Annotated in this window: 217 protein-coding genes, 1 tRNA gene and 2 pseudogenes (2 of these 220 cut by a window edge); 125 read left to right on the top strand and 95 right to left on the bottom strand. The window is 63.9% G+C overall.

Annotated elements, in window-relative coordinates; all coding sequences use genetic code 11:
• The 3 genes from rdgB to rph all read right to left on the bottom strand — a co-directional run.
• Positions 1–222: the 5' end (the start) of an RdgB/HAM1 family non-canonical purine NTP pyrophosphatase gene (rdgB, locus tag P3C39_RS11365; RefSeq protein ID WP_275953344.1), read on the bottom strand. 426 nt of this gene lie to the left of the window's left edge; only the first 222 of its 648 coding nucleotides appear in the window; its start codon is at positions 220–222; its stop codon lies off the left edge, out of view.
• Positions 222–632, bottom strand: coding sequence for a VOC family protein (locus P3C39_RS11360; protein WP_027161210.1), 411 nt, complete (start codon positions 630–632; stop codon positions 222–224). Before P3C39_RS11360 ends, rdgB begins: the two co-directional genes overlap by 1 nt.
• A gap of 184 nt (positions 633–816) precedes the next feature.
• On the bottom strand, positions 817–1,533 hold the full coding sequence (rph, locus tag P3C39_RS11355; RefSeq protein WP_013528632.1) for a ribonuclease PH: 717 nt from the start codon (positions 1,531–1,533) through the stop codon (positions 817–819).
• A gap of 158 nt (positions 1,534–1,691) precedes the next feature.
• Between rph and hrcA the strand changes: the two genes are divergently transcribed.
• From hrcA to P3C39_RS11325, 6 genes are all read left to right on the top strand, one after another.
• Positions 1,692–2,789 carry a heat-inducible transcriptional repressor HrcA gene (hrcA, locus tag P3C39_RS11350; RefSeq protein WP_027161211.1) on the top strand — a complete coding sequence of 366 codons (1,098 nt, stop codon included), beginning with the start codon at positions 1,692–1,694 and terminating at the stop codon, positions 2,787–2,789.
• A 24-nt stretch (positions 2,790–2,813) separates the two neighbouring features.
• The gene (locus P3C39_RS11345; protein WP_013528634.1) at positions 2,814–3,011 is read left to right on the top strand and encodes a hypothetical protein; all 198 of its coding nucleotides are present in this window, start codon (positions 2,814–2,816) and stop codon (positions 3,009–3,011) included.
• 98 nt (positions 3,012–3,109) lie between these two features.
• Positions 3,110–4,462 (top strand): sorbosone dehydrogenase family protein, encoded by a 1,353-nt coding sequence (locus P3C39_RS11340; RefSeq protein ID WP_082827514.1) that lies wholly within the window; start codon positions 3,110–3,112, stop codon positions 4,460–4,462.
• Positions 4,463–4,730: 268 nt separating this feature from the next.
• Positions 4,731–5,348 (top strand): LysE family translocator, encoded by a 618-nt coding sequence (locus P3C39_RS11335; protein ID WP_013528636.1) that lies wholly within the window; start codon positions 4,731–4,733, stop codon positions 5,346–5,348.
• 196 nt (positions 5,349–5,544) lie between these two features.
• Positions 5,545–6,522: a cysteine synthase A gene (cysK, locus tag P3C39_RS11330; protein ID WP_027161213.1), complete on the top strand. Its 978-nt coding sequence runs from the start codon at positions 5,545–5,547 to the stop codon at positions 6,520–6,522.
• A gap of 129 nt (positions 6,523–6,651) precedes the next feature.
• The gene (locus tag P3C39_RS11325) at positions 6,652–7,278 is read left to right on the top strand and encodes a glutathione S-transferase family protein (protein WP_024502187.1); all 627 of its coding nucleotides are present in this window, start codon (positions 6,652–6,654) and stop codon (positions 7,276–7,278) included.
• A gap of 3 nt (positions 7,279–7,281) precedes the next feature.
• Here the strand turns inward: P3C39_RS11325 and P3C39_RS11320 are convergent, their stop codons facing one another.
• Entirely contained in the window at positions 7,282–8,526 is a 1,245-nt protein-coding gene (locus tag P3C39_RS11320) for an RNA polymerase sigma factor (protein ID WP_224619101.1), read from the bottom strand.
• The gene (locus P3C39_RS11315) at positions 8,526–8,879 is read right to left on the bottom strand and encodes a YciI family protein (protein WP_013528640.1); all 354 of its coding nucleotides are present in this window, start codon (positions 8,877–8,879) and stop codon (positions 8,526–8,528) included. The genes P3C39_RS11320 and P3C39_RS11315 overlap by 1 nt, the downstream gene beginning before the upstream one ends.
• A 257-nt stretch (positions 8,880–9,136) precedes the next feature.
• Between P3C39_RS11315 and P3C39_RS11310 the strand changes: the two genes are divergently transcribed.
• The 3 genes from P3C39_RS11310 to P3C39_RS11300 are packed head-to-tail and all read left to right on the top strand — an operon-like array spanning position 9,137 to position 12,612.
• Positions 9,137–10,096: a TAXI family TRAP transporter solute-binding subunit gene (locus P3C39_RS11310; protein WP_024502189.1), complete on the top strand. Its 960-nt coding sequence runs from the start codon at positions 9,137–9,139 to the stop codon at positions 10,094–10,096.
• A 15-nt stretch (positions 10,097–10,111) separates the two neighbouring features.
• Positions 10,112–12,232: a TRAP transporter permease gene (locus tag P3C39_RS11305; protein WP_275953345.1), complete on the top strand. Its 2,121-nt coding sequence runs from the start codon at positions 10,112–10,114 to the stop codon at positions 12,230–12,232.
• On the top strand, positions 12,229–12,612 hold the full coding sequence (locus tag P3C39_RS11300; protein WP_064992712.1) for a DUF1850 domain-containing protein: 384 nt from the start codon (positions 12,229–12,231) through the stop codon (positions 12,610–12,612). Before P3C39_RS11305 ends, P3C39_RS11300 begins: the two co-directional genes overlap by 4 nt.
• A 15-nt stretch (positions 12,613–12,627) precedes the next feature.
• On the opposite strand, the gene P3C39_RS11295 is transcribed toward P3C39_RS11300, so the two are convergent.
• On the bottom strand, positions 12,628–13,014 hold the full coding sequence (locus P3C39_RS11295) for a DCC1-like thiol-disulfide oxidoreductase family protein (RefSeq protein WP_275953346.1): 387 nt from the start codon (positions 13,012–13,014) through the stop codon (positions 12,628–12,630).
• Between the two features lie 254 nt (positions 13,015–13,268).
• Positions 13,269–13,409, bottom strand: a complete 141-nt coding sequence (locus P3C39_RS11290; protein WP_013528645.1) for a hypothetical protein — start codon at positions 13,407–13,409, stop codon at positions 13,269–13,271.
• Positions 13,410–13,558: 149 nt separating this feature from the next.
• On the opposite strand from P3C39_RS11290, the gene P3C39_RS11285 reads away from it, so the two are divergent.
• Genes P3C39_RS11285 through ligD form a run of 3 tightly spaced genes read left to right on the top strand, consistent with a single transcriptional unit; the run spans position 13,559 to position 17,183 of the window.
• A complete protein-coding gene (locus tag P3C39_RS11285; protein WP_127218916.1) occupies positions 13,559–13,774 on the top strand; it encodes a hypothetical protein in 216 nt (71 codons plus the stop codon).
• 12 nt (positions 13,775–13,786) lie between these two features.
• Positions 13,787–14,656: a Ku protein gene (locus tag P3C39_RS11280; protein ID WP_064992710.1), complete on the top strand. Its 870-nt coding sequence runs from the start codon at positions 13,787–13,789 to the stop codon at positions 14,654–14,656.
• A gap of 13 nt (positions 14,657–14,669) precedes the next feature.
• Positions 14,670–17,183 carry a DNA ligase D gene (gene ligD / locus P3C39_RS11275; protein WP_275953347.1) on the top strand — a complete coding sequence of 838 codons (2,514 nt, stop codon included), beginning with the start codon at positions 14,670–14,672 and terminating at the stop codon, positions 17,181–17,183.
• 76 nt (positions 17,184–17,259) lie between these two features.
• Here the strand turns inward: ligD and P3C39_RS11270 are convergent, their stop codons facing one another.
• Positions 17,260–17,934: a winged helix-turn-helix domain-containing protein gene (locus P3C39_RS11270; RefSeq protein ID WP_013528648.1), complete on the bottom strand. Its 675-nt coding sequence runs from the start codon at positions 17,932–17,934 to the stop codon at positions 17,260–17,262.
• A 68-nt stretch (positions 17,935–18,002) separates the two neighbouring features.
• Here P3C39_RS11270 and P3C39_RS11265 point away from each other — a divergent pair, with 68 nt between their 5' ends.
• From P3C39_RS11265 to P3C39_RS11255, 3 genes are all read left to right on the top strand, one after another.
• Positions 18,003–18,218 carry a DUF1127 domain-containing protein gene (locus P3C39_RS11265; RefSeq protein WP_063169647.1) on the top strand — a complete coding sequence of 72 codons (216 nt, stop codon included), beginning with the start codon at positions 18,003–18,005 and terminating at the stop codon, positions 18,216–18,218.
• 64 nt (positions 18,219–18,282) lie between these two features.
• Positions 18,283–18,615: an NIPSNAP family protein gene (locus tag P3C39_RS11260; RefSeq protein WP_013528650.1), complete on the top strand. Its 333-nt coding sequence runs from the start codon at positions 18,283–18,285 to the stop codon at positions 18,613–18,615.
• Complete coding sequence (locus P3C39_RS11255; RefSeq protein ID WP_013528651.1) at positions 18,612–18,956, top strand: antibiotic biosynthesis monooxygenase; 345 nt, start codon at positions 18,612–18,614, stop codon at positions 18,954–18,956. The genes P3C39_RS11260 and P3C39_RS11255 overlap by 4 nt, the downstream gene beginning before the upstream one ends.
• Positions 18,957–18,966: 10 nt before the next feature.
• On the opposite strand, the gene mbfA is transcribed toward P3C39_RS11255, so the two are convergent.
• Positions 18,967–19,950, bottom strand: coding sequence for an iron exporter MbfA (gene mbfA / locus P3C39_RS11250; RefSeq protein WP_013528652.1), 984 nt, complete (start codon positions 19,948–19,950; stop codon positions 18,967–18,969).
• 175 nt (positions 19,951–20,125) lie between these two features.
• Here mbfA and P3C39_RS11245 point away from each other — a divergent pair, with 175 nt between their 5' ends.
• The 3 genes from P3C39_RS11245 to P3C39_RS11235 all read left to right on the top strand — a co-directional run bounded on the left by P3C39_RS11245 (position 20,126) and on the right by P3C39_RS11235 (position 22,419).
• On the top strand, positions 20,126–20,449 hold the full coding sequence (locus P3C39_RS11245) for a hypothetical protein (RefSeq protein WP_024502197.1): 324 nt from the start codon (positions 20,126–20,128) through the stop codon (positions 20,447–20,449).
• A 295-nt stretch (positions 20,450–20,744) separates the two neighbouring features.
• On the top strand, positions 20,745–21,728 hold the full coding sequence (locus tag P3C39_RS11240) for a threonine/serine dehydratase (RefSeq protein WP_027161221.1): 984 nt from the start codon (positions 20,745–20,747) through the stop codon (positions 21,726–21,728).
• 91 nt (positions 21,729–21,819) lie between these two features.
• Positions 21,820–22,419, top strand: a complete 600-nt coding sequence (locus P3C39_RS11235; RefSeq protein WP_275953348.1) for a DNA-3-methyladenine glycosylase — start codon at positions 21,820–21,822, stop codon at positions 22,417–22,419.
• A 43-nt stretch (positions 22,420–22,462) separates the two neighbouring features.
• On the opposite strand, the gene P3C39_RS11230 is transcribed toward P3C39_RS11235, so the two are convergent.
• The gene (locus tag P3C39_RS11230) at positions 22,463–23,065 is read right to left on the bottom strand and encodes an NAD(P)-binding domain-containing protein (RefSeq protein ID WP_027161223.1); all 603 of its coding nucleotides are present in this window, start codon (positions 23,063–23,065) and stop codon (positions 22,463–22,465) included.
• A 119-nt stretch (positions 23,066–23,184) separates the two neighbouring features.
• Between P3C39_RS11230 and P3C39_RS11225 the strand changes: the two genes are divergently transcribed.
• From P3C39_RS11225 to P3C39_RS11215, 3 genes are all read left to right on the top strand, one after another.
• The gene (locus P3C39_RS11225) at positions 23,185–24,114 is read left to right on the top strand and encodes a LysR family transcriptional regulator (RefSeq protein ID WP_027161224.1); all 930 of its coding nucleotides are present in this window, start codon (positions 23,185–23,187) and stop codon (positions 24,112–24,114) included.
• A gap of 139 nt (positions 24,115–24,253) precedes the next feature.
• Complete coding sequence (locus P3C39_RS11220; RefSeq protein WP_063173459.1) at positions 24,254–24,535, top strand: hypothetical protein; 282 nt, start codon at positions 24,254–24,256, stop codon at positions 24,533–24,535.
• A complete protein-coding gene (locus tag P3C39_RS11215; protein WP_063173458.1) occupies positions 24,525–24,896 on the top strand; it encodes a hypothetical protein in 372 nt (123 codons plus the stop codon). Before P3C39_RS11220 ends, P3C39_RS11215 begins: the two co-directional genes overlap by 11 nt.
• A gap of 620 nt (positions 24,897–25,516) precedes the next feature.
• On the opposite strand, the gene P3C39_RS11210 is transcribed toward P3C39_RS11215, so the two are convergent.
• The 4 genes from P3C39_RS11210 to P3C39_RS11195 are packed head-to-tail and all read right to left on the bottom strand — an operon-like array spanning position 25,517 to position 29,215.
• Entirely contained in the window at positions 25,517–26,653 is a 1,137-nt protein-coding gene (locus P3C39_RS11210; RefSeq protein WP_064992708.1) for an ABC transporter permease, read from the bottom strand.
• On the bottom strand, positions 26,650–27,570 hold the full coding sequence (locus tag P3C39_RS11205) for an ABC transporter ATP-binding protein (RefSeq protein ID WP_275953349.1): 921 nt from the start codon (positions 27,568–27,570) through the stop codon (positions 26,650–26,652). The genes P3C39_RS11210 and P3C39_RS11205 overlap by 4 nt, the downstream gene beginning before the upstream one ends.
• The gene (locus tag P3C39_RS11200) at positions 27,567–28,520 is read right to left on the bottom strand and encodes an HlyD family efflux transporter periplasmic adaptor subunit (protein ID WP_013528657.1); all 954 of its coding nucleotides are present in this window, start codon (positions 28,518–28,520) and stop codon (positions 27,567–27,569) included. Before P3C39_RS11200 ends, P3C39_RS11205 begins: the two co-directional genes overlap by 4 nt.
• A complete protein-coding gene (locus P3C39_RS11195) occupies positions 28,517–29,215 on the bottom strand; it encodes a CerR family C-terminal domain-containing protein (protein ID WP_275953350.1) in 699 nt (232 codons plus the stop codon). The genes P3C39_RS11200 and P3C39_RS11195 overlap by 4 nt, the downstream gene beginning before the upstream one ends.
• 90 nt (positions 29,216–29,305) lie before the next feature.
• Between P3C39_RS11195 and P3C39_RS11190 the strand changes: the two genes are divergently transcribed.
• The 3 genes from P3C39_RS11190 to P3C39_RS11180 all read left to right on the top strand — a co-directional run bounded on the left by P3C39_RS11190 (position 29,306) and on the right by P3C39_RS11180 (position 31,606).
• On the top strand, positions 29,306–29,779 hold the full coding sequence (locus P3C39_RS11190; protein WP_275953351.1) for a CYTH domain-containing protein: 474 nt from the start codon (positions 29,306–29,308) through the stop codon (positions 29,777–29,779).
• Positions 29,776–30,708, top strand: a complete 933-nt coding sequence (locus P3C39_RS11185) for a CHAD domain-containing protein (RefSeq protein WP_275953352.1) — start codon at positions 29,776–29,778, stop codon at positions 30,706–30,708. Before P3C39_RS11190 ends, P3C39_RS11185 begins: the two co-directional genes overlap by 4 nt.
• A 91-nt stretch (positions 30,709–30,799) precedes the next feature.
• Positions 30,800–31,606 carry a YiiX/YebB-like N1pC/P60 family cysteine hydrolase gene (locus tag P3C39_RS11180; protein ID WP_275953353.1) on the top strand — a complete coding sequence of 269 codons (807 nt, stop codon included), beginning with the start codon at positions 30,800–30,802 and terminating at the stop codon, positions 31,604–31,606.
• A gap of 54 nt (positions 31,607–31,660) precedes the next feature.
• Here the strand turns inward: P3C39_RS11180 and P3C39_RS11175 are convergent, their stop codons facing one another.
• Positions 31,661–32,632: an AraC family transcriptional regulator gene (locus P3C39_RS11175; protein WP_027161231.1), complete on the bottom strand. Its 972-nt coding sequence runs from the start codon at positions 32,630–32,632 to the stop codon at positions 31,661–31,663.
• Positions 32,633–32,811: 179 nt separating this feature from the next.
• Here P3C39_RS11175 and P3C39_RS11170 point away from each other — a divergent pair, with 179 nt between their 5' ends.
• From P3C39_RS11170 to P3C39_RS11155, 4 genes are read left to right on the top strand one after another with little or no spacing between them, the layout of a single operon-like run.
• Positions 32,812–32,955, top strand: coding sequence for a hypothetical protein (locus P3C39_RS11170; RefSeq protein ID WP_023813481.1), 144 nt, complete (start codon positions 32,812–32,814; stop codon positions 32,953–32,955).
• 11 nt (positions 32,956–32,966) lie between these two features.
• The gene (locus P3C39_RS11165; protein ID WP_027161232.1) at positions 32,967–33,311 is read left to right on the top strand and encodes a hypothetical protein; all 345 of its coding nucleotides are present in this window, start codon (positions 32,967–32,969) and stop codon (positions 33,309–33,311) included.
• Positions 33,304–33,822: a hypothetical protein gene (locus tag P3C39_RS11160; RefSeq protein ID WP_275953354.1), complete on the top strand. Its 519-nt coding sequence runs from the start codon at positions 33,304–33,306 to the stop codon at positions 33,820–33,822. The genes P3C39_RS11165 and P3C39_RS11160 overlap by 8 nt, the downstream gene beginning before the upstream one ends.
• A 1-nt stretch (position 33,823) precedes the next feature.
• Positions 33,824–34,285 (top strand): hypothetical protein, encoded by a 462-nt coding sequence (locus P3C39_RS11155; RefSeq protein ID WP_275953355.1) that lies wholly within the window; start codon positions 33,824–33,826, stop codon positions 34,283–34,285.
• 21 nt (positions 34,286–34,306) lie between these two features.
• On the opposite strand, the gene P3C39_RS11150 is transcribed toward P3C39_RS11155, so the two are convergent.
• Positions 34,307–35,107: a helix-turn-helix transcriptional regulator gene (locus P3C39_RS11150; protein ID WP_127366869.1), complete on the bottom strand. Its 801-nt coding sequence runs from the start codon at positions 35,105–35,107 to the stop codon at positions 34,307–34,309.
• 113 nt (positions 35,108–35,220) lie between these two features.
• On the opposite strand from P3C39_RS11150, the gene P3C39_RS11145 reads away from it, so the two are divergent.
• On the top strand, positions 35,221–36,081 hold the full coding sequence (locus tag P3C39_RS11145; RefSeq protein ID WP_275953356.1) for an ATP/GTP-binding protein: 861 nt from the start codon (positions 35,221–35,223) through the stop codon (positions 36,079–36,081).
• A gap of 701 nt (positions 36,082–36,782) precedes the next feature.
• Here P3C39_RS11145 and P3C39_RS11140 read toward each other — a convergent pair.
• From P3C39_RS11140 to P3C39_RS11125, 4 genes are all read right to left on the bottom strand, one after another.
• Entirely contained in the window at positions 36,783–38,528 is a 1,746-nt protein-coding gene (locus tag P3C39_RS11140) for a SulP family inorganic anion transporter (RefSeq protein WP_275953357.1), read from the bottom strand.
• Positions 38,529–38,597: 69 nt separating this feature from the next.
• On the bottom strand, positions 38,598–38,876 hold the full coding sequence (locus P3C39_RS11135; protein WP_013528670.1) for a helix-turn-helix transcriptional regulator: 279 nt from the start codon (positions 38,874–38,876) through the stop codon (positions 38,598–38,600).
• A 265-nt stretch (positions 38,877–39,141) separates the two neighbouring features.
• Positions 39,142–39,855 carry a phosphatase PAP2 family protein gene (locus P3C39_RS11130; protein WP_027161239.1) on the bottom strand — a complete coding sequence of 238 codons (714 nt, stop codon included), beginning with the start codon at positions 39,853–39,855 and terminating at the stop codon, positions 39,142–39,144.
• A gap of 14 nt (positions 39,856–39,869) precedes the next feature.
• Positions 39,870–40,211, bottom strand: a complete 342-nt coding sequence (locus tag P3C39_RS11125) for a hypothetical protein (RefSeq protein WP_013528672.1) — start codon at positions 40,209–40,211, stop codon at positions 39,870–39,872.
• Positions 40,212–40,380: 169 nt separating this feature from the next.
• Between P3C39_RS11125 and P3C39_RS11120 the strand changes: the two genes are divergently transcribed.
• A complete protein-coding gene (locus tag P3C39_RS11120) occupies positions 40,381–41,775 on the top strand; it encodes a sensor histidine kinase (protein WP_275953358.1) in 1,395 nt (464 codons plus the stop codon).
• Complete coding sequence (locus P3C39_RS11115) at positions 41,772–42,431, top strand: response regulator transcription factor (protein ID WP_013528674.1); 660 nt, start codon at positions 41,772–41,774, stop codon at positions 42,429–42,431. Before P3C39_RS11120 ends, P3C39_RS11115 begins: the two co-directional genes overlap by 4 nt.
• 291 nt (positions 42,432–42,722) lie before the next feature.
• Here the strand turns inward: P3C39_RS11115 and P3C39_RS11110 are convergent, their stop codons facing one another.
• Positions 42,723–43,220 carry a hypothetical protein gene (locus tag P3C39_RS11110; protein WP_064992700.1) on the bottom strand — a complete coding sequence of 166 codons (498 nt, stop codon included), beginning with the start codon at positions 43,218–43,220 and terminating at the stop codon, positions 42,723–42,725.
• A gap of 562 nt (positions 43,221–43,782) precedes the next feature.
• Here P3C39_RS11110 and P3C39_RS11105 point away from each other — a divergent pair.
• Together P3C39_RS11105 and P3C39_RS11100 are read left to right on the top strand one after the other, a co-directional pair.
• A complete protein-coding gene (locus tag P3C39_RS11105) occupies positions 43,783–45,786 on the top strand; it encodes a PhoX family phosphatase (protein WP_275953359.1) in 2,004 nt (667 codons plus the stop codon).
• 144 nt (positions 45,787–45,930) lie between these two features.
• A complete protein-coding gene (locus P3C39_RS11100; RefSeq protein WP_013528677.1) occupies positions 45,931–46,155 on the top strand; it encodes a hypothetical protein in 225 nt (74 codons plus the stop codon).
• Here P3C39_RS11100 and P3C39_RS11095 read toward each other — a convergent pair.
• Positions 46,147–47,337 (bottom strand): NAD(P)/FAD-dependent oxidoreductase, encoded by a 1,191-nt coding sequence (locus tag P3C39_RS11095; RefSeq protein WP_275953360.1) that lies wholly within the window; start codon positions 47,335–47,337, stop codon positions 46,147–46,149. The genes P3C39_RS11100 and P3C39_RS11095 overlap by 9 nt on opposite strands.
• 343 nt (positions 47,338–47,680) lie before the next feature.
• Between P3C39_RS11095 and P3C39_RS11090 the strand changes: the two genes are divergently transcribed.
• Entirely contained in the window at positions 47,681–48,718 is a 1,038-nt protein-coding gene (locus tag P3C39_RS11090) for a phosphatidylglycerol lysyltransferase domain-containing protein (RefSeq protein WP_275953361.1), read from the top strand.
• A gap of 155 nt (positions 48,719–48,873) precedes the next feature.
• On the opposite strand, the gene P3C39_RS11085 is transcribed toward P3C39_RS11090, so the two are convergent.
• Positions 48,874–49,635 carry an ABC transporter permease gene (locus P3C39_RS11085; protein ID WP_013528680.1) on the bottom strand — a complete coding sequence of 254 codons (762 nt, stop codon included), beginning with the start codon at positions 49,633–49,635 and terminating at the stop codon, positions 48,874–48,876.
• Complete coding sequence (locus tag P3C39_RS11080) at positions 49,632–50,558, bottom strand: ABC transporter ATP-binding protein (protein WP_063173835.1); 927 nt, start codon at positions 50,556–50,558, stop codon at positions 49,632–49,634. The genes P3C39_RS11085 and P3C39_RS11080 overlap by 4 nt, the downstream gene beginning before the upstream one ends.
• A 261-nt stretch (positions 50,559–50,819) precedes the next feature.
• Here P3C39_RS11080 and P3C39_RS11075 point away from each other — a divergent pair, with 261 nt between their 5' ends.
• Complete coding sequence (locus P3C39_RS11075; RefSeq protein WP_275953362.1) at positions 50,820–52,181, top strand: cytochrome ubiquinol oxidase subunit I; 1,362 nt, start codon at positions 50,820–50,822, stop codon at positions 52,179–52,181.
• Positions 52,182–52,190: 9 nt separating this feature from the next.
• A complete protein-coding gene (locus P3C39_RS11070; RefSeq protein ID WP_013528683.1) occupies positions 52,191–53,195 on the top strand; it encodes a cytochrome d ubiquinol oxidase subunit II in 1,005 nt (334 codons plus the stop codon).
• A 55-nt stretch (positions 53,196–53,250) separates the two neighbouring features.
• On the opposite strand, the gene P3C39_RS11065 is transcribed toward P3C39_RS11070, so the two are convergent.
• Positions 53,251–55,839 carry an AAA family ATPase gene (locus P3C39_RS11065; protein ID WP_275953363.1) on the bottom strand — a complete coding sequence of 863 codons (2,589 nt, stop codon included), beginning with the start codon at positions 55,837–55,839 and terminating at the stop codon, positions 53,251–53,253.
• 224 nt (positions 55,840–56,063) lie between these two features.
• Between P3C39_RS11065 and P3C39_RS11060 the strand changes: the two genes are divergently transcribed.
• The 3 genes from P3C39_RS11060 (at position 56,064) to P3C39_RS11050 (ending at position 57,174) form a co-directional block, all read left to right on the top strand.
• Entirely contained in the window at positions 56,064–56,336 is a 273-nt protein-coding gene (locus P3C39_RS11060) for a DUF4242 domain-containing protein (RefSeq protein ID WP_013528685.1), read from the top strand.
• Complete coding sequence (locus P3C39_RS11055) at positions 56,314–56,601, top strand: hypothetical protein (RefSeq protein WP_127366181.1); 288 nt, start codon at positions 56,314–56,316, stop codon at positions 56,599–56,601. Before P3C39_RS11060 ends, P3C39_RS11055 begins: the two co-directional genes overlap by 23 nt.
• A 72-nt stretch (positions 56,602–56,673) precedes the next feature.
• Entirely contained in the window at positions 56,674–57,174 is a 501-nt protein-coding gene (locus P3C39_RS11050; RefSeq protein WP_063173443.1) for a hypothetical protein, read from the top strand.
• Positions 57,175–57,235: 61 nt separating this feature from the next.
• Here the strand turns inward: P3C39_RS11050 and msrA are convergent, their stop codons facing one another.
• From msrA to P3C39_RS11025, 5 genes are all read right to left on the bottom strand, one after another.
• On the bottom strand, positions 57,236–57,973 hold the full coding sequence (gene msrA / locus P3C39_RS11045) for a peptide-methionine (S)-S-oxide reductase MsrA (protein WP_013528688.1): 738 nt from the start codon (positions 57,971–57,973) through the stop codon (positions 57,236–57,238).
• Between the two features lie 142 nt (positions 57,974–58,115).
• Positions 58,116–58,394 carry a hypothetical protein gene (locus P3C39_RS11040; RefSeq protein ID WP_063173834.1) on the bottom strand — a complete coding sequence of 93 codons (279 nt, stop codon included), beginning with the start codon at positions 58,392–58,394 and terminating at the stop codon, positions 58,116–58,118.
• 102 nt (positions 58,395–58,496) lie between these two features.
• Entirely contained in the window at positions 58,497–59,192 is a 696-nt protein-coding gene (locus P3C39_RS11035) for a DUF1223 domain-containing protein (protein ID WP_275953364.1), read from the bottom strand.
• 272 nt (positions 59,193–59,464) lie between these two features.
• A complete protein-coding gene (locus tag P3C39_RS11030; protein WP_063173440.1) occupies positions 59,465–59,836 on the bottom strand; it encodes an endonuclease domain-containing protein in 372 nt (123 codons plus the stop codon).
• A 108-nt stretch (positions 59,837–59,944) separates the two neighbouring features.
• Positions 59,945–61,024, bottom strand: a complete 1,080-nt coding sequence (locus P3C39_RS11025) for a TadE/TadG family type IV pilus assembly protein (protein WP_224619059.1) — start codon at positions 61,022–61,024, stop codon at positions 59,945–59,947.
• A 187-nt stretch (positions 61,025–61,211) separates the two neighbouring features.
• On the opposite strand from P3C39_RS11025, the gene lepA reads away from it, so the two are divergent.
• From lepA to P3C39_RS11000, 5 genes are all read left to right on the top strand, one after another.
• Complete coding sequence (lepA, locus tag P3C39_RS11020) at positions 61,212–63,017, top strand: translation elongation factor 4 (RefSeq protein ID WP_275953365.1); 1,806 nt, start codon at positions 61,212–61,214, stop codon at positions 63,015–63,017.
• Positions 63,018–63,490: 473 nt separating this feature from the next.
• Entirely contained in the window at positions 63,491–64,525 is a 1,035-nt protein-coding gene (locus P3C39_RS11015; RefSeq protein ID WP_275953366.1) for a ParA family protein, read from the top strand.
• A complete protein-coding gene (locus P3C39_RS11010) occupies positions 64,518–65,384 on the top strand; it encodes an SIR2 family protein (RefSeq protein WP_275953367.1) in 867 nt (288 codons plus the stop codon). Before P3C39_RS11015 ends, P3C39_RS11010 begins: the two co-directional genes overlap by 8 nt.
• A 211-nt stretch (positions 65,385–65,595) precedes the next feature.
• Positions 65,596–65,748, top strand: coding sequence for a hypothetical protein (locus P3C39_RS11005; RefSeq protein ID WP_013528695.1), 153 nt, complete (start codon positions 65,596–65,598; stop codon positions 65,746–65,748).
• A gap of 66 nt (positions 65,749–65,814) precedes the next feature.
• Positions 65,815–66,099: a hypothetical protein gene (locus P3C39_RS11000; RefSeq protein ID WP_013528696.1), complete on the top strand. Its 285-nt coding sequence runs from the start codon at positions 65,815–65,817 to the stop codon at positions 66,097–66,099.
• Between the two features lie 512 nt (positions 66,100–66,611).
• Here P3C39_RS11000 and P3C39_RS10995 read toward each other — a convergent pair.
• From P3C39_RS10995 to P3C39_RS10955, 9 genes are all read right to left on the bottom strand, one after another.
• Positions 66,612–68,252, bottom strand: a complete 1,641-nt coding sequence (locus tag P3C39_RS10995) for an ABC transporter substrate-binding protein (RefSeq protein ID WP_275953368.1) — start codon at positions 68,250–68,252, stop codon at positions 66,612–66,614.
• A 417-nt stretch (positions 68,253–68,669) separates the two neighbouring features.
• On the bottom strand, positions 68,670–69,617 hold the full coding sequence (locus P3C39_RS10990) for an alpha/beta hydrolase (RefSeq protein WP_275953369.1): 948 nt from the start codon (positions 69,615–69,617) through the stop codon (positions 68,670–68,672).
• Positions 69,614–70,294, bottom strand: coding sequence for an isochorismatase family protein (locus P3C39_RS10985; RefSeq protein ID WP_275953370.1), 681 nt, complete (start codon positions 70,292–70,294; stop codon positions 69,614–69,616). The genes P3C39_RS10990 and P3C39_RS10985 overlap by 4 nt, the downstream gene beginning before the upstream one ends.
• A 103-nt stretch (positions 70,295–70,397) precedes the next feature.
• On the bottom strand, positions 70,398–71,702 hold the full coding sequence (locus P3C39_RS10980; RefSeq protein WP_127385197.1) for a Xaa-Pro peptidase family protein: 1,305 nt from the start codon (positions 71,700–71,702) through the stop codon (positions 70,398–70,400).
• Between the two features lie 147 nt (positions 71,703–71,849).
• Positions 71,850–72,818, bottom strand: a complete 969-nt coding sequence (locus P3C39_RS10975) for a GlxA family transcriptional regulator (RefSeq protein ID WP_013528701.1) — start codon at positions 72,816–72,818, stop codon at positions 71,850–71,852.
• Between the two features lie 345 nt (positions 72,819–73,163).
• Positions 73,164–74,345 (bottom strand): PLP-dependent aspartate aminotransferase family protein, encoded by a 1,182-nt coding sequence (locus P3C39_RS10970; protein WP_275953371.1) that lies wholly within the window; start codon positions 74,343–74,345, stop codon positions 73,164–73,166.
• Positions 74,342–75,781, bottom strand: a complete 1,440-nt coding sequence (locus P3C39_RS10965) for a pyridoxal-phosphate dependent enzyme (RefSeq protein WP_275953372.1) — start codon at positions 75,779–75,781, stop codon at positions 74,342–74,344. The genes P3C39_RS10970 and P3C39_RS10965 overlap by 4 nt, the downstream gene beginning before the upstream one ends.
• Before the next feature lie 291 nt (positions 75,782–76,072).
• Positions 76,073–77,407, bottom strand: a complete 1,335-nt coding sequence (locus tag P3C39_RS10960) for an FAD/NAD(P)-binding protein (protein WP_013528704.1) — start codon at positions 77,405–77,407, stop codon at positions 76,073–76,075.
• A 31-nt stretch (positions 77,408–77,438) separates the two neighbouring features.
• Positions 77,439–77,909, bottom strand: coding sequence for an Rrf2 family transcriptional regulator (locus tag P3C39_RS10955; RefSeq protein ID WP_013528705.1), 471 nt, complete (start codon positions 77,907–77,909; stop codon positions 77,439–77,441).
• A 643-nt stretch (positions 77,910–78,552) separates the two neighbouring features.
• On the opposite strand from P3C39_RS10955, the gene tauA reads away from it, so the two are divergent.
• The 8 genes from tauA (at position 78,553) to P3C39_RS10915 (ending at position 85,617) form a co-directional block, all read left to right on the top strand.
• Complete coding sequence (gene tauA, locus P3C39_RS10950; protein ID WP_275953373.1) at positions 78,553–79,566, top strand: taurine ABC transporter substrate-binding protein; 1,014 nt, start codon at positions 78,553–78,555, stop codon at positions 79,564–79,566.
• A gap of 159 nt (positions 79,567–79,725) precedes the next feature.
• Positions 79,726–80,517: a taurine ABC transporter ATP-binding protein gene (locus P3C39_RS10945; RefSeq protein ID WP_013528707.1), complete on the top strand. Its 792-nt coding sequence runs from the start codon at positions 79,726–79,728 to the stop codon at positions 80,515–80,517.
• Complete coding sequence (locus P3C39_RS10940; RefSeq protein ID WP_275953374.1) at positions 80,514–81,374, top strand: ABC transporter permease subunit; 861 nt, start codon at positions 80,514–80,516, stop codon at positions 81,372–81,374. The genes P3C39_RS10945 and P3C39_RS10940 overlap by 4 nt, the downstream gene beginning before the upstream one ends.
• A gap of 31 nt (positions 81,375–81,405) precedes the next feature.
• Positions 81,406–81,591, top strand: coding sequence for a hypothetical protein (locus tag P3C39_RS10935; RefSeq protein WP_013528709.1), 186 nt, complete (start codon positions 81,406–81,408; stop codon positions 81,589–81,591).
• A gap of 242 nt (positions 81,592–81,833) precedes the next feature.
• Positions 81,834–82,787, top strand: a complete 954-nt coding sequence (locus P3C39_RS10930; RefSeq protein WP_157678448.1) for a sulfonate ABC transporter substrate-binding protein — start codon at positions 81,834–81,836, stop codon at positions 82,785–82,787.
• A 91-nt stretch (positions 82,788–82,878) separates the two neighbouring features.
• A complete protein-coding gene (gene ssuD, locus P3C39_RS10925; protein WP_275953527.1) occupies positions 82,879–84,042 on the top strand; it encodes an FMNH2-dependent alkanesulfonate monooxygenase in 1,164 nt (387 codons plus the stop codon).
• The gene (locus tag P3C39_RS10920; protein WP_275953375.1) at positions 84,039–84,815 is read left to right on the top strand and encodes an ABC transporter permease subunit; all 777 of its coding nucleotides are present in this window, start codon (positions 84,039–84,041) and stop codon (positions 84,813–84,815) included. Before ssuD ends, P3C39_RS10920 begins: the two co-directional genes overlap by 4 nt.
• A gap of 10 nt (positions 84,816–84,825) precedes the next feature.
• Positions 84,826–85,617, top strand: coding sequence for an ATP-binding cassette domain-containing protein (locus P3C39_RS10915; RefSeq protein ID WP_013528712.1), 792 nt, complete (start codon positions 84,826–84,828; stop codon positions 85,615–85,617).
• A gap of 187 nt (positions 85,618–85,804) precedes the next feature.
• Here P3C39_RS10915 and P3C39_RS10910 read toward each other — a convergent pair whose 3' ends face one another.
• Positions 85,805–85,990 carry a hypothetical protein gene (locus tag P3C39_RS10910; RefSeq protein WP_024502222.1) on the bottom strand — a complete coding sequence of 62 codons (186 nt, stop codon included), beginning with the start codon at positions 85,988–85,990 and terminating at the stop codon, positions 85,805–85,807.
• 309 nt (positions 85,991–86,299) lie between these two features.
• Between P3C39_RS10910 and P3C39_RS10905 the strand changes: the two genes are divergently transcribed.
• The 4 genes from P3C39_RS10905 to P3C39_RS10890 all read left to right on the top strand — a co-directional run bounded on the left by P3C39_RS10905 (position 86,300) and on the right by P3C39_RS10890 (position 89,603).
• A complete protein-coding gene (locus tag P3C39_RS10905; protein WP_013528714.1) occupies positions 86,300–86,659 on the top strand; it encodes a septal ring lytic transglycosylase RlpA family protein in 360 nt (119 codons plus the stop codon).
• 231 nt (positions 86,660–86,890) lie between these two features.
• Positions 86,891–88,168, top strand: coding sequence for a polyhydroxyalkanoate depolymerase (locus tag P3C39_RS10900; protein WP_013528715.1), 1,278 nt, complete (start codon positions 86,891–86,893; stop codon positions 88,166–88,168).
• Between the two features lie 234 nt (positions 88,169–88,402).
• Positions 88,403–89,020 carry a transglutaminase-like cysteine peptidase gene (locus P3C39_RS10895; RefSeq protein ID WP_013528717.1) on the top strand — a complete coding sequence of 206 codons (618 nt, stop codon included), beginning with the start codon at positions 88,403–88,405 and terminating at the stop codon, positions 89,018–89,020.
• 415 nt (positions 89,021–89,435) lie between these two features.
• Positions 89,436–89,603 (top strand): hypothetical protein, encoded by a 168-nt coding sequence (locus P3C39_RS10890; RefSeq protein ID WP_245265299.1) that lies wholly within the window; start codon positions 89,436–89,438, stop codon positions 89,601–89,603.
• Between the two features lie 84 nt (positions 89,604–89,687).
• Here the strand turns inward: P3C39_RS10890 and P3C39_RS10885 are convergent, their stop codons facing one another.
• Genes P3C39_RS10885 through P3C39_RS10870 form a run of 4 tightly spaced genes read right to left on the bottom strand, consistent with a single transcriptional unit; the run spans position 89,688 to position 92,438 of the window.
• Complete coding sequence (locus tag P3C39_RS10885) at positions 89,688–90,056, bottom strand: helix-turn-helix transcriptional regulator (protein ID WP_013528719.1); 369 nt, start codon at positions 90,054–90,056, stop codon at positions 89,688–89,690.
• A 10-nt stretch (positions 90,057–90,066) separates the two neighbouring features.
• Complete coding sequence (locus P3C39_RS10880; protein WP_275953376.1) at positions 90,067–90,597, bottom strand: Smr/MutS family protein; 531 nt, start codon at positions 90,595–90,597, stop codon at positions 90,067–90,069.
• Positions 90,594–91,709: a murein transglycosylase A gene (locus tag P3C39_RS10875; protein WP_275953377.1), complete on the bottom strand. Its 1,116-nt coding sequence runs from the start codon at positions 91,707–91,709 to the stop codon at positions 90,594–90,596. The genes P3C39_RS10880 and P3C39_RS10875 overlap by 4 nt, the downstream gene beginning before the upstream one ends.
• Positions 91,710–91,730: 21 nt before the next feature.
• Positions 91,731–92,438, bottom strand: coding sequence for a Tim44/TimA family putative adaptor protein (locus P3C39_RS10870; RefSeq protein ID WP_027161247.1), 708 nt, complete (start codon positions 92,436–92,438; stop codon positions 91,731–91,733).
• A 217-nt stretch (positions 92,439–92,655) separates the two neighbouring features.
• On the opposite strand from P3C39_RS10870, the gene P3C39_RS10865 reads away from it, so the two are divergent.
• Both P3C39_RS10865 and secB read left to right on the top strand, forming a co-directional pair.
• On the top strand, positions 92,656–93,156 hold the full coding sequence (locus P3C39_RS10865; RefSeq protein WP_024502218.1) for an FxsA family protein: 501 nt from the start codon (positions 92,656–92,658) through the stop codon (positions 93,154–93,156).
• Between the two features lie 130 nt (positions 93,157–93,286).
• Positions 93,287–93,787, top strand: a complete 501-nt coding sequence (gene secB / locus P3C39_RS10860; protein ID WP_013528724.1) for a protein-export chaperone SecB — start codon at positions 93,287–93,289, stop codon at positions 93,785–93,787.
• 119 nt (positions 93,788–93,906) lie between these two features.
• Here the strand turns inward: secB and dnaQ are convergent, their stop codons facing one another.
• The 5 genes from dnaQ to P3C39_RS10835 all read right to left on the bottom strand — a co-directional run bounded on the left by dnaQ (position 93,907) and on the right by P3C39_RS10835 (position 98,040).
• The gene (dnaQ, locus tag P3C39_RS10855; RefSeq protein WP_063173422.1) at positions 93,907–94,608 is read right to left on the bottom strand and encodes a DNA polymerase III subunit epsilon; all 702 of its coding nucleotides are present in this window, start codon (positions 94,606–94,608) and stop codon (positions 93,907–93,909) included.
• A 341-nt stretch (positions 94,609–94,949) separates the two neighbouring features.
• Positions 94,950–95,549 (bottom strand): dephospho-CoA kinase, encoded by a 600-nt coding sequence (gene coaE, locus P3C39_RS10850; protein ID WP_013528726.1) that lies wholly within the window; start codon positions 95,547–95,549, stop codon positions 94,950–94,952.
• Positions 95,546–96,388 (bottom strand): shikimate dehydrogenase, encoded by an 843-nt coding sequence (locus P3C39_RS10845; RefSeq protein WP_013528727.1) that lies wholly within the window; start codon positions 96,386–96,388, stop codon positions 95,546–95,548. The genes coaE and P3C39_RS10845 overlap by 4 nt, the downstream gene beginning before the upstream one ends.
• Positions 96,381–96,980: a Maf-like protein gene (locus tag P3C39_RS10840; RefSeq protein WP_275953378.1), complete on the bottom strand. Its 600-nt coding sequence runs from the start codon at positions 96,978–96,980 to the stop codon at positions 96,381–96,383. Before P3C39_RS10840 ends, P3C39_RS10845 begins: the two co-directional genes overlap by 8 nt.
• 238 nt (positions 96,981–97,218) lie before the next feature.
• Positions 97,219–98,040 (bottom strand): pyruvate, water dikinase regulatory protein, encoded by an 822-nt coding sequence (locus tag P3C39_RS10835; RefSeq protein WP_013528729.1) that lies wholly within the window; start codon positions 98,038–98,040, stop codon positions 97,219–97,221.
• 405 nt (positions 98,041–98,445) lie between these two features.
• On the opposite strand from P3C39_RS10835, the gene hemE reads away from it, so the two are divergent.
• From hemE to rho, 3 genes are all read left to right on the top strand, one after another.
• Complete coding sequence (gene hemE / locus P3C39_RS10830; protein WP_275953379.1) at positions 98,446–99,477, top strand: uroporphyrinogen decarboxylase; 1,032 nt, start codon at positions 98,446–98,448, stop codon at positions 99,475–99,477.
• Positions 99,477–100,013 carry a protoporphyrinogen oxidase HemJ gene (gene hemJ, locus P3C39_RS10825; RefSeq protein WP_063173417.1) on the top strand — a complete coding sequence of 179 codons (537 nt, stop codon included), beginning with the start codon at positions 99,477–99,479 and terminating at the stop codon, positions 100,011–100,013. Before hemE ends, hemJ begins: the two co-directional genes overlap by 1 nt.
• Before the next feature lie 230 nt (positions 100,014–100,243).
• Entirely contained in the window at positions 100,244–101,509 is a 1,266-nt protein-coding gene (rho, locus tag P3C39_RS10820) for a transcription termination factor Rho (RefSeq protein WP_013528732.1), read from the top strand.
• A gap of 199 nt (positions 101,510–101,708) precedes the next feature.
• Here rho and P3C39_RS10815 read toward each other — a convergent pair whose 3' ends face one another.
• Positions 101,709–103,727, bottom strand: a complete 2,019-nt coding sequence (locus P3C39_RS10815; protein ID WP_275953380.1) for a thioredoxin domain-containing protein — start codon at positions 103,725–103,727, stop codon at positions 101,709–101,711.
• Positions 103,728–103,791: 64 nt separating this feature from the next.
• Here P3C39_RS10815 and mnmE point away from each other — a divergent pair, with 64 nt between their 5' ends.
• The 7 genes from mnmE (at position 103,792) to P3C39_RS10780 (ending at position 111,704) form a co-directional block, all read left to right on the top strand.
• On the top strand, positions 103,792–105,123 hold the full coding sequence (mnmE, locus tag P3C39_RS10810; RefSeq protein WP_275953381.1) for a tRNA uridine-5-carboxymethylaminomethyl(34) synthesis GTPase MnmE: 1,332 nt from the start codon (positions 103,792–103,794) through the stop codon (positions 105,121–105,123).
• A 301-nt stretch (positions 105,124–105,424) separates the two neighbouring features.
• Complete coding sequence (gene mnmG, locus P3C39_RS10805; RefSeq protein ID WP_275953382.1) at positions 105,425–107,305, top strand: tRNA uridine-5-carboxymethylaminomethyl(34) synthesis enzyme MnmG; 1,881 nt, start codon at positions 105,425–105,427, stop codon at positions 107,303–107,305.
• Complete coding sequence (gene rsmG, locus P3C39_RS10800) at positions 107,302–107,934, top strand: 16S rRNA (guanine(527)-N(7))-methyltransferase RsmG (RefSeq protein ID WP_275953383.1); 633 nt, start codon at positions 107,302–107,304, stop codon at positions 107,932–107,934. The genes mnmG and rsmG overlap by 4 nt, the downstream gene beginning before the upstream one ends.
• A 52-nt stretch (positions 107,935–107,986) precedes the next feature.
• On the top strand, positions 107,987–108,787 hold the full coding sequence (locus tag P3C39_RS10795; RefSeq protein WP_275953384.1) for a ParA family protein: 801 nt from the start codon (positions 107,987–107,989) through the stop codon (positions 108,785–108,787).
• Positions 108,788–108,850: 63 nt separating this feature from the next.
• Positions 108,851–109,741, top strand: coding sequence for a ParB/RepB/Spo0J family partition protein (locus P3C39_RS10790; protein WP_013528737.1), 891 nt, complete (start codon positions 108,851–108,853; stop codon positions 109,739–109,741).
• Between the two features lie 514 nt (positions 109,742–110,255).
• Complete coding sequence (locus P3C39_RS10785; protein ID WP_127366385.1) at positions 110,256–110,882, top strand: DUF1326 domain-containing protein; 627 nt, start codon at positions 110,256–110,258, stop codon at positions 110,880–110,882.
• Positions 110,883–110,915: 33 nt separating this feature from the next.
• Complete coding sequence (locus P3C39_RS10780) at positions 110,916–111,704, top strand: DUF2182 domain-containing protein (protein WP_275953385.1); 789 nt, start codon at positions 110,916–110,918, stop codon at positions 111,702–111,704.
• Between the two features lie 45 nt (positions 111,705–111,749).
• Here the strand turns inward: P3C39_RS10780 and holA are convergent, their stop codons facing one another.
• Positions 111,750–112,793, bottom strand: coding sequence for a DNA polymerase III subunit delta (gene holA / locus P3C39_RS10775; RefSeq protein WP_013528740.1), 1,044 nt, complete (start codon positions 112,791–112,793; stop codon positions 111,750–111,752).
• Between the two features lie 350 nt (positions 112,794–113,143).
• Here holA and P3C39_RS10770 point away from each other — a divergent pair, with 350 nt between their 5' ends.
• The 5 genes from P3C39_RS10770 to P3C39_RS10750 all read left to right on the top strand — a co-directional run bounded on the left by P3C39_RS10770 (position 113,144) and on the right by P3C39_RS10750 (position 119,360).
• Positions 113,144–114,376, top strand: a complete 1,233-nt coding sequence (locus tag P3C39_RS10770; RefSeq protein ID WP_013528741.1) for a 3-methyl-2-oxobutanoate dehydrogenase (2-methylpropanoyl-transferring) subunit alpha — start codon at positions 113,144–113,146, stop codon at positions 114,374–114,376.
• A gap of 4 nt (positions 114,377–114,380) precedes the next feature.
• Positions 114,381–115,394, top strand: a complete 1,014-nt coding sequence (locus P3C39_RS10765) for an alpha-ketoacid dehydrogenase subunit beta (RefSeq protein WP_013528742.1) — start codon at positions 114,381–114,383, stop codon at positions 115,392–115,394.
• Between the two features lies 1 nt (position 115,395).
• On the top strand, positions 115,396–116,712 hold the full coding sequence (locus P3C39_RS10760; RefSeq protein ID WP_275953386.1) for a dihydrolipoamide acetyltransferase family protein: 1,317 nt from the start codon (positions 115,396–115,398) through the stop codon (positions 116,710–116,712).
• A gap of 201 nt (positions 116,713–116,913) precedes the next feature.
• Entirely contained in the window at positions 116,914–118,311 is a 1,398-nt protein-coding gene (gene lpdA, locus P3C39_RS10755) for a dihydrolipoyl dehydrogenase (RefSeq protein WP_063169593.1), read from the top strand.
• 173 nt (positions 118,312–118,484) lie between these two features.
• The gene (locus P3C39_RS10750; protein WP_275953387.1) at positions 118,485–119,360 is read left to right on the top strand and encodes a glycosyltransferase; all 876 of its coding nucleotides are present in this window, start codon (positions 118,485–118,487) and stop codon (positions 119,358–119,360) included.
• 41 nt (positions 119,361–119,401) lie between these two features.
• On the opposite strand, the gene P3C39_RS10745 is transcribed toward P3C39_RS10750, so the two are convergent.
• Positions 119,402–120,505 (bottom strand): saccharopine dehydrogenase family protein, encoded by a 1,104-nt coding sequence (locus P3C39_RS10745; protein WP_127365716.1) that lies wholly within the window; start codon positions 120,503–120,505, stop codon positions 119,402–119,404.
• A 115-nt stretch (positions 120,506–120,620) separates the two neighbouring features.
• Here P3C39_RS10745 and P3C39_RS10740 point away from each other — a divergent pair, with 115 nt between their 5' ends.
• A complete protein-coding gene (locus tag P3C39_RS10740) occupies positions 120,621–121,049 on the top strand; it encodes an Lrp/AsnC family transcriptional regulator (RefSeq protein WP_013528746.1) in 429 nt (142 codons plus the stop codon).
• 51 nt (positions 121,050–121,100) lie between these two features.
• Here P3C39_RS10740 and P3C39_RS10735 read toward each other — a convergent pair whose 3' ends face one another.
• The 3 genes from P3C39_RS10735 to P3C39_RS10725 all read right to left on the bottom strand — a co-directional run bounded on the left by P3C39_RS10735 (position 121,101) and on the right by P3C39_RS10725 (position 124,100).
• Complete coding sequence (locus tag P3C39_RS10735) at positions 121,101–122,471, bottom strand: HAMP domain-containing sensor histidine kinase (protein ID WP_024504077.1); 1,371 nt, start codon at positions 122,469–122,471, stop codon at positions 121,101–121,103.
• Positions 122,468–123,142, bottom strand: coding sequence for a winged helix-turn-helix domain-containing protein (locus tag P3C39_RS10730; RefSeq protein WP_013528748.1), 675 nt, complete (start codon positions 123,140–123,142; stop codon positions 122,468–122,470). The genes P3C39_RS10735 and P3C39_RS10730 overlap by 4 nt, the downstream gene beginning before the upstream one ends.
• 160 nt (positions 123,143–123,302) lie before the next feature.
• On the bottom strand, positions 123,303–124,100 hold the full coding sequence (locus tag P3C39_RS10725) for a hypothetical protein (RefSeq protein ID WP_275953528.1): 798 nt from the start codon (positions 124,098–124,100) through the stop codon (positions 123,303–123,305).
• A gap of 232 nt (positions 124,101–124,332) precedes the next feature.
• Here P3C39_RS10725 and P3C39_RS10720 point away from each other — a divergent pair, with 232 nt between their 5' ends.
• Complete coding sequence (locus tag P3C39_RS10720) at positions 124,333–124,968, top strand: isoprenylcysteine carboxylmethyltransferase family protein (protein WP_275953388.1); 636 nt, start codon at positions 124,333–124,335, stop codon at positions 124,966–124,968.
• A gap of 10 nt (positions 124,969–124,978) precedes the next feature.
• Here P3C39_RS10720 and P3C39_RS10715 read toward each other — a convergent pair whose 3' ends face one another.
• Positions 124,979–125,464 carry a hypothetical protein gene (locus tag P3C39_RS10715; protein ID WP_024504073.1) on the bottom strand — a complete coding sequence of 162 codons (486 nt, stop codon included), beginning with the start codon at positions 125,462–125,464 and terminating at the stop codon, positions 124,979–124,981.
• A 220-nt stretch (positions 125,465–125,684) separates the two neighbouring features.
• On the opposite strand from P3C39_RS10715, the gene P3C39_RS10710 reads away from it, so the two are divergent.
• The gene (locus P3C39_RS10710; protein ID WP_013528752.1) at positions 125,685–126,050 is read left to right on the top strand and encodes a RidA family protein; all 366 of its coding nucleotides are present in this window, start codon (positions 125,685–125,687) and stop codon (positions 126,048–126,050) included.
• 26 nt (positions 126,051–126,076) lie between these two features.
• The gene (locus tag P3C39_RS10705) at positions 126,077–127,312 is read left to right on the top strand and encodes an amidohydrolase/deacetylase family metallohydrolase (protein WP_275953389.1); all 1,236 of its coding nucleotides are present in this window, start codon (positions 126,077–126,079) and stop codon (positions 127,310–127,312) included.
• Between the two features lie 232 nt (positions 127,313–127,544).
• On the opposite strand, the gene P3C39_RS10700 is transcribed toward P3C39_RS10705, so the two are convergent.
• Positions 127,545–129,332, bottom strand: a complete 1,788-nt coding sequence (locus tag P3C39_RS10700; RefSeq protein WP_275953390.1) for an NAD(P)/FAD-dependent oxidoreductase — start codon at positions 129,330–129,332, stop codon at positions 127,545–127,547.
• Between the two features lie 113 nt (positions 129,333–129,445).
• Positions 129,446–130,390 carry a MurR/RpiR family transcriptional regulator gene (locus P3C39_RS10695; protein ID WP_024504069.1) on the bottom strand — a complete coding sequence of 315 codons (945 nt, stop codon included), beginning with the start codon at positions 130,388–130,390 and terminating at the stop codon, positions 129,446–129,448.
• Positions 130,391–130,727: 337 nt separating this feature from the next.
• On the opposite strand from P3C39_RS10695, the gene P3C39_RS10690 reads away from it, so the two are divergent.
• The 5 genes from P3C39_RS10690 (at position 130,728) to P3C39_RS10670 (ending at position 136,744) form a co-directional block, all read left to right on the top strand.
• Complete coding sequence (locus tag P3C39_RS10690; protein ID WP_024504068.1) at positions 130,728–131,555, top strand: ABC transporter ATP-binding protein; 828 nt, start codon at positions 130,728–130,730, stop codon at positions 131,553–131,555.
• Positions 131,552–132,412 (top strand): ABC transporter permease, encoded by an 861-nt coding sequence (locus P3C39_RS10685; protein WP_013528757.1) that lies wholly within the window; start codon positions 131,552–131,554, stop codon positions 132,410–132,412. The genes P3C39_RS10690 and P3C39_RS10685 overlap by 4 nt, the downstream gene beginning before the upstream one ends.
• A gap of 70 nt (positions 132,413–132,482) precedes the next feature.
• A complete protein-coding gene (locus P3C39_RS10680) occupies positions 132,483–133,646 on the top strand; it encodes an ABC transporter substrate-binding protein (RefSeq protein WP_013528758.1) in 1,164 nt (387 codons plus the stop codon).
• 359 nt (positions 133,647–134,005) lie between these two features.
• Positions 134,006–135,097, top strand: a complete 1,092-nt coding sequence (locus P3C39_RS10675) for a Gfo/Idh/MocA family oxidoreductase (RefSeq protein WP_063173405.1) — start codon at positions 134,006–134,008, stop codon at positions 135,095–135,097.
• A gap of 204 nt (positions 135,098–135,301) precedes the next feature.
• Positions 135,302–136,744 carry an amidase gene (locus P3C39_RS10670; RefSeq protein ID WP_275953391.1) on the top strand — a complete coding sequence of 481 codons (1,443 nt, stop codon included), beginning with the start codon at positions 135,302–135,304 and terminating at the stop codon, positions 136,742–136,744.
• Between the two features lie 217 nt (positions 136,745–136,961).
• Here the strand turns inward: P3C39_RS10670 and P3C39_RS10665 are convergent, their stop codons facing one another.
• Entirely contained in the window at positions 136,962–138,200 is a 1,239-nt protein-coding gene (locus P3C39_RS10665; protein ID WP_275953392.1) for a Xaa-Pro peptidase family protein, read from the bottom strand.
• A gap of 68 nt (positions 138,201–138,268) precedes the next feature.
• On the bottom strand, positions 138,269–138,799 hold the full coding sequence (locus P3C39_RS10660) for an invasion associated locus B family protein (protein ID WP_275953393.1): 531 nt from the start codon (positions 138,797–138,799) through the stop codon (positions 138,269–138,271).
• A 329-nt stretch (positions 138,800–139,128) separates the two neighbouring features.
• On the opposite strand from P3C39_RS10660, the gene P3C39_RS10655 reads away from it, so the two are divergent.
• The 6 genes from P3C39_RS10655 (at position 139,129) to P3C39_RS10630 (ending at position 154,817) form a co-directional block, all read left to right on the top strand.
• Positions 139,129–151,125 (top strand): hypothetical protein, encoded by an 11,997-nt coding sequence (locus tag P3C39_RS10655; protein ID WP_275953394.1) that lies wholly within the window; start codon positions 139,129–139,131, stop codon positions 151,123–151,125.
• A gap of 257 nt (positions 151,126–151,382) precedes the next feature.
• Positions 151,383–151,880 (top strand): tail fiber protein, encoded by a 498-nt coding sequence (locus P3C39_RS10650; protein WP_064992654.1) that lies wholly within the window; start codon positions 151,383–151,385, stop codon positions 151,878–151,880.
• 12 nt (positions 151,881–151,892) lie between these two features.
• Positions 151,893–152,396, top strand: a complete 504-nt coding sequence (locus P3C39_RS10645; RefSeq protein WP_224618988.1) for a tail fiber protein — start codon at positions 151,893–151,895, stop codon at positions 152,394–152,396.
• Positions 152,397–152,405: 9 nt separating this feature from the next.
• A complete protein-coding gene (locus P3C39_RS10640) occupies positions 152,406–152,927 on the top strand; it encodes a tail fiber protein (protein WP_064992652.1) in 522 nt (173 codons plus the stop codon).
• 27 nt (positions 152,928–152,954) lie between these two features.
• Positions 152,955–154,268 (top strand): hypothetical protein, encoded by a 1,314-nt coding sequence (locus tag P3C39_RS10635; protein WP_275953396.1) that lies wholly within the window; start codon positions 152,955–152,957, stop codon positions 154,266–154,268.
• A gap of 3 nt (positions 154,269–154,271) precedes the next feature.
• Positions 154,272–154,817 (top strand): GNAT family N-acetyltransferase, encoded by a 546-nt coding sequence (locus tag P3C39_RS10630; protein WP_275953397.1) that lies wholly within the window; start codon positions 154,272–154,274, stop codon positions 154,815–154,817.
• 72 nt (positions 154,818–154,889) lie between these two features.
• Here P3C39_RS10630 and P3C39_RS10625 read toward each other — a convergent pair whose 3' ends face one another.
• Entirely contained in the window at positions 154,890–155,285 is a 396-nt protein-coding gene (locus P3C39_RS10625; protein ID WP_275953398.1) for a hypothetical protein, read from the bottom strand.
• A gap of 237 nt (positions 155,286–155,522) precedes the next feature.
• Between P3C39_RS10625 and P3C39_RS10620 the strand changes: the two genes are divergently transcribed.
• Positions 155,523–156,311 (top strand): SapC family protein, encoded by a 789-nt coding sequence (locus P3C39_RS10620; RefSeq protein WP_275953399.1) that lies wholly within the window; start codon positions 155,523–155,525, stop codon positions 156,309–156,311.
• Positions 156,312–156,353: 42 nt separating this feature from the next.
• Here P3C39_RS10620 and P3C39_RS10615 read toward each other — a convergent pair whose 3' ends face one another.
• Positions 156,354–156,917, bottom strand: coding sequence for a type 1 glutamine amidotransferase domain-containing protein (locus tag P3C39_RS10615; protein WP_275953400.1), 564 nt, complete (start codon positions 156,915–156,917; stop codon positions 156,354–156,356).
• Between the two features lie 195 nt (positions 156,918–157,112).
• A tRNA-Gly gene (locus P3C39_RS10610) sits at positions 157,113–157,187 on the bottom strand.
• A gap of 255 nt (positions 157,188–157,442) precedes the next feature.
• Here P3C39_RS10610 and P3C39_RS10605 point away from each other — a divergent pair.
• From P3C39_RS10605 to P3C39_RS10590, 4 genes are all read left to right on the top strand, one after another.
• Positions 157,443–157,940 (top strand): prolyl-tRNA synthetase associated domain-containing protein, encoded by a 498-nt coding sequence (locus tag P3C39_RS10605; RefSeq protein ID WP_275953401.1) that lies wholly within the window; start codon positions 157,443–157,445, stop codon positions 157,938–157,940.
• A gap of 84 nt (positions 157,941–158,024) precedes the next feature.
• Positions 158,025–159,026 (top strand): thioredoxin, encoded by a 1,002-nt coding sequence (gene trxA / locus P3C39_RS10600; RefSeq protein WP_013528773.1) that lies wholly within the window; start codon positions 158,025–158,027, stop codon positions 159,024–159,026.
• Between the two features lie 106 nt (positions 159,027–159,132).
• Positions 159,133–159,804 (top strand): LON peptidase substrate-binding domain-containing protein, encoded by a 672-nt coding sequence (locus P3C39_RS10595; RefSeq protein ID WP_024504054.1) that lies wholly within the window; start codon positions 159,133–159,135, stop codon positions 159,802–159,804.
• A gap of 9 nt (positions 159,805–159,813) precedes the next feature.
• A complete protein-coding gene (locus tag P3C39_RS10590; protein WP_013528775.1) occupies positions 159,814–160,053 on the top strand; it encodes a Trm112 family protein in 240 nt (79 codons plus the stop codon).
• A 95-nt stretch (positions 160,054–160,148) separates the two neighbouring features.
• Here P3C39_RS10590 and P3C39_RS10585 read toward each other — a convergent pair whose 3' ends face one another.
• The 3 genes from P3C39_RS10585 to P3C39_RS10575 are packed head-to-tail and all read right to left on the bottom strand — an operon-like array spanning position 160,149 to position 165,950.
• The gene (locus P3C39_RS10585) at positions 160,149–163,496 is read right to left on the bottom strand and encodes an error-prone DNA polymerase (RefSeq protein ID WP_275953402.1); all 3,348 of its coding nucleotides are present in this window, start codon (positions 163,494–163,496) and stop codon (positions 160,149–160,151) included.
• The gene (locus P3C39_RS10580) at positions 163,493–164,971 is read right to left on the bottom strand and encodes a DUF6504 family protein (protein ID WP_027162864.1); all 1,479 of its coding nucleotides are present in this window, start codon (positions 164,969–164,971) and stop codon (positions 163,493–163,495) included. The genes P3C39_RS10585 and P3C39_RS10580 overlap by 4 nt, the downstream gene beginning before the upstream one ends.
• A complete protein-coding gene (locus tag P3C39_RS10575) occupies positions 164,913–165,950 on the bottom strand; it encodes a hypothetical protein (RefSeq protein ID WP_275953403.1) in 1,038 nt (345 codons plus the stop codon). The genes P3C39_RS10580 and P3C39_RS10575 overlap by 59 nt, the downstream gene beginning before the upstream one ends.
• A 182-nt stretch (positions 165,951–166,132) precedes the next feature.
• On the opposite strand from P3C39_RS10575, the gene P3C39_RS10570 reads away from it, so the two are divergent.
• Complete coding sequence (locus tag P3C39_RS10570; protein ID WP_013528779.1) at positions 166,133–166,555, top strand: metallopeptidase family protein; 423 nt, start codon at positions 166,133–166,135, stop codon at positions 166,553–166,555.
• Between the two features lie 187 nt (positions 166,556–166,742).
• Here the strand turns inward: P3C39_RS10570 and P3C39_RS10565 are convergent, their stop codons facing one another.
• Together P3C39_RS10565 and P3C39_RS10560 are read right to left on the bottom strand one after the other, a co-directional pair.
• Positions 166,743–166,949, bottom strand: a complete 207-nt coding sequence (locus P3C39_RS10565; protein ID WP_013528780.1) for a DUF1737 domain-containing protein — start codon at positions 166,947–166,949, stop codon at positions 166,743–166,745.
• Between the two features lie 51 nt (positions 166,950–167,000).
• Positions 167,001–167,876 (bottom strand): CoA ester lyase, encoded by an 876-nt coding sequence (locus P3C39_RS10560; protein WP_275953404.1) that lies wholly within the window; start codon positions 167,874–167,876, stop codon positions 167,001–167,003.
• 340 nt (positions 167,877–168,216) lie between these two features.
• Between P3C39_RS10560 and P3C39_RS10555 the strand changes: the two genes are divergently transcribed.
• Genes P3C39_RS10555 through P3C39_RS10540 form a run of 4 tightly spaced genes read left to right on the top strand, consistent with a single transcriptional unit; the run spans position 168,217 to position 173,230 of the window.
• Positions 168,217–169,746: a DUF4173 domain-containing protein gene (locus tag P3C39_RS10555; RefSeq protein ID WP_275953405.1), complete on the top strand. Its 1,530-nt coding sequence runs from the start codon at positions 168,217–168,219 to the stop codon at positions 169,744–169,746.
• Between the two features lie 3 nt (positions 169,747–169,749).
• Positions 169,750–170,442: a response regulator transcription factor gene (locus tag P3C39_RS10550; RefSeq protein WP_275953406.1), complete on the top strand. Its 693-nt coding sequence runs from the start codon at positions 169,750–169,752 to the stop codon at positions 170,440–170,442.
• Positions 170,433–172,034: an ATP-binding protein gene (locus tag P3C39_RS10545; RefSeq protein WP_275953407.1), complete on the top strand. Its 1,602-nt coding sequence runs from the start codon at positions 170,433–170,435 to the stop codon at positions 172,032–172,034. The genes P3C39_RS10550 and P3C39_RS10545 overlap by 10 nt, the downstream gene beginning before the upstream one ends.
• 29 nt (positions 172,035–172,063) lie before the next feature.
• The gene (locus P3C39_RS10540) at positions 172,064–173,230 is read left to right on the top strand and encodes an FAD-binding oxidoreductase (protein WP_013528785.1); all 1,167 of its coding nucleotides are present in this window, start codon (positions 172,064–172,066) and stop codon (positions 173,228–173,230) included.
• Between the two features lie 76 nt (positions 173,231–173,306).
• Here the strand turns inward: P3C39_RS10540 and P3C39_RS10535 are convergent, their stop codons facing one another.
• A complete protein-coding gene (locus P3C39_RS10535) occupies positions 173,307–173,732 on the bottom strand; it encodes a GNAT family N-acetyltransferase (protein WP_275953408.1) in 426 nt (141 codons plus the stop codon).
• A gap of 128 nt (positions 173,733–173,860) precedes the next feature.
• Here P3C39_RS10535 and leuD point away from each other — a divergent pair, with 128 nt between their 5' ends.
• From leuD to P3C39_RS10505, 6 genes and pseudogenes are all read left to right on the top strand, one after another.
• On the top strand, positions 173,861–174,466 hold the full coding sequence (leuD, locus tag P3C39_RS10530) for a 3-isopropylmalate dehydratase small subunit (RefSeq protein WP_013528787.1): 606 nt from the start codon (positions 173,861–173,863) through the stop codon (positions 174,464–174,466).
• Positions 174,467–174,535: 69 nt separating this feature from the next.
• Positions 174,536–175,465 (top strand): hypothetical protein, encoded by a 930-nt coding sequence (locus P3C39_RS10525; RefSeq protein WP_063173391.1) that lies wholly within the window; start codon positions 174,536–174,538, stop codon positions 175,463–175,465.
• A gap of 221 nt (positions 175,466–175,686) precedes the next feature.
• Positions 175,687–176,070, top strand: coding sequence for a RidA family protein (locus P3C39_RS10520; RefSeq protein ID WP_063173828.1), 384 nt, complete (start codon positions 175,687–175,689; stop codon positions 176,068–176,070).
• Positions 176,071–176,083: 13 nt separating this feature from the next.
• Positions 176,084–176,435: pseudogene (locus P3C39_RS10515) on the top strand (VOC family protein).
• A gap of 173 nt (positions 176,436–176,608) precedes the next feature.
• A complete protein-coding gene (leuB, locus tag P3C39_RS10510; RefSeq protein ID WP_013528791.1) occupies positions 176,609–177,712 on the top strand; it encodes a 3-isopropylmalate dehydrogenase in 1,104 nt (367 codons plus the stop codon).
• A 69-nt stretch (positions 177,713–177,781) separates the two neighbouring features.
• Positions 177,782–178,204 (top strand): GNAT family N-acetyltransferase, encoded by a 423-nt coding sequence (locus tag P3C39_RS10505; RefSeq protein ID WP_275953409.1) that lies wholly within the window; start codon positions 177,782–177,784, stop codon positions 178,202–178,204.
• Here P3C39_RS10505 and P3C39_RS10500 read toward each other — a convergent pair.
• Both P3C39_RS10500 and P3C39_RS10495 read right to left on the bottom strand, forming a co-directional pair.
• Positions 178,194–178,904: a DUF805 domain-containing protein gene (locus tag P3C39_RS10500; protein ID WP_275953410.1), complete on the bottom strand. Its 711-nt coding sequence runs from the start codon at positions 178,902–178,904 to the stop codon at positions 178,194–178,196. The two genes, P3C39_RS10505 and P3C39_RS10500, sit on opposite strands and share 11 nt — an antisense overlap.
• A 117-nt stretch (positions 178,905–179,021) precedes the next feature.
• Positions 179,022–180,896 (bottom strand): DEAD/DEAH box helicase, encoded by a 1,875-nt coding sequence (locus P3C39_RS10495; RefSeq protein WP_063169562.1) that lies wholly within the window; start codon positions 180,894–180,896, stop codon positions 179,022–179,024.
• A gap of 198 nt (positions 180,897–181,094) precedes the next feature.
• On the opposite strand from P3C39_RS10495, the gene P3C39_RS10490 reads away from it, so the two are divergent.
• Positions 181,095–181,244 carry a hypothetical protein gene (locus P3C39_RS10490; RefSeq protein WP_167355191.1) on the top strand — a complete coding sequence of 50 codons (150 nt, stop codon included), beginning with the start codon at positions 181,095–181,097 and terminating at the stop codon, positions 181,242–181,244.
• 107 nt (positions 181,245–181,351) lie between these two features.
• The gene (locus tag P3C39_RS10485; RefSeq protein ID WP_013528795.1) at positions 181,352–182,386 is read left to right on the top strand and encodes an aspartate-semialdehyde dehydrogenase; all 1,035 of its coding nucleotides are present in this window, start codon (positions 181,352–181,354) and stop codon (positions 182,384–182,386) included.
• Positions 182,387–182,542: 156 nt separating this feature from the next.
• Here the strand turns inward: P3C39_RS10485 and P3C39_RS10480 are convergent, their stop codons facing one another.
• Entirely contained in the window at positions 182,543–182,950 is a 408-nt protein-coding gene (locus tag P3C39_RS10480; protein WP_275953411.1) for an ACT domain-containing protein, read from the bottom strand.
• A 189-nt stretch (positions 182,951–183,139) separates the two neighbouring features.
• On the opposite strand from P3C39_RS10480, the gene P3C39_RS10475 reads away from it, so the two are divergent.
• The 3 genes from P3C39_RS10475 (at position 183,140) to P3C39_RS10465 (ending at position 184,975) form a co-directional block, all read left to right on the top strand.
• Complete coding sequence (locus tag P3C39_RS10475) at positions 183,140–184,045, top strand: bestrophin family ion channel (RefSeq protein WP_027162876.1); 906 nt, start codon at positions 183,140–183,142, stop codon at positions 184,043–184,045.
• Positions 184,046–184,166: 121 nt separating this feature from the next.
• Positions 184,167–184,577 carry a DoxX family protein gene (locus P3C39_RS10470; RefSeq protein ID WP_013528798.1) on the top strand — a complete coding sequence of 137 codons (411 nt, stop codon included), beginning with the start codon at positions 184,167–184,169 and terminating at the stop codon, positions 184,575–184,577.
• A gap of 134 nt (positions 184,578–184,711) precedes the next feature.
• A complete protein-coding gene (locus P3C39_RS10465; protein WP_013528799.1) occupies positions 184,712–184,975 on the top strand; it encodes a glycine zipper domain-containing protein in 264 nt (87 codons plus the stop codon).
• An 85-nt stretch (positions 184,976–185,060) separates the two neighbouring features.
• On the opposite strand, the gene rpsP is transcribed toward P3C39_RS10465, so the two are convergent.
• The 7 genes from rpsP to P3C39_RS10430 all read right to left on the bottom strand — a co-directional run bounded on the left by rpsP (position 185,061) and on the right by P3C39_RS10430 (position 191,955).
• The gene (rpsP, locus tag P3C39_RS10460; RefSeq protein WP_013528800.1) at positions 185,061–185,462 is read right to left on the bottom strand and encodes a 30S ribosomal protein S16; all 402 of its coding nucleotides are present in this window, start codon (positions 185,460–185,462) and stop codon (positions 185,061–185,063) included.
• Positions 185,463–185,499: 37 nt separating this feature from the next.
• Positions 185,500–185,826 (bottom strand): chorismate mutase, encoded by a 327-nt coding sequence (locus tag P3C39_RS10455; RefSeq protein WP_013528801.1) that lies wholly within the window; start codon positions 185,824–185,826, stop codon positions 185,500–185,502.
• 7 nt (positions 185,827–185,833) lie between these two features.
• Positions 185,834–187,444 (bottom strand): signal recognition particle protein, encoded by a 1,611-nt coding sequence (gene ffh / locus P3C39_RS10450; RefSeq protein ID WP_024504031.1) that lies wholly within the window; start codon positions 187,442–187,444, stop codon positions 185,834–185,836.
• Positions 187,445–187,734: 290 nt separating this feature from the next.
• Positions 187,735–188,685, bottom strand: coding sequence for a CPBP family intramembrane glutamic endopeptidase (locus tag P3C39_RS10445; protein WP_013528803.1), 951 nt, complete (start codon positions 188,683–188,685; stop codon positions 187,735–187,737).
• A gap of 170 nt (positions 188,686–188,855) precedes the next feature.
• Entirely contained in the window at positions 188,856–189,455 is a 600-nt protein-coding gene (locus tag P3C39_RS10440) for a DUF1236 domain-containing protein (RefSeq protein WP_063169558.1), read from the bottom strand.
• Between the two features lie 63 nt (positions 189,456–189,518).
• Entirely contained in the window at positions 189,519–190,616 is a 1,098-nt protein-coding gene (locus P3C39_RS10435; protein ID WP_013528805.1) for a putative zinc-binding metallopeptidase, read from the bottom strand.
• 91 nt (positions 190,617–190,707) lie between these two features.
• Positions 190,708–191,955: an NAD(P)/FAD-dependent oxidoreductase gene (locus tag P3C39_RS10430; protein ID WP_275953412.1), complete on the bottom strand. Its 1,248-nt coding sequence runs from the start codon at positions 191,953–191,955 to the stop codon at positions 190,708–190,710.
• A 141-nt stretch (positions 191,956–192,096) separates the two neighbouring features.
• Between P3C39_RS10430 and P3C39_RS10425 the strand changes: the two genes are divergently transcribed.
• The gene (locus P3C39_RS10425) at positions 192,097–192,894 is read left to right on the top strand and encodes a lytic transglycosylase domain-containing protein (RefSeq protein ID WP_275953413.1); all 798 of its coding nucleotides are present in this window, start codon (positions 192,097–192,099) and stop codon (positions 192,892–192,894) included.
• 72 nt (positions 192,895–192,966) lie between these two features.
• Here the strand turns inward: P3C39_RS10425 and P3C39_RS10420 are convergent, their stop codons facing one another.
• Both P3C39_RS10420 and P3C39_RS10415 read right to left on the bottom strand, forming a co-directional pair.
• Complete coding sequence (locus P3C39_RS10420; RefSeq protein ID WP_027162880.1) at positions 192,967–193,488, bottom strand: hypothetical protein; 522 nt, start codon at positions 193,486–193,488, stop codon at positions 192,967–192,969.
• A gap of 5 nt (positions 193,489–193,493) precedes the next feature.
• Positions 193,494–194,717, bottom strand: coding sequence for an argininosuccinate synthase (locus tag P3C39_RS10415; protein WP_013528809.1), 1,224 nt, complete (start codon positions 194,715–194,717; stop codon positions 193,494–193,496).
• Between the two features lie 301 nt (positions 194,718–195,018).
• On the opposite strand from P3C39_RS10415, the gene P3C39_RS10410 reads away from it, so the two are divergent.
• Together P3C39_RS10410 and P3C39_RS10405 are read left to right on the top strand one after the other, a co-directional pair.
• Positions 195,019–197,094 (top strand): bifunctional diguanylate cyclase/phosphodiesterase, encoded by a 2,076-nt coding sequence (locus tag P3C39_RS10410; protein WP_275953414.1) that lies wholly within the window; start codon positions 195,019–195,021, stop codon positions 197,092–197,094.
• A gap of 125 nt (positions 197,095–197,219) precedes the next feature.
• Positions 197,220–197,861: a LysE family translocator gene (locus tag P3C39_RS10405; RefSeq protein ID WP_013528810.1), complete on the top strand. Its 642-nt coding sequence runs from the start codon at positions 197,220–197,222 to the stop codon at positions 197,859–197,861.
• A gap of 6 nt (positions 197,862–197,867) precedes the next feature.
• Here the strand turns inward: P3C39_RS10405 and P3C39_RS10400 are convergent.
• The 3 genes and pseudogenes from P3C39_RS10400 to rlmN all read right to left on the bottom strand — a co-directional run bounded on the left by P3C39_RS10400 (position 197,868) and on the right by rlmN (position 200,029).
• Positions 197,868–198,348: pseudogene (locus P3C39_RS10400) on the bottom strand (hypothetical protein).
• Positions 198,348–198,758 carry a hypothetical protein gene (locus tag P3C39_RS10395; protein ID WP_263499194.1) on the bottom strand — a complete coding sequence of 137 codons (411 nt, stop codon included), beginning with the start codon at positions 198,756–198,758 and terminating at the stop codon, positions 198,348–198,350. Before P3C39_RS10395 ends, P3C39_RS10400 begins: the two are co-directional and overlap by 1 nt.
• A 35-nt stretch (positions 198,759–198,793) precedes the next feature.
• Complete coding sequence (gene rlmN / locus P3C39_RS10390; protein WP_275953415.1) at positions 198,794–200,029, bottom strand: 23S rRNA (adenine(2503)-C(2))-methyltransferase RlmN; 1,236 nt, start codon at positions 200,027–200,029, stop codon at positions 198,794–198,796.
• Between the two features lie 379 nt (positions 200,030–200,408).
• Here rlmN and P3C39_RS10385 point away from each other — a divergent pair, with 379 nt between their 5' ends.
• The gene (locus tag P3C39_RS10385; protein WP_024504018.1) at positions 200,409–201,758 is read left to right on the top strand and encodes a chloride channel protein; all 1,350 of its coding nucleotides are present in this window, start codon (positions 200,409–200,411) and stop codon (positions 201,756–201,758) included.
• A gap of 56 nt (positions 201,759–201,814) precedes the next feature.
• On the opposite strand, the gene P3C39_RS10380 is transcribed toward P3C39_RS10385, so the two are convergent.
• The 3 genes from P3C39_RS10380 to P3C39_RS10370 form a co-directional block, all read right to left on the bottom strand.
• Positions 201,815–202,318 carry an invasion associated locus B family protein gene (locus P3C39_RS10380; RefSeq protein WP_013528815.1) on the bottom strand — a complete coding sequence of 168 codons (504 nt, stop codon included), beginning with the start codon at positions 202,316–202,318 and terminating at the stop codon, positions 201,815–201,817.
• Between the two features lie 270 nt (positions 202,319–202,588).
• Positions 202,589–202,951: a YkvA family protein gene (locus P3C39_RS10375; protein ID WP_127368612.1), complete on the bottom strand. Its 363-nt coding sequence runs from the start codon at positions 202,949–202,951 to the stop codon at positions 202,589–202,591.
• A gap of 122 nt (positions 202,952–203,073) precedes the next feature.
• Positions 203,074–203,370, bottom strand: coding sequence for a 4a-hydroxytetrahydrobiopterin dehydratase (locus P3C39_RS10370; protein WP_013528817.1), 297 nt, complete (start codon positions 203,368–203,370; stop codon positions 203,074–203,076).
• 50 nt (positions 203,371–203,420) lie between these two features.
• Between P3C39_RS10370 and P3C39_RS10365 the strand changes: the two genes are divergently transcribed.
• Entirely contained in the window at positions 203,421–203,939 is a 519-nt protein-coding gene (locus P3C39_RS10365) for a low molecular weight protein-tyrosine-phosphatase (RefSeq protein ID WP_013528818.1), read from the top strand.
• Here P3C39_RS10365 and thpR read toward each other — a convergent pair.
• Together thpR and P3C39_RS10355 are read right to left on the bottom strand one after the other, a co-directional pair.
• Positions 203,843–204,439 (bottom strand): RNA 2',3'-cyclic phosphodiesterase, encoded by a 597-nt coding sequence (gene thpR, locus P3C39_RS10360; RefSeq protein ID WP_013528819.1) that lies wholly within the window; start codon positions 204,437–204,439, stop codon positions 203,843–203,845. The two genes, P3C39_RS10365 and thpR, sit on opposite strands and share 97 nt — an antisense overlap.
• Before the next feature lie 125 nt (positions 204,440–204,564).
• The gene (locus tag P3C39_RS10355) at positions 204,565–205,209 is read right to left on the bottom strand and encodes an arylesterase (protein WP_275953416.1); all 645 of its coding nucleotides are present in this window, start codon (positions 205,207–205,209) and stop codon (positions 204,565–204,567) included.
• An 88-nt stretch (positions 205,210–205,297) separates the two neighbouring features.
• On the opposite strand from P3C39_RS10355, the gene P3C39_RS10350 reads away from it, so the two are divergent.
• From P3C39_RS10350 to P3C39_RS10335, 4 genes are all read left to right on the top strand, one after another.
• Positions 205,298–205,993 carry an ABC transporter ATP-binding protein gene (locus P3C39_RS10350; RefSeq protein ID WP_013528821.1) on the top strand — a complete coding sequence of 232 codons (696 nt, stop codon included), beginning with the start codon at positions 205,298–205,300 and terminating at the stop codon, positions 205,991–205,993.
• Entirely contained in the window at positions 205,993–208,542 is a 2,550-nt protein-coding gene (locus P3C39_RS10345) for an ABC transporter permease (protein WP_275953417.1), read from the top strand. The genes P3C39_RS10350 and P3C39_RS10345 overlap by 1 nt, the downstream gene beginning before the upstream one ends.
• Positions 208,543–208,769: 227 nt before the next feature.
• Positions 208,770–209,549: a Bax inhibitor-1/YccA family protein gene (locus P3C39_RS10340; protein WP_013528823.1), complete on the top strand. Its 780-nt coding sequence runs from the start codon at positions 208,770–208,772 to the stop codon at positions 209,547–209,549.
• 108 nt (positions 209,550–209,657) lie between these two features.
• Positions 209,658–210,230 (top strand): GNAT family N-acetyltransferase, encoded by a 573-nt coding sequence (locus tag P3C39_RS10335; RefSeq protein ID WP_275953418.1) that lies wholly within the window; start codon positions 209,658–209,660, stop codon positions 210,228–210,230.
• Between the two features lie 131 nt (positions 210,231–210,361).
• Here the strand turns inward: P3C39_RS10335 and P3C39_RS10330 are convergent, their stop codons facing one another.
• Both P3C39_RS10330 and P3C39_RS10325 read right to left on the bottom strand, forming a co-directional pair.
• Positions 210,362–210,745, bottom strand: a complete 384-nt coding sequence (locus P3C39_RS10330; protein WP_013528825.1) for a DUF2794 domain-containing protein — start codon at positions 210,743–210,745, stop codon at positions 210,362–210,364.
• 424 nt (positions 210,746–211,169) lie between these two features.
• On the bottom strand, positions 211,170–211,955 hold the full coding sequence (locus P3C39_RS10325) for a thioredoxin family protein (RefSeq protein ID WP_275953419.1): 786 nt from the start codon (positions 211,953–211,955) through the stop codon (positions 211,170–211,172).
• Positions 211,956–212,127: 172 nt separating this feature from the next.
• Here P3C39_RS10325 and P3C39_RS10320 point away from each other — a divergent pair, with 172 nt between their 5' ends.
• On the top strand, positions 212,128–212,799 hold the full coding sequence (locus tag P3C39_RS10320; RefSeq protein WP_275953420.1) for a ceramidase domain-containing protein: 672 nt from the start codon (positions 212,128–212,130) through the stop codon (positions 212,797–212,799).
• A gap of 111 nt (positions 212,800–212,910) precedes the next feature.
• Here the strand turns inward: P3C39_RS10320 and acnA are convergent, their stop codons facing one another.
• The gene (acnA, locus tag P3C39_RS10315) at positions 212,911–215,601 is read right to left on the bottom strand and encodes an aconitate hydratase AcnA (protein WP_013528828.1); all 2,691 of its coding nucleotides are present in this window, start codon (positions 215,599–215,601) and stop codon (positions 212,911–212,913) included.
• Positions 215,602–215,881: 280 nt separating this feature from the next.
• Between acnA and ccmA the strand changes: the two genes are divergently transcribed.
• The 4 genes from ccmA to P3C39_RS10295 all read left to right on the top strand — a co-directional run bounded on the left by ccmA (position 215,882) and on the right by P3C39_RS10295 (position 218,062).
• Entirely contained in the window at positions 215,882–216,505 is a 624-nt protein-coding gene (ccmA, locus tag P3C39_RS10310) for a heme ABC exporter ATP-binding protein CcmA (RefSeq protein WP_063169544.1), read from the top strand.
• A 28-nt stretch (positions 216,506–216,533) separates the two neighbouring features.
• Positions 216,534–217,199 carry a heme exporter protein CcmB gene (ccmB, locus tag P3C39_RS10305; protein ID WP_024504965.1) on the top strand — a complete coding sequence of 222 codons (666 nt, stop codon included), beginning with the start codon at positions 216,534–216,536 and terminating at the stop codon, positions 217,197–217,199.
• 123 nt (positions 217,200–217,322) lie between these two features.
• The gene (gene ccmD, locus P3C39_RS10300) at positions 217,323–217,490 is read left to right on the top strand and encodes a heme exporter protein CcmD (protein ID WP_013528831.1); all 168 of its coding nucleotides are present in this window, start codon (positions 217,323–217,325) and stop codon (positions 217,488–217,490) included.
• Positions 217,487–218,062 carry a DsbE family thiol:disulfide interchange protein gene (locus tag P3C39_RS10295; RefSeq protein ID WP_063169543.1) on the top strand — a complete coding sequence of 192 codons (576 nt, stop codon included), beginning with the start codon at positions 217,487–217,489 and terminating at the stop codon, positions 218,060–218,062. Before ccmD ends, P3C39_RS10295 begins: the two co-directional genes overlap by 4 nt.
• A gap of 158 nt (positions 218,063–218,220) precedes the next feature.
• Here P3C39_RS10295 and P3C39_RS10290 read toward each other — a convergent pair whose 3' ends face one another.
• Positions 218,221–218,388 (bottom strand): hypothetical protein, encoded by a 168-nt coding sequence (locus P3C39_RS10290; protein WP_013528833.1) that lies wholly within the window; start codon positions 218,386–218,388, stop codon positions 218,221–218,223.
• Positions 218,389–218,647: 259 nt separating this feature from the next.
• On the opposite strand from P3C39_RS10290, the gene P3C39_RS10285 reads away from it, so the two are divergent.
• On the top strand, positions 218,648–219,568 hold the full coding sequence (locus tag P3C39_RS10285; RefSeq protein ID WP_013528834.1) for an SMP-30/gluconolactonase/LRE family protein: 921 nt from the start codon (positions 218,648–218,650) through the stop codon (positions 219,566–219,568).
• A gap of 76 nt (positions 219,569–219,644) precedes the next feature.
• Positions 219,645–219,851: a 4-oxalocrotonate tautomerase family protein gene (locus P3C39_RS10280; RefSeq protein WP_013528835.1), complete on the top strand. Its 207-nt coding sequence runs from the start codon at positions 219,645–219,647 to the stop codon at positions 219,849–219,851.
• 205 nt (positions 219,852–220,056) lie between these two features.
• On the opposite strand, the gene P3C39_RS10275 is transcribed toward P3C39_RS10280, so the two are convergent.
• Positions 220,057–220,587, bottom strand: coding sequence for an NADPH-dependent FMN reductase (locus P3C39_RS10275; RefSeq protein ID WP_024504967.1), 531 nt, complete (start codon positions 220,585–220,587; stop codon positions 220,057–220,059).
• A 40-nt stretch (positions 220,588–220,627) separates the two neighbouring features.
• Positions 220,628–220,889: the final stretch of a pyridoxamine 5'-phosphate oxidase family protein gene (locus tag P3C39_RS10270; protein ID WP_275953421.1), read on the bottom strand. 359 nt of this gene lie beyond the right edge of the window; only the last 262 of its 621 coding nucleotides appear in the window; its start codon lies beyond the right edge, outside the window; its stop codon occupies positions 220,628–220,630.

Below are 220,889 nucleotides of genomic sequence, written 5' to 3'. Positions count from 1 at the left end.
ATCGTCCGACAGCGCCGGCAGGCCGGTCGCCTTGGCGGCGGCGAGCGCCTTGATGTAGGCGTTCTCCTCGAAGGTGGTGCCGGTCTCGTCCGGCTCCGGCAGGCCATACTCCCTGGCCGACTTCGCTTCGAAGCCGAACGGTCCCATCAGGTCGGCGAATTCGCGCAGCTTGCCCTCATTATGGCTGGCGACGACGATCTTCTTGCCATCGAGAGAATGCATCAAAGGCCCCAGATTCTTGGCTCGGCAAATTCGATCGAATTGCCCGAGGGGTCGCGTATATAGATCGAACGGCCGCCCTGCGGCCACTCGAATTCGCTCTCGATGGCGATCTTCTTTGCCTCCAGATGGGCTTTCCAGCCGGCGATTTCATCGGCGGTCGCCGTAAAGCAGAGATGACCTTGGCCGACCGCGCCGTGCGGTGGCACCGGCAGCCTCGCGCCGGGCGCCGGCGGGATTTTGGTTGCCTCGGCGTTGAAGACGAGCAGCACGCCGGGGCCGCAGCGGAAGAACAGGTGCCTGCCGTCGACCTTGCCGAGGAGATTGAGGCCGAGGATGTCGGTGTAGAAGGTTTCGGCGGCGGGCAGGTCTGTGACGTAGAGGGCCGATTCCAGGATGGCGGAGGGTGTCACGAGGCGCCCCCCTCTGGCCTGCCGGCCATCTCCCCCTCAGGTGGGGAGATTGGCAGCTTCTGCATTGTCGCGCACCCTACAACGCCGGAGATTGGCGAAGCCCTAGACGACATCCGATCTCCCCACTTGTGGGGGAGATGGCCGGCAGGCCAGAGGGGGGCGCTCAGGCTCGACATCTAAAAAACTAAGCCACTGCCATCTGCTGCAAACTCACCAGGCGCTGGATGCCTTTCTTGGCCAGGCCCATCAGGTCCGCGAACTGCTCCTCGGAGAAAGGCTCGCCCTCGGCGGTGCCCTGGATCTCGACGATGCCACCCTTGCCTGTCATGACGAAATTGGCGTCGGTGCCGGCCGCGGAATCCTCGATATAGTCGAGGTCGATGACCGGCTGGCCGTCATGGATGCCGCAGGAGATCGCAGCGACATGATCCTTCAGCACCTTGGCGACGCTGGCCATCTGGCGCGCTTCCATCCAGCGCAGGCAGTCATACAGCGCCACCCAGCCGCCGGTGATCGAGGCGGTGCGGGTGCCGCCATCGGCCTGGATGACGTCGCAGTCGACGGTGATCTGCTGTTCGCCCAGCGCCTGCAAATCGACCACGGCGCGCAAGGAGCGGCCGATCAGCCGCTGGATTTCCAGCGTGCGGCCGCCCTGCTTGCCGGCCGAAGCCTCACGGCGCATGCGCTCGCCGGTCGAGCGCGGCAGCATGCCGTATTCCGCCGTCACCCAGCCCTTGCCGGAGTTGCGCATCCAACCCGGCACTTTTTCCTCGAGGCTGGCCGTGCACAGGACATGCGTGTCGCCGAACTTCACCAGGCATGAGCCTTCGGCATGCTTGGAGACGCCACGCTCGAAGGAGATGGCACGCATTTCGTCGAATTGGCGTTTGGAAGGGCGCATTCAGGGCTGCTTTCTTGTCATTTTTTCGGAATCTTGGCCGGCTTGTAACCGCATGGGACGCGTGGCGCAAAGGAAAATGGCCTGACGATCGGACACAGACACCGGGTTGCGCGGGTGCGGTGTAAGTCTGTATCCTTGGGCCGGAGGTTTTTGGCCGTATGACCAAGGCAGTCGATCCGAGTTCGCAGTCGCCCGCGCTTCAGTCGCCAGTATTCCAGGCGCTCGACATGCGTTCCCGCGACATCTTCCGGCGCATCGTCGATTCCTATCTCAGGGACGGTGAACCGGTGGGATCGCGCAGCCTGTCGCGTATCCTGCCGTCTTCACTGTCGCCGGCGACCATCCGCAACGTGATGAGCGACCTCGAGCATCTCGGCCTGATCTACGCGCCGCACATTTCGGCCGGCCGGCTGCCGACGCAGGCCGGCCTGCGTTTCTTCGTCGATGCCTTCATGGAGCTTGGCGACCTTTCCGACGAGGAGCGCCGCGCCATCGAGGCACAGGTGCGGGCGTCCGGTTCCGGTGCGACGCTGGAGCACATGCTGACCGAGGCCAGCCAGATGCTGTCGGGCATGTCGCGCGGCGCCGGCCTGGTGCTGGCCGCCAAGAACGAGGTGGCGCTGAAGCACATCGAATTCATCCAGCTCGAACCGACCAAGGCGCTGGCGGTGCTGGTGTCGCAGAATGGCGACGTCGAGAACCGCGTCGTCGACCTGCCCGCCGGCATCACCGTCTCGCAACTGCACGAGGCCTCGAATTTCCTCAACGCCCATATACGCGGCCGCACGCTTGCCGAGGCGCGGATCGAGATCGCTCGCATCAAGGAAGAAACCAGGGCCGCGCTCGACACGCTGTCGCAGGACCTGGTGGAGAAGGGGCTGGCGGTGTGGGCCGGTGCCGACAGCGGCCTGCCGGCACGGCTCATCGTGCGCGGGCGTGCCAATCTGCTTGAAAACGTCACCGCCCAGGCCGACATCGAGCTGCTGCGCCATCTGTTCGAGGACATGGAGACGCAGGACGGGCTTATCCAGCTGCTTGACCTCGCCGAGCAGGGCTCGGGTGTGCGCATCTTCATCGGCTCGGAAAACAAGCTGTTTTCGCTGTCGGGCTCGTCGCTGGTCGTCGCCCCCTATCGCGACAAGGATGCCCGCGTCGTCGGCGCGCTCGGCGTCATCGGCCCGACCCGGCTGAATTACGCGCGCATCGTCCCAATGGTCGACTATACGGCGCAGCTGATTTCACGCATGCTGCGCTGAGCTGATCCAACCGAGGAGACGACGATGGCGCTCGAAGAATTCAAGGCCCGGATCAGCCTGCTGCTGGAGGAGATGGTCAACCAGCCGGAAGACCAGCACGAGATCCAGGAGCAGCTGCGCGAAAAGCTACGGGAAATGCGCGCCATGGGCCTGCCGCTGCCGGCTGACCTCGTCGAGTTGGAAAAACGCCTCGACGACGATTTCTACGCCGCCGGGACCTGAACCGGAAAACCGCAAGCTTCCTTCACCTCATCGTGTGCCGTGGAACGATCGACGAAACCGGTCGTTCCTGTTTTCACGCCCGAACATTGGAGGACCGAATGATGCGTTTTGCCGGCCCCGCACTTTCCGCCGCACTGTTTGTCTCGACCGCTTCATTCGCCCAGCAGGCGGACGAGCCGGTGCTGAAAGGCGCGGCCGCCTTCGGCGACTGGCGAGCGGACAAGCCGGGCACACGCCGCCTGATCAGACCGGATGATCTGCCCAAGCCCAATGCCACCCGGTCGACCTCGAACAGCGCCGGCATCGCGGACATGCCGGCAGACGCGAAGCTGCAACTGCCGCCGGGTTTCTCGGCCGAGCTGGTTGCATCGGGCATCGACAATCCACGCGTCGTGCGCGTCGCACCGAATGGCGACCTGTTCGTCGCCGACAGCAAAGCCAACCAGGTCCGCATCTATCGCCTCGCCGAAGGCAGTGCGAAGCCGGCGCAGGACGGCATCTTTGCCGGCAATCTCAACCGGCCCTATGGCATTGCCTTCTATCCGCCGGGCGCTGACCCGCAATGGGTCTATGTCGCCAACAGCGACAGCATCGTGCGCTTTGCCTACCGCAATGGCGACCTGAAGGCCTCCGGCGACCCGGAAACCATCGTCGGCAACATCCCCGCCAGTCATCACTGGACCCGCGATATCGCCTTCTCGCCGGACGGCAAGACGCTTTACCTTTCGGTCGGCTCGGGATCGAATGTCGCCGAGGACATGGGCCGGGAGCCGAAAGGCGGACTCGATGCCTGGGCGAAATCGCAGCCGCTGGGTGCAGCCTGGGGTTCTGAAGACGGCCGCGCCGACGTGCTGGCCTTCGATCCCGATGGCAAGAACGGCCGCATCTTTGCCGCCGGCTTGCGCAACTGCTCGGGTATGACTGTGCAGCCGGCGACCGGCGCGCTGTGGTGCGTCGTCAACGAACGCGATGCGCTTGGCGACAATGTGCCGCCCGAATACGCGACCGTGGTCAAGGAGGGTGCTTTCTATGGCTGGCCCTGGTACTATATCGGCAACAATGAGGATCCGCGCCACAAGGGTGAGCGCCCCGATCTTGCCGGCAAAACGACCGTTCCCGATGTGCTGATGCAGGCGCATTCGGCGCCGCTCACCATCGCCTTCTACGAGGGGAAGAGCTTTCCAGCTGAATACAAGGGCGATGCTTTCGTCGCTCTGCACGGGTCATGGAACCGCGGCAACCGGACCGGCTACAAGGTGGTGCGGTTGCTGTTCAAGGACGGCAAGCCGACCGGCGCGTATGAGGATTTCATCACCGGCTTCGTCGTTTCCAACGGTGAGGTCTGGGGCCGGCCGGTCGGCGTGGCGATTGCGAGCGACGGTGCGCTGATCGTCAGCGAGGACGGCAACGGCACGATCTGGCGTGTCACCCATGGCGACGGTCCGTCCTGATCTGCTCAGGTAACGCAGGCCCCCTCACCCGGATTGCCAACCGAATTGCGAAGAGCAATTCGGGACAATCCGACCTCTCCCCGAGGAGGAGTCGGCAGACGCTGGCGCCCGTCTCTTCTCCCCTCGGGGAGAAGGTGGCCGCGAAGCGGCCGGATGAGGGGGCTTCGTAAGGCGAGCCCTCGATATCTGGTGCAATAGAATCCGGCCCCAGGGAATTCAATCTTGGCCTGTCCCATGCAATAAAACGCTCTGATCCGAGACCAGTGCCATGACCCTTACCGGATTCCTCGCCTATAGTGCGGCCCTCGGCATCGCCGCCGCGATTCCTGGTCCCGGCATCACCGCGCTGGTCGCCCGTGCGCTCGGCTCAGGCTTCCGATCGTCGCTGGCGATGTCGTTTGGCCTGATGGTTGGCGACATCACCTATCTGACCGCCGTGGTGCTTGGCCTCGCCTTCGTCGCACAATCCTTCGGCATGGTTTTCCTGGCCATCAAATGGCTCGGCGTCGCCTATCTCGCCTTTCTCGGCTGGCGCTTCTGGAACAGCGGCATCACGCCCGAGACCGTCGAGGCCGGAAAAGGCAAGGGCGGCTTGCTGTCGAGCTTTGCCGCCGGCCTGACCGTTACCCTCGGCAATCCGAAGACGATGATCTTCTATCTCGCGATCACGCCGACCATCGTCGACCTGAAAACCATCACGCTGGCGGATTACGGCATCCTCGTCGCGCTGACCGTTGTCGTGCTGTTGGTGGTGCTGGTGCCGTATCTGGCGCTGGCGGCCAAGGCGCGCTGGTTTCTGAAATCGCCCCGCGCGCTCAAGGCGCTGAACCGCACGGCGGCCGGCTTCATGGTCGGTGCTGCTGCAGCGATTGCCGCTCGGCAATAGAGAGCTTTCGGCCAAAGCATTTCGCAAACAGGCCTTTGCGAGAAATGCTTTTCCGGGACGGCACGGTTTTAGACACAGGTCCCACTCGGATATTTTCAGCCGACAGTCTATCTTGCGCGACCGAAGGCCCTATCTTGCCGGCTGCAATTCCACTGCCTGAAATCCTTACTCGCCTGAAATTCTGGGAGCGAAACCAATGAACAAGCCCGTCACAGCCCGTGTGCCCGGTCGCGGCCGCGTCTACAATTCGATCACCGATACGATCGGCGACACGCCCCTGGTGCGGCTCGACAAGTTCGCCAGGGAAAAGGGCATCGTCGCCAATCTCATCGCCAAGCTCGAATTCTTCAATCCGATCGCCTCGGTCAAGGACCGCATTGGCGTGGCGATGATCGAGGCGCTTGAGGCATCAGGCAAGATTTCTCCCGGCAAGACAACGCTGATCGAACCGACGTCGGGCAACACCGGCATCGCGCTTGCCTTCGCCGCCGCGGCCAAGGGCTACAAGCTGATCCTGACGATGCCCGAAACAATGTCGGTCGAGCGCCGGAAAATGCTGGCGCTGCTCGGCGCCGAGTTGGTGCTGACCGAGGGTCCGAAAGGTATGAAGGGCGCCATCGCCAAGGCCGACGAACTGGCAGCGACGATCCCCAATGCGATCATCCCGCAGCAGTTCGAGAACCCGGCCAATCCGGAAATCCACCGCACGACGACGGCCGAGGAAATCTGGAACGATACGCATGGCGAGGTCGATATCTTCGTCGCCGGCATCGGCACCGGCGGCACAATCACCGGCGTCGGCCAGGTGCTGAAGAAGCGCAAGCCCTCCGTGCATGTCGTCGCCGTCGAGCCCGACTCCTCGCCGGTTCTGTCGGGCGGCCAGCCCGGCCCGCACAAGATCCAGGGCATCGGCGCCGGTTTTGCGCCCAAGATCCTCGACACGACGATCTATGACGAGATCGTCAAGGTGTCGAACGAGGATTCGGTGGCCAATGCCCGCCTCGTCGCCCGCCTCGAAGGCGTGCCGGTCGGCATCTCTTCGGGCGCCGCCCTGCAGGCGGCCATCGTCGTCGGCTCGCGGCCGGAGAACAAGGGCAAAAATCTTGTGGTGGTCATCCCGTCCTTCGCCGAGCGCTATCTGTCGACAATCCTGTTCGAGGGGCTGGGATCGTAGTCCGACGCTCCTTCGCGTCCAAGCTGGCCCGCTGAAAAAACGCGCGTGGCCGCCATCGGCGGCTTGAGCGCGGCACCGCTTCCGGTTCATATCGCCCCGGCCTGCTTTGCGCGGCCGGGGGAGAATTTCATGTACAAGCTTTACACCCGTCCTGGCAGCGGCGGCTTCGTCGTCGAGGCAGCGCTGGCGTTGGCGAATGCACAGTTCGAGCAGATCGACGTGCCGAAGACCGACCGGCCCGACCCCGCCTTCCTCGACATCAGTCCGTTGAACCAGGTGCCGGTGCTGACCTTGCCGGACGGAAGCTCGATGACGGAATCGGCGGCGATCTGCATCCTGCTTGCCGAGCGTCATCCCGATGCCAATTTGGCGCCGGCAGCAGACGCGCCTGCCCGCGCCGATTTCCTGCGCTGGATGGCCTTCATGTCGTCGGTGCTCTATCCGGCGGTGCTGCGTTTCTACTACGCATACCGCTACACTGCCGATCCCGAAGGCACCAAGGCGGTCAAGCAGGCAGCCGTGGCCGAGATGGACCGTGGCTTTGCCGTTCTGGATGCCGCGCTTGAAGGCCGTGACTGGCTGGTCGGCGACCGGATGTCGCTGGCCGACATCTATCTGGTCATGCTGGTGGCCTGGCATCCCGACATCGACAGCGCGCGGACGGCATGGCCGAACATTGAACGCCTGTGGGCGCGGCTGCGCGACCATCCGCTGATGAAGACGCTCAACACCTCGCACGAGATGTGGCCGGGCTGAAGCTCAATTTCTGAGCACTGCCCGCTTTTCCTGCAGGAAGCGGCGCACCGCCGGGTCGCGCTCGAGGCCGATCGCCCGGTCATAGGCTTCGCAGGCTTGCGGTTCCTGACCAAGCCTGGCCAGGAGACCGGCGCGTGCGGCCCAATAGGGCTGATAGTCATCAAGCCGTTTGTCGTCGCCCAGCACGTAGAGGGCCGCCAATCCCGCCACTGCGCCCTCGGCCTCGGCGATCGCCACCGCGCGGTTTATCGCCACCACCGGCGATCCTGCGATCGAAAGCAACGCATCGTAGAGCTCGCGGATCGCCGCCCAGTCGGTGCGGCCGGTCAGCCGTCGTGCCGCATGCGCGGACTGCACGGCCGCCTCAAGCTGGTAGCGGCCGATGATGCCCTTGGCCGCGGCGTTGGAAAGCAGCGCCTCCGCCTCATCGATCAGGGCGCGGTCCCATAGAAGGCAATCCTGTTCCGCCAGCGGCACGAAGTCGCCGGCGGCGCTGCGCCGTGCGGCGCGGCGCGACTCAGCAAACAGCATCAGCGACAGGAGGCCCAGCGCCTCCGGCTCCTCCGGCAACAGCGATGCCACCAGCCGGCCGAGCCAAATGCCTTCGGTCGCCAGATTGCGCCTTCGCGTCTCGGTGCCCGCCGGGTCGGACCAGCCTTCGGCGAAGGCGGCGTAGATCGCTTCCAGCACCGCATCCAGCCGTTCGCCGAGTTCGGCCTGCTCCGGCACGCGGAACGGAATACCGGTTTCACGGATGCGGGACTTGGCTCGCACCAGGCGCTGGCCCATCGTTGCCGGCGAGACCAGGAAGGCGGAAGCGATCGTCGCGGCGTCGAACCCCAGCACCGTCTGCAGGATGAGCGGCGAACGCACGCTCGATTCGATCGCCGGATGGGCGCAGGCGAACATCAGCCGCAGCCGCTCGTCGGGCAGGTCTTCGTCGGTCATGCGCGCCTCCGCTTCCTCGGCAATCAGCTTGAGATGCTCGCGGCCGGCCTCGCTGGTCAGCCGGCGCCGCACCGCATCGACGCGGCGCCGCCTTGCCACCGCCAGCAGCCAGGCTTCCGGCTTCTTGGGTACGCCGGTTCTTGGCCAGCGTTCGAGGGCGGCGGCAAAGGCATCGGCCAGCGCGTCCTCGGCTGCGGCCACGTCGCGCGTGCGGGCCGCGAGCCAGGCGACAAGCTTGCCGTAGCTTTGCCGGGCGGCGGTTTCCGCTGCCGCCCGCGCGATCTCCAGGCCACTTTCCATCACATGGTCTGTTCCCAGATCGGCCGCAGCTCGACCGTGCCGGCGCTGGCCGCGGGGCAGCGCGCCGCCCAGGCGATAGCGGCATCGGCATCCTCGGCCTCGATCATGTAGAAGCCCGCAAGCTGCTCCTTGGTGTCGGCATAGGGGCCATCGAGCACGTTGGTCTTGCCATTGACCATCCGCACCGAAGTGGCGGCCTGGGTCGGCTTCAGCCGGTCGCCGGCCAGCCAGGCGCCGGACTTCTTCAACGCATCGGTATACGCGCCATAGGCAGCGCTGATCTCGTAGGTCTTATCGGTCGGCGCGGCCGCCATCGCGGCTTCATTGACGTAGATCAAAAGCATGTATCGCATGGTCTTCTCCCGTTGTTTCGAAGGCTGCTTCGTTTGCGAGCCGGACGTATGTCGCGCGGCCCTGGCCGATTTCGACAGGCATTGGAAAAATCTTTCGGCTCCGAAGACATTTCACGCAAGCGGCCATCTGTGCATCCCGCACTCAACCATTCGTCTAACGCATGGGATTGCGGGTTGGCATTTCCATCTCGCTGTCTAAACTCGCTTCTGTTCGCGTCAGGGAGGTGATGCGGCTGCTATTTCAGGGAGGAAATCAGATGTTCCATTTCAGGACGAAACTTGTTGCGGCCGGCGCCGTGGCGCTGTCGCTTGGCCTAGGCGCTGTTTCCGCCAAGGCGCAGGAATTCATCAACGTGCTCACCGGCGGCACATCTGGCGTCTATTATCCGCTCGGCGTGGCACTGTCGGAAATCTACGGCAAGGGCATCGAAGGTGCCCGCACCCAGGTGCAGGCAACAAAGGCTTCGGTCGAAAACCTCAATCTGTTGCAGCAGGGCAAGGGCGAGATCGCGTTTGCGCTGGGCGATTCCGTGAAGCTGGCCGCCGAAGGCAATGCCGAGGCCGGTTTCCCCGGCAAGCTCGATAAGTTGCGCGGCATCGCAGCCATCTATCCCAACTACATCCAGATCGTCGCCAGCCGGGAGTCCGGCATCAAGACGCTGGCCGACCTCAAGGGCAAGAGCCTGTCGGTCGGCGCGCCGGCCTCCGGCACCGAGCTCAATGCCCGCGCCATCTTCGCCGCCGCCGGGTTGAAGTATGAGGATCTCGGCCGGGTCGAGTATCTGCCCTTCGCCGAATCGGTCGAGCTGATCAAGAACCGGCAGCTCGACGCCACGCTGCAATCGGCCGGGCTCGGCGTCGCCTCGATCCGCGACCTCGCCACCTCCGTGCCGATCAATGTCGTGGCGGTGCCGGCCGAGGACGTCGCCAAGATCGGCGCGCCCTATCTGTCGGTGGTCATTCCCAAGGGCACGTATGAAGGCCAAAGCGAGGATGTCGCCACCGCCGCCGTCGGCAATTTCCTCATCACCCGCGCCGATGTCTCCGACGAGACCGCCTACCAGATGACCAAGCTGATGTTCGACCATCTCGACCAACTGGCTGCGGCACATGCCGCCGCCAAGGCGATCGACCCGGCCAAGGCGCTCGACGGCATGCCGGTGCCGCTGCACCCCGGTGCCGAGCGGTACTACAAGGAGAAGGGCTTGTTGAAGTAGGGGCGGGTCCGTCGGATGACCGAAGCAACGTCTGGAACATCAACCGACGGCAAATCCGCCACCTTCCATCTGCCTGCCGTCGAAGAACAGGTCGAAGGGCTGCCGCCGGGCTTCGGCGACGGCCTTGCGGGCAAGGCCGCCTTTCTCATCGCCGTCGCCTTTTCCGTGTTCCAGATCTATGTCGCCGCCTATGGCAGCATTCCGAGCCAGGTGGTGAGGGCCATGCATGTCGGCTTCCTGCTGCTGCTCGGCTTTGGCTTGATCGCCAATCTGCGCGCCAAGAGCATGCCGGCGAAAGCCGCGTTCTGGACGCTCGGGGCGCTCGGCTTCGGCACCGGCCTCTACAATTGGCTGTTCTACACTGATCTGATCCGCCGCTCCGGCTTCCTGACCACGCCGGACCTCGTCGTCGGCGCGGTGCTGGTGGTGCTGGTCTTCGAGGCAGCGCGGCGGCTGATGGGCCTGCCGCTGGCGGTCATCGCTTTCATCTTTCTCGCCTACTGCTTTTTCGGCAACCATTTGCCGCCGCCGCTCATCCATCGCGGCTATGATTTCGCCCAGATCGTCGACACCTTCGCCTACGGCACCGAAGGCATCTACGGCACGCCGATCTATGTCTCGGCCGCCTACATCTTCATCTTCGTCGTCTTTGCCGCCTTTCTAGAACGCGCCGGCATGATCGCGCTGTTCAACGATTTCGCGCTTGGCCTGGTCGGCTCGTGGCGCGGCGGCCCGGCGCAGGTCTGCGTGCTGTCCTCGGCGCTCATGGGCACCATTTCCGGCTCGGGCGTCGCCAATGTGGTGGCCAGCGGCCAGTTCACCATCCCGCTGATGAAGCGCTTCGGCTTCCGCTCGGCTTTTGCCGGCGCCGTCGAGGCGACCTCCTCGATGGGCGGCCAGATCATGCCGCCGGTAATGGGTGCGGTCGCCTTCATCATGGCCGAGACGCTGAACGTGCCTTATGCCGAAGTGGTCAAGGCGGCGATCATCCCGGCGCTGCTCTATTTCGGCGCCTGCTTCTGGCAGGTGCATCTGGAAGCCGGCAAGGCGGGCCTGCACGGCATGGCCAAGGCCGAGCTGCCCAATCCGTGGGACGCGGTGCGGCAACACTGGCCGCTGGTGCTGCCGCTGGCAGCGCTCATCTACCTGCTGTTTGCCGGCTATACGCCGATCTTCGCCGGCACGATGGGCCTGGCGCTGACCATCGTGCTCATCCTCGGCACGCCGTTGGCGGCAGCGATCGGGCCGCTGGCCTTCCGCATCGTCTTCTGGATCGCGCTCGGGATTGCCGCCGCTTCGTTCATGAAGTTCGGCGTCAACCTCCTCGGCCTGGTGATCGCCGCACTGGTCGTCGCCTGCTTCACGTTCAAGGGCGGCCGCGAGACGTTGCAAATCTGTGTCGACTCGCTCGCCGAAGGCGCCAAGAACGCGCTGCCGGTCGGCATTGCCTGCGCCATTGTCGGCATCGTCATCGGCACGCTGACGCTGACCGGCATCGCCTCGACCTTCATCGGCTGGATCATCTCGATCGGCGAGGACAATTTGTTCCTGTCGCTGGTGCTGACCATGGTCACCTGCCTGGTGCTGGGCATGGGCATTCCGACCATTCCCAACTACATCATCACCTCGTCGCTGGCCGGGCCGGCGCTGCTCGAGCTTGGCGTGCCGCTGCTGGTCAGCCACATGTTCGTGTTCTATTTCGGCATCATGGCCGATTTGACGCCCCCGGTGGCGCTGGCGGCGTTCGCCGCCGCACCGATGGCCAGGGAAAGCGGCCTGAAAATCGGCATCCAGGCGACCAAGCTGGCCATTGCCGGCTTCGTCGTGCCGTTCCTGGCTGTCTACACGCCGGCGCTGATGCTGCAGGACGCAGGTCCGATCGCCGCCCAGTTCGGCTATCCCGTCGAGGTCGGCTACATCGTCGCCAAGGCGTGCATGGGCATCGTGCTGTGGGGTGCCGCCGCCGTCGGTTTTCTGGTCACCCGCATGGCGTGGTGGGAGCGGCTCGTCGCCTTCGCGGCCGGCGTGCTGCTGGTCGCCGCGGTGCCGCTCACCGACGAGGCCGGCTGGGTGCTGGCGCTGGCCTGGATCGGCTGGCACTGTTTTCGCGCGCGGCAGGCTTCAGTCAGAACATGAGCCTGTGCATCCTGGCCGCGGGCAAGACGGTAACGCTCTCCGTCGCCGCCTTCACGCTGTCCTGGACGCATTCGGTGGAACGGACGCGCTGGCAAGAAGACTGGAAGGTCACGTTCTCCGGCCTGCAGGTGGTCGAAGCCCGGATCGAGGGCTCGGGCGCCGGCATGGAGCCACCGGAAGGCGCTGTGCTGAAGGAGGGTTGGTGGAGCTATGCGCCTGATGTCGGCCCGCAGCGGCGCGTCGTGCTCGCCGCTTCAGGTGCAACCAGCGACGGCTGGACACTGTGCACGGTTCAGGGCTGCCGGGAATTGGGGAGGACGGCAGGCGGACCGATCGTGCTCGAGCCGTGCCGGCCGGATGGCACGAGCCAGCCGCGGTAGCGCATAGCCACACCCTCAGCCAAGGAACCGCTCGCGCAGCTCCGGAGAAGGAATGTCGCAAGCGTCCTTCCTGCCGAACAGGGCGTAGCGGTTCCTGGCGATGCGATCATAGAGCCAACCACGCAGCGGGCGCGGCAACAGCAACAGTGCCTTGGCCGCCCGCCAAGGCCAGCCGAGTTCCGCCATGACGGCGACAAAACTGTCCAGCCGCGTGAAGGCGACGCCGTCGATCAGGACGAGATTGGTTTCGTAAGAGTCGGTGCGCAGTCCATGCTTCCGGAACAGCGCTTCACCGAAGGGCGACTGCGCGGTGGCGAAGCGGAAACGGCCTTGGCGGTCGAGCCTGACCACCATGCGCACGAAACCGGAGCAGAGCACGCAGACGCCATCGAAAACGATCAATGGATGGCGTGAGTCGAGAACTGTTTCGAAAGGACGAGTTGACTGGGGTCGAACTGGTTGAGGATGGTCCGTCACGCTGGCCTCGGCTGCTCGTGTCCTATGACACTAAGCCGGCCAGCGATGGTATCAAAGCCGTGGCGATGTCGCACGGCGCCTGTCGGCGAGAGCGGGACGCTCGGCGCGATAGGTGGTGGCGCGGGTGGAGGCGGCCGGCCTGCAGATCCGGCTGTTGTGGCGATTTTCGAAAGCCATGATCAGTGCGCGCCCAGCGAGTTGCCGCGACGGGCGCAGGCCGGGCCGGGGCCGCGCATGTAATAGCGTTCGGGCCGGTAGGTCGGCGCGACGAATTCGCGGATGGCGGCGGCATAGCCGATGAGGTGCGCGAGGAAGTTCATTACCTTGTCCCTGTCCCGATTTTCGGATGTCCCTTCCGAATTGCGGTCATCATAGCGTCGAGGCGTGAATAGTCGGTGAACGTGATGTTAATATCTGGTCGAAAATGCCTTGCTTCGTGGCTGGAATGCGGCTGATTCGGGGTCTTTCCGTGCAGTTGGTTGGCATTCCGGCCAATGTGACTTTTGCATCACATATGTTTCGTTTGAATGTCGCCTGCGCGCGGTTCTGTTTCAACTTTTGCCGAGCCCGCGAAATTTCCGTGCTGGCGGCCAGAACCAACCAGGCGGCCCCTTGGCATCCAGATCGGCGCGGGAGCGCGGAACTGGAGCGCGATCTGTCCGTTCTCACCTTCATCTGGTTCTGAAGGGAAGATATCATGGCGCCGCGTCCGGCCTGGAGAGGCTATCTGAAGCTTTCGCTGGTCACCTGTGCCGTCGAACTGACCAATGTCGTCACCCATACGGAGCGGGTCTCGTTTCGCATTCTCAACCGCAAGACCGGCAACACGGTGAAGCGCCTCTATGTCGATGCCGAAACCGGCAAGCCGTTGGAGGAGGATGACGAGATCAAGGGTTATGAACTCGACGATGGCAATTTCATCCATATCGAGGAAGACGAGATCGAGGCGGTGCAGATCGAATCCTCGCACACGATGGCGCTCGACGGTTTCGTCGACAAAGCTTCGATCCAGCAGATCTATCTCGACACGCCCTACTATGTGGCGCCCGCCGACAAGGTGTCGGAAGAGGCGTTCGCCGTCATTCGCGATGCGATGGCGGGCAAGAAGATGGCCGGGCTGGCGCGTATCGTGCTCTACCGACGCGAACGGCCGGTGGTGATCGAACCGCTCGGCAAGGGCATGGTGCTGACGACGCTGCGCTACGACAACACGGTACGTCAACCGGACACCGTCTTCGGCGACATCGAGCCCGTGAAGACCGATCAGGAGATGACCGATCTGGCCGAGTTGATCATCGACAAGAAGAAGACGAAGTTCGATCCCTCGAAATTCGACGACAAATACGAGGACGCGCTGCTGGAGCTGATCCGCGCCAAGAAGGCCGGCCACAAGGCGCCGAAGGCTAAGGCGGCGCCCAAACCTTCCAATGTCGTCAATCTGTTCGACGCGCTGAAGAAGAGCCTGTCGGACTCCGGGTCATCGAAAACATCTTCGTCGGCGAAGGCCAAGCCAGCGGCCAAACGCGCCAAGTCGAAAGCCAGCGCGCCCAAACGCAAATCGGCGTGAGGAACCCCAACGAATGGCCAGCCTCGAACAATATCATTCCAAGCGCGATTTCAAGAAAACCGCCGAACCGGCCGGCAAGGTCGCCCGGACCAAGCAGGGCGGCGCGGGCGGCATCTTCGTCATCCACAAGCATGCCGCGACGCGGTTGCATTACGACTTGCGGCTCGAGCATGATGGCGTGCTGTGGAGTTGGGCGGTGACGCGCGGCCCGAGCCTCGACCCGCATGAGAAGCGACTGGCTGTCCATGTCGAGGATCACCCGATCGACTATGCGCCGTTCGAAGGCACCATTCCCAAGGGCGAATATGGCGGCGGTTCGGTTATCGTTTGGGACGAGGGCACCTGGATTCCCGAGATCGACCCGGCCAAGGCGATGAAAAAGGGCCATATCAGCTTCGAGCTCAGGGGACACAAGCTGCATGGGGCATGGCATCTGGTGCGGCTGAAGCCGCGTGCGGGTGAAAAGCGCGACAACTGGCTGCTGATCAAGTCGGACGATGCCGCAGCGCGTCCCGGCGAGGACATCCTCAAGGAAGCGCCTGAATCGGTGAAATCGGGCCTGACCATCGAAGAGGTCGGCGAGGGCAAGACCGCGAAGGGCGAGAAGCCGAAAGTCTGGCATTCCAACAAGCCGGCCGCCGCCAAGACGAAACCCGGCAAACGACTCGACTTCATCGAGCCGCAGCTGGCCACGCTCGAGCGCGATGCGCCGCCGGGCAAGGACTGGCTGCATGAAGTGAAGTTCGACGGCTATCGCATGCAGGCGCAGATCGCCGGCACCGATGTGCGGCTGCTGACCCGCACCGGCCTCGACTGGACGAAGAAATTCGGCGGCGAGATCGTCGCGGAGTTGGCCGGGCTGAAGTGCAGCGACGCCATCCTCGATGGCGAGGTGGTGGTGTTGGCCGACAGCGGTGTTTCGTCATTCGCGCTGCTGCAGCAGGATCTGTCGGCGAAGCGGACCAATCGCTTCATCTATTACGTGTTCGACCTGATGCGGCTCGATGGGCAGGATCTTCGGCGCGAGCCGCTGGTCGAGCGTAAGCAGGCCTTGCAGGAACTGCTCGGCGAACAGTCCGACAATGCGGCGGTCCGCTTCAGCGACCATTTCGCCGAACCCGGCAAGATCATGCTGGAGCATGCCTGCCGCATGGGCCTGGAAGGCGTCGTCTCCAAGCGTGCCGATGCACCCTACCGCAGCGGCCGCGGCCCGACCTGGGTCAAATCGAAATGCACGGCGCGGCAGGAATTCGTCATCGGCGGCTACCTGCCGTCGGACAAGACCGGGCGCGGACTGCGCTCGATCCTGGTCGGCTTCCACGAGGGCGGCAAGCTGCATTATGCCGGCCGCGTCGGCACTGGTTTTTCGGGCAAGGGCGCCAATGAGCTGAAGGCAAAACTCGATGCGTTGACGGCAAAATCATCGCCCTTCTCCACCGCCGTGCCGAAGGGCAAGGGCCTGGTCTGGGTCAAGCCTGAACTTGTCGGCGAAGTGGAGTTTCGCAGCTGGACCTCGGACCGTATAATACGCCACGCCTCGTTCCAGGGGTTGCGCGAGGACAAGCCGGCGGAGGAAGTCGTGCAGGAAAAGCCCAAAGCGGCGACAGGCAAGCCATCGACAGGCAAGAGCACGGCCAAGCCGGCATCAGGCGGCAAAGCCGCCGGGTCGATGACGACCACGGTCAAACTCTCGCATCCCGACAAGCTGCTGTGGCCGGACGAAAACATATCCAAGCAGGGCCTGCTCGACCATTACGCACAGGTTTGGCCGCGCATGGAACAGTTCGTGGTCAACCGGCCGCTCAGCCTGGTGCGGGCGCCGGACGGTGTCGGCGGCCAGCGTTTCTTCCAGAAGCATGCCTCGGCTGGCATGAGCGACAAGATCGCGCGCATGAAGGACCCGACCGACGGCGAGGAAATCCTGTTCATCCGGGATTTCGATGGTGTTGCCGCACTGGTCCAGTATGGCGTGGTCGAGATCCACATCTGGGGGTGCACGATCGATGAGATCGAGAAGCCCGACCAGATCATCTTCGATCTCGATCCGGATGAAGGTGTCGATGTGAAGGCGGTCCGCGAGGCGGCACTCGATATCCGGGGCAAGCTCGACGAGCTGTCGCTGCCGAATTTCGTCAAGACCTCGGGCGGCAAGGGCTATCACGTGCTGGTGCCGCTGAAACCGGCGGCGGATTGGGATGCGGTGAAGGGCTTCGCCCATGACTTTGCCCGCGCGTTGGAGCAGGGTGCCCCCGATCGCTACACGGCGACGCTGTCGAAAAAAGCGCGCACGGGAAAGATCTTCGTCGACTATCTGCGCAACGGCAGGGGCTCGACGACGGTCGCGCCCTATTCCTCGCGCGCCAAGAAAGGCGCCACCGTGTCGATGCCGGTGACCTGGCCAGAGATCGAGGCCGGCTTGCCGCCGAACGCTTTCCCGATCGGCGACAAGACGACGCTGAAGCAGCTGGCGAAAGCCGATCCGTGGAGGGAATTTTTCAAGCAGGGGAAGGCGTTGAAGCGGGGGTAGTTCGCGCAATTTGCCAGCGCAGCGATCCTTCGCGCCCCCTCTGGCCTGCCAGCGTGACGAAATCAGCGTCGGCTCCTCAGCTCAGAAACACCTTCTCGAAAGCCTGCTTGCCCGGCAGCGAGAAAATCACCGCGCGGCTGTCCTTCTCGCGGCGCGCCCATTTCTCGGCAAGGATCTTGTCGAGGATGGCGGCGCCCAGCGTGCCGGCGAGGTGCGAACGGCGCACGCTCCAGTCGAGGCAGGCGCGGCATACCGGCCGGCGCGGCTTGGTGTAGACGTCGATGCCGATCGCGGCGAAATGCGAAGCCGCCGATGGCCCGAGCCTGATCTCTTGTTCGTCGCGGACCAGTACGTTCTTGGCGACGAGCCGGTCGAGCATCGCCACTGCCTGCTCGCCGGCGAGGTGATCGTAGCAGACGCGCGCCACGCGCATCGCTGCATCGCGCGGACCCGGCCGCACACGCTTTGGACCGACGGCTTCCGCGACGCCTGTGATGGCTTCGATCATGCCCGCCACCTGCGGTCCGGCGAGGCCGTAATAGCGATGCCGGCCCTGGCTCGCCACCGTGAGCAGCCCACCTTCCATCAGTTTGCCCAGGTGCGAGCTGGCGGTCGGCAGCGAGACGCCGGCCTCGAGCGCCAGCTCGCTTGCCGTCAGCGCCGTGCCGCCCATCAGGGCATTTAGCATGTTTGCCCGTGCCGGGTCGCCGACCAGGCTGGCGATGCGGGCGATGTCGGGTCCTTCGCGCATAGTTCGTTCCTCATCGAAGCGTTCTTGTCAGATAATCACTATTCTCCGGTGAGATCAAGGAGACGACGATGGCCGCACGAACCGCTTTCCCCTCAGCCCCGCTCCACAGCCGTCGGTTCTTCCCGTTCGTCAGCTGGTTGCGTTCGCGGCTGCTGGCCCGCTGGTATGACCGCCATCTGCAGCGTCTCGACCTTGCCGAGATCGACGACCATCAGCTGCGCGACCTTGGCCTGACGCGGCAAGACGTGCGCCGCGAATGCGCGAAGTCCTTCTGGCAGCCCTAGCAGACCAGTCGGCACGACGTTTCGATGTCGTTCAAACTATCGACGCAGCCCCGAGGAGACCACAATGACCATCACCTGCTTCATCCGCTACGAGATCGACCCGTTCGGCAAGGCGGCCTTCGAGGAGTATGCGCGCAACTGGGGCCAGGCCATTCCGCGCTGCGGCGCCGATCTGATCGGCTATTACGCGCCGCATGAGGGCTCGGCGACGACCGCCTATGCGGCCTATAACATCGAAAGCCTGGCCGCCTACGAAGCCTATCGCGCCCGGCTTGCCGCCGATCCCGCCGGCAAGGCAAACTACGAGTTCGCCAAACGCGAGAGATTCATCCTGAAGGAGGATCGCATGTTCCTGAAACTGGCCTCAGGCCCGCACGCGAAACTGGTGCTGCCGTGATTGCCGTCATCTTCGAGGTCGAACCGGCGGAGGGCCGGCGCGATGCCTATCTGAGCATCGCCGCGGACCTGCGTCCGCTGCTCGACGGCATTGACGGCTTTCTCTCCATCGAGCGTTTTCAGAGCCTGGCCGATCCGAACCGCATCCTGTCGCTGTCGTTCTGGCGAGATGAGGAAGCCGTGAAGGACTGGCGCAACACCGAGGAACACCGGCAGGCGCAGAAGGCCGGTCGCGGCGGCATCTTTGCCGGCTACCGATTGCGCATCGCCCATGTCGTGAGGGACTATGGGCTGACGGAAAGGGACGAGGCGCCGGCCGACAGTCGGGCGGTGAATGGGTGAGTGAGGCTACTCACGCATTCCCGATCAGCACGCCGGCCGCGAACACCAGGGCGCCGCCCAGCACCACCTGGAAGGCGGCGCGCAGGAAGGGCGTCTGCATGTAGCGGTTCTGGACAAAAGCGATCGCCCACAATTCGAAGAACACCACCACCGCGGCAACCCCGGTCGCCGTCCAGAAATGCGGAATGAGATAGGGGAGTGCATGCCCGAGACCGCCTAGCGTCGTCATGATGCCGACGGTCAGACCGCGCTTGAGCGGCGAGCCGCGGCCCGACAGCTTGCCGTCGTCTGAAGCGACTTCGGTGAAGCCCATCGAAATGCCGGCGCCGATCGAGGCGGCAAGCCCGACCAGCAGCGTCTGCCAGGTGTCATGCGTGGCAAAGGCGGCAGCAAAGATCGGCGCCAGTGTGGACACCGATCCGTCCATCAGCCCGGCCAGCCCTGGTTGCACATAGGTGAGGATGAACTGGCGCTGCTCGGCGGCGGTCTCTTCGTCCTTCACTTCGCCCGGCACATGTTTCTGCTCCAGCCGCTGCGCCAGTGTCTCATGGCCCAGTTCGGCCACCGCCAGATCGTCGAGCAGTTTTCGCGTCGAGGCATCCGCCGTGCGCTTGGCAGCCTCGACATAGAAAAGGTAGGCTTGCCGCTCCATCGCCTCGGCCTGGCTGCGCACGTGCTCGATGCCGAGCGGCCGGACCAGCCAGTCGGGCTTGCGCTCGTAATAGCCCTTCACATGTTCGCGCCGGATCAGCGGAATGCGCTCGCCGAAACGCTTGCGGAAAAGCTCGATCAGCGAATCGCGATGGCCATCCTCTTCCTCGGCCATCTCCTCGAACACTTTTGCCGATTGCGGGAAGTTTTCCGTCAGGCCGTCGGCATAGGCCCGATAGATGCGACCGTCATCCTCCTCGGACGAAATGGCCAGCGCCAGGATCTCCTGTTCGGAAAGCGATTCGAAGGGGCGGCGGCCGAAGCCGAAAACACGGGAAAGCATGAGGAATTCACCCTAGTTTAGAATAGTTCTAAACTAGGGCTCAAGGTGCCTCCGGTCAATTGCGCGCTTGGGTCGCGGTCAAGAATTGTTGAAGCTCGCATGCCGGGCCGACCCCTTCATTATCAGTGAATGTTCACCTATATAATTCAACCCAGCCAGAACAAGGAACCCGCAGATGACGGCAAAACAGCCTCCGCATCCCTATGACCCAAAGCCCGTTCTCGATCTCATCGCCAGCATCGAGGCCGATCTGCAGCGCCTGAAAGGCCTGGTCGAGCAGCAGGTCGAGAAATTCGACCCCGCCAATCCGCACAACAAGGCGCCGGACGGCAAACTGACCGAGGAAGGCGTCGAGTGCTGCTACCGCATGTTCGACGAGGGCAAGTCGCGCTATTCGGTCGCCCAGCAGATGAAGATATCCTTTGCCGCCGCCAGCCACCGCTTCAACAACTGGCGCAAGCTGGGCGGGAGCAAGAGGCAGAGGACGCTGTTGGGGTGAACTCGTGGGACGGCGGCGGGACGGCGCCCCCCTCTGTCCTACCGGACATCTCCCCCACGAGGGGGAGATTGGCAGCTTCATTAGGTGTGCCCCTTCTTCAACGTTGGAAATTGGCGAAAGCGGATACTCAGCCGATCTCCTCACCCATGGGGAGATGTCCGGCAGGCCAGAGGGGGGCGTGCAGCCGAGGCGTTGGCGACCGCCTCGCTAAACCTTGTAACGGTCACATTTTTCCCATGGTGCGCCGCCTCCCTTTGCGGGCATCATGGAAAGACCCCTGTCCACTGGACCTCACATGACCGCCACCACCCCTCCCGGCATCGCCGACATCCACGCCGCCGCCGCGCGTCTCGCCGGCCTGATCGTCGAAACCCCGTTGATCGAATCGCAGGAGCTGAACAAGCGCTTCGGCGGCCGCATCCTGTTCAAGCCGGAGACGCTGCAGCGTACCGGCTCGTTCAAGTTCCGTGGTGCCTACAACAAGCTGTCGTCGCTGAGCGACGAAGAACGCAGCCAGGGCGTCGTCGCCTTCTCGTCGGGCAATCATGCGCAGGGTGTCGCCGCTTCGGCCGCGATGTTCGGCGTCAAGGCGGTCATCGCCATGCCTTCAGACGCGCCGGCGATGAAGATCGCTAACGTCCGCAAGATGGGGGCGGAGGTGGTGCCGTTCGACCGCTTTCGCGACGACCGCATGAGCGTGGTTCGCCCTTACGTGGAAAGAGGCATGGTGCTGGTGCCACCCTTCGACGACCCGGCCATCATTGCGGGCCAAGGCACGATCGGCCTCGAATTGATGCGCCAGGCAAAAGCGCTTGGCGTCGACCTCGACGCGGTCGTCATTCCCTGCGGCGGCGGCGGCCTGACCAGCGGCATTTCGGTTGCCGTCAAGGACGCCTCGCCCAACACTGCGGTCTGGGCGGTGGAGCCCGAGCATTTCGACGACACCCGCCGGTCGCTGGCCGCCGGCGCCAGGGTGTCGAACGAACCCGGCCACGCGTCGATCTGCGACGCGATCCTGACCGCGGAGCCCGGCCTGATCACCTTCGAGATCAACCGCAGGAACCTGGCAGGCGGCATCGCCGTTTCCGACAAGGCGACGGCACAGGCGATGCGCGACGCCATGGCCTATCTCAAGCTGGTGGTCGAGCCCGGCGGCTGCGTGGCGTTGGCGGCGCTGTCGTCGGGCGAGATCGAACTGTCCGGCAAATGCGTTGCCGTGGTGCTGTCCGGCGGCAATGTCGATTTCGGCACTTATGCCGGGATCATGGCGGCGGCTTGAGACGGGATGTCCAAAGGGTCCGACATGGATCTGAGGCAGGTTTCGCCTTGGATCACTCCTCGCCCGCCTCCAAGTCGTCGCCGGGCTGAACATGGTCATCTACCGCCCGCTCACGCGTTCTGAGCTGCCCGACGATACGGCATCCCTTGCCCGCACTCTCATCGGCAAGATCGTGGTGCGCGAACTGCCCGAAGGCATCGCCAGCGGCCGCATCGTCGAGACCGAGGCCTATGTGACCGGCGATGCCGCCGGGCACGGCTACCGGGGCCAGACGCCGCGCAACCGTTCGTTGTTTCTCGAGGCTGGGCACGCTTATGTCTATCTCGCCTACGGCATCTCCTACATGCTCAACGTCTCGAGCGAGATGCCGGGGGTCGGAACCGGCGTGCTCATCAGGGCACTCGAACCGCTCGAAGGCATCGCGCTCATGCGGCTCAATCGCGGCATCGAGCGCTTGCGCGACCTTGCGCGAGAACCGGGAAGGCTGGCCCAGGCGTTGCGGATCGATCGTTCGCTCGACGGGCTCGATCTCTGCCGCAAAGGCCCGCTATGGCTGGCACGCGATGATCATGAACCCGACGAAATAGGGGAAAGCGTCAGGATCGGTATTTCGAAAGATGCGGACCGCCTGCTGCGATTCCATGTCAGAAAGAGCCCGTTCGTCAGCGGCCCAGCTTCGCTGAACGGCTAGACGACGGGCTGGTCGCCAGCAAGAGGACGCCAGCCTGGGTGCATTATTCGAAGCGAACGAGATTGAGGACCGGCAACGGACCGCCCGGAAATTGGACGAGGCGAGCGCCGAGCGCCAGGGGTCCGAGATCTATGCCATGGAAGCCAAGCCTGCCGATCAGCGCGCCGATTTCAGCCTTGGCCTGCGCGTCGTCACCCGAATAGAACAGCACGCGCTTGCCGCCTTCCGCCGCCGGGTCGTCGGCCAACAGCTGTGCCAGCAAATGGTTGAACGCCTTCACCACCCTGGCGCCAGGCACGAGATCGGTAAACACCTCACTTGAGAAACGGCCGCCGAGATCGACCGGCCTGAACAGCGGCGCCTCGATCGAGTTGTTGGCGTCGATGACGATGCGCCCGTTCCAGTCGGGCAGGCCGGCAAGTGCTCCCGGAAGCTTCGACCAGTTGACCGCGACAAGCACAATGTCCTTGGCCGCCGCCTCTTGCAGCGTGCCGGCCTTGATCGAGGGGCCGATTGACGTAACGAGTTCCGCCAGTGTCTCCGGGCCGCGGCTGTTGGCGATGGTGGCCTCGATGCCGTTCCTGGCCAGCGTTCGGGCGAATGCCTGGCCGATATTGCCGGCGCCGATGATGCCGATGCTGTTCATGATCTTCACTCCGTTGATTCGTGTGGAGTGGATATCGCCCTTTTATTGGCCTAGGATTAGCCGGTATTTGCTTGTCTTATTCTCAAACATCAGTTGAAGATTGTTCGTTACGGAGAACGATGGAGACGCTCGCCAACCTCGAATCCTTCGTTCGCAGTGCGGAAGCCGGCGGCTTTTCCGCCGCCGCGCGGCTGCTCGGGCTGACACCTGCCGCCGTCAGCCGCAACGTTGCCATGCTGGAGCGCAATCTCGGCCTGCGCCTGTTCCATCGCTCGACGCGCAAACTCGCGCTGACCGAAGCCGGCGAGCGTTTTCTGCACGACATTGGCGGCAATCTCGAAGCGCTGCAGGACGCCATTGCGGCAACGTCCAGTGGCGGCAGCGAACCAGCCGGCGTGCTCAAGCTCAGCCTGTCGCCGACGTTTGGCATCGCCTATTGCCTGCCTCTGCTGCCGGCATTTCTCATGCGCTATCCGCTCATCCGCCCGGAATGGCATTTCGAGAACCGACCGGTGGACCTCGTGGCCGAGGGCTATGATGCGGCAATCGGCGGTGGCTTCGACCTCTCGCCGGGCGTCGTATCGCGGTCGCTGGCGCCGGTCCACGTCATCGCCGTCGCCTCGCCCGCCTATATGGCAGCGCAGACGCCTCCGACCGATCCTTCCGGCCTTGCCGCCTTCGATGGCATTCTCATGCGCTCGCTCAGTACCGGCCGCATCCGTCACTGGACGATGCGGGATGCCGCAGGCAATGAGATGGCGGGCTCACCGCGCGAGACCATTGTCGTCAACGATCCGGCCGCCATGCGGCAAGCCGCCCTGCTGGGGCTTGGTGTCACCATGATCGCGGTGCCGGACGCACTGCAGCATCTTGAAAATGGTAACCTCGTCCGGGTGCTGCCCCGCTGGTATGCCGATGCCGGCGCGCTCTCGATCTACTTCGCCAGCCGCAGGCTGCTGCCCGGGAAAACCCGCGTCTTCATCGATTTCGTCGTCGACGCTTTCCGACGCGAACACTTTGCCGAGCGCTTCGCCGGCAGCCTCGGGTGAGGCTCGAGGGAAGCCAGCGGACACCCGCTTCGCCTTGGGACGACGACGCCACGAGGGGATTAGATAGTTGACAGACCCTAGGCTAGGCCGGAGGCCGGTGATGTGAGTCGCGCACAGATTTCATTGTGTAAGGAAGCATATGCCGGATACCGAAGGAAAGATGTCGCCAGAAGAGCAAAAGAAGGCGATAGACTGGCTAAACAGAAAAGCTCCGAACATGGTGTGCCCGGCATGCAAGCATTCTTCGTTTGCCATTGTCGAGCATATTTTGACCCCTCAGATTCACTATGGCGGGAGCATCATCATGGGCGGTCCGAATTATCCGCAATTCATGGTCGTCTGCAACAATTGCAGTCACATGCTCACCTTCAGTGCCATCGCGTCCGGTGTCATACCAAAGGACCCGTCCGATGGAAAATGAGGTGCAAATTACTCAGACGACAACTTACACAGAAAGACCCGCAGAGCCGATCCGGCTTGTCATGGGGTCTCGCGAAATGAGGTGCTACACCGTCACCGATAGCGAACTGAAGCAGCTAGGGCTTGCGAACCTGGCTATCTCCGGAACGTTTGGGATTGGATCGGCGTTTTTCGCCTTTGGTCTCGATGTCTACAAAGACACGGAGATGGCGGCGCAAATCCCAGCGGCAGCCCAAGCTATGGTCGGCGTAGTGCAGCCCATTTGCCTCTATATCGGTATCGCTCTTTGGATAGCCTCCGGAGCGCTGCTTTATTGGCGGCACGGAATGCTCGACATCATAAAAAAGGAATCGAAGTCCTAGGCGCTACCCAGCCAGCCGTAGGGGGATTGGCCCGCTAAAGCACGCGCATGTGTTTCCTTAGCCCCGTTTGTGCCGTGTTTGCCTGTGAAAACCGGGTACGGCGACGCCTTAGGGTCGTCGGGCACCTACGAATCACCTAATGTTTGGTTTGGCCTACTCCAGACCGGCCACAGGACCCGCCCTGATAACCGGCGGGGCGCGATCCTGCGTACCTGGTCAACCGGGGGTTATCCCGGCGGAGGACAAGAACATGGTAGCATGTTCATGGCCGAAGGCTGTACACGTCGTATTTTACTGGCGTGTACGGTTCGGACGATTGGAATTCGTCCGAGAGCATTGTCGGTCCTACCCGACGGTGTAATTAGTAAGAGACTTCAACTCCAAGCCCCGCTTCGGCGGGGTCTTTTTTTAACAAGCGAATCTTGGCCGTATTCGACCGCTTTTGCAATCGTTTCGTCACCGTTCCGGTGCAATTATTTTGATGGGCTTGGACCTCTTTTCAGGCACGGGAGGCGCCTTGACCGCCTTCTTAGTTGCTGCGTTCAAGGGCTCTTCGGAATCGGTGGTCTCAATCTTGCGCGCCAGTTCACATATATAATCGCCCTCCACGAGCGCGGCGTCTAATCCAGCGTCCGCCGGAATCGCACCAATGCTACGCCGGCAAACAAAGCCACGAACACCACCAGCCAACCGATCTCGCCGGCCACCGCCGGCAGTTCGGCGCCCTTCAGCATCACCGCGCGGGTGATGCGCAGGAAATGCGTCAGCGGGAAGATCTCGCCGAAGATTTGTGCCCAGTCCGGCATGCCGCGATACGGGAACATGAAGCCGGACAGCATGATCGACGGCAGGAAGAAGAAGAAGGTGAGTTGGAGCGCCTGCATCTGCGTGCGGGCGATGGTCGAAATCGTGTAGCCGAGCAGCACCAGCGCCAGCACGAAGATCAGCACGGCGGTCAGGAGCAGCGACATCGATCCGGTGAAGGGGATGGCGAACAGAAGTTTCGCCGCCGCCAGCACCACCACCACCTGCACGCCGCCGACCGCCAGATAGGGCAGCACCTTGCCCATCATGATCTCGAGCGGGCTGGACGGCATCGCCAGCAGGTTCTCCATCGTTCCGCGCTCGGTCTCGCGTGTCAGCGCGATCGAGGTCATCATCACCATGGTCATCTGCAGGATGACGCCCAGCAGGCCGGGCACGATGTTGTATTGCGAGATGCCTTCGGGATTGTAGCGCCGGTGTACGACGACATCGAGCTGACCCTTGGCGGCCTCGGCGGCGGCTTCCTGCGTGCCTTGCGCCCTCAGCAGCGCCTGGCTGGCGACTGTGCCGAGCGTCGAGATGGCGCCGCTTGCCACCGCCGGGTCGGTGGCGTCGGCCTCGATGAGTATCTGCGGGCTGTTGCCGCTCTCCACCCTCCTGGCGAAATCGGCCGGGATGGTGACGACGAAGGCAACGTCGCCGCGCGATATCAGGAACTCGGCCTCGGCGGCACTTTGCGCGACATGGTCGAAACGATAGTAACCGGTGGTCTGCAGCGCCGCGACAATGGCGCGCGTATAGGGATCGTTGCTCGTCGCCACGAGTGCTGCCGGCAGGCTTTTCGGGTCGTTGTTGATGGCGTAGCCGAAAAGCACCAATTGTATCAGCGGCACGCCGAGCATCATGGCGAAGGTGATGCGGTCGCGCCGCATCTGGATGAATTCCTTGATCAGCAAGGCGCCAAGCCGGGCGAAGGAAAAGACGCTGTTCATGCCATGTTGTCCTTCGAGCCGGACATGAACTGGATGAAGACGTCCTCGAGGCTGGTTTCGCCGGGCGAAACTTTCACGCCCTTGTGCTCTCTCTCGACATCGGCAAGCGCGGCTTCGAGCTTCTTCTTGTCGGAGCCGACGACATGCAGCGTCGCGCCGAACGGCGCCACCTGATCGACGCCGGGGCGGCCCTGAAGCGCTTCGGCGACCTGATCGAGGCGCGGACCCTGCAGGACGAAGGTGGTCAGCCCGGCATTTTTCACCACTTCGGCGACAGTGCCGGTGGCCAGCATCTTGCCATAGGAGATGTAGCTGATGCGGTGGCAGCGCTCGGCTTCGTCCATATAGTGGGTGGAGACCAGCACGGTCAGCCCGCCGCTGGCGAGGCGATGGATCTCGTCCCAGAACTCGCGCCTCGCCTTCGGGTCGACACCGGCCGTAGGCTCGTCGAGCAGCAGCAATTTCGGCTTGTGCATGATGCAGGCGGCCAGCGCCAGCCGCTGCTTCCAGCCGCCCGACAAGGTGCCGGCCAGCTGGTTGCGGCGCGACGTCAGGCCGAGGTCCTCCAACGTGCTCGCGACATGCTCCTCGACCGGCTTCAGCCGGTAGAGCCGCGCGACGAATTCGAGATTCTCGCCGATCGTCAGATCCTCGTAGAACGAGAATTTCTGCGTCATGTAGCCGACTTCGCGCTTGATGCGCAGGCTGTCGGTGCGGATGTTGAAGCCGAGCACCGTGCCTTCGCCCTCGTCCGGGGTCAGCAGGCCGCACATGATGCGGATGGTGGTCGTCTTGCCCGAACCGTTGGGGCCGAGAAAGCCGACGATCTCGCCGTCGGCAACCGACATCGTCACATGGTCGACGACGGTCTTGTCGCCAAAGCGCTTGACCAGGCCGTGGACGTCGATGGCGTTCATCTTGCGCTGTCCGCCAGATCGACATCGACGATCTGGCCGGGCTGCAGCGGGCCGGCATCGCCCTCCGGCCGCGCCTCGACCAGGTAGACCAGCTTCTGCCGGTTCTCGAGCGAATAGATCACCGGCGGGGTGAACTCGGGATCTGGCGAGACGTAGCTGACGCGCGCCTTCACATCCGGGCCGCAGCCGTCGCAATGGACGCCGAGCAAGGTGCCGACCTTGACCGAGGAGAAGGCGCTCTCCGGGATATAGACGCTGAGCTTGACCGCGCCGTCGGGCAGGATCGAAATCACAGGCGCGGTCGGACCTGATGTATCGCCCGGATTGCGGATGACGTCGTTGACGCGGCCGGGCGAAGGGGCGGCCAGCACCCGTTTCGACAGCCGCCACTGCGCCTGCTCCAACGCGGCCTGCGCCTGCTTGACCTGATTGTCGGCGGCCTTGATCGTCTCGGGGCGCGCCGGCAGGCCGCCGACGGCGAGATTGGATTTGGCCTGGCCGACCTGCGCATTGGCCGTTTCGAGCGTGGCCGACGCGGTGTCGAAATCCGCTTGCGTGCCGGCGCCGCGCTTGAACAGATCGGCGGCGCGGTCGTATTTGCGCTTGGCGTCGGCGGCCTGGGCGCTGGCCATATCGACCTCGGCCTTCAGCACGGCGATCTCTTCCGGCCGCTTGCCGATCTGCAGGTCGGCGAGTTGTGCCTGCGCCTGTGCAAGGCTTGCCTGCGCCTGCGCCACAGCGATCTTTGCATCGGCGCTTTCCAGCGTCACAACGGTGGTGCCGGGCATGACACGGTCGCCGCGCTTGACCGTGACGGTCTCTACCTGCGCCACCTCGATCGGCGCCAGCAGCACGTAGTCGCCTTCGACATAGCCGACGGCCAGCGGTGCTGCCGGGGCACAGGCCGAGAAGAGCTGCGCGGCGAGCGGCAGCGAACACAGAAAGCTCATGGTCTTTGCCCCTTTGTCTTTGCCCCTTTTCTGGCGGCCAATATGGCCTTGAGATTGCCCGATGTGACCGCCACCACCTTGGCGGCCTCCGCGGCGCCGATATCGGGCCAGCCCATGCGGCGCATCACCGCCTCACGGCCGATGCGGAAATAGATGACCTGGCCGATTAGCGTGAACACGGTGAGCCTTGTGGCCTCGCTTTCGGCGGGCTCGCCAGTTGCCTGTTCCCACAGCTGGCACAGCCGGCGATGGCTCGGCTCGAAGACACCGTCATAGATACGATCGAGGGCTGCCGTTGGATGGGAAAGTTCGCGCAGGATGAACTGCACGATCTCACCGGCCTGCGGACTGGCCACGACAAAGCCGACCATTCGCTCCAGCGCCGCGAAGAGCTGCGCCTGCGCTGCCTTCGGACCGACCGGCGCGGGCGCCTGCGCATTGCCGAGCGCCGGGCCGGCGACCGTCTGGATGGTCTCGACGATAAAGTCGGCGGCGGCCGTGCGAAGACCCTCCTTGCCGCCGAAATGATAGGCGATCGAGCCTATATTGGCTCGCGCCTCGGCGGCGATCTCGCGCGTCGAGGTGCCGTCGAAGCCCTGCCGTCCGAACAGCTTCAGTGCCGCCTGGACAAGCGCCGCGCGCGTCATCTCGGCGGGCTCGCGACGAAGAACTTTGGGCTCAGGTAGTTTGATCATAAGTGCACTTTAATCAATCGATTGATTAAAGTCAACTTCTGTTCGTCATTGTCTTGCCATCGACGGCGGCAAACGCTTTAGTGCGCGGCCATGGGCAAGGAAGTCGAACGAAAATTCCTGGTCACCAGCACCGCATGGCGGGAGTTGGCCGAGGCCAATATCCGCATTCTCCAGTTCTATCTCGCTGCCGGCCCCGGGCGCACAGTGCGCATCCGCATCAGCGACGGCACTTCCGCCAGGCTGACGCTCAAATTCGGCAGCAAAGCGCGCGAGCGCGACGAATTCGAATACCCGATCCCGCTGTCGGAGGCGGTGGAGATGCTGGACTTCGCCATCGGACGTGTCATCGAGAAGACACGTCACCATGTTAGGCACCGTGGCTATCTCTATGAAGTCGATGTCTTTGGCGGACCGCTTGCGGGACTTGTGGTCGCCGAACTTGAGACGCCGGAGGACGTGCCGGACGAAATGCTGCCCGACTGGCTCGGCCGTGAAGTCACCGGCGAGCAGAAATTCTACAACGCGTCGCTCGCCCTTGGTGGGATTCCGGAGATCGCCGCATGAGCTTTCGCATCGATCCGCGCCTGCCGCTGACCGGCGAGGTCAGGAGAATCCTTGCCGAGGAGATCGGCAAGGCGCTGCATCATCTTGACGCCGCACGGAGCCGGCCGGAACAGGCGCTGCACAAATGCCGCAAGCGGCTGAAGAGCGCTCGCGCCTTGCTGCGGCTTGTTCGTTCCGGTGACGAAACATTCTGTGAGACAGAAAACCAGTGCTACCGCAACGTGGCGGCCCTGCTTGCCGGCCCGCGCGAGGCGACAGCGCTGATCGAGACCATCGACCGCCTGGCGGCAAGCTTTCCCAAGGAGAGCGCCGACGATGGGCTGGGCGCGGTTCGCGACAGGCTGATCGCGCGCCAGCATGAATTGCATGAAGGTACAGGGCTCGAAGCGGCGATCGGTGCTGCGACCGCCGCCTGCGAGGAGGGCCTGCACCGCATCGGCACGCTGGCCTTGCCCGACCAGCCGGAACAGGCGGCCGACGTGCTTGCCGAAGGCGCCCGCGTCACGCTGCGCCGCGCCAGGAAGGCGCTCGACAAGGCCGGATCGCGGGGAGCGGCCGATGATTTCCACGATCTGCGCAAGGCGGCCAAGACCCACGGCATGCATCTGTCGCTGCTCGGCAGGCTGTGGCCGACACCGATCAAGGCAAGGCGCAAGGCGGTCGACGAACTGGGCGAGCGGCTGGGCGACCTGCACGATGTGCTGGTGATGCGCGCCCTGCTCGAGGCCGACGACCGGCTGCTCGGGCCGCCCGAGGACACGAAACTTCTGGCCAAGCTTTTGAAGCGGTCGGAAAAGCAGCTGAAGAAGAGCTGCCTTGCCTCGGCGGCCGAGCTGTTCGGCGACAGTCCCAAACGCTCGACACGCAAACTGGCCCGCAAGGCGCGCGACGATCTGGCTGCGCCGCCGGAAGAGGCCGCGGCATCGTAGGATGACTTGGCGCTTTTCCTCTCGGTCCTGACGGGGGGAAGAAAGGCGTGCGCTAGCCCTCATTACCCGCCCATGCTAATCGCCATGGAGTATGACCGAGCCCGGCGACACGCTTCTGGATCGACTTGGCCGCTGGCTTGCCGGCCGGCTGCAGGAAGAATCGTCCGGATACGAGCCCTACACCCCCTCCGATGCCGAAACGCTGCGTCGCACGCTTGAGCCCGGCGACATCCTGCTGATCGAGGGCAACCAGAAGATCTCGGCGGCGATCAAGTACCTGACCCAGTCGACCTGGTCGCATGCGGCCTTCTATATCGGCGATGCCTTGCCCGCGCCGGCGGACGGCTCGGAGCGGCCGCGCCTGATCGAGGTCACGATCGGCGAAGGCTGCGTCGCCATTCCATTGTCGCGCTACCGCACCTACAACACCCGTATCTGCCGGGCGAGTGGGCTGGCGCCGGAGGATCGCGACAAGGTCGTCGCCTTCATGATCGGCAAGCTCGGCCTGAAATACGACCTCAAGAACATTTTCGACATGCTGCGTTTTTTCTTCCCGACACCGCCGGTGCCGGTGCGCTGGCGCCGCCGCATGCTGGCCTTCGGTTCCGGCGATCCGACACGGGCGATCTGCTCGACGCTGATTGCCGAGGCCTATGGCCAGATCCGCTATCCGATCCTGCCCGAGATCACCCGTGCGCCCGGCCGCGCCTCGGCGCAGTCGAACTATTCGCGCAAGGAAATCCTGCACATCCGCCACCATTCGCTCTACACGCCGCGCGATTTCGACCTGTCGCCCTATTTCCGCATCGTCAAGCCGACGCTGGAATATGGTTTCGACTACCGGGCGGTGACCTGGGACGACAAGCTTGCCGATTCCGGGGCCAAGGCCGCCGAATAAACGCGATCAAATGAGTCCAGCCGCTGCACAGGACCGCTGGCCGGCAGCCGGGCGTCAGTGCTTGCAAGCCGCGGCCCGCACGTCCGAGGGTGTGGCGTCATAGCGGCGACGGAACGCCCGGTTGAAATAGGAAAGGTCGTTGAAGCCGGCCTCGTAGGCGATCGCGGTGATGCTGCGTCCGGCATGGCGCGGATCGCCGAGCATGCGATGGGCGCGCGCCAGCCGTTGGGTCATCATGAAATCAATCAAGGATGTGCCATCGCTCTCGAACAGCTTGCGGACGTAGCGGGCCGACAGTCCGTGGCGGGCGGCGACGTCCTGCGCCGACAGGTCGACATGGCCACCATGCGCGACGATATCGGCCTTGATGGCGCGCAAGCGGGCAACGCTGACGCCGCGGCCGCGTGCGATCTGGGCCGCATCCCTGGTCGCGCCCATGGCGAGTGCGGCAAGGTCGAAGACATGCGCCGCCACAAGGTGGCAGGCCTCCGCAGTCAACTCGTCTCCGACCTCCTGGATCGAGCTGATATAGTCGAGCAACAGCCGCATCGCCCCGCTTTGGGTCGGCAAGGGCCGCATAAGAACCGCGGCCGGATCGCCGATCAGAGGCGAAAGCTGCTTGCGCGAAAAACTCAGATTGACGAAGCGAAACCCGCCGGCGCCGATCAGGTTGAGGCCAACCTCTTCACCGCTCATCATCAGCGCCTGGCCGTTGCCGACCGCCTCCTCGCGGCCGCGATGCTTCATCACACTGCCCCCGTCGAGGGCCGCCAGAAGAACGAAGTCGTCATTGTCGATCAGCGACGACGTGCGATGCACCCGGAATTCCGATGAGCTGCCGGTGGCGATGCCGAGGCCTGGCAACGCGCGCACCCGCATGTCGATCTGCGCCGGCGCCAGCGGATCGAGGTCCACCCTCAGAACCGTGCGGCCGTAAACCTCACGCGTGATCTCGACGCGATCCCGCTCCGGAAACATCTCCGTCGACAGCCTGAATGAGGCTGACGTCCCCATCGTCGCAGTCATCGACACCCCCCATGCCCAAGAGCGCGGTCATATGCGCCGGAGCCTGCAAAACGTCAATCCCGGGCCGTTTTGGCCGCTTTCAGTGCCGTTCTGTCCAAGCTGCCCCCCTTTTATGCCCCTAGTTTGCGGCGCGATTCCGGAACCGGAACCGCATTGGCGGCAATCCAAAGGGGGGCACGATGTTTCATTTGCAACTGTTCAAGACGCTGTCGGCACTGGCTGCGGCAGGGTTCAATCCGCGTGTCTATCTGCTGTCGATCGCCTTGGGCAACGCAGTGACCGATCATCGCGAGGCCAAGCTGCCGCCGCGCGCTGCCCGATGATGAGCAGCACCATGAAAAAGAGCATTTTCCTGGCCCTGACCATTGCCCTGGCGGGCTGCCAAACGGGCCAGGTCGACGACAAGCCGGCATCGATCGCGAGCGCGGCCGGCAGCAAGAAGGCCCGGAACGAACCGACGACGGAAACGGCCTGCGCCGATGCGGCCAAGAAGGCGGCGAAGGCGCAGACCAATGCGGCTCTGCTCGGCGGTGTGCTGTCGATGGCGGGGGGTCTTGGCGGTCTGGCTGGCAATGGTGGGGTCATTGCCGGCCAGGCCGCCTCGATCGGCGGCTCGGTTCTGCAGTCCCAGGCAACGAGCAGTGCCCGGGCCGGCATTGCGGAGGATTGTTATGGCTGAGCGGCGTTTCGCAGCCATGCGCCGGCGGGCCGGCGCGCTCGCACTTGCCGGCATGATCTTCGACAGCCCGCAGGCCTTGGCCCTGACAGCGCGGGATGCGTCGGCGGTCGTCGGCCTGATCGAGGTCTTGCAGCCCGAATTCGGTCAGTTCGCCTATGACGAGGAGATCGCCGCCGACTGGTACGAGCGCGATGCCGCGGACAAGGGCTTGATCGGCACAGCCGGTTTCACCGCCGACAGCTGGAAGGTCGCGCTTGGCGAGACCATGCGCGGGTTCCTGGCGACGATGCCGGTCGCGGAACTCGATGCCATTTTCGCCAAGCTCAGAAATGCCATATCCGGCATGAGGGAGCTGACCGAGGCACAGAAGACGGAGACCATCGACGCCATCGACGAAGAGGTCGAAGGCTTGATGATTTTGCGGACTGAGGGCGATCCCTTCGCCGACGTCGTCAGGCCGCTGACGCCAAAAATCCGCAGCCTCATCCTCGGCCCGGCGGTGGGGCAATAGGATGTTGGACAACAGGAAACGGGTGGCGGGAAAAGCAACTCCTAGCGGGAGCCTCGAGGCCGAATATCGTGGCATTTTTCCAGCCACGGCACGTGCCGGGCGAGGCAGCCCGATCGCGATGCTGATCTGCCTGCTGGCCTCCGGCTGCAGCCAGACGGCCGCCAGCCCGCCGATCACGCCAGACCAGCATGCGCAATTGGCGGAGTTGGCGGCCGGCCCGGACTCGCCGGCAGGCCTTGGCGAGGCCCTGGCTGCAGTCGAGGCGACCAGGAAAATGCAGGACTGCCGGGAGCGTATGAACGAGACGGTCGGGCAGATGAAGACGATGGGCGCCGTCAATGGCGCAGTCGGCGTCGCCGGTCGCGTGGCGGGTCCGGGGGGCAAGACAGCGGCAAAAATGGTGGCGGTCGGCACTGCCAGGGTCGTGCGCGGCAAGCTCAGCCACCAGATGCAATCGTGCTGAGACGATTGACGCGGTGCCTGGTCAGGCCGGCAGCGGCCGCCGTCCTTTCGCGGCGGCGGGCGTATCAGGCCTCGCCCCGGCATCTCGCGCGTGCGGCCCGATCGGCATGATTGCCGGAAATGGCGTCGCGCCAAAGGCAAACGTCCATTTGTAGCCGATCAGGCCATCCTCCGGCGTCGTGTGCTGGTCGTGATGGGCGAGCAGCTTGGCGCGGTCGGCGAGATCCTCCGCCTCGCGCCGCACCATTTCAGCCGTCTCCGGCCGCATCCGCCTGGAGAAGCTGACGAAGGTCGCTTCCTTGTCGATATGGGTGATGGCCCAGCCGATGAAATTCTTGTTGGTCATCTCGAACAGCGGCCTGAGCGGCCCTTCGAAGTTCCACTGGATCGGCGTCTCGACCAGCAGTCTCGCCGAAAGACCCCGTCCGAGCGCGATCAGGCCGAGTTCCTCGAGATCGCGCAGATAGAGGAACATCGAAGCCTCGCTCAGGCCTTGCGAGCGCATGATGCCTTCGGGCGTGAACTTTTCTGACAGCATGACGAAGATGAACAGCAGCGCCGGCCGGCCGGCGAGCTTGCGCTCGATCTCCGGCGCGATGTGGTTGACCGGCCCAGGCCCCCGGTTCATCGAGCCGAGCACGTTTTCCAGTTCGACACCGGCCGCAGCGCAAATCTCCATCAGCCGGTCGAGCTTGCAATTGCGCTCATGGAAGATACGCTTCACCGTCGGTTCGGAAACGCCCATGCGTTCGGCAAGCGCGCGATAGGTGACGCCCTTCGCCTTCAACGTCCGCTTCAGCGCCTGGAAGATCAGACCGTTCATCGGATGCACCTCTTGCCGCTAGTTTCGTATCGATATTCGATACTAGCGGTGTCAGGCCTTTCCGGAAAGTATCGAAAGCCATAGCTCTGCCTCGTCATCTCAGGAGAGCAGTCATGAACACCCTCATCACCTCAACCTTTATCGCCGTCATCGGCATTGCCGCGGTGCCCGCCGCGGAGGCCGGCGAACTCTGGCGCGCCACCGGGCTCGAACAGCCGGAATCGGCCCTGTTCGACGCCGCTGACAATCGCATCATCGTTTCCAACATATCAGGCAATCCCGGCGAGGCCGACGGCAACGGTTATCTCTCCGTGCTGTCGCTGGACGGCAAGACGGTCACCCAGCACTGGACCGACGGCATGGACGCACCCAAGGGTATGGCGATCTCGGGCGGCAAGCTCTATGTCGCCGACATCACGAAAGTCCGCGTCGTCGACCTCGCCAGCGGCAAGCTGGTCGCCAGCATCTCGGTGCCGAACGCGGTCTTCCTCAACGACATGACATCGGACCAATCCGGCAAGGTCTATGTCACCGACATGCTGGCCGACGCCATCTACCGCATCGATGGCGACCGGCCGGAGCTGTTCGTCAAGGAGGGGGGATTGGCTTCGCCCAACGGCGTCTTTGCCGATGGCGGCCGATTGATCGTCGCCTCCTGGGGCAAGGGCATCAAGCCCGACTTCAGCACGACGGAGCTTGGCGGCCTGCTGTCGGTCGACATCGCCAGCAAGGTGGTTTCGCCCTTGCCGGGTGCCCAGAAATTCGCCGATCTCGACGGCGTCTTAGCCATCGGCGACACCATCTACGCCACCGCCTACATGACCGGCACGCTCTACCGCTATCATGCGGGCGGCGCGCCGGAGGTGGTGGCGCAGTTCAAGCCGGGCAGCGCCGACATCGGCACCGATGGCAAGTCGATCCTTTATGTGCCGTTGATGAACGAAGGCGAGGTTGTGGCGCTGAAGCTCGATTGAGAGCCATGATCGGCGCCTCGGGGCAGAGCTGCGAGACGTTCGCAGCCGTGAGGGGAAAGCTCGTTCGTCGGCGATGATCACCAACTCGAACTCGCAGTGCGGCTAATTAACGACGTCTGGCCCGTTGCGGTCGTCTGTCATGCGACGACCCAAAGGATGTTCTTCACCGAAACTAAACCTCGACGTGACCACCGGTTTGGGTCGACCGATGTTTCAGCATCACGTCAGATAGGGTGTCGCGTGCTGCTACCATTCGCTGATGCCAGTCGTTCTCCTTGTCGAGGACGATTGCACATTCACCCGCCTTTTTCCCTAGCAGGACCGAGTTGCTAAGCCGCGAAAAATACCATGTAGTAGCCGCAGCGTAGAAGATCGTGTGAGGCGAGTGCACTGAGGCTAGTTCGAAAATGGCGGGTGCGAACACCTCTTCTTGACCGAGCTTTCCGGACAAGATCGTCAGTGCAGCGGCTATATAGGACAGGTGTGAAGATTGCGAGAGTATCTCGTATTCTTTCCGACGCCCATTTCGTCACCGCATCAATTTCGAAGGCGCGGGCGATGGTATCGGACAAACCGCGAGGAGCGGCGCAAAGCGGTGTTCACGTCGGGCCGTGCGTGAGTCAGCTCAACGTCAAGAAGTTGGCATTCAACAGGTGGACACCTTGTCCTGACAATGGCCACCGGCCGGCAAATCCCGGCCCCTACCCCGCCTCGATCTTCCCTTTCAGCTGCGCCCGCGCATCCTTGATCGAGGCGGCGTAGGTCACCAGCGGGCGCTTGACGCCGTGGGTGATCAGCATGCGTCGGATCTGCGGCGCGGCACCCGATATGATGAAGCGGACACCGGCGCGTTTCGCCTTGTGGGCGGCGCCTTCGATGACGTTGGCCGCCGTCGAATCGAAGAACGGTACGGCCGAGCAGTCGAGGATGAAGTTCCTGCGATGGTCGGCTATGCGGTCGAGCACGGTGCCGACGGTCGATGCGGCGCCGAAGAAGAAGGCGCCCGAAATGCGATAGACGACGGTGTCGGCGTCGGTCGCCTCGCTGGCATCGTAGGCGTTGGTGCTGTCGGCGACATCCTCCTGCACCAGCGGCTGATCGGCCTCGACCGCAATCGACTTGGCCATGCGGTCGATGAACAGGATCGACCCCAGCACGAAGCCGACGACGATGCCTTCGGTGAGATCGCGGAAGATGACGAGCAGAAAGGTCGCCATCAGCACCAGCGCATCGCCGCGCGAGGCACGCAGCAAGGTGGCGAAGGCCTGTTTCTCGAACATATTCCAGCACACAACCGCCAGCACGCCGGCCAGGGCGGCGAGCGGGATATAGCTGGCGAGCGGCGCCGCCACCAGCATCAAGGCGAGCAGGATGGCGGCGTGGACGATGCCCGAAACCGGTCCGTGGGCGCCGGCCCGCACATTGGTCGCCGTGCGGGCGATGGTGCCGGTGGCGCAGATGCCGCCGAACAGGGCGGATGCGATGTTGGCGAAGCCTTGCGCCACCAGTTCGCAGTTGGAACGATGCCGGCGGCCCGTCATCCCGTCGGCGACCACCGCCGAAAGCAGCGATTCGATGGCGCCCAGCAAGGCGAAGGCAATCGCATCCGGCAGCACGTCAATCATCCTGTCCAGGCTGATCGGCGGCAAAGCGGGCATTTGCAGGCTGCGCGGTATACCGCCAAAGCGGGTGCCGATCGTCTCCGCCGGCAGCGCGAGAAGCGCCACGACCAGCGATGCCAGCCCGATGGCGATGAGCATTGCGGGCCATGTCGGTCGCCAGCGCTTCAGGCCGGCGATGGTGGCGACGGTCAACACCGCCACGAAGATCGCCGCCGGGTTGATGGTGCCGGCCGCCTCGCCGACCGCGATCAGCTTCGGCACCAGCGGTCCGGGCTCCTTGCCGGCAAGCTTCAGCCCGAACAGTTCGACGATCTGTCCGGAAAAGATGATGACGGCGATGCCGGCGGTGAAGCCGACCGTCACCGGATAGGGAATGAACTTGATGTAGGTGCCGAGACGGAGATAGCCGATGGCGAGCAGGAAGACCCCTGCCATCATCGTTGCCAGCAGCAGCCCGTCAATACCGACCCGGGCAACCGTCGCGGCCACCAGCACGATGAAGGCGCCGGCCGGGCCGCCGATCTGGAAGCGGCTGCCGCCGAGCGCCGAAATGATGAAGCCGCCGACGATCGAGGTGTAGAGGCCGCGCTCGGGCGTGACTCCCGAGGCGATCGCGATGGCCATCGACAAGGGCAGCGCGACAATGGCCACCGTCAGCCCGGCAATGGCGTCCGCCTTGAAGTCGGCGAACGTGTAGCCCTCGCGCCAGACCGTCACGAGCTTTGGCATGAACAATTCGGAAAATGTCGGCTTTGCCGACTGGTGGGCCGACCTTTGGGCCGATCTGTAGGCCGGTTCATGCACTGCCCGCTGCGTCTGATCCATGGACTGCCTTTCGCACCCTGAAAGGCGGCGGGATCGTCGGCAGGGCTGTCGGCGGTCGCCGTCGCGACTTTATGCCGGCTCAGCCTTGGGATCAGGCGGCACGGCAGGCTTGAGGCGCACGCCCCGGCCGCCGCGCTCGCTGGCCTGATTCTCGCCGATCAGCTCCACCCCGGCCTCGTCGAGGGCCTGGATGACCTTCATCAGCGTGTCGACCACGCCCCTGACCACGCCATCGCTCGCCTCCATGCGCTGGATAGTCGGAAGCGAAACGCCGGCGCGCTCGGCGAGCGTCTTCTGATCGATGCCGGCCAGCGCCCTTGCGGCGCGCATCTGCGCGGCAGTGATCATCGGCCGGAATCCCCGTCTGAGTCTGCAGGAGTAAGGTGTAATATCATTATTCTGATGTTTCAAGCATTAGGATGAATGTTTGAGACGTAAGGGCGGCGCCTGACTGACCATTTTTAGATACTTTCCCGGGATTGCGCGCTAAGGTTTCCATCTGGCAGGGAGTAACGCGGTTGAATATCTTCAAGACTTTCATGACATCGGCAGCCTTGCTGTCGGCGGTTTTCCTGTTGGCCGGCTGCGGGCACGGGCTGATCAACCGGCTGATCTAGTCTCCAGTCTCGCCGTCCGGGTGCTGCCCACGCCATCGCTGCCACGTCCGGGCAGCGAGCCAGCACAGCATCGCCCAGACGAAGCCGGCGCACCAGCCGGCCAGCACATCCGAAGGCCAGTGGACGCCGAGATAGACGCGGCTGATGCCGACCAGCAGCGTCGTCAGCACCGCCAGCGACAGCACATAGATCTTCGTCGTTCGACCGGGCAGGAAGCGTGCCGCCAGCGCGCCGAGCGTCAGATAGGTCACCGCCGACAGCATGGCGTGGCCGCTGGGAAAAGACAGCGTCGTTTCGTTGACGAGATGCGACACGAGTTCGGGGCGCGGCCGGTCGATTCCGGCTTTCAGCAGGCTCGACAGCACCTGACCGCCGGCCACCGCCACGAAGATGAAAAGGGCGGTCGCCGGCCTGCGGATAAGCAGGAGATAGACGATTACCGCCGTCACGATCAGCACCAGCACGCTGCCGCTGCCAAGGCTTGTGATGTCGCGCATCGCCCCTTGCAGCCACAGCGGGCCGATCGGGCTGTCAGGCCGCCCCGCCTGGCGGAAGGCGAGCAGGATTTCGGTGTCGAAGGCGTGCGGGGTGGTGGCGCGCGCCATCTCCATCAGCTCCTCGAATCCCCAAAGGCCGGCCGCGATGACCAGGCCGGCCAGCAGCACCGGGAATTCGACCCGGTTGAGCAAAGCGTTCGCGGCATTCTTCATCGGCAATCCGCCCGTTACAGCCGGCCTTGCAGATAGGGTCCGAGCGTGATCAGCGCCACTGCGGCGATCGCCAGCATGATGCCGGTCGCCTGCAGCGCGTTGACGCGCTCGCCGAAGAAGACCAGTGCCACGACGTTCACCGATACCAGCTGGATGACGGCAGACAGGCTGAACGACACCGACATGCCGAATTCGCGGATCAGCCGCAGCATGATCAGATTGCCCAGCGAATAGAGCGCCAGCGTCAGCGCGATCTTGCCGAGGCTCGGCGCCAGGCCCCATTGCTTGGCGGCTGTCGCCGCCAGCAGGAAAATGACCGTTGAAAAGCCGAGCTGCAGCAGTCCCGAAAAACTCAACGTTCCGTCCCCTCTCGAAGCGGCTCCCGCCGCATGTATCGCGGACGTTGTTTCCGAAGCGCGCCGGGACGTCAAGCGCTCGACCAAACGAAGCTCTTGGCAATGGCAAGACGGAGGCTCAATGTACCGACAACGTCCAGCCAGTCGATTGAAGGGCGGTCAGGGGTTCATGATTCGTATTCTGCAGAACTTGACGCGACGCTGGAGCGAACTCTCTCTTGCCTTGCAATTCGTCGTTGCCGGCGGTTTTGGCCTGCTGGCCGTCATGCTGGTGGTGGGCGCCTGGGTGACGGCGCAGATCAGAGAGGGCGTCATCCGCAATTCGGCCGCCACGACGGCGCTCTATGTCGACAGCGTGATTGCGCCGCTGCTTCCCGACTTGCGCAAGGAGCAGGAGCTCAGCGATTCCGTCAAGCAGGCGCTGGACGAGACGCTTGGCCAGGGCGCGCTCGGCAAGCGCCTCGAATCGTTCATGCTCTGGCGCCGCGACGGGACGGTCCTCTATGCCAAGGAGACGGCCCTGATCGGCCGCCGCTTCGCTCCGAGCGACAATCTGCGTTCCGCTTTCGAAGGCAATGTCGTCGCTGAATTCAATACTTTCGATGAGGATGAGAGCGAGGAGAAGGCGACCGGCTTGCCATTGCTGGAGATCTACAATCCCGTGCGCGAGCCCTGGTCGGGCGAGGTGGTGGCGGTTACCGAGTTCTATGAGATCGCCGACGATTTCCAGGCCACCCTGGCTTCCGCTCTGTGGTCGAGCTGGCTGATCGTGGCCGGCGCGACCCTGGCGGCATTCCTGCTCCTGTCGGGCATCGTCCTGCGCGGCAGCCGCACCATCGACGACCAGCGTGGGGCGCTGCGCCGCCAGGTGTCGGAACTGCAGGGTCTGGTGGCGCAAAACAGTGCCTTGCGACTGCGCGTGCAACAGGCCTCGCGCCGCGCCACCGCGCTCAACGAAAGATATCTGCGCCGCATCGGCGCCGACCTGCATGACGGCCCGGCCCAACTCGTGGCCCTGGCGGCGCTGCGCATGGACAGCCCGATATTTTCCAGCGATGGCCATTCAGGCGCAAGCCGCTCGACCGAGGTCACGATGATTCGCAAGACGCTGGAGGATGCGATGCGCGAAATACGCGGCATCTGCACCGGCCTTGCCCTGCCGCAGATCGAGACGGCTGCCGCAACCGACATTCTGCGGCTGGCCGTCAAGGAACACGAACAGAGGACGGGAACGTCGGTGACGCTGACGCTGGCCGGACAGTTGCCTGAACCCGGCGCCTCCGAGAAGATCAGCATCTATCGTTTCGTCCAGGAAGGGCTGAACAATGCCTATCACCACGGGCTAGGCAAGGATCAGGCGGTGAGTGCCGGGATGAAAGGTGGCAGGCTTTTTGTCGAAGTGTCGGACCGCGGGCCGGGTTTCGATCCGACGGCACGGGTCGAGGGCCTCGGGCTCGCCGGCCTCAGGGAACGGGTCGAAAGCATTGGCGGACAGTTCGAAACCTTGACCGGGCCGCAAGGTACGCGTTTGGTGATCCGTCTGTCGGTCGAGGAGCAAGCATGACTGGGACCATTCGCATCGCCATTGTCGACGATCATCCCCTCTTTCGCGAAGGTGTGACGCGCAGCCTGTCGGAGATCGGAGGCTTCGAGATGGTTGGCGAGGGCGCCACGGCGCAGGATGCCGAACGCCTCGCCGCGACGATGCGGCCCGACATCTTGCTGCTCGACATCTCGATGCCGGGCGGCGGGCTGAGCGCGGTCGCAAGCATCCTCGCCAACCATCCCGCCCAGAAGATCGTCATGCTGACCGTCTCGGAGGCCAATGCCGATGTGACCAAGGCGCTGAACGCAGGGGTGAATGGCTATGTCCTCAAAGGCGTCGGATCGCGCGGCCTCGCCGACATCCTGCGCAATGTCGCAGCCGGCGAAAGCTATCTCTCGCCGACACTATCGGCCCGGCTGCTTTCGGATCTCCAGTCCCAGCAGCCGACCGACGGCTTGGCGGAACGGCTGCGGCAGCTCACCGATCGGCAAACGGAAATCCTGCGGCTGGTGGCGGAGGGGTTGAGCAACAAGGAAGTCGCCTTGCGGCTTGAGTTGCAGGAGAAGACCGTCAAACATCACATGACCGGAGTGCTGTCGAAGCTCAATGTGCGAAATCGCACCGAAGCGGCCTTGATGATGCGTGAGTGGCGCGACCGCGACAGGCCTTCCTAAAGCATTTCACCGTTTCACGGAAACGGCGAGCTGCTCTAACTCTGTGACGCAATTCCCAAGGGAAAAGCGCTACGGGAAAACCGCTTCACACTTTTTCTAGAATTGCTCTGGGCAGGTCCGAAGAAATGCGCAGCGGTTTCCGGTCCCGGATTGCGCAAAAGCGCGTCGCGCCTCGGGACCGCAGCCATTGCGGTGCCGAAAACCGGGACGACGCCGGCCGGAAACGAGGTCACCTCCGCCGGGGGGCGGCGGAGGTGACGTGCAAAGCTGACCGTTGCCTGTTGGCCAGCTTCACAAAGCCTTGAGACGATTGGCATCGGCCGGCGTGGCCTGGCGGTCGATGATCGTGCGACCGAGAGCGTCTTTCATGCTGAAACGACCGTTCTCGAGCTTTTCCGTTATGCCGTCGGGATGCCTGACTGTGATCTTGTTGCCGGTCACGTCGACCTTGTCACCGGTCTTTGCATTGACATGGCTCCCGCTCTTACCCTGACTGGATCCTGATTTGCCGTTGTTGCCACTGTTGCCGCTGTTGCCGTTATTCCCATTGCCGTTGCCGCTGTTCCCGCTATTGCTTCCGCCGGAATTGCCGCCGTTGCCGCCCCCACTGTTGCCTCCGCCCCCACCGCCACCGTTGCCGCCGCCACCCTTGCCGGCGTATGCGCTGGCGGTGTGGATGCCGGAAACGGAGCCGTCCAGGACAATTTGATAGGGCGCAATCGTCAACACCAGCGCCGCTGCCGATTTGAGCGCCAGCCGGCAACAACGGGTCGTGACCGATCTGTGCATTCTGATCTCCGACGACTGAGCCCGGCGCGCCCCACCCCAACGTTGCAGTGCAACCAACATTGCCGAAAGACGCGGCGCCCGGAAGCGACCTCCGACCGTTGCGGTTGTCAACCAGGACCATTGCAAGCGCAAGGTTGGACTAAAGTCCCAAGTATATGCTAAATTAGCTTCGCATGAACGGCGCCGTGACCGCCATCGCTAAACGGGAGACTGGCTTTCCCGATGCCTGACGACGGCAGACGCCGAACATCAAGTCACCTCCGCCGGGGGCGGCGGAGGTGACTTGTCGAGGGTGCAGTTGCCCGTTGATCTGTTTTTTGCAAACGACTGATGTCGTCCGCCGTCGCGGGATGCGCGGCCAAGATGCCGCCTAAGGTCTCCTTTCATCTCGAACCGGCGATTCTGGAGCAGTTCACGGTCTGCGGGAATGCTTAGCCAGCGCTGCGCGCAATGCTTGTCGCGTCTGAAAGGTCTCCCGATGTCACGAAAATGTGATCCGGCGATTATAAGGGGGTCAAACAGGTACCCACGCTCCAGCCAATCCAACAGCCAGAGGCAAGCCATGACTGACCTTCGCTCCCCCGACACCCGATTCCGCACCAGCCTGCTCGAGGAAAACGACGGCCCGGCCATCAACGCTTCCGACAACCGCACCATGGGCGAGATCATCGCCGCGCGGTTCTCGCGCCGCGGCTTCCTCAAGGGTTCGCTGGCTGTCTCGGCCATCGCCGCCACCGTCAGCCCGCTGGCGCTGATCAGCGCCGACGAGGCCCGGGCCGCTGAAGGCTCGGCCTTCACGTTCGACGAACTCGAGGCCGGCATCGACGACAAGCACCACGTCGCGCCGGGTTACGATGCCGATGTACTGCTGCGCTGGGGCGATCCGCTGTTTGCCGATTCGCCCGACTTCGACCCGACGAAACAGTCGGCCGAGGCCCAGGCGAAACAGTTCGGCTACAACAACGATTATGTCGGCTACATCCCCATCGACGGCTCGGCCGAACATGGCCTGCTGGTGGTCAACCACGAATACACCAATCCGCATCTGATGTTCCCGGGCATCGTGAAGATCGTCCAGAAGGACGGCAAGAAGTCGGCCGAAGTCGCACCCCTCTCGAAGGAGCAGGTCGATGTCGAGATGGCAGCTCACGGCGGCACCATCGTCGAGATCCGCAAGACATCAGGCAAATGGCAGGTGGTGCGCGACGGCAAGCTCAATCGCCGCATCACCTCCAACACCGAAATGGCGCTGTCCGGTCCGGTTGCCGGCCATGACCGCGTCAAGACCAATGCCGATCCGTCCGGCACCAAGGTGTTCGGCACGTTCAACAATTGCGCCGGCGGCGTCACGCCCTGGGGCACCTATGTGATGGCCGAGGAGAACATCCATGGCTATTTCTCCGGCGAGTTGCCGGAAGGCCACAAGGAAGCCGCGAACTACAAGCGTCTCGGCATTCCCGAAGGCGCCTATGAATGGGCGGCGCATTACGAGCGTTTCGACCTCGCCAAGGAGCCCAATGAGGCCAACCGCTTCGGCTGGATCGTCGAGGTCGATGTCAACGACCCGACCTCGACGCCGAGGAAGCGCACCGCCATGGGCCGCTTCAAGCATGAGGGCGCCGAATCGATTGTCGCCAGGGACGGCCGCGTCGTCTTCTATCTCGGTGACGACGAGCGCTTCGACTATGTCTACAAGTTCGTGACCAAGGCCGCGTTCGATCCGAACGATCATGCCGCCAACAAGGACCTGCTCGATGATGGCACGCTGCATGTCGCCAGGTTCGCCGAAGATGGCACGGTCGAATGGCTGCCGATCGTCTTCGGCCAGGGACCGCTGACGGCTGAAAACGGTTTCACTGGCCAGGCCGACGTGCTGATCGAGACGCGCCGCGCCGCCGACCTGCTCGGTGCCACCAAGATGGACCGCCCCGAAGACATCCAGCCCAATGCCGTCAATGGCAAGGTCTATGTCATGCTGACCAACAATTCGAAGCGCAAGGCCGACCAGGTAGACGCCGCCAACCCGCGCGCCGAAAACGCCTTCGGCCACATCATCGAGATCGCCGAGGACGGCGGTGATTTCACCGCCGCCAAGGGCAAGTGGGAAGTGCTGCTGAAATGCGGTGATCCGGCGGTTGCCGATGTCGGCGCCACCTTCTCGACGGCAACGACGGCCAATGGCTGGTTCGGCATGCCCGACAATTGCGCGGTCGATTCGGCCGGGCGTCTCTGGGTCGCGACCGACGGCCAGGGCCCGAAAGCCACCGGCCGCACGGATGGTCTGTGGGCGGTGGACACGGAGGGGGCGGCGCGGGCAACCTCGAAACTGTTCTTCCGCGTGCCGATCGGCGCCGAAATGTGCGGTCCGCTGTTTGCGCCCGACGACCAGACCGCCTTCGTCGCCGTCCAGCATCCGGGCGATGGCGGCGAGGACTGGGAAGCGTTCGGCCGCCCGTCCTACTATGAGGATCTGTCGACGCGCTGGCCCGACTTCAAGCCCGACATGCCGGTGCGGCCGTCGGTGGTCGCCATCACCAGACAGGGCGGCGGCAAGATCGCGGTCTGATCGCCCTCCAGCATGGGGCGCAGCAGCGGAGCAGATTGCACCGCTGCCGCCCTTTGAAGTCGCGGCATGGGGTGAAGTCGGTCAAGCCTCGGGAAAGATTGGTAATTTAAACATGGCGCCCTAGGTCTTTATCAGGAGATCGCCATGTCGAAGTCCGTCTATGACCGTGGCTTGCTCAAGCCAGCCGATATCGCCAAGCTGCAGCGCGTGTTCGACGAGGCCTGCCGGCGGCGCGAGGCACATCCCGATTCCGCCGACGCGCGGGAAATCGCGCTTAACCTGCTCGCCCTGCACAATGCCGGCATGGTGGAAGAGGACATGCTGATGGAGGCCGTCGGTTTCCGGCGGCTGGAACCCAAATCAGCGTGATGCGCCGGGTTGGTGCGAGGCCGACCCTGCAATCCGTTTGGCGATCGCCTTGGCCAGGATACCGGCATTGGCGAAGCAGCCGCGAATGCTCGGCCGCATGCCGGTGAACCACAGACCGGGCAATTTCGGATCGGCTTGCCCGCCGTTGAAGAGCGGAACGCCCTTGGCGTCGAGCACGCCGAGCTTGCCGACCATCGGCTCCAGCCCGGTGCGGTAGCCTGTCGCGGCAATGACGATGTCAGGATAGATCAGGCTGCCATCGGCCAGGATCACGCCGTCACGGGTGAATTCCCTTATGCCGGGTACGACGGTGATCTTGCCGGCCTTTATGGCGCTGACGGCGCCGTCGTCGGCGGCGATCGCGGTGTAATCCGAGGTCAGGCGGCTGGCGCCGCCCGCAGGCGCGGGCGGCAGGCCGAATTTGGTCAGGTCGCCGAAAGCCAGGCGCTGCGTCGCCGACATCACCGCGTCGGCGACCCGCAACGGCAAGCGAGCCATGAACGGCGAAAGCCGGTGCACGGCGATCTTGCCGATGCGCTTGGGCAGCAGGGCGGGACCGCTGCGGGCCGACAGCCAGATGGCGGCCGTGTCTATGCCGGCCAGATGATTGAGCGCATCGAAACCCGAATTGCCAGCGCCGACGACCAGCACTTTCTGGCCCGCATAGGCCTGTGCGTCACCGAAATCCGCCGAATGGATGATGCGCCCGACGAAATCCTTCATGCCTTTCCATTCGGGAATGAACGGCTGCCTATCGCGGCCGGTGGCGACGACGACATTGCGGGCCAGCCGCAGGCCAGCGCTGGTCCGTACCGCCCAGTGATCGCCCTTGAAGGCAATCTCTTCGACAGCGACGCCAAACTGCACCGGCAGCCGGTTTTCCTCCCTGAAATCATTCATGTGGCGGATGACGACCGTCCGGTGCGGAAAGGCGGGGGTGCCGGGGGGATAGGGGAGACCAGGCAGCGAAGAAAGATCGCGGTGGGTGTTGAGATGCAATTGCTTGTGCCGCCGGTACCATGGCTCAGCCAACCGGCTTTCCTTTTCCAGGATCGCCGTCGGCACGCCGGCGTTCATCAAGGCGTGCGCGACGGCCAGCCCGGCAGCACCGGCGCCGACGACGATTGCCGGCTCGACCTTGGCCGGCAGATCCACAACCGATCTGATTGTCGTATCAGTCATTCACTCGAATCCCGTTCGACGCTAGGCTGGCAGGACGCTGTAACCGTTTGATCCCGCGCAGGATCCCTGCAGCAAACCGCGGCCGAAATTTCGAGCGATGCGAATTAGCTCCGTACGCCGGGCCGCGGTTGCGCTCTATATGGCATATGCGCGATATCAACGGTAATCAGGTCGCGGCAATGTGATTGATTCGAGGCTCGGGGTGGCTGGCGGGTCTCGGTTATCCCCACGCGCATGCCCGAAATCGACTCCGATTTTCGAGTCATGCGCAGAATCAAAGTGTTACAGCACCTTGGCGCGTCCTGGACGGCCGGCGCTGTAGGCGGCACGCGGAATCTCGACCATGCCCTCCTTGCGGTTCTATTTCGACAAGATCCTTGAGGCCGCCGCGCCCGAGGTCGAGCGGCAGGCGCTGACCCATGTCGAACGCCTGGCACTGGTGCGCCGCTATGGCGACTTCTCGCTCGCCTATTCCACCGCCGTGCAAGGCAAGCTCTCCTATTTCGGCGACGCCGACGGCTACATCGCCTTCGGTACCAAGATGAAGCACCATTTCGCGCTCGGCGACCCGGTGGCGGCTCCGGCGCGTCGGGCCGATTACATCAAGCGCTTCGTCGAGACCGCCGGCAGCCCGTGGTTCGTGCAGGTCGGCGAGGAAACCGCACGCGTGCTGGCCGGCCTTGGCTACAAGGTCAATCGCCTCGGCGTCGACACCCGCCTCACCCTGCCCGAGCATGATTTTTCCGGGAAGCGCAACGAGACCGTGCGCTACTCCGAGCGCTGGCTGCTGAAGAAAGGCTTTTCGTTCGACGAGGACAAGCGCACGATTTTTCTGGATGAAATTGCCCGGCTTTCGGAAAACTGGCGCGGCGACCGCATCGTCAAGCGCTGGGAGATGGGCTTTCTCAACCGCAACTTTGCCGACCATCTCGGCACCGACATGCGCCGTTTCGTCCTGCACGGTCCCGACGGCGGACTGGTCGCTCTGCTCGACTTCGACCCGCTGTGCCGCAACGGAAAGGTCATCGGCTACACGACGGCCTTCAAGCGCAAGCATATCGACGCTTCGCCGCATGCCGAGGTCGGCCTGACCAAATTCGCCGTCGATCGTTTTCGCGAAGAGGGCATCTCGGTGGTCACGCTCGGCCTGTCGCCGATGCTCGATATCGGGCCAAGCGGCTTTGCCGAAAGCGATTTCTGGCGCAATGCCTTCCAGCGCGCCTACGATTCGCCCTGGGTCAATCGCCGCAGGTTCAACCTGCAGGGCCAGGCGGCCTTCAAGCGCCGCTTCCACGGTGTCGAGGAGCCGGTCTACATCGCCTTCCGCAAGGGGACGTATGTCGAGATGCTGGGGTTGCTGCGGCTGGTCAAGGCGATCTAGATCTATCGATATTCAGGTGAGGCCGGCCTGCAAATGGCGGCTTCCTGCGCTTCCGGTGCTCACGTACGAAAAGTACGCTCCGCTCCGGTTCTCGGAATCCGCCATTTTCGACTCGGCCTGACCTGAATCTCAACAGACCTGGCGGCGTTCTGCCGTCAATTCCTCAACCGATACCCTGTCCTGAAGATCCAGGCGACGATCGTTATACAGATCAGCAGGAAGACGACCGTCATGCCGAGGCTGACGCCGACCGAGACGTCGGACTTGCCGTAGAAGCTCCAGCGGAAACCGCTGATCAGATAGACGACCGGGTTGAACAGCGTGATCGTGCGCCAGACCTCGGGCAGCATGTTGATCGAATAGAAGCTGCCACCGAGGAAGGTCAGCGGCGTGATGATCAGCAGCGGAACCAGTTGCAGCTGCTCGAAACTCTTCGCCCAGATGCCGATGATGAAGCCGAACAGGCTGAAGGTCACCGCCGTCAGCACCAGGAAGGCGAGCATCCAGAACGGATGCAGGATGGTGAGCGGCACGAACAGCGAGGCGGTGGCCAGGATGATCAGGCCGAGGATGATCGACTTGGTCGCGGCACCGCCGACATAGGCGATGACGATCTCCAGATAGGAGACCGGCGCCGACAGAAGCTCGTAGATCGAGCCGACGAATTTCGGGAAATAGATGGCAAAGGAGGCGTTGGAGATCGACTGCGTCAACAGCGACAGCATGATCAGACCCGGCACGATGAAGGCGCCATAGCTGATGCCGTCGATCTCGGTGATGCGCGAGCCGATGGCCGAGCCGAAGACGACGAAATACAGCGACGTCGAGATGACCGGCGAGACGATGCTCTGCAGCACGGTGCGGAAAGCACGTGCCATTTCCATCCGGTAGATCGCCCATACTGCGCGAAGGTTCATGGCTCCCTCCTCACCAGATTGACGAAGATCTCCTCGAGCGAAGAGTTTTGCGTGTCGATATCGCGGAACTGGATGCCGCCGGCCTCGAGATCGCGCATCAACGAGGCGACGCCGGGCCGCTCGGCCTGGTTGTCATAGGTGTAGGTCAGCTGCCCGCCATCGGGCGACAATTCCAGCGCATAGCGCGAGAGCGCCTCGGGAATGGCCGTCAGCGGATTGCGCAGTTCCAGTACCAGCCGCTTGCGGCCGAGCTTGCGCATCAGTTCGGCCTTGTTCTCGACCAGGATGATCTCGCCGCGGTTGATGACGCCGACGCGGTCGGCCATCGCTTCGGCTTCCTCGATATAGTGCGTGGTGAGGATGATGGTGACGCCGTCCTCGCGCAGCCGGCGCACCATCGCCCACATGTCCTGGCGCAGCTCGACATCGACGCCGGCGGTCGGCTCGTCGAGGAACAGGATGCGCGGCTCATGCGACAGCGCCTTGGCGATCATCAGCCGGCGCTTCATGCCGCCCGACAGGGTGATCGCCTTGGCGTCCTTCTTTTCCCACAGTGAGAGATCGCGCAGCACCTTCTCGACAAAGCCGTGGTTGGCCGGCTTGCCGAACAGGCCACGGCTGTAATTGACCGTCGCCCAGACGCTCTCGAAGGCATCGATGGTCAGTTCCTGCGGCACAAGCCCGATCAGACCGCGCGCGGCGCGATAATCCTTGTTGATGTCGTGGCCGTCGACGGTGACGGTGCCCGACGAGCGGTTGACGATGCCGCAGACGATCGAGATCAGCGTCGTCTTGCCGGCGCCATTGGGCCCAAGCAGCGCGAAGATTTCGCCGCGCTGAATGTCGAGATTGACTTCCTTGAGCGCGGTAAAACCGGTGGCGTAGGTCTTGGAGACCCCGGAAATGGACAGGATGGAAGGCATGGATGAAAACGGCTGCTTGAAAGAGGTCCCCTGATATAGGCCGAATGTCGGTGCTTGCAACCGCAAGTCAATGCCCTGCTGACAGTTCTCGACAATCGTTGCCGGCCGGCCATTGCAGGTGCGGCGCACAGGCCCGGAGTTGCGCGGCATGCAACCGGGAAAATTGTCCTGTGGCGTTCAGCCTCGCGGCAGGACGCCGCTTTGACCTGAACTCGCTTCGGGCCTATTCTTCGCGAGTATTTGCAGCAGCCGGAGCCCATCATGGACCCGCTCATACTTTCGCGTATCCAGTTCGGCGCGAATATTTCATTCCACATTCTATTTCCGACGATCACCATTGCGCTGGGTTGGGTGCTGCTGTTCTTCAAGCTGCGCTACAACGCGACCAACGATTCCGCCTGGATGCGCGCCTATTTCACCTGGGTGAAGGTGTTCGCGCTGTCCTTTGCCATGGGCGTGGTTTCGGGCGTCACCATGAGCTTCCAGTTCGGCACCAACTGGCCGGGCTACATGGAAAAGGTCGGCAACATCGCCGGGCCGCTGCTGGCCTACGAGATCCTCACCGCCTTCTTCCTCGAAGCGGCCTTCCTCGGCATCATGCTGTTCGGCTTCCGCCGCGTTTCCAACCGCATCCACACGCTGGCGACGGTGCTTGTCGCCGGCGGCACCACCGTCTCGGCGTTCTGGATCATCGCGCTCAATTCCTGGATGCAGACGCCGGCCGGCTTCGAGATGCGCGACGGCGTGGCGCACGCGGTCGACTGGTGGGCAATCATCTTCAACCCGTCGATGCCCTACAGGCTGACCCACATGCTGCTGGCGTCCGGGCTGACGGTGTCGTTCCTGATCGCTGGCCTGTCGGCGCTGCGCTATCTCACCGGCGACCGTTCGGAATCGATGTGGAAGGCGCTGCGCACCGGCGTCTTCACGGCCGCGATCCTGATCCCGATCCAGATCTTCGCCGGCGACCAGCATGGGCTGAACACGCTGGAGCACCAGCCGCAGAAGATCGCCGCCATGGAAGCCAACTGGAACACCGGCCCCAACGTGCCGCTGGTGCTTTTTGCGCTTCCCGACGAGGCCGCGAAGGAAAACAAATTCGAGATCGCCATTCCCGACGGCGCCAGCCTGGTGCTGCGGCACTCGACCAGCGGTGTCGTGCCGGGACTGAACGATTATCCCGGCAACCATCCGCCGGTCTTTCCGGTGTTCTGGGGTTTCCGCGTGATGGTCGGCACAGGCATATTGATGCTGCTCGTCTCGTGGTCGGCCGCCTTCTTCCTCAAGCGCCGGCACAGCCTGCCGAAGCCGCTCGCCATGCTGATGGTACCGATGGCGCTGTCGGGCTGGCTGGCAACGCTGGCCGGCTGGTACACCACCGAAATCGGCCGCCAGCCCTGGCTGGTGACGGGCGTGCTGAAAACGGCAGACGCGGTCGGCCCGGTGGCGGGCAGCCATGTCGCGCTGACGCTGGCGATCTACCTCGTTCTCTATGTGCTTTTGCTGATCGCCTATCTCGGCGTGCTGGTGCACCTGGCGCTGAAGGCGGCGAAGGACGGCGATTCATCGCCGCTGCCGGGCGTCATGAACGCCGCCATGTCACAGCCGGCGGCTGGCGAGTAGGAGAAGAAGATGAGCTTCGACTGGCCAACCGCGCTTCCCCTCATCTTCGCCGGCCTGATGGGCCTCGCCATCCTGATCTACGTCATTCTCGACGGTTTCGATCTCGGCATCGGCATCCTGTTCGCCGCCGCCGAAGACGCCGAACAGGATACGATGATCGCCGCGATCGGCCCGTTCTGGGACGCCAACGAAACCTGGCTCGTGCTGGCCGTCGGCCTGCTGCTGGTCGCCTTCCCGCTGGCGCATGGCGTCATCCTGACGGCGCTCTACATTCCGGTCTTCGTGCTTTTGCTCGGGCTGATCCTGCGCGGCGTTGCCTTCGATTTCCGCGCCAAGGTGCCAGCTGGCCGGAAGCATCGCTGGAACCGTATTTTCTTCCTGGGTTCGCTCATCGCCTCGCTGGCGCAGGGCTACATGCTGGGTGTCTATGTGCTCGGCCTCGATGTCGGCCTCGGCGGCATGGCGTTCGGCGTGCTGGTGGCGTTCTGCCTTGCCGCCGCCTACGCGGCGATGGGCGCCGCCTGGGTGATCTACAAGACTGAAGGCGAATTGCAGAAGAAGGCGGTGCGCTGGCTGCGCACGACGCTGGTGCTGACCGCGCTCGGCATGGCGGCAGTGTCGCTGGCGACGCCCTTCGCCAGCCCGCGCATCTTCGACAAATGGTTCGTCTGGCCGGAGATGCTCTATCTGTCGCCGCTGCCGATCCTGTCGGCGCTGCTGTTTCTGTGGCTGTGGCGGCAGACCTTCCATCTGCCGAAGCCCGACGACCGCCATTCACTGACGCCGTTCCTGACGCTGGCGGCCATCTTCGCGCTTGGCTTTGCCGGCCTCGCCTGGTCGTTCTACCCGTTCGTGGTGCCGGATCGCCTGACCATCTGGCAGGCAGCCTCGGCACCGGAAAGCCTGGCCATCATCCTGGCCGGCACCGTGGTGGTGCTGCCGATCATCATCTTCTATTCCTTCTATGCCTACCGGGTGTTCGGCGGCAAGGCGACCGACCTGACCTACGATTGATCCGCTCCATCTCTTTGACGCAAAGCGCCATGGGCTTTCTCAGGAAGGGCTGCTTTCAGATCAGCCCGGAATCGCGCGCGGCAGCTGTGGCCTCGCCACGCGAGATGGCATCCAGCTTACCCAGAACCGCGGAGACATGGTGATCGACGGTTTTTGGTGAAATGGTCAGATGCTCTGCGATCCGCTTGTTGGAGAAGCCGCGCTCGATCAGTTGCAGCACTTCCATCTGGCGTTGGGTCAGGCCGGCGCTGTTGGCGCGCGTGGTCTGGCGCGGCCCCCGGGCGATGCGAATGACGCCGTTGCGCCGCATGATTTCGCGCACATGGCTCGCAACCGGCTTGGCTCCAAGGGTCTCGAATATCTCGAGTGCCGCACGCTGCGCCGGCTCATCGCCCTGGGCGAGCGCGAGCGCACGTTCATAAGGTGCGTTGAGATCCGCCCAGACCGCGGCCGCCCCTTGCCAGTCGCCAGCCAGGAGCATTCGGTACGGCGCGGCCATGCCGGCCGTATCCCCCGCGTCGCTACCGGCGGAGAGGATCTGGCGCCAGCTGGCCAGTTCGGCAAACATGGCCCGCGTCGGCGACAGGGTCTCGGCAAGGTCGATCAGCCGCAGCGCCTCGGCGATTTCCGCCTCGCCGAGCCATGCCTGCTCGGCGACGATGGCGGCGTACGGCAACAGCCGCTGCAATTCGGCTCCCCTTTCCAGGAACCGATTCATTTCCGCCAGCAGCGGCTCGGCCGAAGGATCTCCGCGCCGAAGACGCAGTTTCACCAGGGCCACCAAAGCGGGATAGCGGACCAGCGCCGTCGCCGGGTCATTGCTTATGACATCCAGAGCCTCGGCGGCAGCTTCGTTCCAGTATCCCTGACGCAACAACAACTGTGCCCGAACCCCACGCATATAGTCACGCCAAGTCGCCAGATCGTTGTCGACGCAATAGTCGATGCCGCGATCGAGGAAGGATTGAGCCTGGCTGTAGCCCAATTGGTTGATCTCGCCACAGGCGCAATTGGTGAAGGCACGCGCGGCGTGCTCCTGAAAATTCTGCTCCAGCGCGATTTCGAGGCTGCGGGCGAGATGCAGCCGGCTGCTGGCCAGATCCAGCCACTGCTCGGCGGCGCCGACATTGTTGAGCGCGTGACAAACGACATCCTGCCGGTCCAGCTGCTCGGCAAGCTCGATCGCCCTGCCGCCCAGCGACAGGGTCTCGTCGAGCCTTTCGGCCAGCATCGCCAGCTGCGAAAGGTTCGAATAGGCCATGGCAAGTTCGGCACTGGCGGGAACTGCCTCCAGCAACGCGACCGCCTGGGCGCCGAACAGGTCGGCTGCCGGGCGGTCGCCCAACAGATAGGCGAAGCGCGATAGCCACCTGAGGCTGTCGCCTTCCTTCAGCGTGTTGCCAAGCGCCTTTTGCAACGCGCGGGCTTGTTCCTGCGCCTTGATGGCCTCGTCAATGCGGGCGATCAAGTGACACTCGAAGGCATACTGCTCGTAAAGTCCGGCGCGTTCTTCCACGGGCAAGGTGTCGGCCTGCCGCAAGGCGACCTCATAGTAGCCGGCGGCGTCGCGATGGGCGCCGACACGCGAAGCCTCGCGCGCGGCGATCGGCGCGAATTCGCGCACCGCCTCGAAATTGTGCGCTTCCACGGCGTGATGGACCAGGCGTGCGGTGGCGACGCCGCCGTTTTCAAGCAGCGCCGACAGCGCGCGCTGGTTGAACAGTCTCCTGTAACTTGTCGTCAGCATCATCTCGATGGCGCGGCGTGCGATTTCATGGCGGAAGGCATAGCCATCGCCCAGATCGTCGAGCAGCCCATTCGACACACATTCCGCCAGCTGTCCGGCGCTGGCGACGCCGCACAGGCCCTGCAGAGCCCAAGCATCGGCCCGCCTGGGAAACACCGACACCGCGTCGAGCATCGAGCGGGCACCGGCGGACAGCCGTTCGGCCCGCGCCACAACGGCGTCCCTCACGCTGGCCGGTGGCGTCATCTCATTGTCGGCGCACAGGAGCTCGGTGACGAAGAAGGCATTGCCGGCGGTGACCCGGTAGATGGCGTCGCCATCGCGGCCGGCAGCGCTGGCGAGCGACAGGACGGCCGCCTCGCTCAACAGCGGCACGTCGATACGGGCAACGTTGCCCGACGGAATTTCACCCAGCGCCCGGCGCACACGCGCCTGTCCTTCGCTGCGGTCGGTGCGCGCCGTCAACAGGACCAGGATGTGGGTGTTGGCGATGCGCCGGCCAAGAAAGCGGACGAAATCGAGCGTCGCGTCGTCCGCCCAATGCAGATCCTCGATTACCAGAAGCGTCGGCTGGGTCCTTGTCTCGAACACGTCGAGGGCACCGGAGAACAGTGGCAGCCGCTGACCCTGCCTGGCGTCGATCGCCTGCGGCATCGCCCATTGCGCCTCGCGGGCGAGGTCATAGAGCGGTCCGAGCGGATCGGGGATCGACAGGTCCTCGCAGGCGCTGCGCAAGATGCGCGTAGCCTTGGCCGCGCCGGCGACGAAGGCCTCGACCAGTGCGGTCTTGCCGGCGCCGGCCTCGCCCGACAACGCCACCACGCTGCCGCGACCACGCGCGGCTTCGGCGAGAAGTCCGTCAAGCTGCTCCAGCTGTGTCTGCCGTTCCAGAAGCATGATCGTCCGCTTTTCGTGATCCGGGTCGCTGCCGCACCCCGCTTTCGTCAGGCAGGATAGCGCGGCCCGGTATCGGCTTTGTGGCTCCAGCAGTGAACGCCGTTAACATGGGGAATCGTCCCACGAAACATAGGGAAAGGTTCCGATGCGCGCCCCTGGCGAGCGTGATCAATGTCCTCCGCGCGCTCAAAACCGGGCGTGAAACAGTAAAAAAGGAACCTGATATGCCTCGCTATGTGGTTGAACGTACATTTCCCAACGGCCTCAGCGTGCCGGTGAACGATGCCGGCGCCGATGCGCTGGGCGGCGTCATCATGCGCAACGCGGAGAAAGGCGTGACTTGGGTGCAGTCCTTCGTCTCGCCCGACAAGAAGCAGAGCTTCTGCATCTATGACGCGCCTTCGCCGGAAGCGATCCGCAGCACGGCCCAGAAAAACGCGCTGCCTGTCGACAAGATCACGGAGGTGCGGGTTCTTGACCCTTACTTTTACCGTTGACCCGATCGATGAGCATCAAACTGCCCTTCGCGGCGACGGCAGCGTGCCTGACGAATCGTTCAGCGGGCCGTCGGCGGCGTCGAGATCCGTCGGACGAGACCCGTTACCGGGCCGGGCTTTCTGGCGGCTGGCCTCGCTGCTGTTCGCGCCATTGCGCAAGAGTCGGCGTCGATTGCCTCCGCAGGACGATTATCTGAGACGCGACATCGGCCTGCCGGAGCTCGAGGGGCTGCCGCACTACTGGGACTTCACCCGGTACCAATGATGCGTGCAGCCGAGATCCGACGTCGCAGCGGGAGCGGCTGCTCCCGCGCGCCATCAACAAGGAGGAGAGAACATGAACATCCATCTGTGGACCAAACACCTCATCAACCTGTCGATTCTGTCGATCGCGGCCACGGCGGCCAATGCTCACAACGCTGGCGCGCTGGACGAGAAGGTGCGGGCAGCCAACAGCCGCTTCGAGAACGTGGCGATGGCGACGGCCGAGGGCTATGCGCCGATCCCTTGCGCCAGCGGCATCACCGGCGGCGCCATGGGCATCCACTATGTCAATGCCGGTTATCTGAAGGACGATGCGGTCGAACTCGCCAAGCCCGAGGCGGTGATGTACGAGCCGATGGCAAACGGCAAGCTGAGGCTGGTGGCCGTCGAGTACATCACCTCGAAAGGTCCGGCTTCGCTGGAAGGGCAGCTGTTCAATTTCGACAGCGCGCCCAACCGCTACGGTCTAGGCCCGTTCTATGAACTGCATGTCTGGGCCTGGAAGAAGAACCCGGCCGGCACCTTCGCCGACATGAACCCGACTGTGTCGTGTGACGCGATGAAGGCCATGTAGCCGGCAGAGGCGGGGCGGCTGAGTGCGCAATCTCCCCCCGCGAGGGGGAGATTGCGCGTTCTCAGTTGCTTGCCGCCAGCACCAGCACCGGCTTCTCGCTATAGAGCGCCGGGAACAGGGCCTTCAGGTTCGCCACCTTGGGCAGGTCGTTGTAGACGATGTAGGGATAGGTCGGGTTCAGCGTCAGGAAATCCTGATGATAGTTCTCGGCCGGATAGAAGGTCTTGCCGGTTTCCAGCGTGGTGACGATCGGCTCCGGGAACACCTTGGCCTGGTCGAGCTGGGCGATGTAGCTTTGCGCGATCTTCTTTTGGGCATCGTTTTCGGCGAAGATCGTCGAGCGGTACTGCGTGCCGGAGTCCGGACCCTGGAAATTCAGCTGGGTCGGGTTGTGGGCGACCGAGAAATAGACCTGCAGCAGCTGGCCGTAGGTCACCTTCGACGGATCGTAGGTGATCTCGACGGATTCGGCATGCCCGGTACGGCCTGAGCCGACCGTCTCGTAGACGGCGGTGTCCTTGTCGCCGCCGGTGTAGCCGGAGACGGCTCTGGTGACGCCCTTGACGTGCTGGAACACGCCCTGCACGCCCCAGAAACAACCGCCGGCGAAGACTGCCTTTTCAGTGCCGGTGGCCGCCTTCTCGTCGAGTGCCGGCGGCGGGATCTTCACCGCGTCCTCGGCCGAAACCGCCGGCGTCAGCCAGAAGGCGGCGCCCGCGGCGGCCAGCGCAAGAGCGGCGAGCGCGCTGCGGAAGACGTTCGACGATTGTCTGATGACTGGTTTTTGAATGTCGGTCATGGCTTGAGCTCCTGTGACGTCCATCATGTGGAGTCTATTGGATAAGATACGATCATGCGACGGGCGAGTTGCGGCCGAAGCCTCACTTTCACGTGCATCCGGCTTCGGACCCGCGGGACCGAAGCCGGAAACAGCACCGCCTTTACTTGGCCGGAGCCATCGCATCCGTTGCCGGCTTCATCGCATCGGCGGCCGGCTTCATGGAATTGGTGGCCATCGGGTCGGCAGGCTTCATCGCCTCCGTTGCAGGTTTCATGGCGTCTGCGGCCGGCTTCATCGCATCCGCGGCCGGTTTCATGGCATTTGCAGCCGGTTTCATCGCATTGGTCGCGTCGTCGGCACGGGCGATGCCGCCGGCAAACAGCGCCGTCGAGCACAGAGCGAGAGCGAGCGCCGGCAGCGTCAGGCGGGAAGTGGTCATGATGATCTCCTTGGGGTTGGCGTTGAAGGCGCGCCCTCTAGGCGGCCGTGCTATGCGGCGCCGCTCCATGCGGCGTTGCGCAATCTCTTGTCGAAGCGCGATCTAGTCGGTCGCGGCGGCCAGGATCGGTCCGCCACCGGGCGACTGCACGAGCACGGCGGTGCTCAGGCCGCCGGATGCGGCGGGCAGCGGATACGTCGCGGCCGCGCCGGTCCAGCTGCCGAGTTTTTCGAGCGCATGCACGACATTGGCGTGCGGCAAGGTGCGGCCGGTATTTTCGCCGCGCGAAACCGGCACCTCGACCACGCCCTTGGCATAGCGCACCAGCCAGACATCGGCGCGGCCGCCAGGTGCGGCGCCGGCGCCGATGCTGATCTTGCCGCCATCGAGCGACAATGCCGGGCCGCTTGTCCGGCCGCTCGCCGCAATCAGCTTTTCGATTTCGCCGGGTGCGGCACCGACGACATCGGCATGGCCGTTGACCACCACTTGCGGCGTGAACGGCCCGTCATGGCCGAGCGCCGGCTCGTAGCTGACCTGGCGCTGGGTGAATTCCTGTTTTCCGAAGATATCCTTCCAGCCGAGATAGTCCCAGTAGGTGACGTTGAACGACAGCGCCAGCACGCCGGGCTGGTCCTTGACCTTGATCAGATTGGCATTGGCCGGCGGGCAGGACGAGCAGCCCTGGCTGGTGAACAGCTCGACCACGCTGAGCGGCTGGGCGGCGGCCGCACCGAGCGACGCTGCCAGCGCAATAGCCGAGAGGCTGGCGACTGTAACGAACTTGGACCCTGACATCGGCTTGCTCCGTGGGCGGCGGCGCCTGGAAGCACCGCAGATATCCCCACTTCGCCGCTGTCGGCGCCTTCGTTACAGCGCTCACCGGTTTGTGATCGGGCCGCAGGCGTTCTTCCCTTCTCCCCCTGTGGGAGAAGGTGTCGCCGCAGGCGACGGATGAGGGGTGTTCCAGGGAAAGCCAACGTCTCACTCCGCTGGAACACCCCTCATCCGTCTCGGCGCTACGCGCCGATCCACCTTCTCCCACAGGGGGAGAAGGGAAGAACGCGCCCCTACCGCCAAGGCTGTAGGCTGGTATCCCGTACATAGGCGATGATGGTATCGCAAACGGCGTTCATGTCTTTCAGAACGTCATCGTTCCAAAAGCGCAAAATGCGAAAGCCTTTCTCTTCCAGGTGAGTTTTGCGGACGCTGTCAGACTCCAACTCCGCATGCTGGCTGCCATCGATCTCGACGACCAAGCGTGCTTCGAAGCAGACGAAATCAGCAATGTACTTTCCAATGGGAACCTGGCGCCGAAATTTTATCCGGTCGAGCCTGCGGTCGCGCAGTTCATGCCACAGCCGGTCTTCCGCTTCCGTCATTACACACCGGAGCGAACGGGCGAAGCTTCGTTTGGCTGGCGGGACAGGTTGATGCGGCATGGCTTAGATTAGCCGGCTATTGCGCTCCGTCCAGCACCCCTCATCCGTCTCGGCGCTACGCGCCGATCCACCTTCTCCCGCAAGGGGAGAAGGCAAGAGGAGCAGCATCTACTGCGTCAGCCGCGTGTTGTTGGGCCGCTTGTTGAAGTCGCATTTGCCGGTCACGTTGTAGAAGAAGTCGGCGTTGCTGACGGGCGCCGGGACCTTGTTGCCGCCGTCTTCCCAGGCCTGGTAGGCTGTCGCGCCGCAAGGCACGAGGCCGAAGATATCAACGATCTGGCCGGTCGCCATCTCGTTGTAGTCGATAGCGCCCGTCTGGTCCGATTTGAGGCCGCTGTAGAGCCTGTTGGACGTGGTCGGATCGTTCGACATGAGCTTGCTTGGGTTGCCCGATGGCACATCCATCTGCAGATAGAGGCCGGCCATCTGGCTGACATTGATCTGCGCGCCGGCGCCATCGGCGGGATACATCGTATCGACGCAGTAATATTTCGTCTGGAACCCATCGGTCAGGATCACCGCGCCAGCGGGCGTGCTGGAATCGACGAGCTTGCAGACCTGCTTCTGGGCCACCGTGGTGACCGTCTTGCCGGCTGAATCGGTGGTGAGAACGCTGACGGTCGTGGTGCCGTAGCCTTTCGGATCGCCAGTCTTGCCATAGGCATAGTCGATCGTCATCAGCGGCTTGCCCGCTGCGGCGCCGAACATCGTGCCGTAGAGCGTCATTTTCTTGTTCCAGTAGCCCGACACGCCGGTGACCTTGAAGGTGGCCTCCACCAAAGCCGGCGCCTTGTTCACCGCCGACGTAACGCCGACTGCCACCGAAGGAATCCTGGCGATCTGCATGAACACGGTCGGCATGGCGAAACTTGCCGAGGCCTGCGCGGTGGCGGTGCCGTTGGCGCTGACGTCGAAGCTGTTCAGGGTCGCTGCGCCCCGTCCGCCGTTTTCTCTGTAGGTATCCTGGAGCACCACCTGGCGCTGCGGCTTCGTCGAGGCCGTATCCATCGTGGTGATCGACAGGATCGCGGCGTCGAGTGCCGCCTGCTCGGTCGACCTGGTCTGGACAGCGGAGGTGTAGTCGACGGAAAAGCCGATCGCGGTGATCAACGGTATCATGGCAAGAATGAGTATCGGTGCGAACGAGCCGCTCCGCGACTCGATAAAACTGCCTGCAAGCCCCCGCATGCCTTCGTCCTTACATCAGATATTTCCCTCCGCTAACATCCCGTTCGCAAATTATGCTCTAACGGGCTTGGTTAAAATTTATAGATTTTTCGCGAAAAGCGCGAAAAAAGCGACAGGTGCCCGTGCTGCCTGCTCCGGCAAAGGCGCACAGCTTGCTCGGGCAAGCCACCCCTGCTAAACGCGCGCCATGAGCACGCCCCTCGACCACATCCGCAATTTCTCCATCGTCGCCCATATCGACCATGGCAAATCCACGCTTGCCGACAGGCTGATCCAGCTGACCGGCGGGCTGGAGCTGCGCGACATGAAGGAGCAGGTGCTGGACTCGATGGACATCGAGCGCGAGCGTGGCATCACCATCAAGGCGCAGACGGTGCGGCTGAAGTACCACGCCAACAATGGCGAGGACTATATCCTCAACCTGATCGACACGCCCGGCCATGTCGACTTCGCCTATGAAGTGTCGCGGTCGCTGGCCGCCTGCGAGGGTTCGCTGCTGGTCGTCGACGCCTCCCAGGGCGTCGAGGCACAGACGCTGGCCAATGTCTACCAGGCGATCGACAACAACCACGAGATCGTCGTGGTGCTGAACAAGGTCGACCTGCCGGCCGCCGAGCCCGAGCGCATCCGCGAGCAGGTCGAGGAGGTGATCGGCATCGACGCCTCCAACGCCGTGCTGATCTCGGCCAAGACCGGCCTTGGCATTCCGGACGTCCTGGAGGCCATCGTCCACCGATTGCCGCCGCCGCGCGAAGGCGACGCCACGGCGCCCCTGAAGGCGATGCTGGTCGACAGCTGGTACGACGCCTATCTCGGCGTCATCGTGCTGGTGCGCGTCATCGACGGCGTGCTGAAAAAGGGCCAGACCATCCGCATGATGGGCACCGGCGCCAAATATCTGGTCGAGCGCACCGGCGTGTTCACGCCGGCGCGCATCAATGTCGACGAGCTCGGCCCCGGCGAATTCGGCTTCTTCACCGGCTCGATCAAGGAAGTGGCCGACACCCGCGTCGGCGACACCATCACCGAGGACAAGCGCGCCACCGCCAAGGCGCTGCCCGGCTTCAAGCCGGCGCAGCCTGTGGTGTTCTGCGGCCTGTTCCCGGTCGACGCCGCCGATTTCGAGGATCTGCGCGCCGCAGTCGGCAAATTGCGCCTCAACGACGCCAGCTTCTCCTTTGAGATGGAGACCAGCGCCGCGCTCGGCTTCGGCTATCGCTGCGGCTTCCTTGGCCTCTTACATCTCGAAATCATCCAGGAGCGGCTGGAGCGCGAGTTCAACCTCGACCTGATCGCCACGGCACCCAGCGTCGTCTACCGGCTGGCTCTGACCGACGGCTCGATGAAGGAACTGCACAACCCGGCCGACATGCCCGACGTGGTGAAGATCTCGGCGATCGAGGAGCCGTGGATCCGCGCCACCATATTGACGCCCGACGACTATCTCGGCGGTATCCTGAAGCTCTGCCAGGACCGGCGCGGCATCCAGGCCGACCTGTCCTATGTCGGCAAGCGCGCCATGCTGATCTACGATCTGCCGCTCAACGAAGTCGTCTTCGATTTCTACGACCGGCTGAAGTCGATCTCCAAGGGCTATGCCTCCTTCGACTATCACCTGACCGACTACAGGGAAGGCGACCTGGTGAAGATGTCGATCCTGGTCAATGAGGAGCCGGTAGATGCGCTGTCCATGCTGGTGCACCGCACGGCGGCGGAAAAGCGCGGCCGGCAGATGTGCGAGAAGCTGAAGGAGCTGATCCCGAACCATCTGTTCAAGATCCCGATCCAGGCGGCGATCGGCGGCAAGGTCATCGCCCGGGAAACCATCTCGGCGCTGCGCAAGGACGTCACCGCCAAATGCTACGGCGGCGACGTCTCGCGCAAACGCAAGCTGCTGGACAAGCAGAAAGAAGGCAAGAAGCGGATGCGCCAGTTCGGCAAGGTGGATATTCCGCAGGAGGCGTTTATCCAGGCGCTGAAGATGGGGGATTGAGCGGTCGGCCTCCGGCCGCAAGTCCGGCGGTCCCGCCCCAGTCAGGACGCCCGAGTCTGGTGTTACCGGGTTCAAGGTATCAAATTGGAGCGCGTGACGACTGGGACGAGTAGCTCAACCAAGATCCTCACAGTCACCGACATTGCAACGCTCGCGGGGTCTTTTTTGAGGGTCGGGCTAAATCAGCACCTATGTGGCGCGCAGGTCAATCCGCCTACGCGCAGTGCGTTGCCGAGACATTGATACGGCGGATCGAGGTCAGACTTCCAAAGCGGGAGCAGGCACTCGTCTCGGGGCTTGCCGCCAGCTATCCAACAATTTAGCTTGTCTGGATTCTCTGTAGGCCCGCAGGGGCGTGGGCAACAGCGCGGTTATTGTGGCCTATTCCGGCATTTCGCCGCCAGCCGGTCTGATCATACCGCAGGATTAGCATCAGGCTGGACTCGCGTTGTACACACTAGGATAATAGCGACATGAAAGTAATTTCCTTTTTCAACAATAAAGGCGGCGTTGGAAAAACAACACTTACCGGCAATATATGCGCGTATCTTGCGATAGAGATGAAGAAACGCATACTAGTCATTGATGCTGATCCGCAATGCAATGTTACCCAGTTCATACTTGGTGATGAAAAGACGATAAATATGTATTGGCCGGAGTCAGAGCCAAAACTAAATCTGAAAACCAATACGATTTTGGACGTAGTTCAACCCATACTTGATGGCGATGCTTCCGTAAATCAAAATGTAAGATTTCTGAGTTCCCGTACCAACCGGTTTGGCGTTTCTCTTCTTCCGGGACATCCCAGATTCTCTCTGCTAGAAGACGCTCTTTCCGCAGCCTGGACCGAATTACCAAGCGGCAAACCGGGAGGGTTTCGCATATCGAATTGGCTTAGGACTTTTTTAAGGAAATTTGAGAATGACTTTGATTTTGTTTTCGTAGACGTAAGTCCTTCTTTAGGTGCTCTCAATAGGTCGATATTACTTTCTTGTAACCATTTCATTTCACCATTGGGAGCCGACGCATTCAGCATTTTGGGGTTGCGCAATATTGCAAGCTGGATGACGGGTTGGATAAAATATTATGAGGTCGGGCTAGAACAGTCGGAACGACTTAACCCTGGAAGCCTCGAAAAGTACGAAGTGCCCAGAGAAATACCTGTACGAGAGGGCTACGTTGGGTACACGTTGCAGCAATATATCGCAAAAGCTAAGGAGGGTGTGCGGCGGCCAACAAAGGCTTATGAACGGATACTAGAGGACCTCCCCGAAGAAGTTAGAAAGTACATGATCGACTTCAGCGTGGAGAAAGACTTGTCCAAGCTGCATCTAGGCGATGTCCCAAATTTATATAGCCTGATACCGTTGGCTCAGTCATCAAATGCGCCCATTATTGCGCTTCGTTCGAAGGACGGTTTAGTAGGAAGTCAATTCCTTCAGGCATCTGAGTATACGGCCATTATTAGCCGGCTGGCAAAAAAGATACTTGAGGGTATCGATGGCTAGTAGCTGGCCTGAAGCCTTGGTGAGGGAGTTCGCAGAGCGGCGGGCGGTCCTTTTTTTGGGCGCTGGTTTCTCTATCGCTACCGCAGCGGCCGACGGGAAGACTTTTCCCAGTTGGACCGGCCTTTTGCTATCGCTGTCTGAAAGGCTCCCCAAGGCGGTCGAAAGGAAAGCGGTTAAGGATCTTATACGAGAAAAGGATTATTTGGATGCCGCTCAGATCATTTGGGACGGGGTACCCATTGCGGACCTGAGACTACAGATAATTGCGACTTTCGGATTAAAGCTGGACTCGGAGCAAGACCTATATAGAAACATAATTGATATTGACCCTCAGATAATTTTGACCATAAACTACGACAAGCTTCTGGAAAGCGCCTTAACGTCTCTGTCTAAATCGAACGACGCTTATAATGTTTGCTTGTACAACCAGAACCATGCGCTGGACGATATTAGATCTCCGCAACGATCGATACTGAAGGTCCATGGGTGCGTTACCCAGCCAAACGATATAATATTAACACGATTGCAATACTTTGAAGCGAAGAGAAGTTTTCCTGCTTATTTCCAAACAGTGTCTTCGGTGCTGACGATAAACACGACACTGTTTATCGGGTATTCGCTCTCTGATCCAGACATACAATTGATTCTTGAATTCAATAACCTGTCGGCCCCCTCTCGAAATCCGCACTATGCCTTGGTCCAGAAGCTTCCGCACGTCTCAGTGAAGAACGCTTTGTCGCGGACCTACAACATTCATTTTATTGAATACCCGATCGGTGATCATGGAAGGATGTCGACGATGTTTTCAGAGCTAGCTTCTGATGTGGCGGATGTCAGGCGCTCGAGAGGCATACCATAGCAGGCCTCCTTAGATGGTCGTCGCGACTTGAAGTGCCTAACTCGCCATCTACGCTTCTCAAACGCTATTCGCACATTTCCGCTTCACCCCCCATGTCCGCACCGCTCGAAGTCCGCGATAGCCCGTCGGAATAGTCTGCCCATCATCGGCTGAGTGCGTCTTGGGAACGCCTCGCCTCAGATATCGTCGCGATGCCTTGGGGAAACACCACATGCGCACGCTTTCAGACACCATCGCCTTTCTCGGCCTCGCCATCGGCGGCGCCTTCGGCCTGGCAGGTACCTTCGTGGGCAGCGCCCCACTTCGTGAAACCCTCTGGACGATCGACCGCACAGCGCTCATGGTCGCCGCCGCACTGTCGTGAAATACCAGCGGCAATGACTGCATAGCCGCGGGCTTCCTGACCTTCCTGGCCGGAGAGACCCTGCTGATGGCGGGCAATGCGGCGGGGCTGGAGGCCAGCGTGCCCTCCTATGTCGGCGGCATCTCGCTTTGGGCGGCGGCACTGGTCATGGTCAGCGCACCGAAAACCTTTGCGCTCTGGACGCGGCTCACCGCGCTGGTGGCCGCCGGGCTGTTTATCGTGTCGGTCTGCATGATCATCTGGGGTGCGCCCCTGCTGCCGACCTCGGCGCCGCTGCCTGCCGCCGGTTATCCGTTCCTGGTGCTGACCTTTGTCGGCTGGATCTGGACGCTGCTGGAGCCGGCCCGGTGAGGCTTTGTCCGCTTCCGTACCAAGCGTCCGGCCTGGTTGATCGGGCATCGGCGGGGCGGTAAAAAATCCGGGCGGCGGACCCAGGTTCGCCAGTGGCCGGCGCGGGCTCAGGCAACTGCCTCACCGGCATTCGCGCCGGCCATTTTCAACCCGCAGATGATCGCAGCGATCCACCGGCTAGCCCTGCACTTGAAGGGGCGCCGACGCTTCTTGCCTTCCCCCCCTTGTGGGGGAAGGTGGATCGGTGCGCAGCGCCGAGACGGATGAGGGGTGCGTGACGGAGTGAGGCGGTGAAGGTTCTGCTCTGGTTCAGGGCGTTTACTGTTGGCGTATCGCCAAGCTGGAACACCCCTCATCCGTCTTGCCGCTGCGCGGCAATCCACCTTCTCCCACAAGGGGAGAAGGTTAGAAATGCCGGCGCATCACCGTCGCCCGGCCCTTCGCAGGCTCAGAGCGTTCGAGGCTCGTAAAGCCAAGCAATTGGCTTTACGTCCGCTAGCGCGGACCGCCTCTCAACTCTCAATCCACACCTTCTCAAAGTGCTGCTCCAGCGCCTGGTGCTGTTCGCAGCCTTCGACGCCTTTGCGATAGGTCCGGTAGACCGAGCGCCAGTAGGGTTGGATGATGATGCCTGAGTCGCGCAAATTCTGCTCGATCTTGCCCATGATCTCCTTGCGCGCCTTGGCGTCGGGTGTCGCCAGTGCCTTGTCGAGCAGCGTGTCGAACTCGGGATTGGCATAGGCGCTTTCGTTCCAGGCGGCGCCGGATTTATACGCCAGCGCCAGCACCTGGACGCCGAGCGGGCGGCCGAGCCATTCGGTGCAGGAGAAGGGGTATTTGCTCCAGTCGTTCCAGAAGGTGGCGGCCGGCAGCACGGTGCGCTTGATCTTCAGGCCGGCCTCGCGCATCTGCGCGCCGATGGCGTCGCCGGTGCTCTTTTGCCATTCGACATCGACGGAGATGAGCTCGAACTCGTGGTCTGATTTGCCGGCCTCGGCCAACAGCTTCTTCGACTGCTCGACGTCACGCTTCGCCGGGCCGATATCGGCATATTCGGGGTGCATGGGGCCGACATGGTGATTTTCGGCGGGCTTGCCGCGGCCGCCGAGACCGAGCGCCAGCACGGCGGCATTGTCGACGGCGAGCTGGGCGGCGCGGCGCACCTTGACGTCGTCATAGGGCGCGTTGGCGACATTGAAGCGGGCGACGATGGTCGAGCCGGTGGCGATCTCGGAATTCATCAGCCCCATCGTCTCGGTCTGCGAGACGGCATCGGAGGCGGTCTCGTGGTCGGTGTCGATCTCGCCGGATTCGAACGCCGACAGCATGGCGTTGGGGTCGGAGCCGTAGTCGACCCATTTGATGCCGTCCAAGTAGAATTCGCCCTTCCACCAGGACTTGTCCTTGCGCTTCACCTCGGCACCCGTCTCGGCATCCCAGCTTACCAGCTCGCAGGGACCGGTGGTGATGGCGAGCGCCTTCAGGGGATCGCCGTCGCCCTCATAGGAGCGGTGCATGATCAGTGCCGGATAGTCGGCCATGCCGGCGATCAGCGAGATGTCGGGCTTGGGCAGGTTCAGCTTGATGGCGAAGTCGTCGACCTTTTCGATGCCGCCATCGACGACCTTCTTGGTGTCGGCATTGACCAGCGCGCCCATGCGCGCGGCGACCGAATTGCCCGGCACGGAAGCGTCGCACCAGCGGGTGAGGTTGTGGATGACATCGTCGGCGTTGAAGGCATCGCCGTTCGACCAGGAGATGCCCTTGCGCACATGCAGGGTCAGCGTCCTGGCGTCGTCGCTCGCCTCCCAGCTTTCGAGCAGCCAGGGCTCGAAGGAGAAGTCGGTGTTCCAGCGCACCAGATATTCGTTGCAGTGGCGGGCGACATTCGACATCTCCACGCCGTCGAAGGTGCGCGGGTCCTTGAAACCCTTGACGTTCATGGCGACGCGCAGGACGCCGCCCTTCTTGGGTTCCGCCGCGCGAGCAGGGATGGTGCCAAGTCCGCCCAGCGCCAGCGCCCCGGCGGCGCTGACGCCGAGCCCGGCCATCAGCGCCAGATATTCGCGGCGGTTGATGCCGCCGGCCTTGAAATCGTCGGCCACGGGTTTGGCTTGCGGGTGGAGTTTGCGGTCGGTCAGCATGAATTTCATCGTCGTTCCCCTGTTGTTGATGCATGCCGCCCAAAAGTGCCCAGCGGTTTTGGGACAATGGCATGCACAGAAAAATCGCCCCGGCCGATCGACAGGCGCGGGGGCGGACGCGACCGCCGGGGCGCCGTTGCCTGAGGGGGAATGATAGAGCGGGGTGACGCCGCGGAGTGTTCGCTTTTCCGCAGTGATTGTGCGGGGTTCCGCGGGGGAGGCTTGGGTTCCTCGCCCCACGAAAGTGGGAGAGGTGGCTCGGCGAAGCCGAGACGGAGAGGGGACCGCTCTACGAAGCCCCCTCACCCAGCCTCCGCTTCGCTCGGCTGACCTCTCCCCGAGGGGAGAGGAGACTTGCAGCGCCGGCGCTTCTCTCTTCTCCCCAGCGGGGAGAAGGTGGCCGCGAAGCGGCCGCCTTCGCCACGTTCAATACGGCCACTCGCCCTTACCCAGCGCGCCAACCGCGCCGACAATCCGCGCAAACGCTTCCGCCGCCGCCGGCACCGTCGTCCTTGCGCGCAGGAAGCTGTGCACCAGCCTCGGCTCTTCGTGCCACCACGCCTTGCCGCCGGCGGCCACAACGCGGTCGCGATAGGTCTCGCCATCCGACGACAGCGGGTCGCATTCGGCGGTGACGATCACCGTCGGCGGCAGGCCGGTGAAATCCTTGTCGCGCAGCGGCGCAAAAGTCGGATCGTCCAGCGATTGGCGCCTGGCCGAGCGGACGTCGCGGTAGAAGGCGACGTCGGTCACCGACAGCAGCGGCGCGTCGGCGTGTTCGATGTAGGAGCCGGCACGCTCGTCGCCGCCGAGCTCGGGGTAGATCAGCACCTGGCCAGTGGCAGCGCTGGCGTGCCGGCGCGTCGCCTGCGCCACCGCCGCGGCCAGGTTGCCGCCGGCGCTTTCGCCGCACAGCACCAGCGGCAGGCCTGATCTCGCCGCTGCCCATTCGAAGGCGGCCACCGCATCGTCGAAGGCGGCGGGGTGCAGATGCTCCGGCGCCAGCCGGTAATCGACCGACAGCACGTCGAAACCTGTGCCGGCGCAGAGCTCGGCGCAGATGTCGTCATGGCTTTCGAGCCCGCCGAGGATGAAGCCGCCGCCGTGGTAGTAGATCACCATCGCCTGGGCGGCGTTGCCCTCGAGCCGGTAGCGCCGGACCGGGATGTCGCGGCCGGCGGCGGCGATCAGCCCGTCGCTGGCCTTGACGCCGGCCGGGCGGCCCTGGTGGAAGGCCCGGCTCATCCGGTCATAGACGGCGCGCTGCTTGTCGATCGGCAGGCCGATGATTTCGGGCGGATACCAGGCATTGACGGCGTCGATATAGGCCCAAAGGGCCGGGTCGAGCCGTGTTTCGTAGGGGCCGCGCGTCATAGATCGGCGTAGAGCGCGGCCGCGTTGTCGAAGCTGAAACGCAGCGGCACCGAGCCCTCGACCTGCCAGGCGGTGACGGTCTCGCCCGCCAGCAGCCGGCAGGCGCCGTCGGTGTCGGTGACGGCGCCGCCATAGAGCCGGTTGGCGAGGTTGAGGATACCGGTCTGGTGCATGGCCGCGCTGCCGCTGCCGCAGGCATCCTTGACCAGCAGCACGCGAAAGCCTTTGGCCACCGCATCCTTGACCGTCGCGTCGATGCAGGCCTCGGTCCAGACGCCCGATACAACCAGCCATTCGATGCCTGAAGACTTGATGTCGCGCGCCGCCGGCCCCGAACGAAAGGCACTGGCCTCGGCCTTGATCAGCAGCGCCTCGCCGTTGATTGGCGCCACCTCATGGCAGATTTCGGTCAGCGGATCGCTCTTGTCGGAAAAGGCCGACTTGCCGTCCTCGCCGAGCGGATGAAACGGGCGGTCCTGGCTGTCGAGATCGACGATGTAGGCCCAGTGGTAGAGCGGCACATGGTTCTGCCGCGCCGCCGCCTGCAGGCGCTGGACGTTGGCGAGGATGCTGCTGAAGCCTTCAACCAGATAACGCGGGTCCTGCCGGTGCTCTTCCTGCAGGTCGATGAAGATCGCGGCCACGGTGCCGGGTTTGAGGGAGATGGGAGTTTTCATGCGGCGCCTGTGTGATGCATGGGCGAGGCAGTCAAAGACCCTTCCGTATGCCGGCGGGACAGAGGGGGGCGCCAGGCAACGAGGCGCTCATTGGTTGCCCGTATCAAACCTGCGTCTCCAGAAACTCGTCCTCATAAGGAAAGCGCGACAGCAACTCCGTGCCCGTCTCGGTGATCAGGATCTCGTCCTCCAGCTTGACGCCCTCGCGGCCGCCCTTTTCGCCGATGTAGCTTTCGACGCTCACCACCATGCCTGGCACGATATGGCCGTCGCGGCCATAGGTCTCGTAATCCATGGCATGCGCGATGAACGGCGTTTCGCCATGCATGCCGACGCCGTGCATGACCGAGGTGTAGCGCTGGTCGACGAAACGGTCGGGGATCTTCCACGCCTGCTCGGCGATCTCGCGGAAGGCCATGCCGGGCTTGACGATCGAAATGTTGTGCTGAACCTGGTCATGCGCCATGCGGTAGAGCGACTTCTGGTAGGGCGTCGGCTTGCCCGGCCCGCAGCGGAAGGTGCGCGAGAAATCCGAATAATAGCCGTAGCAGCCGATGGTGTCGGTATCGAGCGCCAAGAGTTCGCCGGGGCGGATCTTGCGGCCGCTGGCCTCGTTGAACCACGGGTTGGTGCGCTGGCCTGATGTCAGCAGCCGCGTCTCGATGAACTCGCCGCCCTGGCGGATGACCTCGCCATACATGATGGCGAACAGGTCGTTTTCGGAAACGCCAGGCTTGATCGCCTCACGCACCGCATAGACGGCAGCCTCGGCGCCGGCCATCGACACCTGCAGGCATTTCACTTCCTCCGGCGTCTTCACCGCGCGCACCGCCAGGATTTCGCCCTGGCAATCCCTGACCTCACAGCCGCGCTTTTCCAGCGCCAGCGCCTGCAGATGGCTGCAGCGGTCGAGGCCGAGCTTCATCGAGCCGCCGCCATGCTTTTTCAAAAGCTCGGCGATCTCGTCGGCGAACGGACCTGCGGTCTCGTCGTCGCGGCCCGAGACCGACGACCAGACCAGCTTGGAAGGCCGCGCCTCGTCGATCGTGTCGAGCACCATGGAGACATGATAGCTCTGCGGATATTCGAACAGCACGATCGGCCCGTCGGTCGGGATAAAGAAATAGCGGGTCGAGTTGCGCAGGAAATAGCCGAACATGTTGCGCGAGCCGGTGGCGTAGCGCTGGTTGTACGGATCGAACAGCACCACGCCGCCATAGCCGGCCTCGCGCATCCAGCCGCGCAGCTTGGCCAGCCGGCCCTTGCGCAGGGCGTCGGCATCGATGAAGGACGGCTCGGTGTCCGACAGCCACATGCCGCCGGCCGGATCGGCCGCCGCGGGATGGCGCATGCGGTCCTTGAAGTCCACGTCCTCGGTGCTGTCGGGGTCGAATACGACGATGCTCATAGGGGCTCGGCCTTGGCTGGGTTGCGAGGTCGCAGCATGGCGCAGGCGGGGCGGAGGGATTGTGCGGGAAACCGCAGCTGTTGTGCGGGATGCCGCTGGCCTAACAAGAGATGCGCCAACATCTCATCGCGTCAGCGAGCGCCAAGCCTAATGCCGCCGCGCCAGTTTCGGCGGATGGCCATGCTCCTCGCGAAACGCCCGGGCAAAACTCGACATCGAGGCAAACCCACACGCCAGCGCCACGTCGCGCACGGCGAGCGTCGAATGCGCCAGCAGGTCGGCGGCACGTTTCAGCCTGAGCCGGCGGTAATAGCCGTTCGGCGAGATGGCGAGTTCGGAGCGGAAGGAGCGCTCGAGCTTGTCGGATGAGACGCCGAGCTTCGCGGTCAGCTCGGCCATGCCGAGCCGTTCCTCGACCGCATCCTCCATGATGGCGATGGCCGACAGCACCAGCTCGTTCTGGACCCCGGTGCGCAGGCGCAGCGGCATCATCTTGCGGTCGATGCTGGAGCGCAGCTGGCTGTGCACGAACCATTCGGCGACGCCGGCGGCAAGCTCGGCGCCGTAGTCGCGGGTGATGATCTCCAGCATCATGTCGAGGCTGCCGACGCCGCCGGCCGAGGTGAAGCGCTTGCGGTCGATGACATAGAGGTCGCGCCTGAGCTCGATGTTGGGGAAGGCTTCGGTGAAGGCGGCCTGGCTGGTCCAGTGCAAGGTGCAGGCATGGCCGTCGAGCAGGCCGGCGCGCGCCAGGAAGAACGCGGCATCCGCCACCGCACCGATATGGGCGCCATTGCGCAGGCTCTTGCGGATCCAGTGTGCCGCGTCCTCGGCGACGAGGTGATCGGCATCGCCGCCCGAGCAGACGACGATGCGGTCGACCTTCGGGGCATCCTCGGCGTAAAAGCCCGGCTGGATGACGACGCCGTTCGACGCCTCGACCGCACCCTTCGTGCCGCCGACGATGATCCAGCGATAGCATTCTCTTTTCGCCAGGACATTGGCGGCGCGCAGCGGCTCGATGACCGAGCTGAACGCCATCATCGGAAAACCTGGGAACACCAGCACGGCGAAAGTGAGGGGTTCAGTGGGCTTGGGTGGTTCGCGCGTGGCCATGGGGCGCTACATTTCGGGCAGATAGGGTTCGGGGTCAATTGGGACGATGACGGTTCCATCATCATGAGACGTCGTCCGCGCCGCCCTTTGCCCTTCCTCTCCCCCGTCGATCGGGGGAGAGGTGTCGAGCGAAGCTCGACGGAGTGGGGGTCGACCCTCGCCGCGCGCCCTGAGGTCTCTTGCTCGTCAGATTGTGCCTGTCTTGCGGCGACTGCGCGTCTGCGAACGCCTTCCCCCACTCCGTCTCGGCTTCGCCGAGCCACCTCTCCCCCCTTCCGGAGGGAAAGAAAGGAGCCAAGGCAGGGCGATGAGGGGCAACGCTGAAGTTGCAAGTTGATTGAGCTTCTAGCCCGCCAGCGCCTGCTCCAGATCCGCAATCAGATCATCGCCGTCCTCGATCCCCGCCGACAACCTTACCAGCGAATCCGATATGCCGATCTCGGCCCGTTTCTCCGCCGGTATGGAGCCATGCGTCATCAGCGCCGGGTGCTCGATCAGGCTCTCCACACCGCCGAGGCTTTCGGCGAGCGTGAACAATTGCGTGCGTTCGAGGAACTTTTTGGTGCCGGCTAGGTCGCGGTCGAGCACGGCTGTGATCATGCCGCCGAAGGCATGCATCTGCTGGACGGCGACGGCGTGCTGCGGGTGGCTGGCGAGGCCGGGATAGATGACGCGGCGGACGTCGCGGCGCGCTTCCAGCCATTGCGCGATCTTCAGGCCGTTGGCGGAATGGCGCTCCATGCGCAGCGCCAGCGTTTTCAGCCCGCGCAGTGCCAGAAAACTGTCGAACGGGCCCGAAATGGCGCCGATGGCGTTCTGCAGGAATTTCAGCTGGGCGGCCAGATCCTTGTTGTCGCCGACGACGGCCACGCCGCCGACCATATCGGAATGGCCGTTGAGATATTTGGTCGTCGAATGCACGACGATATCGATGCCGAGCTCCAGCGGCCGCTGGATATAGGGGCTGCAGAAGGTGTTGTCGGCGACCGTGAGAATCCCCTTGCGCCTGGCAAGTGCGGCGACGCCTTCGAGGTCGACGATGCGCAGCAGCGGGTTGGTGGGGGTTTCGACCCACAGCATTTTCGTCTCGGGCCGGATCGCGGCCTCCACGGCGGCAAGGTCGGTGAAGTCGACGAACGAGACCTGCAGATTGGCCGAGCGTTTGCGCACCCGCTCCATCAGCCGGAAGGAACCGCCATAGATGTCGTCGGTGGCGACGATATGCGCACCGGAATCGAGCAGCTCCAGCACGGTGGCGATCGCCGCCAGCCCGGACGCGAAGGCGAAGGCGGCCGAGCCGCTTTCGAGGTCGGCCACGGCGCGCTCGAACGCAAAGCGCGTCGGGTTCTGGCTGCGGGCATATTCAAAGCCCTTGTGCACGCCGGGCGATTGCTGGCCATAGGTCGAGGTGGCGTAGATCGGCACCATTACCGCGCCGGTCAGCGGGTCGTGGCTCTGGCCGCCATGGATGGTGCGCGTCGAAAAAGCCAGTCGGTTCTTGCCGGCTGGCGGGGTGCTGCTGGTCATCGTGCGCGCCTCAGATGGTTGATCAGATCGATGCGGGTAATCAGGCCGACGAAATCGTCGCCGTCGAAGATGATGGCGACCTCGTTGCGGTCGAACACCGGCAGCAGCGCGTCCAGCGTCTGGCTGGCCTGCAGCGTGTGCAGGTTGGAGGTCATGGCCGTGCGCACCGGGCCGTTGAAGCGCTCCCAGCGGCCGTCATAAGGGCCGTCGACCTTGGCCAGTATGTCGCTTTCGTCAACGATGCCGACGAGCTTGCCGTTGTCGAGCACCGGCAGCTGCGAGACATCGGAGCGGCGCATGCGGCCATAGGCATTGAGCAGGCTTTCGTCCGGGCCGACATAGACGGTGTCGCCGGTGCGGTGCGAGCGCATCACCAGGTCGCGCAGATCGCCATGCTGCTCGTGCTCGGCCAGCCCCTGCTCGGCCAGCCAGAAATCGTCGAACACCTTCGACAGGTACTTGTTGCCACTGTCGCAGACGAAGGTGACGACGCGTTTGGGCACCGTCTGCTCGCGGCAATAGCGCAGCGCCGCCGACAGCAGCGTGCCCGAGGATGAGCCGGCAAGGATACCTTCCTTGGACAAGAGGTCGCGCACCGCCAGCATGCTCTGCTTGTCGGGGATCGAATAGGCCTTCTTGACCAGCGACAGATCGGCATTGGGCGGCACGAAATCCTCGCCGATGCCTTCCACGGTCCAGCTGCCGGCCTCTTCCATCTTGCCGGTCTTGATCAGCGGCGCCAGCACCGAGCCGACCGGATCGGCCAGCACCATTTCGGTCTTCGGCGACACTTTTGCGAAGTAGCGGCCAAGCCCGGTCAGCGTGCCCCCCGAGCCGACGCCGACCACCACGGCATCCACGTTACCGTCGAGCTGCGAAAAGATCTCCGGGCCGGTGGTGGATTCATGCGCCAGCGGATTGGCCGGGTTGGCGAACTGGTTGGCATAGAAGGCGCCGGGCGTTTCCGCCGCGATCTTCTCGGCCATGTCCTGGTAATATTCGGCATGGCCCTTGCCGACATCGGAGCGCGTCATGCGCACTTCGGCGCCGAGCGCGCGCAGGTGCTGGATCTTTTCGCGCGACATCTTGTCGGGCACCACCAGCACGATGCGATAGCCCTTGGGGATGCCGACCTGGGCAAGGCCAAGCCCGGTGTTGCCGGCCGTCGCCTCGACGATGGTGCCGCCGCGCTTGAGCTTGCCCTGCTTTTCAGCCGCGGCGATCATCGACAGCGCGATGCGGTCCTTGATCGAGCCGCCGGGATTCTGGCTTTCGAGCTTGACGAACAGCCGGCATTTGCCGGTGTCGAACTTGGTCAGCTCGACCACCGGCGTCTGGCCGATCAGGTCGAGCACCGACTTGTAGGGCGGACGCAGGCGGGACAATTCGGCTTCCGAGGGGGCACTGTCCAGTGCGGCGATCTCATGCTCGCTCATATCGATGCTCCATGACCAAGCGACCGCCTCTGGGCAGGGCGGCAGCGTAGCCTCTTTTCCAGCCCTTTGCAGTCGGAAAGAAGATAGATCGTGCCAATCAACCGGCCAGATGCGGAATGAAATTCCGGTTTGTGCCTCAAGGGCTTGGAGGGTGTGTCGAGATTCAGGTCAGGCCGAGCCGAAAATGGCAGATTCCGAGAACCGGAGCAGAGCGTACTTTTGGGTACGTGAGCACCGGAAGCCACAGGAAGCCGCATTTGCAGGCCGGCATCACCTGAATATCGACACAGCCTAGCCCAGCAGCTGCTTGCTCAGCCTTGCACACTGCACGCGGATATCGGGGATGGCGTCGATCTCGAAGAAGGTGCCGCGCGTCAGCGGGCCGACGGCGAGGATCTTGGCCGAAACGGTTCCGTCGCCGGCGATGATCTCGCATTTGGTCGATACGTCGAGGCCGATGCGCAGCGGATCCGGCCTTGCCAGGCCGCGGTCGACCAGCGAGCGCACGACGCTGTTCGACGAGGTCGAGATGTCCCTGACGATGCCAGAGCAATCGTAGATGCGGGCGACCTCGAAGGTCTCGAGACGCTGCGTGTGACGCGACTGGACCTGGACGGTGAATTCGCCGTTGCGCGCAATGTCGACGACGCGGCCGGCGACCAGGCGGATGCGGCCGGATTGCACGGCCTCGGTGACACGGGCGTAGACCTCGGGCGCCATGCGATGGCGGTGGATGTCCCACCAGGCCTTGGTGTGCTCGACGAAGCGGCGTTTGGCGGAAGCCGGCCAGTTCTGCCAGATCTTCTGGTTGAACGGCCGCAGCCCGTCGACGACGTCACGCCAGTCGATGCCGGCCTTCTGGTTTTCCTTGATCAGGTCGCGGAACCAGCCGACGAAATAGGAGAGCTGCGTGCCGAGCGGAATGTCGGCGACGTCGAGCTTGATCGGATTGCCCTTGCGATGCGGCGAGGGCAGCAGGCCGCGCCTGGACACAGCTATGATGTCGCCGCGATGGCCGCGTTGCTCCAGCGCCAGGAAAGCATCGACCATGCTGAGGCCGGTGCCCAGCACCATGACGCCGGCGCCGGGCGGAAGTGCTGTGTCGGCTTCCGATCCCATCCTGATGGCATGGCCTTGCGCCGGCTCCTCGTCGTGGCCGGTGGCCAGCACGGCGAGATGCGCAACGACGCTGGTGCCGTTGGCCAGCGCCACTTCGACGCCGGAGGCGGTGGGCGTGATCGAGAGGCTTTCCTCGCGGATCAGCCGAAGCCGACCGCTCTGCTTTTCCCGCGCTTCCAGATCGACCAGCAACTCGCCGAGATAGCGGGCATAGATGCTGCGTGGCGCATAGAAGGGCGCCTCCTCAGCCGTTGCCAGGCCGCGTTCCTGAAGCCAGCGCCAGAAATTGCCGGGATCGTCGGCATAGGCGCTCATGCCGGCGGCGCTGACATTCAGTACATGCGCCGACAGCAGCGTCGAATAGGCGATGCCCTGGCCGAAATGCGGGCGCCTTTCGATCAGCGTGACGCGCAGGTCGGGATTGGGCGACTTCAGGAGATGCGCGGCCAGCACGACGCCGCTGGCGCCGCCACCGACAATGATGATGGAGTTGGCGCGCCCGGTCATAGGCATGCCTTCGCTCTGCGCAGCGCCAGTGTCAGGCCTGGACCTTCACCGCGACCGGCAGATCGCCGATGCCGACCGACAGGTCGTCGAGAGAGATATCGCGCATTTCGGCGAGGCTGCGCTGATCGAGCACCTCGGCGATCGCCTGCCGGACCTCGAGCATCAGATGTCGGACTTGGCATGTCGCCTCGTTGCAATCTTCACAGCGCTGGTACTGGGTGCGGCTGGCACAGGGGATCGGCGCCAGCGGACCGTCGAGGACGCGCACGACATGGCCGACCTTGATCTCGTCGGCGGGCCGCGCCAGGCGATAGCCGCCATCCTTGCCCTTGCGGCTCTGGACGAAGCCGGCATTGCGCAACTCGCCCAGGATGGCGTCGAGAAATTTCTTCGGGATGTTATTGCCGGTGGCGACGTCGTTGACGAAGGCGAGCTGCCCGGCCGGCAATCGCGCGAGGTGGACAAGCGCCTTGAGGCCGTACTTACCTTTTTTGGTGAGCATGAGATCAAATTTTCTCTGGCATGCGACGGCATGGAACCATCGGTTGCAAAACGCCTGGCGTGCGTTGCCGCCGCGTCCAAGCCCGCATGACACATAAATTCTAGTGACATGATGTACAAGCCGAGAACTGCTGATTTTGCTTCGTTTTCAAGCCGCGCGGGCCATTTTGACCAGCCTTTGTGCCCACAGGGACACAAAAGCGCACGAGTTTGGGGGCGCGATCATCGCGATATGGTGACTGCTCATCGTCGCCTCCAGTCTCAATGTCGATAAGATTACTATACTTACCCTCGAACACGCGGAATGGGTTGTCAAATCGGCGGTTGTTTGAGGCATGAATTTGCCTGGAAGAGGCCGGAAGCGGGAATTCTACTTCGCGGTGGGCGTAGGCGGAGCCATCACCGCAGTTCAGGAGGTTAAAGGTCGGTGGGACAGAGGGGAGCGCTCGCCCGCCGGCGTCGAAAGGCCTGCCCTGTGGCGACACTCTGCCCCACCGCAACCACCCTATCCGCCTCACCACCTCACCATCGACAGCTTTTTTCTAACAAGCCTGCCTTGGTTGGAAGGATTTAACTCTACAAGAACCATAGAATTAGCTGACTATTATGAAGCATTCCGGTTTTTCTCTTTTCAGGAGCCCTTCATGTCCACCATTTCGCGACGCATTCTTCTGCTCTCGTCGGCGGCACTTGCCGGTGCGGCCTTCCTCGGCCCGGCCCTGGCCAACGACCTCAAGATCACCATCGGCTACCAGACGGTGGTCGAACCCTCGAAAGTGCCGCAGGCCGACGGCGCCTATGAAAAGGCGACGAAGGCCACCATTGATTGGCGCAAATTCGATTCCGGCGCCGATGTCATCGCCGCGGTCGCTTCCGGTTCGGTCGATATCGGCTATGTCGGCTCGAGCCCGCTGGCGGCGGCGGCGAGCCGCGAATTGCCGATCCAGACCATCTTCATCGTCGGCTTGATCGGCGAATCCGAGGCGCTGGTGGCACACAACGGCGCCGGCATCGAGAAAATCGCCGATCTCGCCGGCAAGAAGGTCGCCGTGCCGTTCGTCTCGACGACGCATTACAGCCTGCTCGCAGCACTGAAGCATGAGGGCGTCGATCCGAAGTCGGTCGAGATCCTCAATCTCCGGCCTCCGGAAATCGCCGCCGCCTTCTCGCGCGGCGACATCGACGCCGCTTATGTCTGGGATCCGGCGCTCGGCCAGATCAAGACGACGGGCAAGGTGGTGGTGGATTCCTCGCAGGTCGCCGCCTGGGGCACGCCGACCTTCGACGCCTGGATCGTGCGCACCGACTTCGCCGAAAAGAACCCGGAAGCGGTGCGCGACTTCGTCAAGGTGACGGGCGCGGCATATGCCGAGTTCCTCGCCAAGCCCGAAGCCTGGTCGGTATCGTCGCCGCAGGCGGCCGCGATCGCCAAACTCACCGGCGCCAAGCTGGAAGAAGTGCCGCAGCTGCTCAAGGGCTATGTCTTCCCGACGCTGGAAGAGCAGGCCTCCGACAAATTCCTCGGCGGCGGCACGGTCAAGGCGGTCGAAGCGACATCCACCTTCCTCAAGGAGCAAGGCAAGATCGACGCCGTGCTTCCCGACTATTCGAAATACGTATCGTCGAAATACGTCACCGAGGCGCTCGCCTCGAACTAGTACTCGCTTAACGCAATTCCGGACGGAAAACCGCTTCACACTTTTCCTGGAATTGCTCTGAACGCGCGCGGATCTTTTTCCCTAACGCCGCGTGCTGACTGCCCCGGAACCGCTGACGAGGGCCGGGGCAGTCGGATTTCAACGAACCGCGAGGCATCCATGCCGCATCTCGTGCTCGACCCGCATCTCGTACTGGACAAGGTCTCGATCCACTATGACGGCCAGGCAGCGCCTGCCGTCGAGCGGGTGTCGATCGATGTCGCCAAGGGCGATTTCGTCGTGCTGGTGGGCCGTTCCGGCTGCGGCAAGACCTCGCTGCTCAACGTCGCCGCCGGCCTTGTCGCGCCGGCGCGCGGTACGGCTTCAATCAACGGCAAGCCGATCACAGCACCTGGCTCGGACCGGGCGGTGGTGTTCCAGAACGATGCTTTGTTCCCATGGCTGACGGCGCGCGAAAACGTTGCCTTCGCGCTCAGGCTGCGCGGTGTCGCTCCGGCCGAGCGGGCGCGGCGCGCCGATGAGCTGCTGGCGCTGGTGAAGCTCGCCGACGCCGGCGACAAGTGCATCTGGGAGCTTTCCGGCGGTATGCGCCAGCGTGTCGGCCTGGCCCGGGCGCTCGCCGCCGAACCCGAATTCCTGCTGCTCGACGAACCGCTCGGCGCGCTCGATGCGCTGACGCGCGAGCGCATGCAGACGACGCTGCTCGATCTGTGGACGGCAAGCGATGTCGGCGTGCTGATGGTGACGCATGGCATCGAGGAGGCGCTGGTGCTGGCCACCCGCATCGTCGTGCTGGCGCCTGGCCCGGGCCGCGTGGTGCAAACTTTCGAACCCGGCTTCTCCAGGCGCTACGCATCGGGCGAGGCCATCCGCACCATCAAGGCCGACCCGGCCTTCGCCGCGGCGCGCGGCGAACTAACCGACGCGATCTTCGAAGGAGAGGCGGCATGACCGTTACCTCCTACACCGAGCGGCCGGGACACAAGGTCGACGAGACCGACGGCCTGTCGGTGCCGTGGTCGCGGTCCAGCCCGAAACGCAAAGGCGTTTCCGCGCGCGCGGTCAGCGTGATGACCATCCTGGTGGTGCTGGCGCTGTGGGCGCTGTCGGCCCGCCTGCAACTGGTGTCGCCAGTGTTCCTGCCCTCGCCGGTTGCGGTGTGGAACAAGTTCATCACCGTCGCCCGCGACGGCTTCGTCGATGCGACGCTGCTGCAGCATGCCGTCGCCAGCCTGGGCCGGGTTTTCGCCGCGCTGGTCGCCGCCATCCTCGTCGGCGTGCCGGTTGGGCTCGCCATCGGCATCAGCACGATCGGGCGCGGCATCTTCGATCCGCTGCTGGAGTTCCTGCGGCCGATCCCGCCGCTCGCCTACCTGCCGCTGGTCATCATCTGGTTCGGCATCGGCGAACCGTCGAAGATCCTGGTGATCACTATTTCCATGCTGGCGCCGGTGGCATTGTCGACCGCGTCCGGCGTTCGCGGCGTTTCGCAGGAACGCATCAATGCGGCGCGCTCACTGGGCGCTACTCAGCGCCAAGTGGTCCGCCATGTCATCCTGCCCAGCGCGCTGCCGTCGATCCTGACCGGCCTGCGCATCGCGCTCGGCGCCGGCTGGTCGACGCTGGTCGCCGCCGAACTGGTGGCGGCGACGCGCGGGCTTGGTTTCATGATCCAATCGGCCGCCCAGTTCCTCGTCACCGACGTGGTGGTGATGGGCATATTGGTGATCGCGGCCATTGCCTTCGTGCTGGAATTCACCCTCCGCAGGATCGAGCGCGTGCTCGTCCCGTGGGCGGGACGCGAATGATTGGGAATCAGAAGAGCAGGAGAGAATGACGATGACCCATTCCACCGCCGTGCTGTTCGCCCAAGCCGGCAATTGGCTTCTCGCCTGGACCAGGGAAAGCCAGCCGCTTGAACAGCAACCGAAATCGCCAACGCCGGTCCGCTGGGACGCCGAGCGCGACCGCCTGCCGCCACGCGACGAGAGTTTTTACTGGGCCTGGCAGTACTGGTCGCAGTGAGGGGATTGGCGATTGGCACTAGCCCCCGCGTCTTCGTCATCCTAGGGCGGAGCAAGGAGCGAAGCGACGCAGCGCAGACCCCAGGATGACGAATTCCAGGTAGCCAAAGAAGATAATTCCCATTCTCCCCTCTAACTCGCAAAATCATTCCTCTACTAAATTTATAGAATTACCTAACCTCATCCATCTTCCAACCGGCGAGGCCATTTCCGGCGCCGATCCGCAGCGAAGGAGAGGGATCAATGTTCAATCTAACGAGACGTGTTTTCGGCATCGGCCTGCTGGCGGCGACGGTTGCCGTGTCGTTCGGCGCCACGGCGCAGGAGCTGAAGCAGTTCAGCATCGGCTATCAGAAGACCGGCCTGCCGGTGATCGCCAGGCAGCAGCAGGTGATCGAGAAGGCACTTGAAGACAAGGGCGTGACGGTCAAATGGGTCGAGTTCACCGCCGGTCCGCCGCTGGTCGAGGCGCTCAATGTCGGCGCCATCGATGTCGGCTGGACCGGCGACGCGCCGCCGATCTTCGGCCAGTCGGCCGGTGCCAACATCGTCTATGCCGCAGCGCTGCCGTCGAATGGCGAGGGCGAGGCGATCTTCGTCAAGCCGGCGTCGCCGATCCAGTCGGTCGCCGATCTCAAGGGCAAGCGCGTCGGTGTCGGCAAGGGCACCAGCGCGCACAATCTGCTTGTCGCCGCGCTGGAGAAGGCCGGCATCCCGTTCGACCAGATCACGCCGGTCTATCTCAGCCCGGCGGATGCGGCCGCAGCCTTTGCCAGCGACCAGATCGATGCCTGGACCGTCTGGGATCCGTTCTTCGCCATCGCCGAAACCCGCTACCAGCCGCGTGTGCTGGCCCGCTCCAGCGAGGTGCTGAAGGTCAACACCTATTTCCTCGCCAACAAGGATTTCGCCAAGGCGCATCCCGAAACCGTCACCACGACGATATCAGCCTTGGGCGAGGCGGCGAAATGGGCTGACCAGAACCGCGACAAGGTGGCCGCGGCGCTGCATGAGGTGACCGGCGTGCCGCTCGACGCGCAGATCATCGCCGCCAACCGCACCAAATTCGGCGTCTTCCCGATCACCGACGAGATCATCGCCGGCCAGCAGGCGACTGCAGACCGCTTCTTCAAGCTCGGGCTGATCCCGAACGCGGTCCGCATCTCCGACGCGGTGTGGACGGCACCCGGCAACTGACTTGTCCCCTGACGGCGCCGGATGAGAACGCCCGGCGCCATTTGCGTTCGCACCCATATCTCCAGGAGATCCGCCCGTGACTGTGCCAGACATGACCGCGCCTGCCAGCACCGCATCGCTCGATTTCTTCTGGTTCATCCCGACGCATGGCGACGGCTCCTATCTCGGTTCCGAGGAGCAGCAGCGGCCGCCCGAATTCGGCTACTTCAAGGAGATCGCGCAGGCGGTCGACCGGCTCGGCTTTCCCGGCGTGCTGTTGCCGACCGGCCAGAATTGCGAGGATTCCTGGATCACCGCGACGGGCCTCGCGACACTCACCGAAAAACTGAAGTTCCTGGTCGCGCTGCGGCCGGGCGTGACGCTGCCGACTTTCGCCGCACGCCAGACCGCCGCCCTCGATCGCTTGAGCAATGGCCGCCTGCTGCTCAATGTCGTGGTCGGCGGCAACCCGACCGAGCTCGCCGGCGACGGCGTCTTCCTGCCGCATGACGAGCGCTATGCCCAGGCGCATGAATTCCTGACCATCTGGCGCGGCCTGGTGTCCGGCGAGCGGGTCAATTTCAACGGCAAATATTACCGCGTCGAAAATGGCCGCCTCGACCTTCTGCCGCACCAGGAACGGCCGCCGCTCTATTTCGGCGGATCGTCGGATGCGGGCCAGGACCTCGCCGCGGACCTCGTCGACATGTATCTGACCTGGGGCGAACCGCCGGCGCAGGTCGCCGAGAAGCTGGCCGCGGCGCGCGCAAAGGCGGCGCTGCGCGGCAGAAAACTGCGCTTCGGCATCCGGCTGCATTTCATCGTGCGCGAGACCGAGGACGAAGCCTGGCGCGCCGCCGACCGGCTGATCAGCCATGTCACCGACGCCCAGATCGAAAACGCGCAGGCGCGCTTCCTCAACCAGATGGATTCGGTCGGCCAGCGCCGCATGGCGGAGCTGCATGGCGGCCGCCGTGACAGGCTGGTGGTGTCGCCCAATCTGTGGGCCGGCGTCGGGCTGGTGCGCGGCGGCGCCGGCACGGCGCTGGTCGGCACGCCGGAACAGATCGCCGGGCGCATCCGCGAATACCAGGCGATCGGCATCGATACCATCATCGGCTCGGGCTATCCGCATCTCGAGGAGGCCTACCGCGTCGCCGAGCTTCTGTTTCCGAAGCTCGGGCTCGGCACCAGGCGGCAGCGGGCGCATGAGAACATCGCCAACGAATTCTCGGTCGGCTTCCATGGCGCCAACCGCCTGCAGGCTTCGTCATGAGCTTTTCCACGCGCCTGCATAGCAACGCCATCGGCTGGCTGCTGCCGGCGCTGATCATTGCCGGCTGGGAGATTGCCAGCCGCGCCTGCGTCATGCCGGCCAACGTGCTGCCGGCGCCCAGCGCGGTCGCCGAGGCCTTCTGGCGGCTGACGCTGTCGGGCGAACTGATCCGCAACATCGGCGTCTCGACCGCGCGCGCCCTTGCCGGCTTTGCCGTCGGTGGCTCCATCGGTTTTGCGCTCGGCCTTGCCAACGGGCTGTCGACGCTCAGCCGCGGCCTGACCGACACGACGCTGCAGATGATCCGCAACATTCCGCATCTGGCGCTGATCCCGCTGGTCATCCTGTGGTTCGGCATCGACGAGGAAGCCAAGCTGTTCCTGGTGGCGCTCGGCGTGTTCTTTCCGATCTACGTCAACACGCTGCTCGGCATCCAGAGCGTCGACCCACAGCTCGTCGAGATGGGCCGCGTCTACGGCATGGACCGTCGCGCCCTGTTCTTCCGCGTCATCCTGCCCGGCGCGCTGCCGTCGATCTTCGTCGGCCTGCGCTATGCCCTGGGCATCATGTGGCTGACGCTGATCGTCGCCGAAACCATCTCGGCCAGTTCGGGCCTCGGCTACATGGCCATGCAGGCGCGCGAATTCCTGCTGATCGACGTCGTCGTGCTGTCGATCCTGATCTACGCGTTGCTCGGCAAGCTCGCCGACAGCCTCGCCCGCCTGCTCGAGCGGCTGTCGCTCGGCTGGCATCCGGCCTTCCAGAACGGATGAGAGATTGCCCATGACCGCCGCCAGCCTGACCGCAGCCCGTTCCTTCGTCGCCACGCCGGTGCGGCCGATCGGCTCCGTCGAAGGACAGCGGGCCTTTGCCTTCAGGCATGCCGGCAAGCGCTTCGGCGACAAGACCGTGCTCGACGGCATCGACCTGGACGTGCCGGCCGGGCAGTTCCTTGCCGTCATCGGCAAGAGCGGCTGCGGCAAGAGCACGCTGTTGCGGCTTCTGGCCGGGCTCGACCGGCCGACATCGGGATCGCTGTCCTTCGGCGTCGAAGAGGAAGGACACAGCCGCACGCGCTTCATGTTCCAGGAACCACGGCTCCTGCCCTGGGCCAGCGTGGTGGAAAACGTCGAGGTCGGGCTGACCGGCATCGCCACCGGTAGCGAAGCGAGGCACCGCGCGCTCGACATCCTCGGCGAGGTCGGGCTTGCCGACCGGGCCGACGAATGGCCTTCGGTGCTGTCCGGAGGTCAGAAGCAGCGCGTGGCGCTGGCCCGCGCGCTGGTCGGCCACCCGCAGATCCTGGCTCTCGACGAGCCGCTCGGCGCACTCGACGCCCTGACCCGCATCGAGATGCAGCAGCTTCTGGAACGCATCTGGATCGCGCAGAAGTTCACGGCCGTGCTGGTCACGCATGATGTCGCCGAAGCGGTCGCGCTCGCCGACCGGGTCGTGGTGATCAGCGAAGGCCGGATCGCGCTCGATCTGGATGTGCCCGTGGAACGGCCGCGCCGTCGCGGTTCGGTGGAGTTGGCCCGGCTGGAGGGCAAGATTCTGGATCGGCTGTTCGGGTAGGGCCGGGGGGCCGGGCCCTCGAGGACCGCCTTCCCCCACTCCGTCGCTGCTTCGCAGCGCCACCTCTCCCCCCTCCGGAGGGAGAGGAAAGGAGCCAAGGTCGGCGAGCTCGCGCTTTTCCTCTCCCCCGTCGATCGGGGGAGAGGTGGCCCGAAGGGCCGGAGTGGGGGTCGACCTTTCATCAAGCTCACCCGCTTGACCGGTTCGCCCACACCAACCCGATCAGCCCGACCAGCATGGTGACGACGCCGATATAGAGCCATTGCGACTGGCCGGTCATGAAGCTGCCGCCGACAACGCCGATGCCTTGCAGCGACCACAGCGCGCCGACGGCAAGCACAATCAACGCCAGCAGATTTTTGGTCAGCCTCATTGCCGGATCTCCTTTTTGAAGTCGATTGGTTGCAGCATCGGGACCGCGATAAAAGAGCCAAAGGAAGTGGCCCGGCCGCGCCGAGCTCTACTTGGATATTAATGTTCGATCTTGTCAAACGGATGCCCGATAGCAACACAAAGATCATCGTTGATTGATCATCGCGTGCCGGAAAATCCCTGACAGACTGTTACCCAGCGACTCCAAACGTGTGCCATTGCCACGGAACCGCCAGATCACTGCCGCATTTCCCGCCTTATTTGGCACCTAACGGCTGGGGTCTGTCAAAAACGGAGCCATCCCCCAAATATGAAGAACCCAAAACAGACCGCGATTGTCGCGGTAACGATCGCTGCTGGCCTGATGGTCGGCGCTTCTTCGGCGACCGCCGCCGCCCAGTGCGGCCGCGCCTCGTGGTACGCCCTGCACTCCAGAACCGCCTCGGGCGAGCGCATGAACCCGTCGGCGATGACCGCCGCGCATCGCACCTTGCCTTTCGGCACCAAGCTCAGGGTGACCAACAAGAACAACGGCCGCAGCGTCGTCGTGCGCATCAACGATCGCGGTCCGTTCATCAAGGGACGCGTGCTCGACCTGTCGAAGGGCGCGGCCGGCCAGCTCGGCTTCATCGGCTCCGGCCACACTTCCGTGTGCATGGCGCGCGTCTAGAGCTTCCTGTGTCCGGCAAGGGCCGGACACACTACCTACACATTTCGCAGCCGCACACTGAGCCGGCTGGCGCCGTTCGGCCCCGATTTCCATGGTCTTGAACCAAAGAAGCATTGGTCACGCAGCGTGACGTATTGCATCGCAGCAATTAGTTGTTAACTTCCCCGCGAGACATTTAGGCTCGGCGCTGCTCGTCGTCCCTTCGGTCGCAGGCAGCAGCGGGGTTTCTCGATGTTCTACCAGCTCTATGAGATGAACCACGCCGCCCTGCAGCCGGCGCGCCTCTATGCCGACGCGGTGCGGATGTTCTACTCCAATCCGCTCAATCCGTTTTCCCACACGCAATGGGGCCGTTCGATCGCGGCGACGGCCGAACTGTTCGAGCGCACCACGCGCCGCTACGGCAAGCCGGCCTTCGGCCTGAGCAAGACCGTGGTCGACTGGAAGAGCGTCGAGGTCGCCGAGAAGACCGTCTGGTCGAAGCCGTTCTGCAATCTCGTGCGCTTCGAGCGCGCTGTCCCCGCCGGGCGCAAGCCCGATCCGAAGCTTCTGATCGTGGCGCCGATGTCGGGCCATTATGCGACGCTGCTGCGCGGCACGGTGGAAGCCATGCTGCCCTATGCCGACGTGCACATCACCGATTGGGTCGATGCCCGCATGGTGCCGCTTGCCGACGGCCAATTCGATCTCGACGACTACATCGACTATGTCATCGACATGCTGCACACGCTCGGGCCGGACACGCATGTGATGGCGGTGTGCCAGCCTTCCGTGCCGGTGCTGGCCGCCGTGGCGCTGATGGAATCCAAGGGCGACCCGTTCGTGCCCTCGACGATGACCTTGATGGGCGGGCCTATCGACACGCGCAGCAACCCGACCGCGGTCAATCTGCTGGCGCAGGAAAAAGGCATCGACTGGTTCCGCGACAATGTCGTGATGCATGCGCCGTGGCCGGTGCCAGGCTTCGGCCGCGAGGTCTATCCAGGCTTCCTGCAGCTGTCCGGCTTCATGAGCATGAACCTCGATCGCCACATCATCGCCCACAAGGACTTCTTCATGCATCTGGTGAAGCATGATGGCGACAATGCCGAGAAGCACCGCGATTTCTACGACGAGTATCTGGCGGTCATGGACCTGACGGCCGAATTCTACCTGCAGACCGTCGACACCGTCTTCGTGCGGCAGGCCTTGCCAAAGGGCGAGATGACGCATCGCGGCACCAGGATCGATCCGTCGGCGATCCGCAACGTCGCGCTGTTCACGGTCGAAGGCGAGAACGACGACATATCAGGCCTTGGCCAGACCAAGGCGGCGCATGATCTTTGCCCCAATATCCCGGCTGAGCGGCACGCCCACTACATGCAGCCGGCGGTCGGCCATTACGGCGTGTTCAACGGTTCTCGCTTCCGCTCCGAAATCGTCCCGCGCATCGTCGACTTCATCACCAGCTACGGCCGCCAGGAGCGTGTCGCGGTGAAGCCGAAGCTGGTCCGCGCCGCCAAGAGATAATGCACGTCGTCCAAAATTGCGGGTTTTGGGACGATGACCTGCATAAAACCAAGCTTAACGGCGACAAACCGTGCGATTGACCGGTAAAAGCCGGCCGGCTGGCTGATTCTGTTGCACAAGTGCCGCTGTCCAGCCCCTCGGGTAACCATGCCGACAATCCGACCGTCGTCGTAATTGACACGGACTGTAAATCCCCCTTAACCTTTCGTTAATAACAAAGGGTGAGCGGGGACAATGATTTCCTCATCGATGGCGCGACGGCTGCGCGTGTATGTGGCGGCCGGGCTGGCAATGACGGCGGGCTGGGTGGCACCGGCCTTGGCGGGTGGAGCGATGGCGACCGGGGGGCTCACCTCGCAGCCGATCGGCCACTATGATTTCTGCAAGCTGCATCCGGGCGAGTGCTCGATCCGCCCGGCCAATCTGGCGCCGGCTCCGATGACCGACGCGCTGATGCGCAAGCTTCTCAATGTCACCGCCAGGGTCAACGCCGCCGTCAAGCCGATGAGCGACATGGACATCTACGGCAAGGACGAGGTCTGGGCTTATCCCGACAAGGGCGTCGGCGATTGCGAGGACTATGTGCTGGAAAAGCGGCGCCAGCTTTCGCGCATGAGCATCTCGCTTGCCGATCTTCTGATCACCGTCGTGCGCAAGCCCGACGGCGAGGGCCACGCCGTGCTGACGGTGCGCACCGACGAGGGCGACTATGTGCTCGACAATCTGACCGACAAGGTCAAGCCATGGGACGCGACCGGCTACCGCTTCCTCAAGCGGCAGGCGATCGACAACACCGGCCGCTGGGTCTCGATCCGCGGTGGCCAGCAAGTTCTGGTCGGCGCGGTTCAGTAGGCACCAGCAACGGCGGCTTCCCTAGGGGCGGCATCCAACGCTTCGTCATCACAGGGCTGAGCAGGAGCGAAGCTCCGTCGCGAAGACCCGGGATCCATGCCGTGATGCCGATGAAGAACGCTGCGGCGCAGGAACAGGCGCCTGCAATCGTCATACCGTCATCACCAGATCTTTTGCCCCGTCGCGACGCTCGCAACTCGCGGCATGGATCCTCGGGTCTGCGCGCCCGCTTCGCCCGTGGATGACGAAATCGATGGGCCCTCCGCCAGAATTCGCATTTCTCCGTGAACCATTTCGCTCCGGCCAGCGACACACAGCCGTGAACCGAAACCAACCATGGAGACTTCAGATGACTGCTTTTTTGCGAAACACCCTTCTTGCCGCTATCGCGGTGTCGAGCATGGCCGGATCCGCCATGGCCGATCAGACCACCAGCTGTGCCAAAACCAACCTCAACGACCTCTGGGCCGGCCGCTGTTGCGGTGATGCCGGGGCGTCGGACTGCCTGGGCGGCGGAAACAATGGCCACGACCACGGCGATCATGGCCGGGGTGGAAATGGCGGCACCGCCGGCAAGAAATGATCTCACCACTTTGCCCGCCGGCGGGCCGCCGGCGGGCAGTGTCCTCGTGAGGCAGGCGAACTTGTACCGGCGCGGACCGTCAGGCTACGGCCGCTGGTTCAACGCCGCGCGGATCGATGCGGTGATGCGGCGAAGCTCGGTTTCGTCGAGTTTCTCGATGTTTTCCGCCAGCAGATTGGCGAGCTCGGTGGCGGCGGGGGAAAGACCCGACGTGTCGAGTTTTACACGCGGGTGCGAGGCCTCGGCCAGCCGCGCCAGTTCCTCGGCATCGTCCCAGATGATGTTGAAATAGCCGATGATCTTCTGGATCAGCGTCCAGGTCGGGGCGCCTCGCCTGCCATGTTCGAGCGCCGACAGATAGGCGGCGCTGACGCCGATCGCCGCCGCCATGTCCTTCTGGCGGACACCGCGTTCGCTTCTCAGCGTCCGCAGCTTCTCGCCGAACGGAGTCATGCCCCCGTCCTCATGAACGGACCCGCCGCAGGCGGATATAGAGCGCACCCGAACCGCCATGATTGCGGGCGGCATGGTCGTGGCTGGAGACGAGCGGCCGGAAGGCAGGCGTCGACAGCCAGGCCGGCACGGCGCGCCGCAACACGCCATCGCCGCCGGAGGACGAGCCCTTGCCGGTGATGACCAGGACATAGCGGACGCCGCCGGCATGCGCCCGGTGCAGGAACGAGAACAGCAGCGAGTAGGCCTCGTCCTGCGTCATGCCGTGCAGATCGACGCGGCCCTCGATCGGCAGCCGGCCCTTCGACAATTTGTCCAGCGTCGGTTCGTCGAGGCGGTGCGTGACATGCTGCGCCTTCGGCTTCGCGGTCCCTGCGACATTGGCGACGGGCTGGGCGGGCTGCGACTGGCTTGGCTTGGCCTCGGCAGGAATTTCGGGGATGTCGACGGCAAATTTCCCCTTCAGCGGCTTGGCCGTGCGCGCCACCAGGTTCCACAGAATCCGGTCGTCCTCGCTGAGCTTGTCCGGGCGCCGGGTCATCGGACCGCACCCGCAATGAGCGCGTGCGGCACCAGTGCATAAAAATCCGCGGCATTGCGGACCACGCCGGCGATCTCGCCCGCGGCATCGCCCGAACCGGCGAACAGGTCGCCCCGCGCCGGCCCGGTGATGGCGGAGCCAGTGTCCTGCGCGATCATCAGGCGCCGGAATGGTTTTGCGTCGAAGGCGGCGAGCGTCGGCGCGTCGATGTAAAAGGGCGTGCCGAATGTGTGCAGCAGGCGGTCGACGGCGATCGAGCGGCCCGGCGTCAGCGGCACCTTGGCGGCGGCGATAGGACCAAGGGCAACGTCCTCGACATCGGCGTGGCGGAAGAAGATGTAGGAGCGGTTCTGCCACAGGATCTCGTCGACGCGGTCCGGATGCGCCTTGAACCAGGCGCGGATCGACTGCATCGTCACTTCCGCCAGCGGGATCTCGCCAATCTCGCTCAGGACCTTGCCTGGTCCGGTGAAGCGCTGGCCGGATTTGGCGGCATAGGTGACGCGGGCAAGCCGGCCGTCGGTCATGGCGAGGCGTGCGGCACCTTGCACGTGAATGAAGAAGGCATCGACCTTGTCGGCCAACCAGGCGATTTCCAGGCCCTTGCCATCAAGCGCGCCGCGCTCGATCTCGCCACGGTCATGATATTCGACCGTCCCGTTCGGCGTCTGGCGCGCGAAAGCGAGATAGGGGTCCAGGCCCGGCGGCCGGTTTGCGTCATCGATATCGACGAGATCGGCCGGGCGCGACAGCAGCGGCACCGAAAACCGGTCCGTGCGCACCGGTGACGCCTCGACCTGCGGTTCATAGAAACCGGTGACGAGCCCATTTTCGGCAGGGATAAGCGCCGGCACAAAATGGCGCTCGAAGAAGGCGCGGGCGTTCCCGCGGGTCAAAACCGGCGACCGATTCGCCGGCGAAACGGTCCGGGCCTCGGCGTAGGCATCCGCAAAGGCGTCGAAGTCGACGCCGAGCGCGCCGCTGCGATAGGGTTTGGTCAGGACATGGAAGGCCGAGCGGCGAAAGGCGGCGAAGGCCGCCGAATGGTCGTCATCGTTCCAGCCGGGCAGATCGCCGAAGGCTTTCTCGACAAAAAGAGGCGACAGCGACACCGGAGCCTCGCCGCGTATTCCCTAGTCTTCTTCCTCGGTGGCGACGAGCTTCCAGTTCGGATCGCGCGAGCGCGTGTCGCGGGCGAAGGTCCAGACATCCTTGACCTCGGCGACGGTTTCCGGGTCGCCGTCGATGACGGCGCCGGCCTTATCGCGGGTCGCCGAAATCAGCTCGCTGATGATGCGCAGCGTGACATGCGCCTCGCCGCCCTTCATCTCGGCCGAGACGATATCGGCCTTGTCGATGCCGACGAAGGAGGACTGGATCTTTTCCGCCTTGGCCTCGCGCTCGCCGATAGCGGCGACAAAACCGTCATAGACCTCGCGCGACAACAGGTTCTTCAGCGTTTTGCGATCGCCGTCGGCATAGGCCATGACGATCATCTCGTAAGCCATCTTGGCGCCGTCGACGAAACCCTTCGGCTCGAAGGACGGATCATTGTCCTTGATCGTGCGCAGGCCCTTGTTGAGGTCGGTATCGGGCTTGGCGAAAGCGTCGATCGCGGCATAGGCGTCGGGAGCCGGCTCGCCTGGCGGACGCTTGCGCGGCAGCGAGACGACGTTTTCGGATTTCTGGGCGGCATCCTTGTCGCTGGTGCGAGCCGCCGAATAGGGATCGAAGGGCGGCCGTTCGCTGCCGGTGCGGCGGCCCAGCACATTGCGCAGCTGGAAAAAGATGACCACCGCCGCAATCAGGAAGAAAATCGTGCCGAAGTCGAAGAATCCCATATCTTCCGCCAATCAATCCCTGCCCTGTGGCCGGACCGTCAGGCCCAACGGCCGCGGTCGCATAGCGTTCAACATTCAAAGCATATAGAACGCAAGGCGCAATCATTCAAATCAAAGGCAGGCATACCTATCTAACAGCCTCAGTGCCAGCGGCGATTGCCAGCTGGCGGCCAAAACAATCAAAACGGTCATAACGATCGAAAAAGGTTGGCAAGACTTGCGCATTTCGCTGCTTCCCTTCTTTCTCCTTGCACTGCCGCTGCTGGAAATTGCCGGTTTCGTCATCGTCGGCCGCGAGGTCGGCGCGTTGGCGACGGTCGGCCTCGTGCTGGCCTCGAGCATCGCCGGCGTGCTTTTGCTCCGATACCAGGGTTTTGGTGTCATGGCCCGCATCCGCACCGAGATGGCCGCCGGCCAGAACCCCAGCCGCCACCTTGCGCACGGCGCCATGATCGTGGTTGCGGCGATCCTCCTGATCATCCCCGGCTTCATCACCGACATCATCGGCCTGCTGCTGTTTCTGCCGCCGTTGCGCGACTTTGCCTGGAGCCGGTTCAAGGGCCGCATTGTCGTCGCCACCGATTTCTCGACCGGCGGTTTTCGTGGCCGCCAGCGCGACAGGGTCATCGACCTCGAAGACGGCGACTATTCGCGCGAGGACGATCTGAAGCGCGGCCCGGATCACAACTCGCCGTGGCGTCGCCTGAAGGACGATTAGCGCCCCGCCCCATCTCCATCCCGCAGCCGGGAAGCAAGGCGGCAAACCTTGTCTTGTCATCCCCGCCATGGTAGCGAACGCCCGATTTCAATTCGGTCAGCGACGCTGCCCAGGCAAGAGGACAAGGCTTATGGCCAGCAAAGATGACGCGCCGGTCGGCGCAGCCAACGGAAACGGCAATGCGGCGCAGCCGTCGCTCAACGTTCTGGCGCAATATGTGAAGGACCTGTCCTTCGAAAGCCCCGGCGCGCCGAATTCGCTGCGCGGCCGCGACAAGGCGCCGGGCATCGCCATCAATGTCAACGTCAACGCCAACCCGCTCTCCGACAAGCAGTTCGACGTCAATCTGACGCTCAACGCCAAGGCGTCCTTCGACCAGGAAGTGCTGTTCAATGTCGAGCTGGTCTATGGCGGCGTGTTCGCCATCGCAGGCTTTCCGCAGGAACACATGCTGCCGATCCTGTTCATCGAATGCCCGCGTCTTTTGTTCCCGTTCGCCCGCCAGATCATCGCCGAGGCAACCCGCAATGGCGGCTTCCCGCCGCTGATGCTCGACCCGATCGACTTCGCGCAGATGTTCCAGCAGAAGCTGGCGGAGGACCAGGCGTCGTCGAAGGTCCAGGTGAGCTGAGGGCTGCCTGCCACGGATTGTGAAAAGCCCGGCCTTGCGCCGGGTTTTTTGTTTTGGGCGGGACGATTGAGGCGCCGGCAGGGCAGAGGGGGGCGCCAAGGATCGCCAACGGGACGATTTTAGTTCCCGAGAACCTTCAGCCACAGCGCCTTTTCACCCAATGTCCCGACCATGCCGGCATGTGCGGCACGTTCGGCTTCTGTCACGCGCGGCGGCAGTGGCGCCGGGCGCGGGGCGACGACGATTTCGATCTGGCGGACATTCTCGCCCTGGGCCGGCGCGGTGGCGCTGTCGAGGATGAGGGCCGCCTGCTTGCCGCCGATCAGCTCGATATAGACCTCGGCCAGCAATTCGGAATCGAGCAGGGCGCCGTGCTTGGTGCGCTTGGTGTTGTCGATGCCGTAGCGCCGGCAGAGCGCATCGAGCGAATTAGGACCCATCGGGTGCTTGCGGCGCGCCAGCGCCAGCGTGTCGACGACGACGCCGTTGTCGATGACAGGGTGACCCAGCCGGCCGAATTCGACGTTGAGGAAGCCGACATCGAAAGTGGCGTTGTGGGCGACCAGCTTGGCGCCGTCGGTGAAGTCCAGCCACTCCTGTACGATCTCGGCGAAGGTCGGCTTGCCCGCGAGGTCCGCCGCGCTGATGCCGTGCACCGCCTGTGCCTCGACATGGATCGCGCGGCCTTGCGGGTTGATGTAGTGGTGGAAGGTCCTGCCGGTCGGGAAACGGTTGACCAGTTCGACGCCGCCCAGCTCGATCACGCGGTCGTCGCGCGAATCGAGGCCGGTGGTTTCCGTGTCGAAGATGATCTCACGCATCGAATCAGTCGCTCCAAAGGAGCAGAATCATGAGAGCGGAACAAAATGGCAATGAGAAACTATGATGGCCAGGGCAATCGCACAGGTTTGCGCCGCCCCTCATCGCCCTGCACCTTTCCTCTCCCCCGTCGATCGGGGGAGAGGTGTCGAGCGAAGCTCGACGGAGTGGGGGTCGACCTTTGCCGCTTGCCTAGGTTTTCTTGCTTGCCAGATTGTGCCTGGGTTGCGGCTACTGCGCGTTTGGCGAATGCCGTCCCCAACTCCGGAGGGAGAGGAAAGGAGCAAAGCCGGCAGGCAGATAAGCGGCTCTCACATCGACAGCTGGCGGTCGAGCGGTGGGCTCAACCACCTGGCTTGCCAACCCCTATCAGCTGGCTGATGATTGCAGCGACCTCCGCCCGCGCGGCGTCCATCCCCTGTCCGGTGTCGACGATGAAATCGGCCTGACGGCGCTTTTCCGCGTCCGGCACCTGCTTGGCCAGGATCGACGCCAGCTTCTCTTCCGTCATGCCGGGCCGTGCCAGCACGCGTTCGCGCTGGGTCTCGGCCGGGGCGGTGACGACGACGACCTTGTCGACGCGGTTGCGGCCGCCGGTTTCGAACAGCAGGGGGATATCGAGGACGGCGATCGGCGCGCCTGATCCACGATGCCTGGCCAGAAAGGCATCGGCATCGGCGCGCACCAGCGGGTGGATGATGGTCTCCAGCCGCTTCAGCGCCGCGGCATCGCCGAGCACGCGCGCGCCAAGTTTGGCACGATCGACCACGCCGGCGGATGTGGTGCCGGGAAAGGCGGCCTCGACCAGGGGGGCTGCCTTGCCCGCGTAGAGGCGATGCACCGTCTCGTCGGAATCATGGACCGGCACGCCGGCCTCGGCAAACATTTTTGCCGTGGTCGACTTGCCCATGCCGATCGAGCCGGTGAGGCCGAGCACGATCATGGCTTCGGCACCAGATCGGCGACGATCAGGGCCCGGAGTTCGGCCGTCACCCGCGGCCTGATGCCGAACCAGCGCTCGAAGCCAGGCACGGCCTGATGCAGCAGCATGCCAAGACCGTCGACCGTCTTCAGATTTCGCGCGCGGGCGGCCGCGAGCAGCGGCGTCTCCAGCGGCACATAGACGATGTCGGTGACGATGGCATGGTCGGGCAGCCGGGCGGGATCCGCCGACAGGCCTTCATTGCCATGCATGCCGAGCGCGGTGGTGTTGACCAGCAGGCCGGCATCGCCGAGCAGTTCGTTGGTCGCCGCCATGCCATGCGCCGAGACACCGGTGCCGAAACGATCGCGCAATTCCTGCGCTCGGGCCAGAGTGCGGTTGACGATGCGGATGTCGGCAACGCCGCGCTCCTTCAGCGCATGGATGACGGCGCGCGACGCGCCGCCGGCGCCGAGTACCACCGCCGGACCCTTGCTTGCCCAGCCCGGTGCATGATCGTCGAGGTTGGCGGCAAAGCCGTGACCGTCAGTGTTGCCGCCCCACAGGACGCCGTCCTCGAACCACAGCGTGTTGACGGCGCCGATTTCTTGCGCCGCCTGGTCGCGGCGTTCGGCCAATGCGAAGGCCGCTTCCTTGTGCGGGATGGTGATGTTGCCACCGCGGTAATTGTTTGCCTGCAATGTTTCCACGAACACGGCAAAGTCTTGCGGCGCGACATCGATGGCCTGGTAGCTTCCGTCGATGCCATGTTTGGCCAGCCAGTGGCCATGGATCTTCGGCGAGCGCGAATGCTTGACCGGATGGCCCGACACGAAGGCTTTTTTCGACGCCTCAGCCATCGATCGCCCCCAGGTCTCGCAGTTCGGCCAGCAGCGGCAACAGCGGCAGACCGACAATGGTGAAATGATCGCCCTCGATTTTCTCGAACAATTGAATGCCTTCGCCTTCGATCTGATAGGCGCCGACGCTTCCCAGCGCCTTGGCGCCGACGCGGGCGAGGTGGCGGCCGATGAAGGCGGGGTCGAGCTTGCGCATGGTCATCGAAGCGATGCCGACATGGCGCCACAGAACCTTGCCGTCGCGAACCAGCACCGCGGCGCTGTTGAGCTGATGGGTCCTCCCCGACAGCGCCAGCAAATGACGGCGGGCACCCTCCATGTCAGCCGGCTTGTGGAACACCTCGTCGCCGAGCGACAGCGTCTGGTCGCAGCCCAGCACCAGGGTGCCCGGCCTGCGCTCGCTGACTTCGGTCGCCTTAGCCTCGGCCAGCACCAGGGCGACGTCCTCGGGCGAGACGCCGCTATCCTGCAAAGGCGACTCGAGCGCGCGCTCGTCGACATCGGCCGGCACCGCCTCGACATCGACGCCGGCATTGACCAGCATCGCCTTGCGGAACGGACTGCCGGAAGCGAGGATGAGTTTTTCGGTCATGCTGATTCACCCATGTTGGCGCTCCGTCACGCACCCCTCATCCGACCGAGCTTCGCTCGGCCACCTTCTCCCACAAGGGGAGAAGGGAAGTCCCGCGCGTACGCCGCTGCAAATCGCCAACTGGCGGTATCTTGCGGAGACGACGGTGCCACGTTCTTCCTTCTCCCCTTGTGGGAGAAGGTGGCCTCGCGAAGCGAGGTCGGATGAGGGGTGCTGGTGCTCACTTATCTTACCTGCCCTATCTATTCTTCCCCCGCAGGGCAACGATGGCCGCCGCCGTTTCCTCGATCGAGCGGCGGCTGACGTCGATCATCGGCCAGCCATGCCGCGTGCAGATCTTGCGGGCGTAGGCGAGCTCTTCGCTGATCGCCGCGCGATCGACATAGTCTGATGCCTCATACGAGCTGCTGTTGCCGAGGATGCGGTTTTGCCGGACGTGCGAGATGCGCTCGGCGGTGGCGATCAGCCCGACGATGAGCGGCTTGCTGGCGGCAACCAGGCTTTCCGGCACCGGCACGCCGAGCACGATCGGGATGTTGGCGGTCTTGATGCCGCGGTTGGCGAGATAGATGCTGGTCGGCGTCTTCGACGTGCGAGAAATGCCGATCAGCACGACATCGGCATCGTCCATGTTGAGCGGCAGCTGGCCGTCATCATGGTCCATGGTGAAATTGAGCGCATCGATGCGGCGGAAATATTCGGCGTCGAGAACATGCTGGGCGCCGACGCGGCGGCCGGCGGGGGTGCCGAGATAGGACTGGAACACGGTCAGCACTGGCTCCAGCACCGACACACAGGGCAGGCCCATGGCCGCGCAGCGCTCGTCGATGCCGCGCGCCAGCTTCTGGTCCACGACCGTATAGAGGATGATGCCCGGCTCTTCCTCTATGTCCTCGAACACCTTCGCCACCTGCTTTTCGGTGCGGATAAGCGGATAGATATGCTCGATGGCGCGCGCATCCTTGTATTGTGCCGAAGCCGCCCGGCCGGCGGCGAGCAGCGTTTCGCCGGTCGCGTCGGAAATCAGGTGCAGGTGGAAGAAGCTCTGGGGTTTGTTCACAGGGGGTCACCTGGGGCTGTGGGCTTCTGTGGATAAAGCGGGATGAAAAGAGGGGTCGGTCGGAGGCGACTGTATCAGATGGCAGTTTGTCCACAATTCGATGCGCTGTCAGCTTCGTCGGGCGACTGGGGACAAGTTTGGGGACGGCTTTTTTCGCCTACAGTCCGTCCACAGGACCTGCCTTTCACCGCTCCGCCTAACGCTTTGACTCGATTGATCGATTCCGACCTATCCCCAGAACCCTACATCTGGGAAAAAGAAGCACGCGACAATATGTTGGCTGGTGTTTTCCGGGGCAAAGCGGGACAGGTGGCAATCACCAGAACCAACAGACTCTTAGAATCAGAAGAATCTTAGATATAAGAATCTTTGATTATAGAAGAGGCCGGGAGAAGCGAGCGCTCGATGCCCCAGAACCGGATCATGCTGGATGTCCTGAAGGGCAAGGCTCATTTTCCGCCTCCGCTCTGGATGATGCGTCAGGCAGGGCGTTATCTGCCGGAGTATCGGGAGACACGCAGGCGAGCAGGCTCGTTCCTCGATCTCTGCTATGATCCAGACCTTGCCGTCGAAGTGACCTTGCAACCGATCGAGCGCTTCGGCTTCGATGCTTCGATCCTATTTTCCGATATCCTTGTCGTTCCGCATGCGCTTGGCCGTGACGTCCGCTTCGAAGAGGGCAGAGGGCCGCTGCTGACGCCGATCACCGCGCCGGAGATTCTGGCTCTGGAGGGCAAGGTGTTTCACGTGAATCTCGAACCGGTCTACGAGACGGTTCGCCGGTTGCGGGCCAAATTGCCCGACGAGACAACCCTGATCGGCTTCTGCGGCGCGCCGTGGACGGTGGCGACCTACATGATTGCCGGCCATGGCACGCCCGACCAGGCGCCGGCGCGGCTTTTTGCCTATCGCGAGCCGGTGGCCTTTCAACGATTGCTGAAGGTGCTTGCCGAACATTCGGCCGCCTATCTCATCCGCCAGATCGAGGCGGGCGCGGATGTGGTGCAGATTTTCGATTCCTGGTCCGGCGTGCTGGACGATGAAACTTTCGATTTGTTCTGCGTTCAGCCGATGGCCGAGATCGTTGGCCGGGTGCGGGCGGTTTATCCCGATGTCCCGATCATCGGTTTTCCCAAGGGCGCCGGTGCGCGCTACCGGACCTATCGACAGAAGACCGGCGTAACGGCGCTGGGCATCGACTGGACGGTGCCCCTGATTGCGGCGAAAGAATTGCAGCGCTCGGGTGCGGTTCAGGGCAATCTCGATCCCTTGCGGCTCGTGGCTGGCGGCAAGGCGCTGTCGGATGGCGTCGACGCGATCCTGAGAGCGCTGGGAGACGGGCCGCTGATCTTCAACCTCGGTCACGGCATCACGCCGGAGACGCCGATCGCCCATGTCGAGGCGATGGTGAAACAGGTGCGGAGCGCGACACGCTGATGGCTCAGATGAACAACACGAACAGCACCGGCCAGGCGATGATGCGCATGATATCAGGTATCGCCGTGCTGATCGTTTTCACCGCGCTTTTGTATTTCGCGGCACCCGACAGTTTCTACCCCTGGGCCAAGGCGATCCATATCCTCGCCGTCATCTCGTGGATGGCGGGCATGCTCTATCTGCCGCGGCTGCTGGTCTATCACGCCGATGCCGAGAAGGGCTCGGTGCAGTCGGAAACCTTCAAGGTGATGGAGCGGCGCCTGCTGCGCGGCATCATAAACCCGGCGATGATCGTCACCTGGGTGTTCGGCCTGTGGCTTGCCTGGAAAGGCTTTGGTTTCCAGGGCGGCTGGCTTCACGCCAAGATCGGAGCGGTGCTTTTGCTGTCGGCCATGCATGGCTATCTGGCCGGTGCGGTGCGTAAATTCGCCGAGGACCGCAATGAAAAACCGGCCAGGCACTGGCGGATGGTCAACGAGATCCCCACATTGCTGATGATCGCAATAGTCATCCTGGTGGTGGTCAAGCCGTTCTGATGCATGCCGCCCAAAAACGGCCAGGAGACTGCGACAGGCATTGATGCGTTTTAGGCCTTCATAGGCCATGCAAAACGCAGCTTGCTCTTTCACCCGACCGACGATAAAAGACGGGTCTTCCTTCCCGTCATGCGCCGCCCCTCGTTGTTTTCGGCCGCGCCCGGCATTTGTCGCATCCCGCCGATATTTTCCCAAAGCCTACCCAGACTCCATCTATTCAAGGTCCGTCTATGCAAGAAATGAAACTCGCCGAGTTCAAGAACAAGAAACCGCCAGAGCTGATCGCTTATGCCGAATCGCTGGAGGTCGAAAACGCCAGCGTCATGCGCAAGCAGGAGCTGATGTTTGCGATCCTGAAGAAGCTGGCCGCCCAGGAGATCGAGATCATCGGTGATGGCGTGGTCGAGGTGCTGCAGGACGGTTTCGGCTTCCTGCGCTCCGCCAACGCCAATTACCTGCCAGGTCCCGACGACATCTATATTTCACCGTCGCAGATCCGGCGCTTTTCGCTGAAGACCGGCGATACGGTCGAAGGGCCGATCCGCAGCCCGAAAGAGGGCGAGCGCTATTTCGCGCTGCTCAAGGTCAACACCATCAATTTCGACGATCCCGAGAAGATCCGGCACAAGATCCACTTCGACAATCTGACGCCGCTCTATCCGACCAAGCGGCTGAAGATGGAGATCGAGAATGTCACCACCAAGGACATCTCGGCCCGCGTGATCGACCTGGTGGCGCCGATCGGCAAGGGACAGCGCGCTTTGATCAACGCGCAGCCGCGTACCGGCAAGACGGTTCTGATGCAGAACATCGCCCACTCGATCACCGCCAACCACCCGGAATGCTATCTGATCGTGCTGCTGATCGACGAGCGGCCGGAAGAAGTGACCGACATGCAGCGCTCGGTGAAGGGAGAGGTGATCTCCTCGACCTTCGACGAGCCGGCGGTGCGCCACGTGCAGGTCGCCGAAATGGTCATCGAGAAGGCCAAGCGCCTGGTCGAACATGGCCGCGACGTCGTCATCCTGCTCGATTCGATCACCCGTCTCGGCCGCGCCTACAACACCGTCGTGCCGTCATCCGGCAAGGTGCTGACCGGTGGTGTCGACGCCAACGCGCTGCAGCGGCCGAAGCGCTTCTTCGGCGCCGCCCGCAACATCGAGGAGGGCGGTTCGCTGACCATCATCGCCACCGCGCTGATCGATACCGGCAGCCGCATGGACGAAGTCATCTTCGAAGAGTTCAAGGGCACCGGCAACTGCGAAATCCAGCTCGACCGCAAGGTCGCCGACAAGCGCATCTATCCGGCCATGGACATCCTGAAGTCCGGCACCCGCAAGGAAGACCTGCTGGTTTCCAAGCAGGACCTGCAGAAGATCTTCGTGCTACGCCGCATCCTGGCGCCGATGGGAACCACCGACGCGATCGAGTTCCTGATCGACAAGCTGAAGCAGACCAAGACCAATGCGGATTTCTTCGATTCGATGAACACGTAAGGGGATGGGGTAGCGATCCTTCGCGCCCCCCTCTGCCCTGCCGGGCATCTCCCCCTCTAGGGGGAGATTACGCCCTTGGTCGCTTTCGGCAATTATCAACGCCGTAAGGTGAACGGAACAGGGAAGCTGCCGATCTCCCCACTTGAGGGGAGATGGCCGGTAGGCCAGAGGGGGCGTCTCTCGCCGGCGGTTAGCAAAACTATCGCCGTCGCAACAATCGCTCCAGCTCTTCAGCATCCGTCGCCGCCGGCAAACAAACCTGCCCCGTGCACAACCATGCACCTGCCTTGTCGGTCGGCGGCAGGATTCCACCGGGCAGCAAGGGTCGATTCGCTGCCGTACCGATCGGCACGACGATGTCGATGCGGCGCGGGTCCGGGTTTCGATTCGCAACCGGAACGAGCTTTGGATCTGTGAGCTCATCCACCAACACCAGCTTGAGTGGCTCGATTGCCAGGGCGCAGGCATTGACGATGCCGGCCTGGCCATAGGCCTGGTGCGCCGCGCGGCCGGCGGCATGCTCGGCGACGTGCCAGGCTCTTTCCTGCAGCTCGAGATTGCCGGTGACGGAGGCGAGCCTGACCAGCGCCTCGATGATCTGGCCGGTGGCGGACGGAATGGCTTCGTCGACATCGCCGCGGATGCGGATCGGCACGTCGGTGCTGTCGGAAGCAGTCAGGTAGTAACCTGTCTTCTCGGCGTCGGCATGCCAATGCTCGAGCTGCCCGACAAACTGGCCGGCCTGGTCGACATAGCTCCAATCCCCGGTGGCCTCGAACAGCGAGATCGCGGCGTTGGTCATAGCGGCATAGTCGCTGGACAAAGCCGGGAACAGTTTTCTGGCGCCGAGCATCGAATGCGGCAGACGGCCGTCGCGGCTGCCAGAGCTGATATAGGCAAAGGCCTTTGCCGCCGCATCGATCCAGTCAGGCCGCGCCAGCGCCCGGCCGGCCTCGGCAAGCGCTGCGATCATCTGGCCGTTCCAGTCGATGAGGGTCTTTGCGTCAAGGCCGGGCCTGACCCGCTCTTCCCGGACAGCAAGGAGTTTCGCCTTGAGCGCGCTGATCTCTTCGCGGTGGATCACATATTGCAATTGCTGAGACAGCGTTTGGTGGACGACCGGCTTGCCTTCCCAGCCATGCGGGTTGGAGAGCGTGAAGTGCTTGAAAAACAATGCGGAATCGTCTCCAAGGGCGGCTTCGATCTCGTCGCGGCTCCAGGTGTAGAACAGACCTTCCTCGCCGTCGCTGTCGGCATCGAGACTGGCGGCAAAGGCACCGCCGTCGACGCGCATTTCGCGCAGCAGCCAGCCGATCGTCTCTTCGATTCGCACCCGGAACAATTCATTGCCGCTTGCGGCATAGGCCCAGTTGCAGAAGCGGAGGAGCTGGGCATTGTCGTAGAGCATCTTTTCGAAATGCGGCACCAGCCATTCGGCGTCGGTGGAGTAACGGCTGAGCCCGCCGCCGATGTGGTCGTAGATGCCGCCGCGCAGCATCTGCTCGAGGCTGTTGAGGACGTCGTCGCGATGGGCGGCATTGCCGTCGCGAAGCCAGGACAGCCACAGCGTTTGCATGAACGGCGCGTTGGGAAATTTAGGCGCGCCGCGCAATCCGCCGAGATCACGGTCGATCATGCCGTCGATGCCCTTGGCCAATTCCGCCAGCGTGGCGCGGTCGAGCACGGTTCTGGCATGCGAACCGGCGAGCCGTGCCTCGACATGCGTCGTCAGGCCGTCGGCGCTCTGGTTGAGGCTCGCCCGCTTCTCCCGCCAGGCCTTGTCCACCGCCTCCATCACCTGGACAAAACCCGGGCGGCCGTAGCGCGGCTCGCGTGGAAAATAGGTGCCGCCCCAGAACGGCTTGCCGTCCGGAGTCAGGAACATGGTCAGCGGCCAGCCGCCCTGCTCGCCCATCGAGGACAGCGCCGCCATATAGATCTGGTCGATGTCCGGGCGCTCCTCGCGGTCGACCTTGATATTGACGAACAGACGGTTCATGACGGCGGCGACGCCATCGTTTTCGAAGCTTTCATGCGCCATGACATGGCACCAATGGCAGGCGGCATAGCCGACCGAGAGCAGGATCGGCCTATCCAGCGCTTTTGCCTCTTGGAGCGAAGCCGGCGACCAGGCCCGCCAGTGGACGGGATTGCCGCTATGCTGCTGCAGATAGGGGCTGGCTTCTTCGGCAAGCAGGTTTTGCGCGGGCAGCGTCACTGGGCAAACTCGGGTGCGATTGGCTGATAGGCGTGAAGCTAGGGCGGTTCAGTAGAGCGGGCAAATGATTTCAGGCGATTCCATCGTAGCGCTGTCGAGCGGCCGGCTGCCTGCCGGCGTCGCCGTCATCCGAATTTCCGGCCCGCAGACTCGATTCGTGATCGAAACGATTTCTGGGACTATGGTTAAGGACCGCGCGGCGGCTCTGCGCCGACTCAGGGCGTCTGACGGGACATTGCTCGATACCGGCCTGGTTGTGTTTTTTCCCGGTCCGGCCAGTTTCACCGGCGAGGATGTCGCGGAATTCCACGTTCATGGCGGCCGTGCCGTTGTGGCAAAAATGCTGGAGACGATGACCGGTTTTGACGGCGTCAGGCACGCGGAACCGGGTGAATTCACGCGTCGCGCCTTTCTGAACGGCAAGGTCGACCTGGTCGAGACCGAGGCGCTGGCGGATCTCGTCAATGCCGAGACGGAGGCGCAGCGGCGCTTCGCGGTCCAAAATGCCGGAGGCGCCCAAAGCGAACTCTATCTCGGCTGGCGCCGCAGGCTGATCCATGCCCGCGCCATGATCGAGGCCGAGATCGATTTCGCCGACGAGGAAGACGTCCCCGGTTCCGTTTCGGATACGGTCTGGTCTGATGTCAGAACGATGATCGACGAGATCGACCGGCACATCGCCGGATTTCGCGCCGCCGAGATCATTCGCGACGGCTTTGAGGTCGTCATCCTCGGTGCGCCCAACGCCGGTAAGTCGAGTCTGTTCAACGCCCTGGCGCGGCGCGATGCCGCTATAGTAACGGATGAGCCAGGCACGACCCGCGACCTGCTTGAAGTGACACTTGATCTTCAGGGGCTGCGTGTCCGGCTTACGGATACGGCCGGGTTGCGCGATGCGCCGGGGAAGGTCGAGGCGATCGGCATCGAGAAGGCGAGGGCCAAGGCGCATGGCGCCGATCTCTTGCTGTTGCTTAGGGATGTCGCCGATCCCAGGGAGATTGGACTGCTGCCGACCGAAGCGCCGATCTTACGTGTCGGCACCAAGCTCGATCTGCTGGAAAGCCGCGCGGCGAGCGACGCGACGGAGGATTACGACCTTGTCATTTCAGTGAAGAACGGGACGGGCGTGGAGGAACTGCTGGCGGAGATCGGCCAGCGGGCGGCGGAGGCAGCCGGCAGCGTCGGCGATGTCCTGCCGTCGCGCCTTCGCCACGTCGAATTGCTTGGCGAGACCAACCGTCATCTGCTTCGCGCCACCGATGGCCGTTCTGTCGGGCAGGAGTTGCGCGCGGAGGAGCTGCGGCTTGCCGCCGACCGCTTGGGCCGAATCGTCGGCGCCATCGACGTCGAGGACATGCTGGACGTGATCTTCTCGCAGTTCTGCATCGGGAAATGACTCACGTGAAACATTGGGTCGCTGCGGCGTGAGCTCCCTTTAGATCGTATGTTGCTTTGCTGCATGGCTTCGTGATTTCGACGAACCCCGAAGGCGGGGAGGCTCCATCTGGGCCACCACCGCGCTGCGCCGCCTGCATGACTCACGTAAAACGTGGCAGGCGGCCCCGATGACTCACGTGAAACACTGAGCTAACTGGCGGCTCGGCTGTTTCACGTGAAACTTGTCGCGGAGTTTTCTTGACAGCGTCGCTCCGCAGGGACATGTGTCCCTCATTCTTCTGAGTCCAGGACGTTTGGAAATGACCAATCGCTATGATGTGGTTGTGGTGGGCGGCGGCCACGCGGGTTGCGAGGCGGCTAGTGCTGCCGCGCGCGCCGGTGCCAGGACCGCGCTGGTGACGCTGCGTTTCGACACGATCGGGGTGATGTCGTGCAACCCAGCGATCGGCGGGCTCGGCAAGGGCCATCTGGTGCGCGAGATCGATGCCATGGACGGTTTGATGGGGCGCGTGGCGGATGCGGCAGGCATCCAGTTCCGCCTGCTCAACCGCCGCAAAGGCCCCGCGGTGCGCGGACCTCGCACGCAGGCCGACAGAAAGCTCTATCGCCTTGCCATGCAGGAAGCGATTCGGCAGCAGAACGATCTCGACGTGGTCGAAGGCGAGGTTCTGGACTTCGAAATCTCCGATGGGCAGATCAGGGCTGTTCTCCTGGCTGATGGGCGGCGCCTGGCTTGCGGCGCGGTCGTTCTGACGACCGGAACTTTTCTGCGCGGGCTTATCCATATCGGCGAGAAGAAGATCGTCGCCGGCCGCATGAACGAGCAGGCGAGCCTCGGCCTGTCGGCAACGATGGACCGCGCCGGCTTCAAGCTTGGACGGCTGAAGACCGGGACGCCGCCGCGGCTCGATGGCCGGACCATCGACTGGGCGTCGCTGGAAAGCCAGGCGGCGGATGCGGATCCGGTGCCGTTCTCGCTGATGACCGACCGTATCGAGACGCCGCAGATCGAGTGCGGCATCACCCGCACAACGACCGCCACGCATGAGCTGATCCGCGCCAATCTTGGCCGCTCGGCCATGTATTCCGGCTCGATCGAAGGCGTTGGGCCGCGCTATTGCCCGTCGATCGAGGACAAGATCGTCAAGTTCGGGGACAGGGACGGGCACCAGATTTTTCTGGAGCCGGAAGGCCTGGACGACGACACCGTCTATCCCAATGGCATTTCGACCTCGCTGCCCGAAGATGTGCAGCTCGACATCTTGAAAACCATTCCGGGGCTGGAGCGGGCCGTCATGCTGCAGCCCGGTTATGCCATCGAATATGATCATGTCGATCCGCGCGAGCTGCATCAGACGCTGGAGACGAAGCGCATCAGCGGCCTGTTCCTCGCCGGGCAGATCAACGGCACGACCGGCTATGAGGAAGCGGCCGGGCAAGGCTTGCTTGCCGGCCTCAATGCGGCGCGGCGGGCGGCGGGCAGCGCGCAGATCGTGCTCAGCCGCACCGAGGCCTATATCGGCGTCATGGTCGACGATTTGACCAGCCGGGGCATTGCGGAGCCCTACCGGATGTTCACCTCGCGGGCCGAATTCAGGCTGTCGTTGCGTGCCGACAATGCCGATGAGCGGCTGACGCCCGTGGCTGCGAAGCTTGGCATCGCCTCGGCGCAGCGGATGCAGCGCTACGGGGATGTCATGCAAAGTCTGGATGAGGCTCGGGAGCTGGCGAAATCGCTCACAATGACGCCCAACGAGGCGGCGCGACACGGGCTGGAGATCAACCGGGACGGCGTGCGCCGGTCCGGTTACGAATTACTATCCTATCCCGACGTCGACGTGGCCTGGTTGGGACGCATCGATTCGCGATTCGCGGCAATCGACGGCAAGGCGGCGGAGCGACTCGAAACAGAGGCCAAATATTCGGTCTATCTCGATCGCCAGAAGACGGATGTGGCGCAGATCCGGCATGAAGAGAGCCGGCTGATCCCCGAGACGGTCGATTTCGCTGGCGTGCCGGGTCTGTCGAACGAGTTGAAGCAGAAGATGCAGGCGCGGCGGCCGCGCTCCATCGCCGATGCCCAGCGCATGGAAGGCATGACGCCAGCGGCGCTGGCGATCATTGTCGCGCATGTCCGTCACGCGGAGAGCGCCCAGCGCCTACAAAAGGATGTTGCGTGAGTTCTATGACCCTAGCGAGCCTGCAGGACACGGCAGGCCCGGTTTCACGTGAAACATTCGATCGGCTGGTGGCGTTCGAGCAGATGTTCCAGAAGTGGAATCGCAGCATCAATCTGGTGGCGCAATCGACCTCGGGCGACGTCTGGCAGCGTCATATATTGGACAGCGCGCAGCTCGCGCGCATAGAGCCGGCCGCCACACGCTGGGTGGATATCGGCTCAGGCGGCGGATTTCCGGGCCTTGTCATGGCTTTCCTGCTGGCCGAGCGCGACGGCGCCAGCGTCGATCTGGTTGAAAGCAATCGCAAAAAAGCATCCTTCCTGCAGACCGTCATTGGGCAGTTCAGCCTGCCGGCGCGGGTGGTGGCGCGCCGCATCGACGACAGTCATGCGCTTGTTTCGACGCCGCAGATCGTCACGGCGCGGGCGCTGGCTCCGCTTTCGACCTTGCTGGACCTGTCGGCGCCCTGGCTGATTTCAGGCGCGCGCGGTCTGTTCCACAAAGGCCGGGATTACCGCACCGAAGTGCAAGAAAGCGTTCACCGATGGTCCTTCGATCTGGTAGAACATCCCAGTGTGACCGACGCTGGCGGCGTCATCCTGGAATTGTCCAACCTGCGACCTGTCTGATCCGTCACTGACAGGCGATTTGGCGCCCAAAATGAATTTCTGGCATAAACCCATGATGAAGAATGGCCCCCGAATCATCACCGTAGCCAACCAGAAAGGCGGCGTCGGCAAGACAACCACCGCCATCAATCTGGCGACCGCGCTGGCCGCGATCGGCGAAAAGGTGCTGATCGTCGATCTTGATCCGCAGGGAAATGCCAGCACCGGTCTCGGCATCGACCGCAAGGACCGGACGGTGTCCTCCTATGACGTGTTGACCGGCGAGTTGGAGCTGGAGGCCGCGGCCATCCCGACGGCGGTGCCCGGCCTGTCGATCGTGCCGTCGACGCTCGACCTGCTCGGCATTGAAATGGAGATCGCCTCCGCGTCCGACCGGGTGCTCAAGTTGCGTAATGCGCTGCGCGCCGCGACCGAGCGCGGCGCACCCTTTGGCTATGTGCTGATCGATTGCCCGCCATCGCTCAACCTTTTGACCTTGAATTCAATGGCTGCGGCCGATTCTGTTCTTGTGCCGCTGCAATGCGAGTTCTTCGCGCTCGAAGGTCTCAGCCAGTTGCTGGAGACGGTCGAGCAGGTGCGCCGCTCGATCAATCCGGATCTGACCATCCAGGGCATCGTGCTGACCATGTATGACGGCCGCAACAATCTCGCCAACCAGGTGGTGCAGGATGTGCGGGCGCATATGGGCGACAAGGTCTACGAGACCGTCATCCCGCGCAATGTGCGGGTGTCCGAGGCGCCGTCCTACGGCAAGCCGGCGATCCTTTACGATCTGAAATGCTCGGGCAGCCAGGCCTATCTGCAACTGGCGTCGGAAGTGATCCGCCGCGAGCGCAAGTTACGCGCCGCTTGATTAGACTCCCTGCAATCTAAAGAGCCGATTCGATACCGAAACGATCCGGAACCTGGAATAAAGATGAGCGAAGACCTTTCGAGAAAGAGACTGGGGCGTGGGCTGGCGGCGCTGATCGGCGAGATCGATCGCCCAGCTGCGCCTGAAAAACCAGGCATGAGCGCCGACGGCAAGGTGCCGATCGAGTTCCTGACCCCCAATCCGAAGAATCCGCGGCGGCATTTCGGCGACGCCGAGCTGACCGACCTTGCCCAGTCGATCCGCGAACACGGCGTCGTCCAGCCGGTGGTGGCGCGTCCTTCGCCGGCACAGGCCGGCCGTTACGAGATCATCGCCGGCGAGCGGCGCTGGCGCGCGGCGCAGCGCGCCGGGCTGTCCGAGATCCCGGTCATCATCCGCGAGGTCAACGACCGCACCGCGCTCGAGCTGGCGATCATCGAAAACGTCCAGCGCACCGACCTCAATGCGGTCGAGGAAGCGCTTGGCTATCAGCAGCTGATCGATGAGCACGGCTACACCCAGGCCGATCTCGGCCAGGTGATCGGCAAGAGCCGCAGCCATGTCGCCAACACGCTCAGGCTCCTGAAGCTGCCGGACGTGATCCGCGACATGCTGGTCGACGGCGCGCTGTCGGCGGGCCATGCCCGCACGCTGGTGACGGCGGAAGATCCGGCCGGCCTTGCCAAGCGTATCGTCGAAGAGGGCCTTTCGGTACGCCAGGCCGAAGCGCTGGCCCAGATACCGGCCGGCACCAGCAGCACCAAGGAAGCCAAGCCGGCGCCAAGTCCGGAGCAAAAGGACGCCGATACGCTGGCGCTGGAAAAGCTGTTGACCGATACGATCGGCATGATTGTGTCAGTGGATCACAAGGGCAAGGGCGGCACTTTGCGGGTTTCATACCGGTCGCTGGAGCAGCTTGATGAGCTGTGCAGAAGGCTGAAGCAGGAGCGTTAGTTAGCCGGCGAAGTATATTGAGACCGGAGATTGCGCATGTGGAAAGGGGCTGGCCGTTTGGCCGGCCTTTTCCTTTTGGGGCGCTGGTGATTGGCGAAATCGGTGACGCCGCGAATCTCCCTCCTTGAGGGGAGATGGCCGGCAGGCCAGAGGGGGTCGCCCCACATCAAGCGCCGGGCCCCTGCGGGAACGAAGAAGAGGTCAGCGCCCCACGCGCGGCGGCCCCCTCTGTCGCCTTCGGCGACATCTCCCCCCTCGAGGGGGAGATCAGGCTCGCTCCCCAGCCTCGCGCTCTCAACCGCGATCCCAAGCAGCGCCTGCCGCCAGCCCTGCCGCTCGCGGCTTGACAGTGCCAGGCAACGGCGTAACCTATATTAGATATGGCTTAAATTATGTGCCCTAGCGTGCCGGTCAGTCGAGGCGGGCGCTATTTGCCGTTCCTACAACAATCGTGAAATGGCACTGCCCCGCCAATGCGATATGCCGACGCGCCTGACGCAAGTGGGAGGTGCAAATGGCAGTCCGTTGGCAATTGTCCGGAAGTTACTTCGAAAATTGTAGCTGCGATGTCGTATGTCCTTGTCTGCTGTCCACCAACGCGCAGCTGACATCGAAGCCGACGAAAGGTGTTTGCGACGTCGGTTTGGTCTTTCACATTGATACGGGCAACTACGGCGACGTTCGATTGGATGGGCTCAGTGTCGCGATGGTCGCTCACACGCCGGGTCCTATGGCAAACGGCAATTGGACGGCCGCCGCCTATATCGACGAACGGGCCGATGACAGGCAAACAGAGGCGCTAGGTGCCATCTTCACCGGCGCTGCGGGCGGCCCTATGGCGGTGCTGGCACCCATGATTGGCACGAATCTTGGCGCCAAGAAGGTGCCGATAAGCTACCGGATAGACGGCAAGAAGCGGTCGGCGGAGATTGCGGGCGTCATGCAGATGGCGGTCGAGCCGCTGCCGACAATGCGCGAGGACGGGCAGATGTGGGCGGCCACCGGCCATCCTGTCAATCCCGATTGGCTCGCCCTGGCGATGGGGGCGGAAGGCAGTACATTCAGCGATCATGGCATGAGCTGGGACAATTCCCGCCGAAACGGACATTACGCCCCGATCAATTGGTCTGGGCAGCAGTAGCCGTTGGCAGCGTAGCACGGAACGACCTCGTCCATGGCCCCGACGTTGCAGCGATACATCATTCTCGCGCTGCTGATCGCTATCGCTGCGGCGGCGTGGACCCTGCTTGTCTGGCAGCAGATGGGCATGGACGCGGACATGCGCATGGAAATGTACGCACTCACCATGGGTATGAAGGCGCCGCTGTTTCTTGCCATCTGGATGATCATGATGATTGCCATGATGTTTCCGACGGCCGCGCCCATGATCCTGACGTTTCACCAGGTCCAGGCCGGCAAACAGAGCCGGGGCGAGACCTTTGTCTCGAGCTGGGTGTTCGTGGCCGGGTATATGCTGGTTTGGGGCGTGATCGGCGTTATCGCCTTTGCCGGTGCGGCGGGTGCGGAGATGCTTGCCGGGCATGTGGGATTGTCCGCTGCGACGGCCGCGCGTATCGGCGGCGCGCTGCTGATGATTGGGGGCGCCTATCAACTCTCCCCACTGAAAGATCTGTGTCTGGCCAAATGCCGCACGCCGATTGGCTTCATCCTGACCTCATGGCGCGATGGTTATTGGGGTGCGGTTCGCATGGGCCTGGAGCATGGACTTTTTTGCCTGGGCTGCTGCTGGCTTTTGTTTCTCGCCCTCTTTCCTCTCGGGATCATGAACGTCGCCGCAATGGCCGTGGTCACCTTGCTGATCTTTGCGGAAAAGACCCTCCCGTCAGGAGGTGGGATCGCAAAGGTGTCGGGCATCGCTCTGCTTCTTTACGGCGCGGCGGTGCTGGTGTTTCCACAGGCGCTGCCAACCTTCCAGCAGGTGGGCGCTATGACAATGAATTGACCGATGGAGGCAGCGCTCGGTGCCGAGAAGAGGAGGATCGCTCTCCTACCTCTGCGCCAACCTGCTGCTCTCCACCGCAATGCCAAGCAGCGCCTGTCTTGCCAGCGCCACGGAAAGATCCGGCCGCCGTCTGGTCTGCAGCACCGCCGTCTGCAGCCGGGTCAGTGCGCGGCCGAGCGCTTCGGTGCTCCAGCGTTCCAGCGCTTTCTCCACCAGCTTGCGCCGCGAGAAAAATACCGGCGGGCGGGCGGCGGCAACGACCGAGGCGGCGTTGCGGTTGCCGGACTCCATCTGGCCGCGCATGATTTGGATCTGCTGCAACTGCCGCATTGCCGAGGACAGCACCAGGAAGGGCTGGCCGCCGGACTGGCAATGGCGGGTGAAGGCGGTGTCGAAGTCGCCGATCTTGCCTTCGAGAAGCGCGTCAACCGCGTCGTCGAAAGACGCGCCGGAGACATCACCTGACATCGCTTTGACCTCCTCCAGGCCGATCTCGGTCTGGCCATGGGCGTAGAGCACAAGCTTCTCGATCTCACCGCGCGAGGCCAGCCGGTCGCCGCCGAGATTGCGGCGCAGCGCCTGTCTCGCTTCCATGGTCATCGACATGCCGGCCCTGCCCAGTTCGCCGTCGATGACGGTGTCGATGTCGCGGGCTTCATCGGCATAGCAAGGCAGGGCCATGGCGTTGTCGGCCGCCTCGACGATGGCGCGCAGGCCGACACCTTTCTTGAGGTCGCCGGCCTCGATGAGAATGATCGCATCGCGCGCGGGCTCGGCCGTCAGCGCCTTGACGTCGTCGGCCAATGCCTTCTGGCCGCTGGCATTGCGCACCCACAGCAGGCGCCGGTCGGAAAACATCGGCACGGTGCGGGCCTCGTCGAGCAGCCGGCCCTCGTCGCGGTCGACCTCCGACCCCTCCAGCCTGACCACCGAGAAGGGATCGTCGAGCGGCAGGCCGGTCTTGCCGGCAAAGGCCTTTGCTCGCTCGGAGACGAGGCCGCGATCGGGGCCGTAAAGCAGGACGATGGAGATCCGCTGGTCCGGCTTCGCGAGCCAGCCATCGACCTCATATGCTTTCTTCTGTGCCATGGCGGGCTGGTTAGCATGATGTGGGGGCGGCATCCAGCTTGGGCGAACGGTCGACCCCCACTCCGTCGAGCTTCGCTCGACACCTCTCCCCCGATCGACGGGGGAGAGGAAAGGCGCGAGTTCGTCGACCAATCACCTTATCTGCCGGCAAACCTCGCCCAACCTTCTCTCTAATTGCGCGCCACCGCCCAAATCGACAAGAAATTTCGCGGACATATCTTCATCTTGGGTGCGGGAGGCTGGATCGGCCGGCGCGGCCGGGACCGACGTCCGCAGGCCACCCGACAAATTCGCACTGGCGGCGCAGATATGCAAATATCTGTTCCAGGCAACATTGGAGGACAAAGGTCATGGCCGATGCTGGGATGTTGCGGTTTCATGTTCCGGAACCGGAAGTGCGGCCGGGCGGAACGCCTGACTTTTCCAATGTGCCGATCCCCAAGGCCGGCTCGGTGCCGCGCCCGGAGATCGATGTCGATCCGCGCACCATCCGCGATCATGCCTTCTCGATCATCCGCGTGCTGAACCGCACGGGCGAGGCCGTCGGCCCGTGGGCCGGCCTGCTGTCCAGCGACGAGCTTCTCACCGGCCTGCGCCACATGATGACGCTGCGGACCTTCGATGCGCGCATGCAGATGGCGCAGCGGCAGGGCAAAACCTCGTTCTACATGCAGCATCTGGGCGAAGAGGCTGTGGCTTGCGCCTTCCGCAAGGCACTGGCGCCGGGCGACATGAACTTTCCGACCTATCGCCAGGCCGGGCTGCTGATTGCCGATGGCTACCCGATGGTCACGATGATGAACCAGATCTATTCCAACGAAGCCGACCCGCTGAAGGGCCGGCAATTGCCGGTCATGTATTCGTCAAAGGAGCACGGCTTCTTCTCGATCTCCGGCAATCTGGCGACGCAGTACATCCAGGCGGTCGGCTGGGCGATGGCCTCGGCGATATCGAACGATTCGCGCATCGCAGCCGCGTGGATCGGCGACGGCTCGACGGCCGAGTCCGATTTCCACTCGGCGCTGGTGTTCGCCTCCACCTACAAGGCGCCGGTCGTGCTCAATGTCGTCAACAACCAGTGGGCAATCTCGACCTTTCAAGGCATCGCGCGCGGCGGCTCGGGCACGTTCGCGGCGAGGGGCCTCGGCTTCGGCATCCCGTCGCTGCGCGTCGACGGCAACGACTATCTCGCGGTGCATGCGGTCGCCAAATGGGCGGCGGAGCGGGCGCGCAGCAATCTCGGGCCGACGCTGGTCGAATATGTCACCTACCGTGCCGGCGCACATTCGAGCTCGGACGACCCGTCCGCCTACCGGCCGAAAACCGAATCCGACGCCTGGCCGCTCGGCGACCCGATCGTGCGGCTGAAGAACCATCTCATCGCGCTCGGTGTCTGGTCGGACGAGCGTCACGCGCAGGCCGAGGCGGAAATCCTCGACACGGTTATCGCGGCGCAGAAGGAAGCCGAAGGCCACGGCACGCTGCATGCCGGCGGCAAGCCGTCGACGCGCGACATGTTCGAAGGGCTCTACGCCGAAATGCCGCCGCATCTCAGACGCCAGCGCCAGCAGGCGGGAGTCTGAAGCCATGCCGAGACGGACCATGATCGAAGCCATTCGCGATGCCATGGATGTGTCGATGGGGCGCGACGAGAAAGTCGTCGTGTTCGGCGAGGACGTCGGCTTCTTCGGTGGCGTCTTCCGCTGCACGCAGGGCTTGCAGGCCAAATACGGCAAGAGCCGCTGCTTCGATGCGCCGATCAACGAATCCGGCATTGTCGGCTCGGCCATCGGCATGGCCGCCTACGGGTTGAAGCCGTGCGTGGAAATTCAGTTTGCCGACTACATGTACCCGGCCTACGACCAGCTGACCCAGGAAGCAGCCAGGCTGCGCTACCGCTCCAACGGCGATTTCACCTGCCCGATCGTGGTGCGCATGCCGACCGGCGGCGGCATTTTTGGCGGCCAGACGCACAGCCAGAGCCCTGAGGCGCTGTTCACCCATGTGTCGGGGCTGAAGACGGTGGTACCGTCCAACCCGCACGACGCCAAGGGGCTTTTGATCGCGGCGATCGAGGATCCGGATCCGGTGATCTTCCTCGAGCCGAAGCGGCTCTACAACGGTCCGTTCGATGGTCATCACGACCGGCCGGTGACGCCCTGGTCGAAGCATGAGCTGGGCGAGGTGGCCGACGGCCACTACACGGTGCCGCTCGGCAAGGCGGCGATCCGCAGGGCAGGCTCGGCCCTCACCGTGCTCGCCTACGGCACCATGGTCTATGTCGCGCAGGCGGCTGTCGAAGAAACCGGCATCGATGCCGAGATCATCGACCTCAGGACCCTGCTGCCGCTCGATCTCGATACGATCGTCGCCTCGGTGAAAAAGACCGGGCGCTGCGTCATCGTGCATGAGGCGACGCTGACCTCGGGCTTCGGCGCCGAGCTGTCGGCGCTGGTGCAGGAAAACTGTTTCTATCACCTCGAAGCGCCGGTTGCTCGCGTTGCCGGCTGGGACACGCCCTATCCGCATGCGCAGGAGTGGGATTATTTTCCCGGTCCCGCCCGCGTTGGCCGTGCCTTGCTTGAAACCATGGGAGCCTGAGATGGGCGAACACATCATCAAGCTGCCCGATGTCGGCGAAGGCGTCGCCGAGGCTGAGCTGGTCGAATGGCACGTCAAGGTCGGCGATATCGTCCGCGAGGACACTGTGCTCGCCGCCGTCATGACCGACAAGGCGACGGTTGAAATCCCCTCGCCGGTCGATGGCGAGATCCTGTGGCTGGGCGCCGAGATCGGCGACACGGTGGCCATCGGTTCTCCCATCGTGCGGCTGAAGGTGGCGGGCGAGGGCAACGCCAAGCCGCAAGGCGCCGAAGAGGAAGCGGTGTCCGCTGAGCCTCCGGCAAAACTTCCGACGCCGAAGCCCGAGGCTGCTGCGCCGGTCGTGAAGACATCCCCAAAGAGCGACGAGCCCAAGGCGAAACCGGCAGCCTCACAGAAAAGCACGGCGCAGCCTTCCGTCTCCGGCGCGCCGCGGCTTCAAGGCGAAAGACCGCTGGCGTCGCCGGCCGTTCGTCTGCGGGCAAAAGAAGCCGGCATCGATCTCAGGCAGGTTGCCGGATCCGGTCCGGCCGGTCGCATCGGCCATGAGGACATCGAAGCGTTCCTGGCCCGCGGGCCGCAGGTCGCAAAGGCATCCGGCCTCGCCCGCAACGACGCTGTGCAGGATATCAAGGTGGTCGGCTTGCGGCGCAAGATCGCCGAGAAGATGTCGCTGTCCAAATCGCGCATTCCGCACATCACCTATGTCGAGGAGATCGACGTCACCGCACTGGAGGAATTGCGCGCGGCGCTCAACAAGGAGAAGCGTCCTGGCGTGGAGCGGCCGAAACTGACGCTGCTGCCGTTCCTGATGCGGGCGATGGTCAAGGCGATCGCGGACCAGCCCAATCTCAATTCCCTGTTCGACGACGAGGCCGGCATCGTCCATCAGCATGGCGGCATCCATATCGGCATCGCCGCACAGACGCCGTCGGGGCTGGTGGTTCCGGTGGTCAAGCACGCCGAGGCGCGCGACATCTGGGATTGCGGCGCCGAGGTCATCAGGCTGGCCGAGGCGGCCAAGTCCGGCACGGCAACACGCGACGAGCTGTCCGGCTCGACCATCACCATCACCTCGCTCGGCGCCATGGGCGGCGTGGCGACGACGCCGGTCATCAACCATCCGGAAGTGGCGATCGTCGGCGTCAACAAGATGATGGTGCGGCCGGTGTGGGACGGCACCCAGTTCATGCCGCGCAAGATGATGAACCTGTCGTCGAGCTTCGACCATCGGGTGATCGATGGATGGGATGCGGCGGTGTTCATCCAGCGGATCAAGACGCTGCTGGAAACGCCGGCGCTGATTTTCGTGGATTGAGGGGATGAGAACGGTCGCAAGGGCCCCCTCACCCGGATTGCCAAAACCGAATTGCGAAGGGCAATTCGGGGCAATCCGACCTCTCCCCGAGGGGAGAGGAGGTCGCCGGCGTCTGTGCTCGCCTCTTCTCCCCACCGGGGAGAAGGTGGCCGCGAAGCGGCCGGATGAGGGGGCCTTCGCCACCAGAAAGAGCGTGCCATCATGAAAGAAATCTCCTGCAAGCTGCTCGTCATCGGCGCCGGGCCGGGCGGCTATGTCTGCGCCATCCGGGCCGGACAGCTCGGCGTCGATACGGTGATCGTCGAGGCCGGCAAGCCGGGCGGCACCTGCCTCAATGTCGGCTGCATCCCGTCCAAGGCGCTGATCCATGCGGCGGAGGAGTTCGAGAAGGTGTCGCACATGGCGGGCGGCAAGAGCCCGCTCGGCATTTCGGTCACCGCGCCGACGCTCGATCTTGCCCGGACCGTCGCCTGGAAGGACGGCATCGTCAGCCGGCTCAACAGTGGCGTCGCCGGCCTGCTCAAGAAGGCAGGCGTGAAAACCGTGCATGGCTGGGCGAGCTTTCGCGACGGCAAGACGGTCGCGGTCGAGACCGAGACGGGCGTGCAGGTGATCCGGGCCGAAACGATCGTCATCGCCTCCGGCTCGGCGCCGGTGGAGCTGCCGTTCCTGCCGTTTGGCGGTCGGGTGATTTCGTCAACCGAGGCACTGGCACTCAGCGACGTGCCGAAAAATCTCGCGGTCGTCGGTGGCGGCTATATTGGGCTGGAACTGGGCATGGCATTTGCCAAGATGGGCGCTGAGGTGACCGTGATCGAGGCCTTGCCGCGCGTGCTGGCGCAGTATGATGCCGAGCTGACCCGGCCGGTGGTCAAGCGGCTCACCGCGCTCGGCGTCGAGGTGATGCTGGGCGCCAAGGCCAAGGGGCTTTCAACCAAGGGTGACGCGTTGCTGGTCGAGACCTCGGACGGCAAGAGCGCCAAGGTCGCCGCCGAAAAAATCCTGGTCACGGTCGGGCGCAAGCCGGTGACCGAAGGCTGGGGGCTCGAGCAGATCGACCTCGACATGGCCGGCAAATTCATCCGCATCGACGACCAGTGCCGCACCTCGATGCGCGGCATCTTCGCCATTGGCGACGTCACCGGCGAGCCGATGCTGGCGCACCGGGCGATGGCGCAGGGCGAGATGGTCGCCGAGATCGTTGCCGGCCACAAACGCAGCTGGGACAAGCGTTCGATACCCGCCGTTTGCTTCACCGATCCCGAACTGGTGACCGCTGGTCTTTCGCCGGAAGAAGCCAAGGCGCTCGGCGGCGAGATCAAGATCGGCATGTTCCCGTTCGCGGCCAACGGCCGGGCGATGACGAAGCTGGGCGAGGACGGCTTTGTCCGCGTCTTGGCCCGCGCCGACAACCATCTGGTGCTCGGCATCCAGGCGGTCGGGCAGGGTGTGTCGGAACTGGCGGCGGCGTTCGGGCTGGCGCTGGAGATGGGCGCGCGGCTGGAGGACATCGCCGGCACCATCCATGCCCATCCGACGCAGGGCGAAGGGTTCCAGGAAGCAGCGCTGAAAGCGCTGGGACACGCGCTGCATATTTAGAGGAAAGGGGCGAACCTGTTCGAGCCAGCTCTCTTCCTTCCCTCGCCAGCCCATCGATCAACTCGCCAGCCGCTCATCTAGGCGCGACCAAAGCGATTGGCGGGAAAGTGCCGCGTACCATGTTTTCCGAGAACCGGATTCCACCCTTCGGGATCATGCTCTAGTCTCCTCCCATGAGCACCGACCTGAAGAAATACGTGGCGATTCGCTACAACACCGCCACCGGCTTCATGCCGAGCCAATGGAATGGACACGGCAGAGCCAATCTCGACCCGGTGTGGCTGGTCGAGCGGCTGGCGCTGTTCGACACCTATTGCGCGCCGTCGCTCGAGCGCCAGTCGCAGAAGGACTTTACGGTCCTGATTGCGTTCGATTCCGAAACACATGAGAACTACATCCGGATCGTCTGCGCCTGCGCGGCCGGGATTGATGTCAGGCCGGTTCTCATCAAGGCCGGCGAGAACTACAATGTCGCCTTCAATGCGTTTGTCCAAAGCGACACGGATGCCGAATTTGTTTCGCTGACTCGGCTCGACAGCGATGACGCGCTGGCGCCGACCTTCATGGAGCGTGTCGATTTCTACGCGCGCCGGGAAATCGCCAAGGGCGAGGTGAACCAGCAACCGCTCTATATCGCCTTTCCGCACGGCCAGAATTTCGATGCGGCAACCAACCACTACACGCAGCACGAATATCCAACGTCGGCCTTCGGCACTCTGGTCGAGAAGCGATCACCGTCCATGAACGGGGTCTATTGCGACGAGCACACGAAGATGGCGACGCGTTTCAACACTGTCGGGGCGGCCTCGAAGGAGGCTCAATGGTGCATCGTCATTCATGACAACAATGCAGCCAATGTCTTGCGCGGCAAGCCGGTCGCGGAGCCGGCTTTCACCGTGGGCCGGCCCGGTGCCGAGACAAAAGCGCGCGCGCCGGCTCGAAAAGAGACTACGCAAAAGCAGATGCCGCAGACTTCGGCCAAGGCCTCGCGCAACGCCGGCAATTTTGTCCGGTTTCTGCTTGGGCGGCCGATGGTCTTGCGGAAGTAGTTCGATCGCTAATCTCCCCTCAAGCGGGGAGATTATGCGCTTCACCCCGCCAGCCGACTCACCATTTCGTGCTGGGCATAGGCGCGGCCAAAACGGTTGGCTAGAAACGCGTCCAGCGCGATGTCTTCCTGCTTGATGAAGCCGGTCGCCGGCAGGCTGCCGTCGGCCAGCATGTCGAGCACGGCGCAGATGCCGGACGCCGTGGTGATCTGGATGGCGCTGCGCACCACCTGGCCGATACGCTGGGAATAGACCTTGTTGGCGTAGGTCTCCTGCAGCAGGCGGCCGTTCTTGCGGCCGGAGACGGTGACGAAGACGATGACGACGTCCTGCAATGTCGCCGGCAGGGCGCTTTCAAAAATGTCCTTCAGCACGTCGCGGCGATGGCGCAGGCCGAGGTCGTTGAGCAGCGCCTTCATGATCGCGGCGTGGCCGGGGTAGCGGATGGTGCGGTAGTTGAGCGTGCGCACCTTGCCCTTCAGCGTCTCGGCCAGCGTGCCGAGCCCGCCGGAGGTGTTGAATGCCTCGTAAGTGACGCCGTCGAGCGAGAACTCCTCGCGCTCCTCCAGTGGCGGCACCTCGACCAGCTCGCCCTCGACGATCGCCTCGCAGGGCTCGCAATATTCGTTGATGACGCCGTCGGTGCTCCAGGTCAGATTGTAGTTCAGCGCATTGGAGGGATATTGCGGCAAAGCGCCGACGCGCATGCGCACGCTTTCCAGAGAATCGAAGCGGCTGGCGAGATCGTTGGCGACGATCGAGATGAAGCCCGGCGCCAGGCCGCATTGCGGAATGAAGGCGCTTCTGCCCGAACGCGCCAGTTCCTTGACGCGGCGGGTCGAGACGACGTCCTCGGTCAGGTCGAGATAGTGCACGCCGGCACTGGCGGCCGCCTCGGCGATGCGGGTGGTCAGATGGAAGGGAGCGGCGCTGAGCACCGCGAATTTGCCGGCGAGTGCGGCTTCAAGCGTGCCGGACGCTTCGATGTCGAGCTCCAGCGTCGCAACCGTGGCCGGGACTTCGGCAGCAGTGAGCTGTGCTGCCGAGCGGTCGACGAGCGTGACCTGATAATCTCCCGTGGCGGCGAGCATCTCGGCAATGGTCGAGCCGATCTTGCCGGCGCCGACAACGACAATTTTCTTCATGACAAATCCCTCACTGGTTGTGAGCACAGATTCGCAGCTTGCCCGTCGAAAGGAAGCGTGGTTCTGTACGAAACGAACCCATTGATTGGTCAGTCCGCCGAGAAGAATCGTCGAAATGCTCAGCGATGCCGAACAGACCCTGCTTTCGCTGCTGCGCGAGAATGCGCGCGCCTCGACCGCCGAGCTGGCGCGGCGGCTTGGCGTCTCGCGGACAACCGTGCAGAGCCGGATCGAACGGCTGGAGCAGCGCGGCATCATATCAGGCTACGGCGTGCGGCTGGCGCCGGATTATGAGCAGGGGCTGGTGCGGGCGCATGTGCTGCTCACCGTGACGCCCAAGCTTGCCGACAAGGTGGTGCGCGGCCTGCGCGGTTTGGCGACGGTCCGGACGCTGCATTCGGTCAGCGGCAATTTCGACATGATCGTCATCGTCGACGCCCCATCGATCCGCGACCTCGACATGCTGCTCGACCAGATCGGCGCCATGGATGGAGTCGAGCGGACGCTGTCGTCGATCATCCTGTCGACGCGGATAGATAGGTGAGGGGACCTCTCAACCCAAGCTGGGCTTGAACAGCACCAGCCGTTTCGCCGGCTAATCCGTCGCCAGCGGAAAACGCACCACCACCGCAAGTCCCGGTCGGCAATCCTCGAGCGTGATCGATGCGCCGTGCAGATCGGCGATGGCCCGGACAAGGCTGAGCCCGAGGCCGCTGCCTGATGTCGAGCGGCTGTGGTCCAGCCGGTAGAGCCGCTGGAACACTTTCTCGCGCTCTGCCGCCGGAATGCCGGGACCGTTGTCGGCGACGCCTGCAACGACGCGTTCGTCCTGGCGCGCCACCGACAGCTTTATCGTCGTGCCCGATGGACAATGGCGCAACGCGTTCTCGACCAGATTGGCGAACATCTGCGTCAGCAGCTCGCGATCGCCATGGATCCGGTCCGTCGTTTCCTGTGGTTGCGCCAACGACAGCGACTTTCCGTCGTCCTCGGCAACATCGGCATAGATCTCGGCGATGGTTTGCAGCACCTCGCCCAGATCGACATCGGTGAACCGCGCCCGGCGGGCGCCGGCCTCGATCTGCGCGATGCGCAGCAGGGCATCGAAGGTCTCGTTGATCTGCAGGCTCTCGGCATGCGCCTCCGCCAGTTCAGCGGCGATTTTCCGGCCCGACAGGTTCTTTTCCGACGCGGTGTCGAGGATCATCTGCAACCGGTTGAGCGGCGTCTTCAGATCGTGGGCGATGTTGGCGCTGACCTGTTTCATGCCTTCGACCAGCGCCGACAGGCGGTCGAGCGCGGCATTGACCTGGCTGGAGACGATGTCGATGTCGTCGCCCTTGCCGGTCAGCGGAATGCGGGTGTCCAGCCGTCCATGCGAGACATCCACCATGGTGGCGGCGATGCCGTCGAGACGGCGCTGGACGCGCGAGGCGAGCAGGGCGCCGCCGGCGACCGCCAGCCCGGTGATGATCAGGGTTCCCCAGCCAAAGCTCATCAGCACGATCCTCTCCAGCTCCTCCGTCTCGGAAAGGCTGAAGGCGACGGTCAGCGTGTTGCCGCCGACCGGGCCGGAATAGGCGCGGTACTCGGCGCCGGGCGGCACGCCGGGCATTTCGGTGTCGAACATCGAGAAGCCGTCGGGAAGCCCTGCGGCGGTGAAGTTGCCGGCCAGGCGATTGCCCGTTGCGTCGGTCAGGGAAAACAGCTGCTCCTTCTTGAGGCTGCGCAGGGAGTGGCTGCCGACGGTCTCAACCAGCTCCTTGAGATCGTTCTCGGCATAGGTCGCGGCGACGACCGCGTAGGTTTCCTTGATGGTGTCGTCGAGCCGCTCGGCAAGATCGGCGCTCATCATCTGGTAGACGATGGCGCCAGACAGGACGAAGGCCAGCACGAACAGGAAGGCGAAGGTCAGGGCAAGCCGGAATGGCGTGCTGCGCAGCAGGCGGGACCATGTTCCGGTCATGGCGCGTGCAGGCTGTAGCCGGTGTTGCGGACGGTGTGGATGAGCTGGGTTTCGAAGGGCTTGTCGACCTTGGCCCGCAGCCGGCTGATATGGGTCTCGACGACGCTGGTCCTGGGATCGAAATGAAAATCCCAGACCCGCTCCAGAAGCATGGTGCGGGTGATGACGCGGCCTTCGCCGCGCATCAGCACTTCCAGCAGGCTGAACTCCCGCGGCTGCAGGTCGATCGGCTGGCCCCGCCTCGTGACGCGGCGCATGATCAGGTCCATTTCGAGGTCGGCGACCCGCAGGACGGTTTTCTGCTCCTGCGCCGCCGGCCGCCGGCCAAGCGCGTTGATGCGGGCGAGGAGTTCGGAAAAGGCGAAGGGCTTGACCAGATAGTCGTCGCCGCCTGCCTCGAGCCCCTCGACGCGGTCGTCGATGCCGCCGACGGAGGTGAGGAAGATCGCCGGCGTCCGCACGCCGGCGGCGCGCACCGCCTTGACCATCGACAGGCCGTCGAGACCGGGGATCATCCGATCGGCGACGATCACGTCGTATTTGCCCCGGGTCGCCGCGAACAGCCCGTCATGGCCGTTGCGCAGGAGATCGCAGACATGGCCGGCCTCGGTCAGTCCCCTGACGATATAGTCGGCCGTCCTGTGGTCGTCCTCGACGAGAAGCAGTCGCATGAAAGGTCCGGTCCGTTGCCGAGATGGAGAGGCTATCACCGGCACGGGCTTGTTCCTAGGATGTCACGAAGGCGCAGGCATGGTGGCGCTAGAACGTTCACGATTGGCCGAAGCGGTGGGGTTTTCGGCAATTGTCAATGCTAGCGCATCCGCCCTGCACCTAGTCCAGGTCCAGCAACAGTTCATCGGCTTCGTTGGTTGTCCCCTTCAGGGTCATGTGCAGGACGAGCGCAATGATACAGCCGAGGAAGAGCAGGCTGGTGAAGATGGTGCCGAAGCCCAGGCCGCCATGCCTGGCCGACCGCGACAGCAGGTCGCCGAAGGAGGCGCCGAGCGGCCGCGTCAGGATATAGGCGAGCCAGAAGGCCAGGATGCCGTCGAGATTGAGCAGCCAGTAGGCCAGCACGATGAGCGCGATGGCGCCGCCGAACAGCAGGCCTGTGGTGAGGTAGCCCATGTCGAAGCTTTCGGCGACGAGATCGCCGGCGGCGGTGCCGAGCGCGAAGGTCAAGAGGATCGCCAGCCAGTAGAAGATTTCGCGCCTGGTGGTGAAGATGGTGTGGATCGACAGCGTCCGTTCGCTGGCGTACCAGACCGCGAATGTCGCGGCGAGCGCAACCGAGAAGGCGATGGTCGTGGTCTGCAGGCGCACGCCGAAAGTGTCGACGAGATTGTCCGTCACCAGGGTGCCGACGATGCTGATCAGCACCACCGCCAGCCAGTAGGCCCACGGCACGTAACGCTTCTGCGCAAACTGCAGGACCAGGGCCGCGATCAGGATGCCGGTCATGATCAGCGAGGTGGCGGTCAGCCCAAGCCCGATCGTGTCGGCAAGATAATCCGCCGCGGTCTCGCCGGTGGTGACCGCCATCAACTTGATCACCCAGAAATCGAGAGTGACGTCGGGAACCCTGTTGTGACTCGGTGGGGCGGGTTGTTGCCTGTTGGGCGCGAGCATGGCTGAAGTCCTGAGGTCGACGGTTGCGGCGGTGGCGATCCCCGCAGCGTAAGCAAACGAGTTCACGCCGGCCTGTCCGGCGGCATACAAATTCGTAAGAATGGTCGTGGGCCGCGCAAAGGTCCTTTACGAACGCCCGGCGCTGCGCCGATAGAGGGCGTGCGCCTTTCATCCGCCATCAATGTCATGCCCATTGCTCACGGGCACTCGTCAGTGCCCCAGGAAACACCAAATGACCTACGCTACCCTCAAGCCGGTTTCCCAGGTCTTCGACCAGCGCAAGCGCCTGATCTTCGTGCGAGTTGCGGCGGCGCTGGCGGTGTTGCTGCTGTTTCTCACCAAGCCGGGGCTGAGCGAGGGCTCCGACGGGCACGAAACGATCGAATTCTTCGGCTTTTGCCTGGTGCTCGTCTGTGTCGTCGGGCGGCTGTGGAGCATTCTCTATGTCGGCGGCAAGAAGAACGAGGAACTGGTCTCGACGGGACCGTTCTCGACCACGCAGAACCCGCTCTATTTCTTCTCGACGGTCGGCGCGGTCGGCATTGGATTGCTCTACGGCTCGCTGATGGCGGCCGTGGCGCTGGGCCTTGCCAGCTTTTTCATCTTTCGCGTCACGGCGCGCAAGGAAGCCGAATTTCTGCTCGGCAAGTTCGGCCCAGCCTATCTTGCCTACACCAAGAGCACGCCCCGGTTCTGGCCAAACCCGCTGCTCTACCGCGATGATGACGAACTGCAGTTCTCGACGCGGGCTTTGAAGCGCACGTTTTTCGACGGGCTCTATTTCCTCGCCATCTTCCCGGCCATCGAACTGGTCGAGCATTTCCGGGCGACCGGCATGCTGTTTCCGGCCTTCGTCACGCTCTACTGATCAGCTGGCTCTAGCTGCCGAGCGGATGCGGCATGTAGCCGACGAAGCCTGATATCTTCCAGCTTCCGCCGACCTTGCTGCAGAAATACAGCGTCTGCCATTTCAGCCGGTCGACGCTGCCGTCCGCCTTGGCGACCGAGCCGTCGAACTTCTTGTGCAGCACGGCGCGGTCGCCGTCGACGTCGATGTCTCGCATGTTGGTGACGCGAAACAGCGCCTCGCGCAGCGGCTCGGCGAATTTGGTCGCCGCCGTCTCTTTGGCCTGGCGCAGCCATTCGTCGCGATAGACGTCGAGCCTTGGAAACTGCAGCCGCCAGGCGTCGGCGTTGTGCAGGAAATGCGCATGCATGCCGAAGAAGCTCTCGGCAACGAAATCATCCTCGACCATGGCCCAGTCCTGGCCGATGAAAGCGTCGATGTCGCGCCGCACCAGCATTTCCCAGAGCGCGTGGCGATCGGCATCGCCTGATGGAAACGGGTTCTTGTCGTAGGTCATTGCTGGTGTCTCCGCTCTGGCAAATGCGTCTGTGCGGTGCGGCTTCCAAGCCGCCCGTCAGCGCGTACGATGCAAGGGCTCTTGTAATAAAGCAACGCAGATTTCCAAGAATGTTGCTTTCCAACAAGGCCCCTATGAGGATCGGCCGGATCGGCGTAAATGTCGATCGAAGCGGGCGCCACAATGGCACCCCGTCCTGTCATCAGAGGAGGCTTGTCCCTTGCCGAAACAGTGTTTTGGAACGTCGCATGTGCCGCTGTCGCCCGCCGTGCGGGCAGGCGATCTCGTCTATGTCTCGGGCCAGGTTCCCGTCGGCAGCGACGGCATCGTGGTCAAGGGCGGCATATCGGAACAGACCGAGCAGGTGCTCGCCAATATCAAGGCCGCGCTGGCGCTGGCCGGCTGCACCATGGACGATGTGGTGAAGACCACCGTGTGGCTGGAAGACGCGCGCGATTTCGGCGCCTTCAACGCCGTCTATGCCAGGCACTTTCCGAAGAACCCGCCGGCCCGCACCACGGTCGAATCGCGGCTGATGATCGATATCAAGATCGAGGTCGAGGCGGTCGCCTATCGGCCTCTGTAAGCAAAGCAACGAGCGGAGGTTATCCCATGCAATTCGACCTCCTGCTGAAGGGCGGACGGCTGATCGATCCGGCCGCTGGCCTCGACGCGCTGCGCGATGTCGCCATCGCCAATGGCCGCGTTGCCGCGGTCGACGCCGATATCCCGGCGGACAGCGCCGCGCAGATCGTCGATGCCGCCGGCTGCATCGTCACGCCGGGCCTGGTCGACCTGCACAGCCACGTCTATTGGGGCGGCACGTCGCTTGGCGTCGATGCCGACCGGCTGGCCGCCAAGAGCGGCACCACCACCTTCATCGATGCCGGCAGTGCGGGCGCCGGCAATTTCCTCGGCTTCCGCCGCCATGTCATGGAGCGCTCGAAGGTTCGCATCCTGGCCTATGTCAATATTTCCTTTGCCGGCATTTTCGGCTTCTCGCAGACGGTGTCGGTCGGCGAGTGCAGCGATCTCAGGCTCTGCGAACCGCGCGAGGTTGTGGCTGCGGTGCGCGAGCACCGCGATGTCGTGGTCGGCGTAAAGGTTCGCTCGGGCAAGCATGCCGGCGGCACCAGCGGCATCGCGCCGGTGGATCTGGCGCTGGAGGCCGCCGACCAGGCCGGCCTGCCGCTGATGGCGCATATCGACGAACCGCCGCCCGGCCGCTCGGAAGTGCTGCCGCGCCTGCGCAAGGGCGACATTCTCACCCATTGCTTCCGGCCTTTCCCGAATGCGCCGGTGTTCGCTTCCGGCGCGGTGCGGCCCGACATGCGGCTGGCGCGCGAGCGCGGCGTCATCTTCGACATCGGCCACGGCATGGGCTCGTTCGATTTCGCCGTCGCCCGCGCCATGCTCGAAGAAGGGCTGGCGCCCGACGTGATCTCGAGCGACGTGCATCTCTACTGCGTCGACGGTCCCGCCTTCGACATCCTCGTCTGCATGTCGAAGCTCCTGGCGCTCGGCATGCCGCTGGTCGAGGTCCTGCGCGCCGCCACGCAAGCGCCGGCGCAGGCGATCGCGCGGCCTGACCTGGGCACACTGGCCGTCGGCACGGTCGGCGACGTCGCCGTGCTCCGTCAGCGCCCGGGCCGCTTCACCTTCGTCGACGCGGTCGGCGCGTCATTGGTCGCCGACCAGAGGCTGGTGTGCGAAGGCATCGTTATCGGCGGCACCTGGTGGCCGAACGAAGCGGTCAACGATGTCAGCGAGACTGAGCGGTTTGTGGCGCATGCCGCGCATACCCATGTCGAGGTTGCGGCGAGGCACTTTGGGCATCGGCACGACTAGCTGATCTCGCCAGCTTGTGCCTGTCTTGGGACTGTGCGCTTGGCGAATGGCTTCCCCCACTCCGTCGCCGCTTCGCGGCGCCACCTCTCCCCCCTCCGGAGGGAGAGGAAGGGAGCCAAGGGCGGTGAACTCGCGCCTTTCCTCTCCCTCGCCGATCTGTGTGGCGCCCTTCCTCTACCCCGTCGATCGGGGGAGAGGTGGCGAGCGAAGCTCGACGGAGTGGGGGTCGACTTTACCCGGCGTTGCTCACCGCCCCGTAAACCGGCGTCTCAATGCCTTCCATCCGCGCCTTGATCTGCAGCGCCACATATTTCGAATAGAAGCGCGACAGCGCCAGATTGCCGCCGTGGAACCAGAGCGCTTCCTGGGCGGTCGGCTTCCACATATTGCGCAGCTCGCCTTGCCAGGGGCCGGGGTCGCCCTTGACGCCCGAGCCAAGACCCCAGCACGGGCCGACCTTGTCGGCGACTTCGCGCGAGACGATCGCGGCGACATTCTCGTTCATCGACTGATAGCCGGTGCAGGCGATGATGGCGTCGGCGGCCAGTTCGGTTCCGTCCTCGAACAGGATGCCGCTCGGGGTCAGCGACTTGATGGCGACGCCGCTGCGGATGCCGATCTTGCCGTCGATGATCAGGTCGGAGGCGCCGACATCGATGTAGTAGCCGGAGCCGGTGCGGTAGGCCTTCATCAGAAGGCCGGTCTCGTCGTCGCCGAAATCGATGGCGAAGCCGGCGGCGCGCAGGCGGTCGTAGAAGGCCGCGTCGCGCGCCTTGATCACCTCGTAAAGCGCCCGCTGGCCCTTGGGCACCAGCGCGAACGGCGTCGAGGCGACGATCATGTCGGCCTTCTCGGTGGTGATGCCGCGCGCCAGTGCGTCTTCCGAGAAGATCTCGAAGCCCACTTCCATCAGCGTGTCCGACTTGACCACTGTCGTCGGCGAACGCTGGATCATGGTGACCTCGGCGCCGCTCTCCCAGAGGTCGACGCAGACATCGTGGCCGGAGCTTGCAGCGCCAATGACGGCGACTTTCCTGCCGCGGAATTTGTCGCCGCTGGCATACTGGCTGGAGTGCAGCAACTCGCCCTTGAACCGGCCGGCACCCGGCAGATCGATCCGCCGTGGCGGGCCGTAGGCGCCGGTGGCGAAGACGATGTGCTTGGGCTTCAGCGTGATCTGCCGGCCGACGCGGTCGACGACCACGGTCCAGACTTTTTCGGCCTCGTCATAGCTGGCGCTGAGGCATTTGGTGGCGACCCAGTAGTTGAGCTCCATGACGCGCGTATACATTTCCAGCCAGTCGCCCATCTTGTCCTTGGGCGTGAACACCGGCCAGTTTTCGGGGAAGGGAATGTAGGGCAGATGGTCGTACCAGACCGGATCGTGCAGCACGAGCGTGCGGTAGCGGTTGCGCCAGGAGTCACCCGGCCTGGCATTCTTCTCGATGACGATGGCCGGCACGCCGAGCTGGCGCAGTCGCGCCCCCAGCATGATGCCGCCCTGGCCGCCGCCGATGACCAGGCAGTAGGGCTGTTCATCAGTGCCGAGTTCGCGTGTCTCGCGCGCCCGCGCCTCCGACCAGGTCACGCGCTGGGGATCGGCCTTGTGGCGCACGCCGAGCGGCCGCGCCGCGCCCTTGCGCTCCTCGAAGCCCTTGAGGTCGGCCATGGCCGTGAACAATGTCCGGCAGCGGCCGTCGCGCAGCCGCATGATGCCCTCCCCCCTGGCCACCACGGTTTCGAAGCTGAACCAGGCCTCGATGGTGCCGTCGTCCGAGGTCGCCTCGCCGGTCAGCCGCCACGCGCTCGGCTTGGCCGTCGCCAGCGTCGTCGCCAGCATGTCGGCGATCGCCGCGCGGCCTTCCATGGTCGTGATGTTCCAGGTGAAGGTCAGGAGATCGCGCCAGTAGCAATCGTCGACGAACAGGTTGCTCGCCGCCGCAGCGTCGCCGGCTGCGAGCACCTGCGCCAGGGATTCGAGCCATGCGGCTGCCTGTTTCGATGGTGCTATTTCGAGCATTTCTTTCCTCTTCCTGCGTGCGTCTAATCTGTGTTGGAATGGCAACTGTCGAACTCGGCGCTGCCCCTCATCCGCCTGCCGGCACCTTCTCCCCGTCAACGGGGAGAAGGGAGCTAGTCTCCGAGCGGCTCCATCTCCTTGCCGGTGCGGTGGATCTGGGCGTTGTATTTGATGCGGCGCACCGTCTCGCGGGCCGAGCCGTCGAGCTTGTAGGCGGAGGCCACCGCCAGCAGGTCGATCGCCGCCAGGAAGGCGAAGCGCGAGGCCGTCGGCTTCAGCGTGTCGGGATATTCCGGGACCGCCACCGTCAACCTGACGTCGCAGGTGCGGGCGAGCTCGGTGTCGGGCGCGGTCACGGCGATCGCATTGGCGCGGTAATGCTTGGCGAGCTCGACGGCCTCGATCACCTCGCGGGTGCGTCCCGTCGCCGAAATGGCGATCACCAGATCGCCGGGCTTGAGCGTCGAGGCGGTCATGCGCATCAGATAGGGATCGCACTGGGCGCTGACCGTGATGCCGTAGCGGAACAGCCGGTATTGGGTTTCCTGCGCCAGCGCCGAGGAGCTGCCGCCGAGGCCGAAGACCGTGACCTGGCGCGCCTTGGCGATCAGCTCGGCGGCTTTCTGCAGCTGCGCAGGGTCGAGCTGCCGCTCGGCCTCCTGCAGCGCCCGGCGCGCCTCGCCGAACACGGCATTCCAGAACGGCATGCCATTGTCATTGCTGACGGAAGGCGACTTGGCCAGGTAGAGCGCGCCGACGACGAGGCTCTGCGCCAGCTTCAGCTTGAAATCGCGCACGCCCTCGCAGCCGATGGCGCGGCAGAACCGGGTCACCGTCGGTTCGCTGACCCCGGCGCGCTGGGCAAGGGCGGCGTTGGAGGCGTCGACGGCATATTTGACGTCGTCGAGAACGACATCGGCGACACGCCGTTCGGCCGGGCGCAATTCGCTGTAGGAATCCTTGACCAGCGAGATGATGTCGGGGATGCGCCGGACAGGATCGCGCCCCTCGGTATCGGGGCCTGGAACAGGCTCGTCCTGGCTGCCAGCGTCGGTCATGGGGTCCTGGTCTTTCCCTGGGTTGCGAGGCTGTCGTCTTAGCATGTTTGCACGCCCTGGCTCCACGTGCCCGACCGGATCGCAACCGCAGCGTGTCGTTGGGGAAAGCTCACCTTCCTCCGTTCCTCTCCGGTCCGTGTCAGTTCCGAAGTATGTAGGAAAGCAACATGCATTTCAAGGCCGTAAAACCGACGGTAAAACAAGACGATAGGTATACTAATCGATTTTCGTGATACGGCCGCTATCGTCGGTGCTTGACAGGAAAGTAGGATAGTTACAGACTGATTTTCGCTGGGGATGAGCCAATGGATCATCGCGCAATCTTCCCGGGGGGCAGATGAACACGGGCGATGCAAAAAAGCCGAAGCTTGGCGTGCAGGCAGCCACCAAGATCTATCACACGGCCTCCGGCGACCTGCTGGCGCTGGACCGCTGCAGCCTCGATGTCAGCGTCAATGAAATCGTCTCGATCGTCGGCCCTTCCGGCTGCGGCAAGACCACGCTTTTGTGGTCGATGTCGGGCCTGCACAGCCTGACCAGCGGCGAGATCCGGCTCGACGGCAAGGCCATCACCGGTCCGCATCCCGATATCGGCATCGTCTTCCAGGAGGCGAACCTCCTGCCGTGGCGCAACCTCGACGCCAACATCCGCTTCCCCTTCGAGATCAAGGGCGAGAAGCCGGACCGGGCGTGGATCGCGCATCTACTCAACCGGGTCGGGCTCGATGGCTTCGGCGGCAAGTTTCCGCGCGAGCTGTCGGGCGGCATGCAGCAGCGCGCGGCGATCGTGCGGGCGCTGGCGCTAAAGCCCTCGGTGCTTTTGATGGACGAGCCGTTCGGCGCGCTCGACAGTTTCACCCGCGAGGAGATGAACCGGCTGGTCGAGGAGATCTGGCTCGACACCAAGACAACCATCGTCTTCATCACCCACTCGATTGAGGAAGCGATTTTTCTCTCGGACCGGGTGGTGGTGCTGAGCGCCCGGCCTGGCCGCGTCGCCAAGGAATACCGCGTGCCGTTCCCACGGCCGCGTTCGCTGGAGATCATGGCGACGAAGGAGGTCTTCGACCTCACCAACCGGATCAAGATGGACATTGTCGGCGAACGCACGCGGCCAAAAGCGCCGGAGCGCCCGAGCGCCGAAATCGTGAGGATCAGGCCGTGAGCGGGGGCGATGCCATTCCGGAATTCTCAAAGTCCAAGTCGGGCGCCAAGGCGGGCGACGGCCATGAGGTCAGCCTGACCAACCTTTCCGCCTTCGCCAGCGGCCCCGGCATCAAGTCGGGCAAGGAGGTGGCGGCCATTCTTGCCGTGGCGGTGATCATCATCGGCGGCATCGAACTGGCGCTGCGGCTGTTCCACGTGCCGCTCTATATCATGCCGCCGCCGAGCTCGATCGCCTATGCGCTGTTCGACGAGTTTCCGCTGATCGCGCCGCATCTCGGCTACACGCTGGTCGAGCTGGTGTCCGGCTTCACCATCGGCGCCATCATCGGCCTGGTGCTGGCCGCCGTCATCACCCAATTCCCGTTCGCAGAGAAGATCGTCGCGCCTTACATCCTGCTTCTGGTCACCACGCCGATGCTGGCGCTGGTGCCGCTTCTGATCCTGCGCTTCGGCTTCGGCTACACGCCGCGCATCATCGCGGTGGCGCTGGCCGCCGGGCCGATGGTAATGATCAATGCGGCGACAGGCTTTCGCCGCGTCGACAGCGCCAAGATCGCGCTGGCGCGTTCCTATGGCGCCAGCACCCTGCAGATCTTCTGGAAAATCCGCGCGCCGATGGCGCTGCCGATGATCCTGGTCGGGCTGATGATCGGCGCCATTTTCGGCCTGCTGACCGCGGTCGGCGCGGAAATGGTCGGCGGCGGTTTCGGCCTCGGCAACCGGCTGACCACCTATTCGTCGATGATCCAGATGCCGCAGTTCTTCGCAGTGGTGCTGATCCTGTCGACGCTCGGCATCCTGATCTACGTGCTGTTTTTCCTGATCGGCAAGAAATGGGCGAGCTGGGAGGCTTGAACACAGGGATATGACGGCGCCCGGGAGGCGGGCGGCAAGAGACTGACATCAAACAAAAAAGGGGAATGCCATGACCAAAGAGAACTCGATCAACCCGGCGGGGATCAGCCGCCGCTACTTCCTGCAGGTCACCGGCGCCGGGCTGGTGACGGCGACGGCGCTTGGCGCCACCGGCCTGAAGGCCAGGGCCGAACCCTACGGAAAATTCACCTGGATCTCGCCGCGCGGCACGCTCGAAGTGCTCGACGATTATCCCTACTGGGCGGCCAAGAAGGCCGGCTATTTCGACGGGTTGGACACCGACATGCAGCCGGGACCATCGGACGGCACCGCGACGGTGAAGTTCGTCGATGTCGGCCAGGCCGATATGGGCTTCCCGTCGCCCGGCGTGTTCTCCTTCGCCATCCAGAACGGCATGAAGCTGAAGTCGGTGTTCCATATGGGCGCGCGCGACACGTTCAGCATCGCCTTCCGCAAGGGCGAGGGATCGAACGACCTGAAGAAGCTGGAAGGCAAGACCATCCTGCTCGGCTCCGCCGCCTGGCAGTCGATCACCGACCCGCTGCTGGCCGCGCAGGGCGTCGACATCAAGAAGGTGAAATATGTCGAGGCCGGCTGGCCGACCTGGGGAACGGCGCTGGCCGGCGGCCAGGGCGACGCCGCCCTGTCGTGGGAAGGGCTGCGCGCCGAATGGATCGCCAAGGGGCTCGACTTCGAATACTGGCTCGGCGTGCAGAATTCGAAGCTGCCGGCCAACACCTTCGTCGTGCGTGCCGCCGATCTTGAGGATCCCGACCGCAAGGCGTTTTTGGAAAAGTACCTGCGCGGCTGGGCGATGGGCCTCGAATTCGGCTACCAGAATCCACGCGCGGCGGTCGAAGCGGTGTTCGAGCAGTTCCCGACGCTGGCCAAGAATCTCGGGCCGGAGCTCGGCACCACCTCGATCCTGCAGCAGATCAACGTTTTCCGCGGCGACATGGACAAGCGCGGCGGCTGGGGCTCGCACGACATGGCGAGCTGGCAGGGCTTCTTCGACGAAATCCACAAGATCGGCCAGATCACCGCCCCGGTGAAGGCCGAGGATGTCTGCACCAACGATCTGATCGGCCCGGCCAATGATTTCGACAAGGCCAAGGTCAAGGCCGATGCCGACGGCGTCAAGCTGTCGGAAGGTTTTGCCGCGCTCGATGTCGAGAAGATCAAGGCGCATCTGTTCGATTCGGCGGTGAAATAGGGCTGCGCAACGGGTCATGTCGGCGCCGCCCTCCATTACCCTGCCTTGGCTCCTTTCCTCTCCCTCCGGAGGGGGGAGAGGTGGCGCTGCGAAGCGGCGACGGAGTGGGGGAAGGCGTTCGTCAAACGCGCAGTCGCCGCAAGACAGGCACAATCTGACGAGCAAGAGACCTCAGGCGCGCGGCGAGGGTCGACCCCCACTCCGTCGAGCTTCGCTCGACACCTCTCCCCCGATCGACGGGGGAGAGGAAAGGGCCGGGCAATGAGCGGCGGCGCTGACCTGAGGTGATTGTCTCGAATAGACATACGAGCGGCAACCGATCGCCGCGCACAATTCAATCAAAACCTGGGAGATATTCGGTGTCCGACAAGGTGAAAGTGCTGGTGGTGGGTCTCGGCAATATGGGTGCGTCGCATGCGAGCGCCTATCACCGGCTCGACGGTTTCGAGATTGTCGGCATCATGAGCCGGTCGATCAAGAGCAACACGAAGATTCCGGAAGAATTAGCCGGCTACCCACTCTACGAGGATTTCGACCAGGCGCTGAAGGAAACAAAACCGGACGCCGTCTCGATCAACAGCTGGCCGAACACCCACGCTGAATACGCGCTGAAGGCAATCGCCGCCAACTGCCATGTGTTCATGGAAAAGCCGCTCGCCACCAACAACGAGGATGCCGAGAAGGTGGTCGCGGCGGCGCGGGCCAAGAACCGCAAGCTGGTGCTCGGCTATATTCTGCGCGTGCATCCGTCGTGGATCAAGTTCATCGAGGTCGGCAAGACGCTCGGCAAGCCGCTGGTGATGCGGCTCAACCTCAACCAGCAGAGCAGCGGCAGCGCCTGGCACTGGCACAAGAACCTGATCGATTCGCTGATCCCGATCGTCGATTGCGGCGTCCACTATGTCGACGTCATGTGCCAGCTGACCGGCGCCAAGCCGGTGCGCGTGCACGGCATCGGCGCCAAGCTCTGGGCGGAAGCCGACAAGCAGAATTACGGCCATCTGCACGTCACCTTCGATGACGGTTCGGTCGGCTGGTACGAGGCGGGCTGGGGCCCGATGATGAGCGAGACGGCCTATTTCGTGAAGGACGTCGTCGGCCCCAAGGGCGCGGTGTCGATCGTCGCCGGCCAGCAGGCAAGCAGTGTTGCCGAGCTGGCAGAGGTTTCGAATTCCGCCGACATCGACCGCCACACCAAGACCGATGCGCTGAAGATCCATTATGCCGCTGTCGACGGCGACAAGAATTTCTCCAAACCCGACGAGATCGTCAGCATGGAGGACGAACCCGGCCACCAGGAACTGTGCGATCGCGAGCAGGCCTTCTTCCTGCGCGCCATCCGCGAGGATCTCGACCTCACCGAGCAGATGGATGCGGCGGTCAACAGTCTGCGCATCGTGCTGGCCGCCGAGCAGAGCATCGCACTGGGGCGCACCATCGACCTGGCCTGAAGTCGCGCCAGCCCCCTCATCCGGCCGCTTCGCGGCCACCTTCTCCCCGTTGGGGAGAAGAGGGTGGCGCTGGCGCTGTAAGTCTCCTCTCCCCTCGGGGAGAGGTCAGCCGAGCGAAGCGGAGGCTGGGTGAGGGGGCCGATGCCCAATACAGTTCTCCGCAGGAGCAGCATCAACACAAGCTATCCGCCGAAGGAGAGAGATATGGCCGCCGTCACCGACAGTCTGCTGAAAACCTATGCCGAGTCCGACGCGCTGGACCTTGCGGCGCTGGTGAAGCGCGGCGACGTTACCCCGGCGGAGCTGGTGGAAGCGGCGATCACGCTGGTCGATCGGCTCAACCCGACGCTCAATGCGGTCATTCATCGCCTCTACGACATGGCGCGCGCCCAGGCGCAGACGGTCGACACATCAGCGCCCTTCGCCGGCGTGCCATTCCTGCTCAAGGAGCTGGCATCGTCCTGGACCGGGGCGCCGAACACCAACTCCTCATTCTACCTGAAAGATGTCGTCGCCGATTTCGACACCGAAGTGGTTCGCCGCATGAAGGCGGCCGGGCTGGTGCTGGTCGGCAAGTCGAACGCCCCAGAAAATGGCTGGTCGATCACCACCGAGCCAAAGCTCTACGGCGCGACGAAGAACCCGTGGAAGGAAGGCATCACGCCCGGCGGCTCCAGCGGCGGAGCGGCCGCGGCGATTGCTTCGCGCATGGTGCCGATCGCCGAAGCCAGCGATGGCGCCGGCTCGATCCGCATCCCGGCCTCCTGCTGCGGCATCGTCGGCCTGAAGCCGTCGCGCGGCCGCGTCAGCCTCGCGCCGTTCGGCGACTATTGGTATGGCGGCGCCTATTTTCTTTGCTGCTCGCGCACGGTGCGTGACACGGCGGCCTATCTCGACGCGGTCGCCGGCGCGCTGCCGGGCGAGCCCTACACGCCGCCGGTTCCTGATGGCACCTGGCTCAGCCTGTCGGCGCGGGCGCCAACGAAGCTGCGCATCGGCTTTTCCGTCACGCCGCCCAACGGCACTGCGACCGATCCGGAGGTGAAGGCGGCGGTGCTGGAGACCGTGGCGGTACTCGAGCGGCTCGGCCACCATGTCGAGGAGCATGACATGCCGCTCGACGCCAATGCTGTGTGGAAGACCTACACCAACATGACCTGCGTGCAGACGGCGCCGACCTTCGACTACCTTGAAACGGTGATGGGGCGGCCGGTGACACCGGGTGATGTCGAGGCGGTGACCTTCGCGATCATCGAGCGCGGCCGTGCGACCAGCGGCACCAGGCACATCTCCGACGTCGAGCAGCTCAGGCAGGTCGGCCGCGACATCGTCGGCGACCTTGGCGCCTACGACCTCTTCATCACCCCGACGCTGACGCAGCTGCCGCGCCCGCTCGGCTATTACGACATGTCGGAAACCGATATCGACCGCTACAACGCCAAATGGGCGGACTCGGTGTTTGCCTTCCCCTTCAACATCTCAGGCCAGCCGGCGATCTCGCTGCCGCTCGGCTGGTCGAAAGACGGCGTCCCGATCGGCGTGCAGCTGGTCGGCCGCTACGGCGACGAGGCAACGGTGCTGGCCGCGTCGGCGCAGCTGGAGCAAGAGATGCCGTGGAGGGGGAGAAGGCCGGCGGTGAGTGGTTAGGTGCTTGGCAGCCCACCGCCGAGTTCCGTGGCGCCCCCTCTGTCCTGCCGGACATCTCCCCCTCAAGGGGGGAGATTACGCGCTCAACAGCCTTCGCCAAATCATCTACACGGTAAGGTGGGCGAGACGGCGAAGCTGCCAATCTCCCCCCTTGAGGGGGAGATGCCCGGTAGGGCAAGGGGGGCGTAGAGCGCTGTCCCTGCAGTGACCCGCCTCGCTATCCAATCCTCTCCAGCCGTCGCGGCAGCCTGTTCATCGGCTTGGGCCCGTCCGGCGTGATCAGGAACTGGTCCTCGAGATTGAAGCTGGCGAGGCCGTCTATGTAGAGCGGGATCTCGAAGGCCAGCACCATGCCGGCTTCGATCACGACATCGCTGTCGGCGGCGATGAACGGCCATTGTTCGGAAAACACCGACTGGCCGACGCCATGGCCGAAATGGCCGCGGCGGTAGGTGCGCAGCCCTTTCCGCGCCAGGCTGTCGGTGGCGACGCGATGCACGTGGGCGAGCGTGGTTCCCGCAACAAGGGACGCCAGCCCGTCGTCAAAGGCCCGCTCGGCAATGGCGTGCAGTTCGGCCTGCTCGGCGGATGGCGGCCCGAAGGTGAAGTTGCGCGACATGTCGGAGGCGTAGCCGCCGACCGTGCAGACCATGTCGCACTTCAGCGGATCGCCAGGCATCGCTTTCGCATCGGCATCTTTGGCCCGAGCGCCCAGCGTCACATATTCGGCAGTTTGGACCGGATGGGACAGTCCGGCCGCGGCCGTGGCGACACCTTGCCGGTAGAGGGCAATGAGATCGGCCTGGCGCATGCCGGCCATCGCATCGACCTGCAGCCGCTCCAGCCCCGCTTCCGACAGGATGATGCCTTGCTGCAGCAGGTCGATCTCGCGCGGCGACTTGACGGCCCGCAACCTGTCGAGCACGGCCGAGCCGTCGACCATCGTGCAGGCCGGCAGCAGCGCCTGCATGACCGAGAAATCGGCGGCGGGAACAAAATCGAGGTCGACGCCGACCCTTGCGCGCCCGAGCCCAAACCCGGTCAGGATTTGCTTCAGCTCGTCGACGGCACGGGCGAGTTCGAATGTCGCGGGCCGAGAAAAACCCGGCGCCCGGCCGGCAAGGCCGGCCTCGATGCGTTGCGGCAACCCTTGCCCTGACGTCGAGGCGTCCAGCGTGGCGGCTTCGATCCAGATCGAGTGGCTGCGGATAACAGCGTCCGGCAGAACCCGCTGCAATTGTCCCGCATTGAAGTCCGCCACCACGACGCCGATCGGCAGGTCTCGGCCAGCCGGGATGACGACAAAGCCGGCGCCGGCGCGCCGGAACAGTCCCGCCGGGCCGATCGAGGCTCCGGTCGCATAGTGGAAGGCCTCGGGCGCGCACAGCACCAGCGCCTCGATGCCGGCGCGGTCCATCAGTTGCGCCGCGCGCTGGCGGTCGACAAAGCCTGTCATGGGTTTCTCCACTGTCCGAAGCGGCAACGGAGCATTCCGGGTGCGTACAATCAAGCCGCTGACAACAGCTACTTGATCGATTCCAGCTTGGCGACGGCGGCGGTGAAGCCAGCCAGCGACACCGGGATGGTGACCGGCTTGCGGGTGACCGATTCCATGCCGATGTTCAGATTGGTCCCCGACTTCATGGCCTTGATGAGATCCGCCGACAGCGGCGTGGCGGCATAGGCGCCGTTCTGGTCGCTGGTCTGGATGGCAATCGTCGTCTTCTGGCCCTGATCGATCTGGAAGGAGGCGCCGGACGGCAGGAACAGGCCGTGCGGCAGGGCAAGCAGCATGGCGAGGCTGCCATTGCCGTTGTCGCGGCGCACGGTCACGGTCAGCACGCGCTGCCCGGTCTTGGCCTCGGTCAGGTTCTGCGAAAGCTGGCACTGAAGCTCGGTGGTCGCCGAACCGCTGGAGCAGTTCACCGCCCACGGATTGGCATCGGCCGGTTTTGCATTGCTTTCAGCCGGCTTTGGCTGGGCCGCCTTGGCATCTTCGGCGAGGGCTGGGCCGGTGGCCAGAGCAAGCCACAGGGCGGCCAGTCCCGCGGCCATGCCGAGTAAATTAGATCTAGCTAAAGTAAATGTCATGTTGTTTTGCCGGATGCCTTGCATGTTTCCTCGCCGCGCCCGGTATTCTCCCGAGCATGGCTTGATACAACACCCGCGACTGTTCCGAAAGCCGAGCAGGAGGCAAGCAAGCCGGCGAAATTACTGTGGCTTTTCGGATACAACGAACAATATTGCAGGAGGCCCTCAGAAATCGAAGCGCCGGAGACTCGCTATACAATAGAATTCGAGTAAGATTTTACACGGGGTGCGTGCAGTCCCCGAAGGACTCGCCAGGGATGGGAACTACCGAGACGCCTCGGCAAGTTGGTGAGATGGCGGCGCGTGGGGAGGATTTCCGCGTGCACGCCGGCTATCGCCGTTCGCGAATCGCCAGGCATCTCTGGAAGACGACGGCACTGACGACGCTGGCGCTCGGCCTTTCAGGCATGGCCGCCTATGGCGATCCCAACGGGCTATGGCAGCCGCAGATCCGCGCCATCATCGGCGCCGACAACAATGGCGGCAACGGCGCGCTCGAAGGTTTCATCCCGCTCAAGCAGACGGCCGAATCCGTGCTGTTCCTGGATGTCCGGGCCAAGCACGATTTCAAGGATGGTTCCGGCCAGGATGTCGGCCTCGGCATTCGCCGCATCGTCAACCCGGACCTGATGATCGGCGGCTACGCCTATCTCAATCTCGAGAACTACAACTCCACCCAGTTCACCGCCGCCACGCTGGGCGCCGAAGCGATCACGCCTCATTTCGATGCGCATGTGAACGTCTATCTGCCGATCAAGGGTGATTCGACGGATCACTCGACCAGTTCGACCCTGTCGATGGTCAGCAACCAGCTGATCGAGCAGATCTCGGTCCTCGACCACCGCGATTACGCAGCATGGGGCATCGAGGGCGAGATCGGCGCGCAGGTGCCGGTCAACCTGCCCGACAAGCATTCGCTGCGGCTCGACATTGGCGGCTATCATTTCGAGGATCCGCATGGCGACGACGGCAGCGTCACCGGCGCCAAGGCCGGGTTCGAGTATACGATCGGCGATGTCTTCGGCAGCAACACGGAACTGGTCTTCGCCGGCGAGGTCCGCAACGACAATCGCGACGACACCCAGTTCGCCGGCAGTGTGCGGCTGAACATCCCGTTCAATCCCGGCAGCGGTTCGGACCACGCCGCCAATGGGGCCGATAGCGGGCCGGAGCCGGTCTATCCGGTCAGCGAAGGCCTGCGCAAGCGCGTCAACGAGCGCGTGCGTGGCGATATCGGCGTCCGCGTCCAGTCGCAGACGCTGACCGGCGGCACGACGACGCGTGTCGCCATCAACGCCGCCACCAATGCCGCCTTCGGCAAGTTCTACTACGCCGATGGCGGCCTCGCCGGCGCCGGCACGCTGGCCGACCCGACGACGCTGGACGACGCCGTGACCAAGTCGGGTGCGAACGGTTTTGTCGTGGCGCTTGGCGGCAACGGCAATCTGACGACTGGCGGGGTGACGCTTGCCAATGGACAGACCGTCATCGGCGGCGGCGAAAGCGTCACCGCAAGGCTTTTCGGCGGCGGCACCAGCACCTTCAACCTGGGCGGCAGCGACGGCACGATCCAGGGCACCAACGTCGCCAACCCCGTCTTTACGCTCGGCAACGGCAACACGCTCAGCGGCATCACCATCACCGGCGGCGGCGACGGCATCTTCGGCAACAACATCACCGGCGCGACGCTGACCAATGTGACGGTCACCGGTGTGGGCGGCAACGGCGCCGACTTCACGGGCAGTTCGACCGGCATCACCGGCGCCAATTTCACCGCCACCGGCAACGGCCTCGACGGCCTGCACATCGACGGCGACGGCACCTACAATTTCACCGGCACGACGCTGCTGCAGGGCAATCTCGACGACGGTCTCGATATCACCGGCAAGGGCACCTACACCTTCGCCACCGTCAATGCGCAGGACAATACCGACCGCGGCATCACCGTGCAGGGCACGTCGACCGGAGGCACGTTCACCACCACCGGCGGCACCGTGTCAGGCAATGGCGGCACCGCCGTCTTCATCGATCCGATCACCGCCCATGTGGTGCTGGACTCGATCAGCCAGAGCGGCGGCACGTCGGGTGTCGTGCTGGAGAATGTCGCGGGCAGCTTCACCGTCAACGGTGCGGCGACGATCTCCAACACGACCGGACCGGCGATCGCCATTTCGGATTCGCCGGCGACGATCCGCTTCGGCGACATCAGCATCACCAACCCCGGCGCCGACGGCATCTCGTTTGCCGGCGTCAATGCGGCGGTGGTCGCCGGCAACATCGTCATCTCCGGACTGGGTGTCGGCACCGGCCTCGACTTCTCCGGATCCAAGACCAATTTCACCGCGCAGTCGCTCAGCATCACCGGCACCGGTGCTGCCGGCTCGATCGGCATCGATCTGACGTCGCCGAGCGTTGGCGGCGCGGTGATCATCATCACCGATGGCGGCGTCATCACCAATGTCGATACCGGCGTACGGCTGGGCATTGCCGGCACGCCGGGCGCCACGGCCAACGCCGAATTTACCTTCGGCGGCAATTCCAGCTCCATCTCCGGCATCACCGCCTCGCTCGATGCGCGCGGGCTCAATGAGGGCAGCGGCCACTACGCTTTCGGCACGACCGCGTTTTCCGGCCCGCAACTTTACGATCTGCGCAATTACATCTTCGTTGCGGCCGGGGCTTCGGGCGGCGGCACGTCGATCACCGACCTCGCCTCGATCGAATATGCCGACAGCATTACCGCCAGCGACGCCATCATTGTCCTGGTCAACCGCGGGACAATCGACGACGCCACCGGCTTCTCGCTGAGCGACGGACAGGAACTGGCCTCGTTCGGCAATGACCGCGCGTTCTCGCTCGGCGGGGTGCCGTTGAATGTCACCGGCACCAACGTCCATCATGACGAATCCATATCGGATTCAGCGGGTGCGGCGACGCTGACCAGTTCCGGCGGCGGTAATGTCGTGACGTTGGGCAACGGCAACACGCTGCTCGATTTCAACATTTCCGGGGGTTCCGGCTCGGCGATCTACGGCTTGGGCATCAACGGCCTGACCGTCCAGGGCGTGACGGCCAGCAATGTCGGGTCCGGCCTCTACCTCAATGGTGTGACCGGCACGGTCTCGGTCGACGACCTGACCGTCCAGACCGCATCTCAAACCGGCATCGTGCTTGTCGATTCGAGCGCGACCGTCGATTTCACCGGCAACACCAAGATTACCAGTGCCGCCAACGTCGGGCTGTTCGCCAACAATTTCGACGGCATCGCCACCTTCGACGATCTCGACATCAGTGGCGGCGGCAGGGGCGTGGCCATCTGGAGCGGCTCGAGCGGCACGCTGACTTTCGCGGCCGCGAGTTCCATCACCAACACGGACGATGTAGCCTTCAACATCAACGGTGCGGTGCCCAACGTCACCTACAACGGCACGATCGACCAGGCCAATGCGGCCAACGCGGTCAGGATCATCGGCCAGACCGGCGGCACCGCCACCTTCGGCGGCAAGATCACCGCCAGCACGGGCTCGGCCAACGCGATCGACCTGTCCGCCAACACCGGCGGCACGGTGAAATTCACCGGTGGGCTGGACCTGACCACGACGACCGGTACCGGCTTCGATGCCACCGGGGGCGGCACGATCACAGTCGCGGCCGCGGGCACGGAGCAGATCACCACCGGCACCGGCCGGGCGATCAATCTCGACGGCATCACCATCGGCACCGGCGGCATGGCGTTCGACAGCATCACGACAGGCGTTGCGACGGCCACGGCGCTCAACTTCAATGCCGTCTCGGGCGGCCAGTTCCTGGGTGGCAATGTCACTGTCGGCGGCACCGCTGCCGGCATCAACGGCCTTGCAATCAACGCTTCGTCATCGACCTTCACCATCACCAATCTGGTGACGACCAATGTCGCGGGCACCGATGTCAGCCTGACCAACAATACGGGCTCGATCACGATCCTCGGCGGCACCATCACCAATTCGGGCGCTGGCGACGGTGTCGTCGTTTCCGGCGGTAGCGCGACAGTCGGCGTAGCGGCCAACGTCTCCAGTTCGGCAACCGCGCCAGGCGCGGCGGTCAAGGTCGACGGCACCACCGGCGGCTCGGTGACCTTCAGCGGCACCATCACCTCGACCGGCACCGGCGATCTGTTCGATGTCGGATCGACGCTGACCCCGGCCGGCGGCGCCATCAGCTTCACTGGCCCGACCTTGTCGGCGACGGGTGGCGGCGGGGCGCTTGTCAGCAGCCTCGGCGGCACCGCGACGTTGAACGTGACCGCGCCGCTGTCGATCACCAATGCCACGGGCACCGGCCTGTCCGTCACCAATGTCGCCAGCACGGCATCGGCGAGCTTTGGCGAGGTCACCGTGACGACGCCTGGCGGCACCGGCATCTTCATTGCCGACAATGGCACGGTCACCTTCGGCACAACCCAGGTTACGCTGGGAGCGGCAAGCACCGCCGGCATCGAGTTCCTCGACATCAACGAACATATCAGCTTCGGCACGACCACGATCGACGAGGTTGGCGCCAACCAGACCGGCATCGACTTCAGCGGTTCCTCGAGCGGTTCCTCGACAAGGGCCGATTTCGGCCTGACCACGATCACCGGCACCGGCAGCCTGACCTCGCGCGGCATCGACCTGTCGTCGACGACCGGCAACAAGACCATCACCTTCCTGCGCGGCTCCAGCATTTCCAATGTCGGCGTCGGCGTCGAATTGTCGTCGAGCGGCGCCACCGCGACCTCGGCCAACGCCAACTTCACCTTCGGCGACGGCACGTCCGCCGATGGGCTGCAGTCCTCCATCAGCGCCGCCGCCGGCGGCTACACCGTCAACACGATCGGGCTCGATCCGACGCTCGGCAATTATGATTTCGACGACGTCAACTTCACCGGCGCCGCCCATCTGGCCAGCGCGGTCGGTGGGACCATCATGATTTCCCAGGGCGGTGGCATCGTCCACGCCAACACGGACGGGCTCAGCGCCGACGTGACCACCTACACGGTCGCCGAGGCCGATGCCATGACCGGCACGCTGAACTTCGCCTTTGTCGGCACCGTCGATCTCAGCGGCACCCCGTTCACGCTCGATTCCGGCCAGTCGATCATCGGCTTCGGCAACGGCGCCTCCATCCTCACCTCCGGTACCGTCCAGCCGGTCAATGTCCAGGGCAATCTCGGCGCTACTGGCGGCAACGTCACCGGCGATGAGGGCGTGGTCAAGAGCACGGGCAGCGATACCCTGCATCTGCTCGGCAGCAACCAGGTGCGCGACACCGCTTTCGACTTCAGCGGCGGCAGCGGCTCGGTCTTCGTCGTCGACGGGAGCGCGGCTGGCTTCGTCAATACCGGCGGCATCTTCATCGAAGGCGTCACGGTCAGCAATGTCGCCGTGGGCCAGACAGCGTTCAAGGTCGTCGGCCTCGACACCAATTTGTCGATCACCAACAACAACGTCAACGTCGCCGGCACGCTGCTCGACGCCAATGGCGGCAGCGGCGACATCACGGTCACGCGTGGCAGCTTGCCCAACAGCGGTCCGGCGGGCACGCTGACCGGCGGCGGCATCAACCTGCAGAACCTGACCGGCACGGTGACCATTGGCGACGGCACGCTGACCAACACCGGCGCGAACACGGCTTTCAATGTCGGCTCGACGACTGCCGGGAGCGGCGGCAGCGCGATCATCTCCTATGCCGGCACCATCAACAGCAACGGCACCGGCGCGGCTGTTTCGATCCAGAGCATGACTGGCGGCTCGGTGACGCTGTCGGGCAACCTGACTGATACCAATGCGGCCGCTGGCGGCAATATCGTCATTGCCGGCAACGACTCGGCCGCGATCACCTTCTCGGGCACCAGCAAGGTGATCAGCTCGGGCGCGACGGACGCCGTCAGCCTGGGTCTCGTTGGCAATTTCCCCGCAGGCACACCGGCCCCCAACACCAATTCCGCGATCAATTTCACCAATGGCGGTCTCGACATAACGACGACGACCGGCACCGGCTTCATCGCCTTCGGAGATTTTACCACCGGCGCCGTTACGGTCACCGGCACGGGCAACGAGATCAATTCCGGCGCCGACGGTCTTATCTTGTTCGGCGCCAATGTCGGCGCCGGCGGCGTTGCCTTCGACAGCGTCTCGGCCGTGTCCACGAGTGCCGGCGCTGGTGTGCTGCTTGGAGGTATCAATCTCGGCGGCGACGTCAACATTGGCGGCCTGAGGGATACCGGCTACATCGGCGCTTCATTGATCGGCCTGAGCGGCGCCGGCGTGGTCAATTTCACCGGCAAGACCGATCTCGACGTCAGCTACAGAGGGTTCGATATTGGTGGGCCGCTGGTCGGCACCATAAACATCGCCAATGTCGCCGGATCCACCCTGAACATCGATGGCGCCGAGATCGGTATCGCATTGACGACCTCGAGCGGGACCGTCAACGTTGGCGGGAATGGCGGCAGCGCCAGCATCGGCGCGACGACAAGCACCACTGGTTCAGCGATCACGCTCGCCGGCGGCAATGATCTTGTCCACGCCACACTGAACTACACCGGCTCGATCAACGTCGGCGCGGGCAGCGTCTTGCAAGTCGGCGGCGGCGACTGGAGCGAGCTCAACATGAGCGGTTCGGTCGTTTCGACCTCGGCAGTAGCGCTGCCGGGGACAGCGGTCTTCACCTTCAGCGGCAATGCCGAGGGCGTGTACAATATTTCGAGCACGATCAATCATACCGGCAGCGCCGTCGGCGTCTTGTTCGACGGATCGTCCGAGGGAACGGCCACCTTCTCCGGCACCTCGAAGATCTTCAACACCAGCAGCGGCACCAACGGCGCCATCGTCAAGCTCCCCAGCATCGGTCCGACCCAGGGCACGGGCACACTGGCCTTCACCAATGGCGGCCTCGTCATCACCACCTCGAGCGGCGCCGGCTTCACCGCCAGCACCTTCGCCGCCGGCACGGTCAGCGTCAGCGGCGCCGGCAACACCATCACCACCGGCACGGGCACCGCGCTCGATCTCGACAGCGCGACGGTCGGCGCAGGCGGCATCACCTTCGATTCGATTTCGAGCAACGGCGCCGCGACCGGGGTGTCGCTCAACAATGTCGGCGGCGGCGCCATCGACCTCGGCGCGGTCAACCTGCAGAACATCACCTCGCGCGGCGTCGACATTTCCGGCACGCTCGGTTCGGCGCTGAGCTTCGACAGCCTGAACATCGGGATCGCGGCCAGCGCCACCAACGCCGTCGGCCTCGACCTCAACGGTGCGGCGCTCGGCACGAGCACCATCACGGCGGACGATTTTGATGTCGATGGAGGCAACTCCACAGGGTCGATCGGCATCGACATGGCCGGCACGACCGGCACCGGCACGATCCAGCTCGGTGACCTCCTCAACAACAATCCTGGCCCGGCTGGCCAGACGTCGACCATCACCAAGGTCGCCCAGGGCGTCCAGTTCTCCAGCGCCACCAACGCCAGGCTGGTGTTCGGCGACGGCGGCAGCCCGGCCGAATCGAAGATCGAGACCTTCGGCAACGGCCAGGTCATCCACGCCACCGACACGCTGCCGACCAATGGCGACTACAATTTCAACGACGTCAATTTCAGCGGCGACACGTCGAACCTGTCTTCGTACAAGGTCTACTATGTCACCGCCGATGCCACCGCCCTTGGCGACGGCAGCCTGCTCAATCCAGGCACCTATGCCAACGCCCAGGCATCTACCGCCAATGTCATTGTGCTCATCGACAAGAACGTCGACGGCAGCCAGGCGACGATTGACCTCGGCGGTACGTCGTTCCAACTCGATGACGGGCAGGTACTGCTCGCCTTCAAGAGCGACGACGCGGCCGTCGATGTCTCGCAGCTTGGCGTCGATACCAGCGCCGGCGCTTCGGCTGCGTTCCATTTCACCACCGTGCAAAACTCGCCGATCATCGCGGCACCGGCGGGCATCGACACGCTACGGCCGATCCTGCAGAGCAACACAGCCGGCTCGGTGGTCGATCTGGCGACATCAGGCTCGGGCGTCGTCACCGGCGGCCTCCAGAACCTCATCATCCGCAACACAGGCACCGGCACTGGTGTCGCCGTCAACGCGACGTCCGCCTCCAGTTTCTTCCTCCGCAACAACGACATCGCGGCCGGCGGCAGGGCGCTCGATTTCTCCACATCAGCTGCGCCGGCCAACACGCTTCTGCTTTCGATCGACGGCAATACGCTGAAATCGACGGGATCGGCGCTGGCCGCGTCCTTTGCCGGCCAGAACATCAGCGCGACGGACAACTCGGTCGAGATCCAGTCCTTTGCCGACAACACTGTGCTCGGCGGCACTGGCGGCGGCATCGCCTTCAACAATGTCCGCTTCGACTCCAACGGCGCCGGCGGCACTGTCAGCGCCGGAACGATCGGTGTTGGCTCACCAGGCCCAGGGCGCGTCCAGGGCGACGGCCTCAGCTTCACCAACACCAGCGGCACCCTCGATCTCGGCGCGTTCAGCGTCTTCAACAATGGCGGCACCGGCGTCCTCGCCAACACCAAGACCACCAATTTCACGCTGAACAGCAGCAGCGGCGGCGTCTTCACGGGGAATGGCGCGGCGTTCGATCTCGATCCGCTGACCGTCAATATGGTGGTGACCAGCATCAGTTCAGGCGGCAGCAGCGGCGGCATCATTTTCGACGGCGTCGCCGGTACCTTCACCGTCACCGGCAACACGAGCGTTGCCGCGGCGACGACTGCCGGCATTATGGCGATCAACGCCGGCAACACCGGCGTCTTCACCTTCAACACGGTGACACTGAACAGCGCCGTCACGGCGGGCGGCGGCATTCAGGTGGCGAGCGGTACGCTCAACATCACCGGCCTCGCCAACATTGACACGACCACCGGCGTCGGCGTCTCGCAAACCGGCGGCACGGTCAGCTTCACCGGCGGCGTGACCATCGACACCGCCAGCGGCACCGGCATTGTTGGAACCGGCGGCACGATGGGCATCACAGCTACCGCTGCCGCAGAAACGGTGAGGGCGACCACCGGCCAGGCGATCAATCTCTCTGGCGTCGCCGCCAGCATCGCGCTCGATTCGACCAATTCGGTCGGCGGCGCCAACAATGTCAGGCTGACCAACGTCAGCGGCATCGTCGGACTTGGAACTGGTTCGCTGACCGGCGCAACGGGCGCGTCGTTCAATGTCGTCGGCGGCACGGCGGCCGTCAGCTATTCGGGCACTGTCAGCAATTCGGGCGCATTCAGTCCGGCGCTGAATGTCCAGAGCCGGCTTGCCGGCGCCGGCCTCGTCGCCCTGAGTGGCAATCTGACGGCCAGCGGGCTGGGCATATCGCTGAACAACAATGCAGGCGGCACGGTGACGGTGTCCGGCGCCTCGAACAGCTTTACCGGCGGGGGCACCGGCATATCGATCACCGCCAACACCGGCGGCACCTACAACATCAGCGGCGCCAGCTACGCCATCGGCATGAGCGGCGGCGGGCTTGGCGTCGACATTGCCGGCAACAGCGCCCCGGTCACGGTCAATTTCAACGGCGGCGGTCTGACGATCGTGACCTCGGCAGGCGCCGGCTTCAATGCCACGGGCTTCGGCGCGGTCAGCGTGACCGGCGTGGGCAACTCCATCGCCACGGGCACCGGTGTGGCGATGAACCTGAGCGGCGTCACCGTCGCGGCCACCGGCATGAATTTTTCCTCGACCAGCAACGGCGCCGGCGGCAACAGCGCCGTCGTCCTCACCAACGTCATCGGGTCGGGGACGATCAATCTCGGCGCCGGCTCGCTGGTCGGCGGCAGCGCGGCAACCATCGCTGTCAGCGGCGGCACCGCCAACCTCAACTATACCGGCAATGTCAGCCAGTCGAACAATGCGACCCTGGTCAGCGTCGCGGGCGGGCACAGCGGCACGCTCAACTTCGCCACCGGCGCGCTGTCGGCAACGAACGGTACCGGCCTGCAGTTCGACAATGCGGACGGCATCTACAGTTTCGTCGGCACGACGACGCTGAATGGCGGCAATGCCAGCGTCGACATCCTCAACGGCTCGGGCGGCACGTTCAATTTCGGTACCGGTACCTCCATCGTCAGCCCCAGCGGCACGGCGTTCAACGTCAATGGCGGCACCGCCACCGTCACCTATGCCGGCACGATCACGCAAGCCACCGCCGGCCAGCGCATGATCGTCGTCGCCGACACCGCCGGCGGTTCGGTGAATTTCACCACCGCCGTGGCGAACGGGCTCAACGACACCGGCGGCACCGGCATTGTGATCGACGGCGCGGCGGGCAGCGTCACCGTCAACAATGCCAGCCTGACGGGCACGGCCGGCATCGTCATTCTCGGCGATTCGACCAACAATGCGACCGGCACCTACACCTTCAACAATGTCGCCATCCAGACCGACGCAGGGGCTGCGAACAATGCCTTCGTCGTCGATGGCGACCAGGGCACGCCGGGCAATGACGACGTCAGCGCGGTCGTCAACCTGAACAATGTCGACATCACCAATCCTGGCGGCAATGTCGCCAACATCCGCGGCATGGCCGGCGGCTCGGTCAATTTCGACAGCGCCAGCTCGATCACCCGCAACGATGGCGGGCTGGGCATTGCCGTGCTCAGCAACGCTGGCGGCACGATCAACTTCGGCGGCGGAGTCAAGACGCTCTCGACCGGCGTCAACGCCGCCGTCATCCTGACCAGCAATCCCGGCGCAACCATCAATTTCACCAATGGCGGGCTGGCGATCAACACAACGAGCGGCGACGGCTTCAGCGCCACGGGCGGAGGGACGGTGACGGTGCAGGGCGCCGGCAACACGATCGCGTCCGGCACAGGCACGGCGCTCAATGTCGTCAACACGACGATCGGCGCCAGCGGGCTGAATTTCCAGAGTATCTCGTCCACAGGATTGAGCGGCAACGCAGGCATAGTCCTCGACAACACCGGCTCAGGCGGCGGACTGACCGTGACGGGTACGGGTAGTGCAGGTTCCGGCGGCACGATCTCGAATAAGACCGGCGGCGATATCCTCAACGGCAGCACCGCAGCCGGCAACACCACGTCCGGCACAGGCGGCACCGGTATCTTCCTGCGCAGCACGGCGAACGTGTCGCTGGCCAACATGCAGCTCAACGACTTCTCCAACTTCGCTATCTACGGCAAGACGGTTACCGGCTTCACGATGACCGGCATGACCATCAGCGGCGTCAACGGCTCCAACGATGCCGGCGATATTGAAGAAAGCGCTGTCCGCTTTGACAATCTGCTCGGCAGCGCCTCGATAACTGGTTCCAACATCAGCGGCGGCGCGTACGGAAATCTCGCCGTCTGGAACACCAGCGGCACGCTGAACCGGCTGACCATGAGCGGCAACACGTTCGGCCTGATCAGTTCAACCCTCGGCAACGATAATGTCGGCTTCACCGTCTACAACAACGCAACCGCGAATGTGACGCTCGACAACAACACGTTCTCTGGCACGCGCTCCGACTTCTTCGAGGCGGTCGCCAACAACAATACGACCATGGATGTGGTCGCCACCAACAATATTTTCCACAATGGCCAGACGATCATACCGGGCGGCGGCACGGCAATTTCGGTGCGCAGCGGCTCTGCCGGCAACACGTCCGCCGCGACGACGACCTTCAACATCTCGAACAACGTCAACAGCGATGGCGGCGCCAATGCCTTCGACACGGTCGGCATCTTCGTCGCCAAGGGCCAGGACCTCGGCACTATGACCGGCAGAATCGTCGGCAACACGCTGGTTGCCAAAACGGGCTCGAATTCCGATGGCATCTTCGTCCGCTCCGCAGGCGCCAGCGGCTCGTTGACCACGCTTATCCAGAACAACACCATCGCCGGCTGGGGCAATACAGGTATCCACCTGCAGAACAACGATGGTGGCGCGACAATGAATGCTTCAGTGTTCGGCAACAGTGTGACTGCGCCAGGTAGCGCATTCCCGTTCTCCGCATTCTTTGCCGATAATGGCGGCACGGCCGGGGATACAAGCACGATGAACCTCGTGCTCGGCGGTGCGGGTGTGCAGCAAAACACCTTCGCCGGCGGGCCAAATGCAATTGTGGACGTCAGCTTAAGCAACTTCAACGCCAGTACACACTTCAATCTGTCTCGCAACGGCTCGGTGGCGGGCACCGCCGGAGGCGTCGTACAGGACGACAATGTGGGCGCACCTACCTACGATGACACGGGTGGAGTGGGTACAATCGTGCTGGTGAATACTCTGCCGGTAACGCCGCCCTGATCAACCAAATCATTTATTCGGCGAGCAACACTAAGGTTCTCAACCTTTGATCGGGCTCTATGCGGCAGTTCAGTTTGATCAGGTTGGTATTCACTCGGGGAACGTTCGAGCGATGACGATTTCTACCCAGTTGCTAAATGGATTTCTGCCGAATTTTAATAAAAGCGCATTCAAGATATTTCTCTATTTGCGATTCTCCTGTCGTTGCGTAATGTCACTGTGGTGCGTTAGTATGCGGAAACAACGAGGAGGTGGCGATGTCGGAACCATTTATTTCCGAAATCAGAATTATGTCTTTCATATTCGCGCCAAAGGGCTGGGCGCTCTGCAATGGACAGTTGCTGCCCATCAATCAGAACCAAGCGCTGTTTTCGCTGCTAGGCACCACCTTCGGCGGCGACGGCCGGGTGAATTTCGCGCTGCCCGACTATCGCGGGCGCGTGCCGATTCATGTCGGCGGCGGGCACACGCTGGGCGAGCGCGGCGGCGAACAGGTGCACACGCTTTCGATCGCGGAATTGCCGTTTCATAGTCATGTCGAGCAGGCCACCACCGCCAGTGCCGATGTGCCGGTGCCCACGGGCAATCTGCTGGCAACCGTCGCCAACACCTATACGCCGCCCGGGAACGTCACGGCGATGGATCCCGGTACGCTGGCCTCCGTCGGCAACAACCAGGCGCATTTGAACATGCAGCCATTTCTGACCCTGAGCTTCTGCATCGCTTTGCAGGGCATCTTCCCGTCGCCGAATTGAGGGAGCGCAGCCATGGGACAACCCTTCGTTGGCGAAATTCGCATGTTTGCCGGCAATTTTGCGATAGCCGGCTGGATGTTCTGCGAAGGGCAGCTGCTGCCCATCTCGGAGAACGAGACGCTTTTCCAATTGATCGGTACCACCTATGGCGGCGATGGCCAGAGCACATTCGCGCTGCCCGACCTGCGCGGCCGCCTTCCGATCCATCAAAGCGCCGATTTCATTCTTTCCCAAACTGGTGGCGCGGAAGAAGTCACGCTTACGCCCCAGCAGATGCCATCGCACACGCATCCGTTCCTTGCTTCGCTAAACAATGCCGGGGCAAGCACCCCGGCCGGCAACATGACCGGGCAGGTCGGCGCGTCACAAATCTATCGTGAGGCACCGGCGGCTGCGGCGATGTCCCCGCAGACGGCCGGGCAGACCGGCGGTAGCCAGCCGCATACGAACTTCCAGCCGTATCTCTGCGTCAATTTTATCATTTCGCTTTTCGGCATTTTTCCGTCGCCGACCTGAGAGGACATCATGGCTGACCCATTCGTCGCCGAAATCCGAATCTTTCCCTTCAATTTCGCGCCCAGCGGCTGGGCTTGGTGCGATGGCCAGCTCCTACCGCTGTCGCAGAACACAGCGCTGTTCTCGTTGCTCGGCACCACTTATGGCGGCGACGGCAAGTCCAACTTTGCCTTGCCCGATCTGCAAGGCCGCGCGCCGATGCACCCAGGGCAAGGACCTGGGCTTTCGCTGCACGATCTCGGTGAGACGGGCGGTTCGCAGACAGTGTCGCTGCTGATATCGGAGATGCCGCAGCACGGGCACAATTTGATGGCCAACGTCAATCCCGCCAATCTGGCGGCGCCAAGTCCCGCACGATCTTTCGCGCGGACGGCTCCCGGGCAGTCCTACTCGGCGACGGCCACTTTGACGCCGCTCAGCGATCAGGCGGTGCGGCCGATCGGCGGCGACCAGCCGCACAACAATATGCAGCCCTATCTCACCTGCTATTTCTGCATCGCGCTGCAAGGCATTTTCCCACCAAGAGGCTGACCGAGCCAACAGGGCAGGACCGATATCATGGCCAAGAACGCAGAACCGAAGTCGAAGGCCCCCGCGGCGAAGACGCCGGCGCGGAAAGCGCCCTCCAGGGCCGGGGCCCGCCCGGCGCCGTCCAGCCCCCCACCCATTTACCAGCACAAGCCGGCCGGCGCGTCATTCTTCGAACTGTCTCGGCTGATGGTGGTTGGCATCGATTCCGCCAAGGGGCAGTTGATCCAGAAGGCGCAGCTTTCGCCGGACGGGCCATGGCCTTCGGCCTGGTCGTTCATCGCGCCCGGCGCCTGGGTGATCATGACGGCGGGGCTGACCAGGGACGGCCGCGTCGCGGTGGTCGCGCAGCCATCGGGAACCACCAACCTGTCCTTCATCACCGAGGACGCCAACCAGATCGGCCCGGTCGAGAAATGGACCGCGCCGATGAGCATCGGCACGCCGCCCGGCGCCACCAGCTACCAGAAGCTTTCGATGGCGCGCGATGCCGATGGCCGCATCGAAGTCTTCGTCACCGACAATCAGGGCCGCATCTGGTGGATCTACCAGAATCCGGACCAGATCGTGCAGGTGCAGAAAACCATCACGCCACCGGGCACGACGACGCCGATCGTCGTCACCGTCGAGGTGCCGGCGCCGCCGGCCAAACCGTGGAGCGACTGGATCCAGATCCCCGGCGGGCTGGTGACGGTTTCGGCGATACGCCAGGGTGACGGCCGCATCGCGCTGTTCGGCATCAATTCGAACCTGCATCTCTATCGCTGCCAGCAGGCGAAGGCGCGGGCCTTGAAGGCCGCCGACTGGACGGGTTGGGTGCAGATCGACACGACCCAGACAGGCGGCTTCATCGAGATGGCGCCGGTGATCGGCCCGCTCGGCGCCACCAATCTCTTCGCCCTGACCCAGAGCGGCCAGGTGCTGCATACGCGCCAGATGCCCGCCGGATCGGATACGTGGACGCAGTGGGCGACACCTGGCTACTCCAGGGCGTCCAACCTGGCGCTTGCCGCCGGCATCCAGGGCGACGGCGATATCGTGCTGGTCGCCGCCGACCAGCATTTCCTCCAATTCAACGCGCAATGGGATGCCTACACGCAGAACTGGTCGGGATGGCGCGATTTCGGCGCATCCCTTCGCTCGACGCGCCTGACGCTCAACTACAATGCCGATGGCCGGCTTGCTCTGTTCAGCCTGGCGCGCATGCCGGACGGCACCAACGGCCTGTGGACGATCAACCAGATGGGCATCGACAGTTCCGAATGGGAGTATAACTGGACGTCGCTGACCGACAACAATCTCAAGCAGATCGTCGTCGTGCGCGACCTGACGCCGCCGGTCTGACGGTTGATTTCCGGTCGCGTGGCGGAAGGCAAGCAGGCCCGTCCGGTCTGGTCGCGCTCCGACAAGGCCGGGCTCCGCTTTCGTGCGGCAGTGGACGCGGACATGCCGTTCCTGTCGCGGCTCTACGCCTCGACGCGCATGGATGAACTCGCCGTGACGGCGTGGAGCGACGCGCAGAAGGCTGGCTTCCTCGGCATGCAGTTCCAGGCGCAGCACGCGCATTACCAAAAACACTATCCCGAGGCCGACTGGCTGGTGGTGGAACGAGCGGGCAAAGACATCGGCCGGCTCTATATCGAGCGCTGGCCAGGCCAGCACCGCATCATCGACATTGCCTTCCTGCCGGAGCATCGCCGCAAGGGCTACGGCACCGCACTGCTGCGCGACCTTATCGACGAGGCATGGTTAGCCGGCAAATCAGCCTCGATCCACGTCGAGAAGCACAATCCGGCCAGGTGGCTCTATGTCAGGCTCGGTTTTGCGGTGGTCGAGGACAAGGGTGTATACGATTTGATGGAATGTGCGGCGCCGAGCGGCGGGGCGGGGTGAGACGATGGCTGTCCCGCTGGCGTCAAGGTTTCGCGCCGCAGCGCAAGCGTCGCCTCAAAAAGCAAACGTCGCCTAGTTGAACACCGCTTCGTACAGCCGCCCGGCCGCATCGGCGGCGACCGGCACGATGAAGATCTCGTGGCTGCCGCTTTCCCCGGTGAAAAGGTAGGTCGCCTGCGGCAGCGCGATGTCGCGCGGGCCTCTAAACAGCAGCGAGAAACCGCCGCCTGGGCGCGGGCTGGCGGCGATGGGTTTGACCGCGCTCAGTTCGAGCGGGATCTGCTTGCCCCCGGCTTCGATGGTGAAGGTTTGTCCCTGCTCGAAATCCGACACCGACGCCATCCCGTTTGCCTCAATCTGTGCGCTGGAGCGGTTCAGCGTTCGGATCCGATCCAGCTTTTTGTTTCTCCGCAATTGCCAGGGGAAAACCGCTGCACACTTTTCCCGGAATTGCTCCAGCGGCGGCACTGTCGCCGCTTCGCCGCAAGCTGTCCAGAGGCGGGCAGGCCGCGGTCGTGTTCCCCAAGACAATCGATCGCCGCAAATCCCAAAGATACAGCACCGCCTGTCCTTTTATGCGCGCAAGAGACGCTGTAGTACTTTGTTCCTGCGCGGGATTCCTTTCGATCCAAGATCAGCGCAAACAAAGCATGGATCCCGGCTTCGGGACCATTGACAGCCTGATGGGCGTGCGGGAGACGGATGATGGCGGATGCAAAGACGGACGTGACGGGCGATGCGTTGCCGCTGTTCTATTCGAGGCCCGAGGCGCTCAATCCGGCGCGGCACGGCTCGCTTGGCCTGACAGCGCGCAGTGACTTCGGCTTCGCCCGCTCGGCGCACGCCATTCCGGTGGTCGCGTCGGAAATGCCGGCGGCGATGCGCTCCTACCCGATCGTCTTCATCGGCCCGGCCAAGTCGCCGGTGATCATCACCGGCGTGCGCCAGAACGAGAATTTGTTCGTCGATGCCGACGGCAAATGGACCGGGCCGCACTACATCCCCGCCTATGTCCGCCGCTTCCCCTTCATCCTGGCCGAAGACCCGACATCGGCCGGCCGGCTGACGCTGTGCGTCGAACGGGCCAGCAATCGCGTCGTCGACCAGCTGCTGGCGCCGTTGCGCGACGACAAGATCCTGCCGTTCTTCACCGGCAACGAGCCGACCGAAGCGACCAGACAGGCGCTTGCCTTCTGCAACCAGTTCCAGATCGACTTCCGAGCTACCCGCGAGATGGTCGAAAAGATCGATGCGCACGGCCTTTTTGCGCCGCGCCAGAGCAAGGTGACGCTGGAGGGTGGCGAGGTGCTCAACCTCACCGACTTCCAGGTGATCGACGAGCCAGCCTTCAACAAATTGAGCGACGAGGCGTTTCTCGACCTGCGCAAATCAGGCGCGCTCGGCCTGCTCTATTGCCACCTCGCCTCGACCAACAGCTGGACCTCGCTGGTGCATCAGGCATCGCTGCGGAAGGCGGATGGGGCGAAGGGCTGACTGTGAGAAGCTTGCGCAATCGATCGTCTGGGGGACAGGCGGCTAGGCAGCAACCCTTCTGTCGTGCCGCCCTTCCCTGATCTCCTCGGCGAGCTTGTCGCAGAACGCGTCGAGATCGCCGGGATTGCGACTGCTGACGAGCCCCTGGTCGGTGACGACTTCGGTGTCCTCCCACAGACCGCCGGCGTTGATCACATCGGTCTTGATCGATTTGTAAGACGTGACCCGGCGACCCCTTACGATGCCGGTCTTGGCGAGAAGCCAGGGCGCATGGCAGATCGCGCCGACGACCTTCTTGGCCGACCAGAACGATTCGATGAAGTCCAGGGCCTTTCGCTCGACGCGCAGCAGATCCGGATTGATAACCCCGCCGGGCAGGACGATCGCGTCATAGTCGTCCGACCGCGCCTCATCCAACGTCTTGTCGACAGGAATCTCCCGACCCCAGTCCTTGAGGTCCCAGCCTTTGATCTTGCCGCTTGCGAGCGACACGACATCGACCTCGGCGCCCGCCTCGCGTAATTTTTTGAGCGGAACTTCAAGCTCGGATTGTTCGAACCCGTTTGTCGCAAGGATAGCGACGCGCTTACCGGAAATATCCTGCATTGGTTTTTCTCCATCGCTAGGTGATGGAGGGCTAACGAGGCGAGGCGGGAAGCGTTCCTGGCTGTAATTTTATGTGACATGAGAGGCGGATGGACGAAGCGCAGTTCGGCCCAAGCTCCCAGTTCGACAATGTCCAAAAACGAAAAAGCCGCGGGCGACCGCGGCTTTTCGATGCTTGATTTCCTTAGAGGAAACTGGAGCGGGTGAAGCGATTCGAACGCTCGACCCCAACCTTGGCAAGGTTGTGCTCTACCCCTGAGCTACACCCGCTCGCACGGCGTCTTGGCCGCAAGCCGGGCCTATATGGCTGAAGAGCGCGGCGATTGCAACAGGGAAATCGCAGGCTTTTTTACGACCCGGCAAGCGAGGCCGGCAAGCCGCCGGCGGGCGCGCGAGTGGCACGCGGCGGGGGCGCCACCGCAAAGGGCGGGTGCCGCTCACCGTGATGTCGCATGACGGTCTTGTGTCGGCCGCCCCATTGGCCGTAAACGGCATGGGCTCACAAACGGGACGAAGACGAAACCGATGCCGAAGACCGAAGCCGAACTTTTTGCCTTTCTTGCCGAGCTGGGCATTGCTACCTCGACCAAGCGCCATCCACCGCTCTATACCGTCGCCGATTCGCAGGCGCTGCGCGGCGAGATCGCCGGCGGGCACACGAAAAACCTGTTCCTGAAGGACAAGAAGGACAATTTCTTTCTGGTCACCGTCGGCGAGGACGCGGTCGTCGACCTGAAGCAGATCCACCAAGTGATCGGCGCCGCCAGCCGGGTTTCTTTCGGCAAACCGGAGATGCTGATGGAGCTGCTCGGCGTCACGCCGGGCGCCGTCACGGTCTTTGGCATCATCAACGACACGGCAAACAGGGTCAAGCTCGTGCTCGACAAGGATTTGATGGAGCATGCGGTGATCAATGGGCATCCGCTGACCAATGAGGCGACGACATCGATCGCAGCGAGCGACCTGATCAGATTCGTCGAGGCAACCGGGCACGATGCTGCTATCTTGAAAGTCTCCGCGTGATCGCCACATGGATGGCTTAAAACCGATGGTCTGAAGCATAGGGCGCCTGGCCGCCGGCCGGCGGCGCCACGGAAGGGTAAAGAGATGAGCGACAACAATCCGTTCGGCGGCCCCTTTGGCGGCAATGGCGGCCAGTACACCACCTCGGTGCAGTATGGTGGAACCGCGCCGGCGCCGGCGAAAGTCGCGCTTGGCGATACGCCCGCCGCTCCCGCCGATGTGATCAAGGACACGACGACGGCTGCCTTTGCCGCCGATGTCATCCAGGAATCGCGCCGCCAGCCGGTGCTGGTCGATTTCTGGGCGCCCTGGTGCGGACCTTGCAAGCAACTGACGCCGCAGCTGGAGAAGGCGGTCAAGGCCGCCGGCGGCAGGGTCAAGCTGGTCAAGATGAACATCGACGACCATCCGTCGATCGCCGGCCAGCTCGGCATCCAGTCGATCCCGGCGGTCATCGCCTTCAAGGACGGCCAGCCGGTCGATGGCTTCATGGGCGCCATCCCGGAGAGCCAGATCAACGAATTTATCACCAAGGTCGGCGGCAAGGGCAATGGCGCGCCGCCGGTGGCCGAAGCTCTGGCTGCGGCGACCGAGGCGCGCGACGCCGGCGACATGCAGACCGCGGCCGATATTTATGACGCCATCCTGGCGCAGGCGCCGGAGACGATCGAGGCGATCGCCGGACTGGGAGAGCTGCTGTTCGAGGCCGGCGACACGGAAGGCGCCGAGGCGCTTTTGGCAACAGCCCCGGAGGCCAAGAAGGATGCGCCGTCACTGGCAGCCCTGCGCGCCAGGATGGCGGTTGCGGCGCAGGCGGCGGCTCTCGGCAATCCAGCCGAATTCGAGCGGCGCCTTGCGGAAAATCCCGGAGATCACCAGGCGCGTTTCGATCTGGCCATGATCCAGAACGCCAACGGCGACCGTACGGCCGCAGCCGACAATCTGCTGGCCATCATCAAGGCCGACCGGGCCTGGAACGAGGATGGCGCCAGGACGCAATTGCTGCAGCTGTTCGAGGCCTGGGGCATGACCGACGAGGCGACGCTGGCAGCGCGCCGCAAATTGTCGGCGCTGCTGTTTTCCTGAGCCGGCTGCCGGTTGTTTTGCCGCACGGGCTTGGCGTCGGCGATGATTGCGCCAGATTAGGGCCAAGAACTCACGCGCTTCTTGATGGCGCGATCGGAGGAATGAGGTGCAAGCGGGAAACGCGCATTACCGGCTCGCCAAGGATTTGCCGTCGACGATCCCTATCTTTCCGCTCGAGGGGGCGCTTTTGCTGCCGGGAGGCCGCATGCCGCTCAACATCTTCGAGCCGCGCTATCTGCAGATGGTGGACGAGGCGATCGCCGGCTCGCGGCTCATCGGCGTCATCCAGCCCAGTCTCGACGGCGCCTTGCGCGACGACGGCGAGCCGGAACTCTGCAATGTCGGTTGCACCGGGCGCATCATCGCCTTTTCCGAGAGCGGCGACGGCCGTTACCTGATTTCGCTGCAGGGCGTGTGCCGGTTCCGCATCGCCCACGAATTGACGGTCAAGACGCCGTTTCGCCAGTGCAAGCCCTCGCCTTTCCTTGCCGATCTCGATGAGGACCAGGCGGGCAACGAGATCGACCGGCCATCGCTGCTCAAGGCATTTCGCGCCTATCTGCAGGCCAACGACCTCGAGGCCGACTGGGAAAGCGTCAGCCGGGCCGAAAATGCCATGCTGGTCAATGCGTTGTCGATGATGGCGCCCTACGGGCCAGCCGAGAAACAGGCGCTGCTCGAAGCGGCGGATTTGAAGACCCGGGCCGAGACGCTGATCGCCATCACCGAAATGGCGCTGGCGCGCGAGAATGAGGATTTTGGGTCGAGTTTGCAGTAAGAGGGCGCGATGGCGGACGGACGTGACGGGAAGAAGGTCGACCCCAAGCTGCTGGAACTCTTGGCCTGCCCACTGACCAAGGGGCCGCTGGCCTGGGATCCGGAGCGCGGCGAACTGATTTCCCGGGTCGCCAAGATTGCCTATCCGGTGCGTGACGGCATCCCGATCATGCTGCCTTCCGAGGCGCGGACGCTTTCGGTGGAGGATGTGCTGGCCCCGCCACCGCCACGTTTGGGTGGGCCGGGCTGAGGGGCACGTTTCTTGTACCCAATAGGCCGGCAGGACAGAGGGGGCGCGAAGGATCGCCGACGTCCGCTTTCGTTCCGTTCTTGGCATGGCCTTGCCTACTGAAAATTCCGCCCCTTGGGCATGACCTGTTCCGCTTCTTCCGACAGCGTTGCGAGATCCTGCCGGATCGGCGCGCTTTGTTTGGCGGGGCTGGAGCGATCCGAACCGTCCTTGGCGAGGTCTCTCGGAGGAACCGCTGGTGCGGCCTCGCTGACCTTCTCCAGGAGCACGGTCAGCCAGGGCGTCAGATCCTCGATCTTCTCGGCAACGATGTGGACCACACCCGATTCCGACTGCAATTTCCCGGTTACCTTGACGAACCGGGCCCCCATGACGATAGGCCGATAGCGGTCGAAGGTTCTTTGCCAGAAGATGATGTTGGCCACCGCCTTGTCGTCCTCCAGCGTCAGGAAGATCGCATTGCCCTTGCCGGGGCGCTGCCGCACCAGCACGAGGCCGGCGACCGAGATGCGCCTGCCATCGCGCACGGAAGGAAGATTCGCATTGGGGATGACGCCGGCGCGGTCGAGCCGCTCGCGCAGGAAGGCGACCGGATGCGCCTTCAGCGACAGGCCGAGCGCGCGGTAATCGTGGATGACATGCTCGCCGAGCGGCATTTTCGGCAGCCTCGTCTCCGGTTCCAGCTCGCGCAGGCGAAGCGCCGGCTGGTCGAACAGCGGCAGCCTTTCGGCGGCGCTTTTGCCGTCGAGCGCGCGCACCGCCCACAGGGCTTCGCGACGGTCAAGACCGAGCGAGCGGAAGGCATCGGCCTGCGCCAGTTTTTCGATCTCGCCGACATCGAGGCCGGAGCGCAGCCAGACATCCCTGACGGATACATAGCCTGAGCCGCGCCGCTCGACGAAAGCTTCCATGTGCTCCTTCGACAGGCCCTTGATCTGCCTGAAGCCGAGCCGGACGGCATGCTTCGTCTCGATGACGCCGCGCATTTCGGCATGGCGTGGCAGGATGCGGGCCGGATCGAATGGCGCCTTTTCCAACGTACAATCCCACACCGAAAAATTGACGTCGACGTCGCGGATGTCGACGCCATGGTCGCTTGCGTCTCGCACGAGTTGGGCCGGCTGGTAAAACCCCATCGGCTGCGAATTCAGGATCGCGGCGCAGAACACGTCGGGATAGAAGGTCTTGAACCAGCAGGAGGCATAGACGAGCAGGGCGAAGGAAGCAGCATGGCTTTCAGGAAAGCCGTATTCGCCAAAGCCCTCGATCTGCTTGAAGCAGCGCTCGGCGAAGTCCTTCGTGTAGCCCTTGCCGACCATGCCATTGATCATACGGTCGCGGTAATTGCCGATGGTGCCGGTGCGCTTGAAGGTGGCCATGGCGCGGCGCAGTTCATCGGCTTCGCCCGGTTTGAAACCGCCGGCGACGATGGCGATATTCATCGCCTGTTCCTGGAACAGCGGTACGCCAAGCGTTTTCTTGAGGATCGCTTCCAGCTCCGGCTTTTGATACTCGGCCTGTTCCTTGCCTTGCCGGCGGCGCAGATAGGGATGGACCATGTCGCCCTGGATCGGGCCCGGGCGCACGATCGCCACCTCGATGACGAGATCGTAAAAATTGTCTGGCTTGAGACGCGGCAGCATCGACATCTGCGCCCGCGATTCGATCTGGAAGACGCCGAGCGTGTCGGCGCGGCAGATCATCTTGTAGACCTGCCTGTCCTCCGGCGGCAGGGTGGCCAACACATAGGGCTGCCCATACTCATCCCGCGCATTAGGATAGTGATCCGTGAGCAAGGTGAAGGCGCGTTGCAGGCAGGTCAGCATGCCGAGCGCCAGCACGTCGACTTTCAAGATCTTCACCGCGTCGAGATCGTCCTTGTCCCATTCGACCATCTTGCGCTCGTCCATCGCCGTCTTGACGATAGGCACAATCTCGTCGAGCCGGTCCCTGGTGATGACGAAGCCGCCGACATGCTGGGAGAGATGGCGGGGGAAGCCCATGATCTCATTGGCACGCTCCATCACGTGCCTCGACACCGGGTCGGTGCGGTCGAGGCCGCCGGCGCGGGCTTCCTTCTCGCCAAGCTCCGATGTCGACCAACCCCAGATCGAGCCGGAAAGCGATGCCCTGACATCCTCGGACAGGCCCATCGCCTTCGACACTTCGCGCAGCGCCGAACGGCCGCGATAGCTGATGACGGCGGCCGCAAGTGCCGTGCGCTTGCCGCTGTATTTCTCGTAGATGTACTGGATTACGGTTTCGCGCTTTTCGTGCTCGAAATCGACGTCGATATCCGGCGGCTCGTTTCTCTCCTCGGAAATGAAGCGCTCGAAGAGCGAATCGATTTTTTCCGGCCCCACTTCGGTGATGCCGATGCAGAAGCAGACGACCGAATTGGCGGCTGATCCACGTCCCTGGCAGAGAATATCCTTGCTGCGCGCGAACTTGACGATGTCGTAGACAGTCAGGAAATAGCGGGCATAGTTGAGGCGTTCGATCAAAGCGAGCTCTTCCTCGATGCGCTTGATCACGGAATCCGGCACACCAGCCGGATAGCGGTTCGCCGCTCCCTCCCGCGCCAGTCGCGCCAGCTCAGCCTGTGGACCAAGACCCGATTCCGTCGGCTCGTCGGGGTAATTGTACTGGAGGTCGCCAAGCGAAAAAGTCAGCTCTTGCGCAAACCGCAGCGTCTCGGCCAGCGCCTGCGGGTGCCGGCGGAACAGGCGGCCCATCTCCATCGGCGGCTTCAGATGGCGCTCGGCATTGGCGGAGAGTTGCAGCCCGACCTCGGCAACGGGCGTGTTGAGGCGGATCGCGGTCAGCACGTCCTGCAACGGGCGCCGTTCGGCGGTGTGATAAAGAACGTCGTTGGTCGCCATCAGCGGAATGCCGGCGCTCTCGGCAAGTGCTGCCGCCTGCTCGATCCGGAAACGGTCATTGCCGTCGTAGTCGGGCGAAACGCCAAGCCGCAGGTTCCTGCCGAAACGGCCCTTGAGCTCACCAAGCAAGGCAAGACTGTCTTGCGCCCCCGTCGACAGACCGGGCAGGACCGTCAGCGACATCAGGTCACCCCATTCGAGCAGGTCGCCGCGCTGGAGAAGGGTGGCGCCTTTTTCGTTCTCGTCGCGCAGATTGGCTTGCGTCAGCATGCGGCAGAGGTGCCCCCAACCCTTGCGGTCCTGGGGATAGGCGAGGATGTCCGGCGTGCCGTCGTCAAAAACCAGCCGGCAGCCGGGGTGATAGGAGAGTTTTTCGACCTTGGCCTGCTGCCAGGCGCGCACCACGCCGGCCACGGTGTTGCGGTCGGCAAGTCCGATCGCCGAGAAGCCCAGGAGCTTGGCCGCGACCACCAGCTCCTCCGGCTTGGAGGCGCCGCGCAGGAAGGAGAAATTCGACTGGATGCCGAACTCGGCATAGGGAATGACGGTCAGCGCGTTCATGCGAAGACTCCATGCAGGAACCAGCGCGGCGGGACTTGCGAGGCGCCGCCGTAGAGGCCTTGCCGGTAGAGCCAGTAGCGGCGGCCGTCGGCATCCTCGATGCGGAAATAGTCGCGCGTCGATGCCGCCTCGTCGCTTGGCGCTTCCCGCCACCATTCGGCGGCGATGCGTTCCGGCCCCTCGGCGCGCTTGACCCGGTAGAGCGCGCGCCGCCAGCGGAAGTTCAGCGGCGGTCCTTCCGGCATTTCGGTGGCCGGCACATCGATGGGTTCGGGCGAGCGGAACAGCCGGATCGGTCGTTCCGGCGGAAATATGGTTTTTGGTGCCTGCAGCCTGTCCGGCTTCTTCGGCGGCGTGGTCCGGCACGGCGCGTCGGTGAAGGGGATGGTGGCGACGGCACGCTCCGGCAGATGGCTTTCGACCGCGACCGGCCGGAGAACCGCGCCATCGCCGAGCCGGGCGCGGATGCGGTCGGCGAACAGCGCGATATCGGCGCCGTCGTCGGTCACCTCGCCGGCAAGATCGGCCTGCTGCATGTCGAAGGTGGCTGATGCCAACACCGAGAGCCGCACCAGATCGAAACCATAGCCGGCATCGATATCCTGTTCGAGCGCGGCCAGCCTTTCATGGAACAGTTTCTGGATCAGCATGGGTTCGCGCATCGGCCGCGAGGTACCGAGCGCGATGCGGCTGACGGCGCCGTCGACGCGAAAGAGCAGCAGCGCCAGCGTCCGGGCGCCCTCGCCGCGGCGCTCGAGGTCGGTCTTCAAGGTCGCCGCCAGCATGCCCACCAGCCGTTCGATGTCCTCGGTCAGTGTGACGGGTTCGGCGAGGTGGCGTTCGACCGAAAGCGGCGCGACGGGCAGGCGCGGCGACACCGCCTCGTCGAGCCGGCCAAGCGCCTGGTCGAGGCGCAGGAGCAGCAGGGCGCCGAAGCGGCGGGCGAGCGGCGCGCGCGGTGCCGCCATGACGGCGCCCGCCGTGCGCAGGCCCACACTTTCCAGGCTGGTGCGGGTCGAAGGTTCTATGCGCAGCGCGGCCAGCGGCAGGGGCGCCAGCAGCGCCTCCTCCTCGCCTGACACAACGATGCGGTCGCCGCAAAAGCGTGCCGCCGCCCAGGCCGCACCCGGCGTCGCGGCAAGCCCGGCGCGGACATCGAAACCCTGATGGAAGAAGCGCGACAGGATGTCGTCCAGCATGGCGCGCTCGCCGCCGAACAGATGGGTGCAGCCGGTGACGTCGAGAAACAGGCCGTCTGCCCCGTCCAGCGCCACCAGCGGGGTGTAGCGGTCGCACCAGTCGGCGAGGCCTTCGAGCAGGCGGCGATCGGCTTCCGGATCGGCCTCGACGACGTCGATCGACGGATGCATGGCGCGCGCATCGGCGATGCCCATGTCGCGCTTCAGGTGCAGCGCCTCAGCCCGCTCGTCGAGGGCCGAGATGCGCTGTGCGTTGCGGTCGCGATGGCTGATCACGAGCGGCGGGTGAGATGGGTGATCCGACGACCGGGAACGCCAGGACCGCCCCAGACGCTGGCGCAGGATCCTTTCCGCCGCCAGATAGGGAAACCACAGGGACAGGATTCTTTGCCCGGTCTCTTGCCTCGCCCGCTCTTTCGTCGCCCGCTCTTTCGTCGAATGCGCGTTCATCGGGGTTCCACTCCAGTGTGAATTGTCCAGGCAGGGCCGTGCGGCTCTTGCCGATGGTGAGGGTGAAGGCCGGGCGGCCGATCGAGCCGGCCAGCGGCCCGGCGATGGTGTCGCGCGGCACCGCCGGCGCCGAGGCGACGATGAGGCGGACGGGTGCCGCCGTCGGTTCGGGCCCAGCCGCCTGCCGCAGCAGGAACACCGGCCGGCCGGCCGCTTGCGCCCTTGCATGCAGCCGGCGTGTCGCGGTCAGGTCAAGCCGCTGCGGATTGCCGCGGATTTCCAGGATGACGGCGGCGAGCGCCGTCATCCGGGCCGCCTCCTCGGCGACCCACAGCGCATCGACGAGCCTTGGCGCCTCGGAAAACAGCAATTGCTCCGGCTCGATGCCGAACGAGGCGTGAAGCCCCCTGGCATAGGGAAAGCCGGCCTCGCGAAAAATCTCCGATGTGCCGATCCACAGCACCGGCAGCCCCGGCGTTTGCTTGAGGATCAGGCTGGTGAGCGACAAAGCGAAGCCGGCGACGGCCCCGGCATCGCGGGTTTCAAGCCCATGGATTTCGCTCAGGGCGGCCTTCGGCAGCCCGCCGCTCAGGGCGGCATCGAGGCGCCCGACGCCGATAGGCAGGAACGCATCCGGCAACGCCGCGGCAATGCCACGCCGGACGATTGTGAGATCAGTGTTGACGTCAGCATCAAAGGGTGCGGCTGCCGGCGCAGCCAAGCGCTCGGGCAGCGTTCCCTCGATTTTCGCGATCTGGCGGCGCAGGGCAAAAACAGTCTCCCGCGCCACGGCGGTCATCGCCATGACGGTCAGCTTCCACTCACAATTGTTCCTGTTATGTTCCTATAGATTCCAGAGCGCATCCCAAGAGTCAAGCAGAGTCATGGGGAATTTATTCCTCTCTGCAGGGATGGCGCAGGCGCATCGGCCCGTTCATTTGCCGATTCCGGTGCGAAAGCCTATATGCCGGGATCAAAGGACAAAGCATGGCCCGCATCTACAAGACCCGCACCTGGCACGACGAACTCTCGCCCTCGATGGACGAAATGGAGTTCCTGGCGCTGGAGGCGTACGCCCATCTGCCGGAGGATTTTCGCAAGCTGACCGGCGAGATCGTCATCCAGATCGCCGAATTCCCGACCGACGAAATCATGGACGATCTGTCGCTGGAAACGCCATTCGACCTGCTCGGCCTGTTCGAGGGACGCGGCATCGCCGAGCGCTGGAACCCGCAGACCGGGGAAGGCCCGAACCGCATCACGCTCTACCGCCGCGCCATCCTCGATTACTGGTCCGAGAACGAAGAGACGCTGGGCGACATCGTCACCCACGTGCTGATCCACGAGATCGGCCACCATTTCGGCCTGTCGGACGAAGATATGGAGAAGATCGAAGAGGCGGCGGAGTAGGGTGCGCTGATATTCAGGTGATGCCGGCCTGCAAATGATGGCTTCCTGCGCTTCCCCGCTCTACCGCGTCGCGGTAGAACTGTGCTCACGTACCCAAAAGTACGCTCCGCTCCGGTTCTCGGAAACCACCATTTTCGACTCGGCCTGACCTGAATCTCAACACACCCTGCGTCGGAGCTTTTCAAATCTACCAGTCACTCAGCTTGGTATCGGGCCCGTATTCCTGACCGTCGATATCCTTGACCACGGCCTGGCCGCAACGCATCGCTTTGGCCTTCTTGTCGTAGGCATAGGTCGGCGAGCCGAACAGATGCCAGCCCTTGTTCAGCGCCGCTGTCACCTTGTGGCAGAAGCTGGCATCGTCCGGAGCGGACAGAAAGCGGTAGAGTTTCATTGTTCAATTCCTGTCGTGAGTAGCTGTAGCCCGCTCGCATCCATCGAGCATTTATGACCCGATGGCGGCTGCCTTCGCCAGCAGTTTTTCGGCCTGCGCCAGATGCAGCCGCTCGACCATCCTGCCGTTCAGCGCGATCACGCCCTTGCCGGCATTCTCGGCGAGCGCGAAGGCTTCCTTCACCGAGCGTGCCTCGGCCACCGCTTCCGTGGACGGCACGAAGGCGCGGTTGGCGGCTTCGATCTGGGCCGGGTGGATGAGGCTCTTGCCGTCGAACCCCATGGCCGCGGCTTCCGCGCATTCATGGGCGAAAGCGTCGAGGTCGCGAAAATCGTTGGAGACGCCGTCGAGCATGTCGATGCCGCCGGCGCGTGCGGCCAGCACCATCTGCATCAGCCATGGCACGAGGTAGCGCCTGTCAGGCGTCGCCAGAATGCCGGTCTCCTTGACCAGATCATTCGTTCCGGCAACGAAACAATTGAGCCGCGAGGCCGGATCGCGGCCAAGTTCGGCGATGGCGCCGATGTTGAGCAGCGCCTTGGGCGTCTCGATCATCGCCCATAGTTTCACGCTGTGGGGAGCGAAATTATCGTCGAGCACGTCGCCGGCCTCGAGCAGGTCGCGCGGCGTGTCGACCTTGGGCAGAAGGATGCCGTCGGGTTCGCAGCTTGCGGCCGCCAGCAGGTCGTCGGCGCCCCATTCGCCTGATATCGCATTGATGCGCACGATCATCTCGCAGCGTCTCTCGGAATGGCCGGCGAAAATGCCGGCCAGTTTTTCGCGGGCGGCGATCTTGTCGGCCGGAGCGACGGCGTCTTCCAGGTCGATGATGATGGCATCGCAGGCAAGCTGCGCGATCTTGGCCAAGGCCTTGTCGCTGGAGGCCGGGATGTAGAGCACGGAGCGGCGCAGGCGATAGGTTTCCATGGATGATCTATGCCGCTTGTGGGCGGGTGAGGCAAGCTCGGGCATGAAGCTGCCAATCTCCCCCCTCGAGGGGGGAGATTGGTAGCGTTTACCCCTGCACGAAAACTGCACGGGCCTGCGGAAAACCTCCTCGGATCCGCCCTGCCGTTTCCCCGCCCGCTTGCGAGACAAGCGGCATGCACAAGCGAGCAAAGCCCCGTTGGTCCCTGCCTCACCGACTGCGTAGCGAGGGCTGGTGGCTGGCCGATCCGCCGCGCGCGTGTCCCGTCGCAACCCTCATTCCGTTTGTCCGCAGAAGCCCGCCAACGGTTCGGCTGGAAGCCATCAGGAAAGCCAGGTCATGACAGCGTTGTTCTCCGCCGCGCCGAGCTATTGCAGCCGTTTCGGTGTCGCCATCCTGCTGGCAGCGCTCGCGGATTTTCTGTTCTATGGCCAGCCCGCCGGGATCACGGTTTTCCTGTTCGCCCTGCTGATTGCCGCGGCGGTCGTCGCTGTGCACCCGGCCGCCTTCAACGACGGCCGGGTCTGGCTCAAGCCCATCGCCATGCTTGTCGCGCTGCTGCCGCTGGCTGAAAATGTCAGCACCCTGTCGGTCTCGATCGCGCTGGCGGCGCTGACCGTCTTCGCGCTTTCGTTGAGCGGCCGGCTGCGGCACAGCATCGCCCGCATTGCCGGGCAGATCGTGCTGTTCGGGCTGGCGGCGCCGTTCCGCTTCGTCATTGATTTCATCCGCTGGCGCAGGACGGCGCGGCGGTTCGGTGGGCGTCGCATCCGGCTGGCGGCGATCGCCGTCTGGGTGATGCCGCTGACGCTGGGCGCGGTCTTCCTGGCGCTGTTCGGTGCCGCCAATCCGGTCATCGACTATTGGCTGTCGCTGATCGATCTCGTGAGGCTGCTCGATCTTATCCAGCTGGCGCGGATTGCCTTCTGGCTGTTCGTGCTCGCCGCTGTCTGGGCTTTTCTGCGACCGCGCCTGGTTCGCCGCATCCCGCGCGCGTTGCCGGCGGTCGGCGCTCAAGCCGGCAAAACCGCCACCACCATCGAAGACATCCTGTTCGGCAAGGCCGCCATCCTGCGCGCCCTGATCGTCTTCAACATCCTGTTTGCGCTGCAGACGGCGCTCGACGCCGCCTATCTGTGGGGCGGGGCAGCGCTTCCCGATGGGCTGAGCTACGCCTCCTACGCGCATCGTGGCGCCTATCCCTTGATCGTCACGGCACTGCTTGCCGCCGGCTTCGTGCTGGCAGCGCTGCGACCCGGCAGCGAAACCTCGGCCGATCCGCTGATCCGCCGGCTGGTCTATGTCTGGGTGGCGCAGAACATCATGCTGGTCATCTCGTCGATCCTGCGGCTCGACCTCTATATCGGCATCTATGCATTGACCTACTGGCGCGTCGCCGCCTTTGTCTGGATGGGGCTGGTGGCAGCAGGCCTTGCCCTGATCATTGCCCGCATCGCGCTTAGAAAATCCAACGAATGGCTGCTGTCCGCCAATCTTCTGACGTTATCCCTGACGCTTTATGCCGGCTGTTTCATCAATTTCGCAGCAACGATCGCCAATTACAATGTCGACCATTCCCTCGAAATGACCGGCCAGGGCATTCCCCTAGACGCCTGGTATCTTCACTCGCTCGGTCCGGGCGCGTTTCCCGCGCTTGATCGCTTCCTCGAGCACCAGGGCAAGACGACAGCCGCCGGCACTGTCCGCGAACTGGCCGGCGTGCGCGGCAGCGACGAAATCTGGTATCGAACTATCCAGCAGAACTGGCGGGCCTGGAGCTTTCGCGACTGGCGGCTGCTTCGATATCTCGACACCAAGGAGCCGTTCGTGATTCCCTCCGCTATCGAACCTTCCATGCCGGGCCGCTGATCCATGCCGTATCACATCCTCGTCGCCGACGATGACCCGCACATCCGCGAGGTGATCTGCTTTGCCTTGGAGAAGGCCGGCATGAAAACGACAGGGGTGGCCGACGGTGCCGCCGCCTTGCAGGCAATCGGCCGCCGGGCACCGGACCTCGTCGTGCTCGATATCGGCATGCCGGAAATGGACGGGCTGGAGGTCTGCCGGCGGCTGCGGCACATATCCGATGTGCCGGTGCTGTTCCTCTCTGCGCGCGACGAGGAGATCGACCGCATCCTCGGGCTCGAAATGGGCGGCGACGACTATGTGACGAAACCATTCAGCCCGCGCGAGCTGGTTGCCCGCGTCAACGTCATCCTGCGGCGCGCCCGCCCGGCGGCGCCCGAACCGGCCGACGACAGGCAGTTTTCGCATGGCAAACTGGCTCTGGCGCCGGCCAGCCATACCGCCAGCTTCGACGGCAAGCCGTTATCGTTGACAGGAATAGAGTTCTCGATCCTGAAGGGGTTCCTGGCGCGGCCGGCGCATGTGCTCGACCGCGACGCGGTGACGGCCAGCGCCTATGCCGCAAACATCCACGTCGCCGGCCGCACCGTCGACAGCCACATCCGCAACATCCGCGCCAAACTGGCAGCTGTGGGTTGCCCAAATGTCATCGAGACGGTGCATGGCGTCGGCTTCCGACTTGGCCGATGCGGCTGACGGCCTCCAGCAAATGGATCGGCCGCAAATGGCGGCCACGGCTTGCCACGGTCGTCGTCGCCATCCTGATCATGGTGATGGCCTTGCCACTGGTCGGCCTGTTCTTCTTCCGCCTCTACGAGAACCAGCTGATCCGCCAGACCGAGGCGGAGCTGATCGCGCAAGGCGCTGCCATCGCCGCCATCTATGCGCGGGATGTACGTGACGCCGGCATCCCACCGGAAAAGCTCGGTGCGCCGATGCCGGAGCCAAGTGGGGATTCAAGCCGCAGCGTCAATCCGGACCCGCTCTACAGGCCAATCGAACCGCAGCTCGATCTTGCCTCGGATTATGTCCTGCCGACCCGGCCGGCGGCGATGCCGGTGATCGTCGATCCCGCCTTCGCGGTGATCGGCGCGCGCGTGTCCGGCATCCTCGACGCCACCCAGAAAACCACGTTGGCCGGCTTCCGGCTGCTCGACCCCCGGGGCGTCGTCATTGCCGGGCGCGGCGAGGTCGGCCAGTCGCTCAGTGCGGTCGAAGAGGTGCGCACAGCACTTGCCGGCCACTATGCCAGCGCGCTCAGGCTGCGCATTCCCGACCAGCCGACGCCACCGCTCTATTCGGTCAGCCGCGGCACCAAGGTGCGTGTCTTCGTCGCCCTGCCGGTCGCTGTCGACGGCCAGGTCGCCGGCGTCGTCTATGTGTCGCGGACGCCCAACAACATCATCAAGCATCTCTATGGCGAACGTGGCAAGGTGACGTTGGCGGCGATCGCCATTCTCGGCGGCACGCTGCTCATCGGTCTCATCTTCCTGCGCACCGTCAGCCGGCCGATCTATGCGCTGATCGACCGCACCGAGCGCATCGCCGCCGGCGACCGCACGGCGATCCGGCCGCTCGACCACCACGGCACGCGAGAGATGGCGGAGCTGTCCGCCGCCTTCCTCGACATGGCCGAGAAGCTTCAGGCGCGCTCGGACTCGGTCCAGACTTTCGCCACACATGTCTCGCATGAGCTCAAATCGCCGCTGACGGCGATCCAGGGCGCGGCCGAATTGCTGCGCGATTCCGGTGGCGCGATGGACGATGCGGAGCGGCGGCGTTTCTCCAACAATATCGTCACCGATGCGGGGCGGCTCAATCTGCTGGTGCGGCGCCTGCTCGACCTGGCACGCGCCGAAAACCTGGCGCCGAGCGGCGAAAGCACATCGCTCGGTGCGGCACTGTCGCTGCTGCCCGTCGACAACAGGCTCGCGGTTAGCATCGGGGCCGGCGGCGACATCAGATTGCGCATATCGGCCGAGAACGCGGCTATCGTGCTGGCCAATCTCATCGACAATTCGGCCAGGCATGGCGCGATGCAGGTTTCTGTCTCCGCTACGAGCGCCGGCGGCAAGGCGAGCATCCTGGTCAGCGACGACGGTGCCGGCATTTCGCCGAGCAACCGGGCGCGCATTTTCGAGCCGTTCTTCACCACGCGGCGCGAACAGGGCGGCACCGGCATGGGCCTCGGCATCGTGCTGGCCCTCCTGAAAGCGCATGATGGTATGATCGCGCTGGTTGACAGCGAGCGCGGCACGCGCTTCGAGGTCATTCTGCCGGTGGCATGAAGGACACTATCGGCCGGATCGGAGAGAACATGCGCTACGACATCGTCATCATCGGCGGAGCCATCGTCGGCTCCTCGGTCGCCTATTACCTGCGTGAGCAAGGGTTTTCCGGCACGATCGCGCTGATCGAGCGTGATCCGCAATTCGCGCATGCGGCAACGACGCTGTCCATGGCCTCGATCCGCCAGCAATTCTCGATCCCGGAAAACATCCGCCTGTCGCAGTTCACGCTGAAGCTGTTCCGGCGGCTGAAGGAAGAGTTCGGGGATGACGCCGATATCGGCTTTCGCGAGGGCGGCTACCTCATCCTTGCCGGCGAGGACGGCTTGCCGATCCTGAGGAGCAATCACCAGGCGCAGATCGCCGAGGGCGCCGACATTGTGCTGGAGGACGCGGATCAGCTGGTGCGCCGGTTCCCATGGCTGTCGACCGAGGGCATTTCAGCCGGCGCCTATGGCCGCACCGGCGAAGGCTGGTTCGACGCGCATGCGATGCTGACGCTGTTCCGCAAGGCGCTGCGGCAGAAGAAAGTCGATTTCATCGCCGCAGATGTCACCGGCATCGCGCGCGATGGCAACCGCGTCACGGGAGTGAGCCTGGGCAATGGCGAGACGCTGGAGGCTGGCATCGTCGTCAACGCCGCCGGCCCTAACGCCGGCAAGGTGGCTGCCATGGCCGGGCTCGAGCTGCCGGTCGAGCCGCGCAAGCGCAATGTCTTCGTCTTCGAGGCGCGCGAGAAATATGCCGACATGCCGCTGCTGGTCGATCCCTCCGGCATCTATGTCCGTCCGGAAGGCTCGGTCTACCTCACCGGCGGCGCCGAACCGGAGGAAGGCGACTGCGCACCCGATCCCGGCGACTTCGAGGTAGACTGGCCACTGTTCGAAGAGGTGATCTGGCCGGTGCTGGCGACCCGTATTCCCGCCTTCGAGGCGATCAAGCCGACCCGTGCCTGGGCCGGCCACTACGACTACAACACGCTCGACCAGAACGCGGTGATCGGTCCGCATCCCGACGTCGGCAATTTCCTGTTCGCCAACGGCTTTTCCGGCCACGGCCTGCAGCAGGCGCCAGCAGTGGGCAAAGCGCTGGCCGAGCTGATCGTGCATGGCGGTTATCGCACGGTGGATTGCTCGGCGTTCGGGTATGAGCGGGTGGCGGAGGGAAGGGCGTTCCGGGAATTGAATGTGATTTGAGCGGGCAAAGGGAATGTCCTTTTTGACGCTGGCGCGAAGGATCGCCACGGTTGCGGAACAGTATTTCCAGCGAGCCTCAGCCCTTGCGGTCGAACCAGAAGGCGTCGGCCATGCGCTTCATGCCGATACGTTCGTAGAAGCCTACGGCATCGGGCATGGAGATCAGGTTGATGGCGACCGATGGTCCAAGCTGCCGGCGCGCCTCGTCCATCAGGCCCTTGCCGATGCCGAGCCCCTGTGCCGATCGGGAAACGGCGAGTTCGGAGATGTAGCAGACCCAGGAGAAGTCGGTGATCGCCCTGATGACGCCGATCAGCGGCTTGCCCTGAATATCAAGGCGCGCGGTCAGCACCAGATTGGCGCCCGACAGCATCGCCCGCAGCCGCGCTTCATCATCGATCGGCCGTGTTTCGCCGAGGCCGGATTCGACCAGCACGCGACGGAATTCGGCGATGTCGAGCGCGGGTTCTCTTTCGTAGAGGACGTGTGCGTTTTCTGCCATGGCCGCCAGATTGCACCATCGGGCTGGCTTGTGCCACCATGCACGAACAGTTGCCTTTTATTTGCCGCCGGCTTTGTGTAAACCGGGCCTCAGCAAATTCCCCCGCAACGAAAACACGGGCAAAAGCCATGGAAAAATTCACCAAGCTCACCGGCGTCGCCGCTCCGATGCCGATCGTCAATGTCGACACCGACATGATCATCCCCAAGGATTATCTCAAGACGATCAAGCGCACCGGGCTCGGCACCGGCCTGTTCGCCGAAATGCGCTACAAGGACGACGGTTCGGAAAACCCGGATTTCGTGCTCAACAAGCCGGCCTACCGCAAGGCGCAGATCCTGGTCGCCGGCGACAATTTCGGCTGCGGCTCCAGCCGAGAGCATGCGCCGTGGGCGCTGCTCGACTTCGGTATTCGCTGCGTCATCTCGACCTCGTTCGCCGACATTTTCTACAACAACTGCTTCAAGAACGGCATCCTGCCGATCACCGTCAGCCCCGAGGATCTCGAGAAGCTGATGGACGACGCCTCGCGCGGCTCCAATGCCACGGTGTCGGTAGACCTCGAAGCCAAGGAAATCCGTGGGCCGGATGGCGGCGTGGTCAAATTCGACCTCGACGACTTCAAGCGGCACTGCCTGCTCAACGGGCTCGACGACATCGGCCTGACCATGGAGAAAGCCGGCGCCATCGCTTCGTTCGAGAAGCGCAACGCCGAACAGCGCCCCTGGGCCTGAGCGGCGCGCTCCGGACGGATGGATCTGGCCTTTCGGGCCGGTTCGCGGCGACTGAGTGGAGGGACAGTCATGACACGTTCGCTTCTTGCCGGCCTTTGCGGGCTGGCCTTGTTGCTGGGGCAAATCGCCAGCGCGTCTGCGCAGACCCAGACGCCCGCCACACAGCCGGCCCCGGCGACGGAGCAGCCGTCCGCCGATCAGGGGACGAACGCCGCCGATGCTTCCGATGACGACAAGCAAGCTCCCGTCCCATTCGAAGGCGGCACGCTGACCATCACCCAGAAGGAACAGTACGGCGAGAAGGTGCTCGCCTATGACGGTCAGCAGCTGGCCAGCAATTACGATGTCTTCTTCGACAAAACAGTCGAGGTCGGCGGCGTCAAGGTGGCGCTGTTCGATGTCGGCGACGGCGGCAATCAATGCGGGCCGGCGACGGTGATCGTCTGGAAACCGGAAGGCGGCACGATCCAGAGCACCACGGTCGAGCAGGACCAGTGCGGCGCGCCGCCCTCGGCGGTGTCCGACAACGCCATCTATTTCGTGCCCTACCTGTTGCCGGGAGATCAGAAGCCGGCTTTGCAATGGTCGCCGACCGACGGGCTGACGATTTCGGGCAATCTGACCTACATGCCGGAACCCGGAACGGACTGGAAAGACATCGATCCGGAAAAGTACCAGAACATCATCGACGCCTTCCACAATGAGGCCGTCTACAAGGAAGCGGAAAAGCTGCTCGGCAAGGACATGGCCGACATGGCGACCAGCCTGCTGGTCGGCGGCGGCACCGAAAAGACCGCTTCGGGCGCCTTCTACGCCAGCGGCTGCGTGCCGCATGACTGCGGCGGCAATGACGGCTTCATGGCGGTCGACCCGGCCCAGCACAAACTCTACTTCGCCCGCCGCGGCGACAATGGCCAGCCGCAGGCGTGGCCTGGTGTGGCGACATGGCCGGCGGATGTGAAGGCGGCGTTGGACAAGGCGCTGGGGGCGGCAAATTAAAGCTTTAGCGTTGCGCAGCACCCCCTCGCTTTCGTCATCCTATGGTCTGCGCCGCGTCGCTACGCTCCTTGCTCCGCCATAGGATGACGACGGAAGGGATGCTTCAACCAATCTCGGAGGTTCGCGCTTCGCTTCCGGGATAACAGTTTGCCTGGCTTGGCCCACGACCCGCGCCGTTCCGCCTGCTAATGCTGGCCGACAACCCAAGCAAGGCCCCTCATATGCGCAAACTCATCTCCACCGGTTCGCCGTTCGAAAAGACCGCCGGCTATTCGCGCGCCGTGGTGCAGGGCGACTGGTGTTTTGTGTCCGGCACCACCGGCTACGACTATGCGACGATGACGATGCCGGAGACGGTGGAGGCGCAGACGCGCAATTGCCTGGCGACGATCGGCAACGCGCTGAAGGACGGCGGCTTCGAGATGGCTGACGTGGTGCGGGCGCATTACTACATCACCGACCAGGCCTTCGTGGATGTAGTCTTCCCGATCCTCGGCGAGACGTTCGGTGACATCAGGCCGGCAGCGACGATGATCGTCTGCCAGCTCAACAAACCGGAAATGAAGATCGAGATCGAGGTGACGGCGCTGCGGCGCACGGCCTGAAGGGCGACCGACGATGAAAGTCCAGCGCATCGTTGCCAATATCGAGACAGCGGATGTCGCGGCGGCGAAGCGTTTCTACCAGGATGTGCTCGGTCTCGACCTGCTGATGGACCTCGGCTGGATCGCGACCTACGGCTCGCAAGCAAAGATGGATGTCCAGGTCAGCTTCATGGCGCAAGGCGGCTCCGGGCACGCCGGTGCCCGACCTCTCCATCGAGGTCGACGATGTCGATGCGGCGCTCGACGCCATGCAGGCGGCGGGCTTTGCCATCGAATACGGACCGGCCGACGAGCCCTGGGGCGTGCGGCGCTTCTACGTCCGCGATCCGTTCGGCCGGCTGATCAACATTCTCTCGCATCGGTAGACGGCCACAGGACGCTTCCGACGCTGGCGGGACAGAAGGATCTCGGCGCTCGTCCCCTTGCATGCAACTCGCTTGGCGTTTAGCAAGACCGCGGTCGCACAGCGACGCGCGCCTTTTGGGGCGCAAAGGACGCTGTGCAAATCGAAACACATTCTTTCCAGGACGGTTTCTCCATGGCAACGAAGCATCTTTTCCTGCTCCCCGGTGACGGCATCGGTCCTGAGGCCATGGCCGAGGTCAAGAAACTGATCGCGGTCATGAACGACAGGCTCGGCAGCGGTTTTGCCACCGATGAGGGGCTGGTCGGCGGCTGCGCCTATGACGCGCATGGCGCGGCGATCTCCGATGCCGACATGGAAAAGGCGATGGCGGCCGACGCGGTGCTGTTCGGCGCCGTCGGCGGTCCGAAATGGGATGCGGTGCCCTACGAGGTGCGCCCGGAAGCCGGCCTGCTGCGCCTGCGCAAGGACATGGAGCTATTCGCCAATCTGCGCCCGGCCATCTGCTATCCGGCGCTGGCGGCGTCCTCCTCGCTCAAGCAGGAGGTGGTCGAAGGTCTCGACATATTGATCGTGCGCGAGCTGACCGGTGGCGTCTATTTCGGCGAGCCCAAGCAGATCATCGATCTCGGCAACGGACAGAAGCGCGGCATCGACACGCAGGTCTACGACACGTTCGAGATCGAGCGCATTTCGGGCGTCGCCTTCGAACTCGCGCGCACCCGCAAGAACCACGTCACCTCGATGGAAAAGCGCAATGTGATGAAGTCGGGCGTGTTGTGGAACGAGGTCGTCACCCAGACCCACAAGGCGCGCTATTCCGACGTCAAGCTCGACCACATGCTGGCCGACGCCGGCGGCATGCAGCTGGTGCGCTGGCCAAAGCAGTTCGACGTCATCGTCACCGACAATCTGTTCGGCGATATGCTGTCCGATATCGCCGCTATGCTGACCGGCTCGATCGGCATGCTGCCGTCGGCCTCGCTCGGCGCGCCTGACGTGAAGACCAAGAAGCGCAAGGCGCTCTACGAGCCGGTGCACGGTTCGGCGCCCGACATTGCCGGCAAGGGCATTGCCAACCCGATCGCCATGATCGCCTCCTTCGCCATGTGCCTGCGCTATTCCTTCGGCATGGTCGATGAAGCCGACCGCGTCGAAGGCGCGATCGCCGCCGTGCTCGACGCGGGCCTGCGGACGAAAGACATCATGTCCGATGGCATGACCGAGGTCGGTACGGTTGAGATGGGCGACGCGATCATCGCCAAATTCCTGGGCTGATACCGTGACGGTCGACGTCCGCTGGGCGACGATCGAGGACGCGACGACGCTCGCGACCATGTTTGCGAGATGGCGGAACATTATCGGCAACCGCCTCTCGATGCCGACCGGGCCCTGTCTGCGGCACGAAAATGGCTTGGCGAGGAAAGCCCGGCCTATCCGCATTTCGCGCTCGCCTTCATCGAGGGCGAGGTCAGCGGCCTGGCGTCGGTGGCGATCGCGCATCCCGGTATCGATCTCGAGCGGCTGCTGTTCCTCAAGGACCTGTTCGTGCGCGACAAAGCCCGCAACGCTGGTGTCGGCCGGGCGCTGATCGGCTTTCTCGCCGATCATTGCCTGCGCGAAGGCATCGGCCGCATCGACCTGACCAGCGAGGACTGGAACGAAGGCGCGCAGCGTTTCTACGACCGGCTTGGCGCAGAACGCCACGGCCAGAAGGTCTTTCTCAGGCTTTCGGGCGAGGCGCTGAAGGCGATCATCCCTAGACCCTGACGCCCGCCGGCACCGGTCCCCACTGGTTTTCGCGGGCCTGCGTCGGGACCAGCGCGAAGACCAGGATGATCAGGCTGCCGATGGTCGGGATCAGCACCACCAGATAAAGCCAGCCCGAGAGGCCGATGTCATGGATGCGGCGAACGGTCATGCCGAGGCTGGGCAGCAGTGTCGCCAGGACGAAGGTGCCGCAAAGGCCGACGGTTACCGCCGCCGATACGCTGCTGTCGAAATTGCCCATTTCGTTGTCGGCGAAAAGACCGATACCGCCGATGACAAGCAGCGAGACCACCCAGAACAGGAAATAACCCCAATATTCCTTGCGGCGGGCACGTCCGGCGAAATTGAAATAGTTCTGCGTCACGCCACGCCAGAAATAGCCCCAGAGATCGCTGGGCTCGGCCGGCCCGGAGGAACGGCCGAAATGCTGGGCCTGTGGCGCAGAAGCGGATGGTGCGTTACCGGCTTGAGTCGGCGCGGCGCTCGTACCAGCGTCGCCGGCCGGTGCAGCCGTCTCGGCGGCGATCAAAAAGACGTCGCGCGCCTGGCCGCCGCCCGCCTGGAATTCCACGCCCGCGCCCTTCCGCATAGTGGTTTCCCGGCGCAGGTTTTCGCGGGTGAAGGTGTAGCGGTTGCCGTCGGCTCCGGTGATGAAGCCGAAGCCCTGGACTTCGTCATAGTGAAGCACTTTGCCGCGCATTTGCCACCCCCACTTGCCACGTCCCTGCCAAGGTGTGGCACATGGCCGAACCGATGGGCAAGACCGCATCGGGATGCGGCCGGCGTCATGCGGGCGAATGAGGCTCGTTGCCCGGTCTTACGAAGGCCGCTTCTTCGCCTTCTTGTGCTTGGGTGCACCAGAGGTGTCGAATTTCGGCTTGCCCGGCTTCTTCGCCCAGGGCTTTGCATCATGCGGGGCGGTCGGGCGCTGATCGGCTGCTGCCGGTGCACGTTTTTCGAATTTGCGCTTCGGCGCGTTGGGATCGAACGGCGCCTTGCCGCGATGCGGCTTCTTGTCGGGGCTTGGCGGCTGATAGCCGGCGCGCGACAGATCGGGCGTACCGTCGAGCCGCTTCACCAGGATGTTGCCTTGCAGCTTCCGGTCGGGACCGATCGCGGCCAGGAAGCGGTCTGCCCAATCCGCCGCGATCTGCACGTAGGTCTCTTCCGGCTGCATCTTGATGGCGCCGATCTCTCGCTTCGAGATGCTGCCGGTGCGGCATAGCATCGGGATGAGCCAGCGCGGTTCGGCATTCTGCCGGCGCCCGATCGACAGCGAGAACCAGACGCTGTCGCCGAAATCGTCGCGGCGGCTGGGCGCCTCGTCGCGGCGCGCGAAACCTTCGCCCGCCGGTCTTTCACGCGACGGCGTGAAGGGCGCGATCTCCATGAGGTCCTCGGGGGCCGAGCGGCTGGCGCGGCACTGGCGCACGAAGGCAGCGGCCACCTGTTCGGCGCCATGCCTGGCGAGCAGTGCGTCGATGAAGGAGCGCTCGTCCTCCTTCACCGGCTCATCGAAAGCCGGATCGGCAAGGATGCGCTCGTCGTCGCGCCGCATCACGTCGTCGGCCGAGGGCGGGCTCGCCCATGTCGCCTTGAGGCCGGCGTTCTGCAACAGCCGTTCGGTGCGCTTGCGGGCGCTGTTGGGCACGATCAGCGCGCTGACGCCCTTGCGCCCGGCGCGGCCGGTGCGGCCGCTGCGGTGCAGCAGCGTTTCCGGGTTGGTCGGCAAATCGGCGTGGATGACCAGCTCAAGATTGGGCAGGTCGATGCCGCGCGCCGCGACATCGGTGGCGATACAGACTTTTGCGCGGCCGTCCCGCATCGCTTGCAGCGCATGGCTGCGCTCGTTCTGGCTGAGCTCGCCCGACAGGGCGACGACGGAGAAGTTGCGGTTGTTGAAGCGCGCGGTCAGATGATTGACGGCGGCACGCGTGTTGCAGAACACCAGCGCATTCTTGGCTTCATAATAGCGCAGCACATTGATGATGGCGTTCTCGCGGTCGGGCTGGGCGACGCTCAGCGCCCGATATTCGATGTCGAGATGCTGCTTCTCCTCGCCGGCGGCCGAAATGCGCACCGCATCGCGCTGATAGCCCTGGGCGAGCGTGGCGATCGAGCGCGGCACCGTGGCCGAGAACATCAGCGTCCGGCGTTCGGCCGGAGCGGCGTCGAGGATGAATTCGAGGTCTTCGCGAAAGCCGAGATCGAGCATCTCGTCGGCCTCGTCGAGCACCACCGCCTTCAGCGCCGACATGTCGAGCGAGCGCCGGGTGATGTGGTCGCGCAGCCGGCCGGGCGTGCCGACGACGATATGGGCGCCACGCTCCAGCACCCGCCGCTCCGAGCGCATGTCCATGCCGCCGACGCAGGACGCCACGGTGGCGCCGGTCAGTTCGTAGAGCCATTCCAGTTCGCGCGTCACCTGCAAGGCGAGTTCGCGCGTCGGCGCCACCGCCAGCGCCAGTGGTGCGGCGGCGTGGCCGAAGCGCTCCGCGCCCTCAAGCAGGGTCGGCGCCAGAGCGAGGCCGAAGGCCACCGTCTTGCCGGAGCCGGTCTGCGCCGAAACCAGCGCATCGGCCTCGCCGAGCTCGGGCGCCACGACCGCCTTCTGGACGGGCGTCAGCTCGGAATAGCCGCGTTTCTCCAGCGCCCTGGCAAGCGCTGGAACAAGTGCTTCGAAGTTGGACATCTCACTCTTTCGGAATTTTAGGGTCCGCGCTCATCACGGAGCACATGCCGGGGCGGGCCTCGCGCCAGCCAAACAATCTTGGCCGTTCGTACTTCGCGTAGCCGCGATTGTACAGGGCGCGCGCAAAACCAGGCGCCGCTCGGCAATTGACTCTTGACGCAAACCGCGTAAAAGCCGGCACCGAACGGGACAGTTTCGATGCGCGGCCTTTTGACGGCTCTTCCTGCATTCGATGCCCCCAGCCTCAATGCACATCATTGGGCCGGGCGCGTCGGCGCATCTCCTCGTTTCAGCAAAACCGCATTCTTGGCCGAGAAAACTGGCAAAACCACCACCAAAACGGTGTGATTCCCTTGGCCTAACCACCCTCTCCCGGGTTCGGCCCGGGGGACGGAACCCGCAGCGGCCAGCGGGTTTCTCCAAAAACCAAGCGGAGAGGGACAGGAGATTTTTCGATGAGTTTCAAGGTAGCGATCGTCGGCGCCACGGGCAATGTGGGCCGGGAAATGCTCAACATATTGGAAGAGCGCGGCTTTCCGGTAAGCGAAGTCGTGGCGCTGGCGTCGCGGCGCAGCCAGGGCACGGAAGTGTCGTTCGGCGACCGCACGCTGAAGGTGAAGACGCTCGACCAGTATGATTTTTCCGACACCGACATCTGCATCATGTCGGCCGGCGGCAGCGTCTCCAAGGAATGGTCGCCGAAGATCGGCAAGCAGGGCTGCGTCGTCATCGATAATTCGTCGGCCTTCCGCTACGACCAGGACGTGCCGCTGATCGTGCCGGAAGTGAACCCGGACGCGATCTCGCTGTTCACGCGCAAGAACATCATCGCCAATCCGAACTGCTCGACGGCGCAATTGGTGGTGGCATTGAAGCCACTGCACGATTTCGCAACCATCAAGCGCGTCGTCGTCGCCACCTATCAATCGGTGTCGGGCGCCGGCAAGGAAGGCATGGACGAACTCTTTACCCAGACCCGCGCGGTCTTCGTCGCCGATGGCGTCGAGGTCAAGAAGTTCACCAAGCGCATCGCCTTCAATGTCATCCCGCACATCGACGTCTTCCTCGACGACGGCTCCACCAAGGAAGAGTGGAAGATGGTCGCCGAGACCAAGAAGATGCTCGACCCCAAGATCAAGCTGACGGCGACCTGCGTGCGCGTGCCGGTGTTCATCGGCCACTCGGAAGCGGTCAACATCGAGTTCGAAAAGCCGATCACCGCCGACGACGCGCGGGATATCCTGCGTGAAGCCCCAGGTTGCCAGGTCTTGGACAAGCGCGAGGACGGAGGCTACATCACGCCGCTGGAATCGGCCGGCGAGGACGCCACCTTCATCTCGCGCATCCGCGAGGATTCGACCATCGACAACGGCCTGTCGATGTGGATCGTCTCCGACAATCTGCGCAAGGGCGCCGCACTCAACGCGGTGCAGATCGCCGAGCTTTTGGTCGAGCGCGGCCTGATCCAGCCGAAGAAGAAGGCGGCCTGACGGCTGATTTAGTTTTCGCTCACGGGCCGCACCGCCGCTAGCGCGGCTGGCCCGCGGTCGCGGGCTCCGCCCTCGGCCGGGATGCTGAAGGTTTGCGGAGCATTGATGAAGGCCAATCTCCCCCACGAGGGGGAGATCGGCAGCTTCGCCGATGCGCTACACTCGGTTGTCCTCGGCCAGCCCGATCAGCAGCTTCAGTGCCTCCTGCGCCCTATCGGCGGGAACGAACAGATGGTCGTGATAAAAGGCCGAAACCGGGTTCACGCCCATGCCGGCGGCGGCCAGGCGCGTGGTGATGGCGGCGAGGAAGCCGACGGCTTCCAGCGACGAATGGATGTTCAGCGTCAGCATCCGGCAGCGGAACGAAGCGGTCAGTGCCGCGGCGCTGGCCTCCTCCTCGGTCACGATCAGCGTCACACCCTCGCGCTCGCGAAACACCATCACCGGCTCAACGCCTTCCGGCTGAGGGACGCCGGGTGCCAGCGTGACGAAGACATAGGCGCCGGCGAGCAGCTCCGGTGTCATCGACGCCAGCAGTGTCTTGAGATCGGTTTCGCCGGCCATCTGTCTTCCCTCGCCTGCAAAAAAACGGGCCGCAGCCCACGTGCTCTTCAATATCCGCGACCGGCGCGTGCCGATAGTCCAGGCGCTGCAAGGACGACATGGCGATGTCGCTGGCGGCTGGGCTTGCAGAGCTGTCGCATCGCACAATAGAGAAGCTGAGGGCCAGTGCCGGTCCGTGAAAGGCCTTCGATGATCGTTCGCCCGCGCCCCACATTCCTGCAGCTGTTCTTCATCATGCGCGGTTCGGTCGTGCCACGCATTCTGCCGCAGATATTGGGCTTCGCGCTTTATTCCGCGATCATCCTGGCCGCGGCGCGCCGGTTCCAGCTTGATTTCAGCGTCTTCAACATCACGCCTTTCGGCCTGGTCGGCGTGACATTGTCGATCTATCTCTCGTTCCGCAACAACGCCGCCTACGACCGTTGGTGGGAGGCGCGCAAGCTGTGGGGCGCGCTGGTCTTCGAAATGCGCAACCTGGCACGCGCCACCACCAGCCTCATCCCGGACCAGACTGAACAGCGCGCCTTGCTGATGGAAGCGCTCGCCTTCTGTCATTTCCTGCGCGGGCAGCTGCGCAAGATCGACAGCATGAAGGATGCCCGTGCCTTCATCGACGCCGAGGCGGACAAGGCAGCAGCCTTTTCCAATCCGGCGGATGAGATGGTCAGGCGCATGGGCCGGCGTGCCAATGCGCAGCGCCTGGCGGGCGACGTCGACACGATCGGCTTTCGTATCCTCGATGAGAGGCTCGCGTCGGTCGCGGCCATCCAGGCCGGCTGCGAGCGGATCGCCGGTACGCCCTTGCCGTTCGCCTACACGCTGCTGGTGCATCGCACGGCCTATATCGTCTGCCTGCTGCTGCCGGTCGGCCTGATCTCGACCACCGGTTGGGCGACGCCGCTGTTCACCGCGCTGATCGCCTATACTTTCTTCGGCCTCGACGCGCTGTCGGAAGAGCTCGAGGATCCGTTCGGCACCGAAGCCAACGACCTCGCTCTCGACAGCCTCTGCCGTGTCTGCGAAATCTCGGTGTTCGAGGCGCTGGGCGAAACGCCGCCGAAGATGATCCCGGCGGAAAAGTTCTATTTTTCGTAGGCAAAGGCGCGCGGGCTTAGCGGGATTAAAAGAATCCGCCCCGCTGTCGGATCGCCGCTCCATGCCACGTCCTTGGTTCGACCCCAGCAAGAAGGGGATAGAACCATCAGGAGGGACCATCATGAGCATTTCCGAAACCGCGCCCGTCTCGCCGGGCGCTTTGTGGACCGGCCGCGCGCTCAGCGGCGTCATCGTGCTGTTCATGATCTTCGACGGCGCCATCAAGCTGCCGCCGCTCGATATCGTCGTCCAGACGATGGTACCGCTTGGCTGGCCGGCCGATCCGAATGTCGCGCGCATGCTTGGCGTCATCGGCCTGATCTCGACCGCTCTCTATGCGCTGCCGCGCACCTCGGTGCTCGGCGCCATCCTGCTCACCGCCTATATGGGCGGCGCCATCGCCACCAATGTCCGCGTCGACAACCCGCTGTTCTCGCACATTCTGTTCGGCGTCTATCTCGGCATTATCCTGTGGGGTGGCCTGTATCTGCGCGATCCCAGGCTCCGCGCGCTGATCCCGTTCAGCCGTTAGATCCGGATCGAAGCACCGCTTTCAACTCGAAGCCTGAACCCTTTGCCGGGCAATATCTCAGGGATCGAATCGTCGAGTTGCGAGTTAGAGATTCGCCCGGCGGCGGAGGCGGCTCCTATCGGAGAGGAACGACGATGAAGAAAACGATGCTTTTGATGGCGCTGCTGGTGCCGCTCGCCGCTTGTTCGCAAACGGAAAAAGGCGCGGCCGTAGGCGGCCTCGGTGGCGCTGCCGTCGGTGCGGCGGTCGCCGGCGATCCGGTTGAAGGCGCCGTCGTCGGTGGTGCTGTCGGCGCTGTTGCCGGCGCGCTGATCGGCCGGGCGAGCGAGCGTGGCGAATGCCGCTACCGCGATAGCCGTGGCCGCGTCTATATTGACCGCTGCCCGCGCGGCTATTGACCGGGCGGCTTTTACAGACAGGGTCGAATGAAAAAAACGGCGGGCACATGGCCCGCCGTTTTCCTGGATGCGATAGAGCAAATACTTATTCGGCGGTTGCGGCTTCCGCCTCGGCCGGTGCAGCCGCGGCGGCGGCAACGGCAGCAGCGGCATCTTCCTGCGCCTTCTTCAGAAGAGCAGCGCGTTCCTGCGCCTTCTTGCCCGGCTCGGCCTTCTTCGGGTTGGAACGGGCGTCGCGCTTGACGAGGCCGGCCTCGTCGAGGAAGCGCAGCACGCGGTCGGTCGGCTGGGCGCCATGCGCCAGCCAATGCTTGACGCGGTCGGCGTCGACCTTGACGCGTTCGCCGTCCTTGGGCAGCAGCGGGTTCCACGAGCCGATGGACTCGATGAACCGGCCGTCACGCGGCGAACGGGCGTCGGCAATGACGACGTGGTAGTAAGGACGCTTCTTCGAGCCCGCACGGGCCAGTCGGATCTTCAAGGGCATTTCTTTTCTCCTAAAAACTAAGTTCGTTGATTGGGTTTCAGTTGGTTTTCGTCACGCCGTTGGAAGCGGCGATCTGTTCGTGGTGGCGGATCACTTCGCGGACGACGAAGTTGAGGAACTTTTCCGCGAAATCCGGGTCGAGATGGGCATCCTTCGCCAGCTGGCGAAGCCGGGCGATCTGCTGCTGCTCGCGTGCCGGGTCGGCCGGCGGCAAGCCATGAGTCGCCTTCAGCACGCCAACCGCCTTGGTGCAGCGGAAGCGCTCGGCAAGCATGTGGATGAGGGCTGCGTCGATGTTGTCGATCGACGCCCGGTAATCTGCCAGGAGGGCGCGGGCGTCGGCCATGTCCTTTTCTTCGTTCATGGCGTCCTCACTTCTTCTTGCCAAGGCCGGGCAGCCCGCCACCGCCGAGGCCGGGAAGCCCGGGAAGTTTCATGCCGCCGGGCAAACCTGGCATGCCGCTGGGCAGGCCACCGCCGCCGGGAAGGCCTTTCATGCCGCCGCCTAGGCCGGCTGCCTGCGCCTGCTTCTGCAAGGCTTCGAGCTGCTTGGGATCCATCTTCGACAGGTCCGGCATGCCGCCGCCCATCATGCCACCCATACCGCCGGGCATCATGCCGCCGAGGCCCATCTTGGAGGCGAGGCCGCCCATCATGCCGCGCATCAGGCCGCCGCCTTTGCCCTTGCCGCCCATCGCCTTCATCATGTCGGCCATGCCGCGATGCATTTTGAGCAGCTTGTTGATTTCGGCCGCGTCGGTGCCGGAACCGGCAGCGATGCGCTTCTTGCGCGAATGCTTGAGCAAATCGGGATTGGCGCGCTCTGCCTTGGTCATCGACGAGATGATGGCGAGCTGGCGGCCGAACATCTTGTCGTCGAGACCGGCGGCGGCCATCTGGTCCTTCATCTTGCCCATGCCGGGCATCATGCCCATGATGCCGCCCATGCCGCCCATCTTCGACATCTGCTGAAGCTGGCCGGCGAGATCGTTCAGGTCGAACTTGCCCGACTGCATCTTCTTGGCCATCGCCGCCGCCTGTTCGGCGTCGATGTTCTCGGCGGCCTTTTCGACGAGCGAGACAATGTCGCCCATGCCGAGGATGCGGTCAGCGATGCGCTTGGGGTGGAATTCCTCCAGCCCGTCCATCTTTTCGCCGGTGCCGATCAGCTTGATCGGCTTGCCGGTGACGGCGCGCATCGAAAGGGCAGCACCGCCACGGCCGTCGCCGTCCATGCGGGTCAGCACGAGACCGGTGATGCCGACGCGCTCGTCGAAGCTCTTGGCCAGGTTGACGGCGTCCTGGCCGGTCAGCGAATCGGCGACCAGCAGGATTTCGTGCGGGCTCGATACCTTCTTGATGTCGGCCATCTCGACCATCAGCGGCTCGTCGATATGGGTGCGGCCGGCGGTGTCGAGGATGACGACGTCGTGGCCGCCGAGCTTGGCCGCCTGCACGGCGCGGCGCGCGATGTCGACCGGCGACTGGCCGTCGATGATCGGCAGCGTGGCGACCTTGACCTGTTCGCCGAGCTGGCGAAGCTGCTCCTGCGCGGCGGGGCGCCGCGTGTCGAGCGAGGCCATCAGGACCTTCTTGTTCTGACGCTCGGAAAGACGCTTGGCGATCTTGGCCGAAGTGGTCGTCTTGCCGGAACCCTGCAGGCCGACCATCATGATGACGACCGGCGCCGGGGCATTGAGATCGATGGCGACGCCTTCGGCGCCGAGCATGTCGACCAGTTCGTCATGAACGATCTTGACGACCATCTGGCCGGGCTTGATCGACTTGACCACGGCAGCGCCGACGGCCTTCTCGCGCACCTTGTCGGTGAAGGAGCGCACCACTTCCAGCGCCACGTCGGCTTCGAGCAGCGCACGGCGCACCTCGCGCAGCGCCGCCGAGACATCAGCCTCCGACAGCGCGCCGCGGCCGGTCAGGCCGTTCAGGATCGAACCAAGACGTTCCTGTAGCGATTCAAACATTCGTTTTCCTTTTCCCTGGCACCCGGATGGTGCCCGAGAGGTAATGCGTTCGCGCCCAGTGTCCAACCAAAAGTCCAAGCAAAAGCCAAAACCAAAAAGCACCCGGGGGCGCTCAGCGCTGCCGGGTGTTGGCCTCCAGGATCGATTTACAGCACTTCACCTCAAAGAGGTTTCGGCGTCCTGGTCGGCTTGCTCGGAGGGATACTCGTCGCGGAAGTCGGGGCGTGTAGACAGGAAATCTGCGCAAGAGTCAAGACAAGGGCCGGGTAGCGTCGTTCCCGGACCCGCATTCAGGCCGTGCTCGCGCGGTCCGGAAGCTCGGCGGCGACCTTGAGCGGCGAGCGCGGATGCAAAAGCAGCCCGATGGTCAGCAGGCTGCAGGCGATGCCGATGAAGGCGATGAGAACCGCATCCGACGTTGCCCAGCCCGGTCCCTCGAGCGGCCTGGCGTTGAACAGGGCGAAGGAATTGTAGCTTTCCTGATGCGAGATCAGCAGGAAGCCGGTCAGGTTGTTGCCGAGATGAGCACCCAGCGCGGCGCCGAGATTGCCTGTTGCGTAAACGACAAGCGTCAGCAGCAACGCGAAAGCGGCGATCGACGCCAGCACACAGGCGTTGATGGCTGGCGACGAACTCGCACTCCAATGCAGCGAGGTGAACAGCAGGGCCGGCAGCAGCGCCCAGATGAACGGGCTCTTGAACCGGCTGGCCAGCCCGCGCAGCAGGTAGCCGCGAAACAGCAACTCTTCCGACGAGGTCTGCAACAGAGTGAGCGCGGCGATCGGGATCGCAAACAGCAGCCAGGACGACAGGCTGATCGGGCCGCGCGCGATCTGCGGCTGCAAGAGATAGAGCAGGATTTCGGAGATCAACGAGGTGATCAGCACCGCGATCAGCCCCTTGAGGAAGCCGGACCATGAAACACGCCGGCTGTTGCCGAGCAGCGCCGACAGCTTCTCGCCATGCACCCAGCGCATCGCGACCCACAGGCCGATCCAGATGCCGGCGAACGAGACGAGCGCGGTGAGAATGCCGATGGGCGAGGCGAGGAAACCCTGCATGCCGGATGATGGGGCCGCCTGCCGGGCGAAGAAGGCATAGGTGCCGCCGACCAGCACGGCCACGGTGGTTGCTGCCCAAAAAAGGACGACGATCCCCGTTCCGAGCAACAGGCGCGGCAAGGTCGTCCTGGCGTTCGGCGAATGCCTGTAGCGCTCGAAGGCGGCCGGATCGATGGTCACGCGGGCTCCTTTGCCAAAGTCATCGCCTATTGACTAACCGACCGCCGGAAAAATCGGAAGTTTTCCGCAAAGGACAATGCTCAGAGCAGCGTCGGCGCACAAGAGGCGACGCTGCGGTGCCGCCTGCCGGCGGCCGCTGCTGTGGCAGCGGCCGCTTATGTCAATTGTCGTCAGCGCACGACGTACATGATGCGCCGGGTCTGCGGATCGATCAGCGCCCGCTGGCCGTTCACATAGACATAGCGGTAATTGTAGTCTGGAATCTCGCGCAGCTCGACGGTGTCGGGCAGGGTCGCGCCGGTGACCACTTCGCCATCGAGATAGATGGGATCGAGGCGGTGCGTGTCGACATAGGTGCGGACTTCAGCCGGGGGCGGCGGGAAGTCATCGACGACCGGATCGCTGGCGATGATCGCGCCGGTATAATCGGTCGAGTAGTTGCCGATGTCCTCCGGCGGCGAGACGACAGCAACGCTGGCGCGCCGTTGCGTCAGCACCACCCGGCTGCCGCCTATATCGGCCGTCACATAGTCGGAATAGACCCAGCCCTGGCCGCCGGCCTCGGCTATGGTGCACCATTTGCTGTTTTCGATGCAGCCATTGAGCGTTGCCGACTGACCGGCGGCGAGCACGCCGATGACAGGGTATTGCGGGCCGGGTCCGGCGCGAACGTTAAGATCGGTGACGGCTGAGACGGCGGTGTCGGCAAACGCGGCGCCCGACATCACGGTCAGCATTCCGGCGACCGCCGGAAACAACAGGGATTTCATGGTTTCTCTCCGTTTTCATGGTCCCTCGCCAGCGAAAACGGGGCAGCAGCTCATGCGTTCCCGCTAAAGCGCCTGTGCCAACTCACGATTTGTTCCCTGTTCTCCAGGCAAATCGGTCAGAAGTTCGTGAACGAAGTCCAATTTCCGCGCCGTGACGTCCGAAATGACAAAGGGATAGAGGTCCGGCAGGCCCATGCAGCGGTTGATCGAATTGGAGGCTTCCGACAGCACCAGCCAGCGGGCCAGGATCTTTTCGAAAGACTCGGGCGCGGTCGGCGGCTCCGAGGGTGCGGCCTGCAATTCGCCGCCTGTGTCGCCGCGCGGCAAGTCGTTGGCCTCCACCGTCTCCAGCCGGCCGAGCGGAAAGTTCAGTGCGTGCACCATTTCCAGCGTGTCGGTGATGTGCAGGTGGTGAGCCCAGGTCTCGGCCCAGTCCTCCCATGGATGCGAGGTCGCATAGGCCGAGATGTGGCCTTGCTGCCAGTCGGGCGGCGCACCATTGGCATAATAGGCCTTCAGCGCCTGTTCGTAATCGGCGCGGTCATCGCCGAACAGTGCGCGGAAAGCTTCGAGCCGGTGCGGATCGTCGCGGATCAGGCGGTCCCAATAATAGTGCCCAAGCTCATGACGGAAATGACCGAGCAAGGTGCGGTAGTTCTCGCCCATCTCGACGCGCCGCTTCTCGCGCTCGGCCGAATCCGCCTCGGCGACGTTGAGCGTGATCAGGCCATTGTCGTGGCCGGTCAGGATCCGCTCGCCGCCGGGGCCGCCGCCGATCGGATCGGCGAGGAAGTCGAAGGCCAGCCCGATCTCGTCGGCGGGGTTCTGCTTGGGCGCCACCGGCAGCCCGAAGGCCAGCAGCGAATAGATGGCGCGCTTCTTCGCCGCTTCGACACGGATCCAGCGGCGGCGGTTGCCGTCGACGGAGAGATCCGGGATCAACTGGTTGAGCGCACAGGCGCGGCAAAAGGCGTGTCCGGGCTCGGCCATCCAGTTGCAGGCGCATTCATCGGCGTTGGTGCACTGGAAGATGCCGTCGGCGCTCGCCAGCGCGAAACAGGCGTGCTCGGGATCGTAGAGCACGGGGTTCCCGCAGTTCAGGCACTGGGCGTTCTCGAAATAGATGCGATGGCCGCAATGGGGGCAGTCGAAGAGTTTCATGTCGGTCTCAATTCACCGGAGGTGACATAGATATTCACGGCGGCCCGTGCCCAACGCGAACAGCCGCGCGGCGTTCCACATTTTCCTGAAGCTATTTGGCCGCAAGCTGGGCGACAACCTGTCTTGCCACCGCTTCGCCCGACAGCCGTGCGCCGCCGCAGGTCTGCATCAGCGGGCCGGCCAAGTGCTCGCCGGCGAAGAAGATCTTGTCGGCCACCGGCTGCATGAGCGCGGCGCGCGCCAGTGAACGGCCAGGGCGGGCGGCGGCGTAGGCGCCGCGCACGAAGCGCTCGCCGCCCCAATTGGTCATCATGGCGCGTCCGACATGCTTGCGCGTATCGCCACCGAAGATGCCGCACAGCCGGTCGACGACGAAGTCGATGCCGGCCGCCTCGCCGGCCGCCGACATTTCCCAGGCGAAATCGCCGCCGACGAAGCCGACCATCAGGTCAAGGTCGAACGGGAAGCACAGGAAATAGATGTCGTGCCTGGCCATCCGTTCGATCAGCAGGTCGTCGAAGGGCTGCAGCCCGAGCCTTGTGCCCGATATTTCGACCGGCAATTTGGTCAGCATGCCCATCGGCAGGTCGAAGAAGGCGCCAAAATGGGTGTCGGGCAGGGCCGGCGAGAACGCGATCTCCTCGAAGGCGAGCACCGCCGGCGAAGCGGTCACGATCACCGCTTTGGCGCGGACGGTGCCGCGATCGGTGACGCAGGCGACGCCGGGCACGTCCCACAGGATCTTGCGTACCGGCGTCGACAGTTCGACCGGCACGCCGGCGCCGAAACGCGCCACCAGCGCGCCAAGGCCCTCCTTGCTGAAGTAGTTCGGGTCGAGATCGGCGGCGGCTTGGAAGTCCAGGATCGAGATTTCGTCCTCGTCGGCGCCGAAATCCATCGGCCCGGCGAAGGTGGCGGCGGCGCGCGGCGCATGGCCTTTTGCCAACAGCGCCGAAAGACGATCGTCATCTCCGTCCTTCACTTCATGCCTGGCCAGCAGTTCGAACAGCTTTGCGTCGGCGGACTTCATGTCGGCTTCTTCCGCTTCGCTCGCCTTGCGCTCGCGGTAGTAGAGATGATCGACATTCATGTCGTGATGATGCAACGTCCAGCCTGCCACTTGCGCTTCGGGAAAATAGGGATTGCGGTCGGCGGCATGCAGCCAGGCGCAGCCGATGTCGAAAGGCACGCCGAAATGCTGGTCGCTGGTCCAGGCTCGCCCGCCGATTCGGTCCATCGCTTCGAGCAGCGTGAAGGAAAGCCCCGCCGCCTGCAGGGTTTTGGCAGCGGCAAGACCCGCCGAGCCGGCGCCGATGATGACGACATCAACGTCTTGCATGCAGCCCCCTTGCCACAATAATCACTTGATCCTAGGCAAATTCCACGGCATTCGCCAGCATTGCAGCGGTGACAGTGACAAGTGCGCGTTTCGCTGGCAAGTTCGCAATTGGGACGTGATTCAGGCAACCAGGAGATCAACATGGCAATTCTTGCCAAGGGAAAGATGTTTGCAGCGGCCGCGATGGCGGTGCTTGCGCTGGCGACGGGCGCACAGGCAGCGGCCAGCTGCGGCAAGACCGGCGCCGGCTTCGAGGCCTGGAAGCAGGACTTTGCCGCGCAGGCCAGGTCGGAAGGTGTGGGCGCCAAGGGGCTGGCCGCTCTGGCCGGGGCGAACTACGCGACAAAGACCATCTCCGTCGACCGCGGCATTCACAAGGCCTTCAGCGGCTCGGTGGACGATTTCATGCGGCGGCGCGGCGGCGCGGCGATTATCTCCAAGGGCCGGTCGCTGAAAAAGTCGAATGCGGCGCTGTTCTCCAAGATCGAAGCGAATTACGGCGTGTCGCCGGGCGTGTTGCTGGCCATCTGGGGTATGGAAACCGGCTTCGGTTCGGCCATGGGCAACCAGAACACCGTCTCTGCCATTTTGACGCTTGCCTATGATTGCCGCCGCCCGGGGTTCTTCTACCCGCATGCGATCGCCGCCCTGAAGCTGGTCGATCGCGGGGCGCTGACAGCCTCGTCGGTCGGGGCCGCGCATGGCGAGATCGGACACACGCAGTTCCTGCCAGGAAACGTCCTGAAATATGGCGTCGGCGGCGGAAACCTGCGCGACAAGGGCACGGCGCTGGCTTCCACCGCCAACTTCCTCAAGGGTCATGGCTGGCGGGCAGGCGCGAGCGCGAGTGCGAATATAGGCGCGATTGCCGGCTGGAATTCCGCGAGCGTCTATCAGCAGGCCATCGCCCGCATTGCCACGGCGATCGACGGCGATTGACGGACCATGCACCGGGCAGGAGGCCCCGGCCATTTTTGACTTGATCGAAAACCCGGCGTGAATGCCGGGTTTTTATTTGATTTCGAGCGTGTAGGAGCAGCCGGCCAGGGTCTTGCCGGGATGGGACTCGACGGTCGAGACGTTGAGCTTGACGTCCGTGGAGAAGGTCAATCCTTCCGACTCTTCGGTGCTTTGGACAACGACCTTTTCGCCAAGGAATTTTTGCGGCGTGGAAAAAACGGCCATGACGTCGAGTTCTTTTGCAAGCTCCGGCGCGGCAACGCCGTCGAGCACGGCCATCGGCCCCGCAGCGGTAAACACGATCGATCCTGTCTCGCGGTTGAACACGCGGATTTTGGCCGGCAGTTCGTATTGGCTGAGAAACGGATTGGCGGAGGCAACCTCCTTCCAGCCAAGCGTTTCAACGGCACCCGGTGCGCTGGACAGCCACAGGGCAAAGTCGTTGTAGGTCGGAACGTCCGCCCTGCACTCGATCAGCGCGGGAAGGTCAAGAGAGGCGGGGTCGAACTCCTGGCCGGCGGCCGGCGTCGCCAGAACAACCAGCGGCGCCAGGCAGCGACCGAAACCGCGCATCCGCCCTACTTGGCGCGGTTGCGCGCTGCCAGCGTTCTCAGCCGCAGTGCATTGAGGCGGATGAAGCCGGCGGCGTCCTTCTGGTCATAGGCGCCACGGTCGTCCTCGAAAGTGACCAGCGCATCGGAGTAAAGCGTCTTCTTCGACTTGCGGCCGGTGACCATGACGTTGCCCTTGTAGAGCTTGAGCCGCACCGTGCCCTCGACGTCTTCCTGGCTCTTGTCGATCATCGCCTGCAGCATCAGCCGTTCGGGCGCGAACCAGAAGCCGTTATAGATCAGCTCGGCGTAACGCGGCATGAACTCGTCCTTGAGGTGGGCCGCACCTCGGTCGAGCGTGATCGATTCGATGGCCCGGTGGGCGGCGATCAGGATGGTGCCGCCTGGCGTTTCGTAGACGCCGCGCGACTTCATGCCGACGAAGCGGTTCTCGACCAGGTCGAGCCGGCCGATGCCATTGTCGCGGCCAAGATCGTTGAGTGTCGCCAGCATGGTTGCCGGCGACAATTTCTTGCCGTTCAGCGCGATCGGATCGCCCTTCAGGAACTCGATCTCGATCTCGGTGACCTTGTCCGGCGCGTCCATCGGCGAAACGGTGCGCTGATGAACGAATTCCGGCGGCTCCACCCACGGGTCTTCCAGCACCTTGCCCTCGGAGGACGAATGCAAGAGGTTGGCGTCGACCGAGAACGGTGCATCGCCCTTCTTGTCCTTCGGCACCGGGATCTGGTGCTGCTCGGCGAAATTCATCAGGTCGGTACGCGACTTGAACGTCCAGTCGCGCCACGGCGCGATGACCTTGATGTCGGGGTTCAGTGCGTAAGCCGAGAGCTCGAAGCGAACCTGATCGTTGCCCTTGCCGGTGGCGCCATGCGCGATCGCATCGGCGCCGGTTTCCCGGGCTATATCGACCAGATGCTTGGAGATCAGCGGCCGGGCGATCGAGGTGCCGAGCAGATAGGTGCCTTCATAGACGGTGTTGGCGCGGAACATCGGGAAGACGAAGTCGGCGACGAATTCCTCGCGCACATCGACGATACGGATGTCCTTGATGCCCATCATCTCGGCCTTGCGGCGCGCCGGTTCCAGCTCTTCACCCTGACCGAGATCGGCGGTGAAGGTGATGACCTCGGCGCCGAACTCGGTCTGCAGCCATTTCAGGATGATGGATGTGTCGAGACCGCCGGAATAGGAGAGCACGACTTTCTTGATGTCTTTGGTTTTGGACATTTTTACCCCGTCGGTGGCGGACGCCCCAGCCTGGGCGTCACGGATTTGTCGCAGCGCCTTTTAGCAGGAACGGCAGAGCGAGCAAGCACGCGTGCGTGCATGGCTTCTGGTCCAGCGTATGGCGGGAGCACGATGCCGGCAGCGGAAACAACCTGCTGCAATCAAAGGCTGCATTTGCCGGTGAGACTTAATCAAGTTTTCATGCCGTGCCGCTAACACTTACGACAAAGCCGCCTTGGGCACGTTCCGGGCGGCTTCTTGCCTGCCTTGTCGCGGGCTCCTCGGGCTTGGGCGACTCTCGATGCGCGTTATATCATGCATCGCCACGGAGCATAATCTGTGGCTTGTCCTCCTGGCGGCGCTGATGTGCGTCACCGGCTGTTGGGTGACGATCGGCCTCTTCGACCGTTCGAGGAAAACCACCGGCGTGCAGATGAAGGGCTGGCTGTTCCTGACCGCGGTCGCCGCCGGCTCGTCGATCTGGTGCACCCATTTCATCGCCATGCTGGCCTACCAGCCCGGCGCGCCGATCACCTTCGATCCGGTTCTGACCATGGCGTCCCTGGTCATCGCCATCGTCGGCACCGGGCTGGGCTTCACCCTTGCATCCGGCAAGAGCCGGCGGCTGGCCCCGGAATGGAGCGGCGTCGTCGTCGGCCTGGCGATCTCGGCCATGCACTACACCGGTATGATGGCCTATCACGTTGCCGGCATTGTCGAATGGGACGGCTCCTATGTCGTGGCCTCACTGGTCATCTCGGCGGTGTTCTCCGCCCTGGCCGTCGGCCATGCCGTACGCCGGCCATACGGCTGGTCGCATTATCTCGCCATCGGGCTGCTGGTGCTGGCGATCGTCGGCCTGCATTTCACGGCTATGGCCGCGGTGGCGGTGACGCCGCTGTCCTTCATCAGCACAGGCACCAATCCCGATATTCTGGTGGCAATGGCGGTCGCCGTCGCCGTGGTCGGCCTGATCGTCGCGGCCACCGGCTTCGCCAGTTACCTGATCGATGAGCGTGGCCGACTGGAGAGTTTCGTGCGGCTTCAGCATCTCGCCCTCAACGACGCCCTTACCGGCCTTCCCAACCGCGTCTCCTTCAACGACCGCCTCGACCACGAGATCGACCGGGCATGCGAGGGCGAGGACACGATGACGGCGGTCATCGTCATCGATCTCGACCGCTTCAAGGAGATCAACGACCTCAGGGGACACGCGGCCGGCGACCAGGCTCTCAAGATCGTTGCCCGCAGGCTGGCGAAACTCACCGGCGAGGGCGAGTTCGTCGCACGGCTCGGCGGTGACGAGTTCGCCGCCATCAAGCGCTTCAAGGATCAGAAGGACCTGCTCGGCATGGTCTCGAGGCTGGAGAAATCCCTGTTCGAGCCGTTGCGGCTCGAGGATTTCGAGATCGCCGCCGGCGCCAGCATCGGCGTCGCGGTCTATCCGCGCGACGGGGCCGACCGCGAGCGGTTGGTCAGCAACGCCGACCTTGCCATGTACCGGGCCAAGGGCGACGTGACGCGTGCCGTCTGCTTCTACGAATCGGCCATGGACGAGACGGCGCGGGCGCGCCGCGCGCTGGCCACCGACCTTCGCCAGGCGATCGAGCGCGACGAGCTCTCGCTGCACTATCAGGTGCAGACCTCGGTCCAGAGCGGCGCCACCTGCGGCTACGAGGCGCTGCTGCGCTGGACCCATCCCGTGCATGGCATGATCCCGCCCGCCGAATTCATCCCGATTGCCGAAGAGAACGGCTCGATCATGGCGATCGGCGAATGGGTGCTGCGGACCGCGTGCCGGCAGGCGGCCTCGTGGGGCAATGGCCACAAGATCGCGGTCAATTTGTCGCCGGTGCAGTTCGCCCATGCCGATCTCGCCAAGCTCGTCCATCAGATCCTGATCGAGACCGGGCTGTCGCCGAAACGGCTGGAGCTGGAGTTGACCGAATCGACGATCGTCGCCGACAAGGTGCGCACGCTGCATGTCCTGCGCCAGGTCAAGGCGCTTGGGGTGACGATCGCGATCGACGATTTCGGCACCGGCTATTCATCGCTCGATACGCTGCGCTCGTTTCCCTTCGACAAGATCAAGCTCGACCGCTCATTCATGGCCGATGTCGAGCGAAGCCCGCAGGCCAAGGCCATCATCCGGGCGGTGCTGACGCTGGGCCGCAGCCTCGACATTCCGGTGCTCGCCGAAGGCGTCGAGACACATGTCCAGCTCACCATCCTGCAGGTCGAAGGCTGCAATGAGGCGCAAGGCTATTTTCTCGGCCGGCCCAAGCCGATCGACCAGATCACCGGGGACACCGATGTCCGCAACGATCGACTCTTCGCGGAGGAGCCAGCGAGGATACGGCTGAGCAGGCAGGCATAGGACTGCCGCGGCCGGCGCCCAGCGAATGCCGTGCAGACGCCTGCTGGATCGAGATCGGATCGCTGCTGTGTCTGGCGTCGACATGGCGCATCCTGTATAGGCCTCCCAATTCCCCGGGGCCGCTCATGTCGTTCATTCCAGACACCACCACGCTGATCCAGTTCGCCATCGCCACGGTCATCCTGGCGATCACGCCGGGGCCGGACATGACCCTGTTCGTCTCGCGCACGCTGAGCCAGGGCCGTGCCACTGGCTTTGCCTCGATGGCCGGCGCGCTGTGCGGCACGCTGATCCACACCACGCTGGTGGTGGTCGGCGTCTCGGCGCTGATCGTCGCCTCGCCGATGGCATTCTTCGTGCTGAAGATCTTCGGCGCCGGCTATCTCGTCTTCCTGGCCTGGCAGGCAATCACCAGGGGCTCGGCCTTTTCGCCGGAGAAGAAGACGGGACCCGAGATTTCGCTGTTGCGCAGCTGGGCGGCGGGCCTCGGCGTCAATCTGCTCAACCCGAAGATCATCCTGTTCTTCATGACCTTCCTGCCGCAGTTCGTCTCCGCACATGATCCGAACGCACCGGGAAAGCTGTTTTTCCTGGGCACGATGTTCATCGTGCTGTCGGTGCCGGTGACGGTGCCGATGGTGCTGGCGGCGGAAAAGTTTTCGGCGGCGATGAAGGCCAGCCCGCGCGTCACGCGGGTGGTCGACTATCTCTTTGCCGGCGTGTTCTCCGCCTTCGCCCTCAAGATCCTGACGGCGCAGGCAAAGTAGGCGCCGTCATCCTGTATGGCCATCTTCTTTTGAGCCTGGTTCGCCTTGCCACCAGCTTGCGGCCCAGCGCCCGGCGCTGAGCCAGTAAAAGATACCACCGACCATGCCGCTGCCGATCACGGCCATGATGGCGCTGGTGTCCCTGACGGCGAAGGCGGTGTCACCGCTGTGGTCGGCAAGCCCGAGGAAAAACACCGGCAACCACCGCGCCCGCCAGCGCATAGAACAGCCAGTCGCGCCGGCCCAGGATTTCGGCAAGCAGGATGACGACAGAGGCCGGCATCAGGGCGAAATAGGCGACGAACAGGGCGGCGAAGGGAATTGAGAAATACAGGGAAGCCGTCGCCGTCGGATGTGCATGCTCCGGCGTGTAGCCGAGCGACGCCAGCAACAGGATGTTGAGGAAGGCGCTCGCCGCCAGCGAGGCGACGGCATAGCCGAACAGGATGACGGTGAAACGGATGAGGTAGCCGACGAGATGCGCCATCAATCCCGGCCCAGATTCCGGCCCGTGCCGGACCTGCGTCCAGCCAGAAGCCAGTAGATCCAACCGGCGGCGATGCCGGCGGTGGCGAGAAAACCCAGAAAGCCCGGATTGAAGACAAAGCTGCTGGCCGAGCGCGGCATGGATACGCCAAAGGCAATGGACGTGATCGCACCAGTGGCGGCGAAGTAGAACCATCCTCGAAGTGAGAACCGTTCGGCGACAAAGAGCGCCGGGCCGACGATCAACAGCGCGCCGATCATTACGGTCAACACGGCGAGCGGGAACGAGCCAAGCCAGTCGAAGGCGAAAATGATCGACCAGTTGCCGTCTTCGATGCCTTCCAGAAGAGCGATCAGCAGCACCGGCACCAGGATCGAGGTCAGCACGGCGGCGACATAGCCGACCGCCATGATGGCGAGGCGTCTTAGCCAGGCGAAGGGGCGGTTCACGCCTCGCCGTGCCCCGCTATCATCATCGCTTCCAGAGCCAGCCGGTCGACCTTGCGCATGCGCTCGGAGTCGGATTTGAGCTGACCGCAGGCGGCGAGGATGTCGCGGCCGCGCGGCGTGCGGATCGGCGAGGCATAGCCGGCATTGTTGATGTAGTCGGCGAATTTCTCGATCGTCTCCCAGTCCGAGCACTGGTAATTGGTGCCCGGCCACGGGTTGAACGGGATCAGGTTGATCTTGGCCGGAATGCCCTTGAGCAGCTTGATCAGTCCCTTGGCGTCCTCGATGGAATCGTTGACGTCCTTCAGCATCACATATTCGAAGGTGATGCGCTTGGCGTTCGACAGGCCGGGATAGGCGCGGCAGGCGGCGATCAGTTCCTTCAGCGGATACTTCTTGTTGATCGGGACAAGCAAGTCGCGCAGATCGTCATTGGTGGCATGCAGCGAGATTGCCAGCATGACGCCGATTTCCTCGCCGGTGCGGAAGATTTCCGGCACGACGCCGGAGGTCGACAGCGTGATGCGCCGCTTCGACAGGGACAGGCCGTCACCATCGGAAGCGATCAGCAGCGCCTTCTTCACCGCTTCGAAATTGTAAAGCGGCTCGCCCATGCCCATCATGACGATGTTGGACACTTTGCGGCCTTCGGCCGGCACGATGGCGCCGTCGGGCGTGTCGCGGTCAGGGAAATCGCCGAGCCGGTCGCGGGCGGTTAGCAGCTGGGCGAGGATCTCCTCGGCCGTCAGATTGCGCACCAGCTTCTGCGTGCCGGTGTGGCAGAACGAGCAGGTCAGCGTGCAGCCCACCTGCGAGGAGATGCACAGCGTGCCGCGACCCTCTTCGGGAATATAAACAGTCTCAATCTCGACGGGCCGACCGGCGCCGCGCGGCGGAAAGCGGAACAGCCACTTTCGCGTGCCGTCGGCGGAAATCTGCTCCTCGACGATCTCGGGCCTGGCGACGGTGAAATGCTTGTCGAGCTCAGCACGCAGATCCTTGGAGATGTTGAACATGCCGGCGAAATCGCAGACGCCGCGCACATACATCCAGTGCCACAGCTGCTGGGCGCGCATTTTCGCCTGGCGCTCGGGCACAGCGCCTGATGCAACCAGAGTCTCGGCGAGTTCGATCCGCGTCAGGCCGATCAGCGACTGCTTTTCGGGCTGTGCCGCGCGGGCACGCAACGCGTCGCGGGCGCTGTCAGTGGTGAGATCGAATGAAAGGGTCATGGTTGCACTGATATAAGCGGTTTGCGGCCGATTTCACGCATCGTGCCGGAAAGGAAGCGCGGCGCATAGCACAGGTTGAGGGCAGAGTCATGCTCAGCTAGCTTTACGATCTACGATCGCCTTGGAACGACTCGGCACCGCCCCTCGTCATGGCGGGCATTTCTCTCCCGATAATGCCTGTCTTGCGGCGGCAGCGCGTTTGGCTGATGGCTTCCCCCACTCCGTCGAGCGTAGCTCGACGGAGTGGGGGGCCGACCTTTCACCGAAGCGATGCTTCCGCCTGGCACTCAGGCGAGCGCCAACGACAGGTTTTTCCGGCGCTAGTTTAATAGACTGCCCAGCTGTGTTAGGCCGAAACATTCCCCGCTCGAGGACAGACATGGCCGGCACATCGCGAAAATATCCCATGCTGCGGCGTTCGCGCGCGATGTGGGGCTCACGGCGGGTCTGGCAGCCGCGCCTGGTGTTCTGGGCCGGCGCGCTTGGCATCGGTGTGATCAGCGTGCTGTTCGCGGTGCTGGCCGACAGGGCGCAGGAACTGTTTCAACTGATGACAGGAGATGCAGGCGGCTGGCGTTTCTATCTGCCGCTTGCCATTACGCCGTTGGGTTTCGTGCTGTGCGCCTGGCTCGCCCACACCTTCTTTCCCGGTTCGCAAGGCAGCGGCATTCCGCAGGCGATCGCCGCCCGCCATCTGCGTGACGACGAGGACCGCAGCCACATCCTGTCCCTCAAACTGGTGGCCGGCAAAATCATGCTCACCATCGTCGGCCTGTTCTGCGGCGCCTCGATCGGCCGCGAGGGTCCGACGGTGCAAGTCGGCGCGTCGCTGATGCTGCAGGCGGCACGCTGGGGCGGCATGGTGCAGGCCCGGGGTCTGATCCTGGCCGGGTCGGCCGCCGGGATTGCCGCCGCCTTCAACACGCCGCTGGCCGGCATCGTCTTCGCCATCGAGGAGATGGGCCGCACCTATGAGGCGCGAACCAACGGGCTGGTGCTGACGGCGGTGATCCTGGCCGGTCTCGCTTCGCTCGGCCTGCTCGGCAACTACACCTATTTCGGCGTCGCCAGGGACACCATCTCGTTTGCTGCCGAATGGCCGCTGGTGCTTGCCTGCGGCATCATCGGCGGCGGGTTCGGCGCGCTGTTCTCGCTGCTGGCGTTGAAGGCGACGCGGCGGATCCGGCGCTGGAACACTGGGCAGCCTTTGCGGCGCGCCCTGGTCGTGGCCGCAATCTGCGGGCTTGCGGTGGCGGTGATCGGCATCGCCTCGGGCGGGCTGACCTTCGGCACCGGTTACGTCCAGGCGCGGGGCGCCGTCGAAGGCACGCCGCTGCCGTGGTTCTTCTTCGCCGAAAAGTTCCTGGCGGGACTGCTGTCGATGATCTCGGGCATTCCGGGCGGTATCTTCGCGCCCTCGCTGGCTGTCGGCGCCGGCATCGGCAGTTCGCTCGGCCTCCTCTTTGGCGCGAGCACTGGGGTGGCGGCACTGCTCGGCATGGCCGGCTATTTCGCCGGTGTGGTGCAAGCGCCGATGACGGCCTTCGTCATCATCCTGGAGATGACCGGCAATCACGACAATGTCATCGCGCTGATGCTGGCCTCGATGCTGGGCTACGGCACGGCGCGCATGATCTCGCACGAGCCGCTCTATCACGCGCTATCGCGTGTCTTCATCGCCGAGGCGATCCGGCGCCGCCGGGCGGAGGCCGGGCCGGGGCAAGTATGAAAGAAAAAAGGCCGGGCTTCGCGGCCCGGCCTTTCTCTCAAAAAAAGTAGCTTTGCCTATTTACACTTGGCGATCGATGTCAGCGCCGCCGAAATGCCCTTCAGAGAGAAGACATAGGAGGTGGGATTGCCGCGGCCGGACTTCGCCGTCACCTTCATGTCGGTGCCGGTCTTCATGGCGGCGATCAGTACCGGCTCCTCGGCGGCATTCTCGACCCAGGCCGATTTGCCGCGCGTGAACATCGAAAACGTCTTCTTGTCGATGGTCACGGTGGCCTTGGAGCCCTCCTGGAAATTGTAGCCGGCAATGAATTGCGGCTCGTAGGACACTTGCTGGCCGGGCCGCTGGCTGACGAAGAAGAACATATCGCCATGGTCGAGCGTGGGCGGCTGCTTGTCGGTCGGCACCGTCAGGACATAGCAGACCTTGCCGCCCGATGCCTGGTAGCTGTAGGTGCCCCAGGCATTGTGCTGGCCGATCTTGGTCGCCGACTGCGCCAGTGCCGGCGCTGCCACGGCCACCAGGGCCAGACTCGAAACTATCGCAATCAATCCGCGCATCGCTTTTCCCGTATTCCAAATGGTGCGGAGGCAGGCCGGCTTGGCGTCCTGCCCGTCGCTTCATTTTGATTTAATCTGGGTTACCAAACGGTGAATTTCCGAAGAGAAAAGGACCCTCACTCCGAGGAAACCGCCACCATACCCGCGCCGCCGCCCTGCGAGCGGGTGGCGCGACATCCCTTTGGCGACTTGGAGGCCACGAAAGCGGCAAGAGTTTGACTTTTTACGCTGTCGCCGAAAGCCGGCTTCAACGGCGTTCCGCGCGCGTGTTCAGCCCTTGTCGGCTATGGCGTCCCTGGCGGCCTGCCGGTGCGCAGTGGTGATGTGGGCACTGACGGCGGTGATCGCGGCGGTGAGCACGGCGATGTCGTCGGTGAAGCCAAGCCCGAAGACGAAGTCGGGGATGACATCCACCGGCAGCACGAAATAGCCGAGCGCGGCCAGCAGAATGCCCTTGGCGCGCAGCGGCGTGTTCTTGTCCATGGCGCAATAATAGGCGGCCACGACCTCTTCCATGAAGGGGATCTGCCGCGCGGCCTTCTTGGCTGTGCGCCAGAATTTCTCGCGCACTTCGCTCTCGTCTGACGGCTTGCCGCCAAAGCCGAAGAAATCAAAACCGGATTGTTGCGCCATCAGTCTCTCCTTGCGGGGCTCATGCGCATCCGGCGCCTGCCCGCGGGGGAAAATGTGGTGAAACCCGACCCCCGCTACAAGATGCCGGTGCCGATTTGGGCCTGCCGAGGCGATACCAGGCCTCAGGCGCCGGCAAAACGGTTCATTTTCGTGGCCAGATCGATATCGAGCGCAGTGACGCCGCCGGCGTCGTGGGTGTTCAGCGTCACGTCGACGGTCTTGTATACATTCGACCACTCAGGATGATGATCCATCGCCTCGGCGGCAAGCGCGACGCGGGTCATGAAGGCGAAAGCCTCGGAGAAATTCGCGAAGGTGAATGTGCGCTTGATGGAGGCGCCGTCTTCCGCCAGCGCCCAGCCGTCGAGGCCCGTCAATGCGGCTTCAGCGGCTTGCCTGCCCAGTTTCTCTCTCGCCATGTCCCTATCCTGTGCTATTCGAAAACGACCCTCACCATAGCGACGGATCGATGAGCGCGAAGCCTATAAATTCCATTCTCTTCGTCTGCCTCGGCAACATCTGCCGGTCGCCGCTGGCGGAAGGTGTCTTCCGCGCCGTTTGGGCCGAGCGCGGGTCGGCCCGGGATATCCTGCTCGATTCGGCGGGAACCAGTGACTGGGAGGCCGGCTCTGCCCCCGATCGACGCGCGATCGCGGTCGCCATGCGGCACGGCGTCGACATTTCCGGGCAGAGGGCGCGCAAGGTCACGCCACAGGACCTCCACCGTTTCGACCTGATCCTCGGCATGGACCGGTCGAATGTCGCCGACCTGAAGGCGCTGGCGCCGGCGGCCGTGCAGGACCGCATCCATCTGTTCCTGGAATTCGCGCAGGGAAAGGCACGCGACGTGCCGGATCCTTATCATGACGAGGCAGAAGCCTTCGCTTCCGCCTATCGCATGATCCGCGAGGCGTCGGAGGCGCTGGCGACAAGGCTGGAGGCGCGGGCGTCCGTGCCTGACAGCGGCCAGGCTTCCTCGACGATGTAGGGTCCGCCGCCGACCGAATCGCGCGACGACATCAAAACGAAACGGCCGATGCGGAACGGCAGCGTCGAGAAATTGCCGCGCGCCGACAGATATTGGGCAACGTCCAGCGGGGTCGAATTGCGCAAGCGCGCCAGCGTCACATGCGGCATGAATTTGCGCGGGTCGGCCGGGATGCCGAGCCGCTGGCAGATGCGGTCGATCTCACCTTGAAGGGCGGCCAGATCGGGCGAGGCGGAAGCGCCCGCCCACACCGCATGCGGCTTCTTCTGGCCGAAAGCGCCGACGCCGGTCAGCGCCAGCGAGAAAGAAGGGCGGTGGACGCGGTCGAGCGCGTTGGCGATCTCGTCGGCGACATGGCCGGGAACATCGCCGATGAAGCGCAGCGTCAGATGGTAGTTTTCGACGTCGATCCAGCGGGCTCCCGGCAAGCCGCCCCGCAGCAGGGACAGCGAAAGGGCAGCGTCACGCGGAATTTCGAGGGCGGTGAAAAGACGCGGCATGAAAAGCCTCCCTTCCTCGAATCGAACTGTCACCCATAGCGAATCATCGATAGTCAAACGGAGCAAGAGGTTTGTTGGCCACAGTCCCTGTTAAAAGCTCGCCGGGCGGAAACAGTTCCAACCCGCTAGGAATCGCCCGGCACCGCCGCGATCACCTTCTCGACCGCGGGCAGGATGCGTTCGACCATCTGGTCGACGCCTCGTGCGCTCGGATGCAGGCCGTCCTCGAGCTGCATGCCGGGCTGGCCGGCGACGCCATCGAGAAAGAACGGGTAGAGCGCGACGTCGTATTTCTTCGCCAGGTCCGGGAAAATGGCGTCGAAGGCGCTCTGGTAGTCGGGACCGAGATTGGGTGCGGCGCGCATGCCGGCCAGAAGCACGGCAATATTGCGCTGCTTCAGCTTGCTCAGCATCTCGTCGAGGTTCTTTTTGGTGATGTCGGGCGAGACGCCGCGCAGCATGTCGTTGGCGCCGAGTTCGAGGATGACCAGTTGCGTGCCGTCCGGCACCGACCAGTCAAGCCGCGCCAGGCCGCCGCTCGTCGTGTCGCCGGAGACGCCGGCATTGGCGACGGTCACGTCGTGGCCTTTGGCGCCAAGCGCTGCCTGCAGCCTGTCGGTAAAGCCCTGGTCGGGTCCAAGGCCATAGCCCGCCATCAGGCTGTCACCGAAGCCGACGATCTTGAACGGCTCGGCACGCGCCGACGACATGACGCCGCAAATGGCGAGGAAAACCACGAAGCCTGCGGCAATACTGCGTTTGAAAGACATGCGGCAGGCCCCATATGAGCTAGGAATTCTTCAGTCGACGGCTTCCGGCAAGCAGAGCCTTCATTCCCAGATATAGGACGATTTCATTTTGACAGAAGCCGTCATCGCGCTGAAAGATGTGTCCCTGACCCTTGGCGAGGGCGCTTCATCGGTCCATGTGCTGAAGGGGGTGAGCCTCGATGTGGCGACCGGCGAGGCGACCGGCATCGTCGGACCTTCGGGTTCCGGCAAGTCGACCTTGCTGATGGTCCTGGCAGGCCTGGAAAGGGTCGATTCGGGTACGGTCCGAATCGCCGGCGAGCTGCTCAACGGCAAAAGCGAGGACCAGATTGCATCGTTTCGTGGCCGAAACATTGGCATCGTGTTCCAGTCCTTCCATCTCATTCCCAACATGACGGCGCTCGAAAATGTCGCGGTGCCGCTGGAACTGGCGGGCCATGCCGATCCGTTCGCGGTGGCGGCGCGCGAGCTGGCGGCGGTTGGCCTCAGCGACCGCGTCACCCACTATCCCGGCGAATTGTCGGGCGGCGAGCAGCAGCGCGTGGCGATCGCCCGCGCATTGGCGCCGTCGCCGCGCATCCTGATCGCCGACGAGCCGACCGGCAATCTGGACCAGGCGACCGGGCGGCAGGTCGCCGACCTCTTGTTTGCGAAGGCGGCCGAGCGCGGCATGACGCTGGTGCTGGTGACGCATGATCCGGCGCTCGCGGCACGCTGTTCGCGCCAGGTTTCGATGCGCTCGGGCCGGATCGAGGCACCGGCGCCGGTCAAGGTGACGGCCTGATGCCGCTGTCCCGGACGTTGAGGCTCGCTGTCCGCTTCTCGCTGCGCGAGATGCGCGGCGGCCTGTCCGGTTTCCTGATCTTCCTTGCCTGCATCGCGCTCGGCGTCGCGGCCATCGGCGGCGTCAACTCGGTGGCGCGTTCGATCACCGCCGGTGTCGCCAATCAGGGCCAGACGCTGCTTGGCGGCGATCTTCGCTTCCAGATCAACCAGCGTGACGCCAGCCAGGCGGAGCGCAGCTTCCTTGACGGGCTCGGCACGGTTTCGCGGACCGCCAGCATGCGTTCGATGGCGCGTCTGGCCGACGGATCCGACCAGGCGCTGGTCGAGGCCAAGGCGGTCGACCATGTCTATCCGCTCTATGGCACGCTGGAGACCGAGCCGGCGCTGTCGAAACAGGAACTGTTCGGCGAAGAGTTCGGCGTCTTCGGTGCGGCAGCGCCCGATCTTCTGTTCGAGCGGTTGCACGTCAAGCTTGGCGACCGGCTGAAGCTCGGCACCGCCACTTTCGAACTGCGCGCCAAGCTGGTCGCCGAACCGGACGCCGTGTCCGACGGTTTCGGCTTCGCGCCGAGGCTGATGATCTCGACCGAAGGGTTGGCGGCCACTGGACTGATCCAGCCGGGCAGCCTGGTCGAGAATGCCTATAAAATCCGGCTGCCGGCGGACGCCGACGAGGCAAGGCTCAAGGCCATCCAGGATCAGGCCGCCACGGATTTTCCGGAAGCCGGCTGGTCGATCCGCACGCGCAGCAACGCGGCGCCCGCGCTGTCGTCCAACATCGAACGCTTCTCGCAGTTCCTGACCCTGGTCGGGCTGACGGCGCTGGTGGTCGGCGGCGTCGGCGTCGCCAATGCGGTGCGCGCCTATCTCGACGGCAAGCGCGGCGTCATCGCCACCTTCAAGAGCCTGGGCGCTTCGGGCGGCTTCGTCTTTGCCGTCTATCTCGTGCAGATCCTGATCATAGCCGGATTGGGTATCGTGCTGGGCCTTGTGCTCGGCGCACTAATGCCCTTCGCGGCGAGCGCGGCCTTGCAATCCGTCATTCCGGTGCCGGCCGAAGGCGGCTTCTATCCCGGCGCGCTCGGCATGGCGGCGCTGTTCGGCCTGCTGGTGACGTTGGCTTTCGCGCTGCTGCCGCTCGGCCGCGCCCGCGACGTGCCGGCAACCGCGCTGTTTCGCGAAATGGGGCTGGAAGGCCGCGGCTTGCCGCGCCCCGCCTATGTCGCGGCGGCCATAGGCATCGCGCTGCTGCTTGCGGCGCTGGCCATTCTGTTCTCGGGCGACCAGCGCATCGCCTCGATCTTTGTCGGCGCTACCGTCTTCGCCTTCCTGGTGCTGCGCGCGGTCGGCGCACTGGTGCAATGGACGGCCAGGAAAAGCCCGCGCGTGCGCTTCGTGGCGCTCAGGCTCGCCATCGGCAACATCCATCGGCCAGGCGCCCTGACGCCATCGGTGGTGCTGTCCCTGGGGCTCGGGCTGACGCTATTGGTGACGCTGGCGCTGATCGACGGCAATCTCAGGCGACAGATCTCGGGCAGCCTGCCGGAACGGGCGCCGAACTTCTTCTTCGTCGACATCCAGAGCGCCGATGTCGCGTCCTTCTCGGCGCTGATCGGCAAGGAGGCGCCGCAGGGCGTGCTGGCCAAGGTGCCGATGCTGCGCGGCCGGGTGATGGCGCTGAACGGTGTCGACGTCGACAAGGTGAAGGTGCCGGCGGAAGGCGCCTGGGTGCTGAGGGGGGATCGCGGCCTGACCTATGACACCAGGCAGCCGGAGAACGCGACGCTGACCGAGGGCAGTTGGTGGCCCGAAAATTACAGCGGCGAACCGCTGGTTTCGTTTTCGGCGCAAGAAGGCAAGGAGATCGGGCTGAAGCTCGGCGACACCATCACCGTCAATGTGCTGGGCCGCAATGTCACGGCCAGGATCGCCAGTTTCCGCCAAGTCGAATGGGAGACGATGGGTATCAATTTCGTCATGGTCTTCTCGCCCAACACATTCGCGGGCGCCCCGCATGGCTGGATGGCGACGCTGACCGAAAAGAGTGCATCGACGGCCGACGACGCCCGCATCCTCAACGCCGTCACCCGCGCCTTCCCGGCGGTGACGACGGTGCGGGTCAAGGACGCGCTCGACGTCGTCAACCGGCTGGTCGGGCAGCTCGGCACGGCGATCCGGGCGGCCGCTGGCGTGGCGCTGATCGCTTCGGTGCTGGTGCTGGCCGGCGCGCTTGCAGCCGGCAACCGGGCGCGCATCCATGATGCGGTGGTGTTGAAGACGCTGGGCGCGACACGCACGACGCTGATATCGGCCTTCTCGCTCGAATATATGCTGATCGGGCTGGCCACCGCCATTTTCGCGCTGGCGGCGGGCAGCGCAGCCGCCTGGTTCGTCGTCGCGCGCATCATGACTCTGCCGTCGCATTTCATGCCGGAGGTGGCGGTGGCAACCATTCTGTTTTCGCTGGTGATCACGGTCGGCATTGGTCTCGCCGGCACTTGGCGGGTGCTCGGCCACAAGGCAGCACCGGTGCTGCGCAACCTGTGACGACAGGCCCGGAACGGACATCCTGGATTAAATCTTGGTAAGAAAGCCGTCCGAAAAGCCGAGGAAACGGCGCTTCGCCCTCTCACGAACCGTTACATCCGGTTACGGTCTTGTTCTTGACGCGAATAACCATCATATTTCGCCACAGGCATGCTGGAGCCCTGCCAGCGGCGCCTGGGTCCGGAAGGACCTGACACCGGACGGGGCAGAAGCAATAGAGGACTACAATGGCTGATCCCATTCGCAACTACCAGACGCGCGCCGTGCCCGGCGTCGGCGTCGGTGCCGACATCGATCAGGGCCTGCGCGCCTACATGATCAAGGTTTACAATCTGATGGGGCTTGGCCTCCTCATCACCGGTCTTGCCGCTGTCGGCACGATCATGCTGGCCACCACCACCGATCCGGCTTCGGCTGTCGCGACGCTGCCGAGCGGCGAGATGCTGACGTCCTTCGGCTACGCGATCTTCGGCTCGCCGCTGCGCTGGGTGGTGATGCTGGCGCCGCTGGCCGCCGTGCTGTTCCTGTCGTTCCGCGTCCAGTCGATGAGCGTTTCGGCGGCGCAGACGACGTTCTGGGTCTATGCCGGTCTCGTCGGCCTGTCGCTGTCTTCGATCTTCCTGGTCTACACCACGGCCAGCATTTCACAGACCTTCTTCGCCACGGCCGCCGCCTTCGGTGCGCTGTCGCTGTTCGGCTACACCACCAAGCGCGACCTGACGGCAATGGGCTCGTTCCTGATCATGGGCGTGTTCGGCATCATCATCGCGTCGGTGATCAACATCTTCCTGCAGTCGTCGGCGCTGTCGTTTGCCGTGTCGGCGATCGGCGTGCTGGTCTTCGCGGGCCTCACCGCCTATGACACGCAGAAGATCAAGGAGATGTATTTCGAGGGCGACAGTTCGGACGTTGCCGGCCGCAAGGCGATCATGGGCGCGCTGACGCTCTATCTCGACTTCATCAACCTGTTCATGTTCCTGCTGCAGTTCATGGGCGACCGTCGCTAGTTCAGCATGCTGGACCATCGAGTTCCAAAAGGGCGGCCCAACGGCCGCCCTTTTCTTTTGTGCCGGGCTTTGCTGTTATCGCGAGCAGAGAAATGGCACGCATAAATTATGAGCACTATTACGATTCGACCGGCGACAGCGGCCGACCTCGACAGCATCACGGATATCTACGCCGACGCGGTCGCCAAAGGCACGGCGAGCTATGAGTTGGAGCCGCCGAGCCGCGCGGAGATGGGTGTTCGATTCGACAGCCTGATGGCCGGCGGCTTTCCCTACCTGGTGGCGGAGAAGGACGGCGCGGTTCTCGGCTACGCCTATGCCGGTGCCTTCCGGCCACGCCCGGCCTATCGCTTCATTGTCGAGGATTCGGTCTATGTCGCGCCCGAGGCCAAGGGCCAGGGCGTCGGGCTCAAGCTGATGCAAAGCCTGATCGAGGCGGTGACGACGGCGGGCTTTCGCCAGATCATCGCGGTGATCGGCGATGGCCGTCCCGACAGCGCCTCGGTGCGGCTGCACGAAAAGCTCGGCTTTCGCCATTCGGGCCGCCTGGAAGGCTCCGGCTACAAGCACGGGCGCTGGCTGGACACGGTGTTCATGCAGCTGTCGCTGAATGGCGGGGCATCGGCGCCGCCCGATCCCGAATCGCTGCCGGAGCGGAAGTTTCGCCTTAGAGGGGACTGAAGAAGGAACTGAAGAATTGCGGAATTGAAGAACTGAAGAATAAAAAGAAGCGGCGGCAACAGATGACGCCGAGGCCTTTTCTCAACTCATCAATTCTCCACTTCTTCAATTCCCCTGCTCTAATTCCCTGCTCAGGCTTCGACCAGCTTCAACTTGCTGTCGAACACACCGAGCACGCGGCCGAGTTCCTGGCCGCGTTTCAAGATGCGGCCGCCGGCGGCGATGACGGCAAAGGCGCCCTGCTTGCGGGCCAGTTTCGGATCCTTGACGATCTGGAACAGCGGCACTTCGCTGGTGCGGCGGAAGACGGAAAAGACAGCGCGGTCGGCGAGATGATCGATGGCGTAGTCGCGCCATTCATTGGCGGCGACCATGCGTCCGTAGAGCCTGAGGATCTGGTCCAGCTCGCGTCGGTCGAACCGCACCGGCTGATCGAGACGTTCGCGTCGCGCCTCGTGCAGCGGGATTATTGCGGATGCGTCCCCATCCCCCGTCCCGCCACTGTCATCGGTCATGCCTCGATCCTTCAAAATGAATCTTTGCCAACCAAAGTTGGCGTGTTCGCGACTGAATTGCAAGGCCCGGCGAACCGAGCCCCGCGCCGCGCCGTTTCCGTCACGTCCAGTCACTTTTATGAAACGCCGTGTTGGAATTGGTGATGTTCCGCCACATTTCTGCCTTTTTTTATCCGCGCTCATGCCCCAATGTCCGACGAATTTACCGGCGTTGCCTGAGACGGTTCGGTCCGGCACCGGCTCGTAAACCCCAAGCCCCCCGCCCACGGGTCTGCGTCGGATCGAACCAACCTCGGCTCTTCTTCGGAAGAACCGGGAGCGACGATCCCAAAACCTAAATGACCGGCGTCAGAAGCAAGCTGACGTCGGTTTTTTATTGGCTGGTGATAGCCTTCGCGCTACCGCGGCAGGGGTTTGAGCGCTCTCAAGGCTTGTGGATGAATGCGGCGCCGAGAATGGGACCGGGCATGCCGTCCTTGCCGACCGACTGCAGCAGCACGGCGCAGCCGCCCTTTTTGGCAATCTCGCTCATCGGCAGTTCGTAGCGCTGTGCCTTGCCATGCCACATGCCGGCGGTCTGGATGCCGGTGACGGCGTTCCAGTAGGTCATCTTGCGGCCGGTATTTTCGCCCTCGCCGACTTTGACCGTCTGCGGCGGGTCGAAATAGACGATGACGACATGGGCGTCGCTGGGGCCGTTGCCGGCATCGCCGGCGTCGATCATCACGCGATCGCTGGTGCGGCTGACCTTGACGGCGACGCGCATGCCTTCGCCGCTCTTGGCCATGCGGGCGAGCGCACCATCGACCTCGCCGCGGTTGGCGCCGTTGACATGGACGCGGCCATTGATGACGGCCTGCGGCGTATAGACGGAGCGGCTGCCGAAGGCGCGCATATAGTCGTATTGCCGCTCGGTGTTCTCCTTGCGGCCGAGCGTGTCCTGCCAGCCGAGATAGTCCCAGTAGTCGACGTGATAGGCGAGCGCGACGATGTCTTCCTTGGCGGCAAGTTCGGAGAACAGAGTATCGGCCGGCGGGCAGGAACTGCAGCCCTGGCTGGTGAACAGCTCGACCACGCCCAATGGCTTTTCGATCCGGACCCGGTCGGTCTGGGCGCGATCGGATTCGCCGGCATGCCCGGCGCCGGCAGACGCCGAGAAGGCCAGCGCAAGAGCTGCCAGCCACAATGATTTTCGCGAGGCCATGGCCATTCCGATTCCCGCCGGTGATGCCGGCTTTATCTTGATTGCTGAAATATGTGGCAGAACCGGAAGTCAACGGGAAGTCACGTTGCGGTGAAATTTTGCCGTTGCAGCCGACCGCAACCGCGCAATAGGAAGGATCTGCGCTTCAGGATAGAAACCGATTCGGGCGGCAATCGCGATGTGGCAAACGTTTTTGGCGCCGGTCGACCTCTATTGCGAGCGGACCGGCCCGGAATTCTGGTCCGAACCGGTCAACGCCCTGACCAACTTCGCCTTCATCGCCGCCGGCCTGTGGGGCGTGCGCGAGGTGCGAAGGCTGGGCACCGGCGCCTTCGCCGAGGTTCTGGCCTGGTGGGTGGTGGCGATCGGCATCGGCTCGACGATCTTCCATACTTTTGCCACCAAGGGCACGGTCTGGGCCGACGTGCTGCCGATCGCCGGCTTCACGCTGGCCTACACGCTGTTCAATCTGCGTCGCTTCCTCGGCATGCGATGGGGCAAAGCCATCGCCATCTTCATCGCCTTCTATGTGATTGCCGGGGCGATAACCGTTGCCGTGCCGGACTGGCTGCGCCAGGCGTCGAACGGCACGACGGGCTATCTGCCGCCGTTCCTGGCGCTCGCCTTCTTCGGCGCGCTGGTAGCCGCCAGCGGCAATCGCGCCGGCTGGTACAATCTGGCCGGATCGGCGATCTTCGTGGTGTCCGTCGTCTGCCGGATGATCGACCCGCTGGTCTGCGGCGGTTTCCCGCTCGGCACGCACTTCCTCTGGCACATCCTCAACGGGCTGATGCTGGGTGTGTTGTTGGCCGCCGCGGCGCGGTTCGGGAAGCCGAAAGTAAGGGAATAGGGGAATAGGGGAATAGGGGAATAGGGGAATAGGGGAATAGGGGAATAGGTATTCCCTTCCCTACTTCCCTACTTCCCTACTTCCCTACTCCCCTACTCCCTTACTCCCTTACTAAGCTGCCAGATCGCGCAGCACGTATTGCAGGATGCCGCCGTTCTTGAAGTAGTCGAGCTCATCCAGCGTATCGATGCGGCAGATGATCGGCACGTTCTTCACCGTGCCGTCGCCATAGGTGATTTTGGCGATCATCGTCTGGCGCGGCTTGATGGTGCTCAGTCCGTCGATCTCGACCAGCTCGTCTCCCTTGAGGTTGAGCGATGCCCATGAGGTGCCTTCCTCGAAGACGAAGGGGATGACGCCCATGCCGACCAGGTTCGAGCGATGGATGCGCTCGAAAGACTGGGCGATGACCGCGCGGACACCGAGCAGATTGGTTCCCTTGGCCGCCCAGTCGCGCGACGAGCCGTTGCCGTATTCGACGCCGGCGAAGACGACCAGCGGCACGCCTTCCCTTTTGTACTCCATCGCCGCGTCGTAGATCGATTCCTCTTCCTTCGACGGGTAGTGAATGGTGTAGCCGCCCTCGCGGCCGTTCTCGCCCAGCATGTGGTTGCGGATGCGGATGTTGGCGAAGGTGCCGCGCATCATCACCTCGTGATTGCCGCGCCGCGTGCCGTACTGGTTGAAGTCGGCGACACCGACGCCGTGGTCGGTGAGATATTTTCCGGCCGGTGAGGCCGCCTTGATCGATCCGGCCGGCGAGATGTGATCGGTGGTGATCTTGTCGCCGAACAGGCCGAGCACGCGGGCGCCCTTGATGTCGCCGATCTTGCCGAAACCTGATGTCATGCCGGCGAAATAGGGCGGGTTCTGCACATAGGTCGAGTTGTCGTCCCAGGCATAGGTCTGGCCTTCCGGCGCCTTGACGTTCTGCCAGTACTCGTCGCCCTTGAAGACGTCGGCATATTTGCGGGCGAACAGCTCGCGGGTGACGTTCTTCTCGATGAACTCCTGGATCTCGGCCGAGCTTGGCCAGATGTCCTTGAGGTAGACCGGCTCGCCGTTCTTGTCCTCGCCGAGCGGCTCTGTCGTGAGGTCCTTGGTGACAGTTCCGGCCAGCGCGTGCGCGACGACCAGCGGCGGCGAGGCCAGATAGTTGGCCTGCACGTCAGGCGAGACACGGCCTTCGAAGTTGCGATTGCCGGACAGGACCGCGGCAGCGATCAGGCCCTTGTCGTTGATGGTTTTGGAGATCGGCGCCGGCAGCGGGCCGGAATTGCCGATACAGGTGGTGCAGCCGAAGCCGACCAGGTTGAAGCCGATCTGGTCGAGCTCCTTCTGCAGGCCGGATTTCTCCAGATATTCGGCGACCACCTGGCTGCCGGGAGCCAGCGAGGTCTTCACCCACGGCTTCTGCTTCAAACCGAGCCGGTTGGCATTGCGGGCCAAAAGACCGGCGCCGATCAGCACGCTCGGGTTCGAGGTGTTGGTGCAGGAGGTGATGGCGGCAATGACGACATCGCCGTGACCGAGATCATGGTCGGTGCCTTCGACGGCGTAGCGCTTGGAGATTTCGGCCGCCTTCTTGTATTCGGTCTCCATCGCCTTGGCGAAGCCTTCCGGAATGCCTTCCAGGGCGACGCGGCCTTCCGGTCGCTTGGGGCCGGCCATCGACGGCACGACGGAGCCAAGTTCGAGCTCGAGCAGATCAGTGAAGACAGGGTCGGCCGAGCCGGTTTCACGCCACAGGCCCTGCGCCTTGGCATAGGCCTCGACCAGCGCGATGCGGTCCTCGCTGCGGCCGGACATTGTGAGATAGCGGATGGTTTCCGAGTCGACCGGGAAGAAGCCGCAGGTGGCGCCATATTCGGGGGCCATGTTGCCGATGGTGGCGCGGTCGGCCAGCGTCATGTTGGAGAGGCCCGGGCCGAAGAACTCGACGAACTTGCCGACGACCCCCTTCTTGCGCAGCATCTGGGTGACGGTGAGCACGAGGTCGGTGGCGGTGACGCCCTCTTTCAGCTTGCCGGTGAGGCGGAAGCCGATGACTTCCGGCAGCAGCATGGAGACCGGCTGGCCGAGCATGGCCGCCTCGGCCTCGATGCCGCCGACGCCCCAGCCGAGCACGCCAAGGCCGTTGATCATGGTGGTGTGCGAATCGGTGCCGACGCAGGTGTCGGGATAGGCTGTGGTTTCGCCGTCCTCGGTGTTGGTCCACACCACCTGGCCGAGATATTCGAGGTTGACCTGATGGCAGATGCCGGTGCCAGGCGGCACGACGCGGAAGTTGCGGAACGCCTGCTGGCCCCATTTCAGGAATTTGTAGCGCTCCTCGTTGCGCTCATATTCCAGCTCGACATTGCGGGCGAAGGCCATCGGCGTGCCGAATTCGTCGACGATGACGGAATGGTCGATGACGAGGTCGACCGGCACCAGCGGATTGATCTTCTGCGGATCGCCGCCGAGCGAAGCCATGGCGTCGCGCATTGCGGCAAGATCGACCACGGCCGGAACGCCGGTGAAATCCTGCATCAGCACGCGGGCCGGCCGATAGGCGATCTCGACGCCGGCGGTGCCCTTGTCGGTCAGCCAGCCGGCCACCGCCTGGATCGATTCCTTGGTGACGGAGCGGCCGTCTTCGTTGCGCAGCAGGTTTTCCAGCAGCACCTTCATCGAATAGGGCAGTTGCGAGATGCCGGTAAGGCCGTTCTTTTCGGCCTCGATGAGATCGAAATAGGCATATTCAGCGCCGCCTGCGGTCAGCGTGCGGCGGCAATTGAAACTGTCGAGGGATTTTGACACGTGCGATCCTTGTCTGTTCAGCCTGAAAGGGAACGGACGCCGATGGCATGCAATCACGCGCAAAGGTGCGGGTACGGCCATTTCCGCTGTCCGTTCCCAAGCAACCCGAGCCGTTCAAGGCGGCGCGTGCGCTGGTTCGGCGCTAATTCTGTTCCCGTGCCGACCGCTGGCACGGATGCACCGCATATAGAGAATTTTCTGGAATAGTTCTAGACAGTTGGAAAGCAATTTTGTGCGATGCGGCAGCGGCCGCGACACATGGTTTCAGGGCAGGCGAGGAATGCGGCTGATCGCCGAAAATCTGGGCGGCGAGCGAGGCGGCGACGCGGTGTTTTCCGGCATCGGCTTTGCCTTGGAGGAGTGTCAGGCGCTTATCGTCACCGGGCCGAACGGATCGGGCAAGTCGACCTTGCTGCGGATCATCGCCGGGCTGCTGCCGGCGGCGGAAGGCAGCGTGAGGATTGAGGGCGTCATGAAGGTCGAAGACGGGGGCGAAGCGTTTCCGTCTGTTGCCTCGGCCTGTCACTATCTCGGCCACCAGAACGCAATGAAGCCGGCGCTCAGCGTGGCGGAGAATTTGCGCTTTTGGCGAGACTTCAATGGCGACGGACAGCTCGGCGTCGAAGAGGCGCTGGAAACGGTCGGGCTCGGCGGCATCGGCCACCTGCCGTTCGGCTATCTATCGACCGGGCAGCGGCGCCGCGCGGCGATCGCCAGGCTTTTGGTCAGCCACCGGCCATTGTGGCTGCTGGACGAGCCGACGGCGGGGCTGGACAAGGCGGCGGAGGCGCGGTTTGCGGGGTTGATGGCGAGGCATTGCGCGGATGGCGGGATGATTGTCGCGGCGACGCATCTGCCGCTCGGGATCGAGGGGATGGAGTTGAGGATGGGGGAAGCCGGTTGATGGTGTCTGGGCGAAAGCATCTCAAACCATGCTAGCGCTCTTCCTGCGCGACATCCGCCTCAACATTCGTGCCGGCGGCGGAGCGCTGACCGGGGTCATCTTCTTCCTCGCCGTCATCGTCACCATCCCGTTCGGGGTCGGGCCGGACCTGAAGCTGCTGGCCCGCATCGGACCGGCCATCCTGTGGATCGGCGCGCTGTTGTCCTGCCTGCTCGGGCTCGACCGGTTGTTCCAGGCCGATCGCGAGGACGGTTCGCTCGATCTCCTGGTGCTCGGCAACGATCGCCATATGCTGGCTCTGACAGTGCTGGTGAAATGCCTGGCGCATTGGGCGGGCAGCGTGCTGCCGCTGGTCATTGCGGCTCCCTTGCTCGGCCTGTTCATGAACATGGAGCCGCTCGGCATCGGCGCCACGGCGCTGACGCTGCTGGTCGGCACGCCGGCCATCACGTTCATCGGCGCCGCCGGTGCGGCGGTGGCGGTGGCGCTGCCGCGTGGCGGGCTGCTGATCTCGGTGCTGGTGCTGCCACTGACCATCCCGGTGCTGATCTTCGGCGTTTCGGCAAGCTATGGGGCGACCGCCAATCCCGACCCGTTTCTGCAGCCCTTCCTCATTCTTGCCGCGCTGACCCTGTTTCTTGGCGTGCTGGGTCCGGTCTCGGCGGCGCTGGCGCTGCGCCATGGCACGGATTGACGCAGCGTATGACTGCGGCTCGGCGACCGATTGCGAAGCCGACGGAGCGAGGCTAAGGAAAAGCATGTCTAGACTGGGCGACATGATCGGCTTGGAAGGCCCCACTTCAGCGGGACCTGCCGCATGAGTGCGCATGCACTCTACGTGACCGCCGCCTATGGCATCACTGCCGTGGTGCTGGCCGGATTGATCGGCTGGATCCTGCTCGACCAGCGGGCGCGCAAGCGTGAGCTTGCCGAACTGGAGGCGTCCGGCGTGAGGCGTCGCTCCGACAAGGTCGCCAAGCCATGAGCACCGAAACGGAAACGCCGCCGCCCAGTCGTCGCCTGTTCGTGCTTCTGCCGCTGCTGATCTTCCTCGGCCTGGCCGGACTGTTCCTGTCGCAACTGCTGTCGGGGCGCGATGCTTCGGAAGTGCCGTCGGCCCTGATCGGCCTGCCTGCGCCGCAAACCAGCCTGCCGGCGCTGGAGGGCTCAAACCTGCCGGGGCTCGATTCGAAAACCTTCGCCGGCAAGGTCACATTGGTCAACGTCTTCGCGTCGTGGTGCGCGCCATGCCGCGAAGAGCACCCGGTGCTTCTGGCGTTGTCGCAGGATAAGCGTTTCACCATGGCAGCGCTGAACTACAAGGACCGGCCCGAAAACGCACGCCGGTTCCTCGGCGATCTCGGCAATCCGTTCCAGGCGATAGGGGTCGACGAAGCGGGCCGCGCGGCGATCGACTGGGGCGTCTACGGCGTGCCGGAAACCTTCGTCATCGGCAAGGACGGCAAGATCGCCTACAAACATGTCGGCCCGCTGACGCCCGAGACGGTGCAGGCGTTGCTGTTGCCGCAGATCGACAAGGCACTGGCGGCGCATTGATATTCAGGTGATGCCGGCCTGCAAACAGCGGCTTCCTGCGCTTCCGGTGCTCACGTACCAAAAGTACGCTCCGCTCCGGTTCTCGGAAACCACCGTTTTCGACTCGGCCTGACCTGAATCTCAACGCACCTTGGCGGCGCGTCTTATCGGGCTTGAGATCAGCCGTAGATCTGCTTGTGGATCTGGTAGAGCATTTCCGAGCGGTCGGCGCGCATGTCGGCCAGATCGCGGCTGGAAAAGCTGTCGATTTCGGCGACAAGGCGGTTGTAGTGCTTGCGCTTGGCAATGCTGTTGCGAGCGCGGGTCATGAGACTGTCGAGGATCATAGCAAGGTTCCTTTTTGGCGCCGCATTTCGGCGGCGGTTTCTTCCTCCCTTGATCGATACGAAGCATGACATAGTAATGGTGCATTGCAAAAAGAAGATGTTGCAATGCACCGTTGCGCTGGACGCATAGCCGGTTAATGCGGCGCTAACGTCATGCGCAGAGCCGGCAAGCGATCTTTTGTGGGACACTGTGCGTACCCACATTGCCTTCTGTCCCTCCGGCTGGCTTGATCCCTGTCATTGATGCCGGGAGGAAAGCATGGCGGCCGCAGACTATTATGAAATTCTCGATCCGCGCTTCGCGCGCCTGTTCAACGGCAACGCGCAGGTCGAGAAGCTATTCACCGGATGCCAATGGGCGGAGGGGCCGGCCTGGTTCGCCGCCGGCCGCTATGTCGTCTGGTCCGACATCCCCAACAATCGCATGCTGCGTTATGACGAAACCGACGGCAATGTCAGCGTCTTCCGGCAGCCGTCCGGCAACTCGAACGGCAACACCGTCGACCGGCAGGGCCGGCTGATTACCTGCGAGCATTCGGGCCGCCGCGTCAGCCGCACCGAGTTCGACGGCTCGGTCACCACGATCGCGGCCAAATGGAAAGGCAAGCGGCTGAATTCGCCCAACGACGCGGTGGTGAAATCCGACGGTTCCATCTGGTTCACCGATCCAAGCTACGGCATCGATACGGATTATGAGGGCGACAGGGCTGAGAGCGAAATCGGCGCCTGCCACGTCTACCGGGTCGATCCCGGCACCGGCGAGGTCGAAGCCGTCATCACCGATATGGTCAGGCCCAACGGCCTCGCCTTCTCGCTGGACGAGAGCAAGCTTTATGTCGTCGATACCGGCCGCACGCATGGCGCGCAGAATCCGGCGCATATGCGGGTGTTCAATGTCGGCAAGGGCGGCAAGAAAGTCTCCGGCGAAAAAGTCTTCGCCGACTGCACCGCCGGCCTGTTCGACGGCTTCAGGCTCGACGAGGACGGCCGCATCTGGACCAGTGCCGCCGACGGCATCCATTGCTACGATCCGGACGGCACGCTGATCGGCAAGGTCAAGGTGCCGGAAGTCACCGCCAATTGCGTGTTCGGCGGCAACAAGCTGAATTGCCTCTACATCGCCGGCACCACGTCGCTCTACATGGTGCGGCTGATGGTCAACGGCGCCAAGACATACTGAGAGTTGAACACTGGCGACCGTTCGACGGTTTCATCGAAGCGGGTCGTGAGCACGAACATCCCCGGGAGGACAAGAAATGCCATTCGTCAACATCCGCATCGTCAAGGAAGTGATCGCCGCCGATCCGGCGGGCAAGAAGGCGGATATCGCCAAGAAGGTCACCGCGGCCATCATGGACGCCACCGGGCTGAGCAACGACGATGTCTGGGTGGTTTTTGAAGAGGTCAACGCCCGCGATTGGTACGTGGGGAAGACCGATGTGGAGACGCTGCGAAAGGGGTAGTGCGCGATCTTTCCTTCTCCCCTTGTGGGAGGTGGATCGGCGCGCAGCGCCGAGACGGTTGAGGGGTGGGTGACGGATTGCCGTCGGTGCCAAGCTGGAATACCCTCATCCGACCTCGCTTCGCGAGGCCACCACCCTGGGGCGAGCCACGGGTCTCGCCCCGTCCTTCAGACCCCACAAAGGGAGAAGGAAGAGAGGCCGCCGCTCAACGCGAGCGGATAAACTCCGCGAAGGCATTCAGTGCATCATGCATCGCCTGCCGGTTCGCCGGCGCCGCCAGGATGCCCGCCACCTCCGGCGGCTTCCTGCCGAGCAGGGCGATCTCCAGCACATCGTCGTAAAGCGCGAACGACATGGTGCGCATGATCTCGGCCAATGCGGCGCGGGCGAACAGCGAGCGCGGCGAGGCGTGTACCAGCATGGCGGGCTTGGCGACGGCGGCATCGCGCGAGACCAGCCAGTCGAGCGCGTTCTTCAGCCCGCCCGGCACGCCATGGGCATATTCCGGACAGGAGACGATCAGGCCGTCGGCTCGACTGACGGCATCGATCAGCTTGGAGGCTTCGAGCGGCGTCCGCTCGCCTTCATCGTCGGGATTGAAGATCGGCAAACGGCCAAGCCCGTCATGGACGGTGACGCGGCAGCCGGACGGCGCTTCGCGCGCCAGTGCGGCGATCAGCGCCGAATTTGTGGAGGCCGCGCGCAGGCTGCCGGAAATGGCAAGGATGTTCAGCAAGGTATGGAATCGGTCCAGACGCGAATCGCGTCCGCAAAAACTACCACATCGTCTTCTTGTATTCCTCGTCGAGCCAGCGATCGGTCGCCTCGGCGGAATCGGCAACCGCCAGCTGATCGCGCATGATCTGGCCGAGCGTCGGCAGCGTCGCGCGGTCGTACCAGGTTTCCGGCTTCCACAAATCCGAGCGCATGAAGGCTTTTGCGCAGTGCATGTAGGCCGCCTTGACGCTGACCACGACAACGCTTTGCGGCTCCCTGCCGTCGACGGCGAGCCGTTCGCGCAAATTTGCGTCGACGGTG

This window comes from Mesorhizobium sp. XAP4 (assembly GCF_029269325.1).
Taxonomy (GTDB): domain Bacteria; phylum Pseudomonadota; class Alphaproteobacteria; order Rhizobiales; family Rhizobiaceae; genus Mesorhizobium; species Mesorhizobium ciceri.
This window is presented reverse-complemented; position numbering and strand designations above follow the sequence as displayed.

Excerpts from the sequence above, each read along its gene's own strand:
- rph (WP_013528632.1), bottom strand. The coding sequence starts at position 1,533 with ATGCGCCCTTCCAAACGCCAATTCGACGAAATGCGTGCCATCTCCTTC.
- hrcA (WP_027161211.1), top strand. The coding sequence starts at position 1,692 with ATGACCAAGGCAGTCGATCCGAGTTCGCAGTCGCCCGCGCTTCAGTCG.
- P3C39_RS11345 (WP_013528634.1), top strand. The coding sequence starts at position 2,814 with ATGGCGCTCGAAGAATTCAAGGCCCGGATCAGCCTGCTGCTGGAGGAG.
- P3C39_RS11340 (WP_082827514.1), top strand. The coding sequence starts at position 3,110 with ATGATGCGTTTTGCCGGCCCCGCACTTTCCGCCGCACTGTTTGTCTCG.
- P3C39_RS11335 (WP_013528636.1), top strand. The coding sequence starts at position 4,731 with ATGACCCTTACCGGATTCCTCGCCTATAGTGCGGCCCTCGGCATCGCC.
- cysK (WP_027161213.1), top strand. The coding sequence starts at position 5,545 with ATGAACAAGCCCGTCACAGCCCGTGTGCCCGGTCGCGGCCGCGTCTAC.
- P3C39_RS11325 (WP_024502187.1), top strand. The coding sequence starts at position 6,652 with ATGTACAAGCTTTACACCCGTCCTGGCAGCGGCGGCTTCGTCGTCGAG.
- P3C39_RS11320 (WP_224619101.1), bottom strand. The coding sequence starts at position 8,526 with ATGGAAAGTGGCCTGGAGATCGCGCGGGCGGCAGCGGAAACCGCCGCC.
- P3C39_RS11315 (WP_013528640.1), bottom strand. The coding sequence starts at position 8,879 with ATGCGATACATGCTTTTGATCTACGTCAATGAAGCCGCGATGGCGGCC.
- P3C39_RS11310 (WP_024502189.1), top strand. The coding sequence starts at position 9,137 with ATGTTCCATTTCAGGACGAAACTTGTTGCGGCCGGCGCCGTGGCGCTG.
- P3C39_RS11305 (WP_275953345.1), top strand. The coding sequence starts at position 10,112 with ATGACCGAAGCAACGTCTGGAACATCAACCGACGGCAAATCCGCCACC.
- P3C39_RS11300 (WP_064992712.1), top strand. The coding sequence starts at position 12,229 with ATGAGCCTGTGCATCCTGGCCGCGGGCAAGACGGTAACGCTCTCCGTC.
- P3C39_RS11290 (WP_013528645.1), bottom strand. The coding sequence starts at position 13,409 with ATGAACTTCCTCGCGCACCTCATCGGCTATGCCGCCGCCATCCGCGAA.
- P3C39_RS11280 (WP_064992710.1), top strand. The coding sequence starts at position 13,787 with ATGGCGCCGCGTCCGGCCTGGAGAGGCTATCTGAAGCTTTCGCTGGTC.
- ligD (WP_275953347.1), top strand. The coding sequence starts at position 14,670 with ATGGCCAGCCTCGAACAATATCATTCCAAGCGCGATTTCAAGAAAACC.
- P3C39_RS11270 (WP_013528648.1), bottom strand. The coding sequence starts at position 17,934 with ATGCGCGAAGGACCCGACATCGCCCGCATCGCCAGCCTGGTCGGCGAC.
- P3C39_RS11265 (WP_063169647.1), top strand. The coding sequence starts at position 18,003 with ATGGCCGCACGAACCGCTTTCCCCTCAGCCCCGCTCCACAGCCGTCGG.
- P3C39_RS11260 (WP_013528650.1), top strand. The coding sequence starts at position 18,283 with ATGACCATCACCTGCTTCATCCGCTACGAGATCGACCCGTTCGGCAAG.
- mbfA (WP_013528652.1), bottom strand. The coding sequence starts at position 19,950 with ATGCTTTCCCGTGTTTTCGGCTTCGGCCGCCGCCCCTTCGAATCGCTT.
- P3C39_RS11245 (WP_024502197.1), top strand. The coding sequence starts at position 20,126 with ATGACGGCAAAACAGCCTCCGCATCCCTATGACCCAAAGCCCGTTCTC.
- P3C39_RS11240 (WP_027161221.1), top strand. The coding sequence starts at position 20,745 with ATGACCGCCACCACCCCTCCCGGCATCGCCGACATCCACGCCGCCGCC.
- P3C39_RS11235 (WP_275953348.1), top strand. The coding sequence starts at position 21,820 with ATGGTCATCTACCGCCCGCTCACGCGTTCTGAGCTGCCCGACGATACG.
- P3C39_RS11230 (WP_027161223.1), bottom strand. The coding sequence starts at position 23,065 with ATGAACAGCATCGGCATCATCGGCGCCGGCAATATCGGCCAGGCATTC.
- P3C39_RS11225 (WP_027161224.1), top strand. The coding sequence starts at position 23,185 with ATGGAGACGCTCGCCAACCTCGAATCCTTCGTTCGCAGTGCGGAAGCC.
- P3C39_RS11220 (WP_063173459.1), top strand. The coding sequence starts at position 24,254 with ATGCCGGATACCGAAGGAAAGATGTCGCCAGAAGAGCAAAAGAAGGCG.
- P3C39_RS11215 (WP_063173458.1), top strand. The coding sequence starts at position 24,525 with ATGGAAAATGAGGTGCAAATTACTCAGACGACAACTTACACAGAAAGA.
- P3C39_RS11210 (WP_064992708.1), bottom strand. The coding sequence starts at position 26,653 with ATGAACAGCGTCTTTTCCTTCGCCCGGCTTGGCGCCTTGCTGATCAAG.
- P3C39_RS11205 (WP_275953349.1), bottom strand. The coding sequence starts at position 27,570 with ATGAACGCCATCGACGTCCACGGCCTGGTCAAGCGCTTTGGCGACAAG.
- P3C39_RS11200 (WP_013528657.1), bottom strand. The coding sequence starts at position 28,520 with ATGAGCTTTCTGTGTTCGCTGCCGCTCGCCGCGCAGCTCTTCTCGGCC.
- P3C39_RS11195 (WP_275953350.1), bottom strand. The coding sequence starts at position 29,215 with ATGATCAAACTACCTGAGCCCAAAGTTCTTCGTCGCGAGCCCGCCGAG.
- P3C39_RS11190 (WP_275953351.1), top strand. The coding sequence starts at position 29,306 with ATGGGCAAGGAAGTCGAACGAAAATTCCTGGTCACCAGCACCGCATGG.
- P3C39_RS11185 (WP_275953352.1), top strand. The coding sequence starts at position 29,776 with ATGAGCTTTCGCATCGATCCGCGCCTGCCGCTGACCGGCGAGGTCAGG.
- P3C39_RS11180 (WP_275953353.1), top strand. The coding sequence starts at position 30,800 with ATGACCGAGCCCGGCGACACGCTTCTGGATCGACTTGGCCGCTGGCTT.
- P3C39_RS11175 (WP_027161231.1), bottom strand. The coding sequence starts at position 32,632 with ATGACTGCGACGATGGGGACGTCAGCCTCATTCAGGCTGTCGACGGAG.
- P3C39_RS11170 (WP_023813481.1), top strand. The coding sequence starts at position 32,812 with ATGTTTCATTTGCAACTGTTCAAGACGCTGTCGGCACTGGCTGCGGCA.
- P3C39_RS11165 (WP_027161232.1), top strand. The coding sequence starts at position 32,967 with ATGAAAAAGAGCATTTTCCTGGCCCTGACCATTGCCCTGGCGGGCTGC.
- P3C39_RS11160 (WP_275953354.1), top strand. The coding sequence starts at position 33,304 with ATGGCTGAGCGGCGTTTCGCAGCCATGCGCCGGCGGGCCGGCGCGCTC.
- P3C39_RS11155 (WP_275953355.1), top strand. The coding sequence starts at position 33,824 with ATGTTGGACAACAGGAAACGGGTGGCGGGAAAAGCAACTCCTAGCGGG.
- P3C39_RS11150 (WP_127366869.1), bottom strand. The coding sequence starts at position 35,107 with ATGAACGGTCTGATCTTCCAGGCGCTGAAGCGGACGTTGAAGGCGAAG.
- P3C39_RS11145 (WP_275953356.1), top strand. The coding sequence starts at position 35,221 with ATGAACACCCTCATCACCTCAACCTTTATCGCCGTCATCGGCATTGCC.
- P3C39_RS11140 (WP_275953357.1), bottom strand. The coding sequence starts at position 38,528 with ATGGATCAGACGCAGCGGGCAGTGCATGAACCGGCCTACAGATCGGCC.
- P3C39_RS11135 (WP_013528670.1), bottom strand. The coding sequence starts at position 38,876 with ATGATCACTGCCGCGCAGATGCGCGCCGCAAGGGCGCTGGCCGGCATC.
- P3C39_RS11130 (WP_027161239.1), bottom strand. The coding sequence starts at position 39,855 with ATGAAGAATGCCGCGAACGCTTTGCTCAACCGGGTCGAATTCCCGGTG.
- P3C39_RS11120 (WP_275953358.1), top strand. The coding sequence starts at position 40,381 with ATGATTCGTATTCTGCAGAACTTGACGCGACGCTGGAGCGAACTCTCT.
- P3C39_RS11115 (WP_013528674.1), top strand. The coding sequence starts at position 41,772 with ATGACTGGGACCATTCGCATCGCCATTGTCGACGATCATCCCCTCTTT.
- P3C39_RS11110 (WP_064992700.1), bottom strand. The coding sequence starts at position 43,220 with ATGCACAGATCGGTCACGACCCGTTGTTGCCGGCTGGCGCTCAAATCG.
- P3C39_RS11105 (WP_275953359.1), top strand. The coding sequence starts at position 43,783 with ATGACTGACCTTCGCTCCCCCGACACCCGATTCCGCACCAGCCTGCTC.
- P3C39_RS11100 (WP_013528677.1), top strand. The coding sequence starts at position 45,931 with ATGTCGAAGTCCGTCTATGACCGTGGCTTGCTCAAGCCAGCCGATATC.
- P3C39_RS11095 (WP_275953360.1), bottom strand. The coding sequence starts at position 47,337 with ATGACTGATACGACAATCAGATCGGTTGTGGATCTGCCGGCCAAGGTC.
- P3C39_RS11090 (WP_275953361.1), top strand. The coding sequence starts at position 47,681 with ATGCCCTCCTTGCGGTTCTATTTCGACAAGATCCTTGAGGCCGCCGCG.
- P3C39_RS11085 (WP_013528680.1), bottom strand. The coding sequence starts at position 49,635 with ATGAACCTTCGCGCAGTATGGGCGATCTACCGGATGGAAATGGCACGT.
- P3C39_RS11080 (WP_063173835.1), bottom strand. The coding sequence starts at position 50,558 with ATGCCTTCCATCCTGTCCATTTCCGGGGTCTCCAAGACCTACGCCACC.
- P3C39_RS11075 (WP_275953362.1), top strand. The coding sequence starts at position 50,820 with ATGGACCCGCTCATACTTTCGCGTATCCAGTTCGGCGCGAATATTTCA.
- P3C39_RS11070 (WP_013528683.1), top strand. The coding sequence starts at position 52,191 with ATGAGCTTCGACTGGCCAACCGCGCTTCCCCTCATCTTCGCCGGCCTG.
- P3C39_RS11065 (WP_275953363.1), bottom strand. The coding sequence starts at position 55,839 with ATGCTTCTGGAACGGCAGACACAGCTGGAGCAGCTTGACGGACTTCTC.
- P3C39_RS11060 (WP_013528685.1), top strand. The coding sequence starts at position 56,064 with ATGCCTCGCTATGTGGTTGAACGTACATTTCCCAACGGCCTCAGCGTG.
- P3C39_RS11050 (WP_063173443.1), top strand. The coding sequence starts at position 56,674 with ATGAACATCCATCTGTGGACCAAACACCTCATCAACCTGTCGATTCTG.
- msrA (WP_013528688.1), bottom strand. The coding sequence starts at position 57,973 with ATGACCGACATTCAAAAACCAGTCATCAGACAATCGTCGAACGTCTTC.
- P3C39_RS11040 (WP_063173834.1), bottom strand. The coding sequence starts at position 58,394 with ATGACCACTTCCCGCCTGACGCTGCCGGCGCTCGCTCTCGCTCTGTGC.
- P3C39_RS11035 (WP_275953364.1), bottom strand. The coding sequence starts at position 59,192 with ATGTCAGGGTCCAAGTTCGTTACAGTCGCCAGCCTCTCGGCTATTGCG.
- P3C39_RS11030 (WP_063173440.1), bottom strand. The coding sequence starts at position 59,836 with ATGCCGCATCAACCTGTCCCGCCAGCCAAACGAAGCTTCGCCCGTTCG.
- P3C39_RS11025 (WP_224619059.1), bottom strand. The coding sequence starts at position 61,024 with ATGCGGGGGCTTGCAGGCAGTTTTATCGAGTCGCGGAGCGGCTCGTTC.
- lepA (WP_275953365.1), top strand. The coding sequence starts at position 61,212 with ATGAGCACGCCCCTCGACCACATCCGCAATTTCTCCATCGTCGCCCAT.
- P3C39_RS11015 (WP_275953366.1), top strand. The coding sequence starts at position 63,491 with ATGAAAGTAATTTCCTTTTTCAACAATAAAGGCGGCGTTGGAAAAACA.
- P3C39_RS11010 (WP_275953367.1), top strand. The coding sequence starts at position 64,518 with ATGGCTAGTAGCTGGCCTGAAGCCTTGGTGAGGGAGTTCGCAGAGCGG.
- P3C39_RS11005 (WP_013528695.1), top strand. The coding sequence starts at position 65,596 with ATGCGCACGCTTTCAGACACCATCGCCTTTCTCGGCCTCGCCATCGGC.
- P3C39_RS11000 (WP_013528696.1), top strand. The coding sequence starts at position 65,815 with ATGGCGGGCAATGCGGCGGGGCTGGAGGCCAGCGTGCCCTCCTATGTC.
- P3C39_RS10995 (WP_275953368.1), bottom strand. The coding sequence starts at position 68,252 with ATGAAATTCATGCTGACCGACCGCAAACTCCACCCGCAAGCCAAACCC.
- P3C39_RS10990 (WP_275953369.1), bottom strand. The coding sequence starts at position 69,617 with ATGACGCGCGGCCCCTACGAAACACGGCTCGACCCGGCCCTTTGGGCC.
- P3C39_RS10985 (WP_275953370.1), bottom strand. The coding sequence starts at position 70,294 with ATGAAAACTCCCATCTCCCTCAAACCCGGCACCGTGGCCGCGATCTTC.
- P3C39_RS10980 (WP_127385197.1), bottom strand. The coding sequence starts at position 71,702 with ATGAGCATCGTCGTATTCGACCCCGACAGCACCGAGGACGTGGACTTC.
- P3C39_RS10975 (WP_013528701.1), bottom strand. The coding sequence starts at position 72,818 with ATGGCCACGCGCGAACCACCCAAGCCCACTGAACCCCTCACTTTCGCC.
- P3C39_RS10970 (WP_275953371.1), bottom strand. The coding sequence starts at position 74,345 with ATGACCAGCAGCACCCCGCCAGCCGGCAAGAACCGACTGGCTTTTTCG.
- P3C39_RS10965 (WP_275953372.1), bottom strand. The coding sequence starts at position 75,781 with ATGAGCGAGCATGAGATCGCCGCACTGGACAGTGCCCCCTCGGAAGCC.
- P3C39_RS10960 (WP_013528704.1), bottom strand. The coding sequence starts at position 77,407 with ATGACCGGGCGCGCCAACTCCATCATCATTGTCGGTGGCGGCGCCAGC.
- P3C39_RS10955 (WP_013528705.1), bottom strand. The coding sequence starts at position 77,909 with ATGCTCACCAAAAAAGGTAAGTACGGCCTCAAGGCGCTTGTCCACCTC.
- tauA (WP_275953373.1), top strand. The coding sequence starts at position 78,553 with ATGTCCACCATTTCGCGACGCATTCTTCTGCTCTCGTCGGCGGCACTT.
- P3C39_RS10945 (WP_013528707.1), top strand. The coding sequence starts at position 79,726 with ATGCCGCATCTCGTGCTCGACCCGCATCTCGTACTGGACAAGGTCTCG.
- P3C39_RS10940 (WP_275953374.1), top strand. The coding sequence starts at position 80,514 with ATGACCGTTACCTCCTACACCGAGCGGCCGGGACACAAGGTCGACGAG.
- P3C39_RS10935 (WP_013528709.1), top strand. The coding sequence starts at position 81,406 with ATGACCCATTCCACCGCCGTGCTGTTCGCCCAAGCCGGCAATTGGCTT.
- P3C39_RS10930 (WP_157678448.1), top strand. The coding sequence starts at position 81,834 with ATGTTCAATCTAACGAGACGTGTTTTCGGCATCGGCCTGCTGGCGGCG.
- ssuD (WP_275953527.1), top strand. The coding sequence starts at position 82,879 with ATGACCGCGCCTGCCAGCACCGCATCGCTCGATTTCTTCTGGTTCATC.
- P3C39_RS10920 (WP_275953375.1), top strand. The coding sequence starts at position 84,039 with ATGAGCTTTTCCACGCGCCTGCATAGCAACGCCATCGGCTGGCTGCTG.
- P3C39_RS10915 (WP_013528712.1), top strand. The coding sequence starts at position 84,826 with ATGACCGCCGCCAGCCTGACCGCAGCCCGTTCCTTCGTCGCCACGCCG.
- P3C39_RS10910 (WP_024502222.1), bottom strand. The coding sequence starts at position 85,990 with ATGAGGCTGACCAAAAATCTGCTGGCGTTGATTGTGCTTGCCGTCGGC.
- P3C39_RS10905 (WP_013528714.1), top strand. The coding sequence starts at position 86,300 with ATGAAGAACCCAAAACAGACCGCGATTGTCGCGGTAACGATCGCTGCT.
- P3C39_RS10900 (WP_013528715.1), top strand. The coding sequence starts at position 86,891 with ATGTTCTACCAGCTCTATGAGATGAACCACGCCGCCCTGCAGCCGGCG.
- P3C39_RS10895 (WP_013528717.1), top strand. The coding sequence starts at position 88,403 with ATGATTTCCTCATCGATGGCGCGACGGCTGCGCGTGTATGTGGCGGCC.
- P3C39_RS10890 (WP_245265299.1), top strand. The coding sequence starts at position 89,436 with ATGGCCGATCAGACCACCAGCTGTGCCAAAACCAACCTCAACGACCTC.
- P3C39_RS10885 (WP_013528719.1), bottom strand. The coding sequence starts at position 90,056 with ATGACTCCGTTCGGCGAGAAGCTGCGGACGCTGAGAAGCGAACGCGGT.
- P3C39_RS10880 (WP_275953376.1), bottom strand. The coding sequence starts at position 90,597 with ATGACCCGGCGCCCGGACAAGCTCAGCGAGGACGACCGGATTCTGTGG.
- P3C39_RS10870 (WP_027161247.1), bottom strand. The coding sequence starts at position 92,438 with ATGGGATTCTTCGACTTCGGCACGATTTTCTTCCTGATTGCGGCGGTG.
- secB (WP_013528724.1), top strand. The coding sequence starts at position 93,287 with ATGGCCAGCAAAGATGACGCGCCGGTCGGCGCAGCCAACGGAAACGGC.
- dnaQ (WP_063173422.1), bottom strand. The coding sequence starts at position 94,608 with ATGCGTGAGATCATCTTCGACACGGAAACCACCGGCCTCGATTCGCGC.
- coaE (WP_013528726.1), bottom strand. The coding sequence starts at position 95,549 with ATGATCGTGCTCGGCCTCACCGGCTCGATCGGCATGGGCAAGTCGACC.
- P3C39_RS10845 (WP_013528727.1), bottom strand. The coding sequence starts at position 96,388 with ATGGCTGAGGCGTCGAAAAAAGCCTTCGTGTCGGGCCATCCGGTCAAG.
- P3C39_RS10840 (WP_275953378.1), bottom strand. The coding sequence starts at position 96,980 with ATGACCGAAAAACTCATCCTCGCTTCCGGCAGTCCGTTCCGCAAGGCG.
- hemE (WP_275953379.1), top strand. The coding sequence starts at position 98,446 with ATGCCCCAGAACCGGATCATGCTGGATGTCCTGAAGGGCAAGGCTCAT.
- hemJ (WP_063173417.1), top strand. The coding sequence starts at position 99,477 with ATGGCTCAGATGAACAACACGAACAGCACCGGCCAGGCGATGATGCGC.
- rho (WP_013528732.1), top strand. The coding sequence starts at position 100,244 with ATGCAAGAAATGAAACTCGCCGAGTTCAAGAACAAGAAACCGCCAGAG.
- mnmE (WP_275953381.1), top strand. The coding sequence starts at position 103,792 with ATGATTTCAGGCGATTCCATCGTAGCGCTGTCGAGCGGCCGGCTGCCT.
- mnmG (WP_275953382.1), top strand. The coding sequence starts at position 105,425 with ATGACCAATCGCTATGATGTGGTTGTGGTGGGCGGCGGCCACGCGGGT.
- P3C39_RS10795 (WP_275953384.1), top strand. The coding sequence starts at position 107,987 with ATGATGAAGAATGGCCCCCGAATCATCACCGTAGCCAACCAGAAAGGC.
- P3C39_RS10790 (WP_013528737.1), top strand. The coding sequence starts at position 108,851 with ATGAGCGAAGACCTTTCGAGAAAGAGACTGGGGCGTGGGCTGGCGGCG.
- P3C39_RS10785 (WP_127366385.1), top strand. The coding sequence starts at position 110,256 with ATGGCAGTCCGTTGGCAATTGTCCGGAAGTTACTTCGAAAATTGTAGC.
- P3C39_RS10780 (WP_275953385.1), top strand. The coding sequence starts at position 110,916 with ATGGCCCCGACGTTGCAGCGATACATCATTCTCGCGCTGCTGATCGCT.
- holA (WP_013528740.1), bottom strand. The coding sequence starts at position 112,793 with ATGGCACAGAAGAAAGCATATGAGGTCGATGGCTGGCTCGCGAAGCCG.
- P3C39_RS10770 (WP_013528741.1), top strand. The coding sequence starts at position 113,144 with ATGGCCGATGCTGGGATGTTGCGGTTTCATGTTCCGGAACCGGAAGTG.
- P3C39_RS10765 (WP_013528742.1), top strand. The coding sequence starts at position 114,381 with ATGCCGAGACGGACCATGATCGAAGCCATTCGCGATGCCATGGATGTG.
- P3C39_RS10760 (WP_275953386.1), top strand. The coding sequence starts at position 115,396 with ATGGGCGAACACATCATCAAGCTGCCCGATGTCGGCGAAGGCGTCGCC.
- lpdA (WP_063169593.1), top strand. The coding sequence starts at position 116,914 with ATGAAAGAAATCTCCTGCAAGCTGCTCGTCATCGGCGCCGGGCCGGGC.
- P3C39_RS10750 (WP_275953387.1), top strand. The coding sequence starts at position 118,485 with ATGAGCACCGACCTGAAGAAATACGTGGCGATTCGCTACAACACCGCC.
- P3C39_RS10745 (WP_127365716.1), bottom strand. The coding sequence starts at position 120,505 with ATGAAGAAAATTGTCGTTGTCGGCGCCGGCAAGATCGGCTCGACCATT.
- P3C39_RS10740 (WP_013528746.1), top strand. The coding sequence starts at position 120,621 with ATGCTCAGCGATGCCGAACAGACCCTGCTTTCGCTGCTGCGCGAGAAT.
- P3C39_RS10735 (WP_024504077.1), bottom strand. The coding sequence starts at position 122,471 with ATGACCGGAACATGGTCCCGCCTGCTGCGCAGCACGCCATTCCGGCTT.
- P3C39_RS10730 (WP_013528748.1), bottom strand. The coding sequence starts at position 123,142 with ATGCGACTGCTTCTCGTCGAGGACGACCACAGGACGGCCGACTATATC.
- P3C39_RS10725 (WP_275953528.1), bottom strand. The coding sequence starts at position 124,100 with ATGCTCGCGCCCAACAGGCAACAACCCGCCCCACCGAGTCACAACAGG.
- P3C39_RS10720 (WP_275953388.1), top strand. The coding sequence starts at position 124,333 with ATGACCTACGCTACCCTCAAGCCGGTTTCCCAGGTCTTCGACCAGCGC.
- P3C39_RS10715 (WP_024504073.1), bottom strand. The coding sequence starts at position 125,464 with ATGACCTACGACAAGAACCCGTTTCCATCAGGCGATGCCGATCGCCAC.
- P3C39_RS10705 (WP_275953389.1), top strand. The coding sequence starts at position 126,077 with ATGCAATTCGACCTCCTGCTGAAGGGCGGACGGCTGATCGATCCGGCC.
- P3C39_RS10700 (WP_275953390.1), bottom strand. The coding sequence starts at position 129,332 with ATGCTCGAAATAGCACCATCGAAACAGGCAGCCGCATGGCTCGAATCC.
- P3C39_RS10695 (WP_024504069.1), bottom strand. The coding sequence starts at position 130,390 with ATGACCGACGCTGGCAGCCAGGACGAGCCTGTTCCAGGCCCCGATACC.
- P3C39_RS10690 (WP_024504068.1), top strand. The coding sequence starts at position 130,728 with ATGAACACGGGCGATGCAAAAAAGCCGAAGCTTGGCGTGCAGGCAGCC.
- P3C39_RS10680 (WP_013528758.1), top strand. The coding sequence starts at position 132,483 with ATGACCAAAGAGAACTCGATCAACCCGGCGGGGATCAGCCGCCGCTAC.
- P3C39_RS10670 (WP_275953391.1), top strand. The coding sequence starts at position 135,302 with ATGGCCGCCGTCACCGACAGTCTGCTGAAAACCTATGCCGAGTCCGAC.
- P3C39_RS10665 (WP_275953392.1), bottom strand. The coding sequence starts at position 138,200 with ATGACAGGCTTTGTCGACCGCCAGCGCGCGGCGCAACTGATGGACCGC.
- P3C39_RS10660 (WP_275953393.1), bottom strand. The coding sequence starts at position 138,799 with ATGGCCGCGGGACTGGCCGCCCTGTGGCTTGCTCTGGCCACCGGCCCA.
- P3C39_RS10655 (WP_275953394.1), top strand. The coding sequence starts at position 139,129 with ATGGCGGCGCGTGGGGAGGATTTCCGCGTGCACGCCGGCTATCGCCGT.
- P3C39_RS10650 (WP_064992654.1), top strand. The coding sequence starts at position 151,383 with ATGTCGGAACCATTTATTTCCGAAATCAGAATTATGTCTTTCATATTC.
- P3C39_RS10645 (WP_224618988.1), top strand. The coding sequence starts at position 151,893 with ATGGGACAACCCTTCGTTGGCGAAATTCGCATGTTTGCCGGCAATTTT.
- P3C39_RS10640 (WP_064992652.1), top strand. The coding sequence starts at position 152,406 with ATGGCTGACCCATTCGTCGCCGAAATCCGAATCTTTCCCTTCAATTTC.
- P3C39_RS10635 (WP_275953396.1), top strand. The coding sequence starts at position 152,955 with ATGGCCAAGAACGCAGAACCGAAGTCGAAGGCCCCCGCGGCGAAGACG.
- P3C39_RS10620 (WP_275953399.1), top strand. The coding sequence starts at position 155,523 with ATGGCGGATGCAAAGACGGACGTGACGGGCGATGCGTTGCCGCTGTTC.
- P3C39_RS10615 (WP_275953400.1), bottom strand. The coding sequence starts at position 156,917 with ATGCAGGATATTTCCGGTAAGCGCGTCGCTATCCTTGCGACAAACGGG.
- P3C39_RS10605 (WP_275953401.1), top strand. The coding sequence starts at position 157,443 with ATGCCGAAGACCGAAGCCGAACTTTTTGCCTTTCTTGCCGAGCTGGGC.
- trxA (WP_013528773.1), top strand. The coding sequence starts at position 158,025 with ATGAGCGACAACAATCCGTTCGGCGGCCCCTTTGGCGGCAATGGCGGC.
- P3C39_RS10590 (WP_013528775.1), top strand. The coding sequence starts at position 159,814 with ATGGCGGACGGACGTGACGGGAAGAAGGTCGACCCCAAGCTGCTGGAA.
- P3C39_RS10585 (WP_275953402.1), bottom strand. The coding sequence starts at position 163,496 with ATGAACGCGCTGACCGTCATTCCCTATGCCGAGTTCGGCATCCAGTCG.
- P3C39_RS10575 (WP_275953403.1), bottom strand. The coding sequence starts at position 165,950 with ATGGCGATGACCGCCGTGGCGCGGGAGACTGTTTTTGCCCTGCGCCGC.
- P3C39_RS10570 (WP_013528779.1), top strand. The coding sequence starts at position 166,133 with ATGGCCCGCATCTACAAGACCCGCACCTGGCACGACGAACTCTCGCCC.
- P3C39_RS10565 (WP_013528780.1), bottom strand. The coding sequence starts at position 166,949 with ATGAAACTCTACCGCTTTCTGTCCGCTCCGGACGATGCCAGCTTCTGC.
- P3C39_RS10560 (WP_275953404.1), bottom strand. The coding sequence starts at position 167,876 with ATGGAAACCTATCGCCTGCGCCGCTCCGTGCTCTACATCCCGGCCTCC.
- P3C39_RS10555 (WP_275953405.1), top strand. The coding sequence starts at position 168,217 with ATGACAGCGTTGTTCTCCGCCGCGCCGAGCTATTGCAGCCGTTTCGGT.
- P3C39_RS10550 (WP_275953406.1), top strand. The coding sequence starts at position 169,750 with ATGCCGTATCACATCCTCGTCGCCGACGATGACCCGCACATCCGCGAG.
- P3C39_RS10545 (WP_275953407.1), top strand. The coding sequence starts at position 170,433 with ATGCGGCTGACGGCCTCCAGCAAATGGATCGGCCGCAAATGGCGGCCA.
- P3C39_RS10540 (WP_013528785.1), top strand. The coding sequence starts at position 172,064 with ATGCGCTACGACATCGTCATCATCGGCGGAGCCATCGTCGGCTCCTCG.
- P3C39_RS10535 (WP_275953408.1), bottom strand. The coding sequence starts at position 173,732 with ATGGCAGAAAACGCACACGTCCTCTACGAAAGAGAACCCGCGCTCGAC.
- leuD (WP_013528787.1), top strand. The coding sequence starts at position 173,861 with ATGGAAAAATTCACCAAGCTCACCGGCGTCGCCGCTCCGATGCCGATC.
- P3C39_RS10525 (WP_063173391.1), top strand. The coding sequence starts at position 174,536 with ATGACACGTTCGCTTCTTGCCGGCCTTTGCGGGCTGGCCTTGTTGCTG.
- P3C39_RS10520 (WP_063173828.1), top strand. The coding sequence starts at position 175,687 with ATGCGCAAACTCATCTCCACCGGTTCGCCGTTCGAAAAGACCGCCGGC.
- leuB (WP_013528791.1), top strand. The coding sequence starts at position 176,609 with ATGGCAACGAAGCATCTTTTCCTGCTCCCCGGTGACGGCATCGGTCCT.
- P3C39_RS10505 (WP_275953409.1), top strand. The coding sequence starts at position 177,782 with ATGGCGGAACATTATCGGCAACCGCCTCTCGATGCCGACCGGGCCCTG.
- P3C39_RS10500 (WP_275953410.1), bottom strand. The coding sequence starts at position 178,904 with ATGCGCGGCAAAGTGCTTCACTATGACGAAGTCCAGGGCTTCGGCTTC.
- P3C39_RS10495 (WP_063169562.1), bottom strand. The coding sequence starts at position 180,896 with ATGTCCAACTTCGAAGCACTTGTTCCAGCGCTTGCCAGGGCGCTGGAG.
- P3C39_RS10490 (WP_167355191.1), top strand. The coding sequence starts at position 181,095 with ATGCGCGGCCTTTTGACGGCTCTTCCTGCATTCGATGCCCCCAGCCTC.
- P3C39_RS10485 (WP_013528795.1), top strand. The coding sequence starts at position 181,352 with ATGAGTTTCAAGGTAGCGATCGTCGGCGCCACGGGCAATGTGGGCCGG.
- P3C39_RS10480 (WP_275953411.1), bottom strand. The coding sequence starts at position 182,950 with ATGGCCGGCGAAACCGATCTCAAGACACTGCTGGCGTCGATGACACCG.
- P3C39_RS10475 (WP_027162876.1), top strand. The coding sequence starts at position 183,140 with ATGATCGTTCGCCCGCGCCCCACATTCCTGCAGCTGTTCTTCATCATG.
- P3C39_RS10470 (WP_013528798.1), top strand. The coding sequence starts at position 184,167 with ATGAGCATTTCCGAAACCGCGCCCGTCTCGCCGGGCGCTTTGTGGACC.
- P3C39_RS10465 (WP_013528799.1), top strand. The coding sequence starts at position 184,712 with ATGAAGAAAACGATGCTTTTGATGGCGCTGCTGGTGCCGCTCGCCGCT.
- rpsP (WP_013528800.1), bottom strand. The coding sequence starts at position 185,462 with ATGCCCTTGAAGATCCGACTGGCCCGTGCGGGCTCGAAGAAGCGTCCT.
- P3C39_RS10455 (WP_013528801.1), bottom strand. The coding sequence starts at position 185,826 with ATGAACGAAGAAAAGGACATGGCCGACGCCCGCGCCCTCCTGGCAGAT.
- ffh (WP_024504031.1), bottom strand. The coding sequence starts at position 187,444 with ATGTTTGAATCGCTACAGGAACGTCTTGGTTCGATCCTGAACGGCCTG.
- P3C39_RS10440 (WP_063169558.1), bottom strand. The coding sequence starts at position 189,455 with ATGAAATCCCTGTTGTTTCCGGCGGTCGCCGGAATGCTGACCGTGATG.
- P3C39_RS10435 (WP_013528805.1), bottom strand. The coding sequence starts at position 190,616 with ATGAAACTCTTCGACTGCCCCCATTGCGGCCATCGCATCTATTTCGAG.
- P3C39_RS10430 (WP_275953412.1), bottom strand. The coding sequence starts at position 191,955 with ATGCAAGACGTTGATGTCGTCATCATCGGCGCCGGCTCGGCGGGTCTT.
- P3C39_RS10425 (WP_275953413.1), top strand. The coding sequence starts at position 192,097 with ATGGCAATTCTTGCCAAGGGAAAGATGTTTGCAGCGGCCGCGATGGCG.
- P3C39_RS10420 (WP_027162880.1), bottom strand. The coding sequence starts at position 193,488 with ATGCGCGGTTTCGGTCGCTGCCTGGCGCCGCTGGTTGTTCTGGCGACG.
- P3C39_RS10415 (WP_013528809.1), bottom strand. The coding sequence starts at position 194,717 with ATGTCCAAAACCAAAGACATCAAGAAAGTCGTGCTCTCCTATTCCGGC.
- P3C39_RS10410 (WP_275953414.1), top strand. The coding sequence starts at position 195,019 with ATGCGCGTTATATCATGCATCGCCACGGAGCATAATCTGTGGCTTGTC.
- P3C39_RS10405 (WP_013528810.1), top strand. The coding sequence starts at position 197,220 with ATGTCGTTCATTCCAGACACCACCACGCTGATCCAGTTCGCCATCGCC.
- P3C39_RS10395 (WP_263499194.1), bottom strand. The coding sequence starts at position 198,758 with ATGGCGGTCGGCTATGTCGCCGCCGTGCTGACCTCGATCCTGGTGCCG.
- rlmN (WP_275953415.1), bottom strand. The coding sequence starts at position 200,029 with ATGACCCTTTCATTCGATCTCACCACTGACAGCGCCCGCGACGCGTTG.
- P3C39_RS10385 (WP_024504018.1), top strand. The coding sequence starts at position 200,409 with ATGGCCGGCACATCGCGAAAATATCCCATGCTGCGGCGTTCGCGCGCG.
- P3C39_RS10380 (WP_013528815.1), bottom strand. The coding sequence starts at position 202,318 with ATGCGCGGATTGATTGCGATAGTTTCGAGTCTGGCCCTGGTGGCCGTG.
- P3C39_RS10375 (WP_127368612.1), bottom strand. The coding sequence starts at position 202,951 with ATGGCGCAACAATCCGGTTTTGATTTCTTCGGCTTTGGCGGCAAGCCG.
- P3C39_RS10370 (WP_013528817.1), bottom strand. The coding sequence starts at position 203,370 with ATGGCGAGAGAGAAACTGGGCAGGCAAGCCGCTGAAGCCGCATTGACG.
- P3C39_RS10365 (WP_013528818.1), top strand. The coding sequence starts at position 203,421 with ATGAGCGCGAAGCCTATAAATTCCATTCTCTTCGTCTGCCTCGGCAAC.
- thpR (WP_013528819.1), bottom strand. The coding sequence starts at position 204,439 with ATGCCGCGTCTTTTCACCGCCCTCGAAATTCCGCGTGACGCTGCCCTT.
- P3C39_RS10355 (WP_275953416.1), bottom strand. The coding sequence starts at position 205,209 with ATGTCTTTCAAACGCAGTATTGCCGCAGGCTTCGTGGTTTTCCTCGCC.
- P3C39_RS10345 (WP_275953417.1), top strand. The coding sequence starts at position 205,993 with ATGCCGCTGTCCCGGACGTTGAGGCTCGCTGTCCGCTTCTCGCTGCGC.
- P3C39_RS10340 (WP_013528823.1), top strand. The coding sequence starts at position 208,770 with ATGGCTGATCCCATTCGCAACTACCAGACGCGCGCCGTGCCCGGCGTC.
- P3C39_RS10335 (WP_275953418.1), top strand. The coding sequence starts at position 209,658 with ATGAGCACTATTACGATTCGACCGGCGACAGCGGCCGACCTCGACAGC.
- P3C39_RS10330 (WP_013528825.1), bottom strand. The coding sequence starts at position 210,745 with ATGACCGATGACAGTGGCGGGACGGGGGATGGGGACGCATCCGCAATA.
- P3C39_RS10325 (WP_275953419.1), bottom strand. The coding sequence starts at position 211,955 with ATGGCCATGGCCTCGCGAAAATCATTGTGGCTGGCAGCTCTTGCGCTG.
- P3C39_RS10320 (WP_275953420.1), top strand. The coding sequence starts at position 212,128 with ATGTGGCAAACGTTTTTGGCGCCGGTCGACCTCTATTGCGAGCGGACC.
- ccmA (WP_063169544.1), top strand. The coding sequence starts at position 215,882 with ATGCGGCTGATCGCCGAAAATCTGGGCGGCGAGCGAGGCGGCGACGCG.
- ccmB (WP_024504965.1), top strand. The coding sequence starts at position 216,534 with ATGCTAGCGCTCTTCCTGCGCGACATCCGCCTCAACATTCGTGCCGGC.
- ccmD (WP_013528831.1), top strand. The coding sequence starts at position 217,323 with ATGAGTGCGCATGCACTCTACGTGACCGCCGCCTATGGCATCACTGCC.
- P3C39_RS10295 (WP_063169543.1), top strand. The coding sequence starts at position 217,487 with ATGAGCACCGAAACGGAAACGCCGCCGCCCAGTCGTCGCCTGTTCGTG.
- P3C39_RS10290 (WP_013528833.1), bottom strand. The coding sequence starts at position 218,388 with ATGATCCTCGACAGTCTCATGACCCGCGCTCGCAACAGCATTGCCAAG.
- P3C39_RS10285 (WP_013528834.1), top strand. The coding sequence starts at position 218,648 with ATGGCGGCCGCAGACTATTATGAAATTCTCGATCCGCGCTTCGCGCGC.
- P3C39_RS10280 (WP_013528835.1), top strand. The coding sequence starts at position 219,645 with ATGCCATTCGTCAACATCCGCATCGTCAAGGAAGTGATCGCCGCCGAT.